The organism is Halomonas sp. N3-2A (genome assembly GCF_002216165.1).
In the GTDB taxonomy this organism is placed as follows: domain Bacteria; phylum Pseudomonadota; class Gammaproteobacteria; order Pseudomonadales; family Halomonadaceae; genus Vreelandella.
Map to the genome: position 1 here is coordinate 647069 of NZ_CP022286.1, position 224229 is coordinate 871297.

General features: G+C 53.0%; 242 protein-coding genes, 3 pseudogenes and 1 other annotated feature (2 of these 246 only partly in view). Of the genes and pseudogenes, 157 read left to right on the plus strand and 88 right to left on the minus strand.

All coding sequences use genetic code 11. The features are described 5' to 3' along the window. Positions 1 to 427, minus strand: partial view of an agmatine deiminase family protein gene (locus tag CEK60_RS02875; protein ID WP_089037738.1) — the beginning only. 644 nt of this gene lie to the left of the window's left edge; only the first 427 of its 1071 coding nucleotides appear in the window; its start codon is at positions 425 to 427; the stop codon falls past the left edge of the window. Positions 428 to 626: 199 nt separating this feature from the next. Here CEK60_RS02875 and CEK60_RS02880 point away from each other — a divergent pair, with 199 nt between their 5' ends. Beyond that, on the plus strand, positions 627 to 1868 hold the full coding sequence (locus CEK60_RS02880; protein ID WP_089037739.1) for a lipoprotein-releasing ABC transporter permease subunit: 1242 nt from the start codon (positions 627 to 629) through the stop codon (positions 1866 to 1868). A gap of 10 nt (positions 1869 to 1878) precedes the next feature. Next, positions 1879 to 2589 (plus strand): ABC transporter ATP-binding protein, encoded by a 711-nt coding sequence (locus tag CEK60_RS02885; protein WP_089037740.1) that lies wholly within the window; start codon positions 1879 to 1881, stop codon positions 2587 to 2589. A gap of 12 nt (positions 2590 to 2601) precedes the next feature. Here CEK60_RS02885 and CEK60_RS02890 read toward each other — a convergent pair whose 3' ends face one another. Continuing rightward, positions 2602 to 3153 carry a DUF2062 domain-containing protein gene (locus CEK60_RS02890; protein WP_089037741.1) on the minus strand — a complete coding sequence of 184 codons (552 nt, stop codon included), beginning with the start codon at positions 3151 to 3153 and terminating at the stop codon, positions 2602 to 2604. A gap of 96 nt (positions 3154 to 3249) precedes the next feature. Between CEK60_RS02890 and CEK60_RS02895 the strand changes: the two genes are divergently transcribed. From CEK60_RS02895 to murB, 7 genes are read left to right on the plus strand one after another with little or no spacing between them, the layout of a single operon-like run. Beyond that, a complete protein-coding gene (locus CEK60_RS02895; RefSeq protein ID WP_089037742.1) occupies positions 3250 to 5517 on the plus strand; it encodes a DNA internalization-related competence protein ComEC/Rec2 in 2268 nt (755 codons plus the stop codon). Positions 5518 to 5573: 56 nt separating this feature from the next. Further along, positions 5574 to 7310: a lipid A export permease/ATP-binding protein MsbA gene (msbA, locus tag CEK60_RS02900; protein WP_089037743.1), complete on the plus strand. Its 1737-nt coding sequence runs from the start codon at positions 5574 to 5576 to the stop codon at positions 7308 to 7310. After that, positions 7307 to 8323: a tetraacyldisaccharide 4'-kinase gene (gene lpxK, locus CEK60_RS02905; RefSeq protein ID WP_089037744.1), complete on the plus strand. Its 1017-nt coding sequence runs from the start codon at positions 7307 to 7309 to the stop codon at positions 8321 to 8323. The genes msbA and lpxK overlap by 4 nt, the downstream gene beginning before the upstream one ends. After that, positions 8316 to 8525: a Trm112 family protein gene (locus CEK60_RS02910; RefSeq protein ID WP_089037745.1), complete on the plus strand. Its 210-nt coding sequence runs from the start codon at positions 8316 to 8318 to the stop codon at positions 8523 to 8525. The genes lpxK and CEK60_RS02910 overlap by 8 nt, the downstream gene beginning before the upstream one ends. Continuing rightward, complete coding sequence (gene kdsB, locus CEK60_RS02915) at positions 8525 to 9316, plus strand: 3-deoxy-manno-octulosonate cytidylyltransferase (protein ID WP_089037746.1); 792 nt, start codon at positions 8525 to 8527, stop codon at positions 9314 to 9316. The genes CEK60_RS02910 and kdsB overlap by 1 nt, the downstream gene beginning before the upstream one ends. Next, a complete protein-coding gene (locus CEK60_RS02920) occupies positions 9313 to 9798 on the plus strand; it encodes a low molecular weight protein-tyrosine-phosphatase (RefSeq protein ID WP_089037747.1) in 486 nt (161 codons plus the stop codon). Before kdsB ends, CEK60_RS02920 begins: the two co-directional genes overlap by 4 nt. A 31-nt stretch (positions 9799 to 9829) precedes the next feature. Further along, positions 9830 to 10840, plus strand: a complete 1011-nt coding sequence (gene murB / locus CEK60_RS02925; protein WP_446718650.1) for a UDP-N-acetylmuramate dehydrogenase — start codon at positions 9830 to 9832, stop codon at positions 10838 to 10840. A gap of 49 nt (positions 10841 to 10889) precedes the next feature. Here the strand turns inward: murB and rne are convergent, their stop codons facing one another. Then, positions 10890 to 14378: a ribonuclease E gene (rne, locus tag CEK60_RS02930; protein ID WP_089037748.1), complete on the minus strand. Its 3489-nt coding sequence runs from the start codon at positions 14376 to 14378 to the stop codon at positions 10890 to 10892. Positions 14379 to 14812: 434 nt separating this feature from the next. Here rne and CEK60_RS21975 point away from each other — a divergent pair, with 434 nt between their 5' ends. The 4 genes from CEK60_RS21975 to sppA all read left to right on the plus strand — a co-directional run bounded on the left by CEK60_RS21975 (position 14813) and on the right by sppA (position 17844). Further along, complete coding sequence (locus CEK60_RS21975; RefSeq protein ID WP_157697981.1) at positions 14813 to 14953, plus strand: hypothetical protein; 141 nt, start codon at positions 14813 to 14815, stop codon at positions 14951 to 14953. Between the two features lie 101 nt (positions 14954 to 15054). Then, complete coding sequence (locus CEK60_RS02935; RefSeq protein WP_089037749.1) at positions 15055 to 15996, plus strand: RluA family pseudouridine synthase; 942 nt, start codon at positions 15055 to 15057, stop codon at positions 15994 to 15996. 9 nt (positions 15997 to 16005) lie between these two features. Beyond that, positions 16006 to 16656 (plus strand): HAD-IA family hydrolase, encoded by a 651-nt coding sequence (locus CEK60_RS02940; RefSeq protein WP_089037750.1) that lies wholly within the window; start codon positions 16006 to 16008, stop codon positions 16654 to 16656. 60 nt (positions 16657 to 16716) lie between these two features. Continuing rightward, positions 16717 to 17844 (plus strand): signal peptide peptidase SppA, encoded by a 1128-nt coding sequence (sppA, locus tag CEK60_RS02945; protein WP_089037751.1) that lies wholly within the window; start codon positions 16717 to 16719, stop codon positions 17842 to 17844. A gap of 3 nt (positions 17845 to 17847) precedes the next feature. On the opposite strand, the gene CEK60_RS02950 is transcribed toward sppA, so the two are convergent. Next, positions 17848 to 18450: a Maf family protein gene (locus tag CEK60_RS02950; protein WP_089037752.1), complete on the minus strand. Its 603-nt coding sequence runs from the start codon at positions 18448 to 18450 to the stop codon at positions 17848 to 17850. Positions 18451 to 18612: 162 nt separating this feature from the next. On the opposite strand from CEK60_RS02950, the gene CEK60_RS02955 reads away from it, so the two are divergent. From CEK60_RS02955 to CEK60_RS03025, 15 genes are all read left to right on the plus strand, one after another. Next, positions 18613 to 19161 (plus strand): YceD family protein, encoded by a 549-nt coding sequence (locus tag CEK60_RS02955; RefSeq protein ID WP_038485316.1) that lies wholly within the window; start codon positions 18613 to 18615, stop codon positions 19159 to 19161. 36 nt (positions 19162 to 19197) lie between these two features. Beyond that, positions 19198 to 19368 (plus strand): 50S ribosomal protein L32, encoded by a 171-nt coding sequence (gene rpmF / locus CEK60_RS02960; protein WP_009099300.1) that lies wholly within the window; start codon positions 19198 to 19200, stop codon positions 19366 to 19368. A 42-nt stretch (positions 19369 to 19410) separates the two neighbouring features. After that, complete coding sequence (gene plsX, locus CEK60_RS02965; protein WP_089037753.1) at positions 19411 to 20430, plus strand: phosphate acyltransferase PlsX; 1020 nt, start codon at positions 19411 to 19413, stop codon at positions 20428 to 20430. 150 nt (positions 20431 to 20580) lie between these two features. Next, on the plus strand, positions 20581 to 21540 hold the full coding sequence (gene fabD / locus CEK60_RS02970; protein WP_089037754.1) for an ACP S-malonyltransferase: 960 nt from the start codon (positions 20581 to 20583) through the stop codon (positions 21538 to 21540). Between the two features lie 66 nt (positions 21541 to 21606). After that, positions 21607 to 22350, plus strand: a complete 744-nt coding sequence (fabG, locus tag CEK60_RS02975) for a 3-oxoacyl-ACP reductase FabG (RefSeq protein ID WP_038485281.1) — start codon at positions 21607 to 21609, stop codon at positions 22348 to 22350. 124 nt (positions 22351 to 22474) lie between these two features. Further along, positions 22475 to 22708, plus strand: coding sequence for an acyl carrier protein (acpP, locus tag CEK60_RS02980; protein WP_008956801.1), 234 nt, complete (start codon positions 22475 to 22477; stop codon positions 22706 to 22708). Positions 22709 to 22901: 193 nt separating this feature from the next. After that, positions 22902 to 24140 carry a beta-ketoacyl-ACP synthase II gene (gene fabF / locus CEK60_RS02985; protein WP_089037755.1) on the plus strand — a complete coding sequence of 413 codons (1239 nt, stop codon included), beginning with the start codon at positions 22902 to 22904 and terminating at the stop codon, positions 24138 to 24140. Positions 24141 to 24146: 6 nt separating this feature from the next. Then, positions 24147 to 24953 (plus strand): aminodeoxychorismate lyase, encoded by an 807-nt coding sequence (gene pabC / locus CEK60_RS02990; RefSeq protein WP_089037756.1) that lies wholly within the window; start codon positions 24147 to 24149, stop codon positions 24951 to 24953. A 30-nt stretch (positions 24954 to 24983) separates the two neighbouring features. Then, positions 24984 to 25991 carry an endolytic transglycosylase MltG gene (gene mltG, locus CEK60_RS02995; RefSeq protein ID WP_089037757.1) on the plus strand — a complete coding sequence of 336 codons (1008 nt, stop codon included), beginning with the start codon at positions 24984 to 24986 and terminating at the stop codon, positions 25989 to 25991. A gap of 63 nt (positions 25992 to 26054) precedes the next feature. Next, positions 26055 to 26708, plus strand: coding sequence for a dTMP kinase (gene tmk / locus CEK60_RS03000; protein WP_089037758.1), 654 nt, complete (start codon positions 26055 to 26057; stop codon positions 26706 to 26708). Then, entirely contained in the window at positions 26699 to 27682 is a 984-nt protein-coding gene (locus CEK60_RS03005) for a DNA polymerase III subunit delta' (RefSeq protein WP_038485264.1), read from the plus strand. Before tmk ends, CEK60_RS03005 begins: the two co-directional genes overlap by 10 nt. A 36-nt stretch (positions 27683 to 27718) precedes the next feature. After that, positions 27719 to 28054 (plus strand): PilZ domain-containing protein, encoded by a 336-nt coding sequence (locus tag CEK60_RS03010; protein ID WP_089037759.1) that lies wholly within the window; start codon positions 27719 to 27721, stop codon positions 28052 to 28054. A gap of 76 nt (positions 28055 to 28130) precedes the next feature. After that, a complete protein-coding gene (locus CEK60_RS03015; RefSeq protein ID WP_089037760.1) occupies positions 28131 to 28964 on the plus strand; it encodes a TatD family hydrolase in 834 nt (277 codons plus the stop codon). A gap of 31 nt (positions 28965 to 28995) precedes the next feature. Next, complete coding sequence (locus CEK60_RS03020) at positions 28996 to 29562, plus strand: DUF1285 domain-containing protein (protein WP_089037761.1); 567 nt, start codon at positions 28996 to 28998, stop codon at positions 29560 to 29562. Then, entirely contained in the window at positions 29559 to 31766 is a 2208-nt protein-coding gene (locus tag CEK60_RS03025) for an ATP-dependent helicase (RefSeq protein ID WP_089037762.1), read from the plus strand. The genes CEK60_RS03020 and CEK60_RS03025 overlap by 4 nt, the downstream gene beginning before the upstream one ends. Positions 31767 to 31800: 34 nt before the next feature. On the opposite strand, the gene CEK60_RS03030 is transcribed toward CEK60_RS03025, so the two are convergent. After that, positions 31801 to 33465, minus strand: coding sequence for an electron transfer flavoprotein-ubiquinone oxidoreductase (locus CEK60_RS03030; protein ID WP_089037763.1), 1665 nt, complete (start codon positions 33463 to 33465; stop codon positions 31801 to 31803). A 423-nt stretch (positions 33466 to 33888) separates the two neighbouring features. Here CEK60_RS03030 and CEK60_RS03035 point away from each other — a divergent pair, with 423 nt between their 5' ends. The 14 genes from CEK60_RS03035 to CEK60_RS03100 all read left to right on the plus strand — a co-directional run bounded on the left by CEK60_RS03035 (position 33889) and on the right by CEK60_RS03100 (position 46505). Further along, positions 33889 to 34638 (plus strand): electron transfer flavoprotein subunit beta/FixA family protein, encoded by a 750-nt coding sequence (locus CEK60_RS03035; RefSeq protein ID WP_038485245.1) that lies wholly within the window; start codon positions 33889 to 33891, stop codon positions 34636 to 34638. Positions 34639 to 34652: 14 nt separating this feature from the next. After that, positions 34653 to 35579 carry an electron transfer flavoprotein subunit alpha/FixB family protein gene (locus CEK60_RS03040; protein ID WP_089037764.1) on the plus strand — a complete coding sequence of 309 codons (927 nt, stop codon included), beginning with the start codon at positions 34653 to 34655 and terminating at the stop codon, positions 35577 to 35579. Between the two features lie 232 nt (positions 35580 to 35811). Further along, entirely contained in the window at positions 35812 to 36423 is a 612-nt protein-coding gene (locus tag CEK60_RS03045) for a superoxide dismutase (RefSeq protein WP_089037765.1), read from the plus strand. A 373-nt stretch (positions 36424 to 36796) separates the two neighbouring features. After that, entirely contained in the window at positions 36797 to 37018 is a 222-nt protein-coding gene (gene nrdH, locus CEK60_RS03050; RefSeq protein WP_009722061.1) for a glutaredoxin-like protein NrdH, read from the plus strand. 9 nt (positions 37019 to 37027) lie between these two features. Continuing rightward, complete coding sequence (gene nrdI, locus CEK60_RS03055) at positions 37028 to 37477, plus strand: class Ib ribonucleoside-diphosphate reductase assembly flavoprotein NrdI (protein ID WP_089037766.1); 450 nt, start codon at positions 37028 to 37030, stop codon at positions 37475 to 37477. Between the two features lie 56 nt (positions 37478 to 37533). Continuing rightward, positions 37534 to 39657, plus strand: a complete 2124-nt coding sequence (nrdE, locus tag CEK60_RS03060) for a class 1b ribonucleoside-diphosphate reductase subunit alpha (RefSeq protein WP_089040833.1) — start codon at positions 37534 to 37536, stop codon at positions 39655 to 39657. Positions 39658 to 39700: 43 nt separating this feature from the next. Continuing rightward, positions 39701 to 40672 carry a class 1b ribonucleoside-diphosphate reductase subunit beta gene (nrdF, locus tag CEK60_RS03065; RefSeq protein WP_038485235.1) on the plus strand — a complete coding sequence of 324 codons (972 nt, stop codon included), beginning with the start codon at positions 39701 to 39703 and terminating at the stop codon, positions 40670 to 40672. A gap of 58 nt (positions 40673 to 40730) precedes the next feature. Next, positions 40731 to 41141, plus strand: a complete 411-nt coding sequence (locus tag CEK60_RS03070) for an NUDIX hydrolase (RefSeq protein ID WP_089037767.1) — start codon at positions 40731 to 40733, stop codon at positions 41139 to 41141. A 245-nt stretch (positions 41142 to 41386) separates the two neighbouring features. Beyond that, the gene (locus CEK60_RS03075) at positions 41387 to 42169 is read left to right on the plus strand and encodes a DUF3450 domain-containing protein (RefSeq protein WP_089037768.1); all 783 of its coding nucleotides are present in this window, start codon (positions 41387 to 41389) and stop codon (positions 42167 to 42169) included. Then, positions 42166 to 43536: a MotA/TolQ/ExbB proton channel family protein gene (locus tag CEK60_RS03080; RefSeq protein ID WP_089037769.1), complete on the plus strand. Its 1371-nt coding sequence runs from the start codon at positions 42166 to 42168 to the stop codon at positions 43534 to 43536. The genes CEK60_RS03075 and CEK60_RS03080 overlap by 4 nt, the downstream gene beginning before the upstream one ends. A gap of 1 nt (position 43537) precedes the next feature. Further along, positions 43538 to 44080 (plus strand): MotA/TolQ/ExbB proton channel family protein, encoded by a 543-nt coding sequence (locus CEK60_RS03085; RefSeq protein ID WP_089037770.1) that lies wholly within the window; start codon positions 43538 to 43540, stop codon positions 44078 to 44080. Beyond that, complete coding sequence (locus CEK60_RS03090; RefSeq protein ID WP_038485222.1) at positions 44073 to 44480, plus strand: ExbD/TolR family protein; 408 nt, start codon at positions 44073 to 44075, stop codon at positions 44478 to 44480. The genes CEK60_RS03085 and CEK60_RS03090 overlap by 8 nt, the downstream gene beginning before the upstream one ends. Continuing rightward, positions 44477 to 45244, plus strand: coding sequence for a TonB family protein (locus CEK60_RS03095; protein ID WP_089037771.1), 768 nt, complete (start codon positions 44477 to 44479; stop codon positions 45242 to 45244). Before CEK60_RS03090 ends, CEK60_RS03095 begins: the two co-directional genes overlap by 4 nt. Before the next feature lie 121 nt (positions 45245 to 45365). Then, a complete protein-coding gene (locus CEK60_RS03100) occupies positions 45366 to 46505 on the plus strand; it encodes a hypothetical protein (RefSeq protein WP_332459892.1) in 1140 nt (379 codons plus the stop codon). 70 nt (positions 46506 to 46575) lie between these two features. Here the strand turns inward: CEK60_RS03100 and xthA are convergent, their stop codons facing one another. Further along, a complete protein-coding gene (xthA, locus tag CEK60_RS03105; RefSeq protein ID WP_089037773.1) occupies positions 46576 to 47409 on the minus strand; it encodes an exodeoxyribonuclease III in 834 nt (277 codons plus the stop codon). Further along, positions 47409 to 47657 carry a hypothetical protein gene (locus CEK60_RS03110; protein WP_038485210.1) on the minus strand — a complete coding sequence of 83 codons (249 nt, stop codon included), beginning with the start codon at positions 47655 to 47657 and terminating at the stop codon, positions 47409 to 47411. Before CEK60_RS03110 ends, xthA begins: the two co-directional genes overlap by 1 nt. Positions 47658 to 47802: 145 nt before the next feature. Here CEK60_RS03110 and rhlB point away from each other — a divergent pair, with 145 nt between their 5' ends. Then, positions 47803 to 49077 (plus strand): ATP-dependent RNA helicase RhlB, encoded by a 1275-nt coding sequence (gene rhlB, locus CEK60_RS03115; RefSeq protein WP_089037774.1) that lies wholly within the window; start codon positions 47803 to 47805, stop codon positions 49075 to 49077. A gap of 5 nt (positions 49078 to 49082) precedes the next feature. After that, positions 49083 to 51212 (plus strand): ATP-dependent DNA helicase DinG, encoded by a 2130-nt coding sequence (gene dinG, locus CEK60_RS03120; RefSeq protein ID WP_038485204.1) that lies wholly within the window; start codon positions 49083 to 49085, stop codon positions 51210 to 51212. 85 nt (positions 51213 to 51297) lie between these two features. Here the strand turns inward: dinG and CEK60_RS03125 are convergent, their stop codons facing one another. Next, entirely contained in the window at positions 51298 to 52374 is a 1077-nt protein-coding gene (locus CEK60_RS03125) for a 3-deoxy-7-phosphoheptulonate synthase (RefSeq protein ID WP_089037775.1), read from the minus strand. A 379-nt stretch (positions 52375 to 52753) separates the two neighbouring features. Between CEK60_RS03125 and rpoE the strand changes: the two genes are divergently transcribed. The 11 genes from rpoE to CEK60_RS03180 all read left to right on the plus strand — a co-directional run bounded on the left by rpoE (position 52754) and on the right by CEK60_RS03180 (position 60312). Further along, complete coding sequence (gene rpoE, locus CEK60_RS03130; RefSeq protein WP_038485199.1) at positions 52754 to 53353, plus strand: RNA polymerase sigma factor RpoE; 600 nt, start codon at positions 52754 to 52756, stop codon at positions 53351 to 53353. 296 nt (positions 53354 to 53649) lie between these two features. Then, a complete protein-coding gene (locus tag CEK60_RS03135) occupies positions 53650 to 54390 on the plus strand; it encodes a sigma-E factor negative regulatory protein (protein ID WP_089037776.1) in 741 nt (246 codons plus the stop codon). Positions 54391 to 54500: 110 nt separating this feature from the next. Beyond that, a complete protein-coding gene (locus CEK60_RS03140; RefSeq protein ID WP_232471460.1) occupies positions 54501 to 55397 on the plus strand; it encodes a MucB/RseB C-terminal domain-containing protein in 897 nt (298 codons plus the stop codon). A 14-nt stretch (positions 55398 to 55411) separates the two neighbouring features. Beyond that, a complete protein-coding gene (locus tag CEK60_RS03145) occupies positions 55412 to 55858 on the plus strand; it encodes a SoxR reducing system RseC family protein (RefSeq protein ID WP_089037777.1) in 447 nt (148 codons plus the stop codon). A gap of 80 nt (positions 55859 to 55938) precedes the next feature. Continuing rightward, the gene (locus CEK60_RS03150; protein ID WP_038485193.1) at positions 55939 to 57357 is read left to right on the plus strand and encodes a DegQ family serine endoprotease; all 1419 of its coding nucleotides are present in this window, start codon (positions 55939 to 55941) and stop codon (positions 57355 to 57357) included. A gap of 447 nt (positions 57358 to 57804) precedes the next feature. Beyond that, positions 57805 to 59016, plus strand: coding sequence for a tyrosine-type recombinase/integrase (locus tag CEK60_RS03155; RefSeq protein ID WP_089037778.1), 1212 nt, complete (start codon positions 57805 to 57807; stop codon positions 59014 to 59016). 17 nt (positions 59017 to 59033) lie between these two features. Beyond that, on the plus strand, positions 59034 to 59297 hold the full coding sequence (locus CEK60_RS03160) for a hypothetical protein (protein WP_089037779.1): 264 nt from the start codon (positions 59034 to 59036) through the stop codon (positions 59295 to 59297). Next, positions 59297 to 59485: a hypothetical protein gene (locus CEK60_RS03165; RefSeq protein WP_089037780.1), complete on the plus strand. Its 189-nt coding sequence runs from the start codon at positions 59297 to 59299 to the stop codon at positions 59483 to 59485. Before CEK60_RS03160 ends, CEK60_RS03165 begins: the two co-directional genes overlap by 1 nt. After that, positions 59482 to 59700: a hypothetical protein gene (locus CEK60_RS03170; protein WP_089037781.1), complete on the plus strand. Its 219-nt coding sequence runs from the start codon at positions 59482 to 59484 to the stop codon at positions 59698 to 59700. The genes CEK60_RS03165 and CEK60_RS03170 overlap by 4 nt, the downstream gene beginning before the upstream one ends. Beyond that, a complete protein-coding gene (locus CEK60_RS03175) occupies positions 59697 to 60041 on the plus strand; it encodes a DUF2493 domain-containing protein (protein WP_198361450.1) in 345 nt (114 codons plus the stop codon). Before CEK60_RS03170 ends, CEK60_RS03175 begins: the two co-directional genes overlap by 4 nt. Then, positions 60031 to 60312 (plus strand): hypothetical protein, encoded by a 282-nt coding sequence (locus CEK60_RS03180; protein ID WP_089037782.1) that lies wholly within the window; start codon positions 60031 to 60033, stop codon positions 60310 to 60312. Before CEK60_RS03175 ends, CEK60_RS03180 begins: the two co-directional genes overlap by 11 nt. A gap of 1 nt (position 60313) precedes the next feature. On the opposite strand, the gene CEK60_RS03185 is transcribed toward CEK60_RS03180, so the two are convergent. The 48 genes from CEK60_RS03185 to CEK60_RS03420 all read right to left on the minus strand — a co-directional run bounded on the left by CEK60_RS03185 (position 60314) and on the right by CEK60_RS03420 (position 96202). After that, on the minus strand, positions 60314 to 60898 hold the full coding sequence (locus tag CEK60_RS03185; RefSeq protein WP_089037783.1) for a hypothetical protein: 585 nt from the start codon (positions 60896 to 60898) through the stop codon (positions 60314 to 60316). Next, complete coding sequence (locus CEK60_RS03190; protein WP_089037784.1) at positions 60895 to 62274, minus strand: phage head spike fiber domain-containing protein; 1380 nt, start codon at positions 62272 to 62274, stop codon at positions 60895 to 60897. Before CEK60_RS03190 ends, CEK60_RS03185 begins: the two co-directional genes overlap by 4 nt. Before the next feature lies 1 nt (position 62275). Further along, positions 62276 to 63100: a hypothetical protein gene (locus tag CEK60_RS03195; protein WP_157697982.1), complete on the minus strand. Its 825-nt coding sequence runs from the start codon at positions 63098 to 63100 to the stop codon at positions 62276 to 62278. Beyond that, positions 63097 to 64440 (minus strand): hypothetical protein, encoded by a 1344-nt coding sequence (locus CEK60_RS03200; protein ID WP_089037786.1) that lies wholly within the window; start codon positions 64438 to 64440, stop codon positions 63097 to 63099. Before CEK60_RS03200 ends, CEK60_RS03195 begins: the two co-directional genes overlap by 4 nt. Then, a complete protein-coding gene (locus tag CEK60_RS03205) occupies positions 64437 to 70418 on the minus strand; it encodes an EF-hand domain-containing protein (RefSeq protein WP_089037787.1) in 5982 nt (1993 codons plus the stop codon). The genes CEK60_RS03200 and CEK60_RS03205 overlap by 4 nt, the downstream gene beginning before the upstream one ends. Before the next feature lie 104 nt (positions 70419 to 70522). Beyond that, a complete protein-coding gene (locus tag CEK60_RS03210; protein WP_157697983.1) occupies positions 70523 to 70894 on the minus strand; it encodes a hypothetical protein in 372 nt (123 codons plus the stop codon). A 117-nt stretch (positions 70895 to 71011) separates the two neighbouring features. Then, on the minus strand, positions 71012 to 71398 hold the full coding sequence (locus CEK60_RS03215; RefSeq protein ID WP_089037789.1) for a DUF2511 domain-containing protein: 387 nt from the start codon (positions 71396 to 71398) through the stop codon (positions 71012 to 71014). A 12-nt stretch (positions 71399 to 71410) separates the two neighbouring features. Continuing rightward, positions 71411 to 71749 carry a hypothetical protein gene (locus tag CEK60_RS03220; protein WP_089037790.1) on the minus strand — a complete coding sequence of 113 codons (339 nt, stop codon included), beginning with the start codon at positions 71747 to 71749 and terminating at the stop codon, positions 71411 to 71413. Between the two features lie 3 nt (positions 71750 to 71752). Continuing rightward, entirely contained in the window at positions 71753 to 72463 is a 711-nt protein-coding gene (locus CEK60_RS03225) for a hypothetical protein (RefSeq protein WP_157697984.1), read from the minus strand. 120 nt (positions 72464 to 72583) lie between these two features. Further along, entirely contained in the window at positions 72584 to 73114 is a 531-nt protein-coding gene (locus CEK60_RS03230) for a hypothetical protein (protein WP_089037792.1), read from the minus strand. After that, positions 73111 to 73857, minus strand: coding sequence for a KilA-N domain-containing protein (locus CEK60_RS03235; RefSeq protein WP_089037793.1), 747 nt, complete (start codon positions 73855 to 73857; stop codon positions 73111 to 73113). Before CEK60_RS03235 ends, CEK60_RS03230 begins: the two co-directional genes overlap by 4 nt. Positions 73858 to 74005: 148 nt before the next feature. After that, positions 74006 to 74257, minus strand: a complete 252-nt coding sequence (locus CEK60_RS03240) for a hypothetical protein (protein ID WP_089037794.1) — start codon at positions 74255 to 74257, stop codon at positions 74006 to 74008. Positions 74258 to 74301: 44 nt separating this feature from the next. Then, the gene (locus tag CEK60_RS03245; RefSeq protein ID WP_089037795.1) at positions 74302 to 74739 is read right to left on the minus strand and encodes a hypothetical protein; all 438 of its coding nucleotides are present in this window, start codon (positions 74737 to 74739) and stop codon (positions 74302 to 74304) included. Positions 74740 to 74825: 86 nt separating this feature from the next. Then, entirely contained in the window at positions 74826 to 75725 is a 900-nt protein-coding gene (locus CEK60_RS03250; protein ID WP_089037796.1) for a phage tail tube protein, read from the minus strand. A gap of 73 nt (positions 75726 to 75798) precedes the next feature. Next, complete coding sequence (locus tag CEK60_RS03255) at positions 75799 to 76080, minus strand: hypothetical protein (RefSeq protein ID WP_089037797.1); 282 nt, start codon at positions 76078 to 76080, stop codon at positions 75799 to 75801. Between the two features lie 10 nt (positions 76081 to 76090). After that, entirely contained in the window at positions 76091 to 76534 is a 444-nt protein-coding gene (locus CEK60_RS03260) for a hypothetical protein (RefSeq protein ID WP_089037798.1), read from the minus strand. Then, complete coding sequence (locus tag CEK60_RS03265) at positions 76534 to 76944, minus strand: hypothetical protein (RefSeq protein WP_089037799.1); 411 nt, start codon at positions 76942 to 76944, stop codon at positions 76534 to 76536. Before CEK60_RS03265 ends, CEK60_RS03260 begins: the two co-directional genes overlap by 1 nt. Next, positions 76944 to 77339 (minus strand): hypothetical protein, encoded by a 396-nt coding sequence (locus tag CEK60_RS03270; protein ID WP_089037800.1) that lies wholly within the window; start codon positions 77337 to 77339, stop codon positions 76944 to 76946. The genes CEK60_RS03265 and CEK60_RS03270 overlap by 1 nt, the downstream gene beginning before the upstream one ends. Further along, the gene (locus tag CEK60_RS03275; RefSeq protein ID WP_089037801.1) at positions 77339 to 77623 is read right to left on the minus strand and encodes a hypothetical protein; all 285 of its coding nucleotides are present in this window, start codon (positions 77621 to 77623) and stop codon (positions 77339 to 77341) included. The genes CEK60_RS03270 and CEK60_RS03275 overlap by 1 nt, the downstream gene beginning before the upstream one ends. A 1-nt stretch (position 77624) precedes the next feature. Beyond that, positions 77625 to 77999, minus strand: coding sequence for a hypothetical protein (locus CEK60_RS03280; protein WP_089037802.1), 375 nt, complete (start codon positions 77997 to 77999; stop codon positions 77625 to 77627). 4 nt (positions 78000 to 78003) lie between these two features. Next, positions 78004 to 78567, minus strand: coding sequence for a class I SAM-dependent methyltransferase (locus CEK60_RS03285; RefSeq protein ID WP_089037803.1), 564 nt, complete (start codon positions 78565 to 78567; stop codon positions 78004 to 78006). Then, positions 78564 to 79526, minus strand: coding sequence for a hypothetical protein (locus CEK60_RS03290; protein ID WP_089037804.1), 963 nt, complete (start codon positions 79524 to 79526; stop codon positions 78564 to 78566). The genes CEK60_RS03285 and CEK60_RS03290 overlap by 4 nt, the downstream gene beginning before the upstream one ends. Before the next feature lie 19 nt (positions 79527 to 79545). After that, a complete protein-coding gene (locus CEK60_RS03295; protein WP_089037805.1) occupies positions 79546 to 80523 on the minus strand; it encodes a major capsid protein in 978 nt (325 codons plus the stop codon). 12 nt (positions 80524 to 80535) lie between these two features. Next, entirely contained in the window at positions 80536 to 81291 is a 756-nt protein-coding gene (locus CEK60_RS03300; protein ID WP_089037806.1) for a hypothetical protein, read from the minus strand. A gap of 212 nt (positions 81292 to 81503) precedes the next feature. Beyond that, positions 81504 to 81737 (minus strand): hypothetical protein, encoded by a 234-nt coding sequence (locus CEK60_RS03305; RefSeq protein ID WP_089037807.1) that lies wholly within the window; start codon positions 81735 to 81737, stop codon positions 81504 to 81506. A 209-nt stretch (positions 81738 to 81946) separates the two neighbouring features. Further along, the gene (locus tag CEK60_RS03310; protein WP_089037808.1) at positions 81947 to 83089 is read right to left on the minus strand and encodes a phage head morphogenesis protein; all 1143 of its coding nucleotides are present in this window, start codon (positions 83087 to 83089) and stop codon (positions 81947 to 81949) included. Continuing rightward, on the minus strand, positions 83089 to 84486 hold the full coding sequence (locus tag CEK60_RS03315; protein ID WP_089037809.1) for a DUF4055 domain-containing protein: 1398 nt from the start codon (positions 84484 to 84486) through the stop codon (positions 83089 to 83091). Before CEK60_RS03315 ends, CEK60_RS03310 begins: the two co-directional genes overlap by 1 nt. Next, a complete protein-coding gene (locus CEK60_RS03320; protein WP_089037810.1) occupies positions 84486 to 85940 on the minus strand; it encodes a terminase large subunit domain-containing protein in 1455 nt (484 codons plus the stop codon). Before CEK60_RS03320 ends, CEK60_RS03315 begins: the two co-directional genes overlap by 1 nt. After that, on the minus strand, positions 85940 to 86485 hold the full coding sequence (locus CEK60_RS03325) for a terminase small subunit (protein ID WP_089037811.1): 546 nt from the start codon (positions 86483 to 86485) through the stop codon (positions 85940 to 85942). The genes CEK60_RS03320 and CEK60_RS03325 overlap by 1 nt, the downstream gene beginning before the upstream one ends. A 16-nt stretch (positions 86486 to 86501) precedes the next feature. Next, complete coding sequence (locus CEK60_RS03330; protein ID WP_089037812.1) at positions 86502 to 86759, minus strand: hypothetical protein; 258 nt, start codon at positions 86757 to 86759, stop codon at positions 86502 to 86504. A gap of 305 nt (positions 86760 to 87064) precedes the next feature. Further along, positions 87065 to 87523, minus strand: coding sequence for a 3TM-type holin (locus CEK60_RS03335; protein WP_089037813.1), 459 nt, complete (start codon positions 87521 to 87523; stop codon positions 87065 to 87067). Continuing rightward, the gene (locus CEK60_RS03340; protein WP_089037814.1) at positions 87520 to 87840 is read right to left on the minus strand and encodes a hypothetical protein; all 321 of its coding nucleotides are present in this window, start codon (positions 87838 to 87840) and stop codon (positions 87520 to 87522) included. The genes CEK60_RS03335 and CEK60_RS03340 overlap by 4 nt, the downstream gene beginning before the upstream one ends. Next, on the minus strand, positions 87840 to 88322 hold the full coding sequence (locus CEK60_RS03345; protein WP_089037815.1) for an N-acetylmuramoyl-L-alanine amidase: 483 nt from the start codon (positions 88320 to 88322) through the stop codon (positions 87840 to 87842). The genes CEK60_RS03340 and CEK60_RS03345 overlap by 1 nt, the downstream gene beginning before the upstream one ends. 172 nt (positions 88323 to 88494) lie before the next feature. Further along, positions 88495 to 89130 (minus strand): hypothetical protein, encoded by a 636-nt coding sequence (locus CEK60_RS03350; RefSeq protein ID WP_089037816.1) that lies wholly within the window; start codon positions 89128 to 89130, stop codon positions 88495 to 88497. Further along, positions 89127 to 89390: a hypothetical protein gene (locus tag CEK60_RS03355; RefSeq protein WP_089037817.1), complete on the minus strand. Its 264-nt coding sequence runs from the start codon at positions 89388 to 89390 to the stop codon at positions 89127 to 89129. The genes CEK60_RS03350 and CEK60_RS03355 overlap by 4 nt, the downstream gene beginning before the upstream one ends. Beyond that, the gene (locus CEK60_RS03360) at positions 89387 to 89701 is read right to left on the minus strand and encodes a hypothetical protein (protein ID WP_089037818.1); all 315 of its coding nucleotides are present in this window, start codon (positions 89699 to 89701) and stop codon (positions 89387 to 89389) included. Before CEK60_RS03360 ends, CEK60_RS03355 begins: the two co-directional genes overlap by 4 nt. 330 nt (positions 89702 to 90031) lie before the next feature. Then, on the minus strand, positions 90032 to 90337 hold the full coding sequence (locus CEK60_RS03370; protein ID WP_089037820.1) for a hypothetical protein: 306 nt from the start codon (positions 90335 to 90337) through the stop codon (positions 90032 to 90034). Continuing rightward, the gene (locus CEK60_RS03375; protein ID WP_089037821.1) at positions 90334 to 90801 is read right to left on the minus strand and encodes a Holliday junction endonuclease; all 468 of its coding nucleotides are present in this window, start codon (positions 90799 to 90801) and stop codon (positions 90334 to 90336) included. Before CEK60_RS03375 ends, CEK60_RS03370 begins: the two co-directional genes overlap by 4 nt. Continuing rightward, on the minus strand, positions 90798 to 91223 hold the full coding sequence (locus CEK60_RS03380; RefSeq protein WP_089037822.1) for a DUF968 domain-containing protein: 426 nt from the start codon (positions 91221 to 91223) through the stop codon (positions 90798 to 90800). Before CEK60_RS03380 ends, CEK60_RS03375 begins: the two co-directional genes overlap by 4 nt. Further along, complete coding sequence (locus CEK60_RS03385) at positions 91220 to 91678, minus strand: recombination protein NinB (RefSeq protein WP_089037823.1); 459 nt, start codon at positions 91676 to 91678, stop codon at positions 91220 to 91222. Before CEK60_RS03385 ends, CEK60_RS03380 begins: the two co-directional genes overlap by 4 nt. Continuing rightward, positions 91675 to 91815: a hypothetical protein gene (locus tag CEK60_RS21985; RefSeq protein ID WP_157697986.1), complete on the minus strand. Its 141-nt coding sequence runs from the start codon at positions 91813 to 91815 to the stop codon at positions 91675 to 91677. Before CEK60_RS21985 ends, CEK60_RS03385 begins: the two co-directional genes overlap by 4 nt. Beyond that, entirely contained in the window at positions 91812 to 92030 is a 219-nt protein-coding gene (locus tag CEK60_RS03390) for a hypothetical protein (RefSeq protein WP_089037824.1), read from the minus strand. Before CEK60_RS03390 ends, CEK60_RS21985 begins: the two co-directional genes overlap by 4 nt. A gap of 97 nt (positions 92031 to 92127) precedes the next feature. Further along, positions 92128 to 92400, minus strand: coding sequence for a hypothetical protein (locus CEK60_RS03395; protein WP_089037825.1), 273 nt, complete (start codon positions 92398 to 92400; stop codon positions 92128 to 92130). Next, positions 92397 to 92615, minus strand: coding sequence for a hypothetical protein (locus CEK60_RS03400; RefSeq protein WP_089037826.1), 219 nt, complete (start codon positions 92613 to 92615; stop codon positions 92397 to 92399). Before CEK60_RS03400 ends, CEK60_RS03395 begins: the two co-directional genes overlap by 4 nt. Then, the gene (locus tag CEK60_RS03405; RefSeq protein ID WP_089037827.1) at positions 92612 to 93952 is read right to left on the minus strand and encodes a replicative DNA helicase; all 1341 of its coding nucleotides are present in this window, start codon (positions 93950 to 93952) and stop codon (positions 92612 to 92614) included. Before CEK60_RS03405 ends, CEK60_RS03400 begins: the two co-directional genes overlap by 4 nt. Further along, positions 93949 to 94719, minus strand: a complete 771-nt coding sequence (locus tag CEK60_RS03410) for an ATP-binding protein (protein WP_089037828.1) — start codon at positions 94717 to 94719, stop codon at positions 93949 to 93951. Before CEK60_RS03410 ends, CEK60_RS03405 begins: the two co-directional genes overlap by 4 nt. Further along, complete coding sequence (locus CEK60_RS22320) at positions 94716 to 95510, minus strand: hypothetical protein (RefSeq protein ID WP_198361451.1); 795 nt, start codon at positions 95508 to 95510, stop codon at positions 94716 to 94718. The genes CEK60_RS03410 and CEK60_RS22320 overlap by 4 nt, the downstream gene beginning before the upstream one ends. Beyond that, positions 95510 to 96202, minus strand: coding sequence for a phage antirepressor KilAC domain-containing protein (locus CEK60_RS03420; protein WP_089037829.1), 693 nt, complete (start codon positions 96200 to 96202; stop codon positions 95510 to 95512). Before CEK60_RS03420 ends, CEK60_RS22320 begins: the two co-directional genes overlap by 1 nt. A 422-nt stretch (positions 96203 to 96624) precedes the next feature. Between CEK60_RS03420 and CEK60_RS03430 the strand changes: the two genes are divergently transcribed. From CEK60_RS03430 to acpS, 38 genes are all read left to right on the plus strand, one after another. Then, the gene (locus tag CEK60_RS03430) at positions 96625 to 97083 is read left to right on the plus strand and encodes a helix-turn-helix domain-containing protein (RefSeq protein WP_089037831.1); all 459 of its coding nucleotides are present in this window, start codon (positions 96625 to 96627) and stop codon (positions 97081 to 97083) included. 144 nt (positions 97084 to 97227) lie between these two features. Next, positions 97228 to 97848, plus strand: coding sequence for a hypothetical protein (locus tag CEK60_RS03435; RefSeq protein WP_157697987.1), 621 nt, complete (start codon positions 97228 to 97230; stop codon positions 97846 to 97848). 241 nt (positions 97849 to 98089) lie between these two features. Beyond that, positions 98090 to 98230: a hypothetical protein gene (locus tag CEK60_RS21990; RefSeq protein ID WP_157697988.1), complete on the plus strand. Its 141-nt coding sequence runs from the start codon at positions 98090 to 98092 to the stop codon at positions 98228 to 98230. A gap of 91 nt (positions 98231 to 98321) precedes the next feature. Then, complete coding sequence (locus CEK60_RS03440; RefSeq protein WP_089037833.1) at positions 98322 to 98627, plus strand: response regulator transcription factor; 306 nt, start codon at positions 98322 to 98324, stop codon at positions 98625 to 98627. Positions 98628 to 98845: 218 nt separating this feature from the next. Next, the gene (locus tag CEK60_RS03445; protein WP_089037834.1) at positions 98846 to 99289 is read left to right on the plus strand and encodes a tellurite resistance TerB family protein; all 444 of its coding nucleotides are present in this window, start codon (positions 98846 to 98848) and stop codon (positions 99287 to 99289) included. After that, the gene (locus tag CEK60_RS21995) at positions 99286 to 99438 is read left to right on the plus strand and encodes a hypothetical protein (protein WP_157697989.1); all 153 of its coding nucleotides are present in this window, start codon (positions 99286 to 99288) and stop codon (positions 99436 to 99438) included. The genes CEK60_RS03445 and CEK60_RS21995 overlap by 4 nt, the downstream gene beginning before the upstream one ends. A gap of 129 nt (positions 99439 to 99567) precedes the next feature. Next, a complete protein-coding gene (locus CEK60_RS03450; protein WP_089037835.1) occupies positions 99568 to 100056 on the plus strand; it encodes a hypothetical protein in 489 nt (162 codons plus the stop codon). Positions 100057 to 100083: 27 nt separating this feature from the next. Further along, on the plus strand, positions 100084 to 100260 hold the full coding sequence (locus CEK60_RS22000) for a hypothetical protein (protein WP_157697990.1): 177 nt from the start codon (positions 100084 to 100086) through the stop codon (positions 100258 to 100260). 556 nt (positions 100261 to 100816) lie between these two features. Then, positions 100817 to 101116, plus strand: coding sequence for a hypothetical protein (locus CEK60_RS03455; protein ID WP_089037836.1), 300 nt, complete (start codon positions 100817 to 100819; stop codon positions 101114 to 101116). Then, positions 101109 to 101255 carry a hypothetical protein gene (locus tag CEK60_RS22005; protein WP_157697991.1) on the plus strand — a complete coding sequence of 49 codons (147 nt, stop codon included), beginning with the start codon at positions 101109 to 101111 and terminating at the stop codon, positions 101253 to 101255. Before CEK60_RS03455 ends, CEK60_RS22005 begins: the two co-directional genes overlap by 8 nt. Before the next feature lie 144 nt (positions 101256 to 101399). Further along, on the plus strand, positions 101400 to 101633 hold the full coding sequence (locus CEK60_RS03460) for a hypothetical protein (protein ID WP_089037837.1): 234 nt from the start codon (positions 101400 to 101402) through the stop codon (positions 101631 to 101633). Positions 101634 to 101636: 3 nt separating this feature from the next. After that, a complete protein-coding gene (locus CEK60_RS22010; protein WP_157697992.1) occupies positions 101637 to 101795 on the plus strand; it encodes a DUF1382 family protein in 159 nt (52 codons plus the stop codon). A 1-nt stretch (position 101796) separates the two neighbouring features. Then, complete coding sequence (locus CEK60_RS03465; protein WP_089037838.1) at positions 101797 to 102048, plus strand: hypothetical protein; 252 nt, start codon at positions 101797 to 101799, stop codon at positions 102046 to 102048. After that, complete coding sequence (locus tag CEK60_RS03470; RefSeq protein ID WP_089037839.1) at positions 102045 to 102803, plus strand: hypothetical protein; 759 nt, start codon at positions 102045 to 102047, stop codon at positions 102801 to 102803. Before CEK60_RS03465 ends, CEK60_RS03470 begins: the two co-directional genes overlap by 4 nt. After that, positions 102800 to 103090, plus strand: coding sequence for a hypothetical protein (locus CEK60_RS03475; RefSeq protein WP_089037840.1), 291 nt, complete (start codon positions 102800 to 102802; stop codon positions 103088 to 103090). Before CEK60_RS03470 ends, CEK60_RS03475 begins: the two co-directional genes overlap by 4 nt. 71 nt (positions 103091 to 103161) lie before the next feature. Continuing rightward, on the plus strand, positions 103162 to 103977 hold the full coding sequence (locus CEK60_RS03480; protein WP_198361452.1) for a PD-(D/E)XK nuclease-like domain-containing protein: 816 nt from the start codon (positions 103162 to 103164) through the stop codon (positions 103975 to 103977). An 8-nt stretch (positions 103978 to 103985) separates the two neighbouring features. After that, complete coding sequence (locus CEK60_RS03485) at positions 103986 to 104825, plus strand: hypothetical protein (protein WP_198361453.1); 840 nt, start codon at positions 103986 to 103988, stop codon at positions 104823 to 104825. 51 nt (positions 104826 to 104876) lie between these two features. Beyond that, complete coding sequence (locus CEK60_RS22015) at positions 104877 to 105017, plus strand: hypothetical protein (RefSeq protein ID WP_157697993.1); 141 nt, start codon at positions 104877 to 104879, stop codon at positions 105015 to 105017. Further along, positions 105014 to 105172: a hypothetical protein gene (locus tag CEK60_RS22020; RefSeq protein ID WP_157697994.1), complete on the plus strand. Its 159-nt coding sequence runs from the start codon at positions 105014 to 105016 to the stop codon at positions 105170 to 105172. The genes CEK60_RS22015 and CEK60_RS22020 overlap by 4 nt, the downstream gene beginning before the upstream one ends. 1 nt (position 105173) lies before the next feature. Further along, on the plus strand, positions 105174 to 106121 hold the full coding sequence (locus CEK60_RS03490; protein ID WP_089037841.1) for a recombination-associated protein RdgC: 948 nt from the start codon (positions 105174 to 105176) through the stop codon (positions 106119 to 106121). 34 nt (positions 106122 to 106155) lie between these two features. Next, positions 106156 to 106575, plus strand: a complete 420-nt coding sequence (locus CEK60_RS03495) for a hypothetical protein (RefSeq protein WP_089037842.1) — start codon at positions 106156 to 106158, stop codon at positions 106573 to 106575. Between the two features lie 38 nt (positions 106576 to 106613). Beyond that, entirely contained in the window at positions 106614 to 108347 is a 1734-nt protein-coding gene (locus tag CEK60_RS03500; RefSeq protein WP_089037843.1) for a DUF4942 domain-containing protein, read from the plus strand. Further along, a complete protein-coding gene (locus CEK60_RS03505; protein ID WP_089037844.1) occupies positions 108344 to 108526 on the plus strand; it encodes a hypothetical protein in 183 nt (60 codons plus the stop codon). Before CEK60_RS03500 ends, CEK60_RS03505 begins: the two co-directional genes overlap by 4 nt. After that, positions 108523 to 108876, plus strand: a complete 354-nt coding sequence (locus tag CEK60_RS03510; protein ID WP_089037845.1) for a hypothetical protein — start codon at positions 108523 to 108525, stop codon at positions 108874 to 108876. The genes CEK60_RS03505 and CEK60_RS03510 overlap by 4 nt, the downstream gene beginning before the upstream one ends. Next, positions 108873 to 109427, plus strand: coding sequence for a hypothetical protein (locus CEK60_RS03515; protein ID WP_089037846.1), 555 nt, complete (start codon positions 108873 to 108875; stop codon positions 109425 to 109427). The genes CEK60_RS03510 and CEK60_RS03515 overlap by 4 nt, the downstream gene beginning before the upstream one ends. Before the next feature lie 282 nt (positions 109428 to 109709). After that, positions 109710 to 110009 carry a hypothetical protein gene (locus CEK60_RS03525; protein WP_089037848.1) on the plus strand — a complete coding sequence of 100 codons (300 nt, stop codon included), beginning with the start codon at positions 109710 to 109712 and terminating at the stop codon, positions 110007 to 110009. After that, a complete protein-coding gene (locus tag CEK60_RS03530; protein ID WP_089037849.1) occupies positions 110006 to 110338 on the plus strand; it encodes a hypothetical protein in 333 nt (110 codons plus the stop codon). Before CEK60_RS03525 ends, CEK60_RS03530 begins: the two co-directional genes overlap by 4 nt. Before the next feature lie 3 nt (positions 110339 to 110341). Continuing rightward, a complete protein-coding gene (locus CEK60_RS03535; protein WP_089037850.1) occupies positions 110342 to 110665 on the plus strand; it encodes a hypothetical protein in 324 nt (107 codons plus the stop codon). Beyond that, positions 110662 to 110880: a hypothetical protein gene (locus tag CEK60_RS03540; RefSeq protein WP_089037851.1), complete on the plus strand. Its 219-nt coding sequence runs from the start codon at positions 110662 to 110664 to the stop codon at positions 110878 to 110880. The genes CEK60_RS03535 and CEK60_RS03540 overlap by 4 nt, the downstream gene beginning before the upstream one ends. 41 nt (positions 110881 to 110921) lie before the next feature. Next, positions 110922 to 111098, plus strand: coding sequence for a hypothetical protein (locus CEK60_RS22025; protein WP_157697995.1), 177 nt, complete (start codon positions 110922 to 110924; stop codon positions 111096 to 111098). 47 nt (positions 111099 to 111145) lie between these two features. Next, a complete protein-coding gene (locus CEK60_RS03545; protein WP_089037852.1) occupies positions 111146 to 111328 on the plus strand; it encodes a helix-turn-helix transcriptional regulator in 183 nt (60 codons plus the stop codon). A 131-nt stretch (positions 111329 to 111459) separates the two neighbouring features. Next, positions 111460 to 113274, plus strand: a complete 1815-nt coding sequence (gene lepA, locus CEK60_RS03550) for a translation elongation factor 4 (protein WP_089037853.1) — start codon at positions 111460 to 111462, stop codon at positions 113272 to 113274. A 15-nt stretch (positions 113275 to 113289) separates the two neighbouring features. After that, positions 113290 to 114093, plus strand: coding sequence for a signal peptidase I (gene lepB, locus CEK60_RS03555; protein WP_089037854.1), 804 nt, complete (start codon positions 113290 to 113292; stop codon positions 114091 to 114093). 61 nt (positions 114094 to 114154) lie between these two features. Beyond that, positions 114155 to 114847: a ribonuclease III gene (gene rnc / locus CEK60_RS03560; RefSeq protein ID WP_089037855.1), complete on the plus strand. Its 693-nt coding sequence runs from the start codon at positions 114155 to 114157 to the stop codon at positions 114845 to 114847. After that, positions 114844 to 115743: a GTPase Era gene (gene era, locus CEK60_RS03565; RefSeq protein WP_038485185.1), complete on the plus strand. Its 900-nt coding sequence runs from the start codon at positions 114844 to 114846 to the stop codon at positions 115741 to 115743. Before rnc ends, era begins: the two co-directional genes overlap by 4 nt. Positions 115744 to 115751: 8 nt before the next feature. Further along, positions 115752 to 116444 carry a DNA repair protein RecO gene (gene recO, locus CEK60_RS03570; protein ID WP_089037856.1) on the plus strand — a complete coding sequence of 231 codons (693 nt, stop codon included), beginning with the start codon at positions 115752 to 115754 and terminating at the stop codon, positions 116442 to 116444. Positions 116445 to 116479: 35 nt separating this feature from the next. Then, positions 116480 to 117298, plus strand: a complete 819-nt coding sequence (gene pdxJ, locus CEK60_RS03575) for a pyridoxine 5'-phosphate synthase (protein ID WP_089037857.1) — start codon at positions 116480 to 116482, stop codon at positions 117296 to 117298. 1 nt (position 117299) lies between these two features. Then, positions 117300 to 117677, plus strand: coding sequence for a holo-ACP synthase (gene acpS / locus CEK60_RS03580; protein WP_089037858.1), 378 nt, complete (start codon positions 117300 to 117302; stop codon positions 117675 to 117677). 18 nt (positions 117678 to 117695) lie between these two features. Here the strand turns inward: acpS and CEK60_RS03585 are convergent, their stop codons facing one another. After that, positions 117696 to 120413: an ATP-binding protein gene (locus tag CEK60_RS03585; protein WP_089037859.1), complete on the minus strand. Its 2718-nt coding sequence runs from the start codon at positions 120411 to 120413 to the stop codon at positions 117696 to 117698. A 91-nt stretch (positions 120414 to 120504) separates the two neighbouring features. On the opposite strand from CEK60_RS03585, the gene cysM reads away from it, so the two are divergent. The 7 genes from cysM to rluF all read left to right on the plus strand — a co-directional run bounded on the left by cysM (position 120505) and on the right by rluF (position 130484). Beyond that, positions 120505 to 121401 carry a cysteine synthase CysM gene (cysM, locus tag CEK60_RS03590; protein ID WP_089037860.1) on the plus strand — a complete coding sequence of 299 codons (897 nt, stop codon included), beginning with the start codon at positions 120505 to 120507 and terminating at the stop codon, positions 121399 to 121401. After that, positions 121402 to 122868 (plus strand): TRAM domain-containing protein, encoded by a 1467-nt coding sequence (locus CEK60_RS03595; protein ID WP_089037861.1) that lies wholly within the window; start codon positions 121402 to 121404, stop codon positions 122866 to 122868. It abuts the gene before it with no gap. Positions 122869 to 122938: 70 nt separating this feature from the next. Further along, on the plus strand, positions 122939 to 125215 hold the full coding sequence (gene relA / locus CEK60_RS03600; protein WP_089040838.1) for a GTP diphosphokinase: 2277 nt from the start codon (positions 122939 to 122941) through the stop codon (positions 125213 to 125215). Continuing rightward, a complete protein-coding gene (gene mazG / locus CEK60_RS03605; RefSeq protein WP_089037862.1) occupies positions 125215 to 126054 on the plus strand; it encodes a nucleoside triphosphate pyrophosphohydrolase in 840 nt (279 codons plus the stop codon). Before relA ends, mazG begins: the two co-directional genes overlap by 1 nt. 61 nt (positions 126055 to 126115) lie before the next feature. Beyond that, positions 126116 to 128764, plus strand: coding sequence for a phosphoenolpyruvate carboxylase (gene ppc, locus CEK60_RS03610; protein WP_089037863.1), 2649 nt, complete (start codon positions 126116 to 126118; stop codon positions 128762 to 128764). A 65-nt stretch (positions 128765 to 128829) separates the two neighbouring features. Next, entirely contained in the window at positions 128830 to 129375 is a 546-nt protein-coding gene (locus CEK60_RS03615) for a DUF924 family protein (RefSeq protein WP_089037864.1), read from the plus strand. Positions 129376 to 129443: 68 nt separating this feature from the next. Beyond that, complete coding sequence (gene rluF / locus CEK60_RS03620; protein ID WP_089037865.1) at positions 129444 to 130484, plus strand: 23S rRNA pseudouridine(2604) synthase RluF; 1041 nt, start codon at positions 129444 to 129446, stop codon at positions 130482 to 130484. A 70-nt stretch (positions 130485 to 130554) separates the two neighbouring features. On the opposite strand, the gene CEK60_RS03625 is transcribed toward rluF, so the two are convergent. From CEK60_RS03625 to CEK60_RS03635, 3 genes are read right to left on the minus strand one after another with little or no spacing between them, the layout of a single operon-like run. Continuing rightward, positions 130555 to 131214, minus strand: a complete 660-nt coding sequence (locus CEK60_RS03625) for an anthranilate synthase component II (protein ID WP_089037866.1) — start codon at positions 131212 to 131214, stop codon at positions 130555 to 130557. Then, entirely contained in the window at positions 131211 to 132635 is a 1425-nt protein-coding gene (locus CEK60_RS03630; protein WP_089037867.1) for an anthranilate synthase component I family protein, read from the minus strand. Before CEK60_RS03630 ends, CEK60_RS03625 begins: the two co-directional genes overlap by 4 nt. A gap of 2 nt (positions 132636 to 132637) precedes the next feature. Further along, on the minus strand, positions 132638 to 132931 hold the full coding sequence (locus CEK60_RS03635) for a Trp family transcriptional regulator (RefSeq protein WP_038485152.1): 294 nt from the start codon (positions 132929 to 132931) through the stop codon (positions 132638 to 132640). Between the two features lie 118 nt (positions 132932 to 133049). Here CEK60_RS03635 and CEK60_RS03640 point away from each other — a divergent pair, with 118 nt between their 5' ends. Beyond that, on the plus strand, positions 133050 to 134948 hold the full coding sequence (locus CEK60_RS03640; protein WP_089037868.1) for a monovalent cation:proton antiporter-2 (CPA2) family protein: 1899 nt from the start codon (positions 133050 to 133052) through the stop codon (positions 134946 to 134948). Here CEK60_RS03640 and CEK60_RS03645 read toward each other — a convergent pair. The 9 genes from CEK60_RS03645 to CEK60_RS03685 form a co-directional block, all read right to left on the minus strand. Continuing rightward, the gene (locus CEK60_RS03645) at positions 134945 to 135514 is read right to left on the minus strand and encodes a hypothetical protein (protein ID WP_089037869.1); all 570 of its coding nucleotides are present in this window, start codon (positions 135512 to 135514) and stop codon (positions 134945 to 134947) included. The genes CEK60_RS03640 and CEK60_RS03645 overlap by 4 nt on opposite strands. A 44-nt stretch (positions 135515 to 135558) precedes the next feature. Continuing rightward, positions 135559 to 136383, minus strand: coding sequence for a class I SAM-dependent methyltransferase (locus CEK60_RS03650; protein WP_089037870.1), 825 nt, complete (start codon positions 136381 to 136383; stop codon positions 135559 to 135561). Positions 136384 to 136444: 61 nt separating this feature from the next. Beyond that, positions 136445 to 138148, minus strand: a complete 1704-nt coding sequence (locus tag CEK60_RS03655) for an AMP-binding protein (protein WP_089037871.1) — start codon at positions 138146 to 138148, stop codon at positions 136445 to 136447. Between the two features lie 66 nt (positions 138149 to 138214). Next, positions 138215 to 139120: a hydroxymethylglutaryl-CoA lyase gene (locus CEK60_RS03660; RefSeq protein ID WP_089037872.1), complete on the minus strand. Its 906-nt coding sequence runs from the start codon at positions 139118 to 139120 to the stop codon at positions 138215 to 138217. Positions 139121 to 139130: 10 nt separating this feature from the next. Continuing rightward, positions 139131 to 141170 carry an acetyl/propionyl/methylcrotonyl-CoA carboxylase subunit alpha gene (locus CEK60_RS03665; protein WP_089037873.1) on the minus strand — a complete coding sequence of 680 codons (2040 nt, stop codon included), beginning with the start codon at positions 141168 to 141170 and terminating at the stop codon, positions 139131 to 139133. Beyond that, positions 141167 to 142000, minus strand: a complete 834-nt coding sequence (locus CEK60_RS03670; protein WP_089037874.1) for an enoyl-CoA hydratase/isomerase family protein — start codon at positions 141998 to 142000, stop codon at positions 141167 to 141169. Before CEK60_RS03670 ends, CEK60_RS03665 begins: the two co-directional genes overlap by 4 nt. A gap of 11 nt (positions 142001 to 142011) precedes the next feature. After that, a complete protein-coding gene (locus CEK60_RS03675) occupies positions 142012 to 143619 on the minus strand; it encodes a carboxyl transferase domain-containing protein (RefSeq protein ID WP_089037875.1) in 1608 nt (535 codons plus the stop codon). A gap of 10 nt (positions 143620 to 143629) precedes the next feature. Beyond that, on the minus strand, positions 143630 to 144799 hold the full coding sequence (locus tag CEK60_RS03680; protein WP_089037876.1) for an isovaleryl-CoA dehydrogenase: 1170 nt from the start codon (positions 144797 to 144799) through the stop codon (positions 143630 to 143632). Positions 144800 to 144819: 20 nt separating this feature from the next. After that, positions 144820 to 145233, minus strand: coding sequence for a MerR family transcriptional regulator (locus CEK60_RS03685; RefSeq protein WP_089040839.1), 414 nt, complete (start codon positions 145231 to 145233; stop codon positions 144820 to 144822). A 360-nt stretch (positions 145234 to 145593) separates the two neighbouring features. Here CEK60_RS03685 and CEK60_RS03690 point away from each other — a divergent pair, with 360 nt between their 5' ends. The 9 genes from CEK60_RS03690 (at position 145594) to CEK60_RS03730 (ending at position 154781) form a co-directional block, all read left to right on the plus strand. Then, positions 145594 to 146382 (plus strand): ABC transporter ATP-binding protein, encoded by a 789-nt coding sequence (locus CEK60_RS03690; protein WP_089037877.1) that lies wholly within the window; start codon positions 145594 to 145596, stop codon positions 146380 to 146382. After that, positions 146379 to 147128 carry an ABC transporter ATP-binding protein gene (locus CEK60_RS03695; protein ID WP_038485120.1) on the plus strand — a complete coding sequence of 250 codons (750 nt, stop codon included), beginning with the start codon at positions 146379 to 146381 and terminating at the stop codon, positions 147126 to 147128. Before CEK60_RS03690 ends, CEK60_RS03695 begins: the two co-directional genes overlap by 4 nt. A gap of 127 nt (positions 147129 to 147255) precedes the next feature. Next, positions 147256 to 148479 carry an ABC transporter substrate-binding protein gene (locus CEK60_RS03700; RefSeq protein ID WP_089037878.1) on the plus strand — a complete coding sequence of 408 codons (1224 nt, stop codon included), beginning with the start codon at positions 147256 to 147258 and terminating at the stop codon, positions 148477 to 148479. An 82-nt stretch (positions 148480 to 148561) separates the two neighbouring features. Beyond that, entirely contained in the window at positions 148562 to 149449 is an 888-nt protein-coding gene (locus CEK60_RS03705) for a branched-chain amino acid ABC transporter permease (RefSeq protein ID WP_038485114.1), read from the plus strand. Between the two features lie 2 nt (positions 149450 to 149451). Then, positions 149452 to 150444, plus strand: coding sequence for a branched-chain amino acid ABC transporter permease (locus CEK60_RS03710; RefSeq protein ID WP_089037879.1), 993 nt, complete (start codon positions 149452 to 149454; stop codon positions 150442 to 150444). 263 nt (positions 150445 to 150707) lie between these two features. Beyond that, on the plus strand, positions 150708 to 151862 hold the full coding sequence (locus tag CEK60_RS03715; protein WP_089037880.1) for an acyl-CoA dehydrogenase family protein: 1155 nt from the start codon (positions 150708 to 150710) through the stop codon (positions 151860 to 151862). Between the two features lie 20 nt (positions 151863 to 151882). Beyond that, complete coding sequence (locus CEK60_RS03720) at positions 151883 to 152998, plus strand: enoyl-CoA hydratase/isomerase family protein (RefSeq protein WP_089037881.1); 1116 nt, start codon at positions 151883 to 151885, stop codon at positions 152996 to 152998. Beyond that, positions 152946 to 153956: a 3-hydroxyisobutyrate dehydrogenase gene (gene mmsB, locus CEK60_RS03725; protein WP_269768689.1), complete on the plus strand. Its 1011-nt coding sequence runs from the start codon at positions 152946 to 152948 to the stop codon at positions 153954 to 153956. The genes CEK60_RS03720 and mmsB overlap by 53 nt, the downstream gene beginning before the upstream one ends. A gap of 192 nt (positions 153957 to 154148) precedes the next feature. Then, positions 154149 to 154781 carry a glutathione S-transferase family protein gene (locus CEK60_RS03730; RefSeq protein ID WP_089037883.1) on the plus strand — a complete coding sequence of 211 codons (633 nt, stop codon included), beginning with the start codon at positions 154149 to 154151 and terminating at the stop codon, positions 154779 to 154781. Positions 154782 to 155047: 266 nt separating this feature from the next. Here CEK60_RS03730 and CEK60_RS03735 read toward each other — a convergent pair whose 3' ends face one another. Next, positions 155048 to 155968, minus strand: a complete 921-nt coding sequence (locus tag CEK60_RS03735; protein WP_089037884.1) for a ketopantoate reductase family protein — start codon at positions 155966 to 155968, stop codon at positions 155048 to 155050. A gap of 371 nt (positions 155969 to 156339) precedes the next feature. On the opposite strand from CEK60_RS03735, the gene CEK60_RS03740 reads away from it, so the two are divergent. From CEK60_RS03740 to CEK60_RS03750, 3 genes are all read left to right on the plus strand, one after another. Beyond that, entirely contained in the window at positions 156340 to 157383 is a 1044-nt protein-coding gene (locus CEK60_RS03740) for a linear amide C-N hydrolase (RefSeq protein ID WP_089037885.1), read from the plus strand. 503 nt (positions 157384 to 157886) lie between these two features. Continuing rightward, positions 157887 to 158786 carry an HNH endonuclease gene (locus CEK60_RS03745; protein ID WP_089037886.1) on the plus strand — a complete coding sequence of 300 codons (900 nt, stop codon included), beginning with the start codon at positions 157887 to 157889 and terminating at the stop codon, positions 158784 to 158786. 82 nt (positions 158787 to 158868) lie between these two features. After that, complete coding sequence (locus tag CEK60_RS03750) at positions 158869 to 159747, plus strand: hypothetical protein (protein WP_089037887.1); 879 nt, start codon at positions 158869 to 158871, stop codon at positions 159745 to 159747. A gap of 35 nt (positions 159748 to 159782) precedes the next feature. Here CEK60_RS03750 and CEK60_RS22325 read toward each other — a convergent pair whose 3' ends face one another. Beyond that, a complete protein-coding gene (locus tag CEK60_RS22325) occupies positions 159783 to 160052 on the minus strand; it encodes a hypothetical protein (RefSeq protein WP_198361454.1) in 270 nt (89 codons plus the stop codon). Between CEK60_RS22325 and CEK60_RS03760 the strand changes: the two genes are divergently transcribed. Genes CEK60_RS03760 through CEK60_RS03790 form a run of 7 tightly spaced genes read left to right on the plus strand, consistent with a single transcriptional unit; the run spans position 160033 to position 164064 of the window. Beyond that, positions 160033 to 160476: a DNA polymerase III subunit gamma/tau C-terminal domain-containing protein gene (locus CEK60_RS03760; RefSeq protein WP_089037888.1), complete on the plus strand. Its 444-nt coding sequence runs from the start codon at positions 160033 to 160035 to the stop codon at positions 160474 to 160476. The two genes, CEK60_RS22325 and CEK60_RS03760, sit on opposite strands and share 20 nt — an antisense overlap. Before the next feature lie 54 nt (positions 160477 to 160530). After that, entirely contained in the window at positions 160531 to 160857 is a 327-nt protein-coding gene (locus tag CEK60_RS03765; RefSeq protein ID WP_038482905.1) for a YbaB/EbfC family nucleoid-associated protein, read from the plus strand. 2 nt (positions 160858 to 160859) lie between these two features. Further along, a complete protein-coding gene (recR, locus tag CEK60_RS03770; protein WP_089037889.1) occupies positions 160860 to 161465 on the plus strand; it encodes a recombination mediator RecR in 606 nt (201 codons plus the stop codon). A gap of 53 nt (positions 161466 to 161518) precedes the next feature. Beyond that, positions 161519 to 162649, plus strand: coding sequence for a ribonuclease D (gene rnd, locus CEK60_RS03775; protein ID WP_089037890.1), 1131 nt, complete (start codon positions 161519 to 161521; stop codon positions 162647 to 162649). After that, the gene (locus CEK60_RS03780; RefSeq protein WP_038482913.1) at positions 162649 to 162942 is read left to right on the plus strand and encodes a YcgL domain-containing protein; all 294 of its coding nucleotides are present in this window, start codon (positions 162649 to 162651) and stop codon (positions 162940 to 162942) included. Before rnd ends, CEK60_RS03780 begins: the two co-directional genes overlap by 1 nt. Before the next feature lie 47 nt (positions 162943 to 162989). After that, positions 162990 to 163625: an acyl carrier protein phosphodiesterase gene (locus CEK60_RS03785; protein ID WP_232471461.1), complete on the plus strand. Its 636-nt coding sequence runs from the start codon at positions 162990 to 162992 to the stop codon at positions 163623 to 163625. Next, a complete protein-coding gene (locus tag CEK60_RS03790; protein ID WP_038482916.1) occupies positions 163606 to 164064 on the plus strand; it encodes a YcgN family cysteine cluster protein in 459 nt (152 codons plus the stop codon). The genes CEK60_RS03785 and CEK60_RS03790 overlap by 20 nt, the downstream gene beginning before the upstream one ends. A 56-nt stretch (positions 164065 to 164120) precedes the next feature. Here the strand turns inward: CEK60_RS03790 and CEK60_RS22330 are convergent, their stop codons facing one another. Continuing rightward, complete coding sequence (locus CEK60_RS22330) at positions 164121 to 164288, minus strand: hypothetical protein (RefSeq protein ID WP_198361455.1); 168 nt, start codon at positions 164286 to 164288, stop codon at positions 164121 to 164123. A gap of 172 nt (positions 164289 to 164460) precedes the next feature. Further along, complete coding sequence (locus CEK60_RS03795; RefSeq protein ID WP_089040840.1) at positions 164461 to 166566, minus strand: S9 family peptidase; 2106 nt, start codon at positions 166564 to 166566, stop codon at positions 164461 to 164463. Between the two features lie 62 nt (positions 166567 to 166628). Here CEK60_RS03795 and CEK60_RS03800 point away from each other — a divergent pair, with 62 nt between their 5' ends. From CEK60_RS03800 to CEK60_RS03835, 8 genes are all read left to right on the plus strand, one after another. Further along, entirely contained in the window at positions 166629 to 167054 is a 426-nt protein-coding gene (locus CEK60_RS03800; RefSeq protein WP_089037891.1) for a hypothetical protein, read from the plus strand. Positions 167055 to 167087: 33 nt separating this feature from the next. Next, positions 167088 to 167873 carry a class II glutamine amidotransferase gene (locus CEK60_RS03805; RefSeq protein ID WP_089037892.1) on the plus strand — a complete coding sequence of 262 codons (786 nt, stop codon included), beginning with the start codon at positions 167088 to 167090 and terminating at the stop codon, positions 167871 to 167873. 185 nt (positions 167874 to 168058) lie between these two features. Continuing rightward, positions 168059 to 169729 carry an AMP-binding protein gene (locus CEK60_RS03810; RefSeq protein ID WP_089037893.1) on the plus strand — a complete coding sequence of 557 codons (1671 nt, stop codon included), beginning with the start codon at positions 168059 to 168061 and terminating at the stop codon, positions 169727 to 169729. 100 nt (positions 169730 to 169829) lie between these two features. Next, positions 169830 to 173843 carry an ATP-dependent RNA helicase HrpA gene (gene hrpA, locus CEK60_RS03815; RefSeq protein WP_089040841.1) on the plus strand — a complete coding sequence of 1338 codons (4014 nt, stop codon included), beginning with the start codon at positions 169830 to 169832 and terminating at the stop codon, positions 173841 to 173843. Positions 173844 to 173951: 108 nt separating this feature from the next. Continuing rightward, positions 173952 to 175073, plus strand: a complete 1122-nt coding sequence (locus CEK60_RS03820; RefSeq protein ID WP_089037894.1) for a beta-ketoacyl-ACP synthase III — start codon at positions 173952 to 173954, stop codon at positions 175071 to 175073. 76 nt (positions 175074 to 175149) lie between these two features. Beyond that, positions 175150 to 175950, plus strand: coding sequence for an MlaA family lipoprotein (locus tag CEK60_RS03825; RefSeq protein WP_089037895.1), 801 nt, complete (start codon positions 175150 to 175152; stop codon positions 175948 to 175950). Between the two features lie 8 nt (positions 175951 to 175958). Continuing rightward, entirely contained in the window at positions 175959 to 177152 is a 1194-nt protein-coding gene (locus tag CEK60_RS03830) for a PP2C family protein-serine/threonine phosphatase (protein ID WP_089037896.1), read from the plus strand. After that, positions 177142 to 177657 (plus strand): STAS domain-containing protein, encoded by a 516-nt coding sequence (locus tag CEK60_RS03835; RefSeq protein ID WP_089037897.1) that lies wholly within the window; start codon positions 177142 to 177144, stop codon positions 177655 to 177657. The genes CEK60_RS03830 and CEK60_RS03835 overlap by 11 nt, the downstream gene beginning before the upstream one ends. A 138-nt stretch (positions 177658 to 177795) precedes the next feature. Here CEK60_RS03835 and tal read toward each other — a convergent pair whose 3' ends face one another. Beyond that, positions 177796 to 178734 carry a transaldolase gene (tal, locus tag CEK60_RS03840; protein ID WP_089037898.1) on the minus strand — a complete coding sequence of 313 codons (939 nt, stop codon included), beginning with the start codon at positions 178732 to 178734 and terminating at the stop codon, positions 177796 to 177798. Positions 178735 to 178896: 162 nt separating this feature from the next. On the opposite strand from tal, the gene CEK60_RS03845 reads away from it, so the two are divergent. The 8 genes from CEK60_RS03845 (at position 178897) to arsJ (ending at position 187832) form a co-directional block, all read left to right on the plus strand. Further along, positions 178897 to 180090 carry a Bcr/CflA family multidrug efflux MFS transporter gene (locus CEK60_RS03845; protein WP_089037899.1) on the plus strand — a complete coding sequence of 398 codons (1194 nt, stop codon included), beginning with the start codon at positions 178897 to 178899 and terminating at the stop codon, positions 180088 to 180090. Between the two features lie 25 nt (positions 180091 to 180115). After that, positions 180116 to 180847: a sulfite exporter TauE/SafE family protein gene (locus CEK60_RS03850; protein ID WP_089037900.1), complete on the plus strand. Its 732-nt coding sequence runs from the start codon at positions 180116 to 180118 to the stop codon at positions 180845 to 180847. Positions 180848 to 180977: 130 nt separating this feature from the next. Then, complete coding sequence (locus tag CEK60_RS03855; RefSeq protein ID WP_089037901.1) at positions 180978 to 181991, plus strand: substrate-binding domain-containing protein; 1014 nt, start codon at positions 180978 to 180980, stop codon at positions 181989 to 181991. A 96-nt stretch (positions 181992 to 182087) separates the two neighbouring features. Further along, positions 182088 to 183338 carry a phosphate ABC transporter permease subunit PstC gene (pstC, locus tag CEK60_RS03860; RefSeq protein ID WP_089037902.1) on the plus strand — a complete coding sequence of 417 codons (1251 nt, stop codon included), beginning with the start codon at positions 182088 to 182090 and terminating at the stop codon, positions 183336 to 183338. Between the two features lie 18 nt (positions 183339 to 183356). After that, a complete protein-coding gene (gene pstA / locus CEK60_RS03865; protein WP_089037903.1) occupies positions 183357 to 184523 on the plus strand; it encodes a phosphate ABC transporter permease PstA in 1167 nt (388 codons plus the stop codon). Between the two features lie 45 nt (positions 184524 to 184568). Continuing rightward, positions 184569 to 185408: a phosphate ABC transporter ATP-binding protein PstB gene (pstB, locus tag CEK60_RS03870; RefSeq protein WP_089040842.1), complete on the plus strand. Its 840-nt coding sequence runs from the start codon at positions 184569 to 184571 to the stop codon at positions 185406 to 185408. Between the two features lie 149 nt (positions 185409 to 185557). After that, positions 185558 to 186604, plus strand: coding sequence for an ArsJ-associated glyceraldehyde-3-phosphate dehydrogenase (locus CEK60_RS03875; RefSeq protein WP_089037904.1), 1047 nt, complete (start codon positions 185558 to 185560; stop codon positions 186602 to 186604). A gap of 16 nt (positions 186605 to 186620) precedes the next feature. After that, positions 186621 to 187832, plus strand: coding sequence for an organoarsenical effux MFS transporter ArsJ (gene arsJ, locus CEK60_RS03880; protein WP_089040843.1), 1212 nt, complete (start codon positions 186621 to 186623; stop codon positions 187830 to 187832). A gap of 10 nt (positions 187833 to 187842) precedes the next feature. Here arsJ and CEK60_RS03885 read toward each other — a convergent pair whose 3' ends face one another. The 4 genes from CEK60_RS03885 to arsH are packed head-to-tail and all read right to left on the minus strand — an operon-like array spanning position 187843 to position 190413. Further along, on the minus strand, positions 187843 to 188136 hold the full coding sequence (locus tag CEK60_RS03885) for a CC/Se motif family (seleno)protein (protein WP_089037905.1): 294 nt from the start codon (positions 188134 to 188136) through the stop codon (positions 187843 to 187845). Positions 188137 to 188176: 40 nt separating this feature from the next. After that, positions 188177 to 188581, minus strand: a complete 405-nt coding sequence (gene arsC / locus CEK60_RS03890; protein ID WP_089037906.1) for an arsenate reductase (glutaredoxin) — start codon at positions 188579 to 188581, stop codon at positions 188177 to 188179. A gap of 26 nt (positions 188582 to 188607) precedes the next feature. Next, a complete protein-coding gene (gene arsB / locus CEK60_RS03895; RefSeq protein ID WP_089037907.1) occupies positions 188608 to 189678 on the minus strand; it encodes an ACR3 family arsenite efflux transporter in 1071 nt (356 codons plus the stop codon). Positions 189679 to 189693: 15 nt separating this feature from the next. Next, positions 189694 to 190413 (minus strand): arsenical resistance protein ArsH, encoded by a 720-nt coding sequence (gene arsH, locus CEK60_RS03900; RefSeq protein WP_089037908.1) that lies wholly within the window; start codon positions 190411 to 190413, stop codon positions 189694 to 189696. A 154-nt stretch (positions 190414 to 190567) separates the two neighbouring features. Here arsH and CEK60_RS03905 point away from each other — a divergent pair, with 154 nt between their 5' ends. Together CEK60_RS03905 and CEK60_RS03910 are read left to right on the plus strand one after the other, a co-directional pair. Continuing rightward, on the plus strand, positions 190568 to 190993 hold the full coding sequence (locus CEK60_RS03905; RefSeq protein ID WP_089037909.1) for an arsenate reductase ArsC: 426 nt from the start codon (positions 190568 to 190570) through the stop codon (positions 190991 to 190993). Between the two features lie 14 nt (positions 190994 to 191007). Continuing rightward, a complete protein-coding gene (locus CEK60_RS03910) occupies positions 191008 to 192684 on the plus strand; it encodes a methyl-accepting chemotaxis protein (RefSeq protein WP_232471462.1) in 1677 nt (558 codons plus the stop codon). Positions 192685 to 192717: 33 nt separating this feature from the next. Here CEK60_RS03910 and CEK60_RS03915 read toward each other — a convergent pair whose 3' ends face one another. Then, a complete protein-coding gene (locus CEK60_RS03915; RefSeq protein ID WP_089037911.1) occupies positions 192718 to 193905 on the minus strand; it encodes an acetyl-CoA C-acyltransferase in 1188 nt (395 codons plus the stop codon). Between the two features lie 128 nt (positions 193906 to 194033). Between CEK60_RS03915 and CEK60_RS03920 the strand changes: the two genes are divergently transcribed. The 4 genes from CEK60_RS03920 to CEK60_RS03935 all read left to right on the plus strand — a co-directional run bounded on the left by CEK60_RS03920 (position 194034) and on the right by CEK60_RS03935 (position 199302). Beyond that, positions 194034 to 194597 carry a TetR/AcrR family transcriptional regulator gene (locus CEK60_RS03920; RefSeq protein WP_089037912.1) on the plus strand — a complete coding sequence of 188 codons (564 nt, stop codon included), beginning with the start codon at positions 194034 to 194036 and terminating at the stop codon, positions 194595 to 194597. A gap of 191 nt (positions 194598 to 194788) precedes the next feature. After that, positions 194789 to 196459: an AMP-binding protein gene (locus tag CEK60_RS03925; RefSeq protein ID WP_089037913.1), complete on the plus strand. Its 1671-nt coding sequence runs from the start codon at positions 194789 to 194791 to the stop codon at positions 196457 to 196459. Positions 196460 to 196475: 16 nt separating this feature from the next. Next, positions 196476 to 197243: an SDR family NAD(P)-dependent oxidoreductase gene (locus tag CEK60_RS03930; protein ID WP_089037914.1), complete on the plus strand. Its 768-nt coding sequence runs from the start codon at positions 196476 to 196478 to the stop codon at positions 197241 to 197243. Between the two features lie 253 nt (positions 197244 to 197496). Beyond that, positions 197497 to 199302 (plus strand): acyl-CoA dehydrogenase C-terminal domain-containing protein, encoded by a 1806-nt coding sequence (locus CEK60_RS03935; RefSeq protein WP_089037915.1) that lies wholly within the window; start codon positions 197497 to 197499, stop codon positions 199300 to 199302. Between the two features lie 339 nt (positions 199303 to 199641). Here CEK60_RS03935 and CEK60_RS03940 read toward each other — a convergent pair whose 3' ends face one another. Then, positions 199642 to 200385, minus strand: coding sequence for a LysR family transcriptional regulator (locus CEK60_RS03940; protein ID WP_089037916.1), 744 nt, complete (start codon positions 200383 to 200385; stop codon positions 199642 to 199644). A 376-nt stretch (positions 200386 to 200761) separates the two neighbouring features. On the opposite strand from CEK60_RS03940, the gene CEK60_RS03950 reads away from it, so the two are divergent. From CEK60_RS03950 to CEK60_RS03975, 6 genes are all read left to right on the plus strand, one after another. After that, positions 200762 to 201487: a nitroreductase family protein gene (locus CEK60_RS03950; RefSeq protein ID WP_089037918.1), complete on the plus strand. Its 726-nt coding sequence runs from the start codon at positions 200762 to 200764 to the stop codon at positions 201485 to 201487. A gap of 87 nt (positions 201488 to 201574) precedes the next feature. Continuing rightward, positions 201575 to 202570, plus strand: coding sequence for a quinone oxidoreductase family protein (locus CEK60_RS03955; RefSeq protein WP_089037919.1), 996 nt, complete (start codon positions 201575 to 201577; stop codon positions 202568 to 202570). A 64-nt stretch (positions 202571 to 202634) separates the two neighbouring features. After that, positions 202635 to 202751, plus strand: a sequence feature (AL1L pseudoknot). Then, a complete protein-coding gene (locus CEK60_RS22035) occupies positions 202677 to 202874 on the plus strand; it encodes a hypothetical protein (RefSeq protein ID WP_157697996.1) in 198 nt (65 codons plus the stop codon). Its footprint overlaps the feature before it by 75 nt. A gap of 72 nt (positions 202875 to 202946) precedes the next feature. Next, positions 202947 to 203486 (plus strand): DDE-type integrase/transposase/recombinase, encoded by a 540-nt coding sequence (locus CEK60_RS03960; protein WP_089037920.1) that lies wholly within the window; start codon positions 202947 to 202949, stop codon positions 203484 to 203486. A gap of 642 nt (positions 203487 to 204128) precedes the next feature. Beyond that, positions 204129 to 204302: a hypothetical protein gene (locus tag CEK60_RS22335; protein ID WP_089037922.1), complete on the plus strand. Its 174-nt coding sequence runs from the start codon at positions 204129 to 204131 to the stop codon at positions 204300 to 204302. 529 nt (positions 204303 to 204831) lie between these two features. Continuing rightward, on the plus strand, positions 204832 to 205407 hold the full coding sequence (locus CEK60_RS03975) for a hypothetical protein (RefSeq protein ID WP_089037923.1): 576 nt from the start codon (positions 204832 to 204834) through the stop codon (positions 205405 to 205407). A gap of 82 nt (positions 205408 to 205489) precedes the next feature. On the opposite strand, the gene CEK60_RS03980 is transcribed toward CEK60_RS03975, so the two are convergent. From CEK60_RS03980 to CEK60_RS03990, 3 genes are all read right to left on the minus strand, one after another. Further along, complete coding sequence (locus CEK60_RS03980; RefSeq protein WP_089037924.1) at positions 205490 to 206656, minus strand: MFS transporter; 1167 nt, start codon at positions 206654 to 206656, stop codon at positions 205490 to 205492. An 88-nt stretch (positions 206657 to 206744) separates the two neighbouring features. After that, on the minus strand, positions 206745 to 208004 hold the full coding sequence (locus CEK60_RS03985) for an NAD(P)-binding domain-containing protein (protein ID WP_089037925.1): 1260 nt from the start codon (positions 208002 to 208004) through the stop codon (positions 206745 to 206747). Between the two features lie 54 nt (positions 208005 to 208058). After that, the gene (locus tag CEK60_RS03990; protein WP_089037926.1) at positions 208059 to 208505 is read right to left on the minus strand and encodes a MarR family winged helix-turn-helix transcriptional regulator; all 447 of its coding nucleotides are present in this window, start codon (positions 208503 to 208505) and stop codon (positions 208059 to 208061) included. A 299-nt stretch (positions 208506 to 208804) separates the two neighbouring features. Between CEK60_RS03990 and CEK60_RS22610 the strand changes: the two are divergent. Continuing rightward, positions 208805 to 208915, plus strand: a pseudogene (locus tag CEK60_RS22610) (IS5/IS1182 family transposase); the annotation flags it as partial. Positions 208916 to 209249: 334 nt separating this feature from the next. On the opposite strand, the pseudogene CEK60_RS22615 reads toward CEK60_RS22610, so the two are convergent. The 3 genes and pseudogenes from CEK60_RS22615 to CEK60_RS22045 form a co-directional block, all read right to left on the minus strand. Further along, positions 209250 to 209447: pseudogene (locus CEK60_RS22615) on the minus strand (IS110 family transposase); the annotation flags it as partial. Between the two features lie 488 nt (positions 209448 to 209935). Further along, on the minus strand, positions 209936 to 211126 hold the full coding sequence (locus CEK60_RS04000; protein ID WP_089037928.1) for a tyrosine-type recombinase/integrase: 1191 nt from the start codon (positions 211124 to 211126) through the stop codon (positions 209936 to 209938). Positions 211127 to 211132: 6 nt separating this feature from the next. Next, positions 211133 to 211294, minus strand: coding sequence for a hypothetical protein (locus CEK60_RS22045; protein WP_157697997.1), 162 nt, complete (start codon positions 211292 to 211294; stop codon positions 211133 to 211135). A gap of 1245 nt (positions 211295 to 212539) precedes the next feature. Between CEK60_RS22045 and CEK60_RS04005 the strand changes: the two genes are divergently transcribed. From CEK60_RS04005 to CEK60_RS22635, 7 genes and pseudogenes are all read left to right on the plus strand, one after another. Continuing rightward, positions 212540 to 212914, plus strand: a complete 375-nt coding sequence (locus CEK60_RS04005) for a histone-like nucleoid-structuring protein, MvaT/MvaU family (protein ID WP_089037929.1) — start codon at positions 212540 to 212542, stop codon at positions 212912 to 212914. Positions 212915 to 213421: 507 nt separating this feature from the next. After that, on the plus strand, positions 213422 to 213688 hold the full coding sequence (locus tag CEK60_RS22860) for a PD-(D/E)XK nuclease family protein (protein ID WP_198361456.1): 267 nt from the start codon (positions 213422 to 213424) through the stop codon (positions 213686 to 213688). 32 nt (positions 213689 to 213720) lie between these two features. Continuing rightward, complete coding sequence (locus CEK60_RS22865; RefSeq protein ID WP_332459893.1) at positions 213721 to 213900, plus strand: fructosamine kinase family protein; 180 nt, start codon at positions 213721 to 213723, stop codon at positions 213898 to 213900. Positions 213901 to 214065: 165 nt separating this feature from the next. Further along, complete coding sequence (locus CEK60_RS22870; protein WP_198361457.1) at positions 214066 to 214329, plus strand: fructosamine kinase family protein; 264 nt, start codon at positions 214066 to 214068, stop codon at positions 214327 to 214329. Between the two features lie 467 nt (positions 214330 to 214796). Further along, positions 214797 to 215291, plus strand: a pseudogene (locus tag CEK60_RS22975) (AAA family ATPase). 14 nt (positions 215292 to 215305) lie between these two features. Next, a complete protein-coding gene (locus CEK60_RS22980; RefSeq protein ID WP_269768692.1) occupies positions 215306 to 215776 on the plus strand; it encodes an AAA family ATPase in 471 nt (156 codons plus the stop codon). Between the two features lie 104 nt (positions 215777 to 215880). After that, entirely contained in the window at positions 215881 to 216336 is a 456-nt protein-coding gene (locus CEK60_RS22635; protein WP_232471463.1) for a PD-(D/E)XK nuclease domain-containing protein, read from the plus strand. A gap of 565 nt (positions 216337 to 216901) precedes the next feature. Here CEK60_RS22635 and CEK60_RS04020 read toward each other — a convergent pair. Beyond that, on the minus strand, positions 216902 to 217708 hold the full coding sequence (locus CEK60_RS04020; protein WP_089037930.1) for a 2OG-Fe dioxygenase family protein: 807 nt from the start codon (positions 217706 to 217708) through the stop codon (positions 216902 to 216904). A 264-nt stretch (positions 217709 to 217972) separates the two neighbouring features. Here CEK60_RS04020 and CEK60_RS04025 point away from each other — a divergent pair, with 264 nt between their 5' ends. Next, positions 217973 to 219841, plus strand: a complete 1869-nt coding sequence (locus CEK60_RS04025; protein WP_232471464.1) for a putative bifunctional diguanylate cyclase/phosphodiesterase — start codon at positions 217973 to 217975, stop codon at positions 219839 to 219841. Positions 219842 to 220964: 1123 nt separating this feature from the next. On the opposite strand, the gene CEK60_RS04030 is transcribed toward CEK60_RS04025, so the two are convergent. Further along, a protein-coding gene (locus CEK60_RS04030) for a VCBS domain-containing protein (protein WP_198361458.1) crosses the window boundary here: on the minus strand, positions 220965 to 224229 show its end. Its footprint extends 7019 nt past the window's final position; 3265 of the gene's 10284 nt are visible here — the last part of the coding sequence; the start codon falls outside the window, past its right edge; the stop codon is at positions 220965 to 220967.

The following is a 224229-nucleotide window of genomic DNA, read 5'->3' on the forward strand; positions in this document are numbered from 1 at the left end:
AGGTCCACACCCCTGCATCATTCAGCCACTGAGTGAGGCGATTGTCATGCTCGGCAGGAAATTTACCGCCCCAGCCAGTAAACGTGTAATCCAGCATGAGTGGCTGCTGCGTTTCGTCCACCACGGTGATCGGCCCATGGTCTCGGGCCCAAGTATCATCCGTGGGGGCGACAATGAGCATCAGTTGTTGTTGGGCAATGCCATAGGCCTTAAACGTCGCAGCCAAGCGACGCTGGGTGGTGTCATCAGGAACGCTGATTAACACGCGCTGATAGCGTGTCGTGGCAATCACGATACGCTCAAGTGTTGCTTCGATGCGCGATAACAGCGGTGCCCAGTCGCCGTCTGGGCGGGGCCAAGTCAGTTGCAAGCCGTCTTGGGGGGACCACTCGGGCAATAAACGGTAAGTCTTGTTAGCCAACGTCACGAATGCTCTTAATAGTCGAAAAAATCCTTGCCCTAAAGACAAGCAGAATGGGCGCAATTTAGGGGCTCGCTTAGCAACATGCAAGCGTTACCGTGCTTGAGGGAACGCTAGGCAGACTTGTTACTCTAACGCAGCGTTCGTACATGCACCCATGCTAAAAAAACCGTACCATGGACGCTTATTACTAAGGAATGATGCCATGCTTGATCGTTTGCCTTTTCTGGTGGGGCTGCGCTACGTGCGCGCTAAACGCCGGAACCACTTTATTTCATTTATTTCGCTAACTTCAATGCTGGGGTTAATGCTTGGCGTGGCAGTGCTGATACTTGTGCTGTCGGTGATGAATGGTTTTGATCACGAGCTGCGTACTCGAATTTTGGGCATGGTGCCTCACACTAAAATTGAATCACAAGCAGGGTTAGTTGAGTGGCAGGCGTTAGCAGAGCAGCTTGTTGAGCGAGAGCGAGTCATTGGTGCAGCGCCTTATGTTGAACAGCAAGGTATGTTTTCAGCGGGTGGCAGAAACCAAGGTGCTATGGTGAATGGCATTCACCCAGACTGGGAAGATCAAGTGTCGATTATTGGTGAGCATATGCGCCAAGGTCAGCTTTCTGATCTGGTGCCTGGTGAGTGGCACGTAGTGCTGGGGTCTATGCTGGCACGCCGCTTGGGCGTTGGGGTAGGTGATCGCGTCACGCTACTTGTTCCAGAGGCATCGATTACACCCGCAGGGGTTTTTCCAAGACTCAAGCGATTCACTGTTAGCGGTATCTTTAGTGTAGGCGCTGATTTAGACGCTAATCTGGCCTATGCCAATATTGAAGATATGCAAACGTTAGCGCGCTTGGGCGACGCGGTGGGTGGCCTACGGCTGGAGCTAGATGACCTGTTCGTGGCTGGCAGTGAAACGCAAGCGATTGTTAACGAACTTGGCGCAGGGTACCGCGGTACGGATTGGACTGCTTCCCATGGCAGTCTATTTCAAGCGATACAGATGGAAAAGCGCATGATTGCATTGCTGCTGACGGTCATTATTGCCGTTGCCGCGTTTAATATAGTGTCTACGCTAGTGATGGTAGTGACCGATAAGCGAGCGGATATTGCCATTTTACGCACCATCGGTGCCACCCCACGTTCGATCATGGGGATTTTTATCGTGCAAGGGCTCACCATCGGTCTGATAGGTATTGCGATTGGCGTTACTGTGGGTGTTCTCCTGGCACTGACTGTCTCTGATTTGATCAGTTGGTTTGAAACAACTTTCGGTATTCAGTTCTTGGATGCTGGGGTTTACTTTATTAGTGACTTGCCCTCTCAACTACAGTGGGGTGATGTACGCGATATTGTCATCGCTGCCTTTGGTCTGACCTTCCTCTCGACGCTTTATCCCGCTTGGCGGGCCGCTCGGGTTCAGCCAGCCGATGTACTGCGTTATGAATAAGGAAGCAACGATGACCTCAAGTACCCAGCACTCAACCACAGTTATGTTGGAATGTAACAGCCTGACACGGGTATATAGTGAAGGCCCTCAAGATCTTACCGTATTAGATCAGCTTGAGCTTAAGGTACATGCTGGAGAGCGTGTTGCCATTGTAGGGAGTTCAGGCTCGGGTAAAACAACGCTGTTAAACCTGCTGGGAGGGCTTGATCGGCCTAGCGCTGGTAGCATAGTGATTGCTGGTGAGCCGTTAGCTGGTCTTAACGAAGCGGCACTAGGTCGTTTTCGGAACCGCTATATCGGCTTTGTCTACCAGTTTCATCACCTGCTAGCTGAATTCACTGCGCTAGAGAACGCCGCGCTGCCATTAATTATTCGCGGCCAGTCTAAAAAGGCAGCGGAGCAGCGGGCTATGCAGTTGCTCGAACGAGTGGGCATGAAGGCGCGGGCAGATCATAAACCGGGCGAACTTTCGGGAGGGGAGCGTCAGCGGGTGGCCATTGCCCGTGCATTAGTGACAGATCCCCGTCTTGTGCTAATGGATGAGCCAACCGGGAACCTTGATCAAACCACGGCAGGTACCATTTTAGCGCTTATGGATGAATTGGCTAAAGAGAGTGCCTGCGCGTTTGTTATTGTGACTCATGATGTCAGTTTGGCTGCCCATCAGGATCGGGTATTAAGGCTGGATAGTGGGCGGTTAATTGAGCAGAACAACGACTAATACCCTAGGGGGTTAGTCGTCGAACTCTGATTCAATACAAGCCCGGCGCTGCCGTCTCTTCAGGCGGCGGCGCTTCCAGTGATGGGAAACATGCCAGCGCCAAATTAGCCGTATGACGATATTGGCAATCATGGCTAATAGTAAGGCAGAAATTAACGATCCAAGCATTAGCGGTGGCAGGATGTCGTGCATTTGTTCTGCAATCCAGCGCGTGGATATACGCGATGGCGCCTCTCTAACTGGTGCTTCTAACAGAAACGTGCCAATTCGATAATTAAAATAAAAAATGACCGGCATGGTAAGTGGATTGGTAATCCACACCAATCCTACTGAAAGTGCCAGGTTACAACGGCTAAATCTAGCTCCCAGTGCCGCAACTACCATTTGAAACGGTATAGGCAGCATGGCGCAAAAAAGCCCCACGCTGAATGCGTTTGCAACGCTTCGACGTGTTAAAAGCCATAACCCGGGGTCCGCAATTAACGGCGCAATAAAGCGTAGTGAGCGCTGTCGCCTTAATGTGTCGGGTTTGGGCATGTAGCGCTGCAGGAAACGGCGCGGCATGTCAGGTACTCTTTCAATTGGTACATCCTATTATCCATATAGCAGCGTGCTTCGGCTATGGCGTGGGTATGAATGACCCAGTTCCAAGGAGGGGATATGCAACTAGGCGCTGCACTACCGGCTGCCTTGGCAGTATTGATGGGGGCGCTAGCGGCGTGGATCAGCGGCCCCGAGGCGCGCCTGCAGGTTTTGTTGCCAGGTGTGCTTGTGGTGCTGCTTTGCTTGGTTGTATATCGGCGTAGCCTATTAATTTGGCTGGTTATTTCAAGCTGGGTTTTTATCAGCGTGCAGCAGGAGTGGGGACACCGTTTACCACCTGGGCTCAGTGGAGAAGATGTCACTCTGGAGGCCCGAGTAATCAATGTTCAAACGCAAGCGGAGTCGTCACGAGTGCGCTTGGCAGTGGAATCTTGCCGCTCTCCCGAGGGACTGCCAAGCTGTAGCGCACTACGTAGCGTGCGAGTAAGTGCCTATGGCAACCAGCGCTACCTCGTTGGTGAGCGCTGGCGGATGACGCTGCGGCTCCGCCCGCCCAGTGGCTTTTCTAATCCAAATACATTTGATTTTCAGCAATGGTTATGGCGTGAAGGCATACATGCGACGGGCTATGTGCGCCAGGAGCCTACGCCCGAACGCCTGTCGGGGGCTGCGCCGACACTTCGTCAGCGAGCAATGGCGACGCTGGCTAGCCAACCGTTGCAAGAGCGAACCCGGCGCTGGCTTGCGACGCTAACGCTGGGAGATAGTGAGCAGTTGACCCAAGATGATTGGACCTTGCTCAATGCAACGGGTACGACGCATTTAGTGGTCATTTCTGGGTTGCATGTTGGGCTTGTCGCTTCATTTGTGCTGTTGTTGGCACGTTTTACTGCCAGGCTGATAATGCCCACCAATTGGCGTCTGCGTGCTTGGCCCTGGTGGTTAGCAGGGGTGGCGGCTGTGGGTTACGCCATGTTAGCCGGACTAGCACCTCCTGCCATGCGCGCCATGATCATGACGCTGTTAGGCTTGTGGGTGCTTAGCGGACGCCATGCGCCAGGAGCTTGGCAAGCTTGGTGGCTTGCGCTCGGGATAGTGTTAGTGGTTGATCCGCTTGCACTGTGGAGGCCTGGTCTGTGGCTATCGTTTATTGCGGTAGGCTGGTTGATTATTATTTGGCAAGGCCGCCCCCGCCCACAGGGTCTAAAAGGGTGGTGCTGGGCGCTACTGCGTTCTCAACTACTCATTGCACCGCTGATGGCGGCTGCAGTGCTATTGGCTTTTGGAAGAGTAGCCCCTGCGGCCCCGCTGATTAATCTTGTTGCTGTACCTTGGGTAAGCTCCGTTATGGTGCCCAGTGCGCTATTGGGGTGGGTGCTTTCGCCACTGCCTGGAATAGGGCTTTTTGTGTGGTGGTGTTTTGAGCAGGCACTGCAGGTTTTTCATCAGTTACTCGTCATTGCCGTGCAGTGGGCACCGCTTTTGCAGCCACCGTCAATACTGGTGTTTCCGCTAGTAGGTGCACTGTTATTGATGTCGCTGTGTTGGGGGCTTCCCTATGTCCCAGGATGGTTGCGTGTTAGTGCGACATTACTGCTATTAAGCTTTCCGTGGTGGTCAGCGGACGAACAGTTTAACCAAGGTGAGCTGCGTGTCATTGTTTATGATGTCGGGCAAGGCCAGCTGATTGAATTACGTAGCGCCAACTATCGATTGCTATACGACACAGGACCTCGCTTTCGCAGTGGTTTTATGCCACTGCAAACCCTTTGGCCCCCAGGTCAATCGTTCGACCACGTCATTGTCAGCCATGCTGATACCGATCATGCGGGAGGGATTAGTGCGCTTTTAAAAGACCATCAAGTAACGCAATGGTGGGTTCCCAGTGGAGAGCTTGTGCCTGTTGCGAGTACAGAGTGTGTTCAAGGGCAGCAGTGGCGACGTGATGGCATTGACTACCAGATACTATGGCCCCCAAAAGGGGAGAACGTGCTCTCCTCAAATGATCGCTCCTGTGTACTTCAAATAAGCGCGGGTGGGCAGCGTTTGTTGATTACCGGTGACGTTGGTAAGGACGTTGAAAGGAGAATCTTAGCGAATGTTATTACGCCGATTGGCGTGTTAGTGGCTGGGCATCATGGGAGTAATACAAGTTCGGGTGTTCAGTTCGTTCAAGTAAGTCGTCCTCAGCATGTCATTTTTAGTGCCGGGAAAGATAATCCCTTTGACCATCCGGTCGACGCGGTGGTGCGCCGCTTTCGACAACAACAGAGCTGCTTATGGAGTACCGCCCAGGATGGTGCTCTCGAATTTAGCCTCACAGCGACTCAGCCAATTCAGATCATTCCCATGCGAAAGCAACAGGGCGTTCGTAAGCGGTGTTGATGCGCGTCACCATAAGGTAGAATTCTCGCAACTGCACACTATGGCCGGGAGCGCGTGTGACTGATTCAGGTTGGGTTCTCTACAAGCGATTATTAACTTACGTCAAACCTCACTGGCGCGCATTCGCGTTAGCGATCGTTGGTTTTATCATTTATGCCGCCTCCAGTACGGCACTAGCTGAAATGATGAAACAACTGATTGATGGCATTCAAAACCCTGATGCTGCCTTCCGTTTACTGCTTCCTCTGTTTGTGGTGATCATGTTCGCTTCGCGTGGGCTGGGGACATTTTTAAGCACTTACTTTATGTCCTATGTCGGACGTTATGTGATTCACACGCTGCGCTGCGATGTGTTTGCGCACTTGCTGCATTTGCCTGGGCGTTTTTTCGACCACCATTCCAGTGGCCATTTGGTATCTCGAGTAACGTATCACGTTGAGCAGGTCGCGGGTGCTGCCACGAAAGCGGTCACTATTATTCTGCGTGAAGGTCTGTTCGTTATCGGGCTGGTCGGTTATCTGTTCTGGACCAACTGGATGCTAACGCTGCTATTTCTGGGCGTAACGCCGGTGATTGCTGTTGTGGTGAGCTATGCCAGCAAACGTTTTAGGCGTATCTCTAAGCGTATTCAGCACTCCATGGGGGATGTTACTCACGTCGCTTCTGAAGCGCTATCTGGCTATCGCGTCGTGCGCACGCATGGTGCTGAAGAGTATGAAAAGCAGCGCTTTGAACGGGTAAGTGAAGAAAATCGTCGTCAGAGTATGAAAGAGGCGATGACGCGTGCCGTGAGTTCACCAGTGATTTTGATGCTGGTAGCGATTTCCATGGCTATTCTGGTTTGGCTTGCCATGGCGCCTGCGCTTATGGAAAACATGACGCCGGGGGAGTTTGTTGCCTTTATTACCGCAGCAGCGCTAATGATCAAGCCTGTACGCCAGCTCACAGAAGTGAATAGTGAGATTCAAAAAGGTATTGCGGCGGCTTCTGAGCTATTTGGCTTGCTTGATTTGACCCCTGAGCAGGATGAAGGTAAGACCATTCCCCGTCAGCTTACAGGCAGCGTGGTGATTGATAATGTCAGTTTCCGCTACGCTGATGACCAGCCTAATGTATTGCACGGTATTAATATTAGTGTTGCCCCTGGTGAGCTAGTGGCGATTGTTGGGCGCTCTGGTAGCGGTAAATCAACATTGGTCAGCCTGCTGCCGCGCTTTTATCGTCCTAGTGAAGGGCGCATTGTGATTGATGGGGTAAATGCCGATGACTATGCGTTGGGCCCTTTGCGTCAGCAAATTGCATTAGTATCGCAACAAGTCACGCTGTTTAATGCAACCATTGCTGACAACATTGGCTATGGCGTTACCAACCCAGACCCAGCCGCCATTGAAGCGGCCGCTCAGGCGGCTTACGCCAGTGAGTTTATTGAAAAGCTGCCTCAGGGCTATGCCACGCTAGTGGGTGAAAACGGCGTGATGTTATCCGGTGGGCAACGCCAGCGCTTAGCAATCGCTCGGGCGATTTTTAAAGATGCGCCGATTCTTATCTTGGACGAAGCGACATCGGCACTGGATACCGAATCTGAGCGCTATATCCAGAAAGCGCTGGAGCATGTGTGTGAAGGGCGTACCACATTGGTCATTGCCCACCGTCTATCCACCATTGAACGGGCTGACCGTATTTTGGTGATGGATCAAGGGTGCATTATTGAGCAGGGTACCCACCAAGCGTTGCTAGAAGCGGGAGGTGCCTATGCGGCGCTGCATCAGCTTCAGTTTCAGGAGAGTGAATGAGCCTGGAACAGCGCTGGCTTAAGGCGGCTTACCAGGGGAGCCGATGGCTAACGCCGCTGTATCCGTTGGGTGCTTTATACCGTTATCTTATGGCGCGCCATAGCTCTCACTATCACGCTGGTAAAAAGCTAGCTGTTAAAGCATCCGTACCCGTTATCGTGGTGGGTAATATCACTCTTGGTGGAACCGGTAAATCGCCGCTAGTTGCGTGGCTGGTCAACTGGCTGAGGAAGCAGGGGTGGTCGCCGGGTATTATTACCCGTGGTTACGGTGGTAAAGCATCGCACTATCCGTTACTGGTAACTGCAATCACTGATCCTGCGCAAAGCGGCGATGAGCCATTAATGTTGGCGCAACAAACGGGCTGCCCGGTCATGGCTGATCCGCGCCGCGCGCGAGGCGTTCAAGCCCTGGTTGATAGTGGGTGCGACATTATTGTCAGTGATGATGGGTTACAGCATCTGGCGTTAGGACGTGATATTGAATTAGTCGTTGTTGATGGCGCGCGAGGGCTAGGCAATGGACGTTGCTTACCTGCTGGGCCGCTGAGAGAATCGCCCGGTAGATTAGCTCAAGTTGATGCTGTGATTATTAATGGTGAGCAGCGTCGCCCTCTGCCTATAGAGGGAGTGGCGATGCAACTAGCGCCGCTCAGCTGGCGCCGAATGCAGGATGGTCAACGTGTGCCACTCACTCCTCTGCCATTTACGCTACCTGTGAATGCTGTGGCAGGTATTGGCCATCCTGAGCGTTTTTTTAATACGCTGCGAAGTTTAGGGGTGGAGGGCGAGATGCGTCCGCTAGCAGATCATCAGCGCTTTGATGACCAGACTTTCCGTTTTAGTCATCAGCGCCCCGTTGTAATGACCGCCAAAGACGCAGTGAAGTGCCAAGCGTTAGCGCCACCCGATAGCTGGGTGTTAGAGGTAGAAGCCGTGCTTCCGCCAGAGTTTGAACACTGGCTGGCAGCTAAATTGTCAGCGCTTTCTGAAAAGGGATACACCGATGGATAAAGAACTACTGGCAATGCTGGTTTGCCCGCTTTGCAATGGCAAGCTCAAGTATAATCGTGAAGCCCAGGAACTTTGCTGCCACTACGACGGTTTGGCGTACCCTATTCAAGCAGGCATCCCTGTGATGCTTCCTGAAGAGGCGCGCGCGATGGATGCCGATGAAAAGCTACCTATCTCGCCTGGTCGTACCGGAGAGGTGTAATGTCAGTCGCTAAGACCGAATTTATTGCCGTTGTTCCCGCGCGTTTTGGCTCGTCCCGCTTGCCGGGTAAGCCACTGCTGGATATCGCGGGTGAGCCTATGGTTGCCCATGTCTGGCGAAGAGCCTGTCAAAGCCAAGCAAGTCGTGTCGTGGTAGCCACTGACGATCCTCGTATACGTGATGCGATGTTGCCCTACGGTGCGGATGTCGTTATGACTCGCGCGGATCATCCTTCTGGTACCGACCGGCTGGCCGAAGTGGCAGAGCAGCTCGGGCTAAGCGACGACACTTTAGTGGTGAATGTGCAAGGCGATGAGCCGCTTATCCCCCCGGCCTTAATTGACCAAGTGGCGATGCGTTTAGCCGAAGATCGAGAAGCGGCCATTGCGACGCTTGCTGAGCCTATTACTGATGTTGAAACGTTATTTAACGCTAACGTCGTCAAAGTTGTTCGCTCCTTGCAGGGGCGTGCTCTGTACTTTTCTCGTGCTCCCATTCCTTGGGATCGAGAGCAATTTAAAGTCCAGCCCGCGCTTTTAGCCACCGATGCGTGGTTGCGTCATATTGGTATATACGCCTACCGTGCCAGTTTCCTTGCCGCTTATCGTGAGCTGGCGCCGTCGAGCCTTGAGCAGTTGGAGCAGCTAGAACAGCTGCGTGCGCTACAGCATGGCTATGCCATTCAAGTTGCGCTAGCCAGCACTATCAATCCTCCTGGTGTGGATACGCCGGAAGACTTAGCCAGGGTGAGAGCGCTTCTGGCGAGTGAAAGTGAAGGTGGAAGCGAATGAAGCGCGTCCTATTTGTCTGTTTGGGCAATATTTGTCGTTCGCCAACGGCCGAAGGCGTCTTTTGGCACGCTGTTGAAGAGGCTGGCTTAAGTCGTCATATCAACGTTGACTCTTGTGGTGTAGGTAGCTGGCATGTTGGAAAAGCGCCAGACAGCCGTGCCCAGGCAGCTGCTTTGCAGCGTGGTATCGATATTAGTCATTTGCGCGCTCGTCAGCTAAGCGCCAGTGACTTTCTTGAATTCGACTATGTGCTAGGCATGGATCGCGACAACCTCAAGGCAATGCGAGCGCTACAGCCGAGTACCAGTCGTGCCCATGTGGGGCTCTTGCTAGATTTTGCCGACTTGCCTGATGCTGAAGTGCCTGACCCTTATTACGGTGGTGATGAGGGCTTTGAACATGTCCTGAATTTAATTGAGGCGGCTTCTACAGGGCTAATTGCCCAGCTGAGAAATGACGGGCTGAGAAATGACAGGTTGTGAAATCACGAGTTGTGAAAGAACTGATAATGATTTGCTTAGTCGTTGCCAGTCAGTCGATTTAACCTCTGCGAACACGCTGCGTTTACCCTGTCAGGCGGAGCGGTATGTTGCCCCTAAAACGCTAAGTGCACTCCAGCATGTGGTGCGTGAAGCCGTTGCTAAGCAGTGGCACATTACGCTCTTGGGAGGTGGCAGTAATGTGCTGCTTCCCGCTAAGCTGAAAGGCATTGCGATTCGGCCTGCTATGCAGCAGTGGTGGCTAGAAAGTTGCGGAGAGTCTGTTGTTGCTCATGTGGGAGCAGGCGTTAATTGGCATTCGTTAGTAATGACGCTATCGGCTCGCGGCCTGTGGGGCATTGAAAACTTAGCGCTGATTCCTGGTGATTGCGGCGCAGCACCAGTACAGAACATTGGTGCATACGGTGTCGAGCTTAAAGACGTTCTGGTAGGGGTGCAGGTAGTAGAGTTGGCGTCGGGTAATGTACGTTGGTTAAGCGCCGATGCTTGCCAATTTGGTTACCGAGATAGCATCTTCAAAAAATCGCTAGCGGATAAAGTCGTCATTACTCAGTTGGCGCTTCGGCTATCAAAAACGCCGCTGCCAAGACTGGGTTATGGAGATTTAGCTGCCCGAGTAGCCGCTTCGGCGAGTTGCTTGGCGGTGGCTCAGGCAGTGTGTGCTATTCGTCAGGAAAAACTACCGGACCCTCAGGTGCTTGCAAATGCGGGTAGCTTCTTTAAAAACCCGCTAGTTAGCAGCGATCAGCTATCTCGCTTGTTACAGGCATACCCTAGCATGCCATATTTTCCGCAGGTTAACGGTCAATCCAAACTGGCAGCGGGGTGGTTAATTGATCAATGCGGGCTGAAAGGGATTCGGCAGGGGGCTTTCGGTGTTCACGCGCGGCAGGCCTTGGTGCTTGTGCATTTTGGCGGTGGCGATCGGTGTGTGCTACTGCAGTTTGCAGAGCATATTGCCCACCAGGTCTATGACCAATTTGGTGTTGAGTTAGAGCCTGAGCCACGCTTGGTACAAGCATAAAAAAACCCCGCTTAGCGGGGTTTTTAGTGCTAGTGTCGAGTACTAGCGATCACTCATTAGTCGTGTTCTGTGCTTGTTTACGCAGTTCACGAGGATCGTTATGAGCACGACGGCGGCGGCGTGGCTTAGGTGCCTCGTCTTGGGTAGAAGTAGCAGGCGCTTGCTTTGCTTCTTCAGGTGCCACTGTTTCAACGGGGGCCTCTGGTGAAGGCGTTTGAACCTCTTCATTAGTCGCCAATGTAGGCTGTGGCTCTGTGCTTTCTTGAGCAGCAGCGCTGTCATTCGCGGTTTCTGAAGCAGCGCTCGTGTCTGAAACAGTTGTATTGCTCACTGCGTCGCTGTCTAAAGAAGATGCTTCCGGCTGCTCAGCAAACTCTGGTGAGCTTGCTTCAATGCTAGCTGCTACGCTTTGCGACGGTGTCTGAGTGTTAGCGTCACTGTCGACAGTCTCAGCAGTCTCAGCAGTCTCAGCAGTCTCAGCAGTCTCAGCAGTCTCAGCAGTCTCAGCAGTCTCAGCAGTCTCAGCAGCTTTCGGCGCTTCTGCATGTGTGTCGACGTCTGCGGGTGTCTCTTGTGCCGTCTCCTGAGGTTCTTGAGGCAATACAGGTTCCTGAGACTCAGAAGGTTCTTGAGGCTCAGCAGCTTGAGATAGCGACTGCTGGGGCTTGTCGGTCTCTTTTGCAGTTTCTTCGTCACGTGAGCTTACTGATTCGCTGTTGGCGGTATCAAGCTCTTTCACGTTTGAAGTGCTCTCTTCCTCCAGCTCTACTCCCGCATCAGCTTTCACGACCTCAGACGAACCGCTAGCCGCCTCTTGGGGCGCTTCTTGAGCAGTTGCATCATAAGTTGGCTGTTGAGGTTTGGCCTCAGCGCTTTTCTCTACACCTTCCTCTGCTTCAGGTTCCGCTTTCTCTGCCGCTTGCTGAGGTTGGCGACGCTGGCGCGTAGCCTTGCGTGCTTTCTCCGCCTTTTCGGCAGGGCGCTCAGCCGTTGTTCCATCGGCAGCTGCTGATTCCTCTACCGCTGGTTCAGGCGCTTCAGTGGCTACTTCAACGCTTGGTGTGGCAGCTGTGCTGGCCTCATCTTGTAAAGAGGGGCTGGCCGGCGTTGCTTTACTGCTGTTCACTTCAACAGCAGGCGCTTCTACCGCCGGTGATTCAACAGCAGCTTCAGCAGAAGGAGCTTCAGCCGCTGCGGCTTGCAGTTTCAGCTGTTCCGCTTCGGCTTGAGGATTAACGGCCTGTTTACGCGTGCGGTTGCGCGGATTGTTACGCGTGCGTTTCGGCTTGCCGTCATCCTGTTTGTCGTCCGTTTGTGATGCAGGCTCACGGGCAGCTTCGTTTTTCGGCTTGGCATCACGTGGTTTATCGCGACGATTTTCTGGTTGAGCAGTAGGTTTAGCCGCCTCATCTTTAGATGACTCTTTGGCCGCTAGGTTTGTCTGCTGCTCTTTTTGACGACTGCTCTTTTGATCATTGTCCTGGAGCTTGGCCTCGTCTTGCTGAGGGTGGCGTCGACGGTTGCGAGTACGACTAGGACCGCTACGTTTATCGTTAGCGTCGTCGTTATTATCAGCGTTGCGCGGTTGGCTAGGCTGCTGGTTACTCGGCTGTTGATTGCTCGATTGCTGCTGACTGCGCTGCTCGTTTCTGCTGGCGCTTTCGCCACGTTCACGGGCAGGCTTTGGCTTGCTTTCGCTGCGCTGTGAGCGATTTTTGCTCGTTCTCTCAGGCTGCTTGCGGGCAACAGGAGCTTCCGGTTCGGGCTGGCTCGTGCTGGTATCTTCACCGCCTAGCAGTTTGGCAAAGCCTCTGATAAAGCGGCCAATCACACTGGGTTGCTCTTCAGTGACGGTGGGAGTCGCTGTAACGGCTTTATCTGCTTTGGCAGCTCTCTCTGCCTTTTCTTCAGTCTGAAGAGAGGCGGGCGCTGGTGCATTATGTACAACGCTTTTAACCGCTGCTTCAGCGCGCATGGCGGGCGGAGTGAAGCTAGGATCGGGTTCTTTGCCTACTTCAGTATCAGTCGAAAGTTCGAAGCTGGATAGCGTCAGGCTTTCATCATCGTCTAGGTGGTCATCACGTAGTCGCTGAACGTCGTAATGCGGCGTATCCATTTCGGGATTCGGCAGGAGAACTACGCGTACGCCTTGACGTGATTCGATGTCTGCCAGAACGCTGCGCTTTTCATTCAGCAAGTAGGTGGCGACAGGTACTGGAAGAATGGCGCGGATTTGTGCGCTGCGCTCTTTCATGGCTTCTTCTTCAATCAGGCGCATGATAGAGAGCGAAAGCGAGCGAACATCACGAATAGTGCCTTGGCCGTTACAGCGCGGACAAACAACGCCGCTGGTTTCGCCTAGCGAGGGGCGCAGCCGCTGGCGTGACATTTCCATCAAGCCAAAGCGAGAAATCCGACCAATCTGAACGCGTGCACGATCCAGCTTCAGGGCATCGCGCATGCGGTTTTCAACCTCACGCTGATTGCGCGCAGGGCCCATATCGATAAAGTCGATAACGACGAGACCACCGATATCACGCAGGCGCAACTGTCGCGCAATCTCATCGGCTGCTTCAGAGTTGGTTTGCAGCGCGGTTTCTTCAATATCGCTGCCGCGTGTGGCCCGGGCAGAGTTAATATCAATCGAGACTAGCGCTTCGGTATGATCGATAACAATAGAGCCACCAGAGGGAAGCTTTACTTCGCGCTGGTAAGCAGTTTCGATCTGCGACTCAATTTGGAAGCGCGAGAAAAGAGGGACTTCATCGGCGTAAAGTTTAATTTTCTGCTGATAAGAGGGCATTACCTGACGAATAAAGCCCAGCGCTTCTGCATGAATCTCGGGGCTGTCAATTAACACCTCGCCAATGTCTTGGCGCAGGTAATCGCGCATGGCGCGGATAATGACATTAGATTCGCGGTAAATCAGGAATGGGGCTGAGCGCTTGCCAGCTTCAGTGGTAATGGACTCCCACACTTGGACAAGGTAATCCAAGTCCCACTGCAGCTCTTCTGGGCTACGGCCGATACCGGCGGTGCGAACGATCAGGCCCATTTTGTCTGGCACTGTCAGTTGGCCCATGGCATCTTTCAGCTGGCTGCGGTCATCACCTTCAATGCGGCGTGAAATACCACCTGCACGGGGATTGTTCGGCATCAGAACAAGAAAGCGGCCCGCTAAGCTAATAAAGGTAGTCAGTGCTGCCCCTTTATTGCCACGCTCTTCTTTATCAACTTGGACGATGACTTCCTGGCCCTCTTTCAGCACCTCTTTGATGCTAGGGCGACCAGACACATCTTTGATAAAATATTCGCGGGAAATTTCTTTTAGTGGCAGGAAACCATGGCGTTCGGCGCCAAAATCAACAAAAGCGGCTTCAAGGGAAGGTTCTACCCGGGTGATTTTGCCCCGGTAAATATTGGCTTTCTTCTGTTCTCGAGCGCCAGATTCGATGTCTAAATCGTAAAGGCGTTGCCCGTCTACCAGCGCAACCCGCAGCTCTTCTGGCTGGGTTGCGTTAATCAGCATCCGTTTCATATTGTCTCACATAGCATTGCGAGCCGACGAGCCGTCTAGGCGTGGCGTAGACGAATCGCTGGGTGCTGCGTGCTTGTGCTCGGCGCATTGCTATGCTGACGCATTAAGCCGGGAAGGCAATCATGCCGACCCGGCCGAAAGGGCGTTGAGTACGTGGCGGAGGCAGAACATGTTTCGGTGGCTGTCACGTCCATCCGGCTCTGCTGACACCGCCAACACCTGGCATTCATCGATTCGTCAACGCCGGTCATCGGCACAGCGTTGAACTTGGCGCCCCAAGTCAAGCAGCACCTTGTGACGAACAGGATAGGCTGCTTGGGGCGTGACGTTTGTTAATTCAATTGCCTGCCATTGCGGGCGAAGCAAAAGTGTCTCTGCCGTCAAAAAGCATGCGACAGAGTAACTGTATATCCAGTACGTAAGGCGTGTGGGTAATGCGTACACTACGCCATTTTGCCTGTGCTCTGGCCTGCGTGTTTGTCGGGCAGGCGCTTGGCAAGAGTGGTAGTGCTCCCGTTACGACGTGTCTGTTTACGGGTAAGCCACACTTGGCCGCTGAACGTTTTGGAATATAACAGTAAAGACAACTACCAGCAATTGACGCAATGCGCATTGGTCTACGCTAGAATGCCGTTTTTAGCCTGTCGCTATTAGATCACACCAGGAGTGAGCGTTAATGTCCGAAGGGCGGGAAGTACAGTGGGTGGATATCGCCCCGGAACAAGCAGGTCAGCGAATCGATAATTTTCTGATGACGCGTTTAAAAGGCGCTCCTCGTGCATTGATTTATCGCATTGTGCGGAAAGGCGAAGTAAGGGTTAATAAAAAGCGCGTCAAAGTAGATTATCGACTTCAAGCGGGTGATCTAGTGCGTGTGCCGCCGCTGCGATTAGCACCGAGAGAAGCGGTTAAAGAGGTGAGTGACAACTTACGTGATTTATTAATTGGTAGCGTCATTATGGAAGGACCCGATTGGATGGTGATTAACAAACCATCCGGATTGGCCGTCCATGGAGGAAGTGGCGTCAAAATTGGCCTCATTGAAGCGCTTCGGCAAGTGCGCGATGACCTTACTTTTTTAGAGCTTGTCCACCGATTGGATCGTGATACATCGGGCTGCTTACTGTTGGCAAAATCTCGTGATGCGCTCGTCACACTTAACGAATCGCTGAAAAAGCATGCAATGGACAAGCGCTACTTGGCGTTAGTGGCTGGGCGCTGGCCTGCTCGGAAGAGCTATGTGAGTGCCCGCTTAGACCGCTTTGATGCGGGTAACGGTGAAAGGCGAGTGCGGGTAGATCCAAATGGCAAGGTTTCACGGACTCACTTTTCGGTAGTGGAAACCTTTGAAAAGGTCACGCTGATAGAGGCGGAGCCTGTGACAGGCCGCACCCACCAGATTCGTGTCCATGCGGCTCATGCTGGGCACGCCTTATTGGGCGACGACAAATACGGTACCCGCGAAAGTAATCATATGGCGCAGCGCCTTGGTTTGGGGCGTCTATTTCTTCATGCCCGTGCATTAACGTTTCCTGAGCCTGGCAATGGTCGACCCGTTACGGTGAAAGCACCGCTGCCTGAAGCATTGGAAGAAGCGTTAAAACGTGCTCGTAAATAAGGAAGCGACATGCGCTATGAGCTAATTATCTTTGATTGGGATGGCACATTGATGAACTCCGTGCCAAAAATTGTTGCCTGCATGCAGGCAGCCGCTTCTGATGCCGAGTGGAGTGAGTTAGACGTCAGTGCTATCGAGAATATTATTGGCTTGGGCCTGCCTGAGGCGATAGCGACGTTATGTCCTGGTATTGAAGCGGTTCAGGCCGAGCGCTTGCGTCAACGCTATGCCTACCATTTCGTTCATGGTGATTCGACGCCCATGCCTTTTTTTGAAGGCGTTAAAGAGCAAGTTGCCCGGCTGCGTGAACGTCCTTATCAGCGTTTAGCGGTGGCGACGGGGAAGAGCCGTCGTGGTCTAGATCGGGTTTTTGCCGAAACAGAGTCAGGTGGTTGGTTTAATGCCAGCCGAACAGCAGATGAAACGCGCTCTAAGCCTCATCCGCAGATGCTGCTTGAACTGCTCGAAGAGCTAAAAGTGCCCGTTGAGCGCGCTGTAATGGTGGGTGATACCGAGTATGACCTTGAAATGGCAAGGTCTATTAATATGGATCGTGTGGGCGTTACTTACGGTGTGCATGCCCCCGCTCGGTTGGCGGCTAGTCAGCCTGTGTGGCTGGCGGATGATGTAGATAGCCTGTTCGACTGGCTTCACGGTTAGCGGCGTTAGCAACCCCTGTGGGTAGTGGTTGTACGATCAAGCGAACACTAGGAATCGTATATGAGTGATGAGCAGCAGCGCGATGGAAGCGGTGATGGTAGAGGCGCTCAGGCGGGTGATGATTTTCCTGGCCAGGAGAGTGGTGACCGTTGGACCGATGGGCCGGAGGTTGTCCGGCAGGCCAAAAAGCAACCGCTCCCGGGAGCGGAGAGTGATGATGCCGAAACACTGCGCGAGCGCCAGCGCTTAGCGCAGTTGGAAATGATGGACCGCTGGGTTGGCGGTGTTTTAACGGAACAGCGCAGAACCCGGCGCTGGAAGCTGTTCTTTCGTTTGATGTTGCTAGCGATTGTATTGATATCGTTAACAGCAATGCTATACCGCGTGTTTCTCGCTGAGCCAACGGCCTCATTGCCCACCGAGAGCCACGTAGCACTGGTGGAAGTACATGGTGTGATTGCCAGTGATGCACCAGCAAATGCTGAACGCATCATTAAAGGGTTGAATCGTGCATGGTCATCAGAGAGCGCTGCTGCTGTTGTGTTGCACATTGATAGTCCTGGTGGAAGCCCTGTGCAATCGCAGCGTATTTACGACGAAATGATGCGGCTGCGTGATCAGGGCGACAAGCCCATTATTGCCGTGATAGAGGATATTGGTGCGAGCGGCGCTTACTACGTTGCTTCAGCTGCCGATAGCATCGTGGCGTCTCGTGCAAGCTTGGTTGGCTCTATTGGTGTTATCTATGCTGGCTTTGGCTTCCAGGAAGCGATCAACCAGATTGGCGTAGAGCGTCGCGTAATGACTGCCGGTGAAAACAAAGCCTTTTTGGATCCTTTTCAGCCGCTTGATGAAGAGGCTGCTGATTTCTGGCAGGGCGTTCTGACTCAAACCCATGAGCAGTTTATAGACGATGTGAAGGCAGGGCGTGGTGATCGTTTGAGCAACAGCCCTGAAATTTTCTCAGGGCTTATCTGGAGCGGTGAACAAGCGTTAGAGCTAGGTTTGATAGATGAGCTGGCCAGTCTTGAGCAAGTCGCTCGTGAGCAGGTAGGCGAGGCTGAATGGGAGAACTATACGCCCAGCTTAGACCCCTTCGAGCGTTTGACACGCCGCTTTACGCAAACAGCTGCCGAAGTGCTGGGGCTTCAGCATGCGCATGCTCCTTTGCGCTTTCAGGCTCAGTAACGACTAAGCGTCGCCGAGTGGGTTCATACCTGCTTGGCGAAGCATGTCGCATAGTGCGATGAGTGGGAGCCCTATGAGTGCGTTTGGGTCTCGGCCTTCGAGTTTTTCAAACAAGCTAATCCCCAGTCCTTCCATGCGGAAGCTGCCAGCGCTGTCTAAAGGTTGCTCAAGGGCAACATATCGTGCAATTTCTTGCTGGCTCAGTGAGCGAAAAACCACCTCAAACGGCTCGATATGGACGTGATGCCGTTGGTGGCGGGTATCAACTAATGCTAAGCCCGTCAAAAAAGTCACTTTTTGGCCAGAAAAGCGCGCCAGATTCTCCCGAGCGCGCTCTTCTGTATGAGGTTTGCCGAGAATGTCACCCTCAAACAGAGCTATTTGATCAGAGCCAATGATGCAATGATTGGGGAAGCGCTCAGCAACGGCGTTGGCTTTGCTGAGTGCCAGGCGGTGCACTAAGGCGTTGGGCGTCTCATTAGGATAGGGCGTTTCGTCGATGTCTGGAGAGCAGCACTGATAGGGCAGTAGTAGCTTGTCCAGTAGCGCTTGGCGGAAGCGAGAGCTTGATGCCAGGACAAGCGGCGCGTTATCGGTTTGAGGCACAGTGTTCTCCTTAATAGGCCTGGTTGAGCATTAAACGGCGTTCAAAGGAGTGTAACGAAACCTTGGTAGCCTGCCTATTTACGTGGTTTTGGGAGATAATCTCATAAGAATTGCACCGACAGCTTTGACAGCGGGGGGGCGAGTGCCTATCATTGCGCGCCTATGTTGACCTCACAAATCCCCAGCCGGGTTGAGCCTTATAAGCTTGCAGCCCGCCGCGAACGACTAGAAGGCATTGTGGCGCTGAACAAGCTGCCACGCCTAGCTGAAGAAGCAGGTGACCAAACCGGCGACTGTCATGTCGTACTCGAGTTTGGCGTTGATGCCCAAGGCCGTCGCGAAATTCGTGGCCATTTGCAAGCGACCCTGGCGTTGCCTTGTCGCCGTTGTCTAGTGCCGCTAAGCCAAGACGTTTCCAGTGATTTCTTATTAGGAATGATTGCAGACGAAGCTTTGGCTGCCGAGCTACCTGCTAGTCATGAGCCGGTGCTGGTGGAAAATGAACAGCTGGACTTGCTGACGGTAATAGAGGATGAACTTATCCTTAGCTTGCCGCAGGTGGTCTATCACGATGAGACCGAATGCCATGTCTCGGCGGAGCAGCTGGTCAGCAAGACCGAAGGCACGGCGGAAGACTCCGCTCCGGCCAAGAACCCTTTCGCAGTGCTTAATGCTTTGAAAAGCAGTGGCGCTTTGAAAGGCAAAAAGTAAGCATCACTTACCTTAATTACCTTGGAGTAAACACCCATGGCAGTTCAACAGAACCGTAAAACTCGTTCCAAGCGCGGTATGCGTCGTAGCCACGATGCGCTGAGCGCACCGACTCTGTCTCAGGACAAAGAAACCGGTACTACTCACCTGCGTCACCACGTTTCTCCCGACGGTTTCTACCGCGGTCGTAAAGTGGTCGAAGTTTAAGCCTTAGCGCTTTTATGAGCGGCAAAACAGGGTGGGTGCTGTGTGCGCCTAGCGATTGATGTAATGGGGGGTGACCAAGGCCCCCGTGCCATTATCGAAGGCTCCGCAAGGGCGGTTGTTGAACGCCCCGACCTAGCATTAACTCTGTTTGGTCCGCGTCAGCAGATTGATGCTGAACTTTCGCGTTTGCCGCAGCCTTTGGCTGCGGCAACGTCACGTTTGGTGGCAGCCGATGCTCCAGAAAGTGTTTCTCAAGCGGCAACTGCTGCCTGGGCAATGCGCCGCGGAGATGCTACCAGCATGGCGTGTATGCTGCGCAGCCTGTCTTCAGGTGAAGCAGTTGCGGGCGTGAGTGCGGGAAATACCGGAGCCTTGGTCGCTTTGGCGAGGCGCGAGCTTGGTATGTTGCCTGGTATCTCCAGGCCTGCAATCAGTACCGCAATCCCCGCGCGTGGAGGGCGACGCTGTTATTTGCTTGATTTAGGGGCAAATGTAGATTCGCCTGCATCCCGGCTGTTTGATTTTGCCATGATGGGTGCCGCCATGGCTCAGTGTATGGATCGCATTAAGCGGCCTCGTGTTGCCTTGTTGAATGTGGGCTCTGAAGCCACGAAAGGAAGTGCGAATGTGCGCGAAGCGGATCGTTTGCTGCGTGAAAGTGCCAGCGATTTAAGCTTTGACTACCTTGGTTATGCTGAGGGTGGGGATATTTTTCAGGGCGATCTTGACGTCGTGGTTTGCGATGGTTTTGTTGGTAATGTCACGTTGAAAGCCAGTGAAGGCTTGACTCGTATGTTGGTGGAGCGTGTACAAATGGCGTTTGAATCACGCCTGAGTGGGCGTTTGGCAAGTATACTGGCCAGGCCTGTACTGAAGAGGCTTAAGCGGGAGCTAGATCCTGTACGTTATAATGGGGCCAGTCTCTTGGGGTTGCAGGGTATTGTGGTGAAAAGCCACGGCAGCACCCAGGCGGATGGTTTTTATTATGCTATTCAGCGTGCATTGCAAGAAGTGGAGCATGATTTGCCTGTACGAATTGCAGCACGCTGGTCGCGTTCTTGAGCGCTATCAGCGTAGTAGATAATAAAACGTTATATTTTTTTGCGGGCTATTGGTGGTAGTAGAGTGTGCCAAAAACTGTTTTAGCAACGGCGCCAATAGCACGCTTATCGCTCAACTGAGCAAATGCCTACAAGAGCAAAGGTGAACGACATGTCTCAACCCCTTGCCCTCATTTTTCCCGGGCAAGGCTCTCAGCAGCTTGGAATGTTGCGAGAGCTAGCCGAGCGCTACAGTGTGGTGGGAACTACATTTGAGGAAGCGTCAGACGCTCTGGGCTACGATTTGTGGAAAGTCGTCCAGGAAGGTCCAGAAGACGCGTTGAATGCGACGGCATGCACTCAGCCGGCACTACTTGCCTCCAGCGTAGCTATCTGGCGTATCTGGCAAGAGTTGGAAGGGCCTCGCCCAAGTGTCATGGCCGGCCATAGTCTTGGTGAATATAGTGCTATGGTTTGCGCTGGAGTGATGGGGTTCGCTGAAGGCGTGCGCCTTGTTCGCCTGCGTGGTGAAGCCATGCAGGAAGCTGTCCCTGCAGGAGAAGGGGGCATGGCAGCGATCCTTGGGCTTGACGATAGCGCAGTTGAAGCAGCCTGTGCCCAAGCGGCTGAAGGAGAAGTGGTGTCTGCCGTTAATTACAACTCGCCTGGGCAGGTTGTTATCGCAGGTGGCAAAAATGCCGTGGAGCGTGCTATCGCAGCCTGTCAGGAAGCGGGCGCCAAGCGAGCGCTTTCACTGCCGGTGTCAGTGCCCTCCCATTGTGCGTTAATGCGGCCAGCTGCTGAGCGACTCTCCGACGCTATGCAAAAAATTGAGCTGCGTGCCCCTCGTTATGCGGTTATCCAAAACGTCGATGCGCAAGCCCATGCTGATATTGAGACATTGCGTACGCGCCTAATCGAGCAGTTGTATCAGCCCGTTCGTTGGTCATCTTGCGTTGAAGCGATGGTCGAGCAAGGTGCTAATGTGTTCATTGAATGTGGGCCTGGTAAAGTGCTTACCGGATTGAATAAGCGCATTGTGCGTAGTGCCAAAGGGTTGGCGGTAAATGATCCTGATAGCCTGGATTCAGCCCTTGAGTTAGCACGTGAGGCGTCGGCGGGTGGTGCGTGAAAAATGGTGCGTGTTAAGTCGCTATTTTCCGCTACCCTTGCTTAGTTAGGTTGAAGGAAGAACGTTATGACTCAAGAACGAAGAGTTGCACTAGTCACTGGTGCTAGCCGAGGCATTGGGCGAGCCATTGCTCATGAGCTTGGGCGTCAAGGACGTATTGTGGTAGGAACTGCCACTAGCGAATCGGGCGCTGAAAAAATTGATGCTGATCTAAAAGAGCATGGTATTGAAGGTGCCGGTATGTGCCTTAATGTTACTGATCAGCAAAGTATTGATCAGGTGCTCAAAACAATTGGCGAACGTTTTGGTGCGCCCACTATTTTGGTCAATAATGCCGGCATCACCCGTGACAATTTGTTAATGCGCATGAAAGAAGATGAGTGGGACTCCGTGATGGATACCAATCTCAAATCTGTTTATCGCGTTAGCAAGGCGTGTCTGCGTGGTATGACAAAGGCACGCTTTGGGCGTATCGTGTCGATAAGTTCTGTAGTGGCAACGATGGGTAACCTAGGCCAAACTAACTACGCCGCCGCCAAAGCGGGAATGGAAGGCTTTAGCCGTGCTTTAGCGCGTGAAGTCGCGTCCCGTGCAATTACGGTTAATGCGGTTGCGCCTGGGTTTATTGCAACGGATATGACCGAAGCGTTGCCTGAAGCGCAGCATGAAATGCTGCTTAAGCAAATTCCTCTTTCGCGTTTAGGCGGGCCTGAGGAAATTGCCGCTGCCGTTGGATTTTTGACAAGTGATGCTGCAGGTTATATCACTGGCGAAACGCTACACGTGAACGGCGGCATGAATATGCGTTGATGGCCTTGGGTTTGGCGGTTGCGTCAGCTTAAGGGCGTCTATAAACTACCCCGCAGCTTTTGGCTTGCGGTTTCCAAATGGCTGGTTATCAAAAACGGCTAATGTGAACGACTGGAGTACGTTGATGAGTACTATTGAAGAGCGCGTTAAGAAAGTTGTGGCAGAGCGCCTGAACGTTAAAGAAGAAGATATCCAGAACAGCTCTTCTTTTACTGAAGACCTGGGTGCTGATTCTCTTGACACCGTTGAGCTGGTGATGGCGCTTGAAGAGGAATTTGATACTGAAATTCCTGACGAAGAAGCTGAAAAAATCACCACGGTTCAAGAAGCTATCGACTACGTAAACGCCCATCAGTAAGGGCTGAGTCGAAGCAGTGAGCCAGGGTGGGGTGCTTACCCACCCGTATAAAAAGCCGTCCTGAGTAGGGGCGGCTTTTTTGCTTTGCTGTCACAATGAATATAACGTTCAATCTCCGTTATACTAGTCACCAAATCTCTGCAGCAAATGACCCAGATGGGTCGTGTCACCATGGATGCCTGGAGGAAAGCTAATGGCGCGAAGAAGGGTAGTGGTAACTGGGTTAGGCCTGGTGACCCCAGTGGGTAACAGTGTTAATGAGTCGTGGGCAAATATTGTCGCCGGCAAAAGTGGCATAGCGCCGATTGAGCACTTTGATACAAGTGGCTTCAACACGCGTTTTGGAGGATCGGTTAAAAATTTCGATATTAGCCCCTATCTGAATCCTAAAGACGCACGCAAGATGGATTTGTTTATCCAGTACGGCATGGCGGCGGGAGCCCAGGCCGTTCAGGACTCAGGGCTTGAGTGTACCGAAGAGAATGCTGAGCGCATCGGGGTGGCTATTGGTTCAGGCATTGGTGGTTTGCCGATGATTGAACATAACCATAATGCGCTGAATAAGGGCGGCGCACGCCGCGTCTCGCCGTTTTTTGTGCCAGGTTCAATCATTAATATGATTTCTGGCAACATGGCGATTCAGCACGGCTTCAAAGGCCCGAATATCGCGATCACCACAGCATGTACAACGGGTACCCATAATATTGGCTACAGTGCTCGCACGATTGCATACGGCGATGCCGATGTGATGATCTGTGGCGGTGCGGAAATGGCCACTACCCCATTAGGGTTGGGCGGGTTTTCGGCCGCGCGAGCGCTTTCTACTCGCAATGAAGACCCTCAGGCGGCGAGTCGCCCATGGGATACTGATCGTGACGGCTTCGTGCTGTCAGACGGTGCGGGTGTGCTTGTCTTGGAAGAGTACGAGCACGCTAAAGCGCGTGGTGCCAATATCTACGCAGAGCTTGCCGGCTTTGGTATGAGTGATGATGCCTACCATATGACGGCGCCGCCGGAAGATGGACGTGGTGCTGCACTCTCCATGAGCAATGCCATTAAAGATGCGCGTATTGATCCAGCGGATGTGCACTATATTAACGCGCATGGCACGTCTACCGCAGCGGGTGACTTAGCAGAAAGTCGGGCGATTGAAAAAGTGCTTGGTAGCGCAGCTCAGCAGGTTGCCGTGAGCTCTACCAAATCAATGATTGGCCACCTATTAGGTGCTGCAGGAGCGGTTGAAGCGGTATTTAGTATTCTGGCTATTCGCGACCAGATTGCGCCGCCGACCATTAACCTGGATAACCCACAGGAAGGCTGCAATCTTGATTACGTACCGCACGCCGCGCGGAAGATGCCCATTGAAATAGCGCTCTCAAACTCGTTCGGGTTCGGTGGTACCAACGGCTCACTGCTGTTTAAAAAGGTATAGCACGCAATGCCAATGCCCCAGGTGCCGTTTGACGACCGAGGGCTTGCGTATGGTGACGGAGTATTTGAAACAGTGCTGCTGCGCGCTGGTGTCCCTGTGCTATGGGATTATCATTACGCGCGCTTACGGCTGGGCTGTCAGCGTTTGAATATTCCGTTGCCCTCCATGGAGCAGTTGGTCGCCACTTGGCAGTCTCCGTCTAACGCCGAGCTTGAAATACTCAAACTAATCCTAACCCGAGGAAGTGGTGGGAGAGGGTATGCGACGCAGGATAGCTCTCAACCTCGCTTGCTTAGCCGTAGAACACCTTTTGTGGTAAACGCTGACCGTTGGCATGAGGGGGTTAACGTACGGATTTGTCAGTTGCGTTTGGGACATCAGCCGCTTTTAGCAGGCATTAAACACCTTAATCGATTGGAAAATGTACTCGCGCGCCAGGAGTGGAATGACCCAGCCATAGCCGAGGGGTTGCTTGGAGATACTGATGGCCTGCTGGTGGAAGCCACCAGTATGAATGTCTTTTGGCAGCAAGCGGGGGCATTCTTTACACCGCCATTATCGCAGTGCGGCGTGGCGGGTACGCTGCGAGCGGCATTATTGGATCATGGAGCAGTACAGGAAGCCCCTATTGCGCTGAACGCTATCCATGACGTTGAGCGTCTTTGGGTAGCTAACTCGGTACAAGGTGTATGGCCAGTGAATAAGCTGTTAAGTGAAACAGGTGTAGTCCTGAAGTCCTGGCCGCTGACAGGCCAAGATAGGCTGCAAACAATAGGCCATGACTTACTTGGCTATTCGCCGACATCCCGTTAGGCAGAATTTTATCAACAATATTGAGGTGTCATGGTGAAACGGTTTTTAGCTGCCGTAGGTGTCGTGGTCGTGGTTGGATTCGCAGCCGTTGTGGGCGGCTATGCTTACTGGCAGCAGCGCTTATCGACACCGGTCACACTTGAGGAGCCAGCGCTTTACCAGGTTCCTGCGGGGGCTGGGTTCAATCAGGTCGTTCGAGATCTGGAAAGCCAGGGCTTTATTGAAGATGCTTGGGCATTTCAATTATTGGCGCGTGTTGAGCCTGAGCGTGTACCACGCTTGCGGGTGGGGGAGTATCAGCTAACCCCAGGCATGAGCGGTCTTGAACTGATTGCTCTCTTGGGCAGCAATAACGTTGTCACTTATCCGTTAACGATTCCTGAAGGCTGGACATTCCGCCAGATGCGCGAGCTATTGGACAGTGCGCCAAAACTTGAGAATCGGACGGCAGAGTTAAGTGACGACGAAATTATGTCGTTGCTGGATCGAGAGGGTACTTTTCCTGAAGGCTGGTTTTTCCCTGATACCTACCGCTACCACCTGGGTATGAGTGACGTTGATATTCTACGTCAGTCGCTTTCCCGCATGGAGCAGATTCTAGAAGAGGTCTGGGACGAGCGTGATGATGACCTGACCATCGATACACCTTACGAAGCGCTCATTATGGCATCGCTCATTGAGCGTGAAACAGGCGCGCCGGAAGAGCGACGGGAGATCGCAGGTGTCTTCAAGCGTCGTATGGAACAGGGAATGCGTTTGCAAACAGATCCCACGGTCATTTATGGCATGGGCGAACGCTATGAAGGGAGGATCACGCGTGCAGATTTACGTGAGGCGACCCCCTATAACACCTATGTGATTGACGGCATGCCACCAACGCCGATTGCCTTACCCGGGCGCGCCTCCCTTGAAGCGGCTGTGAATCCGCTGCCTGGAGAAACGCTTTACTTCGTCTCGCGCGGTGACGGTACCCACCATTTTTCACGTACGTTACGTGAGCACAATAATGCGGTTAATCGCTATATTCGCAATCGCTAATTAGGTTAAGTCATTGTTTAAGTGCGATGTGTTTTTTTCGAATTTACTTAGTAAGGGGCTTCAATGAGCAAGCGCGGACGCTTCATCACCCTTGAGGGTGGTGAGGGAGTCGGAAAATCTACTAACGTGGCGTTTGTAGAGACATGGCTACAAGAGCGCGGGATAGAGGTTGTGCGAACCCGTGAGCCCGGGGGGACGCCGCGCGCTGAAGCGATTCGAGGATTGCTGCTTGATCCCTCTTTCGATGAGCCCTTGCACAGCGATGCCGAATTGCTATTAATGTTTGCCGCGCGAGCCCAGCATCTAGCGCAAAAAATAGTGCCAGCCCTTGAGCGCGGTGCCTGGGTGATCTGTGATCGTTTTACCGATGCTACCTTTGCTTACCAGGGCGGTGGCCGCGGTATTGAGACAGATCGGATTGCTCAACTGGAACAGTTCGTGCAAAAAGGTCTCTCCCCAGATTTAACCCTGTTACTCGATATGTCACCCGATGCTGCGAAAGAGCGTCTTGAAGGGCGTTTAAGAGACCAGCAAACGCAGCGTGATCGCTTTGAGCAAGAGCAAGTAACCTTTTTCGAAGCAGTGCGGCGGGCTTACTTAGCGCGCGCTGCTGCTGCCCCCCAGCGCTTCGCAATTGTTGATGCCGGGCAAGCGCTTGATCAAGTGCAGGCGTCTCTAGCTCAAGCGCTAGAAGAGCGAGTGGCTATATGGCAATAGCGGGAGTGCTGCCTTGGCATCAGTCTACGTGGCAGCAGTTGATTCGTCTCACCAATGAAGGACGACTGCCGCATGCACTGTTAATCAGCGGTGCTCACGGAGTTGGCAAGCAGCAGTTGGCGGAAGCGTTGATTGCTCGAACGTTATGCGCACAGCCTGGCGAGCTGGCCTGCGGCCACTGTCATAGCTGTGCCATGTTGGCTTCAGGCTACCACCCCGACTTGATGCGCATTTCTCCAGAAGAGGGTAAGCGTCAGATTCGCATTGACCCCATACGTGATGTAAACCGCTTTGTTTCGCAAACCGCGCAGCAGGGTGGGTATCGTGTGATCGTGATCTCTCCCGCGGAAGCAATGAATATTGCAGCGGCAAACGCACTGCTCAAAAGCCTTGAAGAGCCCGGCGATAAAACGCTATTTATTCTGCTGTCAGACGTGCCTTCGCGCACGCTGCCGACGATTCGCTCCCGCTGTCAGCAGTGGCCATTAGCTAGCGTTCCCTTTGAGGATTGCCGAGACTGGTTGACTGAAAAACTTGGCGGCGACGAAGCACATTTTTGGTGGCGAGTGTCGGGTGGTTTGCCGCTGCTTGCTGTGGAGTTGGCAACGCCTGAGGAGCGCGCACTTCGCCATCAAATTCATGACAGTTTCGAGCAGTTAGTGCGTGGTGCTGAGCCTGTTTCAGAGGCTGCTAGGCTTGATCGTCAGGCCATTGATGCCATCTTGTGGTACGGTATTGCTTGGCTTGAAGACTTGATCCGGCTGGGTTTGTCTGGCGAAACCTCGGTGCTGCATAACCCCGATTTAGAGCCGTTATACCGCCAAGCGATGAAAAATGGACGGGTGCAGGATTGGTTCCGGTTACTGGATTATGCCCGAGAGCAGCGCCGTTTATTTGCAGTCGGCGCTAACCCGAACCCTCAGCTAGTGCTTGAAGCCTGGCTGGTGCGCTGGTCGGCGCTGTTACGCTCCTAACGTTGTTGCCATAGGGTTGTTGCCAAGGAGGCTGTTATGACGGTTCAAAAAGCGCTTTCTTTGACAATGCCGGATATACCGACGTTACTTTCCGCGTATATGCCTTTTCTAGATAGAGGCGGTATTTTTGTCCCGACTAAAGCGCTTTATCGACTTGGACAGCAGGTTTATCTATTGCTGACCCTGCCAGGAGAGAGTGAACGTCTTTCTATCTCCGGCCATGTTGTTTGGATTTCTCCTGAGGGCGTGAGTGGACAGCGAATGCCAGGTATTGGGGTACATTTCAGCCAGCAGGACTACTCAGTACGTGATCGCATTGAAACGTTGTTGGCTGGCCAATTAGATAAAGCACCTCCGTCCTTTACGCTTTGATAGCCGCGAGTTAGCACCGCAATAACACTGAACAAAGCCTGCCCTTCACCTGTTTACGAGAATTTAAGAGAGCTGCATGTTTGTTGATTCCCACTGCCATTTAGACCGTTTATCTGAGCTAACCCACGACGGTGATATTGCCGCAACGCTGGCGGCTGCTCGTGCTGCTAATGTGAGCCAGTTCTTAGCTGTTGCGGTGACGCTTGAGGAGATGCCGGGGTTGGCGGCAATCGCTCGTGAGCACCACGACGTGGTTATTTCGGCGGGACTGCATCCGCTTCATCAGGCTCCGAAAGAGCCAAGCGTAAGCGATATTGTTGATGCTGCTGAACAGTACGGTGCCGTCGCCATCGGTGAAACAGGGTTGGATTATCACTATCAGGACAGCGTGCCTGTAGAGGTTCAGAGCGAGCGGTTTAAGCGCCATTTAATTGCAGCCAATGAGCTAGAGCTGCCGGTGATTATTCATACTCGTGAAGCGAAAGAAGACACGTTAGCGTTGCTGCGTGAGCACACGAATCCTGAGGTAGGCGGCGTATTACACTGCTTTACTGAAGATTTAGACATGGCGCGTGAAGCTGTGCGGCTTGGGTTCTATATCTCGCTATCGGGTATTATTACCTTCCGCAATGCTGCGTCGCTTAGAGAGCTGGCCAGAAAACTGCCGCTTGACCGGCTGCTGATTGAAACCGATAGCCCTTATTTGGCGCCTGTTCCTTATCGTGGCAAGCCCAACGAGCCCGCTTGGGTGGTTGAGGTGGCAGAGTGTATCGCTAAAGAACGCGGGATCAGCGTTGATGAAGTGGCGATGCAAACCACCGCCAATTTTTATCATCTGTTCCGCGCTGCCGTGCCCGATGCACCTGATAACGTAAAGCAAGCGTTGGCGCAGTCCGGTTTAGTGGTATAAGTGGCTGTAAGCACAGCCTGGGAGGTAAGCGATGAATATTGATCGGCTTATGCAGCAATTTAACGGTTCGGCGACGATTCCCCCCGTTGATCAGTGGCAGCCAGCACTTAGTGGCGATATTGATATCGTTATTCAGGCTGATGGCACGTGGCTGCATGAAGGAAAGCCGTTTGAGCGCCTTGCCATACCACGGTTGTTAGCGAGCCTATTACGCCGCGATGCCGATGGCTATTGCCTGGTAACGCCTGTTGAGCGTTGGCGTGTCACCGTGGTTGACTGCCCGTTCGTGGCGGTAGAAGCAGATTTTCACGATGATGCCTGGTGGCTGACGACCCAATTCGATGACGTTGTGCGTGTGGATGCAGAGCATCCGCTTAGTCTCTCCAAAACGCCTGAGGGTGTCCTTGCCCCTGAGTGTACCGTGCGCTTTGGGCTAGCGGCTCGTTTGCATCGCAATGTGTATTATCGATTGGTAGAGCAGGCCACGCTGAGCGAGGCAGACGACGGCGAATGCCAATGCCGACTCTACAGCGCAGGATCTTGGTATGTCTTAGGTCAGTTTAATGCCAATGATGCGATGCCAGGCGAGGTGACGTGAAGTTAACCGCTGAACAGCAAGCCGTTGTCCAGCATCGCGAGGGGCATGCCCGCGTAGCTGCTGTTGCAGGGGCGGGTAAGACCACCACCATGGCGGCAAGGGTGCTCCACCTGTTGGCGTCTGGTGTATCGCCGAAGCGTATGCTGGTGCTGATGTTTAACCGCTCAGCCCGAGACGATTTTCAACGCCGCCTGATCAGCATGGCGCCTCAAGGGCAACCATTGCCAGATGTGCGCACCTTTCACTCCCTTGGTCATCGGTTGACGCAGAGTCTGTGTCGCTGGGGGGCGCTTGCACCGAGGCGCCTGCTGTCTGCTGATTGGCAGCTAGAGCGCCTGTTACGTCAGGCAAGCCTGAATGTGCTTCACGATGCCGTTGAGCGTCGCGATGCGGCTATCGAAGGTGATCGATTAGAAGCGCTTGCTCACTTCTGTGGGCTGGTAAAAGCGGAAATGCTATCGGCCGATGTACTTTACAAGCGTCTTAATTACGAGCCGGATACTGACTACTTTCCCAGAGCATTTGATGAAGCTGAACGGCTGTTGCACGTTGAAGGCGTCATGACCTACGCTGACTTGCTCTATCGGCCCCTGCAAGTGTTAGAAGCCGAACAGACCTTGCGCAGTCGTGTGGAAGGTTTTCTTGATCATGTGATCATTGATGAATACCAGGATATTAATACTGCCCAGCAGCGGTTGCTGGCGGTGTTGGCGGGCTCCAGCGCCAATGTGATGGCGGTAGGTGATGCGAATCAGTGCATCTACGAATGGCGGGGCGCACGCCCTGACACCATGCTGGAAAACTTTACCGCCACGTTTGGCAGCGCCACAAACTACCCGCTCTCTATCACGTTTCGTCATGGCCACGCGCTGGCGCTGACCGCAAACCATGCCATCATGGCTAATCAGCGCCGACCAGACCAGCTCTGTTTGGCAGATGCTAATAATCCTGAGACCCATATATCTGTCGGCCAGGGCAGCCGACTGCTGCTTGATGCCTTAGTCGATTGGCAAGCGCAGGGGCGCGCGTTGAGCGATGTTAGTCTGCTGGTGCGTAGTTGGGCGCTTTCGGTGCCATTTCAGTTGGCGTTACTGCAGGCAGGTATTCCATTTCGTCTTCAGCGAGAAGATCGTTTCGTTTTCCGACTCCCACTCGTGCAGGCATTGGCTGGCTATTTGAAACTGTCTCGCCAGCCAGAGCTGCTGCACGACCCAGAGCAACTCTTGCTTTTGCTCTCTCAGCCAACGCCTTTTGTTGCCCGTGAGCGGCTTCAGCAGCTTGCCTATCAGCTGGCCGGCACCCAACGCTGGCCTGAACGCCACGAGCCGGTACTAACCTCTCTAAAGCCGCTGCAGCGCCGCACGCTTAAAAAACGCTGGGCGCTGCTATGTGAGCTGCCCAAATTAAGTGGTTGGCCGCCTGCAAAGCTGCTGAGTCATGTGGTGGAAACGATCGAAGCGGAAAAAACCTTAAAGCGAGCAGCGGCAAGGCGCGATAAGGGCGAAGAGGACGTTCGTCTATTGGATGTGCTTATCGAGCAGGCCGATAGCGTGAAAGATCCAGATGCGTTTATCGAGCTGCTCGAGCGTCCAGTAGAGAACCAAGCTGGCGGTGTTCTGATTAGCACGGTTCACGGAGCGAAGGGTCTAGAGTGGCCGTTGGTCGCCGTTGCCGGGGTGAACGAAGAGGACTTTCCGCACTACAGTCGAGACAATCCGCTCAATGATGAGAGGTTAGAAGAAGAGCGACGACTGTTTTACGTGGCGATTACACGGGCTCAAGAGCAACTGCTGGTGCTGCATGATGGGGGTGTTCATCGGCCTAGTCGCTTTATTGCGGAAAGCGCCTGGCAGGATAGTTTGCGGGTAGCGTCATGTTTGTCGCGCCAAGATACACCCGCAACGGCTGTGCAGGTAACATCGCCGAGCTTGGTGAAGCGCTATCTTGAGCGCTTAGGGCGAACGGATATTGAGCTGGCAGCGCCGCAGATCAATGAGGCAGCGGCAGGTTATCAGGCTGATGCACACTTTTACCCAGGACAACGCTTGATACATGCCGTGTTTGGAGAAGGGGAGGTGGCCTCGGTAGAAGGTAACCCCTCCGATCCTGTCATCGATGTGCGCTTTGTACAGGCTGGTCGGCGTCGTCTCATTGCTCGACGCGCGCCGATTGAGTGCTTAGAGCCACCGGTGCAGCCAGCGTAACTGGCCGCGCCGTATGACCCTCTAGTAGTGCGAATTACATATTGGGATAGTTAGGCCCGCCGCCGCCTTCTGGTGCTACCCAGGTAATATTTTGGGCAGGGTCTTTAATATCGCAGGTTTTGCAGTGCACGCAGTTCTGGAAGTTGATCTGGAAGCGTGGCTTGCCTTGATCATCTTCCACCACTTCATAAACCCCCGCAGGGCAGTAGCGTTGGGCCGGTTCTGCATAGGTTGGCAGGTTGTCGCGAATCGGCAGCTCTGGATCTGCTAGGCGCAGATGGCAGGGCTGGTCTTCTTCGTGGTTGGTGTTGGACAAAAAGACGGAAGTCGATTTATCAAACGACAATTTGCCATCGGGCTTCGGATAAGTGATTTTTTCGAACTCAGCAGCAGGCTTCAGCACGCCGTGGTCGGTGGTGGTGTCATGAACATTGGGTAGCTTATTGCCCAGCAGTTGATTGACGAAGTTGTAAGCACCGCCGCCTACCGTGCCATATTTATGCATAGCAGGGCCAAAGCTCGCGCTCTCTTTCAGCTCTTCATAGGCCCAGCTGGCTTGCCATTTCTCAGTGAAGCTACTTAGCTCCTGAGCACCTTCATCACCCCCCTTAATGGCTTCAAAGACGCTTTCTGCAGCGACCATGCCAGATTTCATCGCTGTGTGCAGGCCTTTGATTTTGGAAAAGTTCAGCGTGCCCGCATCGCAGCCAATCAACAGACCACCCGGGAACGTCATTTTCGGTAGGCAGTTAAAACCGCCTTTGGTAATGGCGCGCGCACCATAGGCAACCCGTTTGCCGCCTTCTAAATATTGGCTAAGCACCGGGTGATGCTTCATACGCTGGAATTCATCAAAAGGTGACAGCCAGGGGTTCTTATAACCAAGATCCATAATGAGGCCAACGACGACCTGCTGATTTTCTGCGTGGTAAAGGAACCAGCCGCCGTGAGTGTCTTTTTCAAGCGGCCAGCCCGAGCCGTGAAGCACAAGTCCGGGTTCATGTTTGTCGGCGGGAACATCCCACAGTTCTTTCAAGCCAATCCCATAGTGCTGTGGGTCACGACCAGCATCTAGTGAGAACTCTTTGATTAACCGTTTACCCAAGTGGCCGCGAGCGCCTTCCGCAAATAGTGTGTATTTCGCGCGCAGCTCCATGCCTGGCATATGGCCATCTTTAGGAGTGCCATCTGCGCTAACACCCATGTCACCAATGAGGATGCCGCGTACTGCATCATCTTCGATAATCACGTCCTGGGCAGCAAAACCAGGGAATATTTCCACCCCAAGGGACTCGGCTTGCTCTGCCAACCAGCGGCATAGGTTGCCTGCGCTAATCACATAGCGATTAAGCTCGCCGCCAGTGTTATGCATGCTTTTTGGCACTAGCGCATTAGGGATTTTTTGCGCTTTTTGAGCATCTTTTAATAGATAAACATCGTCACGAACGGCAGGTGTGTTAAGCGGTGCGCCGCGCTCTTCCCAATCAGGAAATAGCTCTGCCAGTGCGCGGGGCTCAAAGACAGCACCAGAAAGGATATGGGCGCCGACTTCGGAGCCTTTTTCGACGACACAAACCGTCAACTCTTGTTCCGCTTGATTTGCCTGTTGCATTAGACGGCAAGCGGAAGCTAGACCAGAGGGGCCAGCCCCGACAATGACTACATCGAAGTCCATGACATCGCGTTCAACATTTTCCACCCGGCTTCTCCTTATTCTCATAAGTGCCACTATTTACCAAAACTAGCCTGTACAAACGTCAAATGAGCGTTATGAGAACTAGCTTATAAAAAGATGGCCTTAATTTTAAACGGTCGTTTGCTTCTGGTTATGCTCCATGATAGGCATAATACCCCTGTAAGGTCACCCCTACGATGGCAAAAGCACCATTTATCCATGGAGTTTGCATCGCTGCTACGACCAAGGCCGTAGTTAATCAGTGTTGTCGCTAGTCACTAGGTTGTGGCAAATTGATAGGGTTTTTCATTTACAGACCTATCAAACGCTTGCATGAATTTTTTAAGGTGGCGTATTTAAATACACGTCGCCCCTATTTTAGAAGCATCAGTTGGTACGATGCTGAGACAAGCTAACGGCTTCCATCACAAGCCAAGCGAGGAATCTATGAAAGTACTCGTCGCGGTTAAACGCGTCATCGACTATAACGTCAAAATCCGCGTGAAAGCGGACAACTCTGACGTTGATCTTACCAACGTCAAAATGGCGATGAACCCCTTCTGCGAAATTGCCGTAGAAGAAGCGGTGCGCCTCAAAGAGAAGGGTGTTGCGACAGAAGTCGTGGCCGTTACCGTTGGCCCCAAGGCGGCTCAAGAGCAGTTGCGCACCGCGCTAGCGCTTGGGGCAGACCGTGCTATTCATATTGAAACCGACGAGCGCGTTGAGTCGCTTGCGGTGGCTAAGTTGCTAGCTAAGGTTGTTGACGAAGAGCAACCTGGCTTAGTGATTCTTGGTAAGCAGGCCATCGATACCGACAACAATCAAACGGGGCAAATGCTGGCCGCGTTGACCAATCTACCCCAAGGTACTTTTGCCTCTGAGGTTGCTGTTGACGGTGACAAGGTGAATGTTACTCGCGAGATCGATGGTGGTCTGCAAACCGTAGCGCTCTCTCTGCCCGCTATCGTTACCACCGATTTGCGTTTGAACGAGCCGCGTTACGCGAAGCTGCCCGACATCATGAAGGCTAAGAAGAAGCCGCTGGATACCAAAACGCCCGCTGATTACGGGGTTGAAGTGGCCTCTAAGGTTAGCTTGCTCAAAGTGGAGTCCCCGGCAGAGCGCAAAGGTGGTGTTAAAGTCGCCTCGGTAGATGAATTGATCGACAAACTGAAAAACGAAGCCAAAGTGCTTTAATAGGAGCTGATCTCATGAGCATTCTGGTACTTGCCGACCTTCATGAAGGTCAGTTAGCGGGCGCAACCGCTCACGTAGTTGCTGCTGCCAAGGCGATTGGTGGTGACATTGACGTGCTGGTGGCCGGTGAAGGCGTTCAGGCGGCGGCTGATGCTGCTGCAAAGCTTGAAGGCGTCAATAAAGTTCGCGTTGCCGATAACGCTGTTTACGCCCATCAGCTTGCCGAGCCAATGGGCGCTCTATTGGTTGAATTGGCTGGCGACTATACCCACGTGTTGGCTAGCGCCTCTACTACCGGCAAAAACGTACTGCCGCGTTTGGCTGCCTTAAAAGATGTTAGCCAACTGTCCGACGTGATTGGCGTTGAAAGTGCTGACACTTTCCTGCGTCCCATCTATGCGGGCAACGCCATCGCCACAGTAAAAAGCGACGACGCACTGAAAGTGATGACCGTGCGTACCACTGCGTTTGATGCGGTCGAGAGCACGGGTAGCGCCTCTGTAGAAGCGGTAGACGTAGTGGTCGAAAATGGTCAGTCTAGCTTTGTTAAGCAAGAGCTGGCGCAATCCGATCGTCCGGAACTTGGCGGTGCTAAAGTCGTGGTGTCTGGTGGTCGTGGTATGGGCAACGGCGAAAACTTTAAGCTGCTTGACGGCATCGCTGACAAGCTGGGTGCTGCCATTGGTGCATCACGAGCGGCCGTAGACGCAGGCTTTGTGCCCAATGATATGCAGGTTGGCCAAACCGGTAAGATTGTGGCCCCTGAGCTGTATATTGCCGTGGGTATTTCTGGCGCTATTCAGCACTTGGCGGGCATGAAAGACTCCAAAGTCATTGTTGCGATCAACAAAGACGAAGAAGCGCCAATCTTCCAAGTCGCCGATTACGGCTTGGTGGGTGATCTCTTCGAGGTTCTGCCGGAGCTTGAAAGCAAGCTATAAGCCACTGAATCTAAACTGGCTAAAAGCCGACTTCACCAGAAGTCGGCTTTTTTATTGGCGATGAATTCGATAAACTGCCAATAGTTGACTAAGGTACTGGGGTATAAAATGTATCAGTTATCAATAATCGCTACTCACGGTAATTAATTATAGCCGTGATGGTTGAAAAAGGTGGGGTAAGACCACACTTAGTTATGTGAACGTAACAAAAGCCACTTAAGGAGAAGTTAGCATGGCACATACACTTCCAGAATTACCGTACGCTTATGACGCACTTGAGCCGCATATCGATGCGATGACGATGGAGATTCACCACTCTCGTCACCACAACACTTACGTCACTAGTTTGAATGCTGCGCTTGAAGGCACGGGCCTTGAAGACGTGCCGGTAGAAGAGCTGGTTGCCAATCTTGATCGTGTACCTGAAGAGAAGCGTCAAGCCGTTATTAATCACGGCGGCGGCCATGCCAACCACTCTATGTTCTGGCAAATGATGTCACCTAATGGCGGCGGCCAGCCTCAGGGTGATGTAGCAAAAGCTATTGAAGCCGAGCTAGGCGGTCTTGACGCGTTCAAGGAAGCGTTCAAGGCAGCAGCGCTGGGTCGCTTTGGTAGCGGTTGGGCATGGCTCTCCGTGACACCTGAGAAAAAGCTGGTTGTTGAAAACACCCTGAACCAAGACAGCCCGCTAATGCATGGCAATACGCCGGTATTGGGTCTGGACGTTTGGGAGCACGCATACTACCTGAAGTTCCAGAACAAGCGTCCTGATTACGTAGCAGCCTTTTTTAACGTCGTTAATTGGGAAGATGTTGAGCGTCGTTATCAGGCGGCTATCGCCTAAACTCACACGCTGTGAGAAAGGCGCCAAGCTAGTTGGCGCCTTGGAAAAAAACCGCTTCCATTGGGAAGCGGTTTTTTTTGTTTTTGGGAGAAGGTTCAGCTGTTTCTGAAACAGCTCTTGTGATGACCCTAATGAGGGCTATTGAGAGCGTTCCTGGGGTGGTTCGGGGAAAGGCGTTTTAGGCGGCTATTGAGAGGCTGCTGGGTATGATATTGGGTACGAGCTGTCAATAACCTGTGGATGAAAAAATACCATATATGCTTGAATTGATTTTCTCATGGTCTATATATAGTATGCGTTGTGTCTTCCAGAGAGGGCGAGCACAAGATGTGCTCTACCCGAAAAACACCGCTATGAAAAGGAAAAAATAGCCATGGATATCCAAATTTATAGCAAGCCTGCTTGTGTTCAATGCACTGCTACCTACCGTGCACTGGATAAGCAGGGCCTAGAATATACCGTTATCGATATCACTGCTGAAAGCGGTGCCCAGGAGGAAGTGGAAGCGCTGGGTTATCGTCAGTTACCCGTCGTGGTTGCGGGTGAGGATCATTGGTCTGGTTTTCGTCCTGACCGTATTCAAGCACTAGCGTAAAACGTCGCTATGCAAAACGCTGATGTGGAAGCTGGGCGTAATCGTTCGTTAGTTTATTTTTCCACTAAGTCAGGCAATACCCACCGTTTTATACAAAAGCTTGGCTTAAGCGCCCAGCGGCTGCCACTAAACCGTGAAGAACCAACGCCACGCGTAGAGCAGCCCTACATATTAGTGACACCTACCTATGGTGGCGGCTATGCCGAAGGGGCAGTGCCGGGGCAGGTGATTCGATTTTTAAATGATGAGCACAATCGGCACCTCCTTAGAGGTGTTATTGCCGCTGGTAATACGAATTTTGGTGAGGCATACGGATTGGCAGGGCGAATTATTGCTCAAAAGTGCCAAGTGCCGCTGCTTTATCGATTTGAACTGTTTGGCACCGACGACGATGTCGCCAAGGTCCGCAAAGGAGTAGAAGAGTTTTGGAAACGTCAAGCTCAGTCTCTAGCAACGTAGCCGCTAACAATGGCGCTACAAAAAACTCGGCAGAAACAAAACGGCCTACTGCGGGGGTGTCCGAGGCGCGTACCCTGGATTACCATGCGCTGAACGCGATGTTGAATCTATACGGTGCCAACGGTGAATTGCAGCTCGATAAAGATCGCGAAGCCGCCCGCCAGTATTTCCTGCAGCACGTTAATCAAAACACCGTGTTCTTCCACTCGTTGGAAGAGAAGCTCGATTACCTAGTAGAAGAGCAGTACTACGAGGCAGAAATGCTGGCCCAGTACAGCTTTGCCTTCATTAAGGCGCTGTTTGAGCAGGCATACGCTTATAAATTCCGTTTTCCGAGCTTCTTGGGCGCTTTCAAGTATTACACCAGCTACACGCTGAAAACGTTCGACGGTAAGCGTTATCTTGAGCGCTATGAAGACCGTGTCTGCATGGTGGCGTTGACGCTGGCGCGTGGCGATGAGGCATTGGCCAAGTCACTGGTTGATGAAGTTATTAGCGGCCGTTTTCAGCCAGCTACGCCGACTTTCTTGAACTGCGGTAAACAGCAGCGCGGTGAGCTGGTTTCCTGCTTCCTGCTGCGTATTGAAGACAACATGGAGTCGATTGGGCGCTCGATTAACTCCGCGTTGCAGCTCTCTAAGCGCGGCGGCGGTGTTGCCTTCTTGTTGACTAATATCCGTGAGTCCGGCGCACCCATTAAGCGTATCGAGAACCAGTCCTCGGGTATTATCCCGATTATGAAACTGCTGGAAGATGCCTTCTCCTACGCTAATCAGTTAGGTGCGCGCCAGGGCGCCGGTGCGGTTTATTTAAATGCTCACCACCCGGATATTCTGAGTTTTCTCGACACTAAGCGTGAAAATGCCGATGAAAAAATCCGCATTAAAACGCTGTCGCTGGGCGTAACGATTCCGGACATTACCTTTGAGCTGGCCAAGCGCAACGACGATATGTACCTGTTCTCGCCCTACGATGTTGAACGGGTTTATGGCGTGCCGTTTGGGGATATCAGCGTGACCGAGAAGTACCATGAAATGGTCGCGGATGCGCGTATTCGTAAGCACAAGATCAATGCGCGTGCATTCTTCCAAACCCTGGCCGAGCTACAGTTCGAATCGGGCTATCCGTACATCATGTTTGAAGATACGGTTAACCGTGCGAACCCGATTGCCGGTCGTATCAATATGAGCAACCTTTGCTCTGAAATTCTCCAGGTGAATACGCCCACCGAATATGATGACGATCTTGGCTATCGTCAGGTCGGTCAGGACATCTCCTGTAATCTTGGCTCGATGAACATCGCTAAAGTGATGGACTCAGGCGATATTGGCACCAGCGTTGAGATTGCCATTCGTGGTTTGACCGCGGTTTCTGAGATGAGCAACCTGCGCAGTGTACCTTCCATTGCTGAAGGTAACGCCAAGTCTCGCGCCATTGGCCTCGGGCAAATGAACCTGCACGGTTTCCTGGCGCGCGAACACATTTATTATGGTTCGGAAGAGGGGTTGGACTTTACCAATCTCTACTTCTACTGCGTGGCATTCCATGCGATTCGTGCGTCTAACCAGCTGGCGATCGAACACAGTGAAGCTTTTGCAGGGTTTGAAGACTCCACCTACGCATCGGGCGCTTTCTTTGATAAGTACACCGATCAAGCGTGGTTGCCGAAAACTGAGAAAGTGCGTCACTTGTTCGAGCGTAGCGGTATTGCGCTACCTACCCAGGAAGAGTGGCAGGCGCTAAAGGCATCGGTAATGGCGCACGGGCTGTATAACCGTAACCTGCAGGCGGTGCCGCCAACGGGTTCTATCTCATATATCAACCACTCCACCTCGAGTATTCACCCGGTGGCAGCGAGAATTGAGATCCGTAAAGAAGGCAAGCTGGGGCGTGTTTACTATCCGGCGCCATTCTTGAATGAGGCGAACTTCGATTATTTCCAGGATGCCTATGAAATTGGCCCTGAGAAAATTATCGATACCTATGCTGAAGCGTCTAAACACGTTGATCAGGGGCTGTCGTTGACGCTGTTCTTCCCTGATACCGCCACCACGCGGGATATCAACAAAGCGCAAATTTACGCGTGGCGTAAGGGCATTAAGACGCTTTACTACATCCGTTTACGCCAGAGCGCGCTTGAAGGTACGGAAGTAGAAGGCTGCGTCTCCTGCTCGCTGTAATCGTATATCGCTTTTATTAGATCATGTTGGTGAGAGAATTCTGATGACCACTATGCAACGCTTATCGCGGGTCGATGCGATCAACTGGAACCGCCTTCAGGACGATAAAGACCTGGAAGTGTGGAACCGCCTGACCAGCAATTTCTGGCTGCCAGAAAAAGTGCCGCTCTCCAACGATATTCAATCGTGGAATACGCTGACACAGCAGGAAAAACAGCTGACGATTCGTGTGTTCACTGGCCTGACGCTGCTCGATACAATCCAGAGCAGCGTGGGCGCGCCGGTATTAATGGAAGATGCACGCACACCCCATGAAGAGGCGGTTTACACCAATATCGCCTTTATGGAATCGGTGCATGCGCGCTCTTACAGCTCGATTTTCTCAACACTGTGCGCGACGCGGGATGTAGATGATGCGTTTCGCTGGAGTGAAGAAAACCCGACGCTGCAGGCGAAGTCTGAATTGATCCTTGAGCGTTACCGCTCCGACGATCCGTTAATGCGTAAAGTGGCTAGCGTCTTCCTTGAGTCATTTCTGTTCTACTCGGGTTTCTACCTGCCGATGTACTGGTCGAGCCACGCCAAGCTGACCAACACGGCTGATCTGATTCGTTTGATCATTCGTGATGAGGCCGTGCACGGCTACTACATTGGCTACAAGTTCCAGCAAGCGCTGGCAGAAGCCACGCCCGAGCGCCAGCAAGAAGTGAAAGACTACGCTTATGAGCTGCTGCTAGAGCTTTACGACAACGAAGTGCGCTACACCGAATCGCTCTATGATGAGGTGGGCTTAACGGAAGACGTGAAGAAATTCCTTCACTACAACGCCAATAAAGCGCTGATGAACCTCGGGTTTGAACCGTTGTTCCCCAGCAGCGTCACCGACGTCGACCCAACCATTATGGCCGCGCTTTCGCCCAGTGCGGATGAAAACCACGACTTCTTCTCCGGTTCTGGTTCTTCCTACGTGATTGGTAAGGCCGTTGCCACCGAAGACGACGACTGGGCGTTTTAAGCTTATCGTTGGCGACTTTGCAACGTCGTTGATAGCTTGATGAGGCAAGGAGGGGGCAGTGCCGGGCAATACTGATAAGGCGCAGAATTTGCTGAAAATAGCAGCGGCAGTCGTGAGCGACTCTTCAGGGCGCTTGCTATTAGTGCGCAAGCAGGGCACGCGCTTTTTTATGCAGCCAGGCGGTAAAATCGAGCTGGGAGAGGAAGCCATCGCGGCACTCTGCCGTGAGTTAGAGGAAGAAGTTGGCTTACGTATAACAGGTGATCAGCTACTTCCTTTGGGCATGCAGCGTGCTTTAGCAGCCAATGAGCCTGATACAGTTATTGAAGCGCAGTTGTTCAGTCTGATGATTGATCAGCCTGTCCATGCTGGGGCAGAGATTGCTGAAACGATTTGGGTAACCCGCGAAGAGGCATTAAAGCTGCCGTTGGCGCCGTTGACCAAGCAGCATGTTGTGGTTGCTGCTTAGAAACGCTTTTCCTGTATTTTTACTGAACCTGTGTTTTTACCGAAGGGCGCCACTTGGCGCCCTTTTTTATGGTGGAGTGACGGTCAGCAGCGAAACACCATTGAATGCTAATGATAAATATTGTCATTTATTCTATTAGTGTTAGGCTATGCACTGCTTAAACGAAACGCAAATCGTTCATTATACCTAATGAATTTCTAGCGCGCCGTTAATGGCGACGTGCTAATCAGTAACGGAGACGTAACGTGCTGAAAAGGCCTTTCTTTGCCTTGCATGGAGGCTGGCTTGCCGGAGTGCTGGTCAGCGGTACGCTAATGGCAAGTGATGAGACAGTCGATCAAGCGGCCCAGAGTGTCGAGGCCCAGCAAGCGCAGTCCGCACTTCAGCAGCAAATTGATGAGGCTGATGACGCCACGCGTTCAGCGATTGAAGAGCTGCGCCGCCTAGAGCGGGAAACCCGCCAGATGGAAACATCCAATGCTGCTTTAAGTGGTCGTCTGGCCAGTGAAGCCGAGCGTCTGCAGCGCCTTGGCCAGGCTCTCGATACGTTGAGCGACACACGCGCCGCTCTGCCTGCTGTTGAGCAGGACATGACTGAGCAGCTAATCAGTTGGATCGAGTCTGACCTGCCGTTTCTGAAAACCGAGCGTTTGGCGCGTGTTCAACCCACTGAGCAGCAACCGTCAGAAAGTGCGGCGCGCATTGCCAATTTGCTGGAAGCTTGGCGTGCCGAGTTAGCGTATGGCCGTGAAGTGGATAGCTGGCGTGGTCGTTTGCAATTAGCAGAAGGTAATCCGCGTGAAGTGGACTATTTGCGCATTGGCCGAATCGGCTTTTATTACCTAACCCCTGATGGTCGAGAAGGGGGCGTGTGGGATAAGGCGAGCGGTGAGTGGCAGGCGCTTGATGAAAGCGCCCGCCGCGAGGTGCGTAACGGTCTACGTATTGCTGACGATCAGCGCACGCCAGAGCTGCTGCGTCTACCGCTTTCCATTATTGCTAACGACCACGCAGGGGGCCAGCAATGAGTCTGTTAACACGCCAGCGAGGCGCGCGCAGAAGCATCATCTGTTTTGCATTACTGGCAAGCCTTCTGGGCGGCAGTATGGCAATGGCGCAAACTGACAGCGTTGGTTCATTACGTGAAGCTCGCGAAGCCGCTGAGGCGCGTGACCAAGCGCGCTTGCAGTCGTTCCTTGAAGATCAAGAGGCGCTGGATGAAGCGCTAGCAGAGGCGCGGGCTGAACATCAAGCTGCAGAAGAACAGCAAGTCGCATTAGCCGCGCAGCAACAGGAACAAGCGCAACAGGCTCAAGCGCTGGCTGCGCGCCAGGAAGAACAGGGCGAAGCACTCACTTCGCTGTTGGCGGATCTGTCACGGCACAGCGAAGAGGTACGTAACGAGCTAGGTGGTGACAGCTGGTTAACGCTGGATGCTGATGCGTTACCACCGCGTCTTAATGAGATCGAGGTGCTGGAGCGTCAACAAATCGAAACTGTCGTGGACAGTTTAGCGATGCTAACGCTGAGCACTGGGCGTGCCGAGCGCCTTGAATTACCGGTGGCCGATGCCAGTGGCGAGATTGAATCGAGAAGCGTTGTGCGCTTGGGTGATTTTGCAGCGTTTACTGACACAGCGTTGCTCAGCAAAGGCCAAGATGATGGTGGCTTGGCGGAAGTGCCGCATACTCCTGCTGAAATCAGCGATGTGCTGGCGGCCTATCATCAAGGTGAAAGCCGTGTATTTGCCATTGATCCTACTCAAGGCAGCGTGCTGCAAGCTCTTGCTCAGCAGCCAAGTCTCTGGGAGCGGTTCCAGCAGGGCGGTTATGTCGGTTACGTCGTGGTAGCGCTGGGTGGCTTTGGCCTATTGGTGGCATTGGCGCAGTACCTTTACCTGGTCGTCGTCAGTGCACGGCTGCACCGTCAGCGTAAAGCGCTGGATCAACCGAATGCTAATAACCCGCTGGGTCGCGTGCTCCAGCGTTTCCAGGAGATGGATAAGCACCAAACACCGGAAGCACTGGAAGCGAGGTTGGATGAGGCGGTGTTGGCTGAACTACCGCGTATCGAGCGTGGCCAGCCGATTGTTAAGCTGTTGGCAGCCGTTGCGCCGCTACTGGGTCTGCTGGGTACCGTGACCGGCATGATTGTCACCTTCCAGGCGATTACCGTGTTCGGTACCGGCGACCCGCAGCTAATGGCGGGTGGTATCAGCCAGGCGCTGGTGACAACGGTGCTGGGGCTTGTGACAGCCGTGCCGCTACTATTTGCCCAGACGGCCTTAGCGAGTCGGAGTCGCTTGATTACCCAGGCCATTGAAGGTGAAGCAAGTGCCACCTTAGCTGACCATCTTGAAGCGCAGTCGACGGCTAATGCGCAAGCGGTGACCTAATATGCCCACGTTACCTCTTTGGCTTGAGCCCGTTGAGCGGCTGCTTGATGCCGGTGGTGCCGTTTTAGTGGTGCTGGCATTCGTTGCCGTGCTGGTGTTTGGGATGGCAATTGAGCGCTGGTGGTATTACCGCTTTAGTTGGCGGCGTGCCCGTCGCCAACTGATTCGTCGCTGGGCGGCACGCAGTGATCACCGTAGCTGGAGTGCACGCACGCTACGCAATGTCTGGACAGAGGCGCTGGTTGCTAAGCTACGCCGCCCGTTGCCCTGGATCAAACTGCTTGTAGCGTTATGCCCACTGCTGGGCTTGCTGGGTACTGTCACCGGTATGATTACCGTGTTCGATAGCCTTTCTCTTAGTGATACTCATCAGGCGCGGGCCATGGCCGACGGTGTTGCCCGTGCCACGCTGCCCACGCTAACCGGCATGGCAATTGCTGTGGTGGGGTTGCTGTTTATTAGTCGTTTAGAGCACGTGATTCGTCGCGAAGACCAGCGGTTACACGACCGCTTAGCCCGTGCCTTGGAGGAGAATGATGCGTAGACGCCGTTCCATAGACACCACGGCTGATAGTAATGAAGTTAACCTAACGCCGATGCTGGACGTTGTCTTTATCATGCTGATCTTCTTTATTGTGACGACCAGCTTCATTAAAGAGAGCGGTGTTGAGATTGAACGCCCCGAAGCGGCAGCGGCAAGCCCGCGCCCCGATGCACAGGTGCTGATTGCTGTGACGCCGGAGGGGGCTGTTTGGGTCGATGGAAAGCCAGTCGATGTGCATCGTATCGGCCAGCAGGTTGCCGGCATGTTGAGTGATGATGGCTCCGTTGTTATCCAGGCCGACCGGGAATCCACGACTGGCTTGTTGATTGAAGTGATGGATCGCCTCAAGCAGGCGGGTGTTGACCAGATCGCCGTGGCAGCGAGCCGGAGTGCACCATGATTCGTCATGTCCTCTCGATACTGGGTGGCATTGCCTTAGCCGTTGGCTTGTTTTGGATGTTAGCGCTACTGGTGGCGCCACCGGAGCGCTCGCCTGAGACGCCGATCATGACCATGTCGATGACCATGATAGAAGCGCCAGAGATGGCGCCAGAGCAGGAGGCACCGCCGCCGGCGCCTTCAGAGGCAGCGCCAGTAACACCGCCGCCGATGCCTATGCCAGCGCCGGCACCTATCGCTGAGAGTGCGATTGCGCTACCTGAGGTAGAGCTTCCTGACGAGCCAGTGGAGCCGGTTGAGTTGGAGAGTGAGTTGCCAGAGCTGACTGAAATTACTCCCGAACCGACACCGCAGCCTGCGCCGAAGCCGTCTCCAAGACCTGCGCCGCAACCTGACCCTGCGCCACAGCCAGCAGAAACGGTAGCGCCTTCTCCTGCGCCTTCGACAGCGCAGCGAGAGGCCGCGCCAGTGGCAGAGCCTGCGCCATCGAATGAGCCTGTCAGTGTCGGGCAAGTTGCCCCGACCAGTCGCGTGAATCCTTCTTATCCGCCGCGTGCTCAGCGGCGGGGCATGGAGGGCTTTGTTGAGGTGGAGTTTGTTATTCGCCGAGATGGTAGTGTCGATAACGGCACAATTCGCGTCACGCGGGCGCAGCCGAGGCGAGTGTTTGAAGACGCAGCCCGCGAAGCGATCGCGCGCTGGCAGTTCGAACCCGGTCAGCAGCTTCGTCGCGCCACGCAGCGCATTGAGTTCCAGTTGAGATAGCCCGTTGAGATAGCTCGTTGAGTTAGTCCGTTGGAACAGCTCGTTGGAACAGCTCGTTGGAATAGTTCGTTGGAATAGTTCGTTGGAATAGTTCGTTGAAATGGTTTGTTGGAATGGTTCGTTGAGTCAGCCCATTGAAAATGCCAGTCGAGGAAAGAGTATGCAGCGTTGGGTGGGAATCGTCGTATTAAGCGCGCTAAGCGTCATGGCGCACGCGAACGAACCGCTGCCGGGTGACATTGTTCGCGATCTTAATGGGTTACAAAGCCAATTAGCTGAGCAGCCCAGAGGCGAGGCTGATAGCGATGTGCTCAACCGTATTACGCGCCATGCGCGATCCCAGGCAGCGCGCCTCGCTGGCGGCAATCGTGCGGACCAGTGGGCGAGTGCGCTCTATCATCAGCTCGCCGCGAGTGCGTTGGTGCGTCAAGGTGAGCACGTTGCGGCAGCTGATGAGTTAGCCAGCGCACGACAGCGCCCTAGCGTGCCTAGCAGCCAAATTCTGCGCTGGCTGCGTGATGAGGCGTCGCTGCGTCGCGCAGGTAACCAGCGTACAGAAGCCATCACGCTGTATGAACAGTGGCTAACCCAATCTCAGGGCAGTTCGCACTACGATGAATCAGCATGGCGACTGATTCGCTTATTGGCGGAAGTGGAGCGCTGGGATGACGCCGCTGAATGGCTGTTCCCGCTACTGCAAAAAGGTGGATTGACTGACGCGCAGCAGGCACTAACCACGGTGGTGTTACGCAATGCGGGACAAAACGAGCAAGCTCTCGGTTGGCTAGTGGGTGATTTGAATGCGCAGAGCGAGCCTGATGCTTGGCGTCAGGCGGCAGGGCTTGCCCAGCAAGCAGGCCAGGCTGGTGTGGCGGCTGGCGTGTGGGAGATGGCATGGCAGCTGGGGAAGTTCACCGCGACTGAAGATCGCTTAACGTTAATTCGTCTGCATTTAGCGGGTGGTACGCCAGCTAGGGCAGGCGAGCACTTGGAAGCGGCTATTCAAGAAGGTGTGTTGGAGCGTGATGAAGAAACGTTACGGCTGCTGGCGGGGGCGTGGCAGCAGGCTAGGCATGTTGATAAGGCGTTAAGCGCTTGGAGAGCGCTTGCTGAGAACACTCAGCAAGCGGAAGACTGGCGGCAGTATGGACAGCTGGCTTATCGCTGGGGGCAAGATGGTCAGGCCGAGGAAGCGCTTATCAAGGCGGCGAATCTTGGTGACGATCAGGCAGAGCAGTGGTTGGCGAATTTTGAAGAGTGAAGTGACAAGCTCTCGGTAAGGCGCCCCTCGAATAACGTAAGGGGCGTACGTGTGCTTGGCTTGTTTGTGCTTAGTCTGTCTGGGCAAGCGTCAGCGCAAAATCACTCCAGGTAGGAGCGTGATCGGAAGGCCGCTCCATGCCGCGCAGTTCATAATCGATGCCTGCGCCAGTGACGCATTCGGCAAGCGGTTTAGACACCAGGATGTAGTCAATGCGCAGGCCGCGTTTTGGCTCGCGGTCAAAACCTTTTGAGCGATAGTCAAACCAGCTGAACCACTCACTGTTATCTGGGTGGCACAGCCGATAGCTGTCGCTAAGGCCCCACGCTTTTATACCTTCAAGCCATTCTCGCTCGATAGGCTGAAAGCTGGCTTTGCCCTCGCGCAACCAGCGTTTGCGGCTCGGTTCACCAATGCCAATATCCTGATCTTCCGGCGATATGTTGAAATCCCCCATGATCGCCAGTTGCTCTTCAGGATGGTGCTGGTTTTGTAGCAGGCTTGCCAACTGCCGATAGAAGCGCGCTTTATGTGGGAATTTAGTTGGGTGTTCAACGTTTTCACCCTGGGGGAAGTAGCCATTCCAAACAGTGACCGGTTCACCATTATCGGCTAGTAACCGTACGCCAATCATCCGGCGTTGGGCGTCTTCCTCATCATCAGGGAAGCCATAAAATACCGCTTGGGGTTTTTGCCGACACATTAAGGCAACCCCGTAATGGCCTTTTTGACCGTAATAAAAAACGTGATAGCCCATGGCTTCAACGTCAGCCAGAGGAAACTCGCTGTCGTGTACTTTGGTTTCCTGTAGGCCAATGACGTCTGGCTGCTGCGTATCAATCAGCGCTTGAAGCTGATGAAGCCGTGCCCGAATGCCATTGATATTAAACGAGACCAAACGCATTACGAACGATCTCCTGAAGGGTTGTCTCCTTCTTTATCAGGATGGATGGCAATATTCTGTCCGTCTTGCTGGCGTGCCAGTTTACGCACGGCTTGAAGCTTGCGTTGTTGCTGCTTCTTAGCCACAAAGCGGCGTGAAGGAGCCACTTGGTCAGGGTTGTCATGGCGCCATTTTTTGTAATCTTTGCGGCGACCAGTGCGGATAGTTACCTTATCCGCTAGCGAACGAGTTTTTTTCTTACGCGTCATGTCGCGCTCCTTGGGTTAATTTATGCCTCATTCTAACAGGCAAGCGCACTCCTTCGACAGCAGGACGCGCTCTTATCGCCAACCCCTGGTACAATGCGCACTTCGTGATGCCTAACATCCACAGCAATGGACAGATACACAGCCTATGAGCGAGTCGGAACAGACCACAGCATCGGCCCAGAACCGCAAGCCTAAACGCCGCCGTCGGAAGCCGCGTCGTCGTCAATCGAACTGGGATCTTCGTCAGTTTCAGGTGCCCGCCGTTGCCGGCAAGTGGCGCTTCCATGACTTTGATTTGCCGCTGCCTTTAATGCGTGCCATTCATGCCCAAGGGTTTGAATACTGCACGCCTATTCAGTCAGAGGCACTGCGTCACACGTTGCTGGGTGGCGATATTGTCGGCAAGGCGCAGACAGGCACCGGAAAAACCGCCGCCTTTTTGATCTCGGTAATGGCTTATTTTCTGGAAGAGCCGACCCCTGATGGCCAAAAACAAGGCGCACCCCGTGCGTTGATTATTGCGCCTACCCGGGAGCTGGCACTGCAAATTGAAAAAGATGCTAAAGCGCTTGCTCGCTTCACGCAGCTCAATGTGGCCAGTGTTGTCGGCGGCATGGACTATCAAAAGCAGCGCGACAGCTTGGGTAAGAAGATCGATATTCTGGTGGCAACACCCGGTCGCTTACTGGATTTCCACCAGAAGCGCGATATCGACCTTTCCGAAGTTGAAGTGTTGGTATTGGATGAAGCGGATCGCATGCTTTCCATGGGCTTTATTCCCGATGTGAAGCGCATCATTCGCTATACGCCTAAAAAAGAGGAGCGCCAGACGTTTCTGTTCTCGGCAACCTTTACCGACGATATCTTGAACCTAGCGAGTCAATGGACGCTCGATCCTGCTCATGTAGAGATTGAAGTCACCGTTGAGAACCAGGCAGATATCGATCAGCGCGTTTATCTAGTCTCTGATGACGATAAGCAGCGACTGTTGGTGAATTTGCTGACGCAGGAGAGCTTCGAGCGCGTGATGGTGTTTGGTAACCGTCGTGATCTTGTGCGCAAGCTAGATGATTTGCTGAAAAAAGCAGGCGTCAGTGTCGCTATGCTGTCTGGCGATGTGCCGCAAAATCAGCGCATCAAAACCTTGGAAAGCTTCCGTGAGGGAGAAATCCAAGTGCTGGTGGCAACTGATGTCGCAGGGCGTGGCATTCATATTGAAGATGTCAGCCACGTGATCAACTACACGTTGCCGGAAGATCCAGAAGATTACGTTCATCGCATTGGACGTACCGGTCGTGCGGGTGCCAAAGGTGTCTCGATTAGTTTTGTTGGCGAAGAAGATGCGTTCTCGCTACCAGAGATTGAGCGCTACATTAACGGTAAGTTGCCCTGCGAACATCCGCCGGAAGGCATGCTGTAACGCGCATGCTCGATAATGCGCTGAAAAGCGATATTCAAGACGCCTATCGTCGCGTGGTGGAGAAGCTTGAGCTGACACCACGCTACGGCCAGCGTCTGATGATCGCAGAAATCGCCCGTACGCTAGGTGGCATTGAGCAGGATAGCGAAGGCAAGCGCACAAACGATAATCATGTATGTGTGCTGGAAGCGGGTACCGGAACCGGTAAAACGCTTGCCTATCTGATTGCCGCACTGCCGATTGCTAAGGCGCAGGGAAAGCGATTGATTGTTTCCACCGCGACGGTGGCGCTGCAGGAGCAGGTGCTTAATCAGGACTTGCCTTCGCTTGCCAGTCATAGCGGTATTGCCTTTCGTTACGCCTTGGCAAAAGGGCGCGGCAGGTACGTATGTGTTGCGCGCCTTGATCAGGCGTTAGAAGGCTCTGAGCCAAACCCAACACTGTCGCTGTTTGAGCAGTCACTTCAATCCCACAGTAGTGACTTTTCCCTATTAGCCACGGATCTGGCCGAAGCTTACGGAAAAGGTGAATGGGCAGGTGATCGCGATACGTGGTCGGCGTCAATCGACGACGGTCATTGGCGACAGCTAACGGTGGATCATCGTCAGTGCACCGGGCGTCGTTGTGGTCATTTCGGTGCCTGTGCCTTTTTCCGTTCCCGGCGTGATCTGGAAGATGCCGATATAATCGTGGCCAACCATGACTTGGTTCTTGCTGACCTAGCACTGGGTGGTGGGGCGATTCTACCCGATCCCGCTGACTGCATTTTTGTCTTTGATGAAGGCCACCACCTGCCGGATAAGGCACTTTCCCACTTTGCCCATCGCTTTGCGGTGCATGGCTGCCTGCGGTGGTTAAAAACACTGAAAAGCAGTCTAACCGATCTGCACCAAGGGTTAGCAGTTCAGCCGACGATTGCGCGTTTGCTCGCTGGGCTTCCTGAGCTGCTGCATAGCTTAGAGCCTGCTTTGGGCGATGTGTTTAGCATGGGGCATCAGCTGGCTGGGCGGGAAAACGGCTTGTCGGATGAAGAAGCTAATCATCAACTTCGTTTTGAAAAGGGTCAGGTACCAGAAGCGCTTCGCGAACAAGCTCAGCAACTACTGGTTATGTTCGCCACGCTGTCACGCAGTCTGGAGAGCATTAGCGATATCCTGCGCGAAAGCCTCGACCCTGATAAGCAAACAGGCTTGGATAGGGATCAAGCCGACACGTGGTTACCGCTGATTGCACTGCTGCATGGGCGTTCGCTCGATGCTCATTCACTATGGCAAGCATTCAGTGAGCAGGATGCTGCCAATGCGCCGCCCAGTGCTCGTTGGATTACGCTTAGTCGTGTGGCGGGAGAGCCGGAAATTGAGTTTTCGGCAAGCCCCGTATCCGCGGCGCATACCCTCGCGAAACATTTGTGGGGGCGCTGCCATGGCGCGGTCGTAACGTCAGCAACACTTACCGCGCTGGGGCGTTTTGAGCGAATCCAAGAGCGTGCTGGGCTAGCAAACCGCTATCGCTATCAGGCGTTGCCGAGCCCCTTTGATTACGCCAATGCCATTCTGCGCGTACCTAAGGAGGCGACCGATCCCAGTGATCGTGATGCCCATGAAAGCGCCATTGTTAATTTCGTGACCCAACTGGGAGACGACGAAGCTGCACTGGTGCTGTTTTCTTCCCGGGCGCAGTTGCGAGCAGTGGAAAAAGCCTTGCCTGCGGCGGCTAAGGGGCGCGTGTTAGCGCAGGATGCATTACCCAAGCATGAATTGCTTGAGCGTCATCGCGCGGCTGTCGACGATGGCAATGGGAGCATCATTTTTGGCTTGGCTAGTTTTGCTGAAGGTATCGACTTGCCTGGCGACTACCTCACCCATGTGGTGATTACCCGACTGCCATTTGCAGTGCCAGATGATCCTGTGGGGGCTACGCTTGCCGAATGGATTGAAAGCCAGGGCGGTAACCCGTTTATGCGGATTAGCGTTCCAGATGCGTCAATCAAGCTAGTGCAGGCCTGTGGGCGATTGATCCGTAAGGAGAGCGACCGCGGTGTCATCACGCTGTTGGACCGCCGGGTGATTACGCGTCGATATGGCCAGGCGTTGCTAGATGCACTGCCGCCGTTCAAACGAGAGATCATGCCGTAATAAAAGGTAGTATTAAAAGGCAGCAATAAAAACGCCCCGCTAAGGCGAATTACCTTGCGGGGCGCTTATGGTTGCTAGCCGTTTTTTACTGTGCGATGCGCTGGGCGAGCACTGGCGCAAGCTTGTCGTTCATGCGGGTAAAGGTCTCAACCGTTGTGTCCCAATCAATGCAGGCGTCGGTGATGGAAACGCCATAGGTTAGCTGGCTAAGGTCGGCAGGAACTTTCTGGTTGCCCCAGCCAATATTTGACTCGACCATCAGGCCAATAATGGACCTGTTGCCTTCTAGGATTTGGTTGGTGACGTTTTCGAGCACCAGCGGCTGTAGGCCAGCATCTTTGTTAGAGTTAGCGTGAGAGCAGTCGATCATAATGTTGGCTGAAAGATCAGCTTTCTTAAGCTCTTTTTCTGCCAGAGCAACGCTGACGCTATCGTAATTTGGCTTGCCATTACCACCGCGCAACACGACGTGGCCGTAAGCGTTACCCCGTGTACGGATAATGGCAACTTGGCCTGCGTTGTTGATACCCAGGAAGTTATGCGGGCTGGCAACAGACTGCAGGGCATTAATAGCGACGTCGAGGCTGCCGTCGGTGCCGTTTTTGAAGCCGACGGGGCAGGAGAGCCCTGATGCCATTTCACGATGGGTTTGCGATTCTGTGGTGCGTGCGCCGATTGCAGACCAGCTAATGCAGTCTTGCATATACTGGGGGGAGATCGGGTCTAACGCTTCCGTTGCGAGCGGCAGGCCAAGCTCAGCCAGATCGACAAGTAGCTTGCGCGCGATATGGAGGCCTTCATCAATTTCGAAAGAGTCGTTAAGATGAGGGTCGTTTATCAGCCCTTTCCAACCTACTGTGGTACGGGGTTTTTCGAAATAGACGCGCATGACAATGAACAGGCTGTCGCTCACTTGGTCTGCCAATTTACGCAGGCGGCGAGCATAGTCCAGTGCGGCATCGACATCATGGATGGAGCATGGACCTACAACGACGAGAAGCCGGTGATCTTTACCATCGAGGATGTTTTGGATGGTATGGCGACCCTCAATAACAGAGCGTTCCGCAGCTTCTGTTAGCGGAATAGTCTCTTTAAGGGCTTCGGGGGTGGTGAGAACATCCTGTGCAAGGACGTTAAGGTTACTAACCTGCTGATCTGACATCGTGCTACCTGTGCGTGCGCTATGGACTAAAAAGTGGCTCTACTATGGCGTGTCAGGCGGGTAAAAATCAATTGTTACGGAACTTGATCTAGACGAAAAGTGTCACGGTCAAGATTTTGTGGGGGCTGTGGGTCACGTTGAGAGGAATGAGGGGGGAGTGTGTGTAAGCGCTTGATGCCCCGCTAAGAACGCGTAACACTAAGTACCACTGAATACTTTTTAACACTGAATGTGGTAGGCGAATCATTCATTATTATCTGTCATCATTAAGATTAACCAATGCCCAAGGGACACTATGCTGCTTGCTGTGAAGGCCCACATGAAAGGGCGAAGAGAAATAGCGCTCGGCGTGCGTCGCACGAGCGGGAGGGGGGTGTGAATGGGCACTCGTGAAACAGACCAGCAGTTGGTTGAACGTGCCCAAAAAGGTGATACACGCGCTTTCGATCTACTGGTCAAAAAATACCAGCACAAAATTATTGGATTGATCGGACGTTATGTTCACGATCACTCCGAAGTACAAGACGTGGCGCAAGAAGCCTTTATCAAAGCGTATCGAGCACTGGGGAAATTTCGCTCGGAGAGTGCGTTTTACACATGGATGTACCGTATCGCGATTAACACTGCCAAAAATCATTTAGTGTCTCGGGGGCGTAGGCCGCCCGGCAGTGATCTGGATATTGTCGATGCTGAAATGGTTGACCAGAGCGGACGGTTGGCTGACGCTGAGTCGCCAGAGGCATCGATTGCTCGGGATCAGTTGGAAGCAGCCGTTTACGAAGCCATCGAAAATCTGCCAGATGATTTACGCACAGCGATCACGCTGCGTGAACTGGATGGTCTTGCGTATGAGGATATTGCCCAAGTGATGCAATGCCCCGTAGGAACCGTGCGTTCGCGTATTTTTCGCGCCCGTGAGGCGGTTGATGAGCATATACGCCCATTAGTGACAACGGCCCGGAACAGTCGTGATGAGTAAGGGACCGATAGGGGTAGGTTTAGAGCGCCAAATTCACATTTGATTACGTTTTTAGATTTTTTGTGAACTGTCTGGGAAGTGAAGCGTCATAGAACCTGACGATCTTAGTTGGGTCGAGTAAGCGCCAAGTGAACGTTCAATGTTCAGTAGTCAAATAGTTTAATCTGCTGATAATTAAGCGTTTAGGAATTGGCGATTTGAAACGAGGTCTTGGCCTGTGGAGTGGCTGTGGCGGTAAACACTGGGTAGCAGTGTCGCCGCAGCGCTTCTAATAACACAGTGTGAGGGTGTGAAGTATGAGTCATAACACACGGGAGTCGCTTTCAGCATTGATGGATAGCGAAAGTGATGAGCTTGAATTGCGCCGAGTGTTGAAGTCATTGCCTGACGATTCTGATGCGGCGGAGACATGGCGGCGCTACCATTTGGCGCGCAGCATGATGCAGCGTGAAAGAAATGTCGATGTGAGCATTGATCTTTCTGCTGGCATTATGGATCGATTGCGCGATGAACCTGCTCCAGCCCTTGAAGACGACACCGTGGTTATTCCCACTCGTTCTGGTGGACTTTCCTTTGCACGTGGTGCCGGGGTGGCGGCTGCCGTTTCACTGATGGTTATTACCGGGGTGCAGTTCTTTAACAACGGCAATACAACGTCTGGTAGCGCGCAGAATGCAGGCGATAGCATTGCTGCCCAGTCCGGCAGTGGTGTGCAGGTGCAGCCTGTTAATCTTGCAGCTTCTCAACCCGCTTCCATGACGCCATCAGAAATGCCGATGTTTGAACAAACGCCGTTTCGTGTGAATGGTCAGTCTGGACAAGGCGGCTTTATGAATGTCAGCGACGCTGGGTTCTCAACACCCCATGCGCCCCAGGGGGATATGGCCCAGCAGACACTGGCTATTGATGCTGACCAAATTCGCCTGCTTAAGACGTACCTTGAACAGCACGCGCAAGGTGCTGCCGGTGGAAGTGGTGATAGCTGGATGCCATTAATGCGCTCTTCTTCAGTAACGGAGCCTTTAGGACAACGTTAATATTAGGTGCGTTGGCCAACTTTTTTAACCAAGTGAGGGCCCGCGTGGCTGGAAACGTGATAGGTAAATATCTTTACGGGAGAGGTAGGCTTGCAGTTGGCCTGTGCGTATTGAGCACCTGTTTACTGCCTCTCCATTTGAAAGCTGATAGCTACCCATCGCTTTCCTGCGCAGATGCTCCTAGCCAAGCCCCTTTCACTACTGCTCATGAGTGGCTAGTGGCTAGTGTCTATGCTGGGCATTGCTTTGAGTTTCAAGCGCGTGCGGTTTCTATTGATGCAATAGGGGTTAGAACACTGGCGCTCTCCCATCGCATTCGAGATGGCATTCGCCAACAAGTTGTGCAACATCTGGACGGCCCGTCCGTTAGCGTTGAACGCCGTTCCATTGCTGGGCATTTAGCTTGGTTTCCAGCTGGCGAGTCTGACTCAGTATCTGCACCAGAGGCATGGGCAGAGCATGTCGCCGAGTACTATGACATAACGCTTCAGGATAAAACACGAGTAGCCGAGCGTGATGCTGTAGAGCTTCGCTTTTCGCCTATCGATAGTCAGCGATATCAACATACTTGGTGGATCGATCAAGCGACAGGGCTATTGCTTAAGCATGTGCTTAGCGATGCTCAAGGCCGTGTCCTTGAAACTTTTCAGGTCACCCAGCTTCACTCTCCTACCGCCTATAGTGGTGAAGTGCCCAGACCCAGCGATGAGCAGATGCTTGACCAACCTTGGCAAGTAACTTGGCTGCCTGAAGGATTTGTCGAGCAGCCCTTGGAGCCAGGGCAGCAAAGCGGCCAGCGTGTGTATAGCGACGGGTTAGCGGCGGTGAGCGTGTTTGTGTCGCCCGCCAGTCAGCCAGCGTTGGAGCAAGGTCTTCATCGAGTCGGTGTATCTAACGCTGCTGTGTCGTTGATTGATGTCAGAGATCAGAGCTGGCAATTAGTGGGCATCGGCGAGCTGCCCGTTGAATTGTTGCAGCGCATTGTTCAGTCAGTGCAATTTGAATAACCAGGTACATCGTTGTGAACACTACAGATTGCAATGCTATCGTACGTTCAGGCACCGTCATTGCTCACTCTGGAGCAGGATTAGTGGTCGATGTGTCGAGCAGTGTCGCTTGTCAGCAGTGTGCTGAAGGGCGTGGATGTGGCGCAGGGTTGTTAGCTCGCCGTCAACCACGCACCGTCATTGATCCGGGCGGTTTGCCCTCGCAATATTCAAGCCTTTATCCAATAGGTAGCTCAGTTTCGTTCACCGTTACTAAGAGTGATGTCAATATTCTGGCGCTGCTCGTTTATGGATTACCACTCCTATTTGCCATCATCATTTCTGGTACGGCGTCAGGAATGGGGGCGAGTGATGGGGTTTGTGCGATGCTATTTTTTAGTACCTTAATTGGCGCTGTCGTCATCCTGAAATATCTACTGCGCGGACGAGTGGAACGCTTCCGCCCGCGTCTGGTCAGTTAATACTCCTGTAACTCGCTGAGAGTTGCACTCCCTTGTGTTTAGTACGTAGTTAGTACTTTTGCTTGATTAGGAGCTGTTGCATGAAGCGCTTGGTTTTTCCTTCCGCACTTTGGTTGTGCTTTATTGTATTTTTGTTCGTTGGGCAGAATGCCCACGCGCAGAACTTGCCAGACTTTACCAAATTGGTAGAAGACGCTGCCCCTGGTGTGGTCAATATCTCTACTAGCAGGACGATTCAACGTAGCTCTGGGCCTTCTATTCAAGGGTTCGGTGGCCAGGATATCCCTGAAATATTCCGCCACTTTTTTGGCGATAGTTTTCCTACGCCTCCCCCTAGTCGAGGGCCGAACCGCAGTGAAGAGCGCCAGTCACTTGGTTCTGGTTTCGTCATTAGTGCGGATGGTTACGTGCTGACGAACGCTCACGTGGTTCAAGATGCTGATGAAATTCTTGTGCGATTAAACGATCGTCGAGAACTCACCGCAGAGCTAGTGGGTAGCGATACGCAAACAGATGTTGCGCTACTGAAGGTGGATGCCAACAATTTGCCAGTGCTTGATCTGGGCGACTCCGATGAATTAAAAGTCGGTGAGTGGGTGGCTGCCATAGGCTCACCCTTTGGTTTTGACCACTCTGTATCTGCTGGCATTGTGAGTGCTATTAACCGCACGCTGCCTCGTGATGTTTATGTACCCTTTATCCAAACCGACGTTGCTATTAATCCAGGTAATTCCGGTGGCCCCTTATTTAACCTTGAAGGGGAAGTCGTCGGTATTAACTCACAAATACTGACGCGTAGCGGTGGCTTCATGGGGCTCTCTTTTGCTATTCCCATTAATGTCGCCATGGACGTGGCTGACCAACTACGTGAAGACGGACATGTGAATCGTGGGTGGTTGGGCGTAATGATTCAGCCTGTGTCTCGTGATCTTGCTGAGTCGTTTGGCATGGAGGAAGCCATTGGAGCGCTGATTGCTGACCTCGATCCGGATGGGCCCGCGGCGCAAGGTGGTCTTCAAGCAGGGGATGTCATTATTGCGGTGAACGGTGAAGAGGTTGATCGTTCCAGCACGTTACCGCGTCTGATTGGTCGCGTTGCTCCTGGCAGTGATGTGGATTTAACACTGATGCGCGATGGCGAAGAGGTGACCGAAACGCTTGAACTGGGTAGCTGGCCTGATTCAGAAGCTGGTCATAGCGATAGTTCGAGCAGCAATAATCAGGTTCGTCTGGGTGTGGCCGTGGTAGAAGTTGATGAGGCAACCCGTGAGCGCCTAAATATTGGTGGTGGCGTGGAAGTGCGTCAGGTTGACCCCGACAGTGTTGCCTCGCAAGCGGGGCTGCGTGTGGGCGATATATTAGTCAGCATTGACCATCGCAGCGTTGCTTCGGCAGATGAGCTGTTGAGAATTGTTGAAGAACTGCCAGATGATCGCGCAATTCCATTGCGCTTGTATCGAGATGGACGCTCGCTATTTGTGGCTTTACGTCTAGAGTAATCCACTGATTGTCTCTCCAGTCCGGCGGTTCTCGCCGGACTGCTGTTCCTATCCCGCGCATATCGCTACAATAGCGCTTATCTTTTTGACGAACATTGGCAAAGTAGTCGTGCGGCAACCTTTATTGCCTGCGCATATTGGCTCTATAAAGCCAGCTACACCTTGCACACCCATAAGGCAGAACACACTCGATGTCTCAAGACGTTTCCAGCGGAAAGCTCAAGCACATACGCAACTTCTCCATCATTGCGCATATCGACGACTAACTCCCGGCAACTGCCAGCAAACACCCGCCAAGACCTCCCGCCTAAGCACTAATACTCAAGCCATTAAAAGCAATCATCAGCAATCGATAGCAAGCAAAAGAAATAAGCAGCTACTGGAAATATGTACTTGCCCGTGTACATAATCGCCCCTCGATAAAAATATGCTGGGGAGCATGTACACATGGCGTTAACTGACGCATGGCTAAAGTCTGTCTATAAAAAGCCGCGTGAACGATCAATAGAGAAAGCCGACCGCGATGGAATGGGGGCGCGGGTTACGCCAGCGGGCAAGGTGGTTTTTCAATTACGCTTCCGCTATCAGGGAAAAGCCGCTCGAATGGATCTTGGCTCCTATCCCGCCATGTCACTCAAAGAAGCTCGCGACGAAGCGATCAAAAGGCGAGGGCAGCTTGAGCAGGGGTATGATCCAAGAACACAAAAGCGCGTGGAGCAAGCCGCTATTGCCACGGCCCACACAAATGAAACCCTGGTTCGTGAGTGGTACACGCGATATTGCGAGCCTAACAAAGTTGGGGCTACTGACATTCTCCGCTCATTCGAGCTTCACGTTTTCCCCAAAATAGGGTCGCTGCCCGCCGACGAAACCGGCCTTCGCCAATGGATGGATTTGCTAGAGCGGCTGGCTGAACACAAGCCGAGGATTGCCGAGCGCGTGCTTGCCAACATGAAGCAGGCTCATAAGTGGGGGGTGAGGCGAGGCCTGATAGATAACCAGCCAATCGCCGCCATCAGCGCCAAGACTGACCTATACGTTAACCGCATGAGAGAGTCTGGCAGGGCGTTAAGCGATGATGAGATAAAGACGTTATGGCAAGCAATGGAGCGCTCACGTATGCCCAGGCGATCCCAGATATTCGTTAAGCTGGTGCTGCTCTATGGATGCCGACCAGGGGAGCTAATGCGTGCTGAAAAAGGAGAGTTCGATCTAAAGGAGGGAGTTTGGACCATACCACCAGAGCGGCATAAGACGGGCAGGAAAACGGGCAGGGCGCTCAAGCGGCCAATCATTGATGAAGTGGCGCCATTGGTAAGCGAGGCAATGAGACTATCGCACAGCGGCGTGCTTCTCTTTAGCGCCGAAGCGTCAGATAAGCCGATGCACCAAAGCTCTACGCTGAGCTATCCTAAGAACATTATGAGAGTGGCTGAAAAACAGCTTGGCCAGCCGATGCAGCACTGGTCGATGTACGACCTTCGCAAGACGGCGCGCACTAACTGGTCAACGCTGGCAGAGCCTCATGTTTGCGAGCTAATGCTAGGCCACGTATTGCCTGGGGTCTGGCAGGTGTACGACCGACACGACTATCTTGAAGAGCAGGCCGACGCCTACCGGAAGTGGTACGCTCGGGTGATGGGGATTGTTAACGCCTAACGGCAGAGGAGGGGGGGATGCTCAATGTCAATAAAGAAGCCCTGCGGATTGATAGAGAATGCTTCGGCCGGAATATCGGCGCAGTCGATTACCGCAAAATGGCTTTCCGCCGGATACTTGTGCATTCCGAGCGCTTCCGCATGGCGCGATCTGAGTTAAACGAAGCCGCTAAAGGTGCCGCCGCATCTATGAGTGCATTCAACGACGCTGCACGGATGCTTAAAGTAAGCATGCCAACTAATATTGATGGGAATATACATTTCCCAGGCGAGGAGGTGTGATGGATATCAATATGCAGCGAGATCTTCAGGCGGAGCTTAACCGCTATTTTCAAGACGCCGCAGCGATGGGCTTTAGCCATGATCAGGCCCTTAGCACGCTCCACGAAATGCAAGATGACGCGACAATGAATCCGGCGTCTCGTTACGAGCTAGCGAGGCTAAAGCTATTGAAGGGGTGTGGTGCGTGACCATCGAAGCCACGATTGACCAATACCGCGCCACTAAAGACAAGATGGCCTCGATCATCGACCGGCATATGAACGAAGCGTTTGCGGAGATAAAGCAGGAGTTTGGCGTGGCGCCCACTAGCGTGAGCATTGATGTTATCGAGGAAGCCAACATTGGCGAGAAATACCCTAAAGGGCACTATGCTGGCTGTAGCGTAGGCTTAGGCGGGGAATGATCCGCTGCATCATAGCTGGTGGCCGCGACTTCAACGACTACCCGCTATTAAAGCGCAAGCTCGATGCGATCTTTGCGAATCAATCCGAGGTCGAGATAGTCAGCGGAGCGGCGAAGGGTGCTGATGCCCTGGGTGAACGTTACGCGCAAGAACGCGGCTGGCCAGTAAAGCGCTTTCCTGCTGACTGGGATTTAGGGAAAAGGGCGGGGCCGTTACGCAACGGGCAGATGGTAGCTTACGCGACACACCTCGTGGCATTCCCTGGCGGAAGGGGTACGGCGGATTGCATCAAGCAGGCCCAGCACGCAGGCCTGACAGTGCGTGTGATACGTGGACTATAAAGCGACGCTGTGGAGAAAAGCCCTGGAACGTAAGGGCTGGAAGCGTCTGGGTAAATACCGCTTGCCCAATGATTTGATAGATTTTCACATCATCCACCGCGGCAAACTGTACTCCGGCAGATGCATCGGCGCGCACCCCATAGGCGACACAACCCAACCGGGCAGCATCGCCTACGTGATTACGCGCCGAGACCTCATGACAGAAGGGGTGTGGCGGCTGTCGAGAGGCGGACAGATCGGAATGAACGTCCGCGATTTGCCGTATAACTGATCTACAGCATCGACGCCTGCCGCATGTAGTCATCAACATCGCCGTCTGTAATTTTCAGCGTCGAAGCAAACGCGATGAACGTCGGGTTGTCGCGCTCCCAGTATTGTGCTTTTTGCAGCCAGTTGCGCACGATTTTGCGCTGAACAACGTCCTCAATCTCGTCAATGGCCGCGTCCACGCGCTCATCAAGCCCTAGCCGTATTAGTTGCTCCATGCCCTGGCGGGCTGAGACAGAATGCGGCACGGGCAACGGTGACTCTGCGAGCATGCCAAACGCAAACGGCGGCGTGATTGTCGTTTCGTTGCCTTCCTCATCTACAACAGTTCGCGGCGTCAGATCGTGCACTGATGTATAAAGCGCCATTTTTTCCGCGTCGTTTTCAATAGCATCGAAGAGCCGCTGCGCTGTGCCAGTGCCAGTGTATGCGCCAGATGCCAACACAGTGATACGACTATCATCCGGCAGAGTTTTGCCGCGATAGTAGATCAGCGCTTTGCCATCGCTGGTTTTGACAGCGCCTTGCGGCATGGCGTCGTCGTCGTTAAATGAAGTGGTATCAGCGATATATAAAATGGCATCAATCATGACTGGCCTCCTGCTGTTAGGGCGTCTAGTTCGGCGACCGCAACTTGCGTCGGCAGATACCAAAAATCTTTCGCAGAGAACAGTTCCGCGCCCGCTAAAGAGGTATTAACAATATCTACCTGCGTTAATGACCCGATTGTATTAAAGGGCGCGGAAAAAGAAGAGACGTAAGAGACCCCATTGACTGATAGAGAAATGCCAGCAGCGTTGTATGAAACGGCTATCTTCCCAGAATCAGGGGCATCCCCTGCGGCAAAGAATGCTATATCCTGGGCGGCTGATCTCACAGCAACGCTAAGCGACCCATCTGATAATCTTTTGTATATCTGTATACGATTATCTGACGTACCGTCTGAAATCCTAATAATTACACCCTCGGTAGAGTCAGGACTGAGTGAAAAATCAATGTAGGCGGTTCCTTCCGTATCGCTAAACTCATTGCCCAGTGATCTGCTAATGTTGTCTGCAAGTCTTGCGACTGCAGTAGTTGTTGTTGGTATGTAAGAGGTTCTGTTTAACCCCTGCTCCATTTGCTGGGCTTCTACCTCTATCACAATGTCTTGCGAATGATTTGTTAATGATCTGATTATATTTACAGCCCCAGTACCATTTACATTATCTGTGCGCTCAATGTAGTCAAAGGCTCCATCGGAAGGCGGATTAACAAACTTGCTAAATCCTCCGTCAGCATTTGACATACTTATAGCCAGGGTGTTTTGCTGCCACCCCTCAAGGACTCTAACGCGCGCCGACGCAGTATAAGTGCCCGACAAAGAGGCATTGTAGTTAAATTGAACGCGACCCTCTTGACCGGCTAAAATTCTAATCCGCACTCGCTCGATGCCATTTATGACCTCGGTGCTTTCAATAGATATTGCGCCGATCAAGCTCCACTGGGACGAATCGTTTGTGTTTAGCAGTATATTAGTCCGGCCTTCTTCGGACAGGATGCCTAGCGGCTCACCCGTTTTTGGATCATAAGCATAGCGCGGCTCATCAATTGCGGCTGTGCGAATTTTTCCCGCTGCATCTATATATGTGCCAATGGTCGCGCGATCGATAGCCCACAGCGATGTGTCAGCAATATCATTAATACGCAGGCCGTCATACAAACGAAAGCGCTGGTTTGCAAAATCACTTAGTAGGGTGGCTTTATCTTTATACGGAGCTAAAACATTAACGCTGTAAGCCTCGATTAAAGACTGCGCAATTCCGATAGCGCTATCAACTTCAGCCTTAACTTCTACCCCGAATTTATTAATATTTTCTTGCAGAATGTTAATAGCTGTTTGGAAGTTATTCCACTTAAAAAGATAGTTTTGATCGTTTTCTTCCCACTTGTATTGTGAAAAGTCTACTGTAGGAAAGCTGGCCATGTTATACCTCGGCGAGTGATAGCTGGGATTGCCAGATGTTGCAAAAGCGTGCGCTGTGCCCATAATCGTTTTCGCGGCGCGCAATAAATGAGTGCTCTAGCTCTTTAATGCCGCCTTGCTCGGGATACACAGAAACGAAGATATCGCCCTGTTTACCGACTTTGACTAGATCAGTCGTTAGGCGTGTACGGTCACCGCCTTCGAGAAAGTTGAGGTCGATATTCAGCAATCGAGATTGCCCGTTAGCCGTGATTGTTCGCAGCGACCCACCCTCTGTGCGTACTTGTTCAGCATTTTCTTGCCACGTTAGCGAAAGACCGTATGACGGGTTTCTTTTAGGACTGAAGGCAAAACCGACGACTATTCGACCTACCTCTATATATCCGTCAGGGTTTCCGGCATCGCTAATCGTTACTCGATACTGATCGGCAAATTGAAGCTCCGGCCAGCGTACCGACTGCTCGGCCGGAAGGGCGTCGCTATAGGTCAATCCCCAGGGGTCTATACCTACACGCAAGTTCGGCGGCGTCACAAGATACGCTGTTGTCGTCATGCCACTGTCGTAAACGACGCTGCCGCCAGACAGCAGCTCCCAGCGAATCATTGCAGAAGGGCTGAGGTTATGGCGGTAAACAACAAGCCCATCAATGGGCTGCACGCTAGGCAGGGTGCCAGTGATAACCTGTGTTGCCGTGCTCGTTGACCGCCAGACGTAAGAGCGTCCGCTGCGCTGCGTGTACGCAATCGGCAGCGCCTGACTTGTTGCCGTGAGTGTCGCACTATCATGCAAGTTGTCGATGATCATGCGCATGTTCGGATAGTTCAAAACAGCACCCCCAGGTCAGTAATGCCCGCCGTCGGCGAGCGCGAAATAGAGATAACGCTGCCGATGCGGCCGTCTAGGCGAGGGTTTATGACGCTGAGCGCGTCAGAGACTTCGATGATGGGCAGAAAAGTCTCGATGCTGTACACGTCGCGGCGCTCTGAGTGTAGGGCCAGCAGGCGGTCACGCTCAGTTTCGGCGTCTGTTGCGTTGGATATTGGCGTGCTGATAGAGCGCTCTTCAGCCAGCGGATAGTCCGGCAGCGACTGAGTGCCGCGAACCTCGCTCCACTCGCGACGCAATCGGTCTGCTTGAACATCTCCCACGGTGCCCGCCACTTGCGATAACGTTGAGTAGTTGCGCCCCCAGCGCAGCGTTAGCGCTGACCAGGGCGCTTGTGTTTCTGTTAGCGATATCTGACCGTCGCGTATGTCGTCACCGACAAGCGTCACATCAGCGACGGTTGGTAGTGTTCGCTGCCGCACTACCAGCTCGCCAGTAGCGTTGAGATACCAATACGCACCGAGGCCGTCGCACAGATCGTTAAGCACCTGCGCCCCGGAGACCTCGCTGTTGTAGTAGAGGCCTACGGTATAAGCGGGCATATCAATATCGCCGACAGTAATGCCATATTGACCCGCTACCCACTGAGCGATGAGCGTAGGCGTGTTGTGCTGCTCTTCAATATCAACTGTCAGCGTCCCGACAATTCCCGCCGCAAGCTCGAATGAGCCGTTAGCTAAGTTGTCGGTGTGCGACACTGGATTGCCGTTGTCCTTAGGGGTCAGCGCTGTGACCGCAAGAAACGAGGCTTTAAATTCGTAGGGGCTGGCTGTGAGCAGGTACGCAGGCGCGTTAAAAACGCTGCCCAATGCGAGGGGTACCGGTCCCGCGTTATCGGGTAGCTGGCCAGTGTCAGTAACCTCGTCTAGCAGCGCGGACTGATCAATCATTTCAAACGATATTTCCCCGCGCGGCGAAGGCATAAGCCCGCCGTTAATACCACGCGCGAGCAGGCGAAAATCGTCGCGCGACCAGTCAGGTCCGCCAAGATATAAACGAATGCCGTGGCCACGCCATGCATCACCCGCCCAGTCTGTTATCTCTCCGTCGTCCGTTAATGTGATCTCTCCAAAACCGACGAGGCCGTCGATTCGTGTATCAATATCGACGGCCTCGCGCATTAAATCGTCATAGATGCGATTCGGGTCGCTGTCTGTCGGCCTGGATATGTAGGGCCGGGACGCGACATAGCGCGTCCCGCCTGCATGATCAAGCTCGCACAGCACAACCCTGGCCGCCGATGTGCTGGCTAGCCAGTTGTCGTACTCTTGGTCTGTCATGTGCGCACTCTCAGTTTGATATAGCTGTTGAGTCGATCAAGCTTGCGACCGTGCTCCTCACGCTGCCGATGAGCAGCCTTGCCGACGCCAACGACCGCTTCTTTCGTCTGCTCGGTGTTGCGGTTGCCAGTGCGTAACAGCTCAGCAATTTGCGCGCCCTGCATTTCAATAGTGCGCTGCATGTCACGCATGACTTGCGTTACATCGGTCTGATCGAGCAGCGGGAACTGAGGAACGGGAGGCGCAGACATGGTGACGGCAGGCGCTGGCATGCTTGCCATCGACATTGACGGGTCGCCAGCGGCTAGCTCACGCAGAGCGTTAGCAGGTCCAGCAGGCACAACCATCTCGTCTTTGTGTAGCTCAGCTATGTAGCCGTCAAAGCCGACATTCCAGAGGCCGTCTGCGTGCGAACCGTTGACCGAATTGGCGCCCAGAACTTGCTTAAACGCAGTTGCAATCGAGCGCGCGCCATCACCGTTTTGAGGAGCTGCGAGAGATACACCGATGCCCGTACCGCTTGGGCTGAATTCTCGACGCATCTCTTTTGCTGTGTGATAGCCAAAGGATTTAACTGCATCGACGTTTTGGTGATGCGACATCGAGACGCGAAGCCCCCAGGAAGGGGAGCCAGCGCGGTAGAAGAAGTCTTCAATGGTTTTAATTGACCCCTCGGCATCCATCGTCGAGCGATGCATCGCTTCTAATTTACTGATAACACCGTCGCCGTTTTTATCGAGTTCGCTGAAAATGTTTTTCAGCTGCTCGTCGGTCGCCATGCCATCGAAGACCTTGCCGAACTCGTTGTAGTCGATAAGCCCACTAGCATCTAAATCGATGCTGTTAAACATCGGCTCAAGCGCCCCAGCGATGCCGTCCGTCAGTCCAGCGACACGCGCGGCGGTATTTTCCTCCGCCGATATGATGCCGTCGCCGTTGGTGTCTACTTGGCGGATCAGCTGATCGATTACGTCATTTGACGCAATCGGCGAGAGCGCTGAGCGCACTTGCTGAGCTGTTAGCGTCTTAGTGCGCAAGTCCTGCATCTGATTGCGCAGCACTGTTGTTAGACGTGCGTCAGTCGGCATTCCTGCAATAACGACGCTTTCCAGCTTGTTGATTACATTGTCGTTATTAAGGTCTGCGCCTGCAAAGATGCCGCGAATAGCATCATTCGTGGCGATGCCTTTTAGCCCAGTTTGCAGCTCGCTGAGCGTAAGCAGCCCATCAACGTTTTTGTCTAGCTCGCCGAACGCTGGCAGCAGTGCATCTGTGATCCCTTGGGCCAGCCCACCGACACGCGCGGCTGTCAGCTCTTCGGCGCTTATGATCCCGTCGCCGTTTTTATCTACGCGCTTAATTAGCTGGGCAATATCCTCATCTGACGCAATTGGGGATAGCGCTTGCTTAACCTGCGCAGCCGTTAGAGTCTTGCTGCCCAGCGCGTCCATTTTGTTCTTCAGGACTGTGGTTAACACGGCGTCATTGGGCATCTCAGCGATGACGATGCTTTCGAGCTTATTGATCACGCCGTCATTATTGAGGTCCATGCCGTGCATCATCGCGCGCAGCGTTTCGTCTGTCGCAATGCCGCCAAGACCTGCTTTCAATTCTGCGAACGTCAGCAATCCGTCAACGTTGCTGTCTAGGTCGCTAAACGATTTAGACAGCGTTGACGTGATGCCGACACGCAGGTCACTGATAGAGGCATTGGTTAATTCCTGCTTGCTAATCAGGCCATCGCCGTTTTTATCGACCGCGCCGATCAATGCCCGCAACTCGGAATCAGTCGCTTTGCCAGCCAGCCCAGCTTTTAGCTCATCAAATGACAGCAGGCCATCAAGCGACGTATCAAGCGCGCCAAAGTCGGCAGATAAGCCGCTCAGCAGGCTATCAAAGCCGCCATTCCAGCCGCTTAGAAGAGCTGTGGTCTGGCCGTCGATGATGCCCTTGAACTCCTCAGCAAGGAACTGCTCGGGCGTTAGCTGGTCGGGCAGTTTTTCGAGCATGCCGGTAACGCGGTCAATCGTGCTGACCGTCTGCTCGCCGCTCGCGCTCCAGCCTTTCTGGGCTTCGATAAAGCGATCCGCGTACTGCGTGATGCTGCCAAGCGCTGCTTGATCGCCAGACAGAGCTTTAGCGTATTGCTCATCAAAAGCCGCTGATGCTGCTGCAAGCTGATCGCCAGGAGTGCCGAGGCCTGCGTCGGTACCGCGTAGGTTATCGACCCACTTGTCGATGCTGACGCCGAAAGACGCAAGTTGCTGCTGTGCACGCTGCCATGCGCTGGCCTCTTGTTCAATAGCACGAATGCGCTCTTGCTGGGCACGCTCTGCTTCCCGCTGGGCCTCTTTCTCATCCTCGATAGCCCAGATTCGCTTTTGAGTCGCGACAAGACCCGCTTCCTGCCAGCCTTGAATCTCTTTCAGCGCATCGATTTCTAGCTGACGTAGTGCGCCAGTATCGCCCTGTGCTTGAAGCAGCTGTCTGTTGAGCTGACCTTGCATGCGCAGTGCTTCTGACGCCGTATCAGCAGCGCTACCGGTGTCCTCGATGGCGGGCGTTAGTTGAGCAAACGCGCTCTCTAGTCTGAGCAACTCCACCTGCGCGGCGCGCCCTGCTTCAGTGCTTGTGTCTTGGGCCAGTACCAGTTCACGGAATTGCGCCGCATTTTCCGGCATGGCAAAGCCCAGCGCGGCAAACGCAGCGGTTACGTCATCCGTTTTTTGCGCAGTGCGTTCAGCTTCCGTGTAGTAGTTCTGGTAAAAGCTCGAATACATGGATTCGAGGCTTTGAACACCGCCCGCCATGGCGGCCATACCGTTAGCGACTTCATAGGAGTAGCCGCCGGTGGCGTTAAACTGGACACCAAGACGTTCAGACGCACCGGTTAGCAGGTCGTGTGCCTGCCGGGCGTTTTGCGCCTGAGCAATAATCTCCTCTGTGCTGCCGCTCAAGGTGCGAGCGAATGCGCCAAAGTCGCCGGACATCGCGCCGAAAGCGGCTTTTGTGCGATCCCCTAACTGCTCAGTAATGCCCGCCGCGTCGCTCGATTTTATGCGCATCTGCTGGATGGCATAGGTCATGGCTTCAACGTCTTTCGGGCTGAGCGCAGCCATCATGTCATCTGTTGCAGCGATTACTTCTAAATACTGGCGAGCATTATCGAAACTACCAAACGTCTCCTCTAATCTGTTCGTATTGCCACCGTGGAAACCGATATTCCCAAACGCCCCGGTCGCGCTAACGCCATGCTGGACGTCTTCAAAAATCGTGCGCGGATCCTGATTCGTGGTCATCAGGTCGAAGCTAGGGCCGCGTGATTTGCCACCGAAAAGGCCGGAAATTGCTTTCGTGATGCCGCCGCCTAGCAATGAATCAATGGCTAAGCCACCGGCAATCCAGGGCATCGCAGTGCTAATGCCAGCGGCAATGCTGCTTGCTAATCCGGCCTGCGCCACGCCGCCAGTGGTCGCCATGCCGTACAGACTGCCGGCCGATTGCGTTGCAGCTGCCCCCATAAAGCCGCCGCTTAGGGCGGTGCCGCTTGCTGCGGCTGGAGTGCTCAATCCCAATAGCGTCTTACCACCGCTAATTAGACTGCCTAGGCCGTCGCTCTTACCCATGCCTAGCAGCTGGCTAAAGCCGCCCTGCATTGGGCCGCTAGTACCCATACCCAGGCGCAAGCGAATTTCGTTTTTCCCCGCCGCTACGATCATCTCAGCGATTAGGGTTTCGAATGCATCACCAATGTTGTCAAACGAATCGAACGAGCCTTTGACGATATCTACTAAGGCATCATCGACCGAGTTACCGAAGCGCTCCCACTCGCGCGACATGTCCTTGGTTTCATCGGCGGTTTTCTTGGATAGTTCATCAGTATCCCGCTGCACTGCCTGAAACGACTCTTGCAACAGCCCCATCGCCTGCATGTACTGCTGGGTATTCATGCGGCCAGAGGCTAGGGCTAGGTTAAGGGCGCCCAAGTCCTGCGCATACTGACGAGCCTCGCGGCGATTCGGCTTGATGCGGTCTAGGAGGGATTCGTAGGCGTCGGCCAGGGTGTAGGTTTTGTCGGCTGCGTCTTCTGCGCTTTCTCCGTACTCATTGATTGCCCGAGTAGCTGCTTCGCTGGACCCGGAGATGAGTTCAAGTGCTTTTTCTAGCGCCATTTGCTGTGTGCGCATTTTCTCCACTTCTTCAGTGGAGTTCTGATTGGCGCGCGTATAGACCTCAACGGTGTCACCTAAATTTCTAAGGTCTGCACCTAGCGTACTGTGGGCGCGCGAAGATCTTCGGGCTGTCTCATTTAATGCTTCTTGAGCCCCATCCATGCTGGCAAGCTCTAATGTTACGGCGGCAAGCTGGGTGCGAATGGACGTCTCACCCATGCTTTGAAGCGATGAGGCTAGCTCGTTAGCGCGAAACTCCATGTTCTCTGCGCGTTCTGCTGTTTTGTCTAGTCGGTTGGCTAAAGCCCCAAGGGCGACTGTTGCAAGAACTGCAGCCCCAACAGGCCCGCCAACTAAGGTTAGCGCGCCTGATGCAGCTCGAGATGCGGTGGCTAAAGCCGTGCTCGCACCAGTTGCCGCCGCTGCCGCAGCGGTATATCGGCCCATAGCTGCGGTTGCTGCCGTGTCAGCTCTAGCCTTGTCCAGACTGGCCAACGCTGCTGTTCGCTTAGCCGATGCCTCGGCTGTCTGCGCCTGAGTAAGCCTACCGCTAGCTAAGGCTAGCTGGTTAGTCGCGGCGGTTTCAGCTGTCTGCAGCTGAGCTATACGCGCCTGCACCTGCATGCGACCAGCCGCAGTCGTTTGGGATTGTAGTCGCTGTGCAGCCAAGGTTCGCTCAGCTGCGAGTGTTGATTGAAGCGATTGGACACGCTGAAGGTCTTGCGCTATTGCGGCAGCATTTTGCGAAGCTCGCTGTGCGGCGATATTTGCCCGCGCTGCGGCCGAGCTCTGCTCTGCAGCAACTGATCGAGCCATCGTGGCGGTACGGCTAGCTTCAACAGCCTGATTTTCGGCAAGAGCTAACGTTTGGGCGCGCGTTACGGCCATGCTATGAATGGTGGCAGCAGTTCCCGCAGCCATTGCGCTCACAAATCGAGCTGTCATAACTCCAGCCGCTAAGGTGGCGGCATCGGCAAGATTGTCAAAGTTATCCGCTAGCAGTCTGACGCCATCACCAAGCGCATCTACTGTTGAGGTTATTTCACCGCTGTACTCTGCGATAATCTGAGAGGTAGATGATGAAATAATGGTTTCCAAGTCGGCAAACTCGCCACGAAGCGCGACCAACTGGTCGATCTCTACTTCTGACAGCGCCACCCCTAGACGCTCAGCCTCGTTAGCAACCTCTCTAAATCCAGCGCCGTTATCCTGCAACAGAGGAATAAGGCGAGTGGCGTCTGACGCTAATGACTCCATGTAGAACGTGGTTTCAGAAGCGGTTAGATTAGTTTGCTCTAGTGCGTTATAGATAGCCTGTAACGCTTCTGGGCCAGCCATGCGAGCCAGGGCATCAGCAGTTAGCCCTACCTTTGGTGCGATATTCTCAAAGAAGTCGGCAAATTCGCCCTGTCCTGTTTGCAGAAAATCCCCAACGCGGTCTTTTACATCCAGCATGATTTGAGCAAGTTGCTCTTGCTCGATACCGAAGGCGCGGCTAGCCATCGTCATTTTCTGAAAGGTGACCACATCGGCACCCGCCAAGCGGCTGAGGTTTTTGATCTCCCTTGCGGCATCCGATGACTGCCTGGCCATTAGGCCTAAAGCCGCCGCGCTTCCAGCAAGAGCACCGCTTGCACGCATAATCGTGTTACGCATTCGGTCGGCTTCAAGACCCACGTTGCTTACGCTGGACGCCGCTTCGTCGCCAGCCCTGTCAGTCAGCTCTAACCGATTCTGGAAGCGCTTTAGTTGCTGTTCAGCGCCTGTGCTATCAATCGCAATATGTAGCGTGCTGTTGTATGACATAAGCTTTCCTTCATGGCTCGGCAGGCGAGGGCGGGTAAAATTTAGGCATAAAAAAACCGCCACTGAGGGCGGTTTTAATTTTATTTATTTGTCTTTACATGGATTTACAAAACTTTGAACAAGACAAATATTGTGATTAGAAAAATGATAAATCCACCTATCGCTTTCCCTATATTGTCTGCGTTTTGGTTTCGTTTCTCAGTATCTTGAATAATTTTTTGGGTATTTGCTTCTACCTCGGCAGTAAGTGCGTCACTTTCTTGAGCGTACATCTCAAAAAAGCGCGCTTGCTCCTCAATAGTCATGCCTGCCGTATGCTGTTCGACCAAAATATCTTGCTGATCCAGTGAAAATTGATGGGCATTTTCGCCGCGATTAACAGCTTCAATTAATTCTTCGTGGTTTTTCTTAACAAGCTCCCTTACAGCTTGCCTACTGATAGATCGATCACTCATCCCCTTATCCCCATTAGTCACCTAATTTCACCTAATCCTAGCGCGTATTAGGGATAGAGGGTAGGGCGGGTGCATTGGAGCATTTTCCAATAGCGCATAAAAAGCCCGCCTAAGAGGCGGGTTTTTAGTGGCTGTCTCTCAGCAGAGTGCTTGGGCTCTTTGGATGATAGGGGTTATGGAGATTCGCGTCCCAGGAATATCTGGATTCCAGCGCCAAATAGAATTGATGCTCGTATAGCCTAGCTGGCTAGCCGTTCCATTGAGCTGGTATTCAAACTCGCCACGCACAAACACCAAAGCTCCTGCTTCACGGCACTCAATGCGGCCCTCGTCAACAGTGAATGGCCAGTTTTCCCCGAATTCGTCTTTTGTTACTAGTTCGCCAGCCAATATTTCATCCTCGCTATTCTTTACTTCTTGCTGATTGGCTTGCATTGCCTCTGGATTAACCATGTAGGCCACAAAGCCAAACACGACCAAAAATAAAAGCAACCCAACTCCAGTCTTGGCAATATTCTTAATCATCCTTCCCCCTTGTTATAGCTCAGCCAGCTTCTCATGTATCTTTCTCGCCTTGGACAAGCATGCTTTGGCCTCAGAGGCACTTACGGGGCGATTAAGGTGATAATCGGCTCTTATCCGGTCGCTAAAAAGCGTATCCATGGCGCGACCGATTGCTTGGTGCTTGTTCAGGAAGCCATTTATTACCTTAGTATGAGTGTTGCCCACTCCTGACAAGCTGAGCCTTTTATATTCATCCTGGGCCGGATGAAAAACCGAGTAATAAGAGCGGCCAATTGATGTTCTGTAGGCGACTTCGGTGTCGTTCTCTGAGTAAAGCTTATAAGCAAAATCAAGGATGTCTGACGACTGCATGGTTTACTCCGCCGGAACTGGGTTAATCACTATGCTGCTTACCACTTCAGGCGGTATTCCCGTGTAGTCGATATCGCAAAGATCCCAAAGTATGTCACCGAAGTCATCTGGATCTGCTGCAATCTCCAGTCGAAGTACAATCTTTTCTGGCTGCTCATCGTCTACGCACTGGTCAATCACAAGCGGACGCCGCTTGTCAGCCATGTATTTCTCAACATTTTTTAAAGACCGCGTGAAGAATTCCTGAATATCACGATCCTTCAAGCCGAGACGGTGAGCCCTATCAAGAGCTTCGTTAGCTAATTCCTGACCATTAACCATCATTATTTCTTCATCCTTGGCGTCTCTTATCTCGCGGGCCAGATTGAATGCACAAATTCCGGTGGCTATATAAATTCCAAAAGCCCGCTCTGACGCAGTTGTCACCCCGCCATTATCAACGGCGTAGCGGATAGCCTCATTAGCCACTTGAAACTCCAAAGCAGCCTTGGCGGCGCCCGCATACCTTAGTGCTGATGAAGGCCCGTATCCGCCTGATGCGCGCAACCACTTGCGCGCATCGTCGAATTTACCCCATATGCCGTAAAGGTATGCGTAGTCGATTGATTTTTCATACTCGTCTTTTAGCTTGGATATCTCTTTCTCAAGACGCATTAGTTTGTACGGATGAATTTCTTCATCGAGATCAATAATCTGCTGAAACCAAGCACTCACATGCTCGGATATAGGCTTAGGCCTAGGCAATTTTTCGCTCCCCAGCGATGAAATATATTTCCTCAGGATAGCGCGGATTAGGTCTAAGGGGTAGGGGAGAGTTGAGCGGGGTTTGGTGGGCTATTTAACCACTTCAAGTCCTTTGGTTTTCGCTGTTAAGCGCGCCTGGGTCTGATCAAATCCTTCTCCTGTATCCATGGAGACCATGAGCACATCCATCATCGAGTGCCCGTTTTTCTCCCTGTAGAAGTCCGATGCAGTGCTCATAGCCTCAACAGCTAGCATAGTTATGGCTTTATGGACTGCCTTTGTGTGCGGCCTATCCTTGAGCCATTCAAGATCGACGAAGTCCTCAGAAGCGCCCTGAAACCCAAAATGCTCAGCAATACTCACAGTCCAGTCTGAGCCGTGAAGGAATACATCGCCAGCATCAATCGAAGCATCCGCCCTGTCGGGCACAGCCCTGCGCTCCTCTATAGGGGCAAGAAGTATTTCAAGTACGTCACCAAGCTTGTGGGAAAGCCCATCCATTTCTAGCGCCTTGGATAAAGTAGCAGACAGCTTTGCTATGCTGATCGAAGCCGTAACAGGACTTTTACCATCACACAGCCAGTCAATCACGCTGTTTGTGTCTTCGAGGCAAAGGTTCATGCGGCCACTCCTTTCTTAGGCGGATAAAGCAAAGCTAGCTGCCCTTTGCCATCAACCATCTGAGAACAGCGCGCCTCGAAGTCTCTTAGGCTGGTGGAGGTATTGGCAATCAGCGTGACTTTAGAAATTTGGTCAGCCAGAGTGATAGATCCGCCTTCCGTTAGCCACTGATGAAGCTTGTCACCATTGCGCTTTCGAGAGTCGATCTCTGTAATCACATCGGCGGGCATAACCGCCTCATACACCCAGCGCCGAGTTAGCTTTCCGTAGATAGCTGGCGTTCCGCGAGAGTGCCCTAGGTAACGGGTATTGGTTATACGGGCCAGGGCGAGGTAATAGTCATCGCCAAATCGTAGCTCCCATTGGTTAGCGGCTGGCAGGACGAATGCCGAAAGCAGGTTTTCATGCTGACGAAATGTAGCGCCTTGTTCAATCAGGTGCTTGATATGCCGGTCGCAACGAACTGCAAAATCAACAGATAGCCAGCGCGCAAAAAAGACAGCTAAATCAGGATGTATCCAAGTTCCACCATTTCGGCCTCGCGCCGTGCGGACTAAATTACCAGATTCTCTGGTATTTAATTGGCGCGTGACAGCGGCCATGTAATCTTTGGTCTCGGGAAGGGCTAGCCAGTCATTGGGGCGCTTTCCGAAGTGCTTAGACGCTTCAGTGGCATTAATCCAGCCATCTTCAGTGAACGGAAAGGAATTGTCTTCGAAGTTCAGAGGAATAATATTGCTCATTTTGAATGCCTTCTATGGTGATAAGTCCACGTTCACACGGGTACAGGCAGCCCACAGAGCTTCGGCACTAACTGCCGACCCCGTAGACTTATCCCGTAGAACTCTGTGTTGGCGTCGTGTGAAGGACGCATACAAAAAAGCCGCCTGATTAGGCGGCTTGGTGTTGCTGTTTTGATTGGTGTAGTTCGCGGTAGGCGTCGTCCATCGCATCAATCACCGCTAGCAGCTCTTCGTCTTCACACGCCCAGCCAAGACGATCCGATAAATAAAGCATCTTGGTTGGCGGTATTTGAGCAATGCCACCCATGGATGCTGGGCGTTCACGGCAGCACAGCGAGAAAACCCGCATCCAGAAGTTAGTGCGGGCATCCGTTTCAGGCGGCTCGGGTTCTACGCCCAAAAAGATGCAGTCGTTGGTGTATTCTTTGACTGCATCTTCAAAGCTTACTCCTGGGCGGTGGAACTGCGCTTGCCAGCGGATGAGGTGGCTGGCTTTTTTGCCTCCTTCTCCACGTACTCTTGCTCAAAGCGAGCCATCTGGCGGGATTTTCGGCGAATCTCATTGAATAGCGGTTCGTCGTTCATCAGTAGCGTGGTGGCGTTCTCGATGCTGTAAGGCACGGTGCTGCCGTCTGCGGCTTCCATCTCTTCCCAATCGCGCAACACGCCCTCAGCCCATTCGCGGGCCGTGGCGCGTAGGCGCTCAAGAATCGGCACATCGCCATCCGGGTACTTCTTGTTCAGCTCTTTAGAGATGCGCTCGCTAGCTTCCAGATGAACAGTATTTCCGCTCTTGGCGATTTTGAAGCGACCGCCCTCAAAATCAGCCCATTCACCATCAGTGATCTTTGCTTGGTCGAAACGATTAAATTGATAAGCCATGATTACTACCTCTATCCGTTATGGGTGATTGTCCGTAATAAAAGAGGCCTCCCAGCCACGGACAAACAGCGGGGAGGCCAAAGCGGTTAGGGGGCGGGTACGGTGCGATCCACTTGCATCATGACGCCGTTGGCATCGCGGGCTGCGGTGATAGCAAGCTGCTGATCCAGGATGGTATCGAGACCGCCGCCAGGAAGGCTGCCAGACAGGAACAGTCGCGGCAGTGACTTCACGTAAGAGTAATCACCTTCGGAGAGTGTGAACCCCAGTGATACCGGCTCACTCAACAAGCCTTTACGCCAAAGCGCCATGGCTGCCGTAGAGTAGCGGAAGGTCACGTTGCCGGTAATGTCGAAGCTGCCGGGCTGGTGATGCTGGTAAAGGCTGCCAACGCATTGATCAGATTGGAAAGTGCCGTTGATCGTTACGTCGAACGCCTTCATGCACATGCCTGTAATCGGCGCGCCGTCCACCAGGATGGTGTGCATGTTGTTCGACGCATCCATGATGATCGTGTCTTCTGGCTCGTCGAAGGTGTCACCGGTCGGGTCGTACTCATCATCATGACCACGCGCCATGATGGTGACTTCGCCCGTCACCTTTTCGCCAGAGTTGGCAGTGATTTGCAGCTGACTTTCTGACGCATCGGACAGCAGTACATGAATATCTTCATCCATGTACGACTTGAGATAGTCCCAGCGCGTATCAGTGGTGCCGTTGGTGAGCGTGTCGGTCGTCCAAGTGCTACGCAGCACAGAGGACATGATCGAATCGAAATTGGCCGCGCTGAACTCAAACGAAACGCCTCCATTCGGGTTGATCATGATCGTCTTTTGATCACCGCGTGTTGCGTCGTCTCGAATTTCGTCAGAACGAACCGTGTCGTTTTCAACTGTGAGTGAGTCGCCGGTTGTGCGCAGAACCTGCCATGGGTCGCTTGACCCAGCCGGGCGGCGCGCAATGCGGACGCGAGAGCCACTTGCCATAGTTAATTACCTCGTGGTGGTGGAACAAAAAAACCGCCACGAAGGCGGTTGGTTGGTGCGGGGTAGGAGTGGGTTATCGGTTTTGCCAGAACTGAATGCGCCGATAGGCGTCTAGCACTTGGCCGTATCGGGCAAATAAGGCAGCGTTGCTCCGCATCTGCTCGGCGTGCATTTGCTTTTCTTCCGCATGCAATGCCTGCATTTCAGCCAATATTGATTTTTGCGCTTCAAGAAAATCAGCGTTTCGCTTTTGCTGCGCAGCTAGCCGCCGCTGAATACTGATCAGGATCCAGAAGTTAGCGCCTGCGCTTATAGCCAGCGCCACGGCGGCAAAGATCATTCCGGTAATCTCCATAATCACTCCATTAGTCAGCGTCGAAGTCGACAACAACGTTTCGGCGGTACCAGTCAGCCTCATCATCGACATTGACGACTGAGGCGGCTAGCGTGCTGATCTTCTGCTCCTGCCAATACTGGAAGTGCTCAGCAATGGAGTCGGCTATTGCTAGCGTTTCCAGCGCTGGGTTTTTGATCGACGTGGTTGTGGAATCAAAGACCGGCTCGGGGTAGTAAATCTCTGCAGTGATAATGCCGGGGATGCGGCGGCAGGGCTGGCTACCTACGCCCGCCGTGAATGCCTTCGACCAGATGATGTTGAAGCGCACCCACGGTGCCTTGGTTGGGCCGTCGCGGGCAGCGGATACGCTCTCGGGAATAATGGCGCCGTTAATCCACACCGGAACATCGGCGCGCCCCGGCCATTGGCCCATATGCCTAGCGAGCGCCTTTTGAATATCTGTATAGGTCATTAGCCGCCACCATATTTAGAGCGCAGAGCAGAGGCTGCCGCTGCATAAACGCCTTCGCCAGCCTGTTGCGACCAACCATCCTCGATGCGCTGCGCATAAGGTAGGTTTTGCTGTATGTATACGATGGTAAAAGGCGCATTCTCTGTCAGCAGTTTACGCACCTCGCGGTCATAGACCTGCTGATCAATGCTGCCCTTCGGCGCAGACGAGCCCGCTACAAGCTCAAAGGTCATGTCGCGGTCACCGATAGAGATGCGGTGGTTAGCCCGGTACGTGCCCTGATCAACTGGCGAGCCAAATTGGAGTAACTGCAGCGCCTCCGCTGCAATCTGATTGCGCAGCTTAAGGAACTTGTTTTCTATCTGGGGTATGAATGCCGATAACGGCATTGACCATCCGCCTCTAGCCATCACGACCCCCTTAGCGCCATTGTCCACGTAACGGATGCCGGATCTCGGCCGACGCTCTTAACCTTTAAGCCATTGATAACGTCATCGACCTCGGGTGCTGCGAGTTCGCCGGTAGGCTCGCCGTCAACGACTACCAATAGCTCGCTTTGAAGTACAGCCGATAGCTTTACGTCAGTGGCCAATATCTTTACACCATCGACCTCTTCGCGATTAAAGGAACCAAAAACGCCGCGACCTTTATAGCCGGTAGTCACAATAGGCGTTTCTCCGGTCTCCCAGTCATACTCACCCGCCGCAGTAGAGCGCACGCACTCAAAGGGCTTGATGGCGTCGGCTAGCTTGCCGTCGTAGGCTTTGGCCAGCTTGGAATTGAGCTTGTCTTGGATGTATCCCATCACAGATCCTCAAGGCTGGTAGTGGCCCCGCAGCCTCGGCAGAAAATACCGTCACGCAACACTAACCAAAGGTCATTGCCGCACGTACTGCATTGGTAGGTTTCCGCATCAGCCGGAAAGAAATTGCCGCTGAACTCGCCTTTGGATAGGCTACATGACGGGCACTCTAGGTTGCCGTGAGTATCGACAGGAGCGACAGCAAACCATTCATGCTGGCAGGCTAGACACTTGGCCTGCCCGCTGTTGTGGGGTCTATGGTCATCAAGACTGATTACTTTACCCATGTCATAACCTCGACAGAATGCGGACGCTAGAGCCAAAGGGGTTAAGCCAGGGGCGCAGCAGGTCGCGGATATAAAGCATATCGCCAGCCACAGCGCGGGCGCCGTCCTGATACTCCTCTTCGACCTCTACGCCTTCCGCTTTCACGCGCTCGCGCTTTAGATCCCCGCCTGAATCCGCATACAGCGTGCCAGCCGCTGCCATCTTGGCCAGATAAGCGCCTGCTCGGGTAATGCGCTCGTCGTCAACGTCGACTGGGATTCCTTTAGCCGTGAGCCAGTCGTTGGCTTGCAAAACCGCCAGCGGCTTGGCGGCTTCCTCGGCCCAGTCAGAGCCAAGAATCGTATCCACGTCTCCAACTGTCACATAGATAGTCATTTCGCTAGCTCCAGCTAATCGATGCGATGTTGCCGTTAAAGCCTTGCTTCACTGGCATGGGGAAAAGATGGGTTAATCGCTCAATGTCGCCGCGATCCATGCGTAGCTCTGGCAAATCGGCCGGCGTCTTGCGGACAATCACGCTCACGTTGTAGCCATAGGTTTTAACCATGGCTTGCGAGCAATCAAAGCCCGCCAGGATCAAGCTGTAGAGCAGCAGGCCTGCATTCCATAGCGTGAGGTGCCCGCCTACGATGTTCGGCTTCATGGGCGGCACGGTGACCGCCAGGATGCCGTCATCACTCAAGTCGGCGTAACACTTGCGCAGGAACTTACCCGGGTCGGGTTGATGCTCAAGCACATAGCTAGCCCAAATGGCGTCAAACTGGCCTACATCGGCCTCGCAGTAGTCGCCAATGATATCGGCCTCGCCTGTGTAAGCGATTGTGGTTACCTGCTTGCCAGCCTCGCGCATTACGCGGGCATGCTCGCCAGCACCAGAGCCAACGTCCAGCACGGTCGAGAAATCCATGCTCATCAACTTGTTAAAGGCTATCTCGGCATTCATTCATCACCGCCATGCTCAGCTTTGCTTAACTCGTCATATCGCTGTTCAAGGGTGGCGTCTTTGCTGCGTGAGCCAGGGCGCTTGCCGCTAAGCCGCTCGATCTCATCTAGCAGGAAGTCACGGCGGGATGGCTCGCTATCGTCCTGAGGCTCGCTTGCATCACCTAGGCTTTCAAAGCCTTCGCCGGTTAGCAGGTGGTCGATAATGAACGCTGCGCACTGTTCGGCCTCGCTGACCAGCCATTGCCCGTATGCCACGCGAGCGAAGTAGGCGCGGCGATCATCTAGGCTAGGCAGTTCCTCGCCAGACAGCTCAGCATAGGCGGCTGATAGGTCGCACACGACCGGAATGCCTGCCAAAAGAGCCTCATGGCCTGCGTTGCTGTTGTAGGTGACCACCAGCCGTGCGCCTTCAAGCGCTTCATTTAGCGTTCCTTGGTCGCGCTCGACGCCTTTCAGCTCAACGCCGCCACGCGGATGCGGGCGGTAGAGAATGTTATCAGCGCCGTAATGCTCGACCTGCTCTTTCAGCCATGCCTCGTGATTCACGCCAGCATGGGCAGCATCACCGGGCATTTGCCCAATGAGCAAAATATAACCCTTGGCATCGCCACCTTTTGCGGCAATTTCGAGACCAAGGGAATCAAAGCGGTCTGTTGGGCAGGGAAAAGGCGGCAACCGGTTAAGATTGCCAATGCCTACTTGCCAATGACCGCTATGGATTTCATCGCGGTTATTCACCCGATGCAGGTAGCCCCAATCGACTACCAGCGCCGGTTGATCGTAGGCCGCCACAATGCGACGACCTGCACGCATACCGCCCACCACCAGGAAATCACACGGCTCAATCTCGCCGCGCCAATAGCGCGGGTTGCGCATTTCAATGCGGTGACCCATGGCAGACAGAGCCCCGGCCAGTGCCGTTGCCAGCACTGACTGAGAGTAGATAAGAACTCGCATGATTTACCCCGAGAATGGTTTAGGAGCCAGAGCCAGAAGCGGACGCAGAACCGGAGCCAGAAGCATCGGCAGTGCTGATCAAGAAACCGGCAGTGTTCTTGTTGCTGGTGGCGTACTTGGTCCAGTTGGAGCCGGTACCGATGGCCGAGAGGTTCGGGTTTTCAGAGCCAGTCCAGCTATAGCCCATCAGGCCAACGTTAAACGTGCCCTCGGCGCGGAAGCCCATCGCCAAGTTCTCTTGGTTATCGATAGGGTAGGAGCGGAAGCCAGGCGCCTGAGATTCGGTGATGCTCACTGAGCCAGCCTGCAAGCCGAAGATGGTATCGGCAGGGCACATGTCGGTTACTAGGACCGGCTTGCCCATGGTGCCGGGCTGCCCGCCGTAGATCACCACATCAGTCTCACCGTAGATCTTGTCGGTGATGGATTGATCGACCAGATCAAAGTAGGTAGCGGAGTCCATGACCCAAATCGCCACACGACCAAAGCGGTCACCCAGTGTGCGCAGGCCGCGAGTCAGCACCTTCTTGCCGTCGACAGCGAAGGAGCCCGCTACGGACATATCGCTATTGGCGCTGATTGATCCTTCCAGGGCTGCCATGGCGTACTCGACACGACCGACCATAACGGCGTCAGCGTAGTCTTGACCGACCAGCATGGAGAACTCTTCGGGAGAGCGTGCGCGGCGCTTGAACGCTTCTTCAGTGGTTTCGTAAGGGCCGTACTTGAACGGCACCTTAATGTCGATCATCTCGTCAGAGCCGATCTTGGAGCCGGTCACGGTAGCGGTGGAGTTGACGTTACGGTGCGCGATAGAGCCACCGATTTTGTAGAAGGCGCGCTTGCGCATATCACCTTCGATCAGCTCAGAGTCGAGGACAATAGCGCCTTGGGAGGCAGTATTGAACACCTCGAATACTTCCTGAATGCGCTCCAGGTAAGCAGTCTGAGCCAGATCGTTGTAGATGATCATGTCAGAGTTAACAGTCGTTGCCATGGTTATAAATCCTTAAGCAGGGAGTCGTAGATAGGCTTGCTGGCCGTGCTTCTGGATGTAGGCGTGCTTCTGTTCAGCAGACATTGCAGAGCGCTTCTGCCCGCCGCCTTTGCCATCATTGCCAGGTGCTTGGCTGCCTTTCGGAGTAGGGAACCAGTGAGACGCACTATCGCGCATTGATTCCAGCCAGGTTTCAGGTGTTAGCGGCTTACCATTGGCATCAAGCCCAGCCGCTTCGGTCGGCACGACATTGCCTTCATCATCGACTTCAAACAGTTCTTTAGCGCGATACACCGCGTCAGTAACGGCAGTATCGACAACGCCCACCTTTGATGCGGCGCTGCGGATCTCGTCACTCAATACACGGGAGCGGAATTTGCCAGCAAACGTCTTGGCGGCCTCAGCCTCTTGCTGTGCCTGTGTGAGCTTGCTTTCAAAGTCCGAACGCATGCGCTCAGTGCGCTGATTAATAACTTCATCCATCTTGCCTTCAGCGATCAGCTTTGACTCTTCGTCTTGCTCTAGGCGGGAAAGCATTTCGCGGGTTTTTTCAGGATCAATGCCGTCATATTGCTTTTGCATCTCGCGTAGCTGACGGTCGCGATCCTTCTTCTCGCTGCGCTCTTTCTCTAGGGCTGACTTCAAGCCTGCTGGGTCTTCGTAACCATCAAGGTCTAAACGGAACTTACCGCCTTCGGCCTCAACGTACTGGTCACGCACTGTTTCAGGGATGTTGTCTAATGTGTCGACTTCAAAGGGTAATGCCATGAGATCAAACCTCTCGTTTGATTCGCCCGTCTCGGGCTGGTGGAAGCTGCCCGGCGTCTCACCGGAAAGCGGAAACAAAAAAAGCCGCCCGTAGGCAGCCAGATAAAGAAAACCCCGCTCGATGGCGGGGCTTGGTGAAGTGGTGATGCTTAGGTGCTAAAAAGCCCGCTCAGCGGCGGGCTCTAGTTTTTTTGGCGGCAATCTATATCAAGCTAACCAGGGATTTCCTGCTGGTAGCCCGTAAAGCGGCGTAATTCGTCACGCCATATCTCCATGGGATGGCTAGGCTTAGGATCAATATCAAGCGCAGCGGCTTCAGTGGCAAATTCAGCAAAACAGAAACCTTGCTCAATCAGCTTCTGCGTGATCTGAAGCTTCATTGGCATTTCGCCTTTGGCCATTTCATGCATCTCGTCATCATGGATATCAAATCTAACGATAGACACTATGCGCTCCTTTTTTATGCCTGCCCTAGCCACGCTATCAGCATATCACTCAAGCGCACCTAGTCGAATCTGTATGGCTAGACTCAACTCCCAATTCATTCGCATGATGATCAGGTCGTGAAAGGTAGCAATGCCCGCTTGTTGCCGCTGGAAGCATTGCCACCATGTGAGAAATTGTGCGTCGCAGGGTGTCATGCGGTTAGCATAACCTATGCGGCGTCAGCGAACAGCCTTTCAAACGTTTCACGGTCGCGGGCTCGAAGCTCGGCAATCGTCAGCTCTCCGCCAAGCGGGTCGCTGAACCGCTCAATTTTGTAGCCGCCTTTTTTGTAAAGCTGATAGCGCGTAGGGCCAAGCCATTCACGCTGCAAGCTAGCGGGCTGCCGTGCAAACCATTGCGGCCATTTAGTGCTTGCAGACACTTGGCCAATCATGTCGTCGGGACGCTGATCTTTAGGTATCTGGCTAACCGGCTTAAACGCTTTCACATAGGGCCGCTGGCCCATGATGTTAGCGCCGAAAGAGGGCGCCTGAACGGTACGGCATCGATAATGATAGGGCGGCCTAGGGTGATTGGTGCCCACCTTGTGGCGACGGCCATCGATGCCAGCGCAGTATTTGGTAACCCTAAAATCGATTGTGGCCACGTCAACCACTTCCTCGACGCCGAGCGCTTCATAAGTATTTTCGTACGCAACATTACTGACATGCCCGCGACTGGTGCGAACAAGGTTATCAATCTCGTTGCGCGTCCAGTTAAGCGCACCGTCCTTGTACTTGAGCGCTTTGGTGCCGCGTAGCGCTCGAATGATCTGCTGATTCGTCTGCCCGTTACTAATGCCTTGTCTGACCTGGCTGTAAACAATGTTACGGGTACGCCTTGGCACCTCATCAAACATATCTTCAACCATCTGGCCTAGCACTGGTTGCTGCATCGCAGATTCATACACGGCAGCAGCAGCGGGGGCGGCGGCTACCGCACCTGTAACGGCATCGGCAACCAAGCTGCGGGCAAAGCCAGCCTCATAACCGGCCAGCTCTTCTAGCGATTTAGCGTTCTCGGCAGTGACAGACTTTGCGAGCGATTCAGCCCACTTGTCTATCAGGTTGCGCAAGCCTTTCAAGCGGTCGGTCGTGTATCGACCACGACTGAATGCGGCCAGCTCAGCAGGCGTTAGGTTATCCAGGCGCTCAGCCAGCTTGGCGGCTAGCTCTGCCGCCAGCTCATCAAACTCGGCCACCATACGGTTAACTTGAGCGCTACTAGCACGGTGCAGCCATACCGTGTGCGTGGTGATAGCCTCGACCACGACTTCTTGGGCAATGCGCCGTGATTCGCGGTCGTTTGGCATTATGCATCCTCTAAGTCTGGCAGGCCGTCGCCGCCCTCGCGTAATGACTCAAGTTGAACGTCGGTTAATTCAGTCAGTCCGATTTTACGCAGTGCGTCATAAAGCACAGGCCGGGGCGCTTCGCCAGCCATCACGATATTGGCGACGATTTGCAGCATTGCTGAATCCACCTCGTCAGGCGTGAATTGCGGCACCACCTTAAACGTCACTAAATCGGGATTAATCCCCATCCAGTAAGCGACGTATTTAAGCGCCTGCTCCACAGCCTCAGCGCCCGTAACGCATGTAGAGTAGAGCGCGCTGTGCTGGTCGCTTTGCCGCGCCTTGCGCGCCTCGCCTGACTCATCAGAGCCTGCATCGATCACCTTGGCGCCTGATTCAGCAGCGGCGTTGCGCTGGTCTTGCATGGCCTCGCGCAGCTTCTCAATACCTGCGCCGGTGAACTCCAGGTAACCGGCCTGGGCATCCTTGGGCAGCATCCAGGCCGCCATCGGGCCAGTGACGCGGATATCGTCATCCTTATCCATGCCGCTGATCCAGGGCTGAGGGTGGCTCGTGTAATGTAAAGCTGCGAAGTAGTCCGCTGACAGCTGGTAATACTTCAACGCCGCCTTAGCCATTGTTTGCAGCGGTATCTCGTCAACGTCTGCGTTGTTGTCTGTGCTGCCTGCGAATACGGCCGGGATAAATCCAAGCGATGTCTCTTGACTGCCGCCGACTAGACCGGGGTATTCCTCGTCCTCGATAGCGGTGCCCGCTTCATTCAGCAGGCGTACACGGTAACGACCATCGACCAAATCCAGTACGCGGTAAGCATCTTCGTACTGCGGGTCAAACTCGTCGCTGGATTCTTTCAGCCGCTGCTCTTTGAATACTACCAGTGTTAAATCCTGACGCCCGCCAGTGTCCCGGGTCATCCAGTTGATAGCCGTCTCGGCGGTATACGTCGCGATGTAGGGGCTGCCTTCGTCGTCAAACTCAACCAGTAGCGGCTTGCGGCCTTTAGTGAGCAGGGCAGAGACAATGCGTAGGTAAAGCTGTTTGAGCCCGAAACCGTCGCTGGTAGCTTCATGCTCCAGCGTCTTCATGCGCTCCGGCAGTACAATCTCTGGCTCTTGGCGTGAAACAAGGCCCACCATCGTGCGCAGTGAGTCTTTCACCCATAGCGGATACTCTGCGCGACGCTTGTAGGCTTCGTAGAGCTGCTTAGCCTGATCAGCCGTTAACGGGCTGTTATCCGTTGCCGCTAGAGACTCGGCCTCAATCATGCCGCTGGTCTTGGGCAGGTAGGTAACGCCACCGCCGGAAATGGCACGCGGCCCGATAAGGGCGTCTTCCATTTCCTGCCATTCTTCGAGCATGGCGGCGTACTGTTCGTTTTGCGATGTGACCGCCATTATCCGAGGCCTCCTATGCGTTTCATGCCCGCCTTGGCGCGCTTATTCATTACGCGATAGCGCAACGTGTCGTAGTCGTGATCTTCTGCCGTGGTATCGATGTCATCGGGGTTTCGTTGATCCCTCGGCAATACCGGCAGATGAGCAATAATCTTGATGCAGTGCTCCATGAAGTAGAGCCCGGGGCTTTCTGGCTGGTCTTTAGCGGCCTCTTTTAAGCGCGTGCGGATCATCTCAAGGCCATTAACCCTAGAGCCGGGCTTCTTGTCTGATTCCGTCCAGCGCACGCCTTCGGCTTCCATCTTCTTGGCTACCGAGTCGCTTCCTGACTCATTGACGTTGCTAATCTGGTTGTCAGCAGGCCCGGGCTTGATGTTGGCAGGCAGCCATTCGCCAGCTGTCAGGGAAGACTCGCGCTCTTTGATGCCCTTGGCGATTTCAGGTGCGGAAAGCTTTAGCCCCTCATTCGGGCCTTTGGCTCCGTACCATTCATGGCAAACGACAATAGAGCCCTTGGGCGGGCAGAATATTGATCCATCTGGAAGCGCCACTTCACTGCCATCGCTCTCTGCAAACCAAAGTACCGAGAATGGGTGCGATGAACCCCAGTCAAAGCCACGGTCAACGTACCAAGTCGAAGGCACCTTGAAGCGGGGCGTAACATGGCGATTGGCATTCCATACGTCATCAAAGGCACCGCCTGAAACAATATTCCAATCACCGTCCTTCATTGCCTTTACCAGGGCTGGATTGCCAAGCCCTTCAAGGCGGTCAATATAATCGGGGTCGTTGTTCAGCAGAGTAGGATTGTCATCAAGGCGTGCCGGGATGTACTGCCTTAGCATGCCGCCTTCGGGTTTGGCGGTTTTGTGCATTTCCATTGGCTTGGCAGCATCGACAAAAGCATGCTTCACCCAGTTATGCCCAACGCCGCCCGGGTTGGTGCCTGAAATAGCGCGAGGTAGCATGCCCTTGTATTTCTCGGGAACCTCAAGCGCGCCCAGGCGAAGGCGTCCACGTAGGTAGCGATAAATACTTTCTGTGAAGTGGGTTAGCTCATCCACCAGTAGGACGTGTATCTCTGCCCCTTGGTACTTGAACTTGTCTTTCTCATGCTGGCAGTGGGCTAGGAAGATGCGCGACCCGTTCCAGAACTCAATGTAATGCTTGGAGCCGTTGTACTTTGCCCATCCCGTTTTCAGCCATGGCGATAGCATCTCAAAGAAGCCGCCCGGCCCATACAGGTGGTTCTTTTCAAGGTCGTCAGATAGGCGGCGGAAGATGTAGACCATCAGCCCGGGGATTTCAGCGCACCAGATAACCGCAGCGACGCGCATCAGGTGTGACTTACCACCACCAGCAGCGCCGCCATACAGTATTTCAGTGGCGATTGAGTCGAAGGCTTCCCCTTGTCGCTTATGCAGCTTCACATCAAGGGAGGCGTCTTCGCTCATTATTCTCTCGTTATGTTGATTACCGGTGCAGTGGTTTTTATCGTGCCCGAGTGCTCATGCTTTTCAGTCCACATAGCCAGGTGCTTACCAATAAGCTCAAGCGGGCCTTTCTTGTCAGCCAGCTTCACCTTGTGGACGTATTCGATTTCGGGCTCTTCGCCATCAGAGGTAGGCAGAAACTTAGTTACTACTTCGATGCTCTGGATGGCCGCTGCGGTGTCGTCATCTAGGTCGTGGATGCTCTTTAGCTGGCCGCCCGGAGTGAATAGCTTACGAATGTCAGAGAAGCCCATACGTACAAGCTGGGCGATAACCTCTTTAGCGGTCACCTCAGCATCTTGCGAGCGATTCTGTAGCCGCTCCTGAATCAAATTTCCGATGTCAACATTTGTCAGCAATCGCTGACCTTGCGATCTTGCCGTCTTCTCGCTGTACCCGGCTCGTATGGCCGCCTGCGTAGCATTGAAGTCGACAGTGTACTCATCAACAAAACGAGACTGCCGAGCTGTCAGCGCGACAGCCTCCGGGGCAGTCTTCTTCGTCATGGGGAATCTCCGTAAATCAATTTAAGATGCGACGCCACCAGCTGCGAATATCGCGCTTTACCAACTCATACCCTTTAGAGCGGCACTCATCGCACGGCTGCATCATTCCATTATGAAGCCACAGCACGGCGCTATTGGTTCTGCATACCGGGCAGCTGTAGTCGTGGGTCGCGACCATGAGGCTGTCGTGAATCCAGACATTCACATCTTTTGGAGTCACGCCATCAGGGTAATTCGGAAGGCCTTCACCATTGCAGTGATGAATGTGCTGCATAATCATTACCTTGATTAACTAGGCTGGGTTACTGTCATCCAATACAAAAAGGCTAGCGATGGCGCCAACAGTAAATCTGACAACATGAAAACAACGTCAGAGAATTCAGGCATCACTATCTCCTCAGTCAATACACATTAGAGAGCGCCCGTGACGGAACGCTCTTTGATATGTATCTACGCCTCAAAACGTCATAATGAAGCGCCATTCTGCTTCATGCTCACCGATGGCGTCTGTGGTGGTAGTAGCCTGATAGCGCGAAGACAACAATAATCCAGCGCAGCCGTAGCCACGCTGAAAGGCGTCTACTTAGTGTCAGCTTCGCGATAGAGACTTGCCTGTGTGCGTGTTCGCTCACTTTGCACCTCTCTCCATGCAGAAATGCCTTTATCTGCCGTGCGTGCCCCCACGTATCCACCAACACCAATTGTCATGATGTCCCATAGCCGCTCTGGCAAATCCAATTGCAGGCCGACGCCAAACATCGCCCCCAGGTATGGAGCCAACAGGTAGTTGTTCGCGATGATGGCCACGATCACGATCATAAGCAGGGGACGCCAGTTGCGCTGCAGCCAGCTTTCACCCTGCGCTTCAGCGAGGATCACTTGCATCTGCGCTTTGACGATGCTGTTTTCAGATTCGATAAGCTGTGACTGGATCTCTTGCTTGAGGCGATTGGCTTCGTCTTTATCCGTGACCGCTTTGTCGATAACGCTGAATAGGGGGCCGATGAGCGAGTTAAGGGCTTTGCTAATCAGGTTCATTTCTTCGCACCCCTCACGCGATCAGCCGCCGCCATTAACAACAGGTCAATACTGCGAGGCCCAGCCCAACCGCACACACCAGCAATAGCCGCCGCTGGCCAACCGTCGAGACCGAAATATACGTTCACCCCTGCAGCCATAGTGATCATTACGACCAGCGCAGGCGCATCAAGCCACAAGCGGCGCGTAAAGAATCGCTCACGCTCGCCGCTCTTAACTTCGTGCGCGATTTTAGCGAGTAGACCCATAACGACTGCTACCGACGTGCCTAACGCCAGTAGCACCTCCTGTATTAGTCCTGTGTTTCGCCATGGCATTAGGCGGCCCCTGTGTCAATTTCGGTGTACCAGTGTCCATCCCACTCTTCGGGAGTGTCAGCCCACATGTCGTGTAGCCCGTCTCGGTATGTGCGCCAATCAAAACAGGGGCATCCGCGCGACTCATGCCCTGGAAAGCCGTTGTGGCCCATGATAAGCGCCTCGGGATAGCGCTCATGCAGCTCGGTCAGCAGTGCGTCCAGTGCCGCCCACTGCGCCGCCGTGAAATTATCTTCTGGCGTCTTGCCGTCATCTTTAACGCCACCAGCCATACAAACGCCGATGTTGCCGGTGTTGTGGCCACCAACGTGAGCGCCCGTCATGTTTTCGGGGCGGCCTGTCTCTACGGTGCCATCTCGGCGAATAACATAGTGGTAGCCAACGTCACGCCAACCGCGCGCCAGATGCCATTGGCGAATATCATCCACGCCAATATCCATGCTGGCTGTAGTGGCAGCACAGTGAATGGTGATATATCGCATGGATACCTCGGGAATAAAAAAGCCGCCAGGGGAAGGAGGGCGGCAAAATCGAAAGGGGAGAAACGAAAAAGCCCCGCCGGCAAGGGCGAGGCTTTAAAGTTTGGTGCTGATTAAGCGTAGCTGTCACAGCATGAATATTAATTTACGCTAACCACTCGGTTTTGGCAAACTTTTATGCAGCCTCAGTTATTAACTTTTGAGATAGCCATGCTCGTAGAGTTTGGCGTGCTTTAAAAGCGCAATCCTGCAGCGCCTTAACTGTGTGGAATGGGCGCACCGGAGTTGGCGGTTTGTAGATCTCCATCTCCTCTTTACTCATTGCCGACACTTCCTCACAAAGCTCTTTCAGCTCTTTTTCATCAGGCAGTGCGGTTTTTGCGCGAAACCCAATGCGACGGAGTAGTAGGTCTTGCCGCTCTACCATTTGCCGCGCCGTGACCATGAAGTCGCTATCACCCATCTTTTCGGGGCGGATGCGGGCGGCCTGAAGCAACATTGCAGCCGCTTGACGCTTCGGCAGCCTATCCAGTAGCGCGGCGCAGGCGCGATGCCATGCGCTCTCTGGGTGATACCGCATTGCGGCGATCATGGCTTGATCTGATCGCCCATCACCCGCCATAACTTCGCCCGCCATCGACGCAACGCTAAAGGGTTGGTATCCGATATTCTCGTGGCGCATATCAAGTTGTAGCTCAAGCATGGTATCGATGATGCGCTTAACTGCCGCGTCTCTTGCCACATCGCTACGCGCAGCAGCCTCTACAACCGCCCATGGATTAGATACGTTTAACCAATCGCCGTATGTCATGCCTTCACCTCGCTACGCAGCCATTCATGCAGACCGGGGCTTGCGGAAACCACTTTCAGCTCAGATTCTTTGCTTTCGCCAACAGTGGGGCCGAAAATCTCGAACATCACGCCGTGATCATCAGTAACCACGATCAGCTTCTCGCCTTTTCGCTCTAGCTCCTGAAAGCCATTCCATCGAGACTTTTCAATCCAGCCTTCCTTCATCACGCCGCCGATCTCAATGTCGTAGAAACGCTCTGTTCTGACTGTCGTCTTCATGCCGCCCCCTGTCGTTTTTCCTGAACCACCTCATCCCATACCGCTTTCACTGCGGCTTGCGTTGCGTGCGGGAATTTCTTTGCCCACTGTGCGTGTACGGCGACACGGCTCCCCTTAGGTGCTGTCAGCATCTGCCGTGCGACGAAACGAACCTCGCACTCACGCGCCCATTCGTGCCATTCGGGCGGGTAGCCGTTCTCGCCACCGAGCTTTCGACCATCCGGCCACTGCGTGGGGCGCTCTAGCTGAGCGTTTAAATGCTCACTATTTGCCGATTTGCTCATTTCTGAGCGGCTTAGTGCGCAATTCATCAGTAGCGACTCCCTGGCTGCCCTGGCTCGTTGCTACCACTGCACTGATTCCGATGGTCCGTAGCTTTAGGGCAACGCTTGTTGCCGCAGTCAGGGCATAGATTCATGCGCACGTAGCTCATTGGGTTGCTGCTCTTGGCGCGCTCTATCTCGTCGCACTTTGAACACCAGCAGTCTTGGCTCCAGTTGAATTGATTCATCGAGCCACCATCCTCATGCAGTAGAGCGCGCTGTGACCGGCTTCGCGGCATTCGTCCCAAATTGAGACGCTGATACAGATACCGAGGACCAGAAGTAGGGCGGCAATAACTGCCCATAGAGTTTTTCCCATCATGTCCACTCCGTTAGCGGTCGCTGCTCAAGCGGCATCCAGTCGATACCAGGGCGCAATAGCTGGCCCTGGTAGTTCTCGTAGTAGTGGCTGACGTTGACGGCCATCGGCTGGTCTGGGCATTGGCGGTTGGCGCACCCCAGGCGCGCCATGTAATTGACATGCCCGCAGGTGTGGCACTTGGTGACTACTGACGGCTCCAGCATGAATATCTGGTCGCTTTCGGCCTGCCATGCGGCGCGCTGTTCTGCGCTGACCGGCTCTCGATCCTCAAGCAGTGCCGCAAGGGTTTTAGATAGGCTCACGCATCCCCCCTGGCCATTAACTGGCGACCAAATTCAGCAATGCACACTGCGTCGGCTATGCCGTCGTGCGGAACGCGCTTCTTGCCGGGGGTCAGGTCTACGCCCGGGTAGGCGCGGCGAACGTGGTTAATGGCGGCGTCCTTGTCCTTCTTGGTGCCCTTGAGCACCTTTGCTTTCCATTCCTGCGGGCGGGTGATGCGCAGCGGATAACCTAGCGCCTGGATGACGCCAAGCAATACGCCGTAGTTTGTGCCGGAAGTGACCCCTGATTGCGCTGACTGACCAGGGCGAACCCCGAGCTTTTCAATGACAACCATGGTTGGCTCCACAAGGTGGATAAAGGCCATCAGCGCCTTAACGTCTATTTCTTTGCCGACTACAGGCATTACCGATGCGCGCGAATCCCCATCGGGTCGAATAACAGCAATGGCGCCTGAAAGGCCTGGGTCGATACCAATGATCATTGATTCATCTCCTTCGCTTCGATGAATGACAGCGCGTGCGTTAGCTGCTCAGCATCCGCACCGGTGAATTGCGACAAGCCAGCGCGCAGTGTTTGGCGTAGCCATTGCGGTTGCATCTGTTGCAGTTCTGGTGAGCGATGCACTTCGTCATGGCAAGCACGGCAAAGCGGCATGGTGAAGCTGTCCGGCGCGGTCAGCCCCTGGCCGGATAATCCCCAATGCAGGCCGATAACGTGGTGAGGGTCGCGACCTGGACCCTGGCAGTTGCAGCACGGCAGCGAGCGGACAAACGCGAGGTATGGCTCGCTACGCCAACGCTTGTCAGTGCTCTTCTTGCGCGTGGCTTTGCGCTTGATGGGCTTGCGACCCATGGGCGTCTTGGCGCGTAGGGGCGTTTTGCGGGCTAGGGCTGTGCGCTTCATGCCGCTGCCTCCCGATACTGCTCATAAACCGCCAGGGCTTTCTCACTCCATTGCACGCCGTTCTCGCTACCGTAGGCGTACATGATTTCGATCAGGTCGGAAAACTCCTTCTTGCGCATTTTGCTAGTGCGCATACCTAGCATCACAACGCCGCCGTCGATGCCGCGAGCTACCCGCTGGTGTTTCCTGAGAGCGCTGGTAAAAACGTCCTTCCAGTCTTCCGGCGCGGCCCATACCAGCTCACCGTCAACGACTAGCTGCACCTGGGTAGCCACATCGGAAAGCATCGGCCAAAGCTTTCGGTTTTGACTCAGAGTGCGAACGTCTTCTTGATGCCGCAGCACCACCTCGACAGGGGCGCGCTCAAGCCCCTTGCCGATAGCCTGGGTAACGCGAGCGATGGCGTACTGCATTTCTTGCAGGCTGCGAACCGCTATAACTAGCTCCTTACTCATGCCGACCTCTCTATGCTAAGAATCGCGCCAACCAGCCAAACCTGGGAGATGATGAAGCTCGCATCGCCCGCACCTTCAGCGAAGAGGGCGACAAGGAAATAAGCGAAGGCAAGTGCCAAGCAAAATGCTGTCTTCATAGCATCCCCCGCTTGCGTAGCATCGAACGGTGCTGCCAGACCGTGTTGAGGGCCAAGCCCCACTTGGCGGCCACGACCTTTCCTTTCGTCCTGGTCTTTAGGTCTGCAACATAATCAGCATTGCCGAGTATTGATGGACGGCTCTTGCCCCCAGGCAACGGCTCTAGCTCTGATAGCGGCGCGGTCATTGGTTTGTCGTATGCGGTTAGCTTCATTTGTCACCGTTCCCACTGGTTGCCCAGTAAAACAGCGCTAACAGCGCGGCGATGGTGATAAACATGCCTAGACCTATGCCTGCGAGTAATTGCCAGCTCATGCCGAAGCCCTCCACGCAAAGATGGCGGTCATCATCCAGTTAGCGGCCCTCATAACCCCCCCCCCGCGAAGCTCATATGCGCTGATATTTCCAAGCAGGTCGCTGCCGGTAGGAAAGATGCATTCTTTTTGGCGCAGTGAATTAACGGTGCGACTGCCGACCGACGTGCCATCGGGCAGGAAGAAGCGGCCATCGACAGTGGTTTGAATTTTCTGGCCAGTAGCTTTGATATGCTTGATTAGCCGCTGCTGGTGTTTTGTGAGCTTCATGCGCTTACCCCCTTATCAATCCATGCGCTAAATCGATCCATGAGGCTCGGCCTTGCCATGCGACGCACCTCGATAAGCCTTAGCCCGTAAGGCGCACCGTTATGTGTTAGCAGTATCTCTCCGGTAGAGGGGAAATAGCGGCTTGGCTGCCATCCTTTGCGCTCTAGCACCTTAATCTCACTTGCCGTAAGCACGTCTTTAGCGGGAATACTCATGAGAAAGACTCCTCATAGTGGCGCGGCGCTAGGTCTTCAAACCGCGCATTAGCAAGGCGCGAGGCAACCGTTATCGTGTCGGTGCGGCCCTCGCGCTGCTTGCCGATGATGATTTCGGCCAGCCCTTTGTTGTCGGGGTTGTCTTTGTTGTAAACCTCGTCGCGGTACAAAAAGAGGATCGTGTCGGCTTCCTGCTCAATGGCTGACGAGTCTTTGAGGTCGCCCATGTTGGGGCGCTTATTGGGGCGGTCTTCTAGCTTCCTATTGAGCTGAGATAGCAGCATCACAGGGCAGCCAAACTCTTTAGCAATGTTCTTAGCGCCGGTAACCACTTCTTCGATAGCGCGGTCATGGCGTGTGCCGTATTCGCCCTCTATGCGGACCTTGCCCAAGTAGTCGATCATGACCAGACCAATGGAGCCGTGCGTGTCATAGATTGCTTTCGCTTGAGCACGAATCTGGCTGATCGTGCGCGGGGTGTCGTCGTTGATGTACAGGTTGGAATTATCGACCTGCGTTAGGGGGAAAGAGAGGCGAGGCCAGTACTCGTCCATATCGTGGTTGCGAGGGTCGTACAGGGCGGCCAGCGGTATATCACCGATGCTCGAAATCAGGCGAATGAAGAGCGCTGGTCGCTTCATTTCCAGCGACTCAACTAGCACCGGAGTGTCAGCATTGAGTGCGGCGCGAAGGCAGTTCATCATAAACGCCGTCTTGCCCATCGAAGGCCTGCCGCCTACCACGACAAGCTCGTTAGGCTTCATGCCTAGCGTTGCTTCGTCCAGGTCTTTCAGGCCGTAAGGCAGGCCCATAGCATCTTCTTGATTGTTGAAACGGCGGTCGAGCGGGTCGACAAACTGCGGGCCAAGGTACTTGGCAGCACGCAAAAGCTGATCTTTACGGCCACGGCGCATAGATTCCAGGCGGCTAACCGTCTTGGTTATCAGCTCATCGGTATCGTCACCGCGCTCGGTGAACGATGCCTCTGCTTCGGGCATCATTGCCACTAAGCGGCGACGTTGAGCCAAGTCGGCAACAATCTCGGCGTAGGCGGTCGCGTTGGAAGCGCTCGGCGTATTGCGCGCCATCTCAGTCAGCGCAGTGAAGCCGCCAATGTCTTCAAGCACGCCGATGGATTCTAGGTGGTCTCCAATGGTCACCACGTCGACGCTTTCACCGTCTTTAGCCGCATTGATCAGCGCGCCCCACACTACGCGATGCTCGTAGTGATGCAGGTCTTCAGGGCGCACGATCTCGACTAGCTCAGGTATCAGGTCAGGCTGCAGGAACGCGGAGCCAATCACGGACGCTTCAGCGTCATAGCTAAACAGGTTCATGCGCGCCCCCGATAAGATTCCCAGTTGAACAACACGACAGGGCTGGTCTCGCGTAAGCGGTCTACAACACGCTCACCTAGCCATGCCTTGAGGTCTTCGCTCATGAGGTTGGTGATAATCACCGTGGGGCGGCATTCGTCGTAGCGGCGGCCTAATAGGGCATAGATCAGGTTCAGCTCGTTATCGGAGCCTTTGCCCACGCCGATTTCGTCCAGCACTAGCAGCGGGGTATCGGCAAACTCGGCCAGAATATCGGCTTCGGTTTCTCCATTGCCTGAGTAGGAAGCGCGAACACGCGAGAACAGCGCGGGGGCAGTCACGTAGCGGGCTTTTACGTTATGGGTGCGTGTGGCCACACGGATTAAACCAACGGCTAAGTGGGTCTTACCGGTACCCATGTTCCCCATCATGATCAAGCCGTCGCCGCTTTCCAGCTTCTCTCCAAGATGCTTGGCGTACTCGCATACCAGCTTGTGCGCAGCCTGCTGGCTGTCGGTCTCGCTGAGGTAGCTTTTCAACGTCGCGTTTTGCAGGCGACGCGGTACACCAGCAGCCTCAAGCATGGCTTGGGCTTGCAGGCGACGAAGTTCTTCCGGCTGGTCGCTGGCACGCTTGGCTTCATGTTCGGCAATGGCAGACTTGGAGCACTCAGGGCAGCCAGTCCAGCGCGGCTCACCCAGGTTCAGCAGCACTGACTCATAATCGCCGTGGGTTTCGCAGTGGGCTCGTTTCGTTTCGACCACGCCCATGATTGGGTTGGCAGTCATAGCGAATACGCTCCATCAGCGCGGCGTTGCAGGCCAGCGTCATTGGCGTTGGCTAGACCGGTGTGAACAGGGCGAGGCTTGCCAGGAAAGGCATGGACGTTGCTGCCGGTCTTAACTGGGAATACGCCAGTCCAGTCGTTAGCCACGGACTGATCAAGCACAGCGGCGAGGTCATTACCTTCCTGGCGTAGCTTGTCCAGTTTGGAAATAATCTTTTTGGCAGCCAGCTCGGTCAGCTTTGATTTCTTGCCTTTCCGGTGCTCTACGAAGTCTTTCCATTGCTCAGCAGGAAGCCATTCAGGAAGGCCGCTTTCCTGATTACTGGTATCCTGATTGGTATCCTGATTACTGGTATCCTGATTTGTCGGAGATTTTTCCGACCCAGCCTCGGAGATTTTTCCGACCTGGCTCGGAGATTTTTCCGACCCACCTCGGATTTTTTTCCGACCAGAGTCGCTCGGATATTTATCGGTACCGTCCTGCTTTTTATTCCAGGTTTTACCCTTTTCAGTCAGGCGAACAAGCGTGATGCTATTGGTGCTGGATAGCTCGATCACACCTTTGCCTTCCAGTGCTTTAAGCAGCCGATAAGCGGTATCTGGCTTGTCTGTCAGCAGCGGAAGCTCTTCGACGATCTTAGCCTTCGATAGGGCGAAGAAAACGCCTTCATCAGTGGTTACCGGCTTAGTCCAGGACGGGCACTCATATACGAAGGCGAACAGCATCGCTTGCTGGGCGTTCAGCTCCCATTCCAGCGCTTTAGCCTGATTAATGTTGACTGTGAATTGCATCAGGCTACCCCTTCCATAGAACTTGTATTCCAAAGGCTGGCAAGCCAGTTAATACCCTTGGCGGTGAATTTCGCGGTATTGAATGCGTGCTCGTTGGCAACGCCGGTCTTAACGACAAAACGGCCTGCGTCGATATGGTTCTGGTAGGGCATCCACTCGCCGCTTAACCGGTACATGATCTTGTGATCAGCCAGGAAGGCGCGTAGCTCGCGCTCGTTGGCTTTGAGTAGCTTGGCGACTTGGCGGAAGCCTTTGTTTCCGCTGTCGGCACTGACATAGCGTTCTACGAACTCGACAGAAGGGCGGGCCTGCTCGATTGCGGCTTGTTGTTGCTCAATGCGCTCGGCTTGGTCAGCAGCGAGGCGTAAGGCTTCGGCCATTGACTGCGGCACTTGGAAGGCGGGCTTGGCTGCACCTGTTTCAAGATCGAACCAGCGCTTGATAACGGCAGCGCGGCGCTTAACGTCATAGCCGGTTACTAGAACTTCGGTGTGATAGCGATCAAGCAGGAATTCAGCGGTGTAACCACGCGGGTCTTTGACGTCGACGACATGACGCAAATCTGCGTCATCCCCAATCTGCTCAATCATCGTGCGAATGTCGCGGATAACATCGCCATGGCGCTTACCAGTCAGCTCCGCAATTTCGCGGCTGCTCATGGTGGGCTTGCTGTTTTCGGCAATATGATTCATAGTTACCTCATCGTTAAGTATGTAAAAGCCCGCTCGCTCCCCAGCGATAAGCGGGCTTTTTGCGTTTAGTGCTTTACGATTGCCCTGATTTCATCAGGAGTTAACTTTCCCTCTTTCTGCATGCTCGCCAGAATTTCCGCACGACGCTTCTCCCGACGGTCACAGTCGGGTAGGCAGCCACGCTGAATCATTTTGTGGACGTTCTGATATGTGCATCCGAAGCGCTTAGCGACTGCTCTAGCGCCACCGCAATCATTGATGAGTTCTCGTAGGTTCAATGTGTCCACCATTTAAAACAACCAATAGTAGATATTCTGGATCATAATGGTAGATGTGTAAACAAATTGGTTGTTTTGTATGAATTGCAGGTGGTGGCTGGTCGCTTATAATCAACCAATCATTTGATTTATCAGGAAGTCACAATGGCGAAGCCAAAAGTCTCAGAGACGAGAGCTAAGCTGGTATGGGGCAGGATTTGGGAGTCGGCTCAGCGCTTTTATAAAGGAAGTGCAAAGCAGCACATTATTGCGACTGACAGCGATAAGACGCCTCAGTTAGTCTCAAAATGGCGCAATGGAAAGTCTATGCCTTCGCCGGAGACGCTAGAGCGCCTTGCGGATAAGTACTCCGTTTCTATCGCGTGGCTTTCTGGTCAGGATGTAGAAGCTCAGGAAGGAGAGTTTGATCGTTTTAGCGAGGCTTCTAGTCGAGCCTTCTCTATCTCAAGGGAAATTGCAGAGGAGGTTTTGCCAGAAGGAACTCATGACCAGTACTTTCATTTGGCAGAGAAGGCAATGGGGCTGGCCCTTGAAGGTAAGGACGATTCAGGCATTCGAGGCATTCTCTTTGAAGAGGCTCGCCGCATGAAGCGAGAAGGCTGAGGGTGCCTAGGGCGGGGTAGGGCGACACTTTTAACTAAAAGCAGATAATTGAAAACAGGGGTATACTGATGTCAGATAAAAAATCACCAGGGCAACAGCCGCGTGACAAATCACGTCCTCAGCAAGATCAACCGAGGCCTTCAAATGAGCAATTCAACGACCGCAGAGATGGACTCAACGAAATCATGCAGAGCCGACCAGCACCGAAGCCCAAGCCAGGCAAGTGAAGATCAGGACGCCGAGTATGATTTTCGCTTTTATGTAGTCAGGAATATTAGATACCACTCCAGGCGAGCATCTTTTTTTGGGTATTGGCATCGCTTGACTGCATTTGTGGGCGTTGTATTTGGCTCATCGGCAGCAATCTCTTTTTTTGCATCTGGAAGCCCTAAGATCGCTAGTGCGCTAGCTGCAGTAGTGGTGATATTTTCAGCGATAGACCTTGTGGTCGGAGCGGCGAGCAGAGAATCACTGCACAACGAATTGCGTCGTCGCTGGGTTGCTTTGCAACGCCGCTTCGAGTCAGACGGTTTGTCTCACGAGCTACAGATTGAGAAACGCTCTATAGAGATGGACGAACCGCCGGAGCTGCCTATTGTAGAGCTTCAGGCATATAACGATGCGTCCTTATCTATCCTTGGAAAGGAGGCGCACGAACACCTGATCACATTTAAGCTCTGGCAAAAGCTGCTCGGCCAAGTCATGTCTCTTGATACGACCAAGCTGCACAAAGAGGCTGATGATCGCCAAGCGGCTTCAACCTAGCCTCATTGCTGTCCAATAACCCGCCCGCGAGGCGGGTTTTTTGTGCCTGTGCACCGCATGCGGTGCAATTATTCTTAGGATTTATATTAACAAAGATTTCCATTACTCCCCTTGAGGGCGCCGTAGCCGCCCCCTGCATCTGCGACCCCTGTGAAATAATTTTATTTACCGTTTTGCTGATTGAGCAGACGGACAAGTTGTTTATACTGTTCATATATACAGTTTTTTAAGGGGGTAACCTATGACGAATTTCACAAAAATGAAACCGCCGCCGTTGATCGAGCCACAGCAAGAGCTGTTTTTGCGCGCTTTTGATAAGGCGAGGGCAAAATTTTCTAAAAGAAAATCTACTTTAAAATCATCAGTTAGCCACAACGGTTGATTAAATTAACTCAGTTATCAACCTTAATGGTTGACGTATCAATGTTCGGTTGTCTAATATCAACTCATCGGTTGATTAATTAGGCAGGGACATGAATCTTACCAAGCGCCAAACAGAGATAGTTGAGCTTCTAGCAAGTGGTTTAACCGCTGAGCAAGCAGCAGCCTCGCTATCTCGCGCAGTCCCTACTGTGCGCCGCCACATCCAGCTCGCTTATGAGCGCGTTGGTGCGCGGAATACAGCCCACCTGGTAGCAATTTCAATCTCCCGTGGATTTATCAAAGCCCTGTGTTTAGCACTAGCGATAACGCTGCTCACAGGCACAGACGATGCGATGCGCCGCAGTGGCAAGACTCGCATCGCCCGACGGGCGGATCAGGTTCAGATGATCGCCTAGTAGCAGCACGACCCGCACCACCGGGCAATGTGGACGCTCTTTAACATCGATATAGCCTAGCCGCCCGTAGTGGATTGGATCTGCGAGAGGTCGCTAGGAGTACGCCCACCTGAGGCTGTCGAAGTATCAGGTCATCTTACAGCGCCTTCATTGAGGGCGCTGATGGATGCAGGCGCATCACTCAACCAACTGCCCATCTTGGGAATAAGGGGAAGACCATGTTTGGAAAGCTATTTAGTAAGCGAATGAAAACCGCACAGCAGAACCTCAAGAACGTGGAGAACCGCGACTTGATGCAGGCCATTGTCGGTGGCTGCCTATTGATTGCCGCCGCTGATGGCGAGATCGAGAAGGAAGAAACGGACAAGCTTGATCAGCTCCTTCGCTCAAATCAGCGCCTACAAGGCTTTGGGGGCGAGATTACGCAGACCATCCAGCGATTTACCGACCAGCTTCAAGCCGGTTTCCAGGTGGGTCGCTTGCAGATCATGCGCGAGATTGGCGACATCGCCGATGACCGCGACCATGCCGAGGAGGTGCTGGTGAACATGATCACTATTGCCGGTGCCGATGGCGAGTTTGAAAAAGAGGAAGTCGTCGTCATCAAAGAGGTGGCCGGTAAGCTTGGCCTGAACCCAACTGACTACGGTCTGCCTGCATGATTAACGACATCAAGCGAGTGAGCGGTAAGGCGAAGCGCTACACCATCATTGGCTGTGCTGTCGCCATTATGTTTCTGCCTTCGTTCTTCATGGACTTCGCGCTGGCCGCCGTGATCATCGTCATGGCGCTGCTGAGTCGCGGGGAATAGCGGACGACCAGCCCGTTCACTGAGCGGGCATCGGGTAATGCGCTGCACGGAGCCTGCCGTCTATTTAAGGGAGTGTAGCCGTGATTACGGCGTGTTACCCGATGTTTCACGGATTAACAGGAGATCGGTATGGATGAAAAGCAACGGAATCAAAAAGAGCAGCAACTTTACGCGCTGCTAGAAGAGCTGGCAGGTGATAGCAACACGGTCGATCACGTTAAGCGTGAAATGCCTGAGAGTGACGATCCCATGCAAAAAATGATGCGGGATCACCTGATTCGCATGGGCCAGCTATTCAGCATCGAAGGCCATAGCGGGTTTTCAGCCAGTTATGCAGTCTCGGCGCTGGAAAAACTACTCCGGCACGAGCCGCTAGGCCCGCTTACCGGTGAGCCTAATGAGTGGGTAGAGCTTGGCTATGGCGACGATATGAAGGCTCAGAATAAACGTTGCGGGCACGTATTTATGCGCGCAGATGGGACAGCTTACGACAGCGAGGGCCGGATATTTCGAGAGCCTGACGGTTGTTGCTTTACCAGCGGAGATAGTCGAGTAGACATCACCTTCCCGTACACGCCGACCCGCGAATATGTGGACGTTCCAGCGGATCGGGATTGACTAGCCGCTAATCAACAGGAGGTGGGTATGGGTGAAAAAGAATGGGTAAGCAAAGCTAAGTCGCGGCTAGTTGAGTGCGGGTTCCCAGATAACCAATCAACACAAGATTACGCACAGTCTCTCCATGATGCAGCGGTAGTTGAAGTGGATGGATATGAAGACTGTCCTGAGGAAATAGTCGATCAGGAGCTGACGTATTACTGAGCAGCACGCGCCACCTGCGTAGTGGGGCCTAAAGCCTGCTGGTTCGGCTAAGAATAGAGCCAGCATCCAAATACCTCTTGCCCTGTCGGGACTCAGGGAAGCGCCAAGGGGGTATCTGGATGCTGAGCAGGCATCCACGCCAAAACCAAAAGCTCGGGCATAGCGTGAGCGGTAGAGGCGTGATCATGAAATCGCAGCACAACCGGAGTCTCGCGCAGCAAAAGCAGGGTCCGTGCTCGGTGGATTGATTGCCGTGCCACCAGGGCGTATCTGGTGGTCATCGGGGAGTGTTTTGCACGGAGGTAAAAGCTCTGCTTGGTACGCCGTAGCAGGCTAATCCCACACCCCAGAACACTCCCCGATGCTAATACCGGCATCGTCCGGCAGCATCACACTGGCATTGCCCGCTTCGGCGGGCTTTTTTGAACCCTTGCATTTTTTGCAATAGTTGGAATGTTGCCGCATTGGCTGCATTCCCGCGCTGCTTCCCTCATTAACCTGCACTGGCACTGCGACGAGTAACGAGGCAGCGCGCCTAATTCTATGAGAGGTGTTTATGAAAAATCTTGATACTCCGGATTCACCCATTTTTGAAACAAACGGTCGCGGCGAGCTTGAGCCTTCAAGCTTCGGCCTGACTAAGCGCGAGCGCGCCTGCATTGACCTACGCATCCCTGAAAGTGGCGATGCAGAGCTAGACGCGCTTATTGAGAAAGCTCGGCTGCAGGAGGTGGCGGCTAAGTTTGCTCAATCTTTACTGGCTCATGGCAACGGCGCTGACGACAACCTGATGAATGAAGCAATCGGCACGGCTGATGGTTTTCTCTACTGCCTGCGAGAGCGCACCGATGGCTAACCGACCCCTCGACAAAGAAGCGCTCGACAGCAAAGACCGAGCGGCGCAGCGGTGGCTCTATCGCCGCCGTATTGAATCGGATCACAAGCGCGCTGATTTGGCGTTACGGCGCGAATTGAAGGAGGTCTGGCAGATATGAGAGCTGGATTCATTCTGCGCGAGCAGCCCGACAGCAACATCATTCCACGCCCTGATCTGGGCGTTTTTTGTAGCCGAAACAAAGCCAAAAAAGCAGCACGGCATTTCGAGCTTCCCTTTGAGCTTATTTTCAAGGTGAAACGACATGATTCCCATCAAGCAGAATGACGTAACCCGCCTAGTGTCCCGCAATACCCGCGTTATTGACCTGCTGAGGATGTACGGGCGCATGCCTGTGTATCGCCGCCAGCCAGCGCGCCGAAGCGCCGAGGATAAGCCATCAAGCTATCAGGACGCTCAGAATAGCAAGCGTCGCGTGTCGTATGCAGAGCGTCTTTATGGGCTAAAGCCAGCGCATTTGCAGCTATGGGAGGCGTAGATCATGAATAGAGCCACCCCCGTAGAAACACGTAAAGCGCTTGAAATTGCCAACATCTACGCGAAGGCGGGCATCCCGTTTATCCCGATGCCAGTACTTAGCGAGGAGCAGCGGCAGGAAGCGATCCTTGAGGCCGCTCGAAGACTTGAGCAGGAGGTATGACATGGGCACAGCATTACGAGTACCCGATCAGAGCCGCGTGCTTTATCCGCAGTTCGATCCTGACCAGGAGCCAACGCCAGAGCAAGCCCTAGACGATGGCGAAGTGTGGGCTGCTGATGAGTTTGTGCAATGGATGCGCGCCGACGATCAAGAGCAAGAGCTGTACGACTACTTGATGCAAGAAGCTAACAGCATTGTCGTTCGTAGTTTGATCAAGGCGTGGAGCGAGAAGCGGCAGCGGGGTGAGTTATGAAAGAGCGCCCGATTTTATTCAACGCCGCCATGGTGCGCGCCATTCTCAACGGCCACAAAACGCAGACGCGGCGAGCTATCAAGCTCAAGACCGGCGATACCTTCGATGAGCACGCACTCAGCGCAGCCATTCAAGAATGGCGCCCCATGTACGACGAGGTGGCTCAAAAAGTCGTTGGCAAAACAGCAGCCCTAATTCGCTGCCCCTACGGCCAGCCCGGTGACCGACTCTGGGTGCGTGAGACATTTCAAGGCCCGCTTGTTGACCAGGAGGAGATGGAGAAAGACCCGACATACTTCAAGGATATGGGGCGCTATAAAAACCCCGAGCACTGCGCCTATCGCGCAAGTGGCGATTCTTGCGAATACGTAGACCAGGACGGCGACCTAATCCAGCGCTGGAAGCCCTCAATCCACATGCCCCGCTGGGCCTCTCGCATCACGCTAGAGATCGTCAGCGTTCGCGTTGAGCGGCTGCTAAGCATCAGTGATGAGGATGCTATAGCCGAAGGCTGCTACACCAACGATGAATATAGCGACATGGCCGGTGAAGCCGATGTATGGCCCTGCCAAATCTGCGACGGCTATCAGGTGCATGAGCAAGGCAGTTTGGCGGGCGCATCTGAGGTTGATTGCCATAGCTGTGACTCACCAAAAAAGCGATTCAATCAGTTATGGCAGTCGATTAATGGCTTTGATCGCCGGGACGCTAACCCATGGGTATGGGTCGTTGAGTTTCGGAGGGTCGACCAATGAGCAACTGGCGAGTAACCGGCCAAGCGGGCTGGGATGAAAGCAGCGGTGATGCGGTTTACCACGTCACTAAGGGAAGCAAGAGCCTGAATAAAGGCGATCACGACGAGCTGGAGGCGCTTTTGCGGGACACGCAGGAGCGCCATGAAAGCGCCAAACGGATGGCGGCAGCCTTGTCAGACCTGACTGTGTCAATGGCGAAGGATTGCCAAGACGGCATGACCGAGCTTAGCGATTCATTCTGTGAGGCCCGCCAAGCGCTAAGCGATTGGCGAGCGCTGAACAAATAAAAGCCCGCTCCTGGGCAAACAGGTAGCGGGCCAGATCAACGTCGAGATAGATCAATGAGGAGATTATCACAGTGGCCGAAAATGACATAGGCCCTGGGTACTACCAGGGCATACCGAACGAGGATTACCACAAGGGGCCGGGTATATCGAAGTCTCAGCTCGACCTGATTAATAAATCGCCCTCGCTTTTCCAGTGGTCAAAGACTGCGCCCGAAGATGAGGAGAAAAAGACGGCGCTGAATGTTGGCGATGCCTGCCATGCGCTGATTTTGGAGCCGCACCGATTCGATGCTGAATATGCGATCGGGCCTGACGCGCCCAAGAATACGAAAGCGGGCAAGGAGAAGTGGGCGGCGTTTGAGGAAACGCTAGGCAGCCGGACAGTTCTTACGCACGCCGAAGGGCGCAAGGTCCATTTGATACGCGAGAGCGTTTTAGCTCATCCCCAGGCGCGCTGGCTGGTTGAGTCTGCTGGCGATGTTGAAGCAAGCATCTACTGGAATGACTCAATAACTGGCGAGCTATGCCGCTGCCGCCCAGACAAAGCCCTGCCTGATATGGGCTGGCTAATGGACTTAAAGACCACTGCCGACATGGGCAAGTTTTCGCGCTCGGTCTACGACTACCGCTATCACGTTCAAGACCCGTTTTATAGCGACGGATACCAAACGCATTTTGGGGAGCCGCCGCGTGCGTTCTTGTTCCTCGTAGTAAGCACGAGCATAGAGTGCGGTCGATATCCCGTTCGCCTTTTCACTCTCGACAGCGAGGCAAAAGACAAGGGGCGGTTCGCATATCAGCGAGATTTGCAGCTTTACCACGAGTGCCGACAGTCAGGAGATTGGCCCGGCATTGAGACATTACGGTTGCCGCATTGGGCGGTGTAGGAGGATTTATGGAAGGGCAAGTTCAGCAGGAATATCAAAACCCGTTTGTCAGTCAGCAGATGGGCCAGCACGTGAATCACGGCACTGTTCATATTGAGCAGAGCCGAGCGGTTACCGAAGCCCAAGGTAAGCTATTGCTGGCTAAGAAGTTCCCGCGTGATGAAGCTCTGGCGTACAGCAAGATCATGACAAGCTGTCAACGCCCTGCGCTGGCTGCCGTTGGCGAATACGCCTACCCGCGAGGAGGGCAAAAGGTTAGCGGCCCCTCTATACGCCTTGCCGAGGAGCTTGCGCGCTGTTGGGGGAACATCGACTACGGTATTCGCGAGCTATCCCGCCAGGAAGGCAATAGCGAAATGGAGGCCTACGCCTGGGACGTTGAAACAAACACGTACAGCAGCCAAAAGTTCACGGTTCGGCATATCCGCGACAAACGAGGCGGCGGCGTTGCGCTGACAGATGAGCGGGACATTTACGAGATCACCGCCAACATGGGTGGGCGCCGTTTGCGGGCGCGGTTGCTCGCCATACTACCACCTGACCTAGTAGACGCCGCTGTTAATCGCTGCCGTAAAACGCTAGCCGGTGATAACGAGGAGCCTGTTGCAGACCGGGTGCGGCGATCCGTTGAAGCCTTTGGCCGGTACGGCGTGAATGCGGGTCACCTTTCCACCTATCTAGGCAAAAGCCTTGATGACTGCTTGCCGGAGGATATAGCGAACCTTCAAGCCGTTTACAACAGCATTAAGGGCGGCCAAGCCCAAGCGTCGGACTTCTTTTCGATGCGAAGCCATGAGCCGGAAGCGGGCGATTTAAACGCAGAGATAAAGCAGGCGCAAACAGCGTAACTACCAACAGCCGCTAAATCAGGGGCTTTTTTAATACCTGGAGATAATCAAATGTCGGTCAACGAACAGTTCTCAGAAATGTTTGAGCCCGTTAAAAGCGGACGCGGCGACAGCGAAATGATGCGCGCTGTGCTTCTCGCCCAAGAGCATCATCAGGAGGTTCGCGATCAGCTGGAAAGCATATTGCCATGAAGGACAAGGGCATTCAGCTGGGTGATGACATTCAATTTGAAGCCGGTAGCGATAAGCACAAGGGTTTTTTGGTCGGCTTGCAAATCGCGCTGCACTTCATCGGCGATTTCCCGTTGCGGGTAGAAGAAGCCAGCAACGAAGAAGAGGACGATTAATATGTGGTTCAAAAACCTTCACGTCTACCGCCTGCATGCTGAGCAAGCGGCTGGAATTGAGCAGCTAGCCGAGCAGATGGCGTGCTATGCCGCCAAGCCGCTAGGCGATGCAGACGCCCGCCGCCTGGGCTGGACGGCACCCGCCGGCCGATTGGGCAATGGCCAGCTCGTTCACGAAATGCAGGGGCATCGGCTACTCTCCGCACTGCGCCAAGAGCGGCTTTTGCCTGCATCGGTCGTGAAAGAGGAAGTCGACGAGCAGGTAGCCGACATTGAGTCCAGCGAAGGCCGCAAGGTCACGCGCAAGGAAAAGACAGCGCTCAAGGAGCAGGCCACTGAGCAGCTAATGCCCCGCGCCTTCGTGCGCAGTCAGAAGATTGATCTTTGGTGGGATACGGAACGGCAGCTGATAGCCATCAACACCGGCAGCCGCACGCGCGCCGAGGAAGTGCTCGACCTGCTACGGGAAACGCTGGGCAGCTTGAAAGTGACGCCTCTGAGTAGTCAGGTGTTGCCGATTCGCGCCATGACGACGTGGCTGGGTGATCCGGCATCGCGGCCTGCTGATCTGCAGCTAGGCGATACCGTGGAGCTGAAAGCCAAGGGCGATGACGGCGTTGTTAAGGGGCGGCAAGTCGATCTCGACAGCGATGAAATGCAACAGCTCCTAGAAAGCGGGCGGCAGGCTAGCAAGCTGGCGTTGAGTATTGAGGGCCAACTTTCATTCGTCTTGCACGATGATTTGGCGCTGAAATCAATTCGCTTTGGCGACGCGCTAATTGAAGAAGCGGATATGACGGACGATGGAGACGACGCCCTGGCGCGGCTGGAAACAGACTTCGTGATTATGGCCGGATGCCTGCGAAACAGCGTTGCCCGCATTGTTGAATGGCTGGGCGGTGATGCTTACGCGCCGCCGGAAAAATTCGAGATGGAATTAACCGACTAGGCCCCAAGGGGCCTTTTTTAATGCAGGAGGGCTTATGGCTCGCAAATACCGCCGCTGGTCACGCGATGAGTACGACCGGCTGGAAACGCTCATCAACCAACGCTGGCGGTATGCCGATATAGCCGCCGATATGGGTAGAGAGATTTACAGCGTAATCGGCGCTGCCCAGCGTATCGGGCTTATGTCAAAAGAGCGTCAAGGCTGGCGTATGAGAAAAGACTGGGCAGAGGTCGACCGAACACTAACCGATTGCATTGAAGCAAAGATGATGACCGTACCACAAGCGCACGATTACATGGCCAGAATTGGCCAGCCTGTCGCAATGGGCGCGCTGTACCGACGACTAAAAACCATGCCGCTAGATGTTCAGCGGCGGGCAAAAGGAAATTCCGTTATGCGAATGACGGCGGCGTGCCATCGAGTGCATCGGCGCAACAAGAGCAAAACAACCTAACGCCCCGCTTGGGGCTTTTTACTATCTGGGAGGTGAGCATGACAGCACAAGCCCAAATCGTAGCTGATGATGCAGGAGAGTTTTTTGCCCCTGTATCATCAGACCTAGTAGATGGATTGATCGGTGAGTTCCACAAGAAAAAACGAGAGATAGAATCGCTCGCCGATGCAATGGACGACCCCACCCATGCATCGGTTCTGCATCATTTTATTGAAGGGAATCTGCCTGATCAGCGAAACACAATCCCTACATCCATTGAAAAACTGTTCAGCCCAGACGGGGCGGTTGCTCATCTCACTGCGGCTTATTGGGATCGTGCGCTACGCATGACCGATGTGATGGACTACATGCCGCAGAAGAGGCGTGATGAATGGCATGAACAGATCAAAAACCCGCTCGGCAGGAAGTCGACCACCTGGGATCACGAGACAAAGAAGCAGATTGAAAAGTGGCATGTACACCCACTGCCTGCGTTTGAGGAAGAGACGGTTCGCTCTACTCTACACGGCCTGCTAATCAGCCGAATGCAGTTTTTGGCCGAACGTGTAGATGGCATTTTCCGCGCACTGAGTCGCACCCACGTAACGAACCGGCCTGAAGGATTCAGTAAGCGCATGATCCTACCGGGCGTGATCAGCAGCTTCGGCACCGTTGATTACAGAGCCAGCGGTTACATCAACGACCTGCGCTGTGTGATAGCAAAGTTCATGGGGCGCGATGAACCTCGCCATGGGGCGACAAACGCCGTTATTGGAGCTGCCAGTCAGTTCAATGGCCAGTGGCAGGGCGTGGACGGCAACGCGCTACGTATTCGTATTTATAACGGTGTCGGTACCGCGCATATTGAAGTGCATCCCGAAATGGCGTGGCGTCTCAACGCGATATTGGCGCACCTCTATCCAGCGGCGATACCATCAGAGAGCCGGACGCGACCCAAGCGCCCACGCAAGATCAAAGACTTTGAGCTTTTTGATCGTCCACTACCGTTCGCGGTGCTTTCGATTTTATCCAGCATGAAGGAGGCGAGCCGACGTGTCGAGAATCCTGGCTTCAACCAGCCGAAGTATCGACCAGTAGCCAACACTCGCCAATTCAATTTCGACATCCAGAGAGCCGATAAGCATGCGCTGAATGAAGCCGTGAAGATCATTCAGGTGATCGGCGGTGTACGTGCCAGTAATGAACTGGGAGATCACTGGGCATTCGGCTACGACCCTAGCGACGTGCTTGATCAGATCATCTGTACGGGCTGCATACCCGACCAGAAGAGCCACCAGTTCTACCCAACCCCTGAGTCGCTGGCTAAGAGAGTGATTGAGCTTGCCAGCGAGGATGCGACACCGAAAATGCATTGGCTTGAGCCAAGCGCAGGCACCGGCGGGTTGGCTGATCATGTGCCGGAAGATGCTTTTTTGGAATGCTATGAGGTCAGCAAGCTGCACTGCGAGGTTCTGAAAGCCAAGGGATATACGCAGGCAGGTCGACGAGCAATCACTTGCCTCGATTTCCTTCAGTTGGCGAATGACTATCGCGGAGGTGGCTATAACCGAGTAGTCATGAACCCACCGTTTGATCAAGGCCGCTGGCTGGCACACATCGAAGCGGCTGCATCGGTTACCGCAAAGAACGCCCGCATCGTTGCCGTGCTACCAGAGGGTGCGGCAAAGCGGTTACAGCTACCAGGGTTCGCGCTGCAATGGCATGGACCGTATAGCAACGAGTTCGCTGGCACGTCGATCAGCGTCGTTATCGTAGTAGCAGATAAACAATGAAACCCACCACCAAGCAGTGCCCACGCTGCCGCTGCACCCGCCTACGCCTGTTCCCGTCAATGAACTACAAGCAGTGCGATAACTGCCTGCACCGCTTCGACTGGCACTTAGCCGAGGGTCAGCGCCCGCTAGTAGGCCCGAGCGCAGACCGCTACATCATTACCGGAGATAAACCATGATCGCTATTCATAGAGGCACAAACGCAGCGCTCTCCCAAGTATGCCGCCGTGCTGCCGTTAATCAGTTGATTAGTCGCAACGACGACCTTGAAGCCGAGAAGTACGCGCTCATTGAAGAGAACGAAGCTTTGGCAGCAGAGAATGCCAAGCTACGCCTTGAAGCCCAGGCTCACGCACAAGAGGCGCGCACGCAGCGCTCAACCGTGCATGAGATTTATCAGATCGTCAGCGGCGGCAAAGGCGAGCCAGGAGATTGGAATGGCGCCGAGCCTGTGCGTAAGGCGTTTGAAGCGCTGCAAGCAGATAACGCCGAGCTGCGTCGGCAGCTAGTCTCAATGAGGGCTGCATGATGAGCATGCACAAAAAGCCATTAACTGATTTAGAGCATCGTGGGCTGCATGCTCACTGTCTGCCTATCGACCAGCCTAGCCAGCTATCAGACGCTTTCCGTGCCGGGGTAGCGTGGGCAGGCAAGGATATAGAGTCTTTTAAAAGCGAGCTTGAAGCTAAGGTTCGACAAAACGTTCAGCTAATGCAAGAGCGTGACGCATACCGCGCAGCAGAGGAAGTGCAGATAGCGCTGCGGGAGAAGGTGCAGGGTGAGCGGGATGCGCTGGCAAATAGCTTTTGCGCTCTGCAGGATGCAGCCACAGACCTTATCCATGCTTCAAATGAAAATGAAGCAGGCGATGCTATAGAAAGTATCGGAGGCTGCGGAGAGAAAGAGGCACGGCAATTATCTAGCTATCGAATACTTATAGCTCAGGCGGAAGCGTTGGAGCATAGAGCGGACTGCATAATGGCTGAAGCTGGTTACCTTGAGAATTTTCGCCGTGAGGTTGCCGGGATACTTCGCAGCGATGCCAAGGATAAACGACAGCAGGCCGAGGCGCTGAAATGACCAGCCACCAGCCAAAGGCTTCAATGTGCATAGCGTGCCGCCACACCTTCGATGACTGCAGCGGATTACCGTTTTCCACCATGCCCGCAATGGCCAAATCAGACGATGCAATCATCGTGCGCTGCACGGAGTTTGAGCATGCTAACCGACCTCCCCAGCGCCCGCCGCATAGTCGCCCTGGCAGTGCGTAGGCGCATACCCGATACGCCGTACTGGCGATTATCGACCAGATTATTCAAAGACTACCGCCGCCAATAAGCGGTTTTTTTATGCGAGGTTTTTATGACTATCACAGCATATGACGACCAGTTTGCAGAATGCACGCCGGAAGAGGAGGAGGCGTTTAAAGCCATTGAGGCGCGGCAGTCCGAGCAGACTCAAAGCATTATCGCATCAAGCCCGCTTAACGACTCTGACGAAGTGACTATTCAGTCATTCCTCGCCGACTTCAATACGCATCCTAATCCATGCGAGTTTGAGGCGACTGGTGTTAACGGATATTTCCAGTGGTGGCGGGCGAGGCGCGCCGCGATCCGCGACGGCAAAATCCCGGGCGTTGAGATTAAGCGGGGTGATATATGAGTGAGCAGCGAGAGCGGTTTGAAGCGTGGGCAGTTAAGCCGCCGCGCGAGTGGTGTGTGATTCGTCAGGGTGAGCGAAATATATGGCCCGATCAATACTGTGACTATCACGTACAGTGCGCATGGGAGTCATGGCAAGTCGCCCTGCCTTGGACGAATGTTGAGGATGGATTGCCAGATAATGGAGAGTCCGTTGTAGCTAGCGACGGAGAGACCAGCGCCTGCGGAATGTATGTGGAGCCTAACTGGTATGACCTAGAGCTTACCGATAGGGCTGGGGATAATTATCCGCTTGAAGGCGTCAAGCGCTGGATGCCGCTACCGGAGTAATTTATGACTGACCAGGAATTGCTAGAGCGCGCGGCGCGAGCTGGAGGCTGCACTCACACAATGTCCCGGCCTTCTGGTTTTTACATGCGGGAGCGAAGAGGTCAGGAGTGGGTTTCTTTTAATCCGATCAATGATGATGGCGACGCATTTAGGCTGATGATTGCGCTTAGGCTTTCCGTAAGTTACAGCGATCCCGAGGAGAATGGTGATTTTGTGGGCGTGTATACCAACAGCGGCTATAGCCTCGCGCGTGAGTCCGGGGTTGATAGCGCTGCCACGCGCCGCGCCATCGTGCGCGCTGCTGCAGCTTTACCGGAGGGCTTATGACAGAGCGAAAACACCTCGGCCAGATGATGCTGGCCAACTGCCCAGTATGCGGCGGCAACGTGGCGATGGCGTGGATCAATGACGGCGAGACGCTGGACGAGCGAAAGCACATGGTCGGCGACTGGCACTTGCGCGGTTTGTCGATTAGTAAAGTCGAGCGATACGAAGGCGATCCAATGCCGCCGCCGTGTGCTGAGCGAGAAACGCATCGATAACAGCCGCCACCAGGGCGGCTTTTTTACGAATGGAGGTGGCAATGGCTGAGTGCAAAGAATGCGGCATACCGCTGATGCCTGATGAGGAGTACTACCTTGAGGATCGCTGCGAGTGTTGTGAGCGAATGTGGCATGAGCGGATAAGCGATTGGCGGGAAGGCCACCACGACCCAGGGCTAGACGCCGGGGAGTTCGAAGCTATGCCAAGGATTCATTAACAGCCGCCCACGAGGCGGTTTCTTTTGCCTATATAAAGGAGGCATCAATGGATGACCTGATTTCAACTTCACAACTGCGCGAGCGTTACGGCCGGTCTACTCGCACTCTTAATCACTGGCAGCGAGAAAAGGGCTTTCCTGCACCGATCATGCGTGGCGGCCACGGCTCCGAATCCCGCTGGCGAGTACGTGACGTAATCGCCTGGGAGGAAAAGCGGGCAGCGGCATAATGGCCGCCCATTTCACTTTCGTAGCACGCAACCACGTTGAACGGTACAATGGGGGAAATCGACACTGAGCGCAGCCATGCAAAATCATTTATCGTACATGGCTGCGTACACACCCCGGATTAAATCGTCACATGACAAACGAAAAAGACAGTAAGATCAAACACATAAGAAATTTCTCTATTATCGCGCATATTGATCATGGTAAATCGACGCTATCAGATCGTTTGATTCAGACCTGCGGCGGTTTGACCGAGCGAGAGCTTAAGGAGCAAGTGCTCGACTCCATGGATATTGAGCGCGAGCGTGGTATTACCATCAAGGCGCAGTCCGTCACGCTTGACTACACGGCTGCAGACGGTGAAGTCTATCAACTCAACTTCATTGACACGCCTGGGCACGTGGACTTCTCTTACGAGGTGTCGCGTTCTCTTTACGCCTGTGAGGGAGCGCTGTTGGTGGTAGACGCCGCACAAGGTGTGGAGGCTCAATCGGTTGCCAACTGCTACACCGCAATTGAACAGGGCTTGGAAGTACTCCCAGTACTTAACAAGATTGATTTGCCCCAGGCTGACCCTGATCGTGTCGCACAGGAAGTCGAAGAAATTATCGGTTTGGATGCCACCGATGCCTGCCAAGTGTCGGCTAAAAGCGGGATCGGCATCGACGCCTTATTAGAGCGGTTAGTGCGGGATATTCCGCCTCCTAAGGGTGACCCAGAAGCACCTTTGCAAGCGCTTATTATCGACTCTTGGTTCGATAACTATCTTGGGGTTGTCTCGCTAGTGCGCTTATTCGACGGAACATTGCGCAAAGGCGACAAAATCCGCATCAAGTCCACAGGGCGTGACTGGGGGGCCACCGAAGTAGGGATCTTTACACCGCTTCGCAAAGAGACCAATATTTTGCGTGCTGGTGAAGTAGGCTTTATTGTCGCTGGCATCAAGGAGATCCACGGAGCACCGGTGGGCGATACAATTACCCACACCAAAACCCCTGATGTTCCCCGCTTGCCTGGTTTCCAAAAAGTGAAACCGCAGGTATATGCAGGTATGTTCCCGGTTAGTGCCGATGACTACGAAGACTTTCGGGATGCGCTTGAGAAGCTTGCGCTCAATGATGCTTCGCTTGAATATGAGCCGGAAAACTCGGATGCATTGGGCTTTGGTTTCCGCGTCGGCTTCCTGGGTACGCTGCATATGGAGATCATTCAAGAGCGCTTAGAGCGTGAATATGATCTTGATCTACTGACCACAGCGCCGACGGTGGTGTATGAGCTCGCCATGAAAAACGGCGAGATTCAATACGTATCGAACCCCTCGAAATTGCCTGATATGGCAGATGTTGATGAGATGCGTGAACCCATCGTGCGTGCCAGCATTCTGGTTCCTCAGGAGTATGTTGGTAACGTGATTGCTGAGTGTGAGCAGCGTCGCGGTACGCAATTAGATATGCAGTTCCTGGGGAATCAGATCCAGTTAACCTATGAGCTGCCCATGTCAGAAGTGGTCATGGATTTCTTTGATCGTTTGAAGTCTATTTCTCGTGGTTATGCATCACTTGAGTACAACTTCGAACGTTTTGAAGCGGCTAAGTTGGTTCGCCTGGACGTGCTGATCAATGGCGATAAAGTTGACGCACTGGCCGTCATTATCCACCGTGACCATGCGCATAACCGTGGTCGCCTGCTAGTGGAAAAAATGAAAGAGCTGATTCCGCGGCAAATGTTTGATGTGGCTATTCAAGCCGCTATTGGTGGCCAGGTTGTCGCGCGCTCAACAGTCAAAGCGCTGCGTAAAAACGTGACGGCCAAATGTTACGGCGGTGATGTAAGCCGTAAGAAGAAACTATTGGAAAAACAGAAGGCCGGTAAGAAACGGATGAAACAGGTGGGGCGTGTTGAAATTCCCCAGGATGCCTTCCTTGCTGTGCTCAAGGTAAACGACTAGGGATACTTACCCCACATGGATTTTTCATTATTACTGGTGATTGCCGTTGCACTTTCTGGGGCAATATATTTGCTGGATGTGCTTTGGCTGAGACCTAAGCGGCGTGAGCGATTGGCCGCTGCTGAAGCAGCTACCACGGAAGGCCTGGATGGAACGACTCGAGAGACGTTGCTCAAAGAGCCATGGCCGATTGACTACTCACGCTCATTTTTTCCAGTTCTGCTGGTGGTGTTGGTCGTACGTAGTTTTATTATTGAGCCGTTTCAAATTCCATCTGGATCAATGAAGCCGACGCTTGAAGTGGGTGACTTTATCTTGGTGAATAAGTTTGCCTATGGCCTGCGATTACCGGTGCTGCACAGCCGTTTTTTAGAAGTTGATGATCCCGAGCGCGGCGACGTGATGGTGTTCCGCTTTCCAGAGGAGCCGTCGGTCAACTTTATTAAACGTGTGGTTGGTTTGCCGGGTGACCGTATTCGCTATGAAGGAAAACAGCTGTATGTTAACGGTGAGCCAGTTACTAAAGCATTGATTGAAGAAGGCCCCGAACTTTCGCCGCAACAGCTATTATTGGAAGAGCAATTAGGTAGCGTTAGCCACTATATATATAATAACCCCCGTGATCCTGGGCCCCAGATGCGTGAAGTGGTTGTTCCGGATGGGCACTATTTCACGATGGGTGATAACCGTGATCACTCCAACGATAGCCGTTATTGGGGGTTTGTTCCTGAAGATAATATTGTTGGAAGAGCGTTTGCCGTTTGGATGCATTGGGACGGTGGCTTGCCTAGCTTTACCAGTGTGCGGCGTATTGAATGAAAAATAGTTTAGAAATTGTTAATGCTGTCATATTAGTTAACGTCAACGACGTAGGAGCACTGTGAGTAATTCCTTAATCGCTTTTTGCCGACGAATCGGCCATACCTTCGGTGACCCTACGCTGATGGAACTGGCCATGACCCATCGTAGCTACGGTGGTCGTAACAATGAGCGCCTGGAATTTCTGGGTGACTCTATCGTCAATTTTGTAATCGCTGAGGCGCTTTTCCAACGTTTTCCTCAGGCTAGGGAAGGACAGTTATCACGTCTTAGAGCGCGTTTGGTAAAAGGTCAGACATTGGCTGAGTTGGCTCGAGAAATGGAGTTTGGCGAATGCTTACGGCTTGGCTCAGGAGAAATGAAGAGCGGCGGGCATCGCCGCGAATCCATTTTGGCTGATGCAGTAGAAGCTGTGATTGGCGCTATTTATTTAGATGCGGGCATGGATGTCGTTCGTCAACGTGTGCTGGCATGGTACGCCGAGCGGCTTGAGAATATTTCGCTACAAGATACCCAGAAAGATCCCAAAACACGTTTGCAAGAATTTTTGCAATCGCGTCAGGCAGCGTTGCCACGCTATGAAGTAGTCTCTGTAAAGGGGGAGGCGCATGCCCAGACCTTTACCGTGGAGTGCTACATTGATTTGCTAACCGAGCATACCACTGGTAAAGGTCCCAGCCGCCGCCATGCTGAACAACAGGCAGCTGAAGAAGCGCTATTCCACCTTGAAAAAACACCTGGAGACAAGTCATGAGTCAAACCTGCGGCTTCGTGGCCATCGTTGGGCGGCCCAACGTAGGCAAATCAACCCTCATGAACCGGATTCTAGGGCAAAAAATCTCTATTACTTCGCGTCGCCCTCAAACCACGCGGCATCAGGTGATGGGCATTAAGACGGTAGAAGAGACACAGTTCATCTATGTTGATACGCCTGGCATGCACATCATGTCAAAAGACCGCAATAAAGCGATCAACCGCTTTATGAATCAAGCGGCAACACAGGCGTTGCGTGACGTTGACTGTGTGGTGTTTATTATCGACCGCACCCGTTGGACGGATGAAGACCAAGCCGTACTAAAGCGGCTTGAGCACGTGAAAGCACCGGTGATTCTAGCGGTCAACAAGGTAGATCGCTTAAACGATAAAGGTGACTTGTTACCCTGGTTAGCTGAAGTAGGTGCACGCCGTGAGTTTGCTGCGGTTGTGCCTATTTCTGCCAAACATGGCACCCAAGTTGATACGCTCGAACAGGAAGTTGCCAAATACTTGCCAGAGAGCGTTCACTTTTTCCCGGAAGATCAAATCACTGACAAGAGCTTGCGCTTCATGGCGGCTGAGTTGGTGCGTGAAAAAGTCATGCGTCAACTGGGTGATGAACTGCCGTATCAAATGACCGTGGAAATCGAAGAGTTCCGTGAAACCGAGCGTGTGACCCATATCAGTGCCTTAATCCTGGTCGAGCGTCAGGGGCAAAAGGTGATCTTGATCGGTGAGAATGGCGAGCGTATTAAAAGCATTGGTCGCGAAGCCCGCCTGGATATGGAGCGTGCCTTGGGTACCAAGGTAATGCTCAATCTATGGGTGAAAGTGAAGCGCGGCTGGTCTGATGACGAGCGGGCATTAAAGAGTTTGGGTTACGATCTCGATTGAGTGCTTCCATGTCGGCAGAGCCAGCGTTTTTACTGCATCGCAGGCCTTACCGTGAAACCAGTGCGCTGGTGGATTTGTTAACCCTTAACCATGGCCGTATCCGCGCCGTTGCCCATGGAGGGCAGCGGCCAGGTTCTAAGTCGCGTCAACGGCTGCAACCCTTTACCCCTTTGTTTGTGTCGTGGCGCGGCGAGCGTGAGCTAAAGCGATTAACGCTGATGGAGTCACGAGGCCAGACGGCATTGCTAGCCGGAGAAGGGTTGCTCTGCGGCTTATATGCCAATGAAATAGCCACGCGTCTACTGCCTTTGGAGCTTGCAGCACCAGAGGTTTTTGCATTTTATAGCGCGCTGTTAGAGGCATTGCCAACACCGGCGAACCGCGCCTTGGCGCTGCGACGTTTTGAATGGGCGCTGTTGGAGACGTTAGAGGCAACACCGCGTTTTTGTACTTACGATGGCGCTGCGCTCGATCCTCAAACGCGTTATCGATTTGATGCCGCAAGTCGTGCTTTTGTACCTGCTGAGCAGGGCATCGAAGGCCGCACGCTGCGCTATATTGATCAAGGCGATTGGCAGCCCGTTGGCTTAGCAAGTGCATTAAAAGCGGTGATGCGGGCAGCGCTGGCGCCTCATTTAGGCGCGACTGCTTTACGTTCCCGAGAACTAATGCTCGATTTGGCCCGCCGCCGACAGCGCTAGGTGGGCATTTTGATATCACTTATTGGAGACACGCGATGCATCCTCCGCGGATTTTATTAGGCGTTAACATCGATCACATTGCGACGCTACGCCAAGCGCGTGGTACTCGTTACCCTGATCCAGTTCAAGCGGCACTATTAGCAGAAGAAGCGGGCGCTGACGGCATCACGGTTCACCTGCGTGAAGATCGTCGCCATATTCAGCCTAGAGACGTTCGCCTATTGGCAGAAATGCTTAATACGCGCATGAATTTAGAGATGGCAGTCACTGAAGAAATGCTCGTGCTGGCTGAGGAAATACGCCCGGCACACGTGTGTTTAGTACCAGAAAAGCGTGAAGAGCTAACCACCGAAGGCGGCTTGGACGTTGTGGGTGGTTTTGATCTTATTGCCAATGCCTGTGAGCGCTTAAGCGCAGTCGGTTGCGACGTGTCTTTGTTCATCGATCCTGATAACGCGCAAATTGATGCTGCCATTCGTGCAGGGGCACCAACGATTGAGCTGCATACAGGCGCCTATGCAGAAGCAAAACCTGGCAGTGAGGCGGCTATTGCTGAATATGAGCGCCTGAGTGCAGCGGCCATTCACGCTGTTTCTGCTGGCTTAGTGGTTAATGCTGGGCATGGCTTGCACTACCACAACGTTGAGGCGATTGCTGCGCTACCGGGTGTTAATGAGCTCAATATTGGTCACGCCATTATTGCTCGAGCTCTTTTTGTCGGCTTGAAAGATGCGATTCAAGAAATGAAACGCTTGATCATTGCTGGTCAGGAAGCTGGATTAATGGCGGCGTTAGATGCTCATGTGCATGAGCACGAGGATGAACACACGCATAGCGGTTGCTGTAGCCACTAAGATGATTGTCGGAATTGGGTCGGATATCGCCCGTGTCGAGCGCTTTGCTAAGGCAGTAAAACGTCATGGGCCACGCTTTGCCCAGCGAATTTTAGGCCCTGAAGAGCAGGCTGTGTGGCAGACAAAAGGTCAGCCCGTTAGCTATTTGGCAAAGCGTTTTGCAGCGAAAGAAGCGTATGTTAAAGCGCTTGGGCTTGGCCTGAGAAGCGGTATGCAATGGGGCGATATTCAGATCCTCAATGATTCGCTGGGCAAGCCAAGCCTGCAGCTAAGTGGTGAGGCGCTTCGTCTATTTCAAGCTAGCGGCGCCTCGGCTACTCATATAACGCTCAGTGATGAAGCAGATTACGCGGTGGCATTTGTGGTACTTGAACGTTAGTACTTGAACGCTAGCGGGCTAGCGCTGATTTAAGGTGCTCCGCTGCTCCCTGAGGCGTTTGATGGCGGTATACAGCTTATCAAGTAAATTTTCAGCCTGTTCCAAGCCCCCGGTGCGTAAGCGTGTCTCCAACGTTTCGACCGTTAGCGCGAGCTCGGGTGCTCCGCAGTAACGGCTGGCACCATTGAGCGCATGAACATGATCGAGCAAGACCGTCAGGTTGTTTTCTTCGAAAGCGCTGCGAATTTGCTGTTCGCATTCACTTAGACTATCGATCAATCGCTTTAGCTGCTGTTTGGCGAACTCGGGGTTGCCGCCTGCTAGGCGCGTGCCGAGCTCAAGATCAATGACGGATAACGCAGCAGGTGTATATCCAAGAGCCGGTGTATACCCAAGAGCAGGGGCTTTTGGGGACGTCTGTAACAGCGGACTGATTGGCAGCGTAATGCCCAAGAAGCGTTGAAATTGCTGTTGCAGCTGAGTTTCATTGATAGGCTTCACCAATACGTCGTCTAAACCCTCCACAAGCCACTGCTGACGTTCATCGCTTAGCACGTGTGCGGTCACGGCAATAATTGGGCAGCGCGCCCAGCTATTATTAATGCGCCGCAAAGCCTGGGTGGTTTGAACACCGTCCATATCAGGCATACGAATATCCATTAGCACCATGTCTGCTTCGTTCTGACGCGCGTAATCCAACGCTTCCTGGCCGCTGGCAGCCAATACAATGTTGATATGCTCATTTTCGAGCATAGCCTTTAATAGCTCGCGGTTGGGCGCATTATCGTCAACGATCAGAACCGTGAATGTTGATGAAGGGAGCGCTTTAACCGTTTGTGCGCTGGCAGAAATAGTGGCTGCGACAGGTTCCAGTAGTTGTTTGAACGTGGCTATCAATTGAGTTCTGGTAAATGGTTTACATAGTATATCCCCCCCATTAGGAAGCTCCCAGTGAGGCAGTTCAAAGCTAGTGGCGTTTGCAAGGATGAGTGTTGGGCAGGGCGCTTGAGCAATTACTGACTGCCAATAGGTCTTTCGCTCACCGCTGAAGTCATCATGATCTAGGCTCAGCAGTAGCAGTTGCTCGTTGCCAGATTCAATGAAAGAGACGGCAGTTGCGCCCCAGCGTTCCATTAAGTGTTCCAACACATTGCGAGTGGGTAGATGGGGCTCATGTAAACGAATAATTGAGCCGTCGAGTGAGAGTTCCTGTGGCCGTTCCTTGGTCATGTCGGCAAGTAGCGGCAACGTAAATGAAAAGGTTGCACCTTCTCCAGGCTCGCTATCAACTGAAATCTCTCCACCCATTCGTTGAACTAATTGCCTGCAAATCGTCAGCCCTAAACCACTGCCGCCAAATTGTCTGGAGTGACTAGGATCTGCCTGGGAAAAGGCACTAAATAGCTGCTTTTGTTGTTGTTCGCTCAAGCCAATGCCTGTGTCACTAACGCTAATACGCAGCACAACATGCTGGCCCTCCTGGCTGTCCAGCATGACACGAATGATGACTTCTCCCTTCTGGGTAAACTTCAGGGCATTGCTGGTCAAATTATTGAGGACTTGATGGATGCGTAGCGGGTCGCCGCACAGCGCTGACGGCACATCGTCATAAACCATCGCCACTAAATGCAGTCGTTTGCGTTGAGCTTCAGGCGCATGAAGGCCAACAACCTCATCCATCAGCGACACAAGATCGATATCGACTTCTTCTAACGTTAGCCGGTCGGCTTCTAGTTTCGAGAAGTCCAGCACATCATTGACTAGCATCAACAGGTTATCGCACGCACGGTGCACATGTTCTAGCCATTCTTGCTGCCGAACGTCGAGAGAGGAGCGGCCTAATAAACGGCAAAAACCAATGATGCCATTTAAAGGGGTGCGGATTTCGTGGCTCATATTAGCCAGAAATTCAGACTTCACTGCATTCGCGCGTAGTGCGCTTCGATGAGCAAGATCGAGTTTGATATTTTGCTCTTCAATCGTCTCCATGGACTCTTGTAGTTCACTGGTCGCTTGCTCGATTTGGCTTTGCATATCATGCTGGGCTTGCCGAAAATGTTCCGCTAACCCATTGATATGCTCTGCCAGTTGGCGAAACTCGGTAGGGCGGGCAGCCGCCATATAAGGCCGGTAGTCCCCCCGGGATAGGCGATAAAGCGCTTGATTCGCCTCTTCAATTGGACGAGTAGCGTAGCGGCTGATCGCAAACGCGACTAAAAAAAGCAGCAGCCCAAGCAGCATGCCGCCTAAGCTAAGGCTAGCAATGAGCTTATAGCGCTCCAATTTAAGCGTGCGTATGTCCATTTCGGCTTCAAGCCAGCCAGTATTAGCGAGATTAAATGGTTGGCCGTAAGACGTGGTTAGAGGTACCTGTAAACGCCAAATAGCTTCATCCATGGTGAGTGTCGTAGCATTGGGGGCATTTAGGCGAGGGGGGGGAGGTATCGAATGTCCCAGTACCAATAAGCGACTCCCTTGCTCGTCGAAAAGCGTCACCGCACGTAACCCTTTGTGCTCCAGGAGCTGTCTGGCAATGGCTTCCAAACGAGGCAAGTCGCCATCTATCATGGCGTTACCCAGGCTTGGTGCCAGTAATTCACCAGCGCTAACTAAGCGCTCTTCTAGCATGTCACGGCCGGTGGTCTCGCTTTGCACCACCAGCAATAGTGCCATGACGGCATAGACAAGAAGTGGAAGCCCGAGTAACGCAAAGAGTAAGCGCGTGTTTAAAGACATGAGAGAAGCTCGTTGATTCAATGAGGTTGCCTGTCAAGCTAACGGCAGCACCGATATAATGCAGCATAATGGTGATGATAAGGAATGTACGATGAATTATCCGACGCTCGAAGATGTGGTTGGCAATACGCCACTGGTTCGTTTAAAGCGCATAACGGCTGGTCGTAATAACACGCTTCTAGCCAAGCTAGAGGGCAATAACCCTGCTGGTTCGGTGAAAGACCGCCCGGCCCTCTCTATGTTAAGTGAAGCTGAAGCACGGGGCGATATTGTTCCAGGCGATACGCTGGTGGAAGCAACCTCGGGTAATACGGGTATTGCCTTGGCCATGGCCGCTGCTATCAAAGGCTACAAAATGACGCTAATCATGCCTGAAAACGCTTCTGAAGAGCGTAAGCAGGCGATGGCGGCTTACGGTGCCACATTGGTGTCAGCGAGCAAAGAAGGCGGGATGGAAGAGGCGCGAGATATTGCCGATGCGATGATTGCAAGAGGCGAAGGTAAACCGCTAAACCAATTTGCCAATCCAGATAACCCGCTTGCGCACTATCGCACAACGGGGCCCGAAGTGTGGCAGCAAACCGGTGGTGAAGTGACGCATTTTGTCAGTTCAATGGGGACCACGGGCACCATCATGGGGGTGTCTCGCTATCTTAAGGAACAAAATCCAGCGATCCAAATTGTCGGTTTACAACCGGCGGATGGTGCGAGCATACCGGGGATTCGTCGTTGGCCAAAAGAGTACCTGCCGTCGATTTTTGAAGCACCAAGGGTTGATATTACCCTTGATATCGCTCAGCAAGAAGCAGAAGCCCACATGCGCCGCTTGGCGCGTGAAGAAGGTATTTTTGCCGGGGTGTCGTCAGGTGGCAGCTTGGCTGGAGCACTGCGTATCGCAGAACAAACTGAGAACGCGGTCATTGTCTTCATCGTTTGTGACCGAGGCGATCGCTACCTTTCCACAGGCTTATTTGCCCCGGAGTTATAGATGGCCATGTTGGGTAAGCGGCGGCCATCTCGCCCCGCCTCGGGACACTCAGGGCTAGTTCGCCAATCAAGCCGTAAAACTGAGTCAAAAGACGATACTTCGACAACGCTGGTGGTTGAGCGTTTAGCGCATGATGGCCGTGGTGTAGCGCATAATGTCGAGGGAAAAACAGTCTTTATTGACCAAGCGCTTCCCGGTGAACATGTCGATGTGGCGATACACGTGACGCGTAAGCGGTATGACGAAGCGCATATAAAAAACCGGCTCACCTCTTCAGAACAGCGGGTTGAGCCTCCCTGTAGTTACTTTGGGCAGTGTGGAGGCTGTGATTTACAGCATCTTAATCTTACTGCACAACGCCAGCATAAGCGCGACGTTGTCACCGAGCTAATGGCGCGTCAGGGCCTTACGCTAGGCCCTATTGCGGCGTTAGATGGTAGTAGCGAGCGCTACCGACGTCGCGCCCGTTTGGGGGTTAGGGTAGATGGTCAGGGTAATGTTCTCCTGGGGTTTCGAGCACCCAACAGCCACCGATTAGTTGATATTGAGCAGTGCCATGTGCTGGTGCCAGCGCTGAACAAATTGATTCTTCCGTTACGGCAACTGCTGGCAACATTAGCCTCGCCCCGTCTCGTTGGCCATGTCGAATTACTGGCGACCGATGAGGCGACAGTAGTGCTAGTGCGTCAGTTAAAAGCCCATGATCAAGATAGGGTGCGCTGGCAGCAGTTTGCGGAACAGCAGCAGGTCTTGCTCGGCACTTGGTTAGGGCGGGAAACACCTGCTTTGCACTGGAATGGTGCGCATGGTGGCGCTACACCCGTTCTACAAGAAGTACTTAATCTTGATGAACTCGGAATTCAAAGAGCGAGTTCACCCACAAGTGAACACTGTTTGCCGGGTGATAAAGCATCCAGCCTAGTGACGTTACGTTTTTCACCAGGTGACTTTTTACAGGTAAATGCTGAGGTTAACCAAAAGATGGTAGCCCAGGTGGTAGCATGGTTAAAGCCAGCGCCAGGGCAACAGCTCGTAGATCTCTTTGCTGGGATTGGTAACTTCAGTTTGCCGTTAGCCGCCGCAGGAGCAAAGGTGCTTGCTGTAGAGGGTAATCCAGCGATGGTCGAACGAATTACCGCTAACGCTAATGTTAACCTACTGGATGTGCATGCCCAGCAAGCAGACTTAAGCGACGCCAAAAAGGTGCAAACGCTATTGAGCGAGCATCAGCAAATTGATGCGATTGTGCTAGATCCGCCGCGCAGCGGTGCAGAAGCAGTTTGCCAAGTATTAGGTAGTTACAATGTACCTCGGGTGGCCTATATTTCTTGTGACCCGGCAACGCTTGCTCGCGATGCGGCACACCTTGTGCATGCAGGTTATCGCGTCAAGCAAGTAGCAGTGGCCGATATGTTTTTACACACTGCTCACCTGGAAACGCTGATGCTATTTGAATACGAGGGCTAGCCTGCCCATTGCATCAAGCCTCGGTGACGGAAAATGGCTAGCCGTCACCCTGAAAGGATGAATGATTGTCATGGTGAAAGTGCGTGAAGACCAGCCGCTTACCGAAAGCGGAAAGGTGGACATACAGCAGTGGTTAGCGCGCCTTCAAGAGGATGTGCGCCTACGCGACCCCGAACGACTATTGCAAGCATGCGAGCTTGCTGAGCAGTTGGAACGAGAGGCGCCGCAAACCCACCGTGTGTGGCTCTCGCCAGGTTCAAGTTTTCGAATGGGGCTGGAAATGGCCGACATTCTGGCCGAGCTCAAGCTTGATCAAGCAACCCTTGAGGCTGCCGTGCTGTATCGCGCGGTTCGCGAAGGGCTGCTGAGTATAGACGCCGTTACCAAACGGTTTGGCGAAGAAGTCGCTAAGCTGATTGACGGCGTTTTGCAGATGGCAGCCATTAGCTACCCACTAGCGCCCAACCATGGTATGAGCCAGCATAACCAGCAGGAAAACCTGCGTAAAATGCTGGTTAACATGGTCGGAGATGTACGCGTTGCACTGATCAAAATTGCTGAACGCACCTGCGCCTTGCGCCAAGTAAAAGATGCGCCCCGTGAAAAGTGCTTACAAGTCGCGCGTGAAGTGGCTGATATTTATGCGCCGCTGGCTCATCGACTTGGGATAGGTCAAATCAAGTGGGAACTTGAAGACCTATCGTTTCGCTATCTGCATGAAGATGAGTACAAAGCGATTGCTAAGCTGCTGGCGGAAAAGCGCTTAGATCGTGATCGCTATATTCATGACGTGGTGGAAACCATTAAGAGCTTGATGGAAGCCCAGAATATTCACCACTACGACGTCGATGGGCGAGCCAAGCACATTTATTCAATCTGGCGCAAAATGAAGCGCAAACGGATTGATTTTTCCCAGGTGCACGACGTGCGCGCAGTGCGCATCTTGGTACCTGATGTGGCCGATTGCTACACCGTACTCGGAATTGTTCACTCGCGTTGGCACCATGTGCCCAACGAGTTTGATGACTATATCGCCAACCCGAAGAAAAACGGTTACCAGTCACTGCATACCGCGGTGATGGGGCCAGAAAATAAGGTGCTGGAAATCCAGATTCGCACCTTTGCTATGCATGACGAAGCAGAATTAGGCGTGTGCGCACACTGGCGGTATAAAGGGCATGATACCAACGCCAAAAGCCGTAGCTATGAAGAAAAGATTGCCTGGTTGCGCCAAGTGCTTGAGTGGCAGGATGAAGTGGGTGGCTTTGGCGACCTGCGTGAAGGTCTTTCCAGCGACGTTGCGCCAGACCGCATCTATGTGTTCACTCCCGATGGTCATGTCATTGACCTGCCGCGGATTGCCACACCCATCGACTTCGCTTATCGCGTGCATACCGAAATTGGTCACCGCTGCCGTGGTGCCAAGATTAATGGCCGGATAGTACCGCTTACCTATAAGTTAAAAACCGGCCAGCAAGTCGAGATTTTAACGGCCACCAAAGGCGGCCCCAGCCGCGACTGGTTAAACCCCAGTTTGGGCTATGTGCGCACCTCACGCGCGCGGGCGAAGATTCAGGCATGGTTTAAGTACCAGGCACGAGACCAGAACCTAGACGAAGGGCGGGCGCTGTTCGAGCGAGAGATGCGCCGTTTGGATGTTGAAGGGCTTGACCTTGCTAAGCTTGCCGCTGCTGTTAACTACCAAAACGCCGACGATATGTATGCGGCCCTTGGCGCGGGCGACCTGCGTATCGGTCAAGTACTTCATCAAGCCCAGCAGCTGTTTGGTGAAACGGACGATCAAGAGCAGTTAGATCGGTTGCTGGCGAAGCCACGCCGCCAGCCAAGCAAAGCAACTAAAAGCGACATCACCGTACTGGGTGTCGGTAACTTAAAAACCAGCATGGCGAATTGCTGTCGGCCAGTGCCCGGCGAACCGATTGTTGGCTTTATTACCCAAGGTCGCGGCGTCACCGTCCATCGCCAGGATTGCAGCAACATCCTTCAATTGCGCATGGAAGAGCCCCAGCGCATTATCGAAGTAGAGTGGGGCGAACGTGCCCACACCCGTTACCCCGTCACGATTGAAATTCAAGCCTGGGATCGCTCCGGCTTACTACGCGACGTAACCGGACTACTCGGTAACGAGAAGGTCAATGTGTTAGCAGTGAATACACTGACGGATACTGACGAGGGGATTGCACGACTGCGTATCACGCTGGAAGTCGACGGTCTTGAAGCGCTAGGCCGTTTGTTTTCACGTATCCAGCAGTTGCCCAACGTGACGGAAGTACGTCGTCTGCGCAATGCGGACCCAGAGAAAAACGTCCGTAGAGGAGGCGCCTGATGCGTTATAGCGTGGAGGATCTGCTGACATTGATGTCGGTACTTCGCAATGCGGAACAGGGGTGTCCTTGGGATATTAAGCAAGATTGGGACAGCATTGTGCCCCATACGCTGGAAGAAGCTTACGAAGTTGCTGACGCTATTGAGCGGCGCGCTTTTGATGAATTGCCCGGCGAGTTGGGTGACCTGCTGTTCCAAGTGGTCTATTACGCTCAGTTTGGTGCTGAACAGCAGCGCTTCGACTTCCACGACATCGTCGATACATTGACCGCAAAGATGTTGCGACGTCATCCGCATGTATTTCCTGATGGCACGCTAGCGTCACGACGTCCACCTGGGGTGAGTGCCGAGGACGTACAAACCCAGCACGTTAATTCACGTTGGGAAGCGCTTAAGGCCGATGAGCGTGCTGAGCGTTCACAGCAAAGCACGCCCTCTGTACTTGACGATGTGCCGCGTACGCTGCCCGCGCTTAGCCGTGCCGCGAAACTCTCGAAACGTGCCGCCAGGGTCGGGTTCGACTGGCCGGATGCCAGCGGTGTACTGGACAAAATCCGTGAAGAGCTGGCTGAGGTTGAAGAAGCCCTTGCCGAGGGTAACCAACAGCACGCTCAAGAAGAAGTCGGCGACTTGTTGTTTGCAGTGACTAATTTAGCTCGCACATTGGGTGCTGACCCCGAACAGTGCTTGCGTACCACGAATGCCAAATTTGAGCGCCGCTTTCGCTACGTAGAGCGCGAACTTGCCGCCGATGCGCGTCCGCTAACCGACGCCTCGCTGGATGAAATGGAAACCCACTGGCAAGCCGCTAAAGCACAAGAAAAAACGCTTACCCCTTAACAACTTATTTTTCACAACTAGCTTTTAACAACTAATGCGACCCCGCAAGGAGGCCATGCCAATGAGTCACGACCTACACGAATCGCTACGTGATAACGTACGTATTCTCGGTGATAGCCTGGGCCGTACGATTGCCGATGATTTAGGCCAGTCATTTGTTGATAAAATTGAAACGATTCGTGCCCATGCCAAGCGAGGACGTCAGGGCGATTCATTGCAGCAGCGTGAGCTTATTGAGTATCTACGCCAGTTGCCCGAACGCGACCTGCTGCCTGTGACGCGCGCGTTTAACCAGTTTTTGAACCTTGCCAATATTGCTGAGCAGCACTACCGGGCACGCTTTCGCCGGGTGGAAGACTACAAGCCTGGTACCCAGCCAGTGCTTGGTGAACTGCTAAGCCGTGCACAGCAGGCGGGTAATTCGCCCCGTAAGTTAGTAGAAACCCTGGCCAGTATGCGCGTTGAGCTAGTGCTGACTGCCCACCCCACAGAAGTTATCCGCCGCACGTTGATTCAGAAATATGACGCAATCGACGAATGCCTAACCGCGATTGAAAGCTCTGAAGACTATCCAGAGCGTGGAACCCGCGCCCAGGGGCGCCTGGAAGAGTTAATCAGTCAGGCGTGGCATACCGATGAGATTCGTCATGAGCGGCCAACCCCTGTTGATGAAGCCAAATGGGGCTTCGCGGTTATTGAAAACTCCTTATGGCAGGCAGTGCCAGACTTCCATCGCGATTTGGATAATTTATTACTCGATACTGCCGGAGAGCGTTTGCCGCTAGATGCCGCGCCCATTCGCTACGCTTCCTGGATGGGCGGTGACCGAGATGGCAATCCCAATGTCACCGCGCGGGTGACGCGAGAGGTGCTGTTATTAGGCCGTTGGATGGCCGCCGATCTCTATTTGCGCGATCTTGAACAGCTGAAAACCGAGCTTTCAATGTGGAAAGCCAACAGCGCCCTGAAGGCAGAGGTGGGAGAAGTTGCTGAGCCTTACCGTGAGCTGCTCAAGCGACTGCTGCATAAAATGGAAGCCACACGCGACTGGGCAAAAGCAGAGCTAGATGGCCGTAACTATGACGGCGGGCCAATTATTGAAACCCGCGATCAGCTCTACGCGCCGCTGCTGGCATGTTACCGCTCGCTGTGTGATGTCGGGCTGGACACCATCGCAAACGGCGCGCTGCTTGATACCTTGCGCCGCGTGGCAGTGTTCGGCGTCACGCTGACCAAACTTGACTTGCGCCAGGAGGCCAGCCGCCATGCCCAGGTAATGGAAGAACTCACCAGTGCACTGGGCTTGGGACACTACCAGGACTGGAACGAAGCACAGCGTCAAGAGTTCCTGCTCGCAGAGCTTGAATCAAGTCGGCCGCTGATCCCACGCCGTTGGGAGTGCTCGGCAGAATCCCGCGAAGTGCTCGATACCTTCAAAGTGATTGCTCAAGAGCATGCCGAAGCGTTGGGTACTTATATTATCTCAATGGCTGCCGAGCCTTCGGACGTATTAACCGTTGCGCTATTGATGAAAGAGGTGGGTGGCCAAGTCACGCTGCCTATCGCGCCGCTGTTTGAAACCCTGAACGACCTTGATCATGCGGGCGATGTCATCGACCAATTGCTGGCGCTACCGGGTTACCGCGCTTTGGCGAAAGACCGTCAAGAAGTCATGATTGGCTATTCAGACTCGGCTAAAGACGCCGGGCAGCTTGCTGCTGCCTGGGCACAGTACCGTGCCCAAGAGTCGCTAGTCGATGTATGTGACAAACATGGGGTAGATTTGACGCTTTTCCATGGCCGGGGTGGCACTGTTGGTCGTGGCGGCGGCCCCGCGCATGCGGCGATTCTCTCCCAGCCGCCGGGCTCGGTGAATGGCAGCCTACGGGTGACCGAACAAGGTGAGATGATTCGCTTTAAGTTTGGTCAGCCAGATATCGCGCTGCGCTCTATGGAAATTTACGCTTGTGCGGTCATGGAAGCGACGCTATTGCCACCGCCCGCACCGGAGCCTCAGTGGCGTGAAGAGATGGACCAGCTGGCGAAAGTGGCCCATGCCGCCTATGTTGGCGTAGTGCGTGAAGACCCTGATTTTGTTCCGTATTTCCGTGCGGTCACGCCGGAAGGGGCGCTGGGTAGGCTGCCGCTCGGCTCTCGGCCAACCAAGCGTCGCCAGGATGGTGGCGTGGAAACCTTACGAGCGATTCCGTGGATTTTTGCCTGGACGCAGATTCGCTTGATGCTACCCGCTTGGTTGGGCAGTGGTGAGGCGTTCTCGCGACGCCTAGAGCAGCCAGGTGGCCGGGAAGTATTGCAAGAAATGCGCAGCCAGTGGCCGTTCTTTGGCACCTATCTCGATATGTTGGAGATGCTGTTGGCCAAAGCGGACGTAGCGATTGCGGCTTACTATGAGCATCGCCTAGTCGATGAGCCTTCGCTGAAAGCGCTGGGCAAGAAACTACGTGAGCGTTTTGAACGGCTTGAAAACGTCGTGCTGGATATCCTTCAGCAAGAGAAGCTGCTTGAAAACACCCCGCTTATTCGCCAAGCAATTGATGTGCGCAACCCTTACATCGACCCGCTTCATGGCCTGCAAGCGGAGCTTCTGCAGCGTAATCGGGACGCCGACGGCGCCATTAGTGCAGATCTCTCTCGTGCGCTCATGGTGACCATGGCAGGTATTGCAGCAGGGTTACGCAATACAGGCTAACAAAGCGTGCGCCGCCACTGCGTGTGGCGGCGCCGTCATCACCTTACTAGGAATTGGGGGGCGCGATGATACAGGGTGCTCAGTCAGTACTGTCGTTTTGGTTTAATGAATTAACGCCAGCGCAGTGGTTTAAAAAAGATACGTCGATGGATCAGCAGATTACCCAGCGTTTCGGCCCACTGCTGACCAAAGCGGCTGCCTGTGAATGTTATGAGTGGCGCAGTACTGCTCGAGGGAGGCTGGCTGAAATTATTGTGTTGGACCAGTTTTCGCGAAATATCTACCGTGACCACCCGCAAGCCTTCGCCAGTGACGCGTTAGCCTTAGCGCTTGCACAGGAAGCGGTTGCTTTAGCGGTGGATAACGAACTGGCTCCCGTCGAGCGTAGTTTTTTATACATGCCTTATATGCACAGTGAGTCTGCCGCTATTCATGAGGTGGCAATGCAGCTGTTTGATCAGCCTGGGTTAGAGAACAACCTGGATTTCGAAATTCGTCACAAAGCGATCATTGACCGCTTTGGTCGTTATCCCCACCGCAACGACGTGTTGGGCCGGGTATCTACGCCAGCCGAAATAGAGTTTCTTAAACAACCTGGGTCCGGCTTCTAGTTAGGCTTTTAACGTTAGCGTTTGAATTTTGCTTAATCACTTCACCACACTTCTGCCTATGGCGTTTTATGTCGTTACGAAAATCTACCCGCATCAATAAATACATCAGCGAAAGCGGTTTGTGTTCTCGCCGAGAGGCTGACCGCTATGTTGAACAAGGCAACGTTTGGATTAATGGGCGTCGGGCAACGACAGGCGACCAAGTGGTGCCGGGTGATCGGGTTAAGGTCAACGGTCAAGAGATTGAGCCTCAGGAAGAAGAGGATTTAGTGCTGATTGCGCTAAATAAGCCGGTGGGAATAGTCAGTACCACTGAGTCTAGCGAAAAAGACAATATTGTTGAATTCGTGAAGCACGGCACGCGCATCTTTCCCATCGGGCGCCTGGATAAGGACTCCCAGGGACTGATCTTTCTAACCAATAATGGCGACTTGGTTAATAAGATCCTGCGCGCTAATAATAATCATGAAAAAGAGTATGTGGTGACGGTCAACAAGCCGATTACCGATGAATTTGTTGCCGGCATGCAAAAGGGGGTACCGATCCTTGGGCAGGTGACTAAAAAGTGCAAAGTGACCAAAGCGTCGACGTTTGTGTTCTCTATTACGCTGGTGCAAGGGTTGAACCGCCAGATTCGCCGTATGTGCGAGTACTTTGGCTACGAGGTCACTCAGCTTGTTCGCACACGAATAATGAATGTTTCCCTGCAAGGTTTGGCTCTAGGTGACTGGCGGGATTTAACCCCTAAAGAGATCGATACGATTGTCGCGCTGACAGAACGCTCTGAGGCAGTGCCTGAAAAGCGCCAGACAGCAAGGCAGGATTACAATTCGGGGTCAGGCGCTAACAAACCGAAAAAAACAGCCACCAAGGAGCGGCAGAAACAGGGTCGCCAGAAACCGGCTAAGCCGGGTGCTAAAACGGTTGGCAATAAACCGCCGCCCAAGGGTAAAAGAACCGCCAGCGGTAAAGTGAGAACTGGCCCAAAAGCCAGTGCTTCGGGTAAACCGCAGCCCAGGGGCAAAACCGCTGGCGCAGGAAAAAACAGCAAGGCAGGGGCCAAGCCGGTGGGGAAAGGCCGTGTTGGTCGCCCGAAAGGAAAGCGTTAGAGAGTAGGGCGGGCAGCCCTGGGTGCCCGCCTTTAGCGCCTAACCTATTGCATACCTACAAGCTGATGGATCAGGCAAATAAGAAGTTAGCAATGAGTTCTTTGCCACCTTCTGTGGCAAACGATTCAGGGTGAAACTGAATGCCGTGAATGGGGTAATCACGGTGCTTTACGCCCATCAATTCAAACTCACCCACTGTTTGCCAGTGGCTGCGTTGCTCAAACTTGTCAGCACCTAGCGCGCCCACTGTTGCGGTCACTTCCAGGCAGTCGGGCAGGGTGAACGCGTCGGCAATCAATGAGTGATAGCGCATCACCTCAAGCTGGTCAGGTACGCCATTAAATACCGAGCGATTGTTGTGGTTGATCGGGCTGATTTTGCCGTGCATCGGCAGAGGCGCTTTTACCACCTTGCCGCCAAAGACGTGAACAATACCCTGCATGCCCAGGCACACGCCCAACAGTGGCGTGGTTTTGCCGAGTTTCTCGATAACGTCGGCACAGACGCCAAAGTAACGCGGATCATCCGGCGAGCCTGGGCCCGGCGAGATAATAATCCGATCAGGCGCCATGGCTTCTATCGCTTTGAAGTCGACTTGATTATTGCGCTTAACAATAATCTCGAAATGAGGCAGTTCGCCGCGATTCTTCTCGGTGGTTAAAATCTCACCAATAAACTGATACAAGTTATAGGTGAAGGAGTCGTAGTTATCGATAATTAGCACCTTCATGCTTGGCTCTCCATGTCCATATCCGCGCTCATAAAAGGAGCAAGGGCTTTGCGGGTGCCTGCAAATTTGCGGCGTATTTCCTCGTACTCATCTTCGGCGTTACTATCAAACACGTTGCCGCCACAAGTTTGCACGTAAGCACTTTCACCGTTTACAAAGACTGTGCGAATGGGAATCGCAAAGGTGCAATCGCCGTTAAATGAGAATTGACCAACCGCGCCGCCGTAAGGGCCGCGACCGTCAGTTTCCAAGTCATCGATAATTTTCATCGCTTCGATTTTTGGCGCGCCCGTCAGCGTACCCGCAGGGAAGTTGCTGGCAAGCGATGTAAACATGTCTTCGCCTTCGGCAATAATGCCAACAATTTCACTGGAGATATGCTGTACGTGGCTAAAGCGTTTGATGTCCATAAGGCTACGTACTTTCACCGTGCCAAATTGCGCCACTCGGCCAATATCGTTGCGGTGTAGGTCCACAATCATATTGTGCTCGGCAATCTCTTTGGGATCGTTGAGTAGCGCACGAGCTAGCTGCGTGTCTTCTTGCGGGGTTTTGCCACGAGTAGTGGTGCCTGCCAGTGGGAAGGTCTCCATCTCGCCCTGGCGGAGCCTGAACAAAAGCTCGGGGCTTGCGCCAATCAGCTTCTGCTCGCCAAATTTCACGTAGTACATCTGTGGCGATGGGTTAATGGTGCGCAGCTGATCGTAGAGCGCTAGCGTATCGCCTTTAATGCTAAAGCGTTTTTTAAAGCCGACTTCGCACTGGAAAACCTTACCGTCGATGATGTCCTGCTTCACCTTGGCCACCGCTTCGGCGTGCTCTTCGCGGCTCATGGTGTCGCCCAGCGCAGTAATATGCAGCTCGCCTGGGGAGATATCATCAGCGTCGATCAAGGTTTGCAGAAACGCGTAGCGACTGTTGTCGTAATAAAAATAGGTGACTTCCCCGGTCATTTTGTCGAGGATCAAACCATCTTTATAAAGGCCAAATCGAAACGTGTCGAAATCGTCGCTAGCTTTCAACGATAACGAAGGCTCAAAGTATTGCATGGCGTCATAACCAAGATAACCACTTAGCCCACCCGCATACTTACGAGAAATAATATTTTGCGGAATCAAGCTGCGCAGCAGCTCATAAGGGTTATCGCTTGGATAGTGGTTTGAATTACCGTCACGATCTTCAATAGTTAACGTGCTGCCATTGGCGTAAAGCGTGTACTCAGGGTCAAAGCCAATAATCGAGTGGCGCGCCATATGGCTATCTTCGCCGAGTGATTCCAGCATGTAACAGGTATCAAATTGGCGTTCAATTTTTTGAAACAGAGCAAAAAAGTCACAGTCCGCTGCCAGGGTGACGTAGTGAGGCTTGCGCGACAGCGTAAAAGGCTGTGGGCCTGATGAAGCAGGCGTAATCGTCGTCATGATTAATCGGTCCGTGAAGTGGGTGACGGTAGTGATGAAGGTAACGTTGAAGAAGGTAGCGTGGTTAAAGCGCGCGAACCGCGGGATACCGTGGCAATACCGACGCCCAGGATTTCAGCGATTTTGCGATGGGGGACTCCTTCACGCAAAAGCTTAAAAATCTGTAGGCGTTTGCAGATTTCTTGGTACTCTGCGGGCGTTAACAGGCTGGCTAGTGCCTCGTCCATTGCTTCTGGCGAATCAATGGCAAGTAAATAGCGTACTAAATCAGCCTGATGGTCATCATCAAATGACATAAAGTGAGTTCACCGTATTGCCACAAAAGTAAGGAAATAAGTTGCTGTACTAGCGTACTAGTACGGTATCCTATTGCGTAATGAAGTCAAGCCCTTCGTGTTAATTTGAGGAAGCCCGATGACCGACTATTTTATTCAAGCGTTTATCTATCTCATTGCAGCGGTAATCGCTGTTCCCCTTGCCAAGCGGTTTGGACTTGGTTCGGTGCTCGGTTATTTGGTCGCTGGGGTGGTGATAGGCCCAATGCTGGGATTAGTCGGTCAGGAAACTACGACGATTCAGCACTTCGCCGAGTTTGGTGTGGTGATGATGCTGTTTTTAGTCGGTATGGAGCTCGACCCAAAAGGGCTGTGGGCCATGCGGGTAAGCTTGATAGGGATGGGTGGTTTACAGGTGCTGATAACAGCCGCTGCAGGTACCGCTGTTGCTTGGTGGCTGGGACTTGCCTGGCAAACATCCTTGGCCGTCGGTTTGATTTTCGCGCTTTCCTCAACGGCTATTGTGCTGCAAACCCTAAACGAAAAAGGACTCACGAAAACTGAAGGCGGACGCAGCGCGTTTTCGGTGCTGCTATTTCAAGACATCGCGGTGATCCTGATGTTGGCGTTGATCCCACTATTGGCGCTGCCCGAACTAATGGGAGAAGGTGGTAGTTACGCTGAACATAGCAGCCTTAGCCTTGTCGAGGATATGCCTGGATGGCTCCACGGGCTGGTGGTGGTTGGGGCTATCGGGATCGTCATTATTAGTGGGCATTACCTTGGACCGATGCTGTTTCGCTACGTGGTTTCTTCTGGCTTGAGAGAGGTGTTTACAGCTGCCGCTTTAATGCTGGTTATTGGCATTGCAGCGTTGATGGGGGTTGTCAATTTATCTCCAGCGCTTGGCGCGTTTCTAGCCGGTATCGTACTCGCTAATAGCGAATTCAAGCACGAAATTGAGGCCAACATCGAACCGTTTAAAGGGCTTTTGCTCGGACTGTTTTTTATCACGGTTGGGGCTGGCATCGACTTTCAGGTATTCGCGTCGCAGTGGCCAACCGTATTGGTATTAGTGCTTGGCGTTATTGTCGTAAAGGGCACTATCCTGTTCGGGTTAGCCATGTTGTTCCGGGTTCGTAATAGCAATGGCTGGTTGTTTACGTTAAGCCTTGCGCAGGCAGGGGAATTTGGCTTTGTGCTGTTAACTTACAGCGTGCAGAGCAACGTTATTCCTGTTGATGTGTCGCAATTACTTTCGCTGGTTGTCGCGTTTTCCATGTTTGCGACACCGCTGTTGTTTATTGCCTACGACCGCTTAGTACTGCCGCGCTACCAAACAGCTAAAAACGCTACGCGCGATGCCGATAAGATCGAAGAGCAAGCGCCAGTGATCATCGCCGGTGTCGGTCGTTTTGGACAGATTGTATGTCGCTTGTTGCGCGCCAATAACATTCCCATCGTGGCTTTGGACCTCGAAATTGAGCAAATTGAGCTCCTTCGCCATATTCGGATTAAAAGCTACTTTGGCGATGCCAGTCGTTCAGACCTTTTAGAAACTGCGGGCATTGCGAATGCGCGAGTGATGGTGGTTGCGATTGATGATCGCGATCGCGCTGTTGATATGGTGAAGCATGTTAAGCATTACCATCCCAACGTTTGGGTATTAGCGCGTGCATTTGACCGTGGCCATGGATATCAGCTTCGCGAAGCAGGGGCTGACGATATAACCAGAGAGGTTTATCACTCTGCGCTAGAGCTTGGCGGCCATACGTTGACGGCTATGGGCGTACACCCTATGCGTGCTAAGCAGATGATCGACTCGTTTGAGCAACACGAAAGTGCCCATGAAGATGAGCTGTTTGAAGCCTGGAAAGAGATTGAGGAGGGGATTAGCTTTAGCCCGCGTTACGGCGAACTGTTCATGAAACTGGAAGAAGCGCTGAGTAGGTCAATGCGCTACGGTTGGGATGAGTCAAATCAAGCTGAAGAACCCGTATGGACGCCGCCTGAACAGGCATCTGAAGAAAATCGCTAAAACGGTAGGTGCAGGGAAGCGCTTAACATATTGAGGTGGCTGAGGGTCGGGGCATCGATGCGTTCGTACTCTACGCGGCTTACCAAACGATTGATGGTCATGGTGGCGCCAAAGCCTTGCAGGAAGGCGGTGCCGCCGTCGTCGGCCAGTGGCTGATCGGTTTCGCCACGCCACTCGGTGAGGCCAGACTTAGCGTAAACGCTGAAGGCGCCCATTCGCACGCCTGCGACGATCGCTCCGCCTAAGCTGAGAGTATCCATGATGAGGGGGTCAGCACTGGAGGTGATGGGAACTTCTTCACTTTCGCGGTAGGCAATTTCAGCACCAATATCCAGCTGCGGTAATTGCCATGGGCTAAAACCTGCCGAAAAGCGGAAACCTGTAGTGTAGCTATCGAGGCTGCTTAAGTCACTGCCTTCTAGAACAACACCGTTGCGCAGGGCCATAAACTCGCTGTTCGGAGCTGCATAGGCGAGGTCGGTCTCTCCGCTGCTGGCTAAACAGCCCATCAATGGCAGCATGGAGCCAGCAAAACTACACAACAGGGTGCTTGCCAAGCGTTTCATTGGCGTTCCTCGTGTCCCTGGCTAAGGAAGTTATCTTAATCAGCCTAGCAACGGGCGCTGATTTCTACCACATTAATTGCGTTATTTGATAAGTTTTCTAGCAGATTTTTACCCATTTGCAAAAAGCGCTCGCCAAATACCCATTGGGGTGAGAGCACAGCGATGGTGTCAGTTTGCTCTTTTTGGCGCTGCCGCTGACGCCACTCAAGCGCAGTGCTGCTCCAATTTTCACTGTGCTGAAGCTGAAAGCCATTTGCCGCCAGCAAGTCCGTCAGTTCTGTCATCGAAAGCAAGTGTGAATGCTCTGGCGATGCTGCCCAGGGAACCGGGTAGCGCAATTCGGCAAAGTTTTTACCCCTAACGACTTCATGCATGACAAGCTTGCCGCCTGGGCGGAGCACTCGTCGGCTTTCGGCAATAACGCGGGCGGGGTCGGGCATGTTCATCAGGCTGTGCTGAAATAGTACGGCATTAAATGTGCGCTCTGGAAAAGGCAGTGCGCAGGCATCTCCGGTAACCCAGCTAAGCGACGGATTTGTCGGAGAAGCCGACAAGTCAGTCAGTGCCTGACTAAGTACGTTAAAGCGGTGGGTGATATCTAAACCGGTAAGTTGAAAACCTAGCGCTGCCCCTTGGCGCATTAATCCGCCTAAGCCTGAGCCTATATCAAGCACCTTTGTATGTTGTGAAGGATCAAGTAGGTTAAGCAGCTTTTTAGAGGCGGCAATACCACCGATATGTAGCTGGTCTAGCGGGGCAAGTTGGTGAAGCGTTGGGCCATCAGGGTAGTGGGTACGGATTTGGTTAAGGATAGCGTCATCGCGCAACCCTTGGTGGTAGTGCTCGGCTAGCCGCTGTTGAGTGGACATGTTGGTGTCTCAATGTCATACAAAAATCAACGCCGACCATGGGCCGGCGTTAATTAAAGGGTTATTTTTGATCCTCAAGCCCAAGCTCTTGGATAGAAATTTCGCGCATTTTAAATTTCTGAATTTTACCGGTTACCGTCATCGGGAATTCATCAACAAATTTAAAGTAGCGGGGAATCTTAAAGTGAGTGATTTTGCCTTTGCAGTACTCGCGAAGGTCTTCTCCAGTGACTTCTCCAGCGCTGCTGTTGAGCTTCACCCAAGCAATTAGCTCTTCGCCATACTTCTTATCCGGAACACCGGTAACCTGTACTTCTGAAATCGCAGGGTGGGCGTATAAAAACTCCTCGATCTCTTTAGGGTATACATTCTCACCGCCGCGAATCACCATGTCTTTAATGCGGCCAACAATCTGGATATAGCCTTCCTCGTCCATCGTGGCAAGGTCGCCTGTGTGCATCCAACCGGCTTCATCAATGGCTTCAGCCGTGGCTTTGTCATTGTTCCAGTACTTGAGCATCACGCTGTAGCCACGGGTGCATAGCTCACCAATTTCACCACGGGGCAGAATGCCGCCGTTGCCAGGATCGACGATCTTGCTTTCCAGGTGGGGTTGGGTGCGGCCAACGGTAGAAACGCGCTTATCAATGGTGTCGTTAGCGCCGGTTTGGGTGGAAACCGGGCTGGTTTCTGTCATGCCGTAGGCGATCTGTACGCCTTTCATGTTCATCTTTTCGATGACCTGCTTCATGATTTCTGCAGGACAAATAGAACCCGCCATAATGCCGGTACGCAGCGTGGAAAAATCAGTAGTGGCAAAGTCGGGGTGCTCTAGTTCGGCGATGAACATAGTGGGTACGCCGTAAAGCGCGGTGGCTTTTTGCTCGTGTACCGCTTTTAGCACTTTGCCGGGCTCGAACCCTTCATCCGGATAAATCATCGCCGCGCCATGGGTCATGCAGCCCAGGTTACCCATCACCATGCCGAAGCAGTGGTAGAGCGGTACGGGGATGACCAGGCGGTCTTCGCTGGTAAAGCCCATGCTTTCGGCAACAAAGAAGCCGTTGTTGAGGATGTTATGGTGAGAGAGCGTCGCGCCTTTCGGAAAGCCCGTGGTACCCGAGGTGTACTGAATATTGATCGGATCATCAAACTGTAGCGTAGCCTGCAAGTCATCAACATCCGTCTGGCTGATCTTGCTGGCTTCGTTAATGAAGTCTGCCCAGCGCCACATGCCACTCTGTTTGTCAGAGCCCAGATTAATGATGCACTCAAGATCAGGTAGCTTGTGCGATTTTAGCTGGCCTTCTGTGCTGCTATTTAGTTCAGGCGCGAGCTCAAACAGCATGGCGGTGTAATCAGAGCTTTTGAATTGATCGGCAGTGACTAAAAAGCGCGCACCGGATTGATTCAGCGCGTAGTCCAGCTCATGAGTACGATAAGAGGGGTTAATGTTGACTAAAATCGCGCCAATCTTGGCGGTGGCAAATTGGGTTAGGGTCCATTCGCAGCAGTTAGGTGCCCAGATGGCAACTCGGTCGCCTTTTTTAACCCCAATGGCCAGCAACGCTCGGGCGCAACGGTTAACTTCTTCCTGAAGCTGGCGGTAGCTCCAGTGAATGTTCTGATGAAGGGCGATTAGCGCGTCGTTGTCGGGATACTGTGCGGCGATTTGATCAAATTTATCGCCAATGGTCATGCCCAGCAGCGGCTTATCTGCGGTGCTGCTGGTGTAGCTAGGTAGGGTGTGTGCAGGTGATGCCATGGATGTCTCTCCGAACTGTTTTTTTTGTCTCAACGGGAAGAAAGCAGTTGGCTTCTATAGTTATTATTAGCTAACCGTGCTTTTGGCCAACGCGACTTTAGAACTGGGCTTGCGACCCAACTGCTGAGTGATCCAGACGCCCGTATCAATCACTGCCTGGAGGTCTATGCCGGTGTTAATGCCCAGCCCCTCCAACAGGTAAAGTACGTCTTCCGTGGCCACATTGCCGGATGCACCTTTGGCATAAGGGCAGCCACCAAGCCCTGCAGTCGCTGCGTCAATCACGCTCACGCCTTCTTCCATTACGGCATATAAGTTAGCTAGCGCCATGCCATAGGTATCATGGAAGTGGGCCGCTAAATGCTCGATGGGCACCTGCTGACGGGCAGCCTCAATCATCCGCTTAGCGGCTAGCGGCGTGCCGACACCGATGGTGTCACCCAGAGAGATTTCATAGCAGCCCATCTCATAAAGTACGCTGGCTACCTCGGCAACTTTTTGCGGTGAAATAGCCCCTTCATAGGGGCAGCCCAGCACGCAGGACACATAGCCACGCACCCGCACACCTGCTTCGTTGGCTCGCGCAAGCACGGGCTCAAAGCGCGTCAGCGACTCAGCAATCGAGCAGTTGATGTTTTTCTGAGAAAACGCCTCAGAGGCTGCACCAAATACCGCGACTTCCTCAACGCCAGCTGCCAGTGCGCCTTCCAGGCCTTTCAGGTTAGGCGTTAACGCCGAATAAACCACGCCGGGTTTGCGGGCAATACCGCGCATTACTTCGCTCGCATCGCCCATTTGTGGTACCCATTTTGGCGAGACAAAGCTGGCGGCCTCAATATGGCTGAGGCCAGCATTCGCGAGCCGTTCGATCAGTTCGATTTTGGTAGCAGTGGGCACCAGGGTGCCCGGTTCGTTTTGCAGGCCATCGCGGGGGGCCATTTCAAACAGTTTAATAGACGTAGGCAGTGCCATCGGTTAGCTCCTATTCGTTGGGGGCAAAGTCGAGTAGCACGTCACCTTGACTCACGGTATCGCCCGACTGGAAGTGGAACGTCTCCACGCTACCGTCGGCAGGCGCAGTCATGGTGTGCTCCATCTTCATCGCTTCCATGACCATCAACGGCATGCCTTTCTCGACCGCCGCGCCAGGCTCTACCAGCAGCGCGACAACGGTGCCATTCATGGGGGCGGTGAGGGTTGATTCGGCTTCATGGTGACCGTGGTCAATGGCATCGATGCGACGCCAGAAGAGGCGTGTTTCGCCACTAGGTTCAGCCATCACCACGATATGGCCATCGCGGCGTGCCTGTAGTCGGCGGCGGTGGCCGTTTAGCGTGACGGCTACCGCATCACCTGTCAGCGATTGTAGGCTAGCGGTCAACGTTTGATCACCGATGGTCAGATTCCACAGCGATTCGCCGCTTTCGCGCTTACCTTCAACAATCACCACCGCTGCGTCGCTGTCGACTGCCTGTGCACTTGCCGGGTCACACAGCGCAATACGAATGGTATGGGGGGCATTCAAGCGGAAGCCGTCGTGGCGATCCCACGGAGAGTCACTTTCGCACTCTTTGGCCAGTTGGTTCAGGCCGATCAGCGCGGCGCTGGCATACGCTTCAGTAGAGTAGCTGCGCGGAGCAAACAGGGTGGCTTCGTTGCGTTCGATAAAACGCGTGTCTAGCTCGACGTTTTTAAAGCCGGGGTGATTTGCCAAGCGTTGCAGGAAAGCGCGGTTCGTTACCACGCCCTGGACATCTAGCGCCGCCAAAGCGCGGTTGAGAGTGGCTAGCGCCGCATCCCGGTCAGCGCCGTGAACAATCAGTTTGGCCAGCATGGGGTCGTAGTGCATGGAAACCACATCGCCACTTTCCACGCCGCTGTCTAAACGCACCCGATCGCTATCTAAGTCGGCACCTTCTAGGTCCAAGGCGAAGCGAGTCAACAAACCGGTGGCCGGTAGGAAGTCTTGCTCCGGGTCTTCGGCATACAGGCGCGCTTCAAAGCTATGGCCGGTGATGGTGAGCTCGTCTTGTGTGCAGGGGAGCGGTTCGCCCATCGCAACGCGCAGCTGCCATTCGACCAAATCCTGGCCGGTAATCATTTCAGTAACGGGATGCTCAACCTGCAGGCGCGTGTTCATCTCCATAAAGTAGAACGAACCGTCGGCGTCGAGCAGAAACTCCACAGTACCTGCGCCCACATAGCCAATTTCTTTGGCCGCGCGAACGGCAGCGTCGCCCATCGCACTGCGCAGTTCGGGCGTCATGCCAGGAGCCGGTGCTTCTTCTATGACTTTCTGATGACGGCGCTGAACGCTGCAATCTCGTTCGAATAGGTACACGCCATTGCCGTAGCGGTCGCAGAATACCTGTACTTCGACGTGACGAGGCTGCACCAGGTATTTCTCAATCAGCATACGGTCGTCGCCGAAAGCGGCTTTGGATTCACGTCGGCAGCCATCAAGCGCTGCTTTAAATCCTTCGCCGCTTTCAACTACGCGCATGCCTTTACCACCACCACCGGCGCTGGCTTTCAACATCACTGGATAACCGATTTTGTCGGCTTCGCTGCGCAGCAGTGCATCATCCTGATCGTCACCATGATACCCAGGCACCAGCGGTACGCCCGCATTGGCCATACGCGCTTTCGCGGCAGATTTATCGCCCATCGCGGCAATCGCCGACGCAGGGGGACCAACAAAGATGATGCCCGCTTGCTCAAGGGCTTTAACAAACCCACCGTTTTCTGAAAGAAAGCCGTAGCCGGGGTGAATGGCACCAGTACCGGTGCGTTTGGCGGCATCGATAACCGCATCAACATTAAGGTAGCTTTCGCGGGCGGCGGCAGGGCCTAAGCGAACGGCTTCATCGGCCTCGCGTACATGGCGAGCCGTGGCATCGGCATCTGAATAAACGGCAACCGTTTTCAGCCCCATGCGGCGGGCGGTGCGCATTACGCGGCAGGCAATTTCACCGCGGTTGGCCACTAGTAACGTGTCGAATTTAGTAAGGTCAAGCGTCATGAGCGTGGCTCCGCAGCAGTGTTGGGTTCTTGAAGGCCAGACGGTTGCGTCCAGGCAGGGCGGCGCTTTTCAAAAAAGCTCGCTAAGCCCTCTTGACCCTCTTGGCTCACCCGCAGTTTGGAGATCACTTGGCAGGTGTGTTCTCGGGTGGCGTCGCTGTCGGGTGCCTGAGCCACGCTTGCCAGCAGTGCTTTGGTTGCTCGTTGGGCTTGGGGAGAGCCACCCAGAAGGGTGTCGAGCATGGCGTCTACGGCGCTATCCAAGGCATCGTGTTCCACCACTTGGTGAACCAAGCCGAGCGCCATCGCTGTTGGCGCATCCATCACTTCAGCAGTGAGTGCGTAACGGCGCATTTGGCGTTCGCCAAGTGCACGCTGAACATAGGGGCTAATCACCGCGGGCGATAGGCCAATTTTGACTTCCGACAGGCAGAACTTAGCTTTATCTGAAGCGACGACCAGATCGCAACAGGCGGCTAGACCCACCGCGCCACCAAAGGCCGCTCCCTGAACTCGGCAAACGGTAGGGCAAGGCAGGGTGTCTAACCCGAACATAAGCGCTGACAGTTTGCGTGAGTCCGCTAGATTGTCTTCCAAGCCGTAATCGACCATGCGCTTCATCCAGTTGAGATCAGCGCCAGCAGAAAAACTTTTACCTTCAGAGCCAAGCACCACCACCCGAACGTCACCGGCGTTGGCCAGCGCGTGCAATTCGTCTAAATGGGCGTTTAGTTCAGCGATCAGGCTGTCGTCAAAGGCGTTATGCACCTCTGGGCGGTTTAACGTCAGGCGCGCCACGCCTTCTTCGATCAGTAGCGTTGAGTAAGCCATAGTGTTCGCCCTTACATCCGGAACACGCCGAAGCGTGTCTCTTCGACGTCAGCATTCATTGCGGCGGCTAGTGAAAGCCCCAAGACGTCGCGGGTTTGAAGTGGATCAATGACGCCGTCATCCCATAGGCGGGCGCTAGCATAATAGGGGTGACCCTGGTGCTCATACTGGTCGCGGGTGGGCTGTTTAAAGGCCTCTTCTTCCTCTTTGGTCCACTCGCGGCCATCGCGCTCATACTGCTCACGTTTGACCTGAGAGAGCACGCCTGCCGCCTGCTCACCGCCCATTACCGAAATACGCGCATTGGGCCACATGAACAGCAGGTTGGGGTCATAGGCGCGACCACACATTCCGTAGTTACCTGCGCCGAAACTGCCGCCAATCAAAACGGTGAACTTGGGTACTTTGGCGCATGCGACGGCAGTCACTAGCTTCGCACCGTGCTTAGCGATGCCTTCATGCTCGTACTTAGAGCCGACCATGAAGCCAGTAATGTTTTGCAGGAACACCAGCGGAATCTTGCGCTGGGCGCAAAGCTCGATAAAGTGCGCGCCTTTTACCGCGCTCTCTGAAAACAGCACGCCGTTGTTCGCCACAATGCCAACCGGATAGCCGTGGATATGCGCAAAGCCGGTTACCAAGGTGTCGCCGTAGTAGCGCTTGAATTCGTCAAAGTCAGAGCCATCGACAATGCGACCAATCACTTCTCGAACGTCGTAAGGCTTTTTAAGGTCGGTGCCAACAATGCCGTAAAGTTCGCTGGGGTCGAGCTTGGGAGGTTGGGGCGCTTGCATGGCTAATTTGCCGCGCTTTTGCCAATTTAAACGCGACACACAAGCGCGCGCTAACTGCAGGGCGTGGGCATCATTTTCAGCGTAGTGGTCGGCTACGCCGCTGATTTTGGCGTGCACATCGGCACCGCCCAGGTCTTCAGCACTAATGTTTTCGCCGGTGGCTGCCTTTACCAGCGGTGGGCCACCCAGGAAAATCGTGCCCTGTTCTTTAACGATGATTGATTCATCCGCCATGGCAGGTACATACGCACCGCCAGCCGTGCAGGAGCCCATGACCACCGCTATTTGCGGGATGCCCTCTGCCGACATCGTGGCTTGGTTATAGAAGATGCGCCCGAAGTGATCGCGATCGGGGAACACTTCATCCTGGCGGGGCAAGAAAGCGCCGCCTGAATCGACTAAATAGATGCACGGTAAACGGTGCTTGCGGGCGATTTCTTGGGCGCGCAGGTGTTTTTTCACCGTTAGCGGGAAATAAGTGCCGCCTTTTACCGTGGCATCGTTGGCCACAATCACGCACTCAACGCCAGATACCCGGCCAATGCCCGTTACCACGCCTGCCGCAGGCACGTCGCTATCGTAAACATTATGGGCTGCCAGGGCGGAAAACTCTAAAAATGGCGAGCCTTCGTCAATTAAGTGATCGATACGATCACGCACAAATAGCTTGCCGCGGCTCTCGTGGCGTTCACGGGCCTTGGGGCCGCCGCCTTGGGCGACGGCAGCGGTTAATTCTCGTAGCTTGGAAACTTCCCCCAGCATGGATGCTGCGTTGCTTTGAAAGACGTCGCTGCGGGGATTGATCTGTGTAGAGAGTGTGCTCATGGCGCGGCCCTTACTTTGTTTCGGTGAAGAGTTCGCGGCCAATCAGCATCCGGCGAATTTCGCTGGTGCCCGCGCCAATTTCATACAGTTTGGCATCGCGCAGAAGGCGACCGGTGGGGTACTCGTTGATATAGCCGTTGCCGCCGAGCAGTTGAATGGCATCTAGGGCAACTTGGGTGGCTTTCTCTGCGCAGTAAAGAATCACGCCCGCTGCGTCTTTGCGCGAGGTCTGGCCGCGGTCGCAGGCTCCGGCAACGGCGTATAAGTAGGCGCGACAAGCGTTCAGCGTGGTGTACATATCCGCGACTTTGCCTTGCACCAACTGGAACTCGCCAATGGACTGGTTGAACTGCTTGCGCTCGTGGATATAGGGCATCACCACATCCATAGCGGCCTGCATAATGCCAATAGGACCAGCAGCCAGTACGGTGCGCTCATAATCCAAACCGCTCATGAGAACGCGAACCCCTTTACCGACCTCGCCCAGTACGTTTTCAACCGGTACTTTGCAGTCTTGGAAAACCAGTTCGCAGGTGTTAGAGCCGCGCATACCTAGCTTGTCGAGCTTCTGTGCCGTAGTGAAGCCAGGCATGCCTTTTTCAATAATGAACGCTGTAATGCCTTTAGAGCCTGCTTCCGGGTCGGTTTTGGCGTACACCACTAATACGTCGGCGTCAGGGCCGTTGGTGATCCACATTTTGTTACCGTTAAGGATGTAATGATCACCCTCTAACTTGGCTCGCAGCTGCATTGACACGACGTCAGACCCCGCACCTGGCTCTGACATTGCCAGTGCACCTACGTGGTCGCCGCTGATCAGCTTGGGCAGGTATTTCTCTTTTTGTGCAGCGCTGGCGTTGATCTTTAGCTGATTGACACACAGGTTCGAGTGCGCGCCATAGGAGAGGGCGACGGAGGCACTTGCCCGGGAAATTTCTTCCATCGCGATACAGTGGGCAAGATAGCCCATACCGCTACCGCCATCTTCTTCAGATACGGTAATCCCCAACAGCCCCATGTCGCCAAACTTCTTCCACAGATCATTTGGGAATTCGTTGTTGCGGTCGATTTCAGCGGCACGCGGGGCAATTTCGCTAGCGGCAAAGGCATTGACCTGCTCGCGCAGCATGTTCAGTTCATCGTCGAGGCCGAAATTGAGTTCTGAATAGTGTGAAAACATGGTCAATCACCTTGTCATTGTTAATGGGGGCTTTTCGTCGTTAAAGAAGGTTTTTCATTGAGTTCTTCAAGAGCCTGGCGGCAGCGAATTTCAGCGCTTTCAAGTTCCAGCTGCACCATTGTGATGTCTTTCATTTGTTGTTCTAGAGCCGATTTACGCTCGCTGATTTTGCTTAGCATTAGATGCAACTGCTTTTCGCTGCCGCTGCGGGTCTCATCCCACAGCTCAAAGAGTTCGCGAATTTCTGCTAAGGAAAAACCGAGCCGTTTACCGCGTAGCGTTAATTTCAGGCGCACGCGATCTTTGCTGCTGTAGATGCGTGTTTGGCCACGGCGAGCAGGGTGGAGTAACTCCTGATCTTCATAAAAGCGAATACTTCGAGTGGTAACGTCGAACTCGCTGGCCAGTTCACTGATCGTGTAGGTTTTGCTCATGATCATTGTTCTCGTCGATAGGGGGATGTCCCTATGGAACACTGACCATGAGGCTAAAACAAGTTTACGTTAACGTAAAGCAGTAGTTGCGCTTGTGTGATTTCCTTGATTATTGGTTAATTGGTTGAAAAATAACTATTTTAATTATTATCGTGAAGAAACGTTAAAGAAGCGTAGACCAAAGTTGTAATTGTAATACCCCTCAAGTGATTGCTAGTTTGCACCTATACCTTACGTTCAGGTAAGGGTGTGTTGCCGGCTAACGAGTTTTGCTTGATGAAGCGGTTGGTGAAACGTCAGCACCCAACACCCGGATACAAGAACACCCGAACACAAGAACAAAAAGAGGCTTACCACTCCATGCGTGAAGACGATGTTCTTAATGGGCCAGTGCTCGAGACACGAGGGCTGACCAAAGAATTCCGCGGTTTTACCGCCGTGGATGACGTTAATCTTCAGGTTCAAGAAGGGCACATTCACGCCCTGATTGGCCCCAACGGTGCTGGAAAGACCACCGTTTTTAATTTGCTAACCAAGTTTTTGCCGCCTACACGTGGAGAAATCCTTTATCGCGGTAAGCCCATTACCAGCAAGAAATCCAATGAGATCGCACAGTTGGGGCTCGTGCGTTCATTTCAAATTTCAGCGGTGTTTGCGCATATGACGGCGTTGGAGAACGTCCGGGTAGCGCTACAGCGTCAATTAGGCACATCGTTTCACTTCTGGAAATCAGAAAAGTCGCTAGATCACCTTAATGAGCGTGCGTTAGAGCTGCTTGATGAGGTTGGCCTGCGTGAGTACGCCGACACACTAACGGTCGAAATGCCTTACGGGCGTAAGCGCGCCCTGGAAGTTGCCACCACGCTGGCGCTTGACCCTAAGATGATGCTGTTGGATGAGCCGACTCAGGGGATGGGGGCAGAGGACGTTGATCGTATCGTCGAGCTGATTAAGCGTGTCTCAAAAGGGCGCACCGTCTTAATGGTGGAGCACAACTTGAGCGTGGTTAGCAGGCTTTGTGACCGTATTACGGTATTAGCCCGCGGCGCGGTGTTGGCCGAAGGTAATTATGCAGAGGTTTCCCGCAATCCATTAGTGCGCGAGGCATATATGGGCAGTGAAGCTGCTGAAGAGGAGGCCGCCGTATGAATACCGCTGAGGCCTATGAAACCAATGAACTAGCCGATTCCCAAACGCTAGAAATGCTGAGAGTGCAAGACTTGCACGCTTTCTATGGTGAATCGCACATACTTCATGGCGTGAACTTTGATGTTAAGCGTGGGGAGTTGGTTACCCTGCTGGGCCGCAACGGCGCGGGACGCAGCACTACTCTAAAATCCATCATGAATATGGTTGGGCGTCGCACCGGCTCGATTGTGATTAATGGCAACGAAACGCTGAATATGAAGGCGCACCATATTCCAAGGCTTGGTATTGGTTACTGCCCCGAAGAGCGCGGTATTTTTGCCAGCCTGGATGTGCACGAAAATTTATTGCTTCCGCCCACGGTTCGTTCTGGCGGAATGAGCCTAGATGAAATCTACGGCATGTTTCCTAACCTTTACGAGCGCCGCAGAAGCCAGGGGACGCGGCTGTCTGGCGGTGAGCAGCAGATGCTTGCTATGGCACGCATTCTACGCACCGGTGCGCGGCTTTTACTGCTCGATGAAATTACCGAAGGCTTAGCCCCCGTTATTGTGCAAAAACTTGGCGAAGTGCTTATTCAACTGAAAGAGCGCGGTATGACCATTGTTCTGGTGGAGCAGAACTTCCGTTTTGCAGCGCCGCTGGCAGATCGTCATTTTGTAATGGATCACGGCCAAATTGTTGAAGAGATTAGCGCTGAGCAGCTTCCGTCACGTCGAGACCATCTCAACACCATGCTGGGGGTATAACACCAATCTAAATCATAAACGCAGCATCAGCTTCGCAGTAGGTGCACTACAACACTAAACGCTCTGTAAGCATTTCATTCGTACGTCGTAACACAACAACAAAGGCCTCAAGGGCCAGGAGACGAACATGACCTTTATGAAAAAAACGCTGACCGCCAGCATCGCCGTTGCCGCCGCTTCTACTATGGCAGTCTCAACCGCTCACGCCGAAATTAGCGATAATGAGGTGCGCATTGGTTATTTGGCAGATATGTCAGGGACTTACCGTGACTTAGCTGGCCCAGGCGGCGAAACAGCCATGGAAATGGCGATTGCTGATTTTGGTGGCAGTGTTAACGGCTCACCCATTGTAATTTTTAGTGCTGATGATCGTAACAGTGCTGACGTCGGTGCTAACACAGTGCGTGAGTGGATCGATCAGCGCAACGTCGACATGGTGGGTGGCCTAGTGGCGTCCTCGGTGTCTATCGCAGTCACTAAAGTGCTTGAAGAAAACAATGGCCTGGGCATTGTGTCGGGTTCTGCGGCGTCAAGCATTACCAATGAACACTGCACGCCCAACCACATTCACTGGGTTTACGATACTTACCCACTGGCGAACGGTACCGCAAAAGCAGTCGTAGAGCAGGGCGGCGACAGCTGGTTCTTGTTAACCGCTGATTATGCGTTCGGCCATGCGCTGGAAGCTGATGTGACCAACGTAGTTGAAGCCAATGGCGGCGAGATTGTTGGCGGCGTGCGTCACCCGTTCCCGACAAGCGACTTCTCCTCGTACATCCTTCAGGCCCAAGGGTCTGGCGCGAAGATTGTAGGTTTGGCTAACGCTGGTGCTGACACCGTGAACGCGATCACCACGGCTAGCCAGTTCGGTCTCACGCAGAGCGGCCAGCAGCTCGCAGGCCTGCTGATCTTCCTCAACGATGTCCACGCGCTAGGTCTGGAGTCCACCCAAGGGCTGCTGCTAACCACTGGCTGGTACTGGAACATGGATGAAGAGGCGCGCGCTTGGTCAGATCGTTATTTTGAAGAAGTTGGCCGTATGCCCACTATGGTTCAGGCGGGTATCTACTCAAGCACCATGCACTACCTGAAAGCCGTAGAGGCCGCGGGAACCGACGATCCTGAAGTTGTACGCGCCCAGATGGCTGATATGCCCATTGAAGACTTCTTTGCGCGTAACGGCTCTATTCGTGAAGATGGCCGCATGATTCATGACATGTACCTTGCCCAAGTGAAAACACCGGAAGAGTCTACCGGTGAGTGGGATCTGTATGAAATCCTCAGCACTATTCCTGCCGATGAAGCCTACCGCCCGCTCTCTGATAGCCAGTGCAAACTGGTTCAAAACTAAGTCGAATAACAACCGCAAGTGACGTTAGAACTGGTTGGTGGCAACTTGCCACCAACCGCTTGACGGCGAGGAGAGTCATACAATGACGATGATATTCGGCGTGCCATTAGCCGTTTTCATGGGCCAGCTAACGCTTGGGCTTGTGAATGGAGCCTTTTACGCACTGCTTAGCTTGGGCCTGGCGGTCATCTTCGGCCTACTGAAGATCGTCAACTTTGCCCATGGGGCGCAATACATGCTGGGAGCCTTCGCCGCACTGCTAGGCTTTCGCTATTTAGGCATCAACTATTGGCTGGCGCTGTTTCTGGTGCCGCTGGTGGTGGGTGGTTTCGGCATGTTAATGGAGCGCTTTTTACTGCGTCGCATTGCCCATTTAGACCATCTTTATGGACTGCTGCTCACCTTCGGGTTAGCACTCATTTTTGAAGGCACGCTGGTAAATTTCTTTGGCGTTTCGGGTGCGCGGTACGCGACTCCGGAAGCACTGCAAGGCGGCCTGAATCTAGGCTTCATGTTCCTGCCTACCTACCGTGCCTGGGTGCTGGTAGCGGCACTGGCCATGTGTCTATTTACCTGGTTTATGATTGAGCGCACCCGGTTGGGGGCTTATCTGCGTGCTGGTACTGAAAACTCCCAACTGATGCAAGCGTTTGGGGTAAACGTGCCGCTATTGATTACGCTTACTTATGGCTTTGGCGTAGCGCTAGCCGCTTTTGCGGGTGTGTTGGCAGCGCCGCTATATCCTGTATCACCGACCATGGGGTCAAGCTTGCTGATTGTCGTGTTCGCGGTGGTCGTCATTGGTGGAATGGGATCTATTCTGGGTGCGATTCTTACTGGCCTGGGTATGGGGATCATCGAAGGCTTAACCAAAGTGTATTACCCCGAAGCCTCCAATACCGTGATCTTCCTGGTGATGATATTGGTGCTCATGTTACGCCCCGCTGGGCTGTTCGGTAAGGAGGCATAACCATGGCAGACTCTCAAACACTCAATGCGCCATCAGCCGTACAAGAACGGCAGAGGCGGGCCAAAATGCGCCGTAACATGTTTTATATAGCGCTCTTGGCCATCGGGTTAGTCGCTCCTTTTTTGGCCTATCCCGTTTTTCTAATGAAAATTCTTTGCTTCGCGCTTTTTGCCTGCGCATTTAATTTGTTGCTGGGCTATGCGGGGTTGCTCTCGTTCGGGCACGCGGCCTTTTTAGCCACCGGTGGTTATGTTACCGGCTACTTGTTGGCAAGCTATCCAGGGCTAACGCCAGAGATGGGGATTATTGCAGGCACCTTTATGGCAACCCTGTTAGGGCTGCTGTTCGGGGTGCTTTCGATCCGGCGTCAGGGCATTTACTTTGCCATGGTGACGTTGGCGCTTGCTCAGCTGATGTTTTTCGTCTTTGTTCAGTCATCGTTTACCGGTGGTGAGGATGGTCTGCACGGCGTGCCACGCGGTGACTTGTTTGGTGTGATCAGTCTAAGCAGCAACTTAGCGATGTATTACTTCGTTTTTGCCATCTTCATATTTGGTTTTGCGCTGATCCAACGCACCGTGCATTCCCCCTTTGGGCAGGTGCTTAAAGCGATTCGTGAAAATGAGCCGCGTGCTATTTCGCTGGGCTACAACGTTGATGCTTATAAGCTGCTGGCGTTTGTACTTTCTGCGGCGCTGGCCGGGTTGGCAGGGTCTACCAAAACCGTCGTGTTTCAGCTGGCGTCGCTAACCGATGCACACTGGCACATGTCAGGTGAAGTTATCCTAATGACGCTGCTGGGTGGGGTAGGCACACTGCTTGGCCCCCTTATGGGCGCGGGCATTGTGGTTAGTCTGCAGCACATTTTGGCACAGTCGCCGTTGGGTAACTGGGTAAGCGTCATTCTGGGGATTATCTTTGTTGTCTGCGTACTTAGCTTCCGCAGCGGCATTGTGGGTGAACTCACCAAAATGTATCGCAAAAACTTCAAATAAACGGTTCTGTCCGATGATTGGGTGCCCTAGGGCACCCTTTTTTCTGCCCAAATCACGCCTCTACGCCAAAGGTAGTGAGCTAAGCCGGTTGCACCAGTCAGAGTAAGAATATAAGTTAACGTAAACGTCAACGTTGCCTGTAAAGATAATTGCCAGTAAAGACAATTGCTAATAACGCCAACGGCTAATAAAGATAATAGCAAACGCCAAGCTGCCCAGCCTGCTCACAGGCTGTTCAGCGACGCATGCTGCGGAGATTCGCCATGAATTTTGAGTTAAGTGAAGACCAGGTCGCCTTTGCCGATATGGCCCGGGCATTCGCCCAGAACGAGTTAGAACCCAACGCTGCGCAGTGGGATGCCGAAGCCTTCTTTCCTGTCGATGTTATCCGCAAAGCGGGGGAGTTAGGTTTTTGTTCACTTTACGCGCCAGAGCGCGTTGGGGGGCTGGGTCTTTCCCGCCTGGATGCCAGCATTATTTTTGAACAGCTTTCGATGGGCTGCACCTCAACCACCGCTTATCTCACCATTCATAACATGGTGACGTGGATGCTGGCTGACTTCGGCACCTCCGAAGCAGTGGAACAGTGGGGCGAAAAGCTCGCCACCGGCGAGTTGCTGGGTTCTTACTGCTTAACTGAACCCAATGCAGGCTCTGATGCGGCCTCGCTTAAAACCACCGCCAAGCGTGATGGCGATGACTACGTACTCAACGGTAGCAAGATGTTTATCTCTGGCGCCGGCAGCACCGACTTTTTGGTGGTGATGGCGCGTACCGGCGGTGAAGGCCCCAGCGGCGTTTCTGCCTTTGCGGTTGATGCGAAAGCAAGCGGCATTAGTTACGGCCGTAAAGAAGACAAAATGGGTTGGAACAGTCAGCCAACCCGCATGATTACCTTTGAAGATGTGCGCGTTCCCGCCAACCACCTGTTAGGCAACGAAGGTGACGGCTTTAAAATTGCCATGAAAGGCTTGGATGGCGGTCGTATCAACATCGCCACCTGCTCAATCGGCACCGCCCAGCAGGCGATCAACAAAGCCCGTGAATATATGCTGGAGCGTAAGCAGTTTGGCAAGCGTTTGGCAGACTTCCAGGCGCTTCAGTTCCGTATGGCGGATATGGTTACTGAGCTTGTCGCGGCTCGCCAGCTAGTGCGTATGGCAGCCACAAAATTGGATGCTGGCCACCCCGATGCCACTACCTATTGCGCCATGGCTAAGCGCTTTGCGACTGATGTCGGCTTCAAGGTGTGTGATGAGGCGCTTCAGCTCTATGGTGGCAACGGCTACATTAAAGAGTATCCGATGGAGCGCTATGTGCGTGATTCTCGTGTACACCGTATTTTGGAAGGAACTAACGAAATCATGCGGCTGATTATTTCCCGTCGCGTGCTCTCTGATGGTGCCTCTGAGCTGTAGCCAACCACAAGGACAATGGAATGAGTAGCGTACTGTTTGCTGAACACGCCACCCAAGATGGCCATGTTATTGGCGAGATCACGCTTAACGCCGAGCGTTCGCTGAACGCCCTGACGTTAGAGATGATTGAAGAGATTCTGCCGCGCTTGAAAGCGTGGCAAACCGATGAGCGAGTTGTTGCTGTTCTGCTGGATAGCGCTGGTGAAAAAGCGTTTTGCGCAGGCGGCGATGTCGTCAATCTGTATAAAGCGATTAAAGGTGACGGCGAGCCAGATTTTCCTGAGCGCTTCTTTGAACATGAGTACCGCCTGGATTACCTGCTCCACACCTATCCCAAGCCGGTCATTTGCTGGGGCAGCGGTATTGTGATGGGTGGGGGAATGGGGCTGCTTAGCGGTAGCAGCCACCGAATCGTGACGGAAACTTCTCGGCTGGCGATGCCAGAAGTGACGATTGGCCTTTATCCGGACGTTGGCGCTAGCTGGTTTTTAAACCGTCTGCCAAATGGTACCGGACGCTTTTTAGCCATGACCGGCAGTCAAATTAACGCGCCAGATGCCGTTCATCTCGGCCTTGCCGATCGTGCGATTGCTAGCCATTACCGCGCAGACCTGGCTCAAAAACTGATGGATGCCACCTGGGGTGAAGGAAAGCAAACTGACGCCCATGGTGTCGTCAATCGCGTGCTGCGCGAATTTGAACAAGCGTCTCAAGAGGTATTTGCCGAGCTGGAATCGCCGGTTCAAAAATCTGCCGCACTGATTCGTGAGCTAATGGATCACGATACGGTTGAGCAAACCGTGGATGCCGTGCTGGCGGTTCGCAGTGATGACAAATGGTTCAGCAAAGCGCAGAAAACGCTTTCCCACGGCAGCCCCGTATCAGTGAAGCTGATTGATGAGCAGCTAAAGCGCGCCAAGCACATGTCGCTGTCTGAGGTGTTTCAGTTTGAGCTGGCGCTTTCAGTGCTGTGTTGCCGTCATCAGGAATTCCCCGAAGGCGTACGTGCGCTGTTGGTCGATAAAGATGGTACGCCTGCCTGGAAATACCCAGATGTCGCGTCCGTCGAGCAAACATTTATCGATGAGTTGCTGGCTTCGCCGTGGGAAAACAGCCCACTGGCGGATCTTCACTAAGCTATTTCTTCAAACCATTTCCCCAACCCAATTCACCGTCAATTTTCGAATAAGGACAATAAAGATGACCACTGTCGCGTTTATCGGTTTAGGTAATATGGGTGGCCCCATGGCGGCCAACTTGGCGAAAGCGGGCTTTAACGTTCGCGCGTTCGACCTTTCTGAACAAGCCTTGGAAACGGCTAAATCCCAAGGCTGTGAAGTAGCGGCCTCTGCCCAGGTAGCGGCCACCGATGCAGATTTTATTATTTCCATGCTGCCCGCAGGCAAGCACGTGCGTGGGCTGTATGTGGATGGCGACGAGCCGCTGTTTGATGTGATCAAAAAGAGCGCTCTGGTGATTGACTGCTCGACCATCGATGCGGATACCGCCCGCAGCGTGGCGGCCGCTGGCGCTGAGAAAGGCGTTGGCTTTGTCGACGCGCCGGTGTCTGGCGGGGTAGGCGGCGCGCAGGCCGGCACATTGAGCTTTATTGTGGGCGGCAGCGCGGCACAATTTGAACAGGCCAAGCCCGTGCTCGAAGTGATGGGTAAGAATATCTTCCACGCCGGCGACCACGGTGCAGGCCAGGTGGCCAAAGTGTGCAACAACATGCTGCTTTCCATTCTGATGGCGGGCACCTGCGAAGCGATCAATATGGGCGTGAAAAATGGCCTGGACCCAGCGGTGCTTTCCGAAATCATGAAACAAAGCTCTGGAGGAAACTGGGCGCTAAACGTTTACAACCCGTACCCCGGCGTGATGGAAAATGCCCCCGCTTCGAAGGGCTATCAAGGCGGTTTCCAGGTAGACCTGATGATTAAAGATCTGGGTCTCGCCATGGATGTTAGCCAGCAAAGCGCCTCGCCGGTACCCATGGGCTCTGCCGCACGCTCGCTATTCACCCTGCATAAAGCAGGCGGCAACGGTAAACTCGATTTCTCCAGCCTGCTGCAGTTTTATCAAGATAAGGAGTGAGGCTAAGGCGTGAATGGAAAATGGTGAGGAGCAAGTGGTGGTGTAGCGCGTAGTAACGAGTTTTGCGCGGAACGAGCAACACGAGGCACCCGCGAGAGGGCGGCATAAGCCGCCCCTTGTCACTGGCTTCAAGGGCGGGCAAACTCATTATCTTCACTATTCTCAGATGTATGCTCAGATAAAAGGACTGCCATGATTACGCTTTGGGGCCGCAATAACTCGACTAACGTCAAAAAAGTACGCTGGGTACTTGAAGAGCTCGGCTTGGCGTTTGAACAAATTCCGGCAGGAATGCAGCACGGGGTCAACAATACCCCGGCGTACTTGGCCATGAACCCCAATGGGCTAGTGCCGCTACTCAAAGACGACGCGACCGATAGCGTGTTATGGGAATCCAACACCATTATCCGCTACCTGGCTGCGCAGTATGGCCAAGGTAACTTATGGATAGATGACCCCGCCAAGCGTGCCCAGGCAGAGAAATGGATGGACTGGGCGAACAATACGCTTTCGCCCAGGCACCGCGTTATTTTGCAGGGATTCGTAAGGACACCGCCAGAAGAGCGCGACAACGCCGCTATTGATGCCGGAATGCTAGCCTGTGAAAGGTCATTCGAACTGCTAGATAACGCGCTGGCAAACCAAAGCCAACCCTGGTTTTCCGGCGATGAATTTGGCCTCGGCGACATCGCCCTAGCGCCATTTATCTATAACCTTTGGAACATTGGGTTAACCTGGCAGCGGCGCCCCAATCTGGAGCGCTGGTACCAACAGATTGCAGAACGCCCCGCCTTTCAGAACGTAGTGATGATTCCTGTAACCTGATGTAAAAAGCAGCCTTCCCTGATGACGGGAGGGCGCTCTAGCGCGCTACAATTTGCTAAACGGCTAAATACACAGGCTTTATCGTGCATTTATGCGAAGGAGCATACGGGGTTTGTAGTGCGTGGTAAGCGAAGCGCACCCGCAATGGCAGCCCGGCGCAGCGGTTGTAAGTGGAACAGCACAGCCCTGACAGCACAGTAAATAAGGGCAATTTAATATTGTGGGAGGGCGCTTTAGCGCGCGTTGATTCAGCCACTAAATGTTCCCTAAAACTCCGCCTCCAATTTAGCCAATTCGCTATCAAGCTCCTTCAACGCCTCACACGGCAAACCATGGCGCTCGGCGCTATCAATCAACGGCCCTAAAATCGCCCCGCGCTCGGTGGGACGCTTGGCCTCAACATCCTGCAACATCGAGGCCTTATTGTTAGCGGTGTTCTCCACCACCTGCCACACAAGCGCCAACCACGCGTCTTCACCTTCGCCACCATTCGGTGGTGCAATGTTTTCCTGCTTTAAAATCGCCGCGACCTCTTTGACCACCGCTGCCAAACGGCCTGCATAAGCGTCACCGCGCAGCTCACCATTGCGCACACCATTTAGCGCCACCAATGGGTTGATCGCCGCATTCACCGCCAGCTTCTGCCACAACCGTTGGCGTATATCGCTCACCGCCGTTGCGGTAAAGTTTGTCTCACTCAATAGCGCCGCTAACGCCTCCGCCAATCCCGCGTGCTGATTATCTAAATCACCAATAAACGTAGGCCCGCGCCCCGCGTGAACCACACCATCATCCCCAGTGAGATAGGCACCCTGAGTTGTGGTCGCGCACAGCACTGGCCCAGGCCATGTTTGTGTAATACGCGGCTGTGCCAAAAAACCGTTCTGCCACAGCACCAACGGGGTCGTGGGCGCAACTACATCGGCAATGCTGGCAAGCGCCGTCTCGGCGGCCATGGCTTTGGTGGTGATATGTACAAACCCAGGCGCGGGCAGTGGATGAGAGGCCAGCTCCGCAACCGTAACGCTCGCCAGCCGCTGAGTTCGCTCTTCACCTTCCGGGAGGGTTAGACGCTGTTGTTCAGGCAGCGCACGTCGACCAATCAAAGTGGTGTCAGTCAAGGGGGAAAGCGAATGCGCCAACAGGCGACCAATGGCCCCAGGGCCAAGTATCCAATGGGAAGTCATCGTTGAGTTTTAGCCATTAGCAGCGGTGTTGCCGCCAAGCTTACCGTGTTCAGCATAAGGAAATGAAGCCGAGGTGTAATACCACAAGCTACACGGTTAATTCTCAATGATGATGCGCATGATTAGCTGCCTGTCTCATCTTGTTAGGTAAATGATCGATGTGCTCGGATGGTGGATTTGCACGGCTTGCTAAATTCACTATATTTAATATTTGAAGAGTTTTGCGAGGTAAAAGAATTACCGTAAATAGCTTGGGTGGAAGGCTGATTGCTCGAGCCTGCTTTGGGCTACCGGCCTTTAATCAGTCGCTCGATTGAAGCGTCTTTTCATAAGGGCGTTGCGGGTGATTTACGCGCCCTAAGGGAGGGTTCATGCGTAGGTATTACAAAGGGGGCGTTGCGATCGTGATTGGTGCGATGGTAATGGCAAATGCAGCGTGGGCGTGTTCAAGGTACTTATGGAATGATAACGAGCAGGGCGTTTATGTTGCCCGCACAATGGATTGGCCCGAGTCGACAGAGCCGGTTATTACCGTCTTCCCCCGTGGCATGGAGCGAAATGGGGGCATGCTGGGCACGGAAGTCGTCGTGGAGGAGAACGCAGCAACATGGACGTCGAAGTACGCCAGCATGGTCACCACGGTTTATCGCATCGGCGCTGCCGATGGATTTAACGAAAAGGGGCTGGCGTTTCACATGCTCTATCTCACCGCCACCGACTTTGGCCCGCGTGATCCAGCCAAACCAGGAATGCAGGCCGGCTTGTGGGGGCAGTATGTGGTCGACAACGCAGCCACTGTCGAAGAAGCGCTCGAAATACTCGAAGATGTACAAATTGTCATGGCGGAGGCGCGGGGAAGCAAGGCAGCCGTACACTTGGCAATTGAAGATGCTACTGGGGATTCAGCGATCATTGAGTATATCGATGGTGAACCCATGATTCACCACGGTAGAGAATTTAGAATTATGACCAATGATCCGCCTTACGATCAGCAATTGGCACTGCTGGAAGAATTAGACTTTTCAAATCCAAGCAGCGACACGCCGCTGCCAGGGAACGTCAAAGCGACCGACCGTTTCCAGCGAGTCGCCTACTTTTCGTCGATGCTGCCGGAGCCACAGAACGAGCGCGAAGCCGTGGCGAGCGCTCTAGCGATTGCCCGAAATGTATCGGTTCCGTTTGGTGCGCCGTATAAGGATTTCGGTATTTATAACACCGAGTACCGCACCGTCATGAACCTCTCGGAGCTGAGGTACTACTTCGAGCTGACGACCAGCCCCAATGTGATATGGGCTGATCTCTCTGAGCTAGACCTAGAAGAAGGCTCGCCGGTGCAAGTTCTCGATCCGAATAATATCGAACTTTCTGGCGATGTAAGCAGCGACTTCACCGTCGCTGAAAGATCCCCGTATTAAAGCAGGTTCGTTACGCGCCGATGCAGTTGACCGAACTAACTTGGTTCACTGCATCGGCTTTTTTGTGCGAGTGATGAAAGCAGGAAAGGTGCGTTATGAGTGAATAGGTTCTAGGCATGGCAGAAGAGCGCAATGCACGGCTAATGACTAATGACTAATGACGAGGCTTAGGATTATTTGATAGCGTTAAGCCTAAGAAAGTTTTGTTTGAGTGATGACTGGGCCGCATTACATAGAAGAGGTGAGCACGTTTGAAATGGTGCATGTGATGTCGGTTTTACGGCCTTGAGTGGTTCATCTGGCCAACGCGGCATGCTGGTTCAGCAGTGTTATGCAGCCGGCACGATAATCTATGTTATACAGCCTGTTTATACTTGATTTATTTTAATTTCAATGGGATGGGCCGTAAATGAAAGGCGATATAACCTGAATGAACGCGCCGTCGGGTTCATTCAGGTTATGTAGTTGGGTGTATAATCACTGTTAGCCACAGAGGATAGTCCGTGGATATTTTCGTAGTTCGCTTAAATCCAGACCCAAGAGAAGGAGTTCCTTATTCAAACTTTGTCTCGGAAAAAGAATACAAAAAAATCCATAGCTCATCCCCTATGGACGGATTCCACGAGGCTGTGAACTTTATGTCTGAAGGCGGTGTTATTAGGGGATATCTACCGCCGAGACACTCAGCAGCTTTACGGAATGGTGAGCTCTTTGTTCTCGTAACAATAACAGCGAAAACCGCAAAGAAAGGTGGTAACCAGATAGTTGGAATTCAATCCGGATGCATATACGAGGGAGAAACAGAAAGAGAAGGAGCAAGTCATAAGCAAGGGCTAACGTGGCATTACCGATGTCCGGCGTCACTTTCTTATCTGTTCCCAAATCCTATTCCATTTGCACGCGAAATTGTGTTGGGGCAAGACGGTTCATGGGTCAGAGGGCCAACTTACAAGATACCTACTGGCACCGAGCAGAAGTTTTTGGCATCCATATCTACTAACCTGAAGGGTGCTACTTCAAAGGCTAAATTAAAAGCCATTCTTCGCAGTGGCGATGCTCAAAAAGCAGAAGTTGATTTCGAGGCAGAGGATACATTTGAACAGAAGGTATCGGAGGAGTTTGGTAAACCTTCAAAAAAGGTTAAGGGTAACAAGCACCCAACTCAGAAAGAGGTAAAAACTTACGCCTATGTTCGAGACCCAAAAGTGGTCGCGCAGGTATTGCGGGAGGCAAAAGGTATTTGTTTTGATTGCGAAAATAAAGGGCCATTCATCTCAAAAGTTACCGGTCAGCCTTACCTTGAGGTTCATCATGTACAAATGCTCAAGGATGGTGGCCCAGATACACCAGAAAACGTAGTCGCTCTGTGTCCAAATTGCCACCGTGCACGTCACTATGGTTAACAAAGCGCTGCTGTCGGACAAATTTTCCTCTGCGCTCCAAATTTGCCGCAGAGCGCGGCGTTAAACGAGTAAAGGAACTTTCGTGAATTATCACAATCTTGACGAATTCATTGAAGAAATCACAGCCTTAGAGGAGTTCTTTACAGAGTTTGCTGCTCGTGAAGACGAGGTTCTTACGCGGGGTATGAGGAGGGTTGCAGATTGGGAAAGTTATCAGCGTTCAGCAGAAATATTGAAAACCTTCGAAACCAGAATTCATGAGTATCATGCTTTCCTTCGACCAATAGACAAGAGCTTATACGAGCGCGTCGTCACGTTGACTACTGACTCTAAGTTGGTTGAATCAATTGTAGGGATAGAGGTTTCTTTAAGGATCGCTACTCAGCGTCAGAAACTGAATTTTAGTGGCGAACTGGCAAACACCCTTCTATTTCAATTACCATACATATCTAACGCGATCCGCCGAAGAAAACTTTTCTCTGAAGAAGTCATTCCCATTCAAAAGCTCCTAGTCGCCATAGGACGGCTCAAGAACCTGGTGGGCATCTCTAAAGATGTCTATATCCATCAATGGAGCCATGACAGTGATGTATTCAAGCCATCTAATCTAGATGATGAAAAGATAATCACATACATAGAAGAAGCCATAAGCTGCATAGAGAATCAGTCTTCACTTCCAAAGGAAGACAGAAAACAGCTGGTCGAATATTTAAACAAGGCTAAAAGTGAATTTTCGGAAGATAGGCCTTCATGGAATAAAATTGTTGGAGCTTTGGTGATAGCTGCTGCAATTACAAGTGGAATTGCGGATTCTAGTGGCGCAATGGAGAATATCGATGCGGCAATTAAGTACATATTAGGCACTTCTGTAGAGAAGCATATTCCAACCCCCGTCCCTTTGCTCGAACAGCCTAAGAAAGATCGGGGAGATACAAATGAGCCTGAGGTGATAAGCGTTTAACAAGGCCTTTCAGCGGACGCTGGACTTCCCCCAGTTTAGTAGACACGCATCGATAACTCCGCAGGAGGAGCAAAACGATGCCGGAAATGATCACGGGGAAGAAAACTCAGCAGTACAGCACTGAGTTCAAGGTGAAAGCAGTGGAGTGAGCCAGAGCCAGAGCCAGAGCCAGAGCCAGAGCCAGAGCCAGAGCCAGAGCCAGAGCCAGAGCCAGAGCCAGAGCCAGAGCCAGAGCCAGAGCCAGAGCCAGAGCCAGAGCCAGAGCCAGAGCCAGTTTCCAGTGAGGTGCCTGCCAATGCTGCCAACAGCCAGATCGCTGCTGACGATCGTTTAGACCATGCTGGCTGGCTGACATGCTTCAGTGCCCTTGGGTTAGGCGGCCTTACCCGTAATTTGGCAGCGCACTGTCAGCTTGAAAGCGATGATGGTCACACGGTGGTGCTGCGGCTTGACCCTGGGCAATCCGCTATGCAGGCCGATGTTCACAATGGCCGTATTGAGCGCGCGCTAAGTAGTTATGGGCTGCCTCGGCGTATCGAGTTTACGGTGGCTGACTTAGCGCCTGATATTGAAACGCCCCGCCAGCAGGAAGAGCGTCAGCAGAAAGAGCGCCACGCGTTGGCTGTTGATCTATTACACCGCGACCCCAATATACAGAAGCTACAGCAGGCATTTGGGGCTACTCTCATTGAGTCAACCGTTAAACCCGCGTCTGACAAGCGTTCTTAGCCGCTGACGATTGACTCGCGATGCTTATTTTTTATTCCTTCAGGAGATAACCGCATGTTTAAAGGTGGAATGGGCAACATAATGAAGCAAGCCCAAGAGATGCAGGAAAAGATGCAGCAGATTCAAGAAGAAGCTGCTAAAGCGGAAGTCCATGGCGAAGCGGGCGCCGGTATGGTGAAAATCACCATGAACGGCCGCCACGATGTTACCAATGTCACTATCGACCCCAGCGTTCTTGAAGAAGACAAAGAGCTGCTGGAAGATTTGCTCGCCGCTGCCGTGAATGATGCTGTTCGAAAAGTGGAAGCAAACTCCAAAGCGAAGATGGAAGAAGCGACGGCAGGCTTGAACTTGCCGCCCGGCTTTAAGATGCCGTTCTAAACATGCGCTTCTCCCCGCTTGTTGAGCAACTGATGGACGCTTTTCGCGTGTTGCCGGGCGTTGGGCCAAAAACGGCCCAACGCATGGCCATGCACCTATTAGAACGCGAGCGCCCAGGAGGGCAGCGGTTGGCAGCGGTAATTCAGCAGGCCATTGAAGAGGTCGGTTATTGTCAGCGCTGCCGTACGTTGACCGAAGCGGATATCTGCGTGCTGTGCGAAAGTCCCCGCCGTGATGATGCGCTGCTGTGTGTCGTTGAGTCGCCTGCTGATCAGCTTGCTATTGAAGAGGCGGGTGGCTTTCAAGGGCGTTACTTTGTCTTACATGGTCACCTTTCTCCGCTGGACGGCATTGGCCCAGATGCCATTGGATTGGATCTATTGGAAAGCCGCGTCGCAGAAGGCAACATTCGAGAAATCGTGCTTGCCACCAATCCCACCGTAGAAGGCGAAGCGACAGCGCACTTCATTGCCGCCCAGCTTGCTCACTACGGTGTCTCTTTTTCGCGACTCGCCTATGGTGTGCCCATGGGAGGGGAGCTTGAGTATGTAGACGGTGGTACGCTAAGCCGCGCCTTTAATGGTCGCCAGCCTTTCGCCAGCGATTGACCCTTATAAAAAACGCAAGCGCTTTTGCGATTGTGCCAACCCGGAAGTTTGCTTTGTCCTCTTTAGCCCCCTCGTTGTATCAATGGATTGATAGTGCCGACGCCTTAGATGCTGCATGCGAGCAAGTCGCCGGTGCCAGTGTGATTGCCCTAGATACTGAATTTTTCCGTGAAAACACGTTTTTTCCGGTGCCAGCGCTTATTCAGTTCACCACCGGTGACATGGCGTATTTAGTGGATCCGTTGAGCACACCTTGCACCGCTGCTTTTCGTGATTTGTTGCAAAATAGTGCCATCAAATTACTGCATGCCTGCAGCGAAGATCTCGAGGTTTTCCAGCACTGGGCCGGCGTATTGCCAGCACCGCTTATCGATACGCAAGTCGCTCAGGCTTTTTTGGGGGAAACTCCCGGCATGGGCTATCAAAAATTGGTAGAGCACTGGATGGGGGAAACGCTGCCTAAAGAAGAGACGCGTTCCAACTGGTTAGAGCGCCCCTTAACGCCCTCCCAGTGCGAATATGCGGCGTTAGATGTTATCTATTTGCTGAAGGTTTGGGGGCTTCAAGCGGAGAAGCTTGAACAGCTGGGGCGGCGCGAATGGCTTGACGATGAGTGTGCCAGTCTTATCGAGCAGGCAGGCCGCAGCGTAGAGAGCGATGGCCAATGGTATACGCGCCAGCGGCAGTTGTGGCGCCTGGATCCTCGCCAGCTTGAAGCCTACCGCTTAATGACCATTTGGCGGGAAGGCGAAACCCGCCGTCGGGATTTGCCGCGTAATTGGTTGGTTAGCGATAAGCTGCTGTTCGCGGTGGCTGAAAAAATGCCTAAAAATCGGTATGAGCTAGCAGAAATTGAAGGGGTAAAGCCGCCCCTGGTTAAAAAAGAAGGCGATACGCTGCTGTCGCTGGTGAAACAGGCTCAGCATTGCCCCGAAGGTGATTTGCTGGCGCGCTGGCCAGACCCGATGCATCCTGTGTTTAAGCGGCGCTTTAAAGCACTTAAAAAAGTAGTGGCTGAGAAGGCTGCTGAGCTGCAAATAGCGCCCGAGATGTTGCTGCGGCGGCGAGATATTGAGGCGCTTGTGATGCAGCGGCTTGCTAATCAGCCATTAACCACTCCTGGAGGTTGGCGTGATGCCTATTTAACTCAGGAAATTCATCAGGCGCTTGAGGAGTTATCGTAATGAGCGAGAAACTGCTTTGTGAGATTTTAAAAAGCTCACGCAAAGACGAGATGTATCTCTACATAGACAAACAGAAAGGGTTGTCATCCGTGCCCGACGCATTGATGGATACCTTCGGTAAGCCAGTGCCGGTGCTGACAATGATACTCACCGCCGATAAAAAGCTGGCTCGAGTGAACGCTGCTGATGTGATGGATGCAATCCAAGAGCAAGGCTTTTACCTGCAAATGCCGCCTGCGAAAGAAGCCTATTTGCTGGATGTTCATCGCGCTCAGGCGGCTAACCGCGAATGAGCGTTATGAGCTTCTTTTCATGAACGTTCTGCCATGAGCGTTTTGCCATGAACTTTCTTGCCCATGCTTGGCTTGCCCATCCTGGCAGTGATGAGTTTCTGTACGGAAATCTGATTGCTGACGGCGTGAAGGGGCAAGACTTAACGGCTTGGTCGTCAGATGTTGCTCGCGGCATACGTCATCATCGCCGCGTGGATGCCTGGATTGATCGGCACCCAAACGTTTTAGAAGCAAAACGGCGCGCGCCACACGCTCAGCGGCGTTATGTCGGTATCGCGTTAGATATCGTGTGGGATCATTTTCTTGCTCGTCAGCAGGCGGGAGAGCAGCAGCACCAGTTAATCGAGCGCTGCTATCAGCTGTTACAGGCTTGGCCTGCACCGCAACGCTTGTCTAGCATGATGCCGTTGATGATTAAGCATGACTGGCTGCACCGTTACGCTGATTTTGACTTTACCTGCCGTGCAGTAGCAGGCATTGGTCAGCGGCTATCGGGGCCGAACCGCTTAGCAGAGTTAGTGCCTTGGCTTTACGAAGACTATCCATGCTTAGCGGCCGACTTCGCCGTGTTATGGCAAGAGTGCCGAGTCACGCTAACCAGCAGCGGTGGTACTGCGGAGAGTGGGGGTTATTCAGACATGTTGAAAGTAAAGGGAGTCAATGATGGTGGCGGCCATGCGTGAGCGCTTCTGGGAAAGATACTCGCTAGAAGAATTAACGCCCCAAGAGTGGGAGGCGCTATGCGATGGTTGCGGCCAGTGTTGCTTGTTGAAGCTCCACGACGATGAAACGCAAGAATTAGCGGTGCTTAACGTTGCCTGTCGGTTGCTGGATATTCACAGTTGCCAGTGCAGTGACTATGAAAATCGCTTCGATAGCGTACCTGACTGTACGCAACTGACGCCTGAGCTCGTCAAAGAGTTTACCTGGCTGCCGCACACATGTGGCTATCGGCGTGTTGCTGAAGGACGCAAGCTAGCAGGATGGCATCCGCTGCTGAGTAACGATGCTGAGCGCGTTCACCGGAAGGGCGTAAGCGTAAGAAGCTTTGCGGTTTCCCAAGATGACGTGCCCGAGCGCCTTTTGGAAGAGCATATTATCGCTGTATTGCCGATGTCCTAAACCTGACAGTCGCCCTCCCTGGCATGCTCACTAACCGCTGGCTAACGGTAATAACGTTAGCTGGCGGTTTTGCTTTTTGTGCTATCCCAAATGGTTAAAAACGCTTCTTTAAACGGTGAGGGCTGTGGCTTCGCTGTGGTTTCTCGCGTCGCCGCTTGATCGGTTGGCGCTGTTGTCTTTGGCGGGGTATCCCAAATTGTTGGAAACTGTTCCTGATAGCTCATGGTGTGCTCCTGATTTTGTGAACTAGACGTTTGTCTATAAAACTTATAGGTAGTATGACGTAAAAAACACTTTATGGAAATGTTTTCCATAAAATGTTTTTTCACAAAAAAGCAGCGCCTGGGCGCTGCTTGAATGTTGTTTTGGAGCTGTCGGCTGTTTCTTGATAGGCAACTATTGTGTTTGCTTTGCTGCATCCTCAGGGGCTAGTCCGAGTGCCCACAGGATAAACGCGTCTTGGCGAGCCGTATCTCGCCAGGCTTTGAACCTGCCGGATGCGCCGCCGTGGCCGCTGGTCATGTCGGTGTGAAGCAGTACAGGGGCATTGCCTTGCTGTGCCTCGCTAACGCGGGCATAAAACTTGGCAGGCTCCCAGTAACTAACGCGAGTATCAAACCAGTTGCCCTCTATCCATAGTGCAGGGTAGTGCTGGGCGCGTATGTTGTCGATAGGTGAGTAGCCAGCGATACGCTCGGCGACTTCTGGGTCTTCAGGATTGCCCCACTCACTATATTCGGCGGTGGTAAGCGGTAACTCTGGGTTCTGCATGGTACGGAGCACATCCAGAAACGGCACCTCCAATACCGCTGCGCAAAATGCCTCAGGTTTACGGTTGATGCAGGTACCGACTAGCAAACCGCCTGCGCTTGCCCCGCAAGCCACTATCCGTTCTGGCTGGCTAAGCCCCTGGTTTACTAGCGCCTCTCGGGCAGCTAAGAAGTCGTTAAAGCTATTCTCTTTATGAGCCATTTTGCCATTTAGATACCACGGTTCGCCTCGCTCACCGCCGCCGCGTACGTGGGCGACTGCAAATGCTGCGCCACGCTCCAGTAGTTCGAGCCGAGCAATTGAGAACCAGGGATCAAGCGCTTCACCATAGGCGCCGTAACCATACAGCAGCGTGGGCAGTGGTTGGCCGGCTAAGTCAGCGCGCATGACAATGGATACTGGCACGCGTTCGCCGTCAGCGCTGGTTGCCCATATGCGCTGGCTGACTAGTTGATCAGGCTGCAGTTGGCCGTAAACGGGGACTTGCTTTAGCAACGTACGTTCACCGCTATCCAGGTTTAGCGCATACCAGCTGGGAGGGCGAGTGAACGACTCTTCGCGTAGATGTACGGTATTCGCATCGAAGTGTGGCGAATCTTCTAGCAACTGCGAGCAGGGTGTTTCAGGTAGCTCGATATGCTTATCGAGTGTGAGGTTGTGATCTTTATCTAGCACTAAGCGGCGTAACATAACCTGGGCATCACGATGGCTTCGCTCGGCGGTGATTAGCCCCCATTCAAACGCATCGATCCCTTCTAGGGTAGTGTCTTCACGGTGAGCTATCAGCGACTTCCACTCGGCAGCAGGGTTACTGTGTTGATCAGCGCGTGTGAAGTCGAGTTGAAAATGCGGGCCTGAGAGATTTTGTAAGCGATAAAACGTACCAGGGCGATGATCAATGCTCACTTCAACCCCTGCCTGACGGGCATGTAGGCACATCGGGGGAGAATGGGGCTGATCTGCCGGCACGGCATGGATTTCTGTTGTATCTTTCGAACCGCTTTCAATCAAAAGCCATGCTTTCGAGCGCGTTTTGCCAATCCCAATCCAGAACTCCGAATCGTTCTCACGCATTACTAAGGCTGGCTCAGCAAGGCGCTCTGGCGTTGAAAACGGTATCCACACACGCCAGATGGAGTCCGGGCGCTGAGTGTCATCAAAGCGTGTAAATAGCAGCGTTGCGCCGTTGGTTGTCTCATCCTCTGCCCAGCATACGCTAGGGCCAATATCGCTAAGTAGTTGCTGAGGTTTACCGTCGGGTAGCGCCTTTAGCCATAGAGTAAAGCGCTCGTCGCCTTGGGTATCTTCCGTCCAGGCAAGCCACTGCTCATTCGGGGAAAGTGCCATGTCGCCCATGTCATAAAAAGGCTGATCGGCGGCACGTTCACGTACGTCAAGAAAGCACTCGTGAGCATCGGGCTGGTTGTTAGGGTGGCGCCACCAGCAGGGGTAATCATCCTCGGCGGTGGTGTCACTCCAGAACGTAAAGTGGTCAAGCGCTGTCTTAAGGCTGGTTATTGCCAATTCACGACGCGCTAAGTGGCTTTGATAAAGTGTTTCAGCAAGCGGCCGTAAAGGAGCAAACCATTCATCATGCTGATGGTTCGCGGCTTCTAAAAAAAGCGATACGTCAGGCGCATCACGCTCTTCTAACCAGTGCCATTCTGGAGAATTAGCGCGATAATAATGTGTGACAGGCGAGCCTTCGTGCTTATCAGGCTGTGCTTTCATAAATTGATAGGTACCATAACGGGAAATCAACGTCGGGTGTCTCCACCCACATGAGGGGTATTATGCTGTTTGAAGACTCAATGTCACTGCTGTGGTCAAGTTATTACGTTCTTTCACTGGTTGTGCTGGTTGCTGTCTACTTTGCGCTAGCATTCTTGCCTCGCCTACCGCGTTTGGTAATTACCTGGTGTGTGGCGGGAGCGATGTGGATACCTGCAGGGTATCAGTTACCGTTAGTAGAAGAGGGTGAGTTTTATACCGGTTGGGCACCGGCTGCCATGGTGTCTGCGGTTGCTTTTCTTGAGCATAGCGCCAGTGCACTACGTGGTGGTTTGCTGTGGTTGATTTTAGGCATTGCCTTAGGCGCATGTGTTGGCATTGCCCTGTGGTGGTGGCGTAGGCCAGAACCTTATGATGATGTGTCGCAGCATCAGCCCCAGGAAGAAGATCCTCAGCCAACCCGGCGCCGGGAGCCAGTGATTAACTAATGCGAGTACAAGGCGCGATGATGGAGCTAGCCAATGTGTGAGTTACTAGGCATGAGCGCCAATGTTCCTACCGATATTTGTTTCAGTTTTTCCGGCTTTTTACACCGCGGTGGGGGCACTGGGCCTCACCGCGATGGGTGGGGCATCGCATTTTACGAGGAGGGGGGGTACCGCGAGTTTCGTGACCCTCACCCCTCGGTTAATTCCCCGATAGCCCGCTTAATCTGTGAATATCCTATCAAGTCCAATGTAGTGATTAGCCACATTCGCCAAGCGAATGTGGGTGGCGTACGGCTGGCAAATACGCACCCATTTACCCGTGAAATGTGGGGGCGACCCTGGTGCTACGCCCATAATGGTCAGTTGAGTGATTGGCAGCAGTTGCCATTAGGTACGTACACACCGGTAGGTAACACAGACAGCGAACACGCTTTCTGCTGGCTAATGGGCGAACTGCGTCGTTGCTTTCCCACGCCGCCTGCGTCTCCTGAATCATTGTGGGAGCGTTTGCACGGGCTATGTGAAGAGTTGCGCGGACTAGGCGTTTTTAACCTACTGTTATCTGATGGCGTTTACTTATACAGCTACTGCTCGACTAAATTGGCTCATATCACTCGCCGCGCGCCCTTTGGCGAGGCGGAGCTGTCCGATGCAGAGTTAACGGTTAACTTTATCGAGCATACGACGCCTAACGATATTGTCTCTGTGATTGCTACAGAGCCACTTACCCAAAATGAAGCGTGGCAGCGAATGGTTCCTGGTGAATTATTGGTATGGCGCGAGGGAGAGATCAAAGCGCGTTACGGTCATAGCAAATAGGGTGGCGACACAGCGTGAGCGACAGCAACAGGGCCGTGCTTTAAGCTAAAGTTGAAACGCCAGTTTCAATCGATCGTTTTACAGCGTGCTGCCTGTCGTATATGGTTGGCTCTTTTAGGCTTGCTACTTAGTCACGCACAATAACAAGGTCGGTCAAATATCGACACGGATAGCGGAGATTGCCCATGAGCGAACACGCCAATGCCCACGTACTACGTGGCCCAGCGCTTGAAGGCTTGGATCAGTACAACTCAGTCACGGATGTCTTTCATTCAGCGGTTAAACGTTTTGCCAACAAGCCGGCATTTAGCTGCATGGGCAAAACCCTAACGTTTGCCGATCTTGATCGTCTGTCAGCCAATTTTGCAGCTTGGTTACAGCATGAAACCGACTTGGTTCCTGGAGACCGGATCGCCATTCAGTTGCCTAACGTGCTGCAGTTTCCTGTGGCGGTGTTTGGTGCACTAAGGGCGGGGCTCGTGGTCGTTAATACCAACCCGCTTTACACCGAGCGGGAGATGGCGCACCAGTTCAAAGACTCAAATGCCAAAGCCATTGTGATTTTGGCCAATATGGCGGATAAGCTTGAGAAAGTGCTGGATAAAACGGATATCCAACACGTCTTGGTTACCCAGCTTGCCGATATGCACGATGTGCCGAAGCGTTGGCTAATTAACGCCGTTGTTAAGCACGTTAAAAAGATGGTGCCTGCCTACTCGCTACCCAACGCTGTTGGCTTCCGCGATGCACTGAAAAAAGGCGCGTCGTTACATCATACTGAGGTGCAACGCACCATGGATGATGTGGCTGCACTGCAATACACCGGTGGCACCACCGGTATGCCTAAAGGCGCGATGCTGACCCACCAGAACCTAGTTGCCAATATGCTTCAGGCGCGTGCTGCTATCGGTGAACACTTGACCGATGGCGAAGAGCTGGTAATTGCGCCATTGCCGGTTTATCACATCTATACGTTTACCGTTAACTGTTTATTCCTGATGGAAACAGGCAACCACTCGCTATTGATTACTAATCCTCGTGACTTAGCTAGCTTTGTCAAAGAGCTTAAAGGCTTGCCGTTTACCGGGTTTATTGGTCTGAACACGCTGTTTAATGCGCTGTGTAACCGAGATGATTTTAAGCAGCTCGATTTTTCAAAGCTAAAGCTGACCATTTCCGGCGGTATGGCACTGACTAAAGCGGCGGCTCAGCGTTGGGAAGAGACAACGGGGTGCCCGATTGCAGAGGGCTACGGGCTAACGGAAACATCGCCCATTGTTAGCTTTAACCCTACAAACGCTATACAGCTGGGCACCATTGGTAAGCCAGTGGCTGGTACCGCTGTGAAAGTGATAGATGCAGACGGCAATGATGTTCCCATGGGTGAGCCCGGTGAGCTTTGCGTGCAAGGGCCTCAGGTGATGAAAGGTTACTGGCAGCGCGAAGATGAAACCCGCAATTCTATTGATGAAAACGGCTGGTTCCACACGGGCGATATTGCCGTGTTGCAAGATGATGGCTACATCAAGATCGTTGATCGTAAAAAAGATATGATTTTAGTATCTGGCTTTAATGTCTACCCAAATGAAATAGAAGATGTCGTGGCAGCGCATCCAGATGTGTTGGAGTCTGCAGCAGTGGGTGTGCCCGATGAAGGTGCTGGAGAAGCCATCAAGCTATTCGTTGTTTCCAAAAACAGTGAGTTAGACGCTGAGACGCTGCGCAAGTGGTGCAAAAAAGAGCTAACCGGCTACAAAGTTCCGAAGTACGTAGAGTTCCGTGATGAGCTTCCCAAAACCAACGTTGGCAAGGTGTTGCGTCGACAGCTCCGCGATCAGGAAACAAGCAACGCTTAAGCGCTTAATGAGTTCGCTATTAGGTGGCTGTTAGGCGTCCTGTTATCGAAGGCGTTACAATAGTCGGCCCACTCATGCAGTGGGCCGATTTTATTCTGAGATGGAAACCGAGCCTAACGTGACCACCGACACGCAAACTTCCCATGCTGACGCCCAGAACGCTTATCCACTCACCGTATTAGATGAGGAGATAAGGCACGTTATGCTGCGTGATGCACAGCAGCTAGCGCGTCGTGTGGCAGGCCTTAAGCGGCGTCAACGAGACAGAAAACCGATTGACCACGGTGTCCAGCAAGTTCAGCGCGACCTGGAAAAAGCTAAGCGCCTGCTTGCTAACCGTGAAGCACTGAAGGTGGCGCTGGATTATCCTGCCGAGTTGCCTGTAGTAGAACGACGAGAGGATATCCTAAACGCTATCCGCGACCATCAGGTAGTGGTCGTGGCGGGGGAGACAGGGTCGGGTAAAACCACTCAGCTGCCTAAAATTTGTTTAGAGCTTGGCCGTGGGCGTAAAGGGGTGATTGGGCATACCCAGCCACGCCGACTGGCAGCGCGTAGCGTTGCTGGGCGATTAGCGGAAGAGATGAGCGTGCCGCTGGGTGAGCAGGTCGGCTACCAAGTACGCTTCAATGATCAAAGCTCCCCAAATACGCTCGTAAAGCTGATGACGGACGGTATCCTGCTGGCAGAAACCCAGCACGATCCTTTGCTGCTGCGTTACGACACGCTGATTATTGATGAGGCGCACGAGCGCAGCCTTAACATCGACTTTTTGCTGGGTTATTTAAAGCGCCTGCTGCCGAAGCGTCCTGATCTAAAAATCATTATTACCTCAGCCACCATTGATGTAGATCGTTTTGCTGCCCATTTCGGCAGTGCCAACGTGCCTGCGCCGGTGGTTGAAGTCTCTGGCCGCACTTTCCCCGTCGATGTACATTACCGCCCGCTGGCGCGTAGCGAAGAGGATGAGGATGACCGGACACTGCAAGAAGGCATTTTGCACGCCGTGCGCGAAATCGAAACCATCGAGCGTGAGAAGGGCTGGCTGCATGGTCCACGCGATGTGCTGGTGTTTTTACCCGGGGAGCGGGAGATTCGTGAGACAGCCGATACGCTGCGACGGGCTGACTTAACCGGCACCGAAATATTGCCGCTCTATGCTCGGCTTTCCAACGAAGAGCAAAATCGTGTCTTCGCTTCCCACAAAGGGCGGAGAATTGTGCTGGCGACTAACGTTGCGGAAACCTCGCTCACGGTACCGGGTATTCGCTACGTTATTGACCCTGGCTTAGTGCGGATCAGTCGCTACAGCTATCGGGCGAAAATACAGCGGCTACCGATTGAGCCGATTAGCCAGGCCAGCGCCAATCAGCGTAAAGGCCGTTGTGGCCGTGTAGCGGAAGGGGTGTGTATTCGTCTTTATGATGAAGAAGACTTCCTGTCGCGGCCAGCGTTTACCGACCCAGAAATCCAGCGCACCAATTTAGCGTCAGTCATCCTTTCCATGCTGGCGCTGAAACTTGGCAGTATAGAAGCCTTTCCCTTTGTCGACCCGCCCGATAGCCGATTCGTAAAAGATGGCTTTCGTTTGCTGTTTGAGCTGGGGGCGGTAGACGACCAGCAGCGCCTGACCCCGCTGGGCCGTAAGCTAGCTAAGCTACCCATCGACCCACGGCTAGCACGTATGGTGCTGGCAGGCGCCGAACGGGGCAGCCTGCGGGATGTGTTGATAGTGGTATCGGCTCTGGCGATACAAGATCCTAGAGATCGGCCTGCTGACAAACGCCAAGCGGCGGATCAAGCCCACCAGCGCTGGCATGATCCCGATTCTGATTTTGTTGCGTTGCTAAACTTATGGCATGGCATCGAAAATGCCCGCGAGGCTCTCTCAGGCAACCAACTACGTCGCTGGTGTCGCGAGCACTATATTAACTATCTGCGCATGCGCGAATGGCATGACACGTTCCGTCAATTGCGTCAGTTGCTGCGCGATATGGACATCGACGTGCCTGCACCGTTGCCCAGAGATGAAGACGAAAGCGAAGAGCAAGCCAAGCAAGCGCGTCGTAAAACGTCAGGAAAACTGCACCAAGCGCTGTTATCTGGGCTGCTTTCTAACCTGGGAACACTGCTGGAAAACCGTGAATACCTGGGCGCGCGTAATCGTAAGTTTATGATTCACCCCGGCTCAGGGCTGGCGAAAAAAACGCCGAAGTGGGTAATGGCGTTTGAGTTGATTGAAACCACGAAATTGTTCGCCCGTACAGTGGCGAAAATTGACCCTCAGTGGATTGAGCCTCAAGCGCAGCACTTGATAAAAAGCAGCTATAGCGAGCCGCACTGGGAAATGAAACGTGCCCAGGTAGTTGCGTTCGAGCAAGTAACCCTGTTTGGTCTGCCTATCGTTGCCCGTCGCCGCGTGCATTATGGCCCTATTGCTCCCCAAGAGTCCCGTGAGCTGTTTATTCGTCGTGCGCTAGTGGAAGGCGAATTTCAGACTAAGGGTGAGTTTTTTGCCCATAACCGAGCGTTGATTGAAGAAGTCGAGGCACTCGAAGATCGTGCACGTCGGCGCGATATTCTGGTCGATGAAGAGACGTTGTTTGCTTTTTATGATGAACGGCTCCCTCACGATATCGTTAATGGCAAAGGATTTGAGCACTGGCGCAAGCAGGTAGAGCGTGAGTCTCCTGACTTATTAAAATTCGATATTGAGGCACTTAAAACACGGGATGCCAACGACGTGACTCAGGCGCAGTACCCTGACCACCTAACGTTGGCAGGGGTTGCCTATCCGGTTAGCTATCACTTTGATCCTGATGCAGAAGATGATGGCGTTACGCTAACAGTGCCTGCCGCTATGTTGCCTCAGTTGCCCGTGCACGCGCTTGAGTGGTTAGTGCCGGGGTTGCTGCGCGAAAAGTGTATTGCGCTACTTAAATCACTGCCGAAAAGCATTCGTCGTCAAGTGGTCCCCATTCCTGACTGGGTCGATGCCGCGCTGGACATGCTCGTGCCTGATAACCGCCCACTGACCGAGGCGCTTGGCGAGTTTATTCGGCGGCGAACGGGTACTCGGGTACACCCAGATGACTGGCGGCTTGACCTGCTAGCACCACATTTAATCATGAACGTGCGCGTTGTTGATCACGCTGGTAAAACGCTGGGCCAGGGGCGTGACGTACGTGCCCTGGAAAGGCGCTTTGAAGAAGCCGCCAGCAGGGGAGCTCAGGCGTTAGCGGAGCAGGCTAATCAGGCTCCGGCGCTTGAAGGTCTACCTAGTGAGCCGCTTCCCGAGTCTCGGGTGACGACTCAGGCGGGTATTCGTGTTGAGGCCTACCCGGCACTGGTAGCAGAAGATGCACGCTTCAAAGTGGCACTTTTCGATCATCCCGCCAAGGCAGCGGCAGCGCATCAAATGGGTGTGGCGCGTTTGGCGATCTCACAACAGCCGGATCAGGTGAAAGCGATTAAGCGTTTGCCGGGGGTGGAAAAATGCGCGTTGCTGTTTGCGAAGGTTGGGAGCAAAAATGAGCTGGTTGATGATCTTTTACTGGCGGTGTTTACTCAAGTAGTGGCTGCGCATCCTCTGCCACGTTCGGAGCAAGCCCTTAAGCAGCGCTTGCAAACGTCTGAAGAAAGCTTGTTAGCGCATGCACAAACACTGTTAACGCATGTTGAGGCGGCGCTGAAAGGGCACTTGGCAGTGACCAAAATTTTAAAAGGGAAGCTCAATTTTGCGTTGGCGCTTGTTTACAGTGATGTCAGCGCGCAGATGAAGCGATTGGTTTACCCCGGTTTCATTCGCGATGCAGGAGAGTGGTTAACGGAGTATCCTCGTTATACAGAGGCTGCGTTAATCCGGCTGGAAAAAGCCGCGCGCGAGCGAGGGCGCGACCAAATGCTAATGCACGATGTCCAAGCATTGGAAACGCGTTTTGACGCGCGCCGTAAAAGTGAGCGCAGAGGCGACGCGGAAGACCCAGAGTTAGTGGCATTTGGTTGGTGGATTCAGGAGCTCCGGGTGTCTCTGTTTGCCCAGCAGCTGGGTACTAAAATGCCCGTTTCTGTGAAGCGCCTAGAAAAGCGTTGGGAAGAGCTTGTTAGCGTTTAACGCTTGTCGTAATACGATAATAGGCTTACGTCGTTAAGCCAATGCACCCAGATGACAACATCGATTGACAGCCAGCGACTCTCAGTAAGCCGCTAAAAGGAGAAAGGCATGACACATGTGGTGATTACCGGTACAGGACTTTACACGCCGGAACACGCCATTGATAACGCGTCGTTGGTGAAAGCATTTAACGCGTGGGTAGACAGCCAAAATGCTCGGCATGCTGATGCGATCTCACGTGGTGAACGAGAGCCGTTGTCACACTCCAGTAGCGAGTTTATTGAAAAGGCATCTGGCATTAAAAGTCGTTATGTGTTGGATGCCTCAGGAATTCTCGACCCAGCGCGAATGCGGCCTAAACTGCCACAGCGCAGCAATGATGAACCGTCTATTCAGTGCGATATGGCTACCCAGGCGGCACAACAAGCATTGGCAGCCGCTAACGTTGATGCCGCTGACATCGAGCTTGTCATCGTGGCGTGTTCGAACCTAGAACGTGCCTATCCAGCTGTGGCTGTCGAAGTTCAGCGGGCGTTAGGCACCGGCGGTTACGGTTTCGATATGAATGTAGCCTGCAGTTCAGCCACATTTGCGCTTGAAACAGCGGCCAATGCGATTGCATCTGGTAGCGTAAAGCGGGCTCTGATTGTAAACCCAGAGATCTGTTCGGCACATCTCAACTTTACAGATCGCGATAGCCACTTTATTTTTGGCGATGCTTGTACCGCAATGGTGCTTGAAAGCAGTGATTGCGCTGTGTCTGATGAGCAGTACGAAATATTAGGTACGCGTCTAGTGACGAAGTTCTCTAATGCGATTCGTAATAATGCAGGCTTCCTAAATCGCGTCACCGACAGTGACCCACTGGCGCTGGATAAGTTATTTGTACAAGAAGGGCGGCGGGTGTTCCGAGAAGTGTGCCCCATGGTTGCTCAACTGATTTCGAGCCATTTAGCCTCTCTAGAGCTTTCTGGAAGCGACTTGAAGCGCATGTGGCTGCATCAGGCTAATCAGCATATGAATGACCTGATTGCGCGAAAAGTGCTAGGTGTGGAGCCTAGTAAAACGCAAGCGCCCATTATTCTTGATCGCTATGCTAATACCAGCTCAGCGGGATCGATTATTGCCTTTCACCTGCATCGTGAACAGTTAGAAAGTGGTGATATTGGTGTGATTTGTTCGTTTGGCGCAGGTTACAGCGCCGGTAGTGTTGTTATACGTCGTCAATAACAGTGCTTTTGGTTAATTGTTTTCAGGCGTGAAATGCGACGAGCCGCACGCCACACATGTTGATAAAGGAGCTACCATGCTTGGGTTGTTAGCAAAGCCAAAAAGCGCGTTTAGTTTGTGCTACAAGGGATTGCCTGTCTTGCTGCTAGCCGTATTAAGCATGAGTGGGTGTGCTAGTTCAGGGGGGAATGTTGGCGAGCAAGTCCACCCTGAAGATCCTTGGGAAGGGTTTAACCGTCGCGTGTTTGCTTTTAATGACGTGCTAGACCGTTACACGTTAAAGCCAATCGCTAAAGGGTACCAGACGGTTACCCCCGATCCCGTGCAAACTGGGGTAGGTAACTTTTTCGCTAACCTTAGCGACGTGCGTACCGCGTTAAATAGTTTACTCCAAGGTAAGCCCGCTAATGCAGGGCTTGCTACTTCACGCTTTTTAATCAACTCGACGGTGGGTATCGGCGGGCTGTTGGATTACGCTACGTTGATGGAAATCAATGCTGATAAGGAAGATTTCGGACAAACGCTGGCGGTGTGGGGGTGGGATGACTCGCGCTATTTAGTGCTACCGCTGCTCGGTCCTAGAACACTTAGGGATACCACTGGGCTACCTTTTGATATTGCAGCTCATCCGCTTACCTATATGGATGACCATACGCTAAGGGCTGGTTTAACGGCACTGGATATTATTCATATTCGCGCAGGGCTACTTGATCAAGAAGACTTGATTAGTGGCGACCGTTACCGCTTTGTTCGTGATGCCTTCTTACAACGCCGTCAGTTTGAGATTAATGATGGTGAGCTTGGGGATGACCCGTTTGCTATGGACGATTTTGAATTCGACGATACCGATTTTGGTGACGACGATTTCGCCGATTGAGGCTTAATATGGATCATTCCAAGCAGTTGATCGCGGTGATCGATGAGCCAGGGCAAGAGCGTGACGCGCTAGCAGAAGCGATTACGTGCGATGGCTTGTGGGTATTTGCAGCAGATAATATTGACAATTTGCCTGCCGACACAGCGCTTATCGTTGCTCATGCAAGGGCAGTGCCGCGCCAGCAGTGGTCGCAGCTGACACATCGTTTGCCTACCTTAGTTGTCAGTGATTCCCGTCAGGACGCGGACCTGATTAAGGCAGTCGATGTTGGTTTAGTTGACTATATTGTTCATCCACTACGCCACGCAGAACTGTTGCGCCGGATGATTCGCAAAGCCATTGAGCTTCATACATTGGCTCAGGAGCGAGACCGAGACCGAGAGCGTCTGGCCGAATTAAACGAAAGCCTGGAAACGCATTTAGCCTTGCTGCGTATGGATCAACAGAGCGGTGGTCATATTCAGCGCCGTTTATTGCCTATTCATCCCAAAATCATCAATGGTGTGTACTACGATTACTGGTTTGCACCTTCGCTGTATTTGTCGGGAGACTTCCTTGACTATCAGCGCTATAACGATCGCTATAGCGCGTTCTATTTTGCCGATGTGTCTGGGCATGGGGCGTCCTCTGCGTTTGTTACCGTACTGCTCAAGTATCTATGCAATCGATGGCTTAATGAGTGGGATGGCCAATCGCCAGAACAGTTGGCCCCTAACTGGTTGGCGGCATTAAACAGAGAGTTGCAGGATACTGATATTGGCAAACACGCGACCTTGTTTGTTGGTGTCATTGACCATCAGGAGCGGACGCTTCACTATTCGCTCGGTGCACAGCTTCCTATGCCATTGCTAGTGTCTGGTGGTAAGCTAGTACGTCTGGCAGGAGAGGGAATGCCAGTAGGTCTTTTTCCAGATGTAGAGTATCCTTCGCTCAGCTGTGCTTTACCGGCCGATTTTCATTTATGGCTGTGTTCAGACGGTGTATTGGAATGCTTGCCGGGTAAGACACTCGACACGCGGCTCAAGGAACTTGAGCAATTAGTAAGTGAAAGTGTCACGCTTGAGCAGTTGCGCGACCGGCTAGCCAACACCAACTCTCTTCTTATAGAAGGTGATGCGGACAGTGAGGCGAACCAGGACCGCGATGCTTTACCCGATGACCTGACAATCATGATGGTGAGCGGATTTGGTCATGCTGATTGAAGAAGGCCGCATTAAAGCGGCGTTCGACTCCGGTGTTTTTGTTTTAAAATTATGCGGCGACGTGCGCTTGACGTTGTGCGCTACGCTTGATTCTCAGGCTCAGCGGCTAGCTGAAACGCCTGGGCTAACGGCGGTAATGATCGACCTGCGCGAAGCGACGAATGTTGATTCGACGGCGCTGGGTTTTCTGGCCAAAGTTGCTATGGCGGTAAAAGGGCGCTTAGAGCACCCACCCACCATCATTGCTGATAACCCAGATGTACGGAAAATGCTGGATGTAATGGGTTTTGCGCGTTTTTTTACGCTGATGGAAGCCCCATTGCAACAAGCGTCGAAACTAACATCGGCCCTAGAAGACTTGCCTGCTGAACCCGCTGACGAAGAGGGGCTGCGTGAACGTATTTTAGAGGCCCATCGAATTCTGATGCATATGAACGAGCACAACCGCGAACAGTTTCAACCGCTTGTGGAAATGCTCGAAGCGCAAAATTCGACGGCCCACTAGCAGCGCACTTCATCTGTATGTAGGTTTCAAGAGCATACTAAATAAGAAGGCCCTCCTGAGATAAACATCCTGGAGGGCCTTTTGACTTTTGCTGCCGCCTATAGCTGTGTTAGCGATGCAGCGGAGTCAGCAATCGAATTAGCTGCTGCGAAGCTTACTTAGCAATTCTTCGAGTTTGCGCTGGTCAGCCATAAACTTGCGAATACCTTCTGCCAGTTTGTCCGTCGCCATTTCATCTTCGTTCATTGCCCAGCGGAAATCTGCCTGCGCTAACGCTTCACTCGGTGCGCTGCTGGCTGCTTTGGGAATGAGTTGTTGTGGCAACTCTCCTTGAAGTTCGTCTAGTTCGTTGAGTAGTGCAGGGGATATCGTCAAGCGATCACAGCCAGCGAGCGCCTGAATTTCACCCACGTTTCTGAAACTTGCGCCCATGACGATGGTGGAGTAGCCATGGCCTTTGTAGTAGTCATAAATGCGCTTAACAGACTGCACGCCTGGGTCGTTGGCACCGCTAAAATCTGTGTCAGGGGCTTTGGCTTTATGCCAATCGAGAATACGGCCTACGAACGGTGAAATAAGCGTTGCACCAGCATCTGCACAGGCCTGTGCCTGGGCAAAACCAAATAGTAGGGTTAAGTTAGTGCGAATGCCGTCACGTTCAAGTTGGCGAGCGGCTTGGATGCCTTCCCAGGTCGATGCCATCTTGATCAAAATACGCTCTGGACCCACGCCTTGCTGGGCGTATCGCTCAATCAGCGAGTGTGCTTTGGCAATAGTGGCATCACGATCAAACGATAGTCGGGCACTGACTTCAGTCGACACGTAGCCGGGTACCAGCTCGCTGATTTCGCTGCCGATATCAACGGCTACTCGATCTACTGCGTCTTCCAGGTTGGTGCTTTCTTTAGCAATGCTGGCGAGTCGTGCACGGCGATCTTCCTGCTGGGCCGCTTGCAAAATGAGCGAGGGGTTGGTCGTGGCATCTTGTGGCTTAAAACGGCGGATAGCGTCAAGGTCGCCGGTGTCAGCGACAACCGTGGTCATCTCTTTTAATTGAGTTAGTAGGCTAGTGGCCATGCATCGTTCCTTGTCGTCGTTGAGATAGTTGTCGTTGGGATACTTTAGCAAGGGCATTGCGTGGCGAACAGAGACCGACAAATGAATTGAAATCGATTATTATTAGCGGCCTATCTATTCAGCGGCATTCTCTGCTGAATAATGCCAACTTCAAGGATGTTTATGGAACTTAATCCTCGTCGGGTGGCGCTGTTGGTGGCGGCCAACACAGCGCTTGCGCCGTTTGCGATTGATGCTTACTTACCAGCCATTGGGGTACTGGCAGAAAACATCAATGCGAGTATTCATCATACTGAACTCTCAATCAGTATGTTTTTATTTGGCTTCGCAATCGGCCAGCTGTGCTTTGGGCCACTGTCGGATAGGGTGGGGCGTAAGCCTGTTTTGCTCAGTGGCTTAGTGGTGTTTATGCTCGCAAGCCTAATGATCACCACCGTTGATAGCTTGCCCTCTTTACTGGTATGGCGATTCATTCAAGCATTAGGTGGCGGCGCTTGCGTGGTTAACTCTGCGGCGATTGTGCGCGACTGTTTTAGCGGTCGTGAAGCCGCCAAAGTCATGTCGACGATGGCCATGATCATGATGCTGGCGCCGTTGGTGGCACCTGCCGTGGGTAGCCTCTTGCTGCACATTGCGGGATGGTGGCTGATATTTGTGTTTTTAGCCGCTTATGCAGGGTTTTTGCTTTGGCTGCTAGGTACTCGTTTACCCGAAACACGAGATACTAACTTGCCAGCTGCTTCGCCGCGTCAAGTCGTACGAAACTATGTCAGTGTGCTGCGTCATAAAGAGGGGATGGGCTACATTTGCGCTGTCGCAGCTTCATTCGCTGGGCTGTTTGCTTTTGTAACCGCCTCTCCATTTTTATACTTAGACTACTTCTCACTATCGCCTAGCGTTTACCCAATGGTATTTGGCGTCAATGTTGTGGTGATTGCGCTGTCTAATCGCGTCAATATTCATTTGCTGCGTAAGCGTTCACCACAACAGAACTTACGACTAGGGTTAACGATTCAGTTAATTGCAGCACTGGGGCTGGTTATCGCGACAGCGCTTAATTTTGCGTCGCTGTATGTGGTGGTGCCTCTAGTCATGCTGTTTACCGGCATGATTGGTTTGATCACGCCTAATGCGATTTCTGCGTTATTGGATCATTTTGGGCATATCAGTGCCACGGCGACTGCACTACTAGGTGGCATCCAGTTTAGTTGTGGAGCAATTGCTGGGGTGCTGGTGGGCTTGTTCCAGGTAGAGCACCTATGGCCGATGGTGCTTACTATGCTGGGGGCTGCGTTGCTGGGTAATATCGGCGTCCGAAAGCTGACAAGAAAGCCCGGCTACGGAGATTCGTACTGATGCTTTGTGCGGATGATTGATTTAAATGAATAACTCGTTGCCATGGATAGATATGCCACTTGGCGTGTGGCTAGCCTGTTCAGCCGTATTAATGCTGGGTGCTTTCGTACAGCGTGCGACAGGTTTCGGTTTGGCAGTGGTAGGGGCGCCACTACTGTTGATGCTAGAACCACGTTTGGTGCCGGTAGTACTCGTGTTGTTTGGGTTCACTGTTTCATTGTTGATGGTGCGCCACTACTGGCAAGAAATACGCCTGGACGCGATAGGCATTGCCTTGATTGGCCGCTTGCCAGGGAATGCGCTGGGCATTTGGTTATTGTTAACTGCTCCGTTGGTGGTGCTCGAAAAACTGATCGCCGCTATCGTGCTGTTTGCTGTGATAGTAACGCTGTTTCGTTTTCATCCCCCCGTCAACCGTGTGACGCTGTTCCTGGCAGGTGTGCTGTCAGGCGTCTTTGGCACGGTGGCCGCCATCGGTGGCCCTCCAATCGTTCTGCTAATGCACGGCTTTCCACCCGATCGCCTGCGCGGCAATTTGGCTGCTTTCTTTATTCTGACATCTCTTCTAACGCTTATAACGCTAGCGCTTGCGGGCCAGGTGTCTGCTTGGCATTTTAAATTGGCGTTGACGTTTCTACCTGCCGTGCTAATCGGGAATGCGCTGGCAGATGTGATCGCCCACCGGTTGGATAGACGGTTGCTGCAGGGAGTCTCGCTTGGGCTATGTACGTTAGCCGCATTGGGCTTATTAATGTAGCACTTGTGCAATGCAGCACTCTTAACTGAAAAATCATGCCGATGACTTAGAGTGTCATAAAGTTGTCATCGAAACGGTGCAAAGTACGTCTTGCGAAGGCCAGAACCCTACATCGACAGGAGTATTTCGCATGAACCGTATTCTAAAAACCACCGTTATCGCGGCTGCAGTAATGAGCGTTGCCGGTGTTGCCCAGGCACGTGACCAGATCCGCATCGTAGGTTCCAGTACCGTTTATCCGTTTGCCAGCTATGTTACTGAAGAGTTCGGTGCCACTACTGGTAACCCTACTCCTGTTATTGAATCAACAGGTTCGGGCGGCGGTTTGCGCCTGTTCTGTAATGGTATTGGCGAAGGTACGCCAGACATCACCAACGCTTCTCGTCGCATGAAGGCTTCCGAGTTTGAGCGTTGTGAAGAGAACGGCGTTACCGACATCACCGAAGCTAAAATCGGTTCTGACGGCATCGTATTGGGCCAATCAGGCGAAAATGATGACGTTGCTTTAACCCGTGAACAGATTTTCATGGCGGTAGCTGCCATGGTGCCTGTTGATGGCGAATTGGTTGAAAACCCCTACACCAACTGGAGCGAGATCGACGCTTCGCTGCCAGACCGCGAAATCTCCATTTATGGACCGCCCACGACTTCTGGTACCCGCGATGCATTTGAAGAGCTGGTAATGGAATCTGCGTCTGAGGGCATGGATGTTTACGGCGATGAAGCCTACACCGAAATTCGCTCTGACGGTGTTTACATCGATGCCGGTGAAAACGACAACCTGATCGTTCAGCGCCTTTCAGAAGACACCGGTGCCTTTGGTATCTTCGGCTACTCTTTCCTTGAAGAGAATGCTGACACTATCAGCGCCGCCAGCATTGATGGCGTAGTGCCTGAGGCCGACGCGATCAGTTCAGGTGAGTACCCGGTAGCACGCTCACTGTGGTTCTACGTGAAGAACCAGCATGCTGAAGAAGTATCGCCGATGTACGACTACGTCGATATGTTTATGAGCGAGATGATGATTGGCAGCGATGGCTATCTGCGCGATATCGGCTTGATCGTTCTGCCAGAAGCTGAGCGTGAAGAGTGGCGCCAAAGTGTCGCTGACCGCACGACAATGACAGCAGACGTTCTTAAGTAAGTTGGTAGGTCAAGTGTAAAGGTGGCCGGCAGCGCAAGCTGTCGGCCCATTATTGTTGATAAGTTTCTTAACCGGTGACGACGTGAGAGAGATGCGATGCAGACCAACCAGCTTCTACTGATTTTTTGTGCTGCACTATTGCTGCTGGGGCTGCTGGCTTTTTTTGCTGGCCGTTCAAAAGCCGCTCGGTTCCGTAGCGCGGGCACGGCTATGTTTGCTCAGCCAGATCAATATGCCTGGTTTACCGTGCTCTCTACCGCCGGGCCTGCGGTACTTGTTAGTGCGCTAGGAGCATTTGCGCTGCTATTAATGGGGGCAAATATCCCCACGCTCTATTTATTTGCGGCGAGTTTGGTAGTGGCAGCCATAGGGCTAATGGTGAGCCTTAACCTAGTGAAGCCTGATTTTCATGCCCGTCAAGCCATAGAATCGGTAATCGGTAAAGTCTTGGCTGGGGCAGCATTAATTTCGATTTTCACTACCTTTGGCATTTTGTTCTCGATCATTTCCGAGGCGCTGCGCTTTTTTCAAATGCACAGCTTCTGGGAATTTATTACCGGCACCACCTGGAACCCGGGGGCAAGCTTTTTAGCTGCAGCGGGTCGCGGCGATGGTGGCGGTGCTGAGTTTGGCTCGGTACCGCTGTTCGCTGGTACCTTTATGATTACTGCTATCGCCATGCTGGTGGCGGTGCCTGTCGGTTTGCTCTCAGCAATTTACATGTCCGAATTTGCGCCAAGTAAAGTGCGCACCGTTGCCAAGCCGGTGTTAGAGGTTTTGGCGGGCATTCCTACCGTGGTTTACGGCTTTTTTGCCGCCATCACCGTAGCGCCGATTATCGTTAATATCGCTGGTTTTTTGGGGCTCGACGCTTCTTATAACAATGCGCTGGCGCCTGGCATTGTGATGGGCATTATGATCATACCGTTTATCTCATCGCTGTCTGATGACGTGATCAACTCGGTGCCAGATAGCATGCGCCAAGGGTCGTTGGCACTGGGCATGACCAAAGGGGAGACCATTCGTGATGTGGTAGTGCCCGCTGCAATGCCCGGGATTATCTCTGCTGCGCTCTTAGGTATGTCGCGTGCGATGGGTGAAACAATGATTGTGGTGATGGCCGCAGGTATGCGTCCCAACTTAACCGCCAACCCGCTGGAAGATATGACCACGGTCACCGTGCGCATTGTGGCAGCATTAACTGGCGACCAAGAGTTTGCAAGTGCTGAAACGCTATCGGCTTTCGCGTTAGGGCTTGTGCTGTTCGTTGTTACGCTTGTGCTTAATTTGGTGTCGGTTCTGATGATCCGTCGTTTCCGCGAAAAATATCGCGTGAATAACCTGTAACGTCGAGGAACTGTTTCGATGAGCCATACTTTTGACGAAATCAGCCAGCAGCTTAAAAAGCGCCACCGGAAGTCTACCCGCCTCAAATGGATAACCATGGGGTCGTTAGGGCTGGCAGGCTTGTTCCTGGTGCTGTTTTTTGCAGACATGCTGACTAAAGGTCTGCCTGCTTTTCAGCAAGCGTATATACAAGTCGAGATCAACTATACCGAAGAAGCCGAAACCGATGGGCGGAAGGCGTTTGATGAAGAGCTGCTGCCCATTATCAGCCGCACGGTAGTGCGCGTGATCCCGATGGAACTTCGCAATAATCCTGACATGATTGGTACCAGCGAAACCCAGTGGGTGCTATCGACCAGTGGGGTGGATCAGTATCTGAAAGGTCACCGGCATCGTTTAAGTGAAGAAGAACAGGCGGCTATTGATGCCCTGGTTGAAGCGGGTCAGGTAGATCTTCGCTTCAATAGCACCTTTTTTGGTTCGGGTGATTCAAAAATTGCCGAGAATGCAGGTATCCTCTCGGCCGTTGTCGGTACCGTGATGACAATGATCGTCACCCTAGCTATCTCGTTTCCTATCGGCGTTATGACGGCGATTTATCTGGAGGAGTTTGCTCCAGACAACCGCTTTACTCAGCTCATTGAAATTAATATCAACAACCTTGCTGCGATTCCCTCGATTCTGTTTGGTCTGCTGGGTCTTGCGATCTTTATTAACTTCTTTGGGGTGCCGCGTTCGTCGCCGTTAGCGGGTGGTATGACTCTGGCGCTGATGACGCTCCCCGTTATTATTATCTCAACACGTACTGCGCTGCGTAGCGTGCCGGAATCCATCCGCCATGCTGGTTTTGGGGTGGGGTGTTCGCGCTGGCAAGTGGTGCGGGATCACGTTTTACCGTTAGCTATGCCAGGTATTATGACCGGCTCTATTATTGGCTTGGCGCAAGCGATGGGTGAAACAGCACCGTTGATTATCGTGGGTATGGTGGCTTTTATCCCCGATGTGGGTGCTTCATTTACCGAAGCAGCCACCGTCATGCCAGCTCAAATATTTACCTGGTCAGGTGAGCCAGAGCAGGCGTTTGTAGAAAAAACCGCCGGCGGTATTTTGGTGCTACTCACCATACTCATCTCACTCAACGCCTTTGCCGTTGTGTTACGTAAGAAATTTGAGCGTCGCTGGTAGGCCAGCGCGATAGAGGACATGATTATGAATAGCCAAGCACCCGTAATGAATAGCCAAGCATCTGTAATGAATGGCCAGCAAGTCCCTGCGGCTGGGCAACCCTACACACGAAACGACGCTGCGTGCCACGACCTGAGCTTCCGGGTTCGCGATTTGAATCTGTGGTATGGCAAAAACCAAGCGTTGAATAATCTGAATATTGATCTATTTCAGAAAAATGTGACGGCACTGATTGGCCCTTCGGGGTGTGGTAAGTCGACGTTTTTACGCTGCTTGAACCGCATGAACGACTTGATTCCTAGCGTACGAGTCGAAGGCTTGGTTGAGATGGATGGGCTAGATGTTAATGCGCCTAAAATGGATGAAGTGGCGCTGCGTCGCCGGGTGGGCATGGTATTCCAAAAGCCTAATCCGTTTCCTAAGTCGATCTTTGAAAATATCGCTTACGCACCACGCATGCACGATTTGGTCAGTCGTAAAGCCGAGCAGGAAGAGTTGGTTGAAAAGGCGCTACGCGACGCCGGGCTGTGGAACGAGGTGAAAGACAAGCTGCATGAGCCAGGTACCTCTCTCTCTGGTGGTCAACAACAGCGTTTGTGTATTGCCCGAGCGATTGCAGTACAGCCAGATGTGATTTTAATGGATGAACCGACTTCGGCGCTTGACCCGATCTCGACCGCAACCATCGAAGATTTGATGGATAAGCTGAAAGAGCAGTTCACCATTATTACCGTGACGCATAATATGCAGCAGGCCGCACGGGTAGCCGACTACACGGCATTTTTCCACCTGGGGGAAATCATCGAGTACAACGATACCAAAGTGATGTTCTCAACCCCGGCACAGAAAAAAACCGAAGACTATATCTCCGGTCGTTACGGTTAACTAAGACTGCCTGTAGGCTAGCCCCAAGCTAACCTGCAGGCATTTTTTTATTTTTTCATATATGTTTTTTCGTATATTGGCATTGCGAATTTTTGCACTATTCATTTATTTAGACGTTCATGCATACGTTTATCTAAATAGGAGGCCCCATGACATTACGTATCGGTATTAACGGGTTTGGTCGTATTGGCCGATTGGCACTGCGAAGCTTATGGGCTGAGGTTGAAGCTGGGGCAGTAGAGCTTGTGCGTATTAACGACCCAGGCGGTGATTCGGCAACCTTTGCCCACCTGCTTGAGTTTGATTCGGTGCATGGCCACTGGTCTCCAGGTGAAGGGATTGCAGCTTATGACGATGCGATTGTTTTAGATGGTAAAACGGTTGCGTTTAGCGCCAATAAAGCGATTGCCGACAGTGACTGGTCTGCCTGTGACGTGGTCATCGAGTGCTCGGGTAAAATGAAAGAAACCGCCAAGCTCCAGGCGTATCTTGATCAAGGCGTTGCGCGCGTAGTGGTGAGTGCGCCGATTAAAGAAGAGGGCGTGCTGAACGTGGTAGTAGGTGTCAACGATCATCTTTATGACCCTGCTCAGCACCGGATCGTAACGGCCGCTAGCTGTACCACAAACTGCTTAGCCCCGGTGGTTAAAGTGATTCAGGAAACCTTTGGTATTCGCCATGGTTCGATGACGACGGTACACGACATTACCAACACCCAAACAATTCTAGATGCGCCGCACAAAGACCTACGTCGTGCTCGTGCCTGTGGTATGAGTTTGATTCCGACGACAACGGGCTCTGCAAAAGCAATCACTGCCATCTTTCCCGAACTGGAAGGCAAGCTGAATGGTCATGCCATTCGTGTGCCGCTGGCCAATGCATCGCTCACCGATATGGTGTTTGAGCTTGAGCGCGAGGTCACGGTGGAAGAGGTCAATCAAGCGCTGAAAGCGGCCGCGGAGGGAGGACTCGCCGGTATTTTGGGTTATGAAGAGCGCCCGCTGGTATCGATTGATTATCGCACTGACCCGCGCAGCTCCATTATTGATGCGCTTTCTACCATGGTGGTCAACGGCACCCAGCTTAAGCTTTACGCCTGGTATGACAACGAGTGGGGCTATGCCAACCGCACGGCCGAGTTGGCGCTAATGGTAGCTGGTGAGAAGACAGTTAAAGAGCAGATGGGCCGTGGCTGATTCGCCGTTTCTCAAAATGCGCGTCCGAGTCAGAGCGCTGCCGTTTGAAGTTCGCCAATACATGTTGATCACTGGCAACTACTGGGCGTTTACCATTACCGACGGCGCGCTACGCATGCTGGTGGTGATGTATTTCCACCAGCTAGGTTACTCGCCGCTGCAAATCGCCATGCTGTTTCTGTTCTATGAAGCGTTTGGCGTCGTGACCAACTTGGTCGGCGGCTGGCTTGGTGCGCGGTTAGGCTTGAACCGCACGATGAATGTGGGGCTGGGGCTACAAATTGTTGCGCTTGCCATGCTGATGGTGCCCGCAGGGATGCTCACGGTTGTTTGGGTGATGGCGGCGCAGGCACTGTCTGGCATTGCCAAAGACTTAAATAAAATGAGTGCTAAAAGTGCGGTCAAAGTATTGGTGCCTAAAGAGAGTGCCAACGCTAATAGCTCTCTCTACCGCTGGGTAGCGATGCTGACCGGTTCTAAAAATGCGCTAAAAGGCTTGGGTTTTTTTGTTGGGGGAGTACTGCTAACGCTGATTGGTTTCCGAGGCGCGGTGATTGCCATGGCGGTGATGCTTAGCGCGGTATTAATGGTCTCCTTGTTGCGCTTAAAAGCAGACCTAGGACGCCAAAAAGTAAAACCCAAGTTTTCGGAGATTTTCTCCAAGTCTCGTGCCATCAACGTGCTTTCAGCGGCGCGCTTTTGCTTGTTTGCATCAAGAGATGTCTGGTTCGTAGTGGCACTGCCGGTGTTCCTATACGATCAGCACGGCTGGAGCCACTGGACGGTGGGGGGGCTACTGGCAGCATGGATTATTGGCTACGGTGGGGTACAAACCCAGGCACCTAAACTGACCCAGTTGATTGAAGGGGATGCCCGCTCGCTAACCGCAGGATGGGCAGCCGCTTTAGCAGTACTAGCGATTTTATTGGCGTTGTTACCGCTGGCGCAGGTGGGTTGGCTGGTGGTCGGGCTTTTAGCGTTTGGTGTGCTATTTGCGATTAACTCCAGCTGGCACAGTTACCTGATCGTTCATTACGCTCGTGCTGATGGCGTCTCGATGGATGTCGGCTTTTACTATATGGCCAACGCCATGGGGCGTTTGGTAGGAACCTTGCTGTCAGGCTGGCTATATATGGCGTACGGATTGAGCGCCTGTCTTTGGGTATCGGCGGCCTTCGTGACAGCCAGCTCCGTGATGGCACTGGCGTTGCCTAGACAAGCTGCTTAAAGGCCAGTTTCTAGCCTGCTGATAACGCTGCACCGTCCACATAAAGGTGGCGCAATTTCCACCAACCTTCAACGCCAATGCGCAGTCCTTGGTTAGCAAGGTCGGGGTCAATGTAGATCGAAACACTATCTTGAAGATGGTGCTGATAGTGTTGGGTATCTTCTGGATGGTGCGCTTCGGCTACCGCTAGCTTGGCGAGGCCTCCGCAGCAGCCGTGGCGAGGGGAAAGCCGAACAGTGACGCTTCCGCCTTGTTGTTTAATGAACGCCACTGCGTTGCTGTCGATATCAATGACATGGCTCATTGCTCACCCCTTACTATTGTCCTGGCATGTGGTTCCTATATTAGCTCGCTGGATAGTGGATGGTTTCGCCATTCTCTTTGGTAAAGTGTGCAACGGGTTGCTCAAGCAGCTCCAATACTCGTTCGGGTGGGCGACACAGGCGCGCGCCTTTTTGGCTAATGACGATAGGACGATTGATCAGAATCGGGTGCGCTAGCATGGCGTCAATCAACTGATCATCGTCTAGCGAAGAGTCATTCAATTTGAGCTCATCAAAAGGCGCGCCCTTTTGGCGCAGCAGCTCTCGTGGTGATATCTTCATCATCGCGAGTAGCGCTACTAGGCGCTCTCGGCTGGGCGGTGTTTCCAAGTAGTGAATTACCTCGGGGTCTTCGCCCGACGCCTTGATCATTGCCAGCGTATTGCGCGAAGAGCTGCAGTTAGGGTTGTGGTAGATGGTGACCATTCAGGGTACTTCCTCTCAGGTTTATGCTAATGAGCAGGCGAAGGAAAATGCTGACGCGTGTTGTTGGCAATGCGTACCAGTGCGAGCATAAGCGGTACTTCAACTAAAACACCCACTACTGTGGCTAGCGCGGCGCCTGATTGTAAGCCAAACAGTGCAATGGCGGCTGCAACTGCCAGCTCAAAAAAGTTGCTGGCACCGATCATTGCACCTGGGGCAGCGATGTTGTGCGGTACACGCCATGCTTTGGCCCAGCCATAGGCGATAAAGAAGATCAAAAATGTTTGGATAATCAGCGGAATGGCGATTAATACGATATGCAGCGGATTATTCAGAATAACGTCGCCTTGGAAAGCGAATAGAAGCACTAGAGTAATGATTAACCCGATGGGCGTGATTGGGCCAACGCGCTTCATTAACACGTTGTCGTACCATTCAGCTCCGCGCTTGGCGATCAGCGTTTTACGGGTGATATAGCCAGCGGTAAGCGGAATGACGATGTACAGCACCACCGATAAAATAACCGTGTCCCAGGGCACTTGGATGTTTGAGATTCCTAGTAACAGCACCACAAGCGGCGCAAAGGCAAACAGCATAATCAAATCATTCAAAGCTACTTGAACCAGCGTGTAAGCCGCATCACCTCGAGTCAGGTAGCTCCATACAAATACCATCGCGGTGCAAGGGGCTGCCCCCAATAGTATGGCGCCCGCTAGGTATTGGCTGGCCAGTTCCTCAGCAATAAATGGCTGAAAAATCACCATGAAAAACAGCCAGGCCAAGGCGAACATTGTGAAGGGTTTAATCAGCCAGTTGACCGTGGTGGTAATGGTCAGGCCCTTTGGCTGGCGGCGCACTCCTGCAATCGCACTGAAATCAATCTGCGCCATCATGGGAAAAATCATCGCCCAGATTAATACGGCAATTGGAATGGAGACCTGGGCATACTCAAACCGTGATAACACCTCTGGCACGGCAGGGGCGAACTGCCCAAGTGCAATCCCGGTAACAATGGCAATTGCTACCCATACGGAAAGGTAGCGTTCAAACAGCCCCATATCGGCACTGGTGGGTGATGAATTGCTCTGGGTCGTCATAAAGCCACTCCCTGATCAAATAGCACGTTGACTGACGCGTTTGGAGACTTCTTCTGCACTCTCTTTACGCTCAGAGTAACGGTCGGTTAGCAGATCGCTGCGCTCACGAACCAGCAGGGTGAACTTCACCAGTTCTTCCATAACATCAACAATGCGGTCATAAAATGGAGAAGGCTTCATGCGACCGTTGTCATCAAACTCCATAAAAGCCTTAGGTACCGATGACTGATTTGGAATCGTCACCATGCGCATCCAGCGCCCTAAAATACGCAGCTGATTTACCGTGTTAAACGACTGGGAGCCACCGCACACCTGCATTACTGCAAGCGTTTTGCCCTGGGTGGGGCGAACGCCGCCTAAGGCAAGAGGAATCCAGTCAATTTGTGCTTTCATAATGCCAGTCATTGCACCGTGGCGTTCAGGTGAGCACCACACCATGCCATCGGCCCACTGTGCCAGTGTACGCAGCTCATCCACTTTAGGGTGGCTCGCATCTTCCGCATCCGGCAGGGGTAAGCCACGCGGATCAAAAATCTTTGTACTTGCCCCCATTGCATTGAGTAGCCGAGCGGCTTCTTCAACGGCTAAGCGGCTGAATGAACGCTCGCGTAATGAGCCGTAAAGCAGCAGGATTTTGGGGGCAGGCTGGTCACTCGAGGGAAGCCTCAACGTTTCATGATTGGGAGCTTCAAACAGACTACTGTCTACGTTGGGTAAATCGTCAAACAATGCCATTGGTGGTGGCCCTTTGATGTCGAAGAAGTGGTTATTGATCGTTATGATATATGTTTTTTCGTATATTTGTACCGGTAACTAGCAGGCTGCAATAATGACGTCATCTTGAAGGCGTAAATTGCTGAAATCACACCCATCAAGAGGTCATTTATTTATGCCAAAGCGCCGCGTGCTGTTCCTTTGTAATGCCAACTCTGCACGGTCTTTGATGGGAGAAGCGCTGCTTCGCCAGATGGCCAGTGATCGCTTTGATGCTTTCAGCGCAGGTTCCGAGCCAGATGAACCCCATGCGCTAACGTTAGAGGCACTGCATAAACAAGGCCTTGCTACGGAAGGGTTGCGTAGTAAGTCACTGGATGAGTTTGAGGACGACTACTTCGACTTTGTCATTGTACTTTGCGATAAGGCGCAACAGGTTTGCAGAGACTGGCAAGGGCGCGCCAGAGAAGTGCTCTTCTGGGATATTCGTGATCCGAGGCTAATTAGTAAATTAGATGCATACGAGCAAGCGCTACTGGAGATTCGTCGGCGTCTGCAGCTATGGCTGTCCCTGCATGCTCATGATCAGCCACGTGGTTGAAAGAATTTATGCGTATGGTGAATAGTTTAAGCGTTAAAGCGAGCTGGGCGCTGGTGTTAGTGACCTTCACCTGCCTCATATTGGCGATTGGTGGGTTGGGGTTATTTGCCAATCACTTTGGCCGTGAGGCGTTTACGTCGCTGCAGCAACGAGATATGAATCAGGTACGTGAGCTTAACGGGGCCTATACCCAGCTGCTGCGTGCTCGTATACAAATGAACCGAGCTGCTGAGCTAATTCGTACTCCCTCTTTTGAGCGTCCAGAACCTTTGTTAGAGGAAGCGGGGAGCTTGTTGAGTACGGCGTCAGCCCGCTTTAACGCTTTCCACTCAAGTTTTGCTGAGGATGAGCGGCTTGAGCTTGTGGATCAGTTGGCGAATGATTTCCACTCACTGGTTAATAATAATTTAAGTTTGCAAATGATGATGCTGGAAGAGCGCGATGTTCGAGGCTTCCTATCTGGCGAGTCTCGCGTGGATGAGAGTAGTCAGCAGTTTGTGACTGCTGCGGAAGCCTTCTACGGTTACTCGGTCGCCCGTGGCGCTGGGCTGCTTGATCGCTTTCAAAAAGTATCGTCGCTACTATTTTGGGGAGTGCTTGGCGTTGTTGTTGTGGCAATGCTGGTCATCGCGTTAGTGGTATGGGGCGTGCGTAACAATGTTTTGCAGCCTTTGCGTGTAATAACGCAGCACTTTAAACGCATCGCCAAGGGCGATTTATCAACGCCAGTCGACGCCCATGCCGCGAATGAAATTGGTCTGTTGTTTAGCGAATTGGCAAATATGCAGCATTCGCTAACGTCGACGGTGAACCATCTTAACAACAGTAGCCAACAGGTTTATACCGATAGCCAAGTGATGGCAGCTCAAAGCCAACAATTGGCGGGGCAAACTGACTCGCAAGTAGCCGCGCTCGTACAAATGGCGGCAAGCCTCAAGCAGTTAACCGCAACCGTAAATCAGAATGCAGAAAGTGCGGCGCATGTGAGTCAAGCGACGACGGGGGTCGCTCATAAAGCGCAGCAAGGTGATCAAGTGATTGCCCAGTTCATAGCGACTATGCAGGCCATTAACAAGCACTCCGAAGAAATACAAAGCATTATTTCCATGATTGAAAGTATTGCCTTCCAAACGAATATTCTGGCTTTGAATGCCTCTGTTGAGGCAGCGCGTGCGGGTGAGCACGGGCGTGGCTTTGCGGTGGTGGCTAGCGAAGTAAGGGCGTTAGCAACGCGCAGTGCTGATGCGGCACATGAGATTCGGTCGCGTATTGAAGCATCTCGCCAGAGTGTTGAGGAGGGGAGTGAGTTATCTCAGCAAGCGGGTGAGCATACGCGCGATATTATGCAGTCGGCCACTCAGGTAGAGCAGTTGATGGCAAGGATAGCCAGCGCGTCGGAAGAGCAGCGTCGTGGTATTGAGGAAGTGAACAGGGCGGTCACGCAAATTGATATGACAACCCAAGATACGCTGAAGCTGGTCAATCACGCGGCACAAAGTGCTGAAGGACTAACTCAAGAAGCTCTGAAAATGCGTGAATATGCTGGTCAATTTCGCATGGTTGAGGATCAGCTTAGCAATAATCATGATGATATCAGTGAAGCTACAGAGGCGCTCAAGTCATTGGACTGGCAGACATTGGCCACTTCAGAAAAGTATGGCGGTAGGGAGGATAAACGCGCCTTGGCATGATCAGTATGGCAAGGCGCGGATGGGTTGATTATATTAGTCGATTAGTTCAACAGCCACAGCGGTGGCTTCGCCACCACCAATGCACAGGCTGGCAATACCACGTTTGCCGCCTTTGGTGCGTAGGGCGTGAATAAGCGTCGCAATGACGCGTGAACCTGTTGAGCCAATTGGGTGCCCTTGGGCACAAGCGCCGCCAAACACGTTGACTTTCTCGTGGGGTAGCCCCAAGTCATCCATCGCCATTAACGTAACGACAGCGAACGCTTCGTTAATCTCAAACAGATCAACGTCGTTAACGCCCCAGCCAAGCTTTTTCATCAGCTTTTCAATGGCACCGACTGGCGCAATGGTGAATTCGCTTGGATGGCGGGAGTGGGTGGTATGGCCAAGCATTTTCGCTAGTGGCTTTACACCATGGCGCTTTGCGGCTTCATGGCTGGCCAAAATAAGTGCGGATGCACCGTCGGAAATTGAGCTAGCGTTGGCAGCAGTAATAGTACCGTCTTTAGCAAACGCCGGGCGCAACTGGCGGATTTTATCTAGCTTCGCTTGGAAAGGCTGTTCATCATGCTCGACCAGCGTTTCACCTTGGCGGCTGGTGACTGTTACCGGTGCCATTTCTGCCGCTAAGTGGCCGTTATTGGTAGCGTCCATAGCGCGCTCTAGGGATGCAATGGCAAAGTCATCCAGACGCTCGCGCGTGTAGCCACGCTCTGAGGCAACATCCTGAGCGAAAACGCCCATCAATTTGCCGGTTTCGGCATCTTCTAAGCCGTCAAGGAACATGTGGTCCTTTAGCTCGCCATGACCTAGACGATAACCACCACGCGCTTTAGTGAGTACGTGTGGGGCATTAGACATCGATTCCATGCCGCCCGCGAGCAGCACTTCCCCCGTCCCGGCTTTGATCAAATCGTGGGCTAGCATGGTGGCTTTCATGCCAGAACCACACAGTTTATTGATCGTAGTCGCACCATTGGCATCGGGAATGCCAGCCTGACGCATGGCCTGGCGGGCTGGCCCTTGTTTTACGCCGGCGGGTAGTACACAACCCATGATGCCTTCTTCAATAACGGATGCTTCGATACCCGCTCGCTCTATGGCCGCGCGGATTGCAACGGCCGCAAGTTCGGGAGCCGTCATGCTAGAAAGACTACCCATCATGCCGCCCATTGGCGTGCGGGTGGCAGATAAAAATACAACCTCGGTGGCATTACTCATTTGTGCGTCTCCTGTCGGATTTCTTGTGATTATCTTGCCGTAAGCTTAGTGATGCGTTGACCCGTTGGCGGGGCTGTGGTCTTCTCCTAAGTAACCAAGCAAGCGCTAGTGTAAATGACATGAATGTAATGAATGCTTCCCCTCGCCGCAAGGAATTGACACGTTTAGCGGCTCAGCTATTCGTCCAAGAAGGCTTTGATCGCACCACGGTGCGTATGCTGGCGCAAGAAATGGGTATCAAGTCTGGCAGCTTGTTCCATCACTTCAAAGATAAGCAGGAAATCTTAGCTGCGGTAATAGAGGAGGGTACTCAGAATGCTCTTAGCATTGCTAAAGCAGCGCTTCAAGAGTGCGACAATGATCCTGAGGCGCGTCTGCATGCTATGGCCCGAGCGCACTTAGAGACGCTTTTCGCTGATCGCAATGCCCATGTGGTCGCGTTATTTGAATGGCGACGGTTAGATCCAGATGCGAGTGCCCATTTAAGCCACCTGCGGGATGCCTACGAAGCACTATGGGTAGAGGTTATCGATGATGCGCTGGCAGCAGAGCTTATTCACGGTGACCGCTTTCTTGTATCGCGGTTTATATTGGGTGCGCTGAATTGGACGGTACGCTGGTACGATCCCAGTGGGCCGCGCACACCCGATGATCTAGCCGATGAACTGGTCGCGATGATTATGGCCCGTTAATACCCCCTTCTCGACCAACGTCTAATCCGTTTACGACGCTGATTGCTTGCGCTCCCGCGCAAATGCTTTTAGCGTTAGTTTAATTGCAAGGTTTCCGTTAACGTAAACGGACAACAATAAAGCGTAAGATCGAAACCTGGCCTGTCTGTTTGCGTACAACTGCTCACGACTAACAACATAAGAGAGCCATCATGACAGCAACATCAGCGTCACTACCCACATATTCCACCTTCCTGGAAGGCTTTACGGTTGACACCATGATTGCCAGGCTGGATGACCATCAGGATGGTTGCCTTAATGCCTTTGAGGCATGCTGCGGTCGTCATGTACGCCAGGGGCGAGGTGATGTGCTTGCGCTCGTGCAGGAAGATATCAATGGACAAACCCATACGCTGACGTATGCAGAACTAGACGAGCAGAGTGGCAAGCTTGCTGGCTGGTTTAAGGCCCAAGGGCTTGGTGAAGGGGACCGTATTGCCTGCATGCTGCCGCGCTCAGCAGCGCTGTTAGTGGCGGTTCTTGCCACCTGGCGAATTGGTGCGGTTTATCAGCCGTTATTTACCGCGTTCGGTCCTGATGCGGTGGATTATCGCCTGGGGCGCGCTGACACCAAGCTGGTTATTACCGATCATGCTAATCGCTTTAAGTTTGATGGGCTAAGCCAGTGCCCGCCTGTTTTGGCAGTAGGCGGGGCTACTAGCGAGCATCCTGATGATCATGATTGGCAGGCTGCGTTGACGCATACGTCAATGAGCGAAAAGCCACCTCGTCTTGCCCCTGAAAAACCTTTTCTTCAGATGTTTACGTCGGGCACGGTAGGCAAGCCAAAGGGAGTGGCTGTGCCGCTTTCCGGTATGACCGCGTTTGCTCTCTATATGGAGCTGGCAGTCGATCTTCGTGACGATGATCGCTTTTGGAATATGGCTGACCCGGGTTGGGCATATGGGCTTTATTACGCGATTACTGGGCCGCTGCTGCTCGGTGTTACCACGCACTTCTGCGAGGCAGGTTTCAGTGCAGAAGGTGCCTTGGCTTTCATGAAGCGCCACCGTATTACTAACTTCGCCGCGGCGCCCACGGCATACCGCTTAATGAAAGCGTCAGGACTGTTCGATGACGCCCACCAAACCTTAGAGCTTCGCGCGGCAAGCTCTGCAGGCGAGCCTCTAAACACAGAAGTAGTGACCTGGGTGGAGAAGTCGTTAGGTTGTCCGGTCATGGATCACTATGGTCAAACAGAAACCGGTATGACCTGTAATAACCATCACTCCCTTGATCACCCTAAACATGTGGGAGCGATGGGTGTGCCAATGCCGGGCTACCGCTTGGCTATCTTGGACGCCGAGTATAACGAACTGCCGCCCGGTGAACCGGGTGTGCTTGCAGTTGATATCAAAAACTCACCCGCCCACTTCTTCCAAGGGTATACCTGGCAAGAAAAAGACCCCTTTGTGAACGGTTACTACCTAACTGGCGATGTCGTTATCCGCAATGAAGACGGCTCGTTTCAATTTGCCGGACGCGATGACGACATTATTACCACCGCAGGCTATCGGGTTGGCCCTACGGATGTTGAAAACAGTGTCATGACTCACCCTGCGGTTGCCGAATCGGCAGCAGTTGGCCAGCCAGACGAGATTCGTGGCGAGGTCATTAAATCTTATATCGTGCTGCGTGATGGGTATGAGGCTAGTGAAACGCTTGCTGATGAGATCCGCCAGCAAGTGCGTGAGCGTCTTTCTACTCATGCGTTCCCCAGGGTTATCGAATTCGTCGATGAGCTGCCCAAAACGCCTAGCGGCAAGATTCAGCGCTTCAAACTTCGTGCCCAAGCGACTGAGCAAGCACGCAACGACAAATAATCAAAGGAAAGTTGAAATGCAGGTGAAGGATTGTACGTTTTTAATTACTGGTGCTGCTTCAGGGCTGGGCGCGGCAACAGCAGAGCGCCTAATAGCGGCTGGTGGAAGCGTTGTATTGTGTGACATGAATAATAGCGTGTTGGAGCATGCTAAGCGCTTAGGTGATCGTGCAGTGGCCTGCATAGCTGATATCACCTCTGCCGAGCAAATGCAGCAGGCGATTGACGAAGCGATTGCGCTGGCAGGTGACAGCGGCCTTTCCGGTGTTATTCACTGTGCTGGCGTCGTCAGCGTGGCCAAACTGGTTGACCGTAATGGCAACCCCGCAGACCTGGAAAGCTATGCAAAAACGATCAACATCAACTTAGTGGGTACGTTTAATGTGATGCGTTTGGCGGCCGCCGCCATGGCCAAAAATACCCCCAATGAGAGCGGCGAGCGGGGCGTAATTATTAATACTGCTTCTATCGCGGCATTCGATGGGCAGGTGGGGCAGTGTGCTTACAGTGCGTCGAAAGCCGGTGTTGTGGGAATGAGTTTGCCTGCTGCTAGAGAGCTATCGCGTCATGCTATTCGCGTTATGGCGATTGCGCCTGGCGTTTTTGAAACGCCCATGATGAGTGAGATTCCTGACGAGGCGGCTCAAGCCTTAGCCGCTGCGGTGCCTTTCCCCAAGCGGTTGGGTAAGCCAGATGAGTTTGCTCAGTTGGCCGAGCAGATTATTACTAACCCAATGTTGAATGGTGAAGTGATTCGGCTGGATGGCGGCATTCGAATGCAGTAAATAGGCTGGAAAATTAGTAGCGTCTAATAACCTGCCAGCACTTTTGCTGGCAGGTTTTTTTGTTTATAGATCAAATTTTTACCGGTTGGTCGACCAAAGTTGTAGCGGTTTTGGGTGTTATATTCAAACGACCGCTTGACTATGGCACGGCTGCGCGCTAGTTTTCAAACATGTGTTTGAAAGCGGCTTTTTTGAAATCCCAGCCGTACTAAAAATGTAAGCCGCTTTCAGCCCCCAGCTCAGGAGAAGTGACATGCCCAGCTATCAAGCCCCCTTACGTGATATGCGTTTCGTTATGGACGAAATGTTTGACTATCCCAGCCACTATGCAGCGCTACCCTGTGGTGATGAAGCGTCTCCAGACGTCGTGAATGCGATTCTTGAAGAGGGCGCGCGCTTTGCCCGTGATGTGCTGCTTCCGCTCAATCAAAGTGGCGATGAAGAGGGGTGCTTGTTAGAAGGTGGCGAAGTTAAAGCGCCGCAAGGTTTTAAAGAAGCGTATCAGCAATATGTTGAAGGTGGCTGGCCAAGCCTAGCAGCAGATCCTGAACAGGGCGGCCAAGGTCTTCCGCCATCATTGGCGATGATGCTGTCTGAAATGATCTGCGCAACTAACTTAGCGTGGGGTATGTATCCAGGGCTTTCCCATGGTGCTGCCGATGCACTTCGGCACCATGGTACTGATGAGCAAAAGGAAACCTACCTTACCAAGCTGGTTGAAGGCGTTTGGACGGGCACCATGTGTCTCACCGAGCCGCACTGTGGTACTGACCTCGGGTTAATTAAGACGCGTGCGGTGCCTAATGAAAGTGGTGCCTACTCCATTACGGGTACTAAGATCTTTATTTCTGCTGGCGACCATAATCTGGCAGAAAACATTGTGCACCTCGTATTAGCCAAACTGCCTGGCGCTCCTGAGGGGTCGAAGGGTATTTCTCTATTTGTTGTACCTAAGTTTATGCCAGATGCTCAAGGCAATCCCGGCGATCGTAATGGCATTTCCTGTGGCTCGCTCGAGCACAAAATGGGCATCCACGGTAATGCGACTTGTGTGATGAACTTTGATGGTGCGACGGGCTATTTAGTTGGAGCGCCTAACAAAGGCTTAGCGTGCATGTTCACTATGATGAATGCCGCACGCCTTGGGGTGGGCATTCAAGGCTTAGGCTTAATTGAAGCCAGTTTCCAAAACTCGCTCAGTTACGCTCGTGACCGGTTACAAATGCGTGCCCTTTCTGGTGCTCAAGCGCCTGAGAAAGCAGCAGACCCGATTATTGTTCATCCGGATGTGCGCCGTATGCTGCTAACCCAGAAGGCGTTCGCCGAGGGTGGTCGCATGCTGGTGCTATACACCGCTCAAATGCTAGATATCGTTGAGCACGGTAAGCCCGGCGAAGAGAGAGAGCAGGCTGAAACTCTGCTTGGTCTATTAACGCCTATCGTGAAAGCGTTTCTCACTGAAGTTGGTTTTGAGTGCACCAATGAAGGCGTGCAGATTTTTGGCGGGCACGGCTTTATTAAAGAGTGGGGGATGGAGCAGCTGGTGCGTGATGCGCGTATTACCCGTCTCTATGAAGGCACTACCGGCATTCAAGCGTTAGACCTGCTTGGCCGAAAGGTGTTGATGAGCCAGGGTGAATCGCTAAAAGTATTCACCAAAGAGATCCATAAGTTCTGTAAGTCGGAAGCTGATAACCCTGCTCTAAAAGAGTTTGTTGAGCCGCTAGCGAAACTGAATGCTGAGTGGGGCGAGCTAACGATGGGCGTGGGTATGAAAGCCATGCAAGACCGTGAAGAAGTGGGGGCGGCCAGCGTCGACTACCTCATGTACTCCGGCTATGTCACCTTGGCGTACCTTTTTGCCCGCGCAGCTAAGCAGTCGTTGGTGGAATTAGAGGGTGACGATAAGGCGTTTTATGCGGCCAAGTTGAATACTGCTCGTTTCTATTACCAGCGCCTGCTGCCGCGTACTAAAGCACATGCTCAGATGATTCAAGCGGGTGCGGGAAGCCTTATGGCGATGTCGAGCGAAGATTTTGGCTTGGGCTTTGAGATTTAAGCTTTTGAGATTTAGCTCAATAGGAGTGGTTATTCTGCAAAAGCAGATTCATCTGTAGGCTTAACTGAGCACTCTCTGGTCAGGGGACTGATCGGTGGTTTGCGGCAGGCTTGTTCTTAGAACAACACCTGCCGCTTTTTTATTTCAATTTATTTTCCAATAGCCCTTGCCAAGACGGCAGCGAATCCGTAAAGTACGCATCCGCTGCCGGGGACGCACAGCGTTACCAGCGGTGATTGAAGGTGAAAACCTTCGGTTTGTCAGAGGGTTAGAAGAACTCAGCAGCAACATGCTTCGATGTGCTGATCTGAATCGTACGTATTTTGCATACCAAGCCAATCAAATAGGTGAGTATGCGTGACTTTTAACACTTTTAGCGAAAAATGTCAATCGGCGTTTTCTTTTATGTCGTGCGAGATTCTGTGGCTGCGCCGAGGCTGACCAGCGCACTCTCCGTTTATCGTTATGGACTAGCCCGATAAGCGCTAAGAAGCACAAGCTTAGCGTACGATTTTTTCCGTTTCGTGAACTGCCCCCATCATGCAGGTCCGTTTCAGTGCTGATCTCGGCGGCGGCTTCGAAATACTCATGATTGCAAAACAACCCGAACCTCATGCGCCCAAGACGCCGAACTGTATATCGTCCACTTTCGGGGCGAATGAATCTGACGACAATGTCGGCCTCGCGGCGATGAAACTCGACTGGCACAACGCTGGTTGAGATTTCGAGGCGCAGTTTTGGGTGTTCCGCCTGGAACTTCGACAGTCGTGGCAAGAGCAACTGCTGCCCCACCAGCTCCGGCGCGGCAATCCGAAAAACATCCTGTTCCCCCTGGGAATCCTGCCGCTCCATCGCGGCCAGATGCTCTTCGGCTTTTTCGGCCAGTGCAAAGAACCGCCGCCCTACATCGGTCAGAGTGTATCCATCAGCCCGTCGCGCAAAAAGTTTGGCATTCAGGGCGTGTTCCAGTTTCGCGGCCCGGCGATGAACTGTCGACACGCTGACCCCAAGAAATTTAGCCGTGCGGCTTAGCCCGCCGGTTCGACCGATGGCCAGCAAGATCTTTGTATCATCCCAGTTCATAACTTTCCATAAATCGAAAATAGCTTTGCATCAATGTCCATAGATATGGCTTCCAACTCTCTGCATCATGGAAAAAAACACGGAGATGCAGAGACATGGATCAAATCACTGAACCATCCCCATACCCATACCCAATCTCACCTGTCGGTCTGGATGCTGTGCGTCGGGCCTATTCACCGAAGTCCGACCTCGATGAGATCAGGAAAAACTACGATTATGACATGCAACGGTTTCTGGAACACTCCTCCACTCATGTCATCAACCAGGATACGGTTGCTCTATCTTCCTGGTTAGTCTCGGCTTTTTATGGAGTTGAGAAGGGCTTGATCATGGAGGCAGCGAAGAAGGTTTCGTGTCACGGAAAGTGCTTCCGATAATGGCCACCATTCGCGAGCTGGAACGTGCGGGGAATGCAAGCTATGCAACTCGTGGAGCCGGGGGAAGCCTGCAAGCCTATGTGCGCTTCAATGACAGTCTCGGTCTGAACCCCCCTGCCGAATACGAGGCAGAAGTGCGTCCTTTCGTGGCGGAGATTGAGGATGAGAAAAATCTAGGTGGTGCGATCGCTCTGTCCCGGACGCAAATAGAGGCGGCGACGGATTTCGATTACGATGCGTTCATCCAGACCCGCTGCAGCCTGCGCCAATACACCGGAGCCCCAGTAGACCCGGAGCTGGTTGAAAATGCCGTTCGTCAGGCGATTAAATCTCCGCGCAGCTGCAACCGGGAAACGCGCCTCCTACGTGCCGTCTACAACCCTGAAATGCTTGCTCGCCTGCTGAGCTTTCACTCGGGCAATCGTAGATTCGGGCACAAGTTGGGTGCGGTGCTGATCATCTCCGTGGATCTGCGTGAATTCGACATGATTGGCGAACGCAACCAAGGATGGGGTGACGGGGGGATTTTTTCCATATCGATGGTGATGGCGCTTCATGCAAATTGGCTTGGCTCCTATATGTTGAACTGGTCCCAGGGCTGCGAACAGGACAAGCGCCTGCGTGAAGCGTTCGATATTTCCAATCACGAGTCGATCGTGACCTTCTTTGGCGTAGGCCAACCTCTGAAGTCGCGGCTTCGCCCTCGCCGGACGTGTCTGATGTGATGTCGTTGCTACGCCCGCGCTGACACCAGCGCAAAACAACCCATTCTTGGTGGGATGAAACTTCAATAAGAACAGAGGAGATTTATCATGTCCCAAATAACTCAAGCCTTTGAGTATAAGGACTATGGTGACGCAGGTGTTCTGAGCCCGCGCGAGGTCGCGCTGCCTAATCCCTGCGCAGGCGATGTGCAGCTTCGGCACACAGCCATCGGCGTCAACTATCTGGATATCTATCAACGCAGCGGTGCTGACACATCTATCCCCCTCCCCGCAGGCATCGGCGTCGAAGGTGTTGGTATTGTCGAGGCCGTCGGTCCGGGCCAGTCGACCTTCGAAGTGGGCGACCGCGTGGCCTATGTGGGCGGCCCGCCAGGCGCCTATGCCCTGTGGCGCAACATCCCCGCTTCGCGCCTGGTCAAACTGCCGGACTGGATCGAGGATACGACTGCGGCTGCCATGATTTTCAAAGGCATGACAGCTGAGTATCTGATCCACCGCTGCGTATCCGTCAAGTCAGGCCAGACCGTGTTGTTCCACGCGGCGGCTGGCGGCGTTGGGTCATTGGCTTCGCAATGGCTGCGCGCTTTGGGGGCCACGGTGATCGGCACGGTTGGCTCAGAAGCTAAGCTGTCGCAAGCGCGCGAAAACGGCTGTGATTATGTATTTCTGTCCAGTGACCCGGAGTTGTCACAGAAGGTTCAGGCGCTTACCGGTGGTGTGGATGTTGTCTATGATTCCATCGGAGCGACGACTTTCGAGGCATCGCTGGATAGCCTGCGCCCGCGCGGCATTCTGGTTAGCATTGGCGCGGCCTCCGGTCCTCCGCAGGAAATCAGTGTGGGAGAACTTGCTCGACGCGGGTCGCTCTATCTTACCCGCCCATCCATTGCGCATTATACGGCGGATCCCGGTGAATACCAGCAGGCCGCGCAGCATCTATTTGATGCGATCTCGAAAGGGGATATCAAACCTGCCCAAGTTACCACGTTGGGACTCTCCGAGGCGGTCCAAGCCCATCGCCTGATAGAAGGACGGAAAACAACCGGGTCCGTTGTTCTTCTACCGGAGCTTACGATCAATTAGGCAGCGTCGTCCCGTAGAATGGACTTTTGCGCCGTATGCCGCAAAAGTCCAAAACCCGCCCGCTTTCTTTTTTCGCCCAGGCGGAGCTCGACCGCAAACCTAATTGATGGTGTCATTTATCGACGAGCATCGTGCTCAGTTCGGGGTCGAGTCGATTTGTAGCCAGCTGCCAATCGCCCCATCGACGTATTATCACTACAAAGCACTTGAGACCGATCCTGAGCGGCGGACAGATCGATATCGGCAGGATGCGTTTCTTACCGCTGAGATTCAGCGAGTGTGGGAAGAAAACTTCTGCGTCTAAGGTGCTCGTAAGGTTTAGCGGCAACTCCGCCGTGAGGGCGTTAAGATTGTCCGTTGCACCGTAGAGCGACTCATGCGCCGCCTGGTAATTCGCGGCGTGGTGCGAGGCCAACGCCCCTTCACGACGATCAGTGATCTTGGCCAGAAACGAGCACCTGATTTAGTGAAACGTGACTTTACAGCCATGCGTCCTAATCAGCTTTGGGTGGCCGATTTTATGTATGCTGCTACCTGGTCTGGCTTCGTTTACGTTGCAATCGTTATCGATGTTTATGCACGCTGTATCGTGGGTTGGTGTGTAGCAACGTCGATGAAGACGGGATTGGTACTGGATGCTCTTGAGCAAGCCCTGTGGGCACGAAAGCACAGGCAGGAGTTAATCCACCTAGTGATAGAGGAAGCGATCCGCTACACAAGGCGCATGGCTGACGAGGGTATCGATGCCTCAGTCGGTACCACCGGCGAATCCTACGACAATGCGCTGGCCAAAACCATCATCGGCCTATTCAAAACGGAGGTGATTCACCATCGTGGACCATGGAAGGGACGAGATGCGGTTGAATATGCCACGCTGGAGTGGGAATGGCAGGTACCGACAAGAAACGTCTGGTAATATTTAGCAATAACAGAATAAATCTCAAAACCCAGCGTTCGCGCTTGGCTTTCCGTTTGTGTAGGAGAGCGTTTGACTGAGGTGTCCACTAAAACGGGGGAACTACAAAGCCTGATTAATGAGCTTGGTTAGGCAGATGTAATCATTCAGAGGTAATGGGCCCAGACAAGAGTGTACGCCACAAGCTGGCGTATTTGAAGGAGGAGTGGCACAGATTTGTTACGCATGGCGGCATAGTCAAAACCTTTGATGGTAAAAAAACGCCGCCTATGATGAAATTTATTTCAGCGCCGCCCTTGCTACGGCTATCGGGCCAAAAGCACGCGACGCCGGAAAGGTCATCGGCCAGGTGATGGGGGCAATCCCGGTCAGGTCGGCGACACATTTCTCGCCTATCGGCTAGTCCGGCTAATCTACAGCGGTCCCGTGCATTCGGAAAGCGACGGGCCGCTTTTGGAATGCCGCATTATAGATGCATCGGAAGTCGCATGACCGACCGTCTTGCAAGGCATTTTCTTCATCACCGCAGCCTAAAATATCGCAGGTTATACAAGTATGTTCCATCTGCCCATCATCGTGTTTCCGGACCCCGGGGCCGTATTGTAGAGAGACTTCGAATTCAAATCCACTTAGGTGTACTGTATGAATAAAGCAATTCTGATGTCATGTGCCATAGGGCTTCTTCTTGCCGGGTTCTTATTGGGTCGTATGTACGAAGCTTGGAGTTATGACGACACTTGCCTTGACCTTGGCGGCGGCAAAAGTCCCGGCGAGTATTCGATTTGCGTTGTGACAGAAAGCCCGGATGCCAAGTAGAGCCTGAAGAATATCTCTGAGCTAATGATAAAAGATTAAAGTTATGGATCCAAAAATGAAAATCAGTCTTCCCATAGCCGCGGCTATCGTTTTCTTGTATCTTTCCCAACGACACAGGGCAACCCGAACATAGAAGCGTTTATGGGCAATTTTGAAACTGCCTATGGGCGGATCGCATCAGTATGGCCGGACATGAACCTGGCGTCTATTCCCAATGCTATTATCATGCGTGGAAGCTCTGCCGATCAGCGCGGCTTATTTACATTAAATCCCCCCTAATGTAATGGCGATCGGGCAACTCTCCTCTGTTGCATCTGACTATGCAGATGCCTCCTTTATCGCGCGGCCCAATGATGTGTCCGTTCTGGGGGAGATCGAAGGTTTCATCTTCTCCATGGATATTGCCGACGCTCCGACCTTTGTCATAGTGTTGAATTGTGTCAATCCAGAATAGGACGGCGAATGTCTGGCATCATCGGAGTTTGCGGCGTATTTCCTGCACGAGGTCTTCCATAGATATCAGGAAGATGTGTTCAAGGAAAATGAGCGCGTCGATCAGGATGCTTATGATTTCAGTCCGGGAAATCTGCATTTCGCTTTGATCGAGAACCAGATTTTGCTGGAGATGGCGGTCACCGATGATTTGTCTCACCTGACCGAGCTGGCAAAGGATTTCGTGCAAGTTCGCAGCTATCGCACCGCTCATTTCCCACATGTTGATCTGGATAACCAGCAAGAACGCTATGAAGGAACTGCCCGCTTCATCGAGGTACAGACAGGAATGAGTACAGCTGATGCCACTTTCGACCTTGTCGGCACGGGATACATGCAAGGCCATATCAAAGATGCGTATGCATTTGGCAGCTTCTACGCATCAGGGACTATCCTGACAAATGAGATTGCGAGGCTTTGTGGTGATGCGGGCCTCACCGAAATACAGAACGGGCATTCGCCTTTTGACGTTTTGCAGAACCATCTGGACGCCTCCCTCTCCACGGCAGCCAATATTGCTCAGGCCATCGATCCTGACAGCGCTCTGGTCGAGCTAGCGCAACAGCACAGCAAATGGGCCGCGGATGAACTAAGTTGGTGGAACGAAGATTAATTGGCTCGCAATCCTCTATTGCCTGAATCACGACCACCTTGTGACACTGTACCGTGATACGGAAATTTGAATATTACCCTTGCTAACACAGCCTGTGTATCACCCAAAGCCCTAAAACTGGTCCCGGAAGTAACCACCATACTACCCACACCCCCTGCCATTGCCAAAGCGCTGTGGTCAACGCAATTGATGGAATGGTCAAAGCAAAGCCTACGGCATTTATTATGGCCAAGGTTGAACCGATTCGTTCTCTCGGAGCTGTTTCAGCGGCCAGAGCCGATAGCTGAGGAGAATCCGCAATTACTGTCACCCCCCAGATAGAGAGTAAAACCAACATCACTTCGGGCGACAAAAAGGCAACCAATGGATAAACCATACAGATAAGCCCGGAAGACGCCAGAGCCAAGCGCGCCACTGACAGACTTCCTATACGTCTGCTCAGTGCCCCACCACCCACACAACCCATCAGACCAAGTGCGATGATGGTAAACGACATCAATGGGGTCGAGGTACCCTGTGTGTTGAGACGCCCCATTTCGCGAGTCACCATAAATGGAATAAGCGTCCACAACGCATAAAGCTCCCAACTGTGACCAAAGTAGCCAATTGCAACTGCGCGGAAACGCCGTTCACTTAAAGCTGCTAGCCCGTCTCGTAGTCGTGCCTTGCCACTTGAGGACGGTAAGTGTGGGCCATCACCTAGAACGAAGATAGCCGCTCCACCTAGCAATGCTAATCCGGAAGCGCCCAGAAGCGTCCACTCCCAAGGAAACCCGAGTGTCGCGCCGCGCAGTAGATGAGGCAGGGCAGTGCCCAGCGTTAACATGCCTACTAGCCATGCCAGAGCGGCCCCGACATATTTAGGTGTCCAGCCAATCACTAGCTTCATACCTAGTGGGTAGATACCGGCCAGGCATAGACCTGTAAAAAACCGTAACAGCAAATCGAATGGCTGATGGGCAGCCACAAATACAAAGCCGGCATTTGCCAGAGCACCGGCCAGGCAGGAAATCGCGAAAATGTGACTGGCAAGTAATCGATCAGCCAGACCTGTGGTGGCAATAAATAGCGTCCCAGTAATGAAACCTGCCTGAACAGTGAGAGTCAGCCATCCTAGATGAGTTTCATTTAGTCCAACATCATGAATGAGAGCCGAACCCACCCCATTAACTGAGAACCAAAGCGAAGTACCACATAGCTGAGCGAGCACGACAATGAATAGCGGATGACTTCGAATAAAGTATGTCATTCCCCCCACCTTATTCAAAAATAGAAAAATGCTCTCCAATTAACGCTAAGCGCAGTAATAAAGCTACGATTAGAGGGCGAGACTCTTATTATGAGAAATTTCGATTAAGCGCAAAGACTTCATGAGAAAAAGAGCAATTAGTAACAGGAAAGTCATTGTCTGACTGACTAGCCAGAGCAGATGTTACTGACTTAACCTGTTTATAACCGGTTTTTAGTAGAAATGTTGGTGCACGCCCGTAGCTTTTAATTCCAACAATATAAAGACCGCTCTCAGGGTGAGAAAGCTCAGCCGAGCCATGTTCAGGGACTGAACCACAGGTATGAAGGTTTGGATCAATAAGTGGGCCGAGATGAATGGGGCTTTCCGTTGCAGGGTCAATTGAGGTGCGCAACTCAGACAGCAAGTGAAGATCGGGGCGAAACCCTGTTGCTGCAATGATCTGATCCACCGGCGGTAGTTGATATGAATGGCTTTGTACGATTAGTTTGCCATTTCTACACTCGATTTTTTCTATTGCTATATCGATAAATACCTCAATTCTCTCTTCTTTCAGTAATTTTTGAATGTAAACTTCGAGACTTCTACGTTCTTGCAACTCATCATTTTCTGGTGAGCGCACGATGTTATCGACGGAGGAGCCGCGTATCCCCCAGAAAACACGCATGCCATCAGATTGTTCAGAAAGTTTGACTAAATCCTGCAATGCGTTAAATGCCGAATGGCCGCCACCGATGACAAGTACGGACTTGCCTGCGTATTGTTTACTGGCAGGGCCCAGAATATCAGGCACTCCGTAGGTAATTGATTGCGAAGCAGCAAGCTCACCAATAGCTGGAATACCGTGAGCGCCAAGCCAGTTGGGTGTCTGATAAGTACCAGACGCATCGATTACGGCCTGGACAAGGATGTCGCGCTCACCTTCGGAGTTGGAAACACGTACCACGAAGGGCGCGTTCTCCCGCCCTTCATTTCGTAGAATATCGTGATATTGGCGGCTGACGTTTTCAACACGGGTATTCAAATGCAGGTGTGGAGCAATGGTCTCGTGGGATGCCAAAGGAAGCACATAACGCTCAAGCAGTTCGCTTCCGGTTGGAAAATCGGTCAGAACCGGTTCGGCCCAGCCCTTTTTCTTAAGTAGAGAAACTGCTATGGGATCCATATTGTATGACCAGGGCGAAAACATACGCACATGGCCCCAGCTTGCCAGGTTGGAACCGGCACAATCACCTGATTCAAAAACAATGGGTGTGAGCCCTGCATCGAGCAAGTTAACTGCTGCACTTAAGCCGATAGGACCGGCGCCAATGACGGCGATGGGCAAGTTTTCGACATTGTATGTCATAGATAAACCTCTAGAAAGTGTTGTTAGTAACAACAATGTGGTTAAAAAAATAGCTTACGCGCCGAGTCGGGCCCGCGCTGCGACGGTCAGTTTTCCCAAGAGCACAAGAGCTGCATCGACAACTTCAGGGGGGATATCCTCTATCATTGATGCCTCTTCTGTAATTAAGCTTTTGCGAATAGTTTTATATAGCTCTTGGCCTTCAGGGGTTAGCGACAGCTGAACTGCACGCTGATCAAGCGGATCCAAGGTCTTGAGCGCATAGCCCTTGCGAAGTAATGCATCAACAACACGGCTTGTAGTACTTTTATCGAGACACATCTGATCCGCTAGGCTTTTAAGCCTCAAGGGGCCAAGTTTTACGAGCGTTTCGAGCGCGTAGCACTGAGCAACCGACACGTTGTGACAGCATATGCTTTCACGATCACGGAACTGATGTACGCGGATTAGCTGGTTAACTGCTTCATATAGCGCTTCTGCACGCTTGAGCTTTGGATCCATCTGGAATTCACTGATTTATGTTGTTAGTAGCAACAGTATCCTAGAGATTGATTTTCTGCAAGCCCCGGGTCTTGTTCAATTGTAAATGTGTCTGAGTACGGTTCAGGGGTGACCATTACACGACGGTGGTCGACGCCAATACCATACGGTTCGGGTTACTTGGTAGACCCCAGCTGTAGCAGTACGAAAACCAGCTGTAAAACACCATGACTCCGGCTGCTTACATTTGGGATTAGGGAACCTGCGAATAAGTCTGCCTGATGAGATAATATCCGTTGCACATGAATGAGGACGCAGAGGTGGACCAGCAACTTACATTCGCTGACAGCGAGTTCAGTAACAAGCGCCGTCAGACCCGCAAGGAGAAATTCCTGGGCCGAATGGATAAGTTGATCCCATGGGCGCGTCTTCCGCCACAGAGAGCAGCGTGGCAGATGTCTGAGGGCCGGCACCAAACTGCTTCCTCAAGCGTGTGGCATATTGTTTTGTGAGTATTTCCAGCTCTTTATCATGCTTGACTATTTCTTCGGTAAGGCAGCGCCAACGCTTGGCAAGGGCACGCAAGGTGCTCATCAATACCTGTAAGTGAGGCGTTTTACCGAGTGAACGCAGACGTGTGCAAGCCGCTATACATGCTTCTGGCTTACTACGCCAAAGTCGTGTTCGGATGTCATCTGGAGCACTCACCAGTAGCGCCTGCAGTTGATTAATAGCCTGGGTTTTTGATTTGATGGCGCTACGTCGTGCACCAGAAGCGATACGCAGGGCTTCAGCCACGCCTGATTGCTCTTTCGGTATGGCAGTGGCCCGACCTGCAAGCACTGCACGAGCTGCATTTTCAGCATCAAGCGGATCTGACTTGCCTTGCAGCCTTCTCTGGCTTCGATCTGACCGATTAACTTCATAGACTTTAACCGCATGATCCCGCAAAACCTGGACCAAACCAGCTCCGTAGGTGCCGGTACCTTAGTAGCGACTGAAAGCATCTCCAATCGCTGGTCTGTGCCGCTGATCAACACGTCCATATGAATATCCAGTTGGGTATCCACACCAAGGGTGACCTCGTTGAAGCTCAAATGATTATTCATGCGTGATTCCTCCACAAAGGTATGCATCACCAATCCTGAGGCAGGACAGGACACTTAGGGTGCAGTACAAGACTCCTATTAGGTCACAAACGTCAGGCCCGGCAATGCCAGAGAACGCCAGCGACCAATCGACAGGTCAACGCTAAGGTATTTGATATAAGCCAATCACAGCACGGGTCAGATTGGGCCGACATTGCCCAGGCAGAAAGATTCTACAGAGTCAGGCAGCTCATGAGCGACAATCTAAGGCTGCCCTGGCGATGGATTCGAGCGTAGTTTGATGTAGTGGAATTGCTCCAACAATCAGTACAACCGCAGACATGGTTGATAGAATTTTCTTCATTAGAGTACGTCGTTTGTGTTAGGTTTTAAGGCAAACGCCTGGTTGAAAATCTGCGCCGCATCGTCCCGATACCCAGCGGTATCATCGAATAGGTAGGCCTCAGTCGTCGCAACGCTAGAATGACCTAGTAACTTCTGAATGGCACGGAGCTGCAAGCCGGCTTCGAGAAGGGTGGTTGCATAGGTTCTGCGATAATCATGCGGCGCTATTTCTATGTGCTGGTCACCCAACTGTTGCGAAAGGCGCTGATTTACTTCTCCGCAGATCGCCTTCAAACGCTTATTAATCATCGCCACAGACAAGGGGCGACTGAGATTTTTTGGCCGGCTGCCATTACGCCAAATTGCTGTAAATAGGAAGCCTGGATCTCGACCGCGATAGTGATCCAGGTAATGAATCAGGCGCTGCCAAGTGCCATCGGCAATTTTGATTTTCCGGTCCTTATTTCCTTTGCCGGTGACATCTACGTCTCGGGTGGCCATATCAATATCTTTGAGCTGAATACCGCAAGCTTCCGCACGGCGAAAACCACAGGTGGCCAGCATGGAAAACATCAGGCCGTCGCGGGCACCCATAGCAGAATTCAAGTTATCACAGTAGCTCAAGATGGCCTCCAGCACGAAGCGGGGGTGTGCCTTGCCACGGTTTGATTTCTGAGACTTAGCCAGCTTCACCGACTTGATGCGCTCCAGCTCTTCGCGTTCCATGACACCGAGCATTACGGCCTCTTGGGCAACGCCACGTAGCAATGCGCGGTAGGCGTTTCTCGAAGCGGCGCTCAGCTGGTAGTCAGGATGGTCACGCAAAAATTCCAGCACAAGTTGCGCCAGGTTCCCGGTCAGATCCTCCCAGTGTACAAAATCGATGCAGTGAAGCTGCTGGGGATAGACTTTGCGCTTATCAGGTTTGTCTTCACCCGGAGGCACGTATCGAGGAGGTTTCGGCACGCCAAAAAAGTGCTGCGATATCCTGTTCAGCTGACTACGCTTATTATCTCTGGAAACTTTCGATTCTTGTGCCTGGATATGCCGCCATGCTGGATTGCGATTACGAGGTATTGGTGACTGGGATATTCGAATGGGTATGGCGTCATGCGTAATAACAGCATGATCGCTGGCGCCAGCGATGCTCGTCGTATCCGGAGCACCAACTGTATGCTGGTTAGCTGTGGGAATGATTGAGGAACTCATAAATGCCTAGCTCTGTAATTCATTCTCAAGTTCATCAAGATCTGCACCGCATGCGGTGCAGTAACGGCCGAAAGCATCGGGGTCGTCTTCGTGGCCACAGGATTGGCACACGTAGATCCAGTCTTCGCCGTTGCAACTAGGTGCTTGCTGTTCAGCGCAATCGTCCATTTATAAAATCCTAAAAGTATCTATTACACATATTATATATAATTTGTAGGATCAACGGCTAGCCGCTCGTTTGCCGCTCACTCCTCCCCTGGCTGGATATTGTGAGCCACTCGCTATCGGATTTTTATATAAAAATTCTTTTTATACAGCTAGTTATGATGAATTTAGAGATTTTTAAAAGTCTCATTTTTAAAATCTGATAATGAGTTAAGGTGTTGCCCCTGTGCTTTTCGCGTAGAGGCGTCAAAATCAAGCGCGCTCGGTCTTATAAATTACACTGTAAAAATGTAATACGATTTTACGGTTATTCGTGCTGCTATTTTGAGCATCGGGTGTGTATATGGAGGTTAGCTCTTTATAGCCGTCTTTAAGAATGAACAAAAAATATAAGCCTGTATTTGATAGGCCCATACTTCTACAGGCCATAAGGACCATAAGGACCATAAGGACCATAAGGACCATAAGGACCATAAGGACCATAAGGACCATAAGGACCATAAGGGCCATAGCGCATCCGCTTATATTTTAGGACGCTATCGGGCATATTGGTTTGAATAAAGCCAGGCTTGTTAAAAAAAGCGCATTAAGCTCCTTCGGGTGCTTTAATAAAGTCACCGCTACGTTCTATATAACGCTCTACTGCATACGGGCTTATTTGCACTTCACCAAAGCCAGTCAACAGGTAGGTTATCTTGCCAATATGGTTATAAAGATCAAAATATATATTTAATGAAGGGCCTTCCAGCGCGTTTTAATCCAGCTATATCCGCCAACAGAAATTGTGTATAAGGGTCGATATTTTTGGTTTCTCGCGCCCGTAACGATCAGATGAGACTTCTTATAGCCTTCACCTGTCACCAGAAATCTATTGAAAAATTTAGCCTGGAAAGTGAGGTGCCGGATAGCCAAAAACTCGCCTATTAGTTCATTACCCGCTTGAGGTTCCGGAAAGTAAACATATATTTGGCCATTTTTTAAGGCCTGTAGACCATGCTACTGCCGTCTTATCTACTCTGCATTCATGCACTTTTTTTAACCCCATTATGGCGCTTACCCGTTATTTTTCAATACCCTGTAGCGATGTATGACTACTACCCCAACACGAATTGGTGTGACTTGAATAAGTTAACTCTTATATTCTTCCACACAATCCAAAAAGTACAAAAATAGTTATTGTTTATTTTTAAGGAAAAAGTAAGTAATCTATGAAAAAAACTATGTATAAATAACGAAAGCAGGTGAAAAATGAGTGTTCTAGCCAAATATTTGCAAAAAGAGAACGAGTTAAAGCAGCTTCAAGCCGAACTGGATGCGCTTAAGGGCGACGATCGCCTGCAAGCTGCAATAGAATTTAAAAACCGTCTCGAAGCCATGATGAATGAGTTTGGTAAAACCAAGCGTGATGTCATTACCCTGCTTGGCCCTGATCACTTAACAACGGCAAATAAAGGGAACGCTGGCTCTGATGGCCGCAAAAAACGGAAGCTTAAGGTCTTTAAAAACCCACATACGGGTCAAACCATTGAGACACGCGGCGGCAACCATAAGGGCCTACGGGCGTGGAAAGATGAATATGGAGAAGAAACAGTCAACGGATGGATTGAATCAGAACACGAATAGCGATTAAGCCCAATATCGTATTCAGTACCAGTAGCAACTTCGGTTGCTACTTTTTTGGTTACTTTAACCCATACATTTTCCCGAAGAGACAAAGAGCTCTATTTGGAGTAAACGACTCAAGAACTCTCACTTGATCATGGTAATAGATATTATGGCAGAGTTCTGCTGCGCCACTACTATGGCATTCTGCCTAAAGACGCCCTAGGCCGGGCCCAAATAAGCGCTTAGCACGGGTGTCTATCAACCCTCTTTAATAAACTGTTGGCGTCAAGAATGATCCGCAATGAAATGACACTAGATGAATCATTTATGCTCACAAAACCCAACATTTTTTCATATGCTACAACGGAGCTATCTCATAATGCCTTCATCGCCTAGTTATTGGCATGGGCAGATAGCCAGTATGCGTCAGCAGACCCTCAGCTCCATGCGTGTGCGAGAGAGCTGATCGCTGCCTTTTTCGCAAAGCATAGTAAGTTGGTGCCACAGCTTATCGAAGTTAGCGTAATGCGTCAGAGCAAGCATATTGATGTGCTGCGCGTGCTAGATGGCACGTATGCCATCGTGATTGTGGATAAGACACATACAGAAGCGCACTCCAACCAACTGGCTAAGTACCTTACAGACATCAAGGGCTGGGGCTACCAGCCAGAGAATATTCTGGCGATGTATTTCAAGACGGGTGATAGTGCCTCTACGTATCGGCTACAGACCTGTAAAGGGGATGTGGTAGTGAAGCACGATCACTCTGAGCCGGTGAGGCTGATGGACTAAAGACGCTCGCTAATGCTAATAGCGGCTTGGTAGTGCCCACGGTGATTGCCCAGCAGGGTGAATGGCTGGTGATGGAGGCGTTGGAAACAATACCGCACCGCCATAGAGATGAGTCAGCACTGGGTGAGGGACTGCGTAAGTTGCATGAGATGACAGGGGACGAGCGCGGCTGGTTCCGAGATAACGCCTGTGGGGAAAACACCCTAGCCTAATGCGCCCCGCTTTTCAGCGAGAGCGGCGTTTGTTACCGCTCATCAACGCCTGTTGTTCTAAGGGGCTGTTAAACAACGGTTTACGTCACCGCCTTGAAGCGTTAGCCCATGGGGTAGAACGCTGGCTGCCGGATGTTTCGCTGAGGTGATTTGTGGTCGGGCAATGTGCTGTTCACGCCCCAAGGCCCCGCGATCATTGACCCTGCGGTTTACTGCCACTTTCCAGAGGTGGATCTGGCGATGTTGACCCTATTCGGCTCGCCCAGTGCTGCTTTCTTTAAGGCGTACTGGAATGGCAGTGCACCTGATGAGTGGCCAAGCCGAGAGGCGCTTTTTCAGCTTTACCCGCTACGGAATCATTTGCTTTTGTTTGAAGGCAGCTACCGACCTGCCATAGAGCGTGCGTTAGCAAGACTGGAAGCTTATTGAGCGGAGTGCTGGCAACTCGTTCGTCGCTATTCACGCCCTTTACTCATTGGTACTGAAAAGTCAGTGGCGGTGATTTTTCAGCTTACGAAACACTGCATACGCACCTGCGCAGATAGTCCCAATCATGATGAACAGGATTGGAGAGATACCCAAAAAGAACTGCATGTTATTGCTCATAGTGAATTGCCTCTGACGTGGAGTAGGAATGCGGTTTAGTTTTGGGTGATCAGCGTAGCACTTGACTCCCCTCCCTTCAGTGCTGTCGCGCTTCAGAATCAGAGCCCTCAGGCTGTTACTTTAGCACTAATGGTTTAAGCAGCAACATCAACGCCGCAATCAATATCCGTAAGCTAATAGCAGAAAGTCGCGTAAGCAGTCACCTGCCTATGCGGTGGCACAAGCGGCAAGCCAAAGTGGCTTAAACGCGGTGTGAGCTGAGAAGATATCTTTCTACTCGGGAGGTCAGCATGGCAACCGATCCACACCTCAGGCTTCCGATAGGTATCCAAACCTTCTCGACAATCCGCGAGGGAGGTTACTACTATGTCGACAAGACACCGCTGATCGAGCGCTTAGTCTCCCAGAACAAGTTCTACTTCCTGTCTCGCCCGCGGCGCTTCGGCAAGAGCCTGCTGATCGACACCCTGCGCTGCTTGTTCGAAGGCCGTCAATCGTTGTTCGAGAGGTTATACCTCCATGATCGCTGGGGCTGGCAGACTACGTAATCCGGCTGAGCTTCGGCAGTGGGGTGTGCGGAACCGTGAGGAGCTAGATAAGCGGATTCACCAGAGCGTGAACGCTTTACCCAGGCCACCGCCCATGAGACCGATATTCCCGGTGAGCTCTCAGATTTGCTATTACTTACCTACACGTCTAGGGGTCAGCAAGTCGTACTGTTGATTGATGAGTACGACAAACCAATCCTCGACAACCTTCTAGATCCTGAGTGCGCGAGGGGTTGAAGAATCTCTACATCGTGATCAAGGACGCTGACCCTCACCTACACCTGGTGATAATCACTGGGGTTTCGAAGTTCAGTAAGGTCAGCCTGTTCTCAGGGCTAAACAACCTACGCGATATCACGCTGCTACCCGGGTACGCCACGATCTGCGGCTACACTGATGAGGATATAGACACGGTATTTGCTCTTGAGCTGCCTAGCCTGGATCTTGAGGCAATCCGAGAGCGGTATAACGGCTATCGTTGGGGAAGCTGCGAGATCACTTCCGTCTACAATCCCTTCGACGTTCTGCTACTCTTCCAGAACCGTGAGTTCGGCGCCTACTGGTTCGAAAGCGCCACGTCCACTTTCCTGGTCGATATCCTCAAACAGCGAGGTGTCTTCACTCCTCAACTTGATCAGTGGAAAACGGAATACGAGTTGCTCAACCAGTTCGACGTGGATGATATCAGCACTGACGCCCTACCCTTCCAAACCGTTACTTAACTATCAAACAGGTCGAGGACCTCATGCTGGGTTACTGTTAGTAGACCCAGGCCATTCCCAACCGTGAGGTAGAGACTAACCCGAACCATGCACTTTTACCTTCATTGGATGTTGAGAACGTTCCGCGTGAGCGTCACACCTTATCCAAGCACCTGCAGCGGCATGACCTTGCCAGCCTGGAAGCCCACCTCAAGGCACTCTTCGCAGAGCTGCCCCACGACTGGTATCGCAATAAACCGATTGTCCGCTATGAAAGTCACTATGTTAGCGTCTTTTATAGTCACTTCGCCGCACTAGGGCTCGCTGTCACTGTTGAAGACGCTAGTCATTATGGCCGTGTGGACTTGACCGTTGATTTCGGCGGCCACCTTTACCTTTTCGAGTTCAAGTTGGTGGTGCAGCTGCCCGAAGGTGAGGCGCTGAAGCAGGTGATAAGTACCGTGCTGTCGGAAAGCCCATACACTTTAATAGAGGTCGAATTCTCAAGTGGAAAGCGACAAATTGTAGCGTTTGAGGTTGAATCTATTGATCGATGGTTAATTAACAATTTGCTCCTTTAGTCCAAGCGTCGATATTTGATTAGGTTACTGTAAAACAGTAGATAACGGTATAACTCTATTTCAATCATGCCTTCACGATTAATACTCTAGATATTATCGCCTACTCACGGTTCTTCATGTTCGGCCCCTGATGCCGGGGTGAATCGGCACTTACTATGGCCTCGGCTGTCGTCTGATGTCTGATGTCTCCTCCCGTCGCTTCTCGACGCCGCTAGCACCGTGGAAGACCATAAGACCTCCCAGGGTAAGACGCGTGACCTTCCCGCTCATGTCTGTCGGATTTACGTTATGGCGTTCAGTTCAAGTATTGGGCCTTGATGATTACGGCCATCGCGCCTCGTATCAGCTTCCTGTTCGGAAAGCCATTTTTGCCTCGAGCTGCCTTCAGATTCCCATTCTAGGGGGGTACCTTGCCGGGCGTGCAGGGGACTTTCACCCCCAAGTCATCCTGAGGCACCACCCTCAGGAATAGCGCCTGTTAAGGCGCTGCGCGCCATGCCTGGCGCACCGCAAAATCAAAACGCCTCCGAAGTTACGGAGGCGTTGGTGTTGCTAGGCTCACAATTTACTGAGAGTGTCCAAAGCTCTTATTAAGAATCGCTTTCGGGAAATGACGACGCAACATACGGTTCTGGAAGTCATCCACGAAGCGGCTATTAATGATGATGATAAACCGCTCGAAAGGTGCACTGCTGTCGAGCTGTTCGATACCATCGACACTGTGAAATAGCCGGTCATCGCATAGGTGAAGGATATCACCCGGATTCAGAGTGATATCGACCAAGGGTTGCATGCCAGCCTTGTCTGCGTAGAGATGGTTTGCGGCACCTGCCACGTTTTCCCGATTCAGGACCAGAATACTGAGAGCCTTACAGCCATCGGCATGAATTCCCTGCCCCTGAAGGGGATCAACGTTACCTTCCCCGCGAACCCCGGTGATTTGCATTAGAATGGGTTCGTGCGCACCGATATTCCAAAGCCTTGCCCACGCGCGCACGAAATCCTTCACATCGGGGCGTGCTAAAAACTCCTGCGTCAGTGGATCATAGTACCGCAGACGATCCGCCATGCTTTCAGCATCATTAAAGGCTCCCCCCTGGGCCATGGGACATTGCCCCATATCCTCTACGTCTCCTTGGTCATTCAAAGCGAGCCATGACATCCCTTTCCAACGAAGATTGACATAGGGGTCGCGCGACAGATCATCGACAAATCCCTGCCAAGCGGCAAGATCGATTCGCTCCCGAATATCAGTTTTCGCCCACCCCTGATGCCGCAACGCCTTGGTCAATCCCAAATTCCAATACTCGGCAAGGGGATCAGCAGGCATAGAGGTCAGGCCAAAACCGTATTTGAAAGTATCAAGCTTCATGTGGATATTCTCCTGTTGACTGGGCGAAACTGCCCTGTGTGTTCGTGGTCAACACTGCGACCAACAGAAAGAAAATGAGAAACTTTGTTGGGATATGTCAAAATAATGTATTAAAGAGGACTGCTTTTTGGAGAAAAATAATCAGACCGTTGAGAATGCATATTGGTAGGATATCTCCTACCAATAGGTGTAGGATAATGATGACGAAGTGCCTAATGCTGGCACTGTGAGGAACCTCATTAGCATTTTCTTTAGGTGGTTTCCATGAATATCCGCGACTCCCGACATCCCAAAGATTCGGAACGCCTGAAGAGAAACCGCAGGAAGTTTTCCGATAAGCGAGTGATAAATGCACCTAGTGCATCTTTAGCAGTTGACATCGATGCACACGACGCTGGTAAACAAGAAGTCGAGGTAGTACGCCGTCAGTATCTGGAAAGTGAGCAACGATTCCGCTCCCTGCTGGAGAGTCTACCAAAGGTGGCTGTTCAGGGATACGACCGCTATCGGCGAGTGGTTTATTGGAATGAGGGCAGCGCTCGTCTCTATGGCTATACCTCCGAGGAAGCACAAGGCCAGTTATTAGAAGACCTGATCATACCCGCTTTCATGCGTGACGGAGTGATTCAAGCGCATAGAGCCTGGATTGAAGAAGGAGTCGTCATACCCGCCAGTGAGCTTGAACTCAAACACAAAACTGGTGAACTGATATCGGTTTTTTCACAACATCTGATGCTCAATGAGCATACCGATTCACCCTTGTTATTCTGCGTGGATGTCGATCTATCTGACCAAAAGCGCGCCCATCGCGACCTGAAATTTGCTACCCATTTCGACTGGCTCACCCATCTCCCGAATCGCCAGTCCTTTGAAATCAACCTAGACAGCCTATTGGATGCCTGTCGACGCCGGGGCAATGGTCTCACCACCCTCTACCTAGATATCGACAACTTCGTCGAAATTAATGATGCTCTTGGCTATGATCAGGGCGATCGTCTGCTCATTGAGCTTACTCGGCGACTGAAAGAGTGCCAACGAGTCACTGAGCTGGTGTCTCGTGTTTCTAGCGATGAATTCGTGCTGGCCTTTCCCGGCGTCTATTTGAGTTCCGACGTCAGACGGATCGTTCGTCATGTCCAAAATGTCTTTCGCAAACCCTTCTTCCTGGACGGTCGAGAGCGTCAGGTTACGGCCTGCCTAGGTGTGGCGCTCTTTCCAGAGAATGGCGAATCATCACGAGAATTGATCCGTAATGCCGATGTTGCCAAGAATCGTGCCAAACTGGAGGGGCGGGGTGCTGTATGCTTCTTCCAACAGAAGCTCCATGATGAACTAGTTCGCCAGCACTACCTCTTGGCACGACTCAAGGAAGCTTTGGACAACGATGAGTTCTCCCTCCATTACCAGCCCCAGGTTTCAGCGGCCAGTGGCCGAATAGAGAATCTTGAGGCCTTAATACGCTGGGAGCCTGCTGAGGGCCCGACGATCTCACCAGCCGAGTTCATCACGCTGGCCGAATATTCCGGCTTGATTCATCGTCTAGGCGATTGGGTCATAGAAGAGGCTTGCCGCCAGCAGGAAGAGTGGCGGTCCAAGGGATTTCATGAACACCGCATCGATATCAATGTATCAGGGCGTCAACTGGTGGGTCGCGGTGCCCTCAAGCGCTTTGAGGATGCGTTGCAGCGTCACGGCTTAGCACCTCGGGATATCGGCATTGAACTGACCGAGAATGTCCTGATAGAAGCCGACGAGACCGCCATTGAGGACCTTCGGCGCCTCTATCATCGCGGCTTTCACATTGCTCTTGATGACTTCGGGACCGGCTACTCATCTCTGAGCTACCTCAAGCACTTTCCAGTCACAGCCCTGAAGATTGACCGCTCTTTCATCCAAGACGCTCCCACGCAACCGAAGGATCGGGCCATCATGGAGGGTGCTATCCTCATCGGTCATCGATTGGGGTTGGAAGTAGTGGCCGAGGGCGTCGAAAACGCCGAACAGTTGTCATTGCTTCGCGACATGCATTGCGACCTCATCCAGGGGTTCTTCTTCTTCCGCCCAATGCCCGCCGAGGAAATTGATCGTCTACTGAGTGGCTTCGTGCCTACTCACAAAGGTCTAACGAGCTGAATCTTGTCGTGATTTAACGTACAATTCTCTGGAGAGCAAGACCCTGACCTTTTGAACGTCTTCAATACTCATTGATCGCTAGGGTTGCCCCCCGGCCCTAGCTGCCCCCGCATCGGCCAAGGGCAGCCTTTTGTCGTCTCCGGTATGACATTTACAGTATGCGTACCCACGGAGAGGAGCTGAAAGCGCAACATAGTGGACGCCGCAGTGTCTAGCCTTGTTAAAAACAAGAGTCACAGTAGCGACCTGATTCGATGAGATTATGAACCTCAGTCCCATGGAAATAGGGGAGGAGATTTTTTTCATAATCGCGGAATAGGGCCGTAATTAAGCAGAATCCCGCAATCTGAGGAAAATATCTCACTACCAGGCTGTTTTGGGCCAAGAAAGCAACACAAACGGAATAGCGGTAATATTTATCATTGTCGACCAGCCAAACAGCGCCGCCACTCATTCCCAACGTAGAGAAAAATTCGGGCCGCTCAATAAATTCGCAGCCAAAACCACTACGGCAGGTACGATCTGGGCTGAAAAACCCATGCTCATTCTCCCCTGACAAGGCCAGGGCTTAGCTCTTATTAGACCTTAGACTGCCCCCATTGGTTGGATAAACGTGCTGATATGTTACCCGACCTGTAACTACTTCCCCTCTTTTTTTCATATATCGTATGTTGCTTATAAGTCACTCAACGCTTGAGAAAGGAACATTAATGCCGCTTGCTAACTCCAACACTTAAACATGTTGCAGGTTGCGTAAAAAATACACCCTTAAACAGGCATCTTACCTCGCTATTCCTGAATAATGAAGATTTCAAAACCGCTTTCATCGTCTGGCTTAACCTCGATAAAGTCGTAGTTTTTGTGCTGTGTGTAGCTACTTTAATAGTTCGCGGCGAGTCTTACGCTGCTCGTTCTGATACTCGACTTCTGAGGAGGTGACCTGATCTATGGCGGCGCTGAATCTTGCACAGTTGCCGATGGCTGTATTGTTGTTAAAGTCAGGAACTTTTTCAGAGACTCTCCCATCATAGTAATATTGCTCCCTTTAAATAAACGCCTATAAAAACGCCAGGGTCTTTTAAGATCCTGGCGCTGCACACTTATTACTCTCTCTATTTCTAGCTTACTCCACGAGTATGCTGCTCTCCACTTTCAGCGATATATCTTCATCAGCGTTGTAAACTCGGAAAGTAACGCCGTCTTCTATGAGATTTCCTCCCTCGGTCCAGCCTGCCCCGAGGTCAACGGTGTCATTCTCATCACCTAAAATACTCAGTGTATTTCGATCATCAGTCATTTCCAGAACGTCCTCTGGACGCAAGGCATCCAACGAGTTGCCGCCACCCTTTGCCAGGTCGAAGCGCTCGATATTATCGAAGTTAGCGTAGTCACCCTGTTCCAGGTCTTCTTTGAAACGCATCACGATAGTGTCGTCGCCACCCAGGGCATCAATCGGTGAGCCGCTATACAACAGCGTATCGTCACCGGACGTCGGCTCCACGGCTGCGATATTGACCTCGAAGTTATCCGAGACATGCGCCGACTCCTCGCTGCCATCCGTGGTCCAGGCCTCGATAGCCACGGAGCCTTGCATCGCTCCCTGTACCAGATACAAATCATTGATCTGATCCGGCGTGATACCGCTCAGGGTGTAGGTGTCGTTGACGTCGTCATACGTCACGTTGGCGTCGTCCAGCAGCGTATTGCCGCCGTCGGTGAAGAAGCTGGCATGTTCGCCAAGTCCCGTCAGCTCGATCGTAGCGGTTTCCGAGCCGTCTAGGTCCTCCATCGAGGCACTGAGGTTGAGCGGAATCTTGTCACCCTCGTCACCGAAGCTCAGTTCGGGCGATAGCGTGATGCCATCGGCCACGGCCTGAACGTCCACTTCCAAGTCAGTGGAGGTGGTCTCGCTCTCACCGTTGCGGCTGGTCCGCGCCGTCAGGGTCAGGGCATCCGCGCCATCCAGGGTACCGCTCCAGTTGCGCGGCGGCACCAGGCCCACGAAGTCCGGCATGCTGCCGTCGTCGTTGAGGATCGACCAGCCTCCTCCACCAACGTTATCAGCCAGCGTCGCCGAACCGGCATCGCTACCGGTTTTGACCAGCCAGCCTTCTGGCACACCTTCTAGCAGCAAGGCATCAAGGCTCTGAGAGGCATCCGGCAGCGAAACGCCCAGCTGCAGTTCGACCAGTTCGTCCTCGGTGCCGACGGCATCGCTGGCAGTGACTTCCGGTGGCGGTGGCGCGATCTCGGAAGCACTCGACCCGGTCGATGTCTCGACATTGCTCGCACCAGTCTCCTGGGTCGCCGCCTCGGCGATAAGCGAAACGTTGCCCCAAGTATTGTCCTCCGGACGATAGCTCACCGTGACCGAGTCGCCCACGGCGACACCATCAATCACGTAGTTGCCGTCGCCATCCGGCGTGATCTCTTCGCCGTTGTACCACAGGCTGCCTGAGGCACCGTCGCCGCTGGTCATACCGGCCTCATCGAGGGTGATCACCAACTGACCATCCACCAGACTGACATCAGGATCATCCGCCGGGCTGGAGACGTCGATGGTGAAATCGATATCCTCGCCACTAACAGCATCGCCTGCGGAGACGTTGACGGTCGGCGTATCGGTCACCGGCGTTACCGGCGGCGTGACGCTGATCGTCGAGGCATTTTCCTCGCCGCTCGGCGACTGAGTCGTCAGGGTAGTATCAAAGGAGAATGGCCCTTCACTGTCGTTCCAGTCGGCCGGCGGCGTCACCGTAATACCATCCAGCAGGGTCTGTAGGGCGGCATTGCTGCCATCATCGGTACTGGCATACCACACTATCTCGCCGTCGATGGTGGTCTGTTGCATACCGTTGACCACGGCGCCCGGCGGTAGGTTGGAGATGGTCACCGCGCTGCGACCATCCGGCGAATCCCCGATCTCGGCAGTCACCAGGTCGGACAGCGCCATACCGGTGTCCTCGGTCATGGTCGCATTGGCGTCTTGCCAACTAATGATCTCGCTCGGGTCCTCGCCATCGCCGAAGTCGCCCTCACCGGTCAGCGTCCAGCTATCGCTGCCGCTCTCCTCCTGACTGGTCGCGCCATTGTCCTGGGTCACCGCGGTGATGGTGATCTCATGGTCCTCGATGGCATCCACTTGGGTGCCATCGCCCATCGTAAACTCGACGGTCTGGGTCAGGGTATCGGTGTCGAAGACGTCATCGGGATCGATCTCGATACGCCACTGGCTGCCCGTGCCACCTGCGACCTGCCCAACGAACTCGCCACCCACGACGCCGACCCCAGCAGGGACATTGTCAATCAGCAGGTACTTGAGGGACTCACTACCGTCGGTATCCGGCTGGGTGATATCGACGGTCACCTCGACACGATCGTTACCGTCGGCGGTGACGTCCTTCGCGGGCTCGTCTATGGTGGCATCGCTGCCACCAACATTGACGATCCCGGTAATGGTCACCGTCGGCACATCGGTTACCGCCTCGATGACGACCTCATGGGTTTCGTTCTTGACCACCGTGGTGTCGCCAACAGTGCCCTCATAGCCAGCGTTGGGGGTATCGGTGATCTCGTACTGCACCTCGAGAGTGCCGGCACTACCGGAGAAGTGCTCGTCGCCCTGGGCATAGATATTGTTCCAGGCACCGTCGGTCAGCTTGTAGTAGCCGCCCTCCTCGACTACACCCGGCTCGCCGTTCGCTGCGGCCTCGGCCAGCGTCGTGCTGCCATCGCTGCCGTAGTAGAGTTCGAACTGATTGCCCGTGACGCTGGCGACTTCGATCCATACCGAATTCAACGACTCGTTGGTATCGCCGTTCTGCGGCTCAAGCCTCAGGTTGAGCTGCCCCAGCTGATCCTCGGCCAGACTGGACTGGATACTGAATTTTGCCTCCGGCGATGGTGTCACCTCGAAGGCCACGTCTCTCGGACCATCCTCCAGGGTATCCCCATCGTCCTCGGTCACGATGGTGACCACCGAGAAATCCGCACGTCCACTAAAATTCTCCGGCGTGGTGATGGTGACGGCACTTGGATCAGTAGTCACCCATTCGCGACTGGCTCCCTCGCCGCGAATCAGAGTCGCGCCCTCAACATCGAACTGCGCATCGAGACCTGTGATGCGATAGGTCAGCGTCTCGGAGCCATCGCCGCTGGTTTCGCCCGAGCTGCTGGCAGTGATGATATCGCTCAGCGTAACGCTGGCACTGTCGGTGTCCAGGTCCTCTTCGGCATAGACCGGCGTCTCAATAGTGACATCCGGCGCATCGGCGACCCCATCCACATGGACGTTGATCGACTTCTCGACCGGCGTATCGAGGGTATCCGTCTCGCCATCGTACTCATCGACGGTAACGACCCCAGCCGTCAGCGTAAAGTCCTCGTTG

What these genes read in the sequence shown, in the direction of transcription:
- rpmF (WP_009099300.1), top strand. Translation starts at nt 19,198, where the DNA reads ATGGCAGTTCAACAGAACCGTAAAACTCGTTCCAAGCGCGGTATGCGT.
- CEK60_RS03250 (WP_089037796.1), bottom strand. Translation starts at nt 75,725, where the DNA reads ATGGCAAGTGGCTCTCGCGTCCGCATTGCGCGCCGCCCGGCTGGGTCA.
- CEK60_RS02885 (WP_089037740.1), top strand. Translation starts at nt 1,879, where the DNA reads ATGACCTCAAGTACCCAGCACTCAACCACAGTTATGTTGGAATGTAAC.
- CEK60_RS03285 (WP_089037803.1), bottom strand. Translation starts at nt 78,567, where the DNA reads ATGAATGCCGAGATAGCCTTTAACAAGTTGATGAGCATGGATTTCTCG.
- lepB (WP_089037854.1), top strand. Translation starts at nt 113,290, where the DNA reads ATGGATTTTTCATTATTACTGGTGATTGCCGTTGCACTTTCTGGGGCA.
- CEK60_RS03215 (WP_089037789.1), bottom strand. Translation starts at nt 71,398, where the DNA reads ATGATTAAGAATATTGCCAAGACTGGAGTTGGGTTGCTTTTATTTTTG.
- CEK60_RS03390 (WP_089037824.1), bottom strand. Translation starts at nt 92,030, where the DNA reads ATGAAGCTAACCGCATACGACAAACCAATGACCGCGCCGCTATCAGAG.
- mltG (WP_089037757.1), top strand. Translation starts at nt 24,984, where the DNA reads ATGGTGAAACGGTTTTTAGCTGCCGTAGGTGTCGTGGTCGTGGTTGGA.
- CEK60_RS03830 (WP_089037896.1), top strand. Translation starts at nt 175,959, where the DNA reads ATGGATCATTCCAAGCAGTTGATCGCGGTGATCGATGAGCCAGGGCAA.
- CEK60_RS03460 (WP_089037837.1), top strand. Translation starts at nt 101,400, where the DNA reads ATGATTCCCATCAAGCAGAATGACGTAACCCGCCTAGTGTCCCGCAAT.
- CEK60_RS03295 (WP_089037805.1), bottom strand. Translation starts at nt 80,523, where the DNA reads ATGGCAACGACTGTTAACTCTGACATGATCATCTACAACGATCTGGCT.
- sppA (WP_089037751.1), top strand. Translation starts at nt 16,717, where the DNA reads ATGAGTGATGAGCAGCAGCGCGATGGAAGCGGTGATGGTAGAGGCGCT.
- CEK60_RS03630 (WP_089037867.1), bottom strand. Translation starts at nt 132,635, where the DNA reads ATGACGACGATTACGCCTGCTTCATCAGGCCCACAGCCTTTTACGCTG.
- CEK60_RS03435 (WP_157697987.1), top strand. Translation starts at nt 97,228, where the DNA reads ATGAGCAATTCAACGACCGCAGAGATGGACTCAACGAAATCATGCAGA.
- mmsB (WP_269768689.1), top strand. Translation starts at nt 152,946, where the DNA reads ATGAGTTGCTGGCTTCGCCGTGGGAAAACAGCCCACTGGCGGATCTTC.
- CEK60_RS03930 (WP_089037914.1), top strand. Translation starts at nt 196,476, where the DNA reads ATGCAGGTGAAGGATTGTACGTTTTTAATTACTGGTGCTGCTTCAGGG.
- CEK60_RS03525 (WP_089037848.1), top strand. Translation starts at nt 109,710, where the DNA reads ATGACTATCACAGCATATGACGACCAGTTTGCAGAATGCACGCCGGAA.
- CEK60_RS02910 (WP_089037745.1), top strand. Translation starts at nt 8,316, where the DNA reads ATGGATAAAGAACTACTGGCAATGCTGGTTTGCCCGCTTTGCAATGGC.
- CEK60_RS03430 (WP_089037831.1), top strand. Translation starts at nt 96,625, where the DNA reads ATGGCGAAGCCAAAAGTCTCAGAGACGAGAGCTAAGCTGGTATGGGGC.
- CEK60_RS03810 (WP_089037893.1), top strand. Translation starts at nt 168,059, where the DNA reads ATGAGCGAACACGCCAATGCCCACGTACTACGTGGCCCAGCGCTTGAA.
- ppc (WP_089037863.1), top strand. Translation starts at nt 126,116, where the DNA reads ATGAGTCACGACCTACACGAATCGCTACGTGATAACGTACGTATTCTC.
- cysM (WP_089037860.1), top strand. Translation starts at nt 120,505, where the DNA reads ATGAATTATCCGACGCTCGAAGATGTGGTTGGCAATACGCCACTGGTT.
- CEK60_RS22335 (WP_089037922.1), top strand. Translation starts at nt 204,129, where the DNA reads ATGAATAAAGCAATTCTGATGTCATGTGCCATAGGGCTTCTTCTTGCC.
- CEK60_RS03185 (WP_089037783.1), bottom strand. Translation starts at nt 60,898, where the DNA reads ATGATTGATGCCATTTTATATATCGCTGATACCACTTCATTTAACGAC.
- CEK60_RS02895 (WP_089037742.1), top strand. Translation starts at nt 3,250, where the DNA reads ATGCAACTAGGCGCTGCACTACCGGCTGCCTTGGCAGTATTGATGGGG.
- CEK60_RS03800 (WP_089037891.1), top strand. Translation starts at nt 166,629, where the DNA reads ATGCTGTTTGAAGACTCAATGTCACTGCTGTGGTCAAGTTATTACGTT.
- arsB (WP_089037907.1), bottom strand. Translation starts at nt 189,678, where the DNA reads ATGACGACCCAGAGCAATTCATCACCCACCAGTGCCGATATGGGGCTG.
- nrdH (WP_009722061.1), top strand. Translation starts at nt 36,797, where the DNA reads ATGGATATCCAAATTTATAGCAAGCCTGCTTGTGTTCAATGCACTGCT.
- CEK60_RS03110 (WP_038485210.1), bottom strand. Translation starts at nt 47,657, where the DNA reads ATGACGCGTAAGAAAAAAACTCGTTCGCTAGCGGATAAGGTAACTATC.
- arsJ (WP_089040843.1), top strand. Translation starts at nt 186,621, where the DNA reads ATGCGCGTCCGAGTCAGAGCGCTGCCGTTTGAAGTTCGCCAATACATG.
- CEK60_RS03260 (WP_089037798.1), bottom strand. Translation starts at nt 76,534, where the DNA reads ATGACCTATACAGATATTCAAAAGGCGCTCGCTAGGCATATGGGCCAA.
- CEK60_RS03455 (WP_089037836.1), top strand. Translation starts at nt 100,817, where the DNA reads ATGAAAAATCTTGATACTCCGGATTCACCCATTTTTGAAACAAACGGT.
- kdsB (WP_089037746.1), top strand. Translation starts at nt 8,525, where the DNA reads ATGTCAGTCGCTAAGACCGAATTTATTGCCGTTGTTCCCGCGCGTTTT.
- CEK60_RS03875 (WP_089037904.1), top strand. Translation starts at nt 185,558, where the DNA reads ATGACATTACGTATCGGTATTAACGGGTTTGGTCGTATTGGCCGATTG.
- CEK60_RS03015 (WP_089037760.1), top strand. Translation starts at nt 28,131, where the DNA reads ATGTTTGTTGATTCCCACTGCCATTTAGACCGTTTATCTGAGCTAACC.
- CEK60_RS03705 (WP_038485114.1), top strand. Translation starts at nt 148,562, where the DNA reads ATGACGATGATATTCGGCGTGCCATTAGCCGTTTTCATGGGCCAGCTA.
- CEK60_RS22005 (WP_157697991.1), top strand. Translation starts at nt 101,109, where the DNA reads ATGGCTAACCGACCCCTCGACAAAGAAGCGCTCGACAGCAAAGACCGA.
- CEK60_RS22000 (WP_157697990.1), top strand. Translation starts at nt 100,084, where the DNA reads ATGGGTGAAAAAGAATGGGTAAGCAAAGCTAAGTCGCGGCTAGTTGAG.
- CEK60_RS03505 (WP_089037844.1), top strand. Translation starts at nt 108,344, where the DNA reads ATGAAACCCACCACCAAGCAGTGCCCACGCTGCCGCTGCACCCGCCTA.
- CEK60_RS03985 (WP_089037925.1), bottom strand. Translation starts at nt 208,004, where the DNA reads ATGACATACAATGTCGAAAACTTGCCCATCGCCGTCATTGGCGCCGGT.
- CEK60_RS03695 (WP_038485120.1), top strand. Translation starts at nt 146,379, where the DNA reads ATGAATACCGCTGAGGCCTATGAAACCAATGAACTAGCCGATTCCCAA.
- CEK60_RS03670 (WP_089037874.1), bottom strand. Translation starts at nt 142,000, where the DNA reads ATGGCTTACTCAACGCTACTGATCGAAGAAGGCGTGGCGCGCCTGACG.
- CEK60_RS03905 (WP_089037909.1), top strand. Translation starts at nt 190,568, where the DNA reads ATGCCAAAGCGCCGCGTGCTGTTCCTTTGTAATGCCAACTCTGCACGG.
- CEK60_RS03730 (WP_089037883.1), top strand. Translation starts at nt 154,149, where the DNA reads ATGATTACGCTTTGGGGCCGCAATAACTCGACTAACGTCAAAAAAGTA.
- CEK60_RS21995 (WP_157697989.1), top strand. Translation starts at nt 99,286, where the DNA reads ATGATTAACGACATCAAGCGAGTGAGCGGTAAGGCGAAGCGCTACACC.
- CEK60_RS03885 (WP_089037905.1), bottom strand. Translation starts at nt 188,136, where the DNA reads ATGAGCCATGTCATTGATATCGACAGCAACGCAGTGGCGTTCATTAAA.
- lepA (WP_089037853.1), top strand. Translation starts at nt 111,460, where the DNA reads ATGACAAACGAAAAAGACAGTAAGATCAAACACATAAGAAATTTCTCT.
- CEK60_RS03355 (WP_089037817.1), bottom strand. Translation starts at nt 89,390, where the DNA reads ATGAAGACGACAGTCAGAACAGAGCGTTTCTACGACATTGAGATCGGC.
- CEK60_RS03375 (WP_089037821.1), bottom strand. Translation starts at nt 90,801, where the DNA reads ATGATCATTGGTATCGACCCAGGCCTTTCAGGCGCCATTGCTGTTATT.
- CEK60_RS03910 (WP_232471462.1), top strand. Translation starts at nt 191,008, where the DNA reads ATGGTGAATAGTTTAAGCGTTAAAGCGAGCTGGGCGCTGGTGTTAGTG.
- CEK60_RS03155 (WP_089037778.1), top strand. Translation starts at nt 57,805, where the DNA reads ATGGCGTTAACTGACGCATGGCTAAAGTCTGTCTATAAAAAGCCGCGT.
- rpoE (WP_038485199.1), top strand. Translation starts at nt 52,754, where the DNA reads ATGGGCACTCGTGAAACAGACCAGCAGTTGGTTGAACGTGCCCAAAAA.
- CEK60_RS03650 (WP_089037870.1), bottom strand. Translation starts at nt 136,383, where the DNA reads ATGTCCACTCAACAGCGGCTAGCCGAGCACTACCACCAAGGGTTGCGC.
- tal (WP_089037898.1), bottom strand. Translation starts at nt 178,734, where the DNA reads ATGGCCACTAGCCTACTAACTCAATTAAAAGAGATGACCACGGTTGTC.
- CEK60_RS03405 (WP_089037827.1), bottom strand. Translation starts at nt 93,952, where the DNA reads ATGAACCTGTTTAGCTATGACGCTGAAGCGTCCGTGATTGGCTCCGCG.
- nrdF (WP_038485235.1), top strand. Translation starts at nt 39,701, where the DNA reads ATGACCACTATGCAACGCTTATCGCGGGTCGATGCGATCAACTGGAAC.
- CEK60_RS03790 (WP_038482916.1), top strand. Translation starts at nt 163,606, where the DNA reads ATGGTGGCGGCCATGCGTGAGCGCTTCTGGGAAAGATACTCGCTAGAA.
- CEK60_RS03125 (WP_089037775.1), bottom strand. Translation starts at nt 52,374, where the DNA reads ATGTCAGATCAGCAGGTTAGTAACCTTAACGTCCTTGCACAGGATGTT.
- relA (WP_089040838.1), top strand. Translation starts at nt 122,939, where the DNA reads ATGGTGAAAGTGCGTGAAGACCAGCCGCTTACCGAAAGCGGAAAGGTG.
- CEK60_RS03980 (WP_089037924.1), bottom strand. Translation starts at nt 206,656, where the DNA reads ATGACATACTTTATTCGAAGTCATCCGCTATTCATTGTCGTGCTCGCT.
- CEK60_RS03675 (WP_089037875.1), bottom strand. Translation starts at nt 143,619, where the DNA reads ATGAGCACACTCTCTACACAGATCAATCCCCGCAGCGACGTCTTTCAA.
- CEK60_RS03785 (WP_232471461.1), top strand. Translation starts at nt 162,990, where the DNA reads ATGAACTTTCTTGCCCATGCTTGGCTTGCCCATCCTGGCAGTGATGAG.
- hrpA (WP_089040841.1), top strand. Translation starts at nt 169,830, where the DNA reads ATGGAAACCGAGCCTAACGTGACCACCGACACGCAAACTTCCCATGCT.
- CEK60_RS03795 (WP_089040840.1), bottom strand. Translation starts at nt 166,566, where the DNA reads ATGAAAGCACAGCCTGATAAGCACGAAGGCTCGCCTGTCACACATTAT.
- CEK60_RS02940 (WP_089037750.1), top strand. Translation starts at nt 16,006, where the DNA reads ATGCGCTATGAGCTAATTATCTTTGATTGGGATGGCACATTGATGAAC.
- CEK60_RS03420 (WP_089037829.1), bottom strand. Translation starts at nt 96,202, where the DNA reads ATGAATCATATTGCCGAAAACAGCAAGCCCACCATGAGCAGCCGCGAA.
- CEK60_RS02880 (WP_089037739.1), top strand. Translation starts at nt 627, where the DNA reads ATGCTTGATCGTTTGCCTTTTCTGGTGGGGCTGCGCTACGTGCGCGCT.
- CEK60_RS03625 (WP_089037866.1), bottom strand. Translation starts at nt 131,214, where the DNA reads ATGAAGGTGCTAATTATCGATAACTACGACTCCTTCACCTATAACTTG.
- CEK60_RS03700 (WP_089037878.1), top strand. Translation starts at nt 147,256, where the DNA reads ATGACCTTTATGAAAAAAACGCTGACCGCCAGCATCGCCGTTGCCGCC.
- CEK60_RS03665 (WP_089037873.1), bottom strand. Translation starts at nt 141,170, where the DNA reads ATGACGCTTGACCTTACTAAATTCGACACGTTACTAGTGGCCAACCGC.
- CEK60_RS03300 (WP_089037806.1), bottom strand. Translation starts at nt 81,291, where the DNA reads ATGGCATTACCCTTTGAAGTCGACACATTAGACAACATCCCTGAAACA.
- CEK60_RS03445 (WP_089037834.1), top strand. Translation starts at nt 98,846, where the DNA reads ATGTTTGGAAAGCTATTTAGTAAGCGAATGAAAACCGCACAGCAGAAC.
- CEK60_RS03690 (WP_089037877.1), top strand. Translation starts at nt 145,594, where the DNA reads ATGCGTGAAGACGATGTTCTTAATGGGCCAGTGCTCGAGACACGAGGG.
- CEK60_RS03660 (WP_089037872.1), bottom strand. Translation starts at nt 139,120, where the DNA reads ATGGCACTGCCTACGTCTATTAAACTGTTTGAAATGGCCCCCCGCGAT.
- CEK60_RS03385 (WP_089037823.1), bottom strand. Translation starts at nt 91,678, where the DNA reads ATGAGTAAGGAGCTAGTTATAGCGGTTCGCAGCCTGCAAGAAATGCAG.
- CEK60_RS03360 (WP_089037818.1), bottom strand. Translation starts at nt 89,701, where the DNA reads ATGAATTGCGCACTAAGCCGCTCAGAAATGAGCAAATCGGCAAATAGT.
- CEK60_RS03615 (WP_089037864.1), top strand. Translation starts at nt 128,830, where the DNA reads ATGATACAGGGTGCTCAGTCAGTACTGTCGTTTTGGTTTAATGAATTA.
- pabC (WP_089037756.1), top strand. Translation starts at nt 24,147, where the DNA reads ATGCCAATGCCCCAGGTGCCGTTTGACGACCGAGGGCTTGCGTATGGT.
- CEK60_RS03710 (WP_089037879.1), top strand. Translation starts at nt 149,452, where the DNA reads ATGGCAGACTCTCAAACACTCAATGCGCCATCAGCCGTACAAGAACGG.
- CEK60_RS03265 (WP_089037799.1), bottom strand. Translation starts at nt 76,944, where the DNA reads ATGGCTAGAGGCGGATGGTCAATGCCGTTATCGGCATTCATACCCCAG.
- arsH (WP_089037908.1), bottom strand. Translation starts at nt 190,413, where the DNA reads ATGGCATTGTTTGACGATTTACCCAACGTAGACAGTAGTCTGTTTGAA.
- CEK60_RS03950 (WP_089037918.1), top strand. Translation starts at nt 200,762, where the DNA reads ATGGCCACCATTCGCGAGCTGGAACGTGCGGGGAATGCAAGCTATGCA.
- acpP (WP_008956801.1), top strand. Translation starts at nt 22,475, where the DNA reads ATGAGTACTATTGAAGAGCGCGTTAAGAAAGTTGTGGCAGAGCGCCTG.
- CEK60_RS04005 (WP_089037929.1), top strand. Translation starts at nt 212,540, where the DNA reads ATGAGTGTTCTAGCCAAATATTTGCAAAAAGAGAACGAGTTAAAGCAG.
- CEK60_RS03200 (WP_089037786.1), bottom strand. Translation starts at nt 64,440, where the DNA reads ATGACAGACCAAGAGTACGACAACTGGCTAGCCAGCACATCGGCGGCC.
- CEK60_RS03740 (WP_089037885.1), top strand. Translation starts at nt 156,340, where the DNA reads ATGCGTAGGTATTACAAAGGGGGCGTTGCGATCGTGATTGGTGCGATG.
- CEK60_RS03320 (WP_089037810.1), bottom strand. Translation starts at nt 85,940, where the DNA reads ATGAGCGAAGACGCCTCCCTTGATGTGAAGCTGCATAAGCGACAAGGG.
- recO (WP_089037856.1), top strand. Translation starts at nt 115,752, where the DNA reads ATGTCGGCAGAGCCAGCGTTTTTACTGCATCGCAGGCCTTACCGTGAA.
- CEK60_RS03160 (WP_089037779.1), top strand. Translation starts at nt 59,034, where the DNA reads ATGCTCAATGTCAATAAAGAAGCCCTGCGGATTGATAGAGAATGCTTC.
- CEK60_RS03325 (WP_089037811.1), bottom strand. Translation starts at nt 86,485, where the DNA reads ATGACGAAGAAGACTGCCCCGGAGGCTGTCGCGCTGACAGCTCGGCAG.
- CEK60_RS04000 (WP_089037928.1), bottom strand. Translation starts at nt 211,126, where the DNA reads ATGAGTTCCTCAATCATTCCCACAGCTAACCAGCATACAGTTGGTGCT.
- CEK60_RS03395 (WP_089037825.1), bottom strand. Translation starts at nt 92,400, where the DNA reads ATGAAGCTCACAAAACACCAGCAGCGGCTAATCAAGCATATCAAAGCT.
- CEK60_RS03920 (WP_089037912.1), top strand. Translation starts at nt 194,034, where the DNA reads ATGAATGCTTCCCCTCGCCGCAAGGAATTGACACGTTTAGCGGCTCAG.
- CEK60_RS03925 (WP_089037913.1), top strand. Translation starts at nt 194,789, where the DNA reads ATGACAGCAACATCAGCGTCACTACCCACATATTCCACCTTCCTGGAA.
- tmk (WP_089037758.1), top strand. Translation starts at nt 26,055, where the DNA reads ATGAGCAAGCGCGGACGCTTCATCACCCTTGAGGGTGGTGAGGGAGTC.
- CEK60_RS03335 (WP_089037813.1), bottom strand. Translation starts at nt 87,523, where the DNA reads ATGAACCTGATTAGCAAAGCCCTTAACTCGCTCATCGGCCCCCTATTC.
- CEK60_RS03020 (WP_089037761.1), top strand. Translation starts at nt 28,996, where the DNA reads ATGAATATTGATCGGCTTATGCAGCAATTTAACGGTTCGGCGACGATT.
- CEK60_RS04020 (WP_089037930.1), bottom strand. Translation starts at nt 217,708, where the DNA reads ATGAAGCTTGATACTTTCAAATACGGTTTTGGCCTGACCTCTATGCCT.
- CEK60_RS03085 (WP_089037770.1), top strand. Translation starts at nt 43,538, where the DNA reads ATGCCCACGTTACCTCTTTGGCTTGAGCCCGTTGAGCGGCTGCTTGAT.
- CEK60_RS03990 (WP_089037926.1), bottom strand. Translation starts at nt 208,505, where the DNA reads ATGGATCCAAAGCTCAAGCGTGCAGAAGCGCTATATGAAGCAGTTAAC.
- pstB (WP_089040842.1), top strand. Translation starts at nt 184,569, where the DNA reads ATGAATAGCCAAGCATCTGTAATGAATGGCCAGCAAGTCCCTGCGGCT.
- CEK60_RS03290 (WP_089037804.1), bottom strand. Translation starts at nt 79,526, where the DNA reads ATGCGAGTTCTTATCTACTCTCAGTCAGTGCTGGCAACGGCACTGGCC.
- CEK60_RS03595 (WP_089037861.1), top strand. Translation starts at nt 121,402, where the DNA reads ATGGCCATGTTGGGTAAGCGGCGGCCATCTCGCCCCGCCTCGGGACAC.
- CEK60_RS03915 (WP_089037911.1), bottom strand. Translation starts at nt 193,905, where the DNA reads ATGAGTAATGCCACCGAGGTTGTATTTTTATCTGCCACCCGCACGCCA.
- CEK60_RS03955 (WP_089037919.1), top strand. Translation starts at nt 201,575, where the DNA reads ATGTCCCAAATAACTCAAGCCTTTGAGTATAAGGACTATGGTGACGCA.
- pstC (WP_089037902.1), top strand. Translation starts at nt 182,088, where the DNA reads ATGCAGACCAACCAGCTTCTACTGATTTTTTGTGCTGCACTATTGCTG.
- fabF (WP_089037755.1), top strand. Translation starts at nt 22,902, where the DNA reads ATGGCGCGAAGAAGGGTAGTGGTAACTGGGTTAGGCCTGGTGACCCCA.
- CEK60_RS03235 (WP_089037793.1), bottom strand. Translation starts at nt 73,857, where the DNA reads ATGAGCAATATTATTCCTCTGAACTTCGAAGACAATTCCTTTCCGTTC.
- CEK60_RS22320 (WP_198361451.1), bottom strand. Translation starts at nt 95,510, where the DNA reads ATGCAATTCACAGTCAACATTAATCAGGCTAAAGCGCTGGAATGGGAG.
- lpxK (WP_089037744.1), top strand. Translation starts at nt 7,307, where the DNA reads ATGAGCCTGGAACAGCGCTGGCTTAAGGCGGCTTACCAGGGGAGCCGA.
- CEK60_RS03350 (WP_089037816.1), bottom strand. Translation starts at nt 89,130, where the DNA reads ATGACATACGGCGATTGGTTAAACGTATCTAATCCATGGGCGGTTGTA.
- CEK60_RS03040 (WP_089037764.1), top strand. Translation starts at nt 34,653, where the DNA reads ATGAGCATTCTGGTACTTGCCGACCTTCATGAAGGTCAGTTAGCGGGC.
- recR (WP_089037889.1), top strand. Translation starts at nt 160,860, where the DNA reads ATGCGCTTCTCCCCGCTTGTTGAGCAACTGATGGACGCTTTTCGCGTG.
- nrdI (WP_089037766.1), top strand. Translation starts at nt 37,028, where the DNA reads ATGCAAAACGCTGATGTGGAAGCTGGGCGTAATCGTTCGTTAGTTTAT.
- CEK60_RS03685 (WP_089040839.1), bottom strand. Translation starts at nt 145,233, where the DNA reads ATGAGCAAAACCTACACGATCAGTGAACTGGCCAGCGAGTTCGACGTT.
- pdxJ (WP_089037857.1), top strand. Translation starts at nt 116,480, where the DNA reads ATGCATCCTCCGCGGATTTTATTAGGCGTTAACATCGATCACATTGCG.
- CEK60_RS03035 (WP_038485245.1), top strand. Translation starts at nt 33,889, where the DNA reads ATGAAAGTACTCGTCGCGGTTAAACGCGTCATCGACTATAACGTCAAA.
- CEK60_RS03715 (WP_089037880.1), top strand. Translation starts at nt 150,708, where the DNA reads ATGAATTTTGAGTTAAGTGAAGACCAGGTCGCCTTTGCCGATATGGCC.
- CEK60_RS03805 (WP_089037892.1), top strand. Translation starts at nt 167,088, where the DNA reads ATGTGTGAGTTACTAGGCATGAGCGCCAATGTTCCTACCGATATTTGT.
- CEK60_RS02920 (WP_089037747.1), top strand. Translation starts at nt 9,313, where the DNA reads ATGAAGCGCGTCCTATTTGTCTGTTTGGGCAATATTTGTCGTTCGCCA.
- CEK60_RS03190 (WP_089037784.1), bottom strand. Translation starts at nt 62,274, where the DNA reads ATGGCCAGCTTTCCTACAGTAGACTTTTCACAATACAAGTGGGAAGAA.
- CEK60_RS03500 (WP_089037843.1), top strand. Translation starts at nt 106,614, where the DNA reads ATGACAGCACAAGCCCAAATCGTAGCTGATGATGCAGGAGAGTTTTTT.
- CEK60_RS03340 (WP_089037814.1), bottom strand. Translation starts at nt 87,840, where the DNA reads ATGCCATGGCGAAACACAGGACTAATACAGGAGGTGCTACTGGCGTTA.
- CEK60_RS03270 (WP_089037800.1), bottom strand. Translation starts at nt 77,339, where the DNA reads ATGGGATACATCCAAGACAAGCTCAATTCCAAGCTGGCCAAAGCCTAC.
- CEK60_RS03275 (WP_089037801.1), bottom strand. Translation starts at nt 77,623, where the DNA reads ATGGGTAAAGTAATCAGTCTTGATGACCATAGACCCCACAACAGCGGG.
- CEK60_RS03490 (WP_089037841.1), top strand. Translation starts at nt 105,174, where the DNA reads ATGTGGTTCAAAAACCTTCACGTCTACCGCCTGCATGCTGAGCAAGCG.
- CEK60_RS03495 (WP_089037842.1), top strand. Translation starts at nt 106,156, where the DNA reads ATGGCTCGCAAATACCGCCGCTGGTCACGCGATGAGTACGACCGGCTG.
- CEK60_RS03255 (WP_089037797.1), bottom strand. Translation starts at nt 76,080, where the DNA reads ATGGAGATTACCGGAATGATCTTTGCCGCCGTGGCGCTGGCTATAAGC.
- CEK60_RS03780 (WP_038482913.1), top strand. Translation starts at nt 162,649, where the DNA reads ATGAGCGAGAAACTGCTTTGTGAGATTTTAAAAAGCTCACGCAAAGAC.
- CEK60_RS03850 (WP_089037900.1), top strand. Translation starts at nt 180,116, where the DNA reads ATGAATAACTCGTTGCCATGGATAGATATGCCACTTGGCGTGTGGCTA.
- CEK60_RS03765 (WP_038482905.1), top strand. Translation starts at nt 160,531, where the DNA reads ATGTTTAAAGGTGGAATGGGCAACATAATGAAGCAAGCCCAAGAGATG.
- CEK60_RS22015 (WP_157697993.1), top strand. Translation starts at nt 104,877, where the DNA reads ATGTCGGTCAACGAACAGTTCTCAGAAATGTTTGAGCCCGTTAAAAGC.
- CEK60_RS03540 (WP_089037851.1), top strand. Translation starts at nt 110,662, where the DNA reads ATGACAGAGCGAAAACACCTCGGCCAGATGATGCTGGCCAACTGCCCA.
- CEK60_RS03150 (WP_038485193.1), top strand. Translation starts at nt 55,939, where the DNA reads ATGAAGCGCTTGGTTTTTCCTTCCGCACTTTGGTTGTGCTTTATTGTA.
- CEK60_RS03485 (WP_198361453.1), top strand. Translation starts at nt 103,986, where the DNA reads ATGGAAGGGCAAGTTCAGCAGGAATATCAAAACCCGTTTGTCAGTCAG.
- CEK60_RS22045 (WP_157697997.1), bottom strand. Translation starts at nt 211,294, where the DNA reads ATGGACGATTGCGCTGAACAGCAAGCACCTAGTTGCAACGGCGAAGAC.
- CEK60_RS03845 (WP_089037899.1), top strand. Translation starts at nt 178,897, where the DNA reads ATGGAACTTAATCCTCGTCGGGTGGCGCTGTTGGTGGCGGCCAACACA.
- fabG (WP_038485281.1), top strand. Translation starts at nt 21,607, where the DNA reads ATGACTCAAGAACGAAGAGTTGCACTAGTCACTGGTGCTAGCCGAGGC.
- CEK60_RS22020 (WP_157697994.1), top strand. Translation starts at nt 105,014, where the DNA reads ATGAAGGACAAGGGCATTCAGCTGGGTGATGACATTCAATTTGAAGCC.
- CEK60_RS03940 (WP_089037916.1), bottom strand. Translation starts at nt 200,385, where the DNA reads ATGAACTGGGATGATACAAAGATCTTGCTGGCCATCGGTCGAACCGGC.
- CEK60_RS22330 (WP_198361455.1), bottom strand. Translation starts at nt 164,288, where the DNA reads ATGAGCTATCAGGAACAGTTTCCAACAATTTGGGATACCCCGCCAAAG.
- CEK60_RS03735 (WP_089037884.1), bottom strand. Translation starts at nt 155,968, where the DNA reads ATGACTTCCCATTGGATACTTGGCCCTGGGGCCATTGGTCGCCTGTTG.
- CEK60_RS03960 (WP_089037920.1), top strand. Translation starts at nt 202,947, where the DNA reads ATGCGCCGCCTGGTAATTCGCGGCGTGGTGCGAGGCCAACGCCCCTTC.
- rne (WP_089037748.1), bottom strand. Translation starts at nt 14,378, where the DNA reads ATGAAACGGATGCTGATTAACGCAACCCAGCCAGAAGAGCTGCGGGTT.
- CEK60_RS03825 (WP_089037895.1), top strand. Translation starts at nt 175,150, where the DNA reads ATGCTTGGGTTGTTAGCAAAGCCAAAAAGCGCGTTTAGTTTGTGCTAC.
- CEK60_RS03680 (WP_089037876.1), bottom strand. Translation starts at nt 144,799, where the DNA reads ATGTTTTCACACTATTCAGAACTCAATTTCGGCCTCGACGATGAACTG.
- acpS (WP_089037858.1), top strand. Translation starts at nt 117,300, where the DNA reads ATGATTGTCGGAATTGGGTCGGATATCGCCCGTGTCGAGCGCTTTGCT.
- CEK60_RS22010 (WP_157697992.1), top strand. Translation starts at nt 101,637, where the DNA reads ATGAATAGAGCCACCCCCGTAGAAACACGTAAAGCGCTTGAAATTGCC.
- CEK60_RS03820 (WP_089037894.1), top strand. Translation starts at nt 173,952, where the DNA reads ATGACACATGTGGTGATTACCGGTACAGGACTTTACACGCCGGAACAC.
- CEK60_RS03645 (WP_089037869.1), bottom strand. Translation starts at nt 135,514, where the DNA reads ATGAAACGCTTGGCAAGCACCCTGTTGTGTAGTTTTGCTGGCTCCATG.
- CEK60_RS03530 (WP_089037849.1), top strand. Translation starts at nt 110,006, where the DNA reads ATGAGTGAGCAGCGAGAGCGGTTTGAAGCGTGGGCAGTTAAGCCGCCG.
- dinG (WP_038485204.1), top strand. Translation starts at nt 49,083, where the DNA reads ATGCTCGATAATGCGCTGAAAAGCGATATTCAAGACGCCTATCGTCGC.
- mazG (WP_089037862.1), top strand. Translation starts at nt 125,215, where the DNA reads ATGCGTTATAGCGTGGAGGATCTGCTGACATTGATGTCGGTACTTCGC.
- CEK60_RS03510 (WP_089037845.1), top strand. Translation starts at nt 108,523, where the DNA reads ATGATCGCTATTCATAGAGGCACAAACGCAGCGCTCTCCCAAGTATGC.
- CEK60_RS03345 (WP_089037815.1), bottom strand. Translation starts at nt 88,322, where the DNA reads ATGCGATATATCACCATTCACTGTGCTGCCACTACAGCCAGCATGGAT.
- CEK60_RS03720 (WP_089037881.1), top strand. Translation starts at nt 151,883, where the DNA reads ATGAGTAGCGTACTGTTTGCTGAACACGCCACCCAAGATGGCCATGTT.
- CEK60_RS03440 (WP_089037833.1), top strand. Translation starts at nt 98,322, where the DNA reads ATGAATCTTACCAAGCGCCAAACAGAGATAGTTGAGCTTCTAGCAAGT.
- CEK60_RS03400 (WP_089037826.1), bottom strand. Translation starts at nt 92,615, where the DNA reads ATGAGTATTCCCGCTAAAGACGTGCTTACGGCAAGTGAGATTAAGGTG.
- rluF (WP_089037865.1), top strand. Translation starts at nt 129,444, where the DNA reads ATGTCGTTACGAAAATCTACCCGCATCAATAAATACATCAGCGAAAGC.
- CEK60_RS03165 (WP_089037780.1), top strand. Translation starts at nt 59,297, where the DNA reads ATGGATATCAATATGCAGCGAGATCTTCAGGCGGAGCTTAACCGCTAT.
- xthA (WP_089037773.1), bottom strand. Translation starts at nt 47,409, where the DNA reads ATGCGTTTGGTCTCGTTTAATATCAATGGCATTCGGGCACGGCTTCAT.
- CEK60_RS22035 (WP_157697996.1), top strand. Translation starts at nt 202,677, where the DNA reads ATGGTGTCATTTATCGACGAGCATCGTGCTCAGTTCGGGGTCGAGTCG.
- CEK60_RS22025 (WP_157697995.1), top strand. Translation starts at nt 110,922, where the DNA reads ATGGCTGAGTGCAAAGAATGCGGCATACCGCTGATGCCTGATGAGGAG.
- CEK60_RS04025 (WP_232471464.1), top strand. Translation starts at nt 217,973, where the DNA reads ATGAATATCCGCGACTCCCGACATCCCAAAGATTCGGAACGCCTGAAG.
- CEK60_RS03330 (WP_089037812.1), bottom strand. Translation starts at nt 86,759, where the DNA reads ATGCAGCACATTCATCACTGCAATGGTGAAGGCCTTCCGAATTACCCT.
- CEK60_RS03855 (WP_089037901.1), top strand. Translation starts at nt 180,978, where the DNA reads ATGAACCGTATTCTAAAAACCACCGTTATCGCGGCTGCAGTAATGAGC.
- CEK60_RS03410 (WP_089037828.1), bottom strand. Translation starts at nt 94,719, where the DNA reads ATGACTGCCAACCCAATCATGGGCGTGGTCGAAACGAAACGAGCCCAC.
- CEK60_RS03470 (WP_089037839.1), top strand. Translation starts at nt 102,045, where the DNA reads ATGAAAGAGCGCCCGATTTTATTCAACGCCGCCATGGTGCGCGCCATT.
- CEK60_RS03465 (WP_089037838.1), top strand. Translation starts at nt 101,797, where the DNA reads ATGGGCACAGCATTACGAGTACCCGATCAGAGCCGCGTGCTTTATCCG.
- CEK60_RS03935 (WP_089037915.1), top strand. Translation starts at nt 197,497, where the DNA reads ATGCCCAGCTATCAAGCCCCCTTACGTGATATGCGTTTCGTTATGGAC.
- CEK60_RS22860 (WP_198361456.1), top strand. Translation starts at nt 213,422, where the DNA reads ATGCGTCAGAGCAAGCATATTGATGTGCTGCGCGTGCTAGATGGCACG.
- CEK60_RS03220 (WP_089037790.1), bottom strand. Translation starts at nt 71,749, where the DNA reads ATGCAGTCGTCAGACATCCTTGATTTTGCTTATAAGCTTTACTCAGAG.
- CEK60_RS03245 (WP_089037795.1), bottom strand. Translation starts at nt 74,739, where the DNA reads ATGGCTTATCAATTTAATCGTTTCGACCAAGCAAAGATCACTGATGGT.
- CEK60_RS03585 (WP_089037859.1), bottom strand. Translation starts at nt 120,413, where the DNA reads ATGTCTTTAAACACGCGCTTACTCTTTGCGTTACTCGGGCTTCCACTT.
- CEK60_RS03230 (WP_089037792.1), bottom strand. Translation starts at nt 73,114, where the DNA reads ATGAACCTTTGCCTCGAAGACACAAACAGCGTGATTGACTGGCTGTGT.
- pstA (WP_089037903.1), top strand. Translation starts at nt 183,357, where the DNA reads ATGAGCCATACTTTTGACGAAATCAGCCAGCAGCTTAAAAAGCGCCAC.
- CEK60_RS21985 (WP_157697986.1), bottom strand. Translation starts at nt 91,815, where the DNA reads ATGAAGACAGCATTTTGCTTGGCACTTGCCTTCGCTTATTTCCTTGTC.
- CEK60_RS03005 (WP_038485264.1), top strand. Translation starts at nt 26,699, where the DNA reads ATGGCAATAGCGGGAGTGCTGCCTTGGCATCAGTCTACGTGGCAGCAG.
- CEK60_RS03080 (WP_089037769.1), top strand. Translation starts at nt 42,166, where the DNA reads ATGAGTCTGTTAACACGCCAGCGAGGCGCGCGCAGAAGCATCATCTGT.
- CEK60_RS03380 (WP_089037822.1), bottom strand. Translation starts at nt 91,223, where the DNA reads ATGAAGCGCACAGCCCTAGCCCGCAAAACGCCCCTACGCGCCAAGACG.
- fabD (WP_089037754.1), top strand. Translation starts at nt 20,581, where the DNA reads ATGTCTCAACCCCTTGCCCTCATTTTTCCCGGGCAAGGCTCTCAGCAG.
- CEK60_RS03835 (WP_089037897.1), top strand. Translation starts at nt 177,142, where the DNA reads ATGCTGATTGAAGAAGGCCGCATTAAAGCGGCGTTCGACTCCGGTGTT.
- CEK60_RS03475 (WP_089037840.1), top strand. Translation starts at nt 102,800, where the DNA reads ATGAGCAACTGGCGAGTAACCGGCCAAGCGGGCTGGGATGAAAGCAGC.
- CEK60_RS03545 (WP_089037852.1), top strand. Translation starts at nt 111,146, where the DNA reads ATGGATGACCTGATTTCAACTTCACAACTGCGCGAGCGTTACGGCCGG.
- CEK60_RS03045 (WP_089037765.1), top strand. Translation starts at nt 35,812, where the DNA reads ATGGCACATACACTTCCAGAATTACCGTACGCTTATGACGCACTTGAG.
- CEK60_RS03135 (WP_089037776.1), top strand. Translation starts at nt 53,650, where the DNA reads ATGAGTCATAACACACGGGAGTCGCTTTCAGCATTGATGGATAGCGAA.
- CEK60_RS03280 (WP_089037802.1), bottom strand. Translation starts at nt 77,999, where the DNA reads ATGACTATCTATGTGACAGTTGGAGACGTGGATACGATTCTTGGCTCT.
- CEK60_RS02955 (WP_038485316.1), top strand. Translation starts at nt 18,613, where the DNA reads ATGTTGACCTCACAAATCCCCAGCCGGGTTGAGCCTTATAAGCTTGCA.
- CEK60_RS03095 (WP_089037771.1), top strand. Translation starts at nt 44,477, where the DNA reads ATGATTCGTCATGTCCTCTCGATACTGGGTGGCATTGCCTTAGCCGTT.
- CEK60_RS03310 (WP_089037808.1), bottom strand. Translation starts at nt 83,089, where the DNA reads ATGCCAAACGACCGCGAATCACGGCGCATTGCCCAAGAAGTCGTGGTC.
- CEK60_RS03515 (WP_089037846.1), top strand. Translation starts at nt 108,873, where the DNA reads ATGATGAGCATGCACAAAAAGCCATTAACTGATTTAGAGCATCGTGGG.
- rhlB (WP_089037774.1), top strand. Translation starts at nt 47,803, where the DNA reads ATGAGCGAGTCGGAACAGACCACAGCATCGGCCCAGAACCGCAAGCCT.
- CEK60_RS21975 (WP_157697981.1), top strand. Translation starts at nt 14,813, where the DNA reads ATGCGTACACTACGCCATTTTGCCTGTGCTCTGGCCTGCGTGTTTGTC.
- era (WP_038485185.1), top strand. Translation starts at nt 114,844, where the DNA reads ATGAGTCAAACCTGCGGCTTCGTGGCCATCGTTGGGCGGCCCAACGTA.
- CEK60_RS03535 (WP_089037850.1), top strand. Translation starts at nt 110,342, where the DNA reads ATGACTGACCAGGAATTGCTAGAGCGCGCGGCGCGAGCTGGAGGCTGC.
- CEK60_RS03655 (WP_089037871.1), bottom strand. Translation starts at nt 138,148, where the DNA reads ATGGCATCACCTGCACACACCCTACCTAGCTACACCAGCAGCACCGCA.
- CEK60_RS03175 (WP_198361450.1), top strand. Translation starts at nt 59,697, where the DNA reads ATGATCCGCTGCATCATAGCTGGTGGCCGCGACTTCAACGACTACCCG.
- CEK60_RS03010 (WP_089037759.1), top strand. Translation starts at nt 27,719, where the DNA reads ATGACGGTTCAAAAAGCGCTTTCTTTGACAATGCCGGATATACCGACG.
- CEK60_RS03205 (WP_089037787.1), bottom strand. Translation starts at nt 70,418, where the DNA reads ATGTCATACAACAGCACGCTACATATTGCGATTGATAGCACAGGCGCT.
- CEK60_RS02935 (WP_089037749.1), top strand. Translation starts at nt 15,055, where the DNA reads ATGTCCGAAGGGCGGGAAGTACAGTGGGTGGATATCGCCCCGGAACAA.
- CEK60_RS03450 (WP_089037835.1), top strand. Translation starts at nt 99,568, where the DNA reads ATGGATGAAAAGCAACGGAATCAAAAAGAGCAGCAACTTTACGCGCTG.
- CEK60_RS03640 (WP_089037868.1), top strand. Translation starts at nt 133,050, where the DNA reads ATGACCGACTATTTTATTCAAGCGTTTATCTATCTCATTGCAGCGGTA.
- arsC (WP_089037906.1), bottom strand. Translation starts at nt 188,581, where the DNA reads ATGGTCACCATCTACCACAACCCTAACTGCAGCTCTTCGCGCAATACG.
- CEK60_RS03090 (WP_038485222.1), top strand. Translation starts at nt 44,073, where the DNA reads ATGCGTAGACGCCGTTCCATAGACACCACGGCTGATAGTAATGAAGTT.
- CEK60_RS02890 (WP_089037741.1), bottom strand. Translation starts at nt 3,153, where the DNA reads ATGCCGCGCCGTTTCCTGCAGCGCTACATGCCCAAACCCGACACATTA.
- CEK60_RS03315 (WP_089037809.1), bottom strand. Translation starts at nt 84,486, where the DNA reads ATGGCGGTCACATCGCAAAACGAACAGTACGCCGCCATGCTCGAAGAA.
- CEK60_RS03635 (WP_038485152.1), bottom strand. Translation starts at nt 132,931, where the DNA reads ATGTCATTTGATGATGACCATCAGGCTGATTTAGTACGCTATTTACTT.
- CEK60_RS21990 (WP_157697988.1), top strand. Translation starts at nt 98,090, where the DNA reads ATGACGAATTTCACAAAAATGAAACCGCCGCCGTTGATCGAGCCACAG.